The sequence below is a fragment of the Curtobacterium sp. MCBD17_035 genome (genome assembly GCF_003234815.2).
GTDB lineage: Bacteria > Actinomycetota > Actinomycetes > Actinomycetales > Microbacteriaceae > Curtobacterium.
Window position 1 is genome coordinate 113,802 of record NZ_CP126279.1, and the last position, 227,211, is coordinate 341,012.

218 protein-coding genes, 1 tRNA gene, 1 pseudogene and 1 other annotated feature (2 of these 221 running past the window's edge) are annotated in these 227,211 nt (G+C 71.2%); of the genes and pseudogenes, 147 read left to right on the plus strand and 73 right to left on the minus strand.

From position 1 onward, the window contains the following. From lysS to DEI93_RS00580, 4 genes are all read left to right on the plus strand, one after another. Positions 1-453: the end of a lysine--tRNA ligase gene (lysS, locus tag DEI93_RS00565; RefSeq protein ID WP_111119559.1), read on the plus strand. The gene continues 1,107 nt to the left of window position 1, outside the view; 453 of the gene's 1,560 nt are visible here — the last part of the coding sequence; the start codon falls outside the window, past its left edge; its stop codon occupies positions 451-453. A gap of 210 nt (positions 454-663) precedes the next feature. Next, the gene (locus tag DEI93_RS00570; RefSeq protein ID WP_146244060.1) at positions 664-930 is read left to right on the plus strand and encodes a hypothetical protein; all 267 of its coding nucleotides are present in this window, start codon (positions 664-666) and stop codon (positions 928-930) included. Between the two features lie 81 nt (positions 931-1,011). Then, positions 1,012-1,143 carry a hypothetical protein gene (locus DEI93_RS00575; protein ID WP_258368579.1) on the plus strand — a complete coding sequence of 44 codons (132 nt, stop codon included), beginning with the start codon at positions 1,012-1,014 and terminating at the stop codon, positions 1,141-1,143. 443 nt (positions 1,144-1,586) lie between these two features. Continuing rightward, complete coding sequence (locus DEI93_RS00580) at positions 1,587-2,633, plus strand: sigma-70 family RNA polymerase sigma factor (protein ID WP_111010310.1); 1,047 nt, start codon at positions 1,587-1,589, stop codon at positions 2,631-2,633. A gap of 195 nt (positions 2,634-2,828) precedes the next feature. On the opposite strand, the gene DEI93_RS00585 is transcribed toward DEI93_RS00580, so the two are convergent. Next, positions 2,829-3,776: an NAD(+)/NADH kinase gene (locus DEI93_RS00585; RefSeq protein WP_111010309.1), complete on the minus strand. Its 948-nt coding sequence runs from the start codon at positions 3,774-3,776 to the stop codon at positions 2,829-2,831. A 219-nt stretch (positions 3,777-3,995) separates the two neighbouring features. Between DEI93_RS00585 and DEI93_RS00590 the strand changes: the two genes are divergently transcribed. Next, the gene (locus tag DEI93_RS00590; RefSeq protein ID WP_111010393.1) at positions 3,996-6,494 is read left to right on the plus strand and encodes an ATP-dependent Clp protease ATP-binding subunit; all 2,499 of its coding nucleotides are present in this window, start codon (positions 3,996-3,998) and stop codon (positions 6,492-6,494) included. Positions 6,495-6,632: 138 nt separating this feature from the next. Here DEI93_RS00590 and DEI93_RS00595 read toward each other — a convergent pair whose 3' ends face one another. After that, the gene (locus DEI93_RS00595; protein WP_111119558.1) at positions 6,633-6,995 is read right to left on the minus strand and encodes a hypothetical protein; all 363 of its coding nucleotides are present in this window, start codon (positions 6,993-6,995) and stop codon (positions 6,633-6,635) included. 137 nt (positions 6,996-7,132) lie between these two features. On the opposite strand from DEI93_RS00595, the gene DEI93_RS00600 reads away from it, so the two are divergent. The 3 genes from DEI93_RS00600 to DEI93_RS00610 all read left to right on the plus strand — a co-directional run bounded on the left by DEI93_RS00600 (position 7,133) and on the right by DEI93_RS00610 (position 8,895). Continuing rightward, positions 7,133-7,672, plus strand: a complete 540-nt coding sequence (locus DEI93_RS00600; protein ID WP_111010307.1) for an amino-acid N-acetyltransferase — start codon at positions 7,133-7,135, stop codon at positions 7,670-7,672. A gap of 63 nt (positions 7,673-7,735) precedes the next feature. Continuing rightward, the gene (locus DEI93_RS00605; protein ID WP_146244379.1) at positions 7,736-8,515 is read left to right on the plus strand and encodes a hypothetical protein; all 780 of its coding nucleotides are present in this window, start codon (positions 7,736-7,738) and stop codon (positions 8,513-8,515) included. Next, on the plus strand, positions 8,515-8,895 hold the full coding sequence (locus DEI93_RS00610; RefSeq protein WP_111072003.1) for a dehydrogenase: 381 nt from the start codon (positions 8,515-8,517) through the stop codon (positions 8,893-8,895). Before DEI93_RS00605 ends, DEI93_RS00610 begins: the two co-directional genes overlap by 1 nt. A 26-nt stretch (positions 8,896-8,921) precedes the next feature. On the opposite strand, the gene radA is transcribed toward DEI93_RS00610, so the two are convergent. Both radA and DEI93_RS00620 read right to left on the minus strand, forming a co-directional pair. Further along, positions 8,922-10,283, minus strand: a complete 1,362-nt coding sequence (gene radA / locus DEI93_RS00615) for a DNA repair protein RadA (RefSeq protein WP_111119556.1) — start codon at positions 10,281-10,283, stop codon at positions 8,922-8,924. A gap of 9 nt (positions 10,284-10,292) precedes the next feature. Beyond that, positions 10,293-11,270, minus strand: a complete 978-nt coding sequence (locus DEI93_RS00620) for an SGNH/GDSL hydrolase family protein (RefSeq protein ID WP_111012003.1) — start codon at positions 11,268-11,270, stop codon at positions 10,293-10,295. 143 nt (positions 11,271-11,413) lie between these two features. Here DEI93_RS00620 and DEI93_RS00625 point away from each other — a divergent pair. Together DEI93_RS00625 and DEI93_RS00630 are read left to right on the plus strand one after the other, a co-directional pair. Continuing rightward, positions 11,414-11,503 (plus strand) — tRNA-Ser (locus DEI93_RS00625). Between the two features lie 351 nt (positions 11,504-11,854). Further along, positions 11,855-13,088 (plus strand): annotated as a pseudogene (locus tag DEI93_RS00630) (IS3 family transposase). Next, positions 12,133-12,246, plus strand: a sequence feature (AL1L pseudoknot). (Overlaps the previous pseudogene by 114 nt.) A 227-nt stretch (positions 13,089-13,315) precedes the next feature. On the opposite strand, the gene DEI93_RS00635 reads toward DEI93_RS00630, so the two are convergent. From DEI93_RS00635 to DEI93_RS00660, 6 genes are all read right to left on the minus strand, one after another. Beyond that, positions 13,316-13,903: a sce7725 family protein gene (locus tag DEI93_RS00635; RefSeq protein WP_181436017.1), complete on the minus strand. Its 588-nt coding sequence runs from the start codon at positions 13,901-13,903 to the stop codon at positions 13,316-13,318. A 401-nt stretch (positions 13,904-14,304) separates the two neighbouring features. Next, on the minus strand, positions 14,305-15,252 hold the full coding sequence (locus tag DEI93_RS00640) for a sce7726 family protein (RefSeq protein WP_146244377.1): 948 nt from the start codon (positions 15,250-15,252) through the stop codon (positions 14,305-14,307). Positions 15,253-15,443: 191 nt separating this feature from the next. Continuing rightward, on the minus strand, positions 15,444-15,842 hold the full coding sequence (locus tag DEI93_RS00645) for a ubiquitination-like system serine protease family protein (protein ID WP_181436016.1): 399 nt from the start codon (positions 15,840-15,842) through the stop codon (positions 15,444-15,446). Then, positions 15,839-17,011: a ThiF family adenylyltransferase gene (locus DEI93_RS00650; RefSeq protein ID WP_111119553.1), complete on the minus strand. Its 1,173-nt coding sequence runs from the start codon at positions 17,009-17,011 to the stop codon at positions 15,839-15,841. The genes DEI93_RS00645 and DEI93_RS00650 overlap by 4 nt, the downstream gene beginning before the upstream one ends. Next, positions 16,986-17,252 carry a multiubiquitin domain-containing protein gene (locus tag DEI93_RS00655; RefSeq protein WP_181436015.1) on the minus strand — a complete coding sequence of 89 codons (267 nt, stop codon included), beginning with the start codon at positions 17,250-17,252 and terminating at the stop codon, positions 16,986-16,988. The genes DEI93_RS00650 and DEI93_RS00655 overlap by 26 nt, the downstream gene beginning before the upstream one ends. Next, complete coding sequence (locus DEI93_RS00660) at positions 17,249-17,404, minus strand: hypothetical protein (RefSeq protein WP_181436014.1); 156 nt, start codon at positions 17,402-17,404, stop codon at positions 17,249-17,251. The genes DEI93_RS00655 and DEI93_RS00660 overlap by 4 nt, the downstream gene beginning before the upstream one ends. Before the next feature lie 117 nt (positions 17,405-17,521). Between DEI93_RS00660 and DEI93_RS00665 the strand changes: the two genes are divergently transcribed. From DEI93_RS00665 to DEI93_RS00675, 3 genes are all read left to right on the plus strand, one after another. Beyond that, positions 17,522-17,899, plus strand: a complete 378-nt coding sequence (locus tag DEI93_RS00665; RefSeq protein WP_111119551.1) for a helix-turn-helix domain-containing protein — start codon at positions 17,522-17,524, stop codon at positions 17,897-17,899. Positions 17,900-17,902: 3 nt separating this feature from the next. After that, the gene (locus DEI93_RS00670; RefSeq protein WP_220037865.1) at positions 17,903-18,469 is read left to right on the plus strand and encodes an ImmA/IrrE family metallo-endopeptidase; all 567 of its coding nucleotides are present in this window, start codon (positions 17,903-17,905) and stop codon (positions 18,467-18,469) included. 288 nt (positions 18,470-18,757) lie between these two features. Next, positions 18,758-19,111 carry a hypothetical protein gene (locus DEI93_RS00675; RefSeq protein WP_146244376.1) on the plus strand — a complete coding sequence of 118 codons (354 nt, stop codon included), beginning with the start codon at positions 18,758-18,760 and terminating at the stop codon, positions 19,109-19,111. A gap of 336 nt (positions 19,112-19,447) precedes the next feature. Here DEI93_RS00675 and DEI93_RS00680 read toward each other — a convergent pair whose 3' ends face one another. From DEI93_RS00680 to DEI93_RS00690, 3 genes are all read right to left on the minus strand, one after another. Next, positions 19,448-21,742, minus strand: a complete 2,295-nt coding sequence (locus DEI93_RS00680; protein WP_111119549.1) for an nSTAND3 domain-containing NTPase — start codon at positions 21,740-21,742, stop codon at positions 19,448-19,450. 424 nt (positions 21,743-22,166) lie between these two features. Beyond that, positions 22,167-22,760 (minus strand): hypothetical protein, encoded by a 594-nt coding sequence (locus tag DEI93_RS00685; RefSeq protein ID WP_220037864.1) that lies wholly within the window; start codon positions 22,758-22,760, stop codon positions 22,167-22,169. Next, the gene (locus tag DEI93_RS00690) at positions 22,718-23,083 is read right to left on the minus strand and encodes a hypothetical protein (RefSeq protein ID WP_220037863.1); all 366 of its coding nucleotides are present in this window, start codon (positions 23,081-23,083) and stop codon (positions 22,718-22,720) included. The genes DEI93_RS00685 and DEI93_RS00690 overlap by 43 nt, the downstream gene beginning before the upstream one ends. 419 nt (positions 23,084-23,502) lie before the next feature. Between DEI93_RS00690 and DEI93_RS00695 the strand changes: the two genes are divergently transcribed. The 7 genes from DEI93_RS00695 (at position 23,503) to DEI93_RS00725 (ending at position 29,809) form a co-directional block, all read left to right on the plus strand. Beyond that, positions 23,503-24,114, plus strand: coding sequence for a DUF3887 domain-containing protein (locus tag DEI93_RS00695; RefSeq protein ID WP_111010296.1), 612 nt, complete (start codon positions 23,503-23,505; stop codon positions 24,112-24,114). 29 nt (positions 24,115-24,143) lie between these two features. Further along, on the plus strand, positions 24,144-24,770 hold the full coding sequence (locus DEI93_RS00700) for an ABC transporter ATP-binding protein (RefSeq protein ID WP_111010295.1): 627 nt from the start codon (positions 24,144-24,146) through the stop codon (positions 24,768-24,770). Beyond that, positions 24,767-26,245 (plus strand): hypothetical protein, encoded by a 1,479-nt coding sequence (locus tag DEI93_RS00705; RefSeq protein ID WP_111119548.1) that lies wholly within the window; start codon positions 24,767-24,769, stop codon positions 26,243-26,245. The genes DEI93_RS00700 and DEI93_RS00705 overlap by 4 nt, the downstream gene beginning before the upstream one ends. Positions 26,246-26,662: 417 nt before the next feature. Then, positions 26,663-26,827 carry a cypemycin family RiPP gene (locus DEI93_RS00710; protein WP_146244375.1) on the plus strand — a complete coding sequence of 55 codons (165 nt, stop codon included), beginning with the start codon at positions 26,663-26,665 and terminating at the stop codon, positions 26,825-26,827. Between the two features lie 144 nt (positions 26,828-26,971). Next, positions 26,972-28,672 (plus strand): alpha/beta fold hydrolase, encoded by a 1,701-nt coding sequence (locus tag DEI93_RS00715; protein WP_220037862.1) that lies wholly within the window; start codon positions 26,972-26,974, stop codon positions 28,670-28,672. Then, positions 28,659-29,234, plus strand: a complete 576-nt coding sequence (locus DEI93_RS00720; RefSeq protein ID WP_111119547.1) for a DUF5819 family protein — start codon at positions 28,659-28,661, stop codon at positions 29,232-29,234. Before DEI93_RS00715 ends, DEI93_RS00720 begins: the two co-directional genes overlap by 14 nt. Next, the gene (locus DEI93_RS00725; RefSeq protein WP_111010292.1) at positions 29,231-29,809 is read left to right on the plus strand and encodes a CypD family RiPP peptide-cysteine decarboxylase; all 579 of its coding nucleotides are present in this window, start codon (positions 29,231-29,233) and stop codon (positions 29,807-29,809) included. The genes DEI93_RS00720 and DEI93_RS00725 overlap by 4 nt, the downstream gene beginning before the upstream one ends. Before the next feature lie 791 nt (positions 29,810-30,600). Here DEI93_RS00725 and DEI93_RS00730 read toward each other — a convergent pair. Beyond that, positions 30,601-31,014: a hypothetical protein gene (locus DEI93_RS00730; protein WP_111119544.1), complete on the minus strand. Its 414-nt coding sequence runs from the start codon at positions 31,012-31,014 to the stop codon at positions 30,601-30,603. Between the two features lie 264 nt (positions 31,015-31,278). Between DEI93_RS00730 and DEI93_RS00735 the strand changes: the two genes are divergently transcribed. Next, positions 31,279-31,932 carry a TetR/AcrR family transcriptional regulator C-terminal domain-containing protein gene (locus tag DEI93_RS00735; protein ID WP_258372214.1) on the plus strand — a complete coding sequence of 218 codons (654 nt, stop codon included), beginning with the start codon at positions 31,279-31,281 and terminating at the stop codon, positions 31,930-31,932. 183 nt (positions 31,933-32,115) lie between these two features. Here the strand turns inward: DEI93_RS00735 and DEI93_RS00740 are convergent, their stop codons facing one another. Further along, positions 32,116-33,189, minus strand: a complete 1,074-nt coding sequence (locus tag DEI93_RS00740; protein WP_111119543.1) for an MFS transporter — start codon at positions 33,187-33,189, stop codon at positions 32,116-32,118. Between the two features lie 91 nt (positions 33,190-33,280). On the opposite strand from DEI93_RS00740, the gene DEI93_RS00745 reads away from it, so the two are divergent. The 3 genes from DEI93_RS00745 to DEI93_RS00755 all read left to right on the plus strand — a co-directional run bounded on the left by DEI93_RS00745 (position 33,281) and on the right by DEI93_RS00755 (position 40,604). Then, positions 33,281-33,844, plus strand: coding sequence for a TetR/AcrR family transcriptional regulator (locus DEI93_RS00745; RefSeq protein ID WP_111119542.1), 564 nt, complete (start codon positions 33,281-33,283; stop codon positions 33,842-33,844). A 237-nt stretch (positions 33,845-34,081) separates the two neighbouring features. After that, complete coding sequence (locus DEI93_RS00750; RefSeq protein ID WP_111119541.1) at positions 34,082-39,781, plus strand: hypothetical protein; 5,700 nt, start codon at positions 34,082-34,084, stop codon at positions 39,779-39,781. Positions 39,782-40,412: 631 nt separating this feature from the next. Further along, the gene (locus DEI93_RS00755) at positions 40,413-40,604 is read left to right on the plus strand and encodes a hypothetical protein (protein WP_146244374.1); all 192 of its coding nucleotides are present in this window, start codon (positions 40,413-40,415) and stop codon (positions 40,602-40,604) included. On the opposite strand, the gene DEI93_RS00760 is transcribed toward DEI93_RS00755, so the two are convergent. The 7 genes from DEI93_RS00760 to DEI93_RS00790 all read right to left on the minus strand — a co-directional run bounded on the left by DEI93_RS00760 (position 40,574) and on the right by DEI93_RS00790 (position 47,019). Then, on the minus strand, positions 40,574-41,833 hold the full coding sequence (locus DEI93_RS00760) for an RNA polymerase sigma factor (RefSeq protein ID WP_111119539.1): 1,260 nt from the start codon (positions 41,831-41,833) through the stop codon (positions 40,574-40,576). The genes DEI93_RS00755 and DEI93_RS00760 overlap by 31 nt on opposite strands. Further along, a complete protein-coding gene (locus DEI93_RS00765) occupies positions 41,830-42,216 on the minus strand; it encodes a YciI family protein (protein WP_111050108.1) in 387 nt (128 codons plus the stop codon). Before DEI93_RS00765 ends, DEI93_RS00760 begins: the two co-directional genes overlap by 4 nt. A gap of 121 nt (positions 42,217-42,337) precedes the next feature. Continuing rightward, a complete protein-coding gene (locus DEI93_RS00770) occupies positions 42,338-43,528 on the minus strand; it encodes a Fic family protein (protein WP_111119538.1) in 1,191 nt (396 codons plus the stop codon). A 165-nt stretch (positions 43,529-43,693) separates the two neighbouring features. Next, positions 43,694-45,262 (minus strand): alpha/beta hydrolase, encoded by a 1,569-nt coding sequence (locus DEI93_RS00775; RefSeq protein ID WP_111119537.1) that lies wholly within the window; start codon positions 45,260-45,262, stop codon positions 43,694-43,696. 164 nt (positions 45,263-45,426) lie between these two features. After that, the gene (locus tag DEI93_RS00780) at positions 45,427-46,050 is read right to left on the minus strand and encodes a class I SAM-dependent methyltransferase (RefSeq protein ID WP_111119536.1); all 624 of its coding nucleotides are present in this window, start codon (positions 46,048-46,050) and stop codon (positions 45,427-45,429) included. A 115-nt stretch (positions 46,051-46,165) separates the two neighbouring features. Beyond that, positions 46,166-46,477, minus strand: coding sequence for a hypothetical protein (locus tag DEI93_RS00785; protein WP_111010280.1), 312 nt, complete (start codon positions 46,475-46,477; stop codon positions 46,166-46,168). Between the two features lie 137 nt (positions 46,478-46,614). Then, the gene (locus DEI93_RS00790) at positions 46,615-47,019 is read right to left on the minus strand and encodes an arsenate reductase ArsC (RefSeq protein ID WP_111119535.1); all 405 of its coding nucleotides are present in this window, start codon (positions 47,017-47,019) and stop codon (positions 46,615-46,617) included. Between the two features lie 149 nt (positions 47,020-47,168). Here DEI93_RS00790 and DEI93_RS00795 point away from each other — a divergent pair, with 149 nt between their 5' ends. Beyond that, entirely contained in the window at positions 47,169-47,780 is a 612-nt protein-coding gene (locus tag DEI93_RS00795; protein ID WP_258372213.1) for a TetR/AcrR family transcriptional regulator, read from the plus strand. 76 nt (positions 47,781-47,856) lie between these two features. On the opposite strand, the gene DEI93_RS00800 is transcribed toward DEI93_RS00795, so the two are convergent. Continuing rightward, the gene (locus tag DEI93_RS00800; protein ID WP_111119534.1) at positions 47,857-48,657 is read right to left on the minus strand and encodes a sugar phosphate isomerase/epimerase family protein; all 801 of its coding nucleotides are present in this window, start codon (positions 48,655-48,657) and stop codon (positions 47,857-47,859) included. A gap of 151 nt (positions 48,658-48,808) precedes the next feature. Here DEI93_RS00800 and DEI93_RS00805 point away from each other — a divergent pair, with 151 nt between their 5' ends. The 3 genes from DEI93_RS00805 to DEI93_RS00815 all read left to right on the plus strand — a co-directional run bounded on the left by DEI93_RS00805 (position 48,809) and on the right by DEI93_RS00815 (position 52,000). After that, positions 48,809-50,053, plus strand: coding sequence for an MFS transporter (locus DEI93_RS00805; RefSeq protein ID WP_146244373.1), 1,245 nt, complete (start codon positions 48,809-48,811; stop codon positions 50,051-50,053). Positions 50,054-50,292: 239 nt separating this feature from the next. Further along, positions 50,293-51,138 (plus strand): helix-turn-helix transcriptional regulator, encoded by an 846-nt coding sequence (locus DEI93_RS00810; protein ID WP_111119532.1) that lies wholly within the window; start codon positions 50,293-50,295, stop codon positions 51,136-51,138. Between the two features lie 181 nt (positions 51,139-51,319). Continuing rightward, positions 51,320-52,000 carry a phosphatase PAP2 family protein gene (locus tag DEI93_RS00815; protein ID WP_111119531.1) on the plus strand — a complete coding sequence of 227 codons (681 nt, stop codon included), beginning with the start codon at positions 51,320-51,322 and terminating at the stop codon, positions 51,998-52,000. 57 nt (positions 52,001-52,057) lie between these two features. Here DEI93_RS00815 and DEI93_RS00820 read toward each other — a convergent pair whose 3' ends face one another. Further along, positions 52,058-52,927, minus strand: a complete 870-nt coding sequence (locus tag DEI93_RS00820) for an ABC-2 transporter permease (RefSeq protein ID WP_111119530.1) — start codon at positions 52,925-52,927, stop codon at positions 52,058-52,060. Continuing rightward, positions 52,924-53,832, minus strand: a complete 909-nt coding sequence (locus tag DEI93_RS00825) for an ABC transporter ATP-binding protein (RefSeq protein WP_111010271.1) — start codon at positions 53,830-53,832, stop codon at positions 52,924-52,926. Before DEI93_RS00825 ends, DEI93_RS00820 begins: the two co-directional genes overlap by 4 nt. Positions 53,833-53,997: 165 nt before the next feature. On the opposite strand from DEI93_RS00825, the gene DEI93_RS00830 reads away from it, so the two are divergent. After that, positions 53,998-54,306 carry a hypothetical protein gene (locus DEI93_RS00830; protein WP_111010270.1) on the plus strand — a complete coding sequence of 103 codons (309 nt, stop codon included), beginning with the start codon at positions 53,998-54,000 and terminating at the stop codon, positions 54,304-54,306. A 12-nt stretch (positions 54,307-54,318) separates the two neighbouring features. Here DEI93_RS00830 and DEI93_RS00835 read toward each other — a convergent pair whose 3' ends face one another. From DEI93_RS00835 to DEI93_RS00855, 5 genes are all read right to left on the minus strand, one after another. Beyond that, positions 54,319-55,407: a fatty acid desaturase family protein gene (locus DEI93_RS00835; protein ID WP_111012065.1), complete on the minus strand. Its 1,089-nt coding sequence runs from the start codon at positions 55,405-55,407 to the stop codon at positions 54,319-54,321. Between the two features lie 229 nt (positions 55,408-55,636). After that, a complete protein-coding gene (locus DEI93_RS00840; RefSeq protein ID WP_111119529.1) occupies positions 55,637-56,812 on the minus strand; it encodes a pyridoxal phosphate-dependent aminotransferase in 1,176 nt (391 codons plus the stop codon). Between the two features lie 159 nt (positions 56,813-56,971). Then, positions 56,972-57,931 (minus strand): DMT family transporter, encoded by a 960-nt coding sequence (locus DEI93_RS00845; RefSeq protein ID WP_111120669.1) that lies wholly within the window; start codon positions 57,929-57,931, stop codon positions 56,972-56,974. A gap of 3 nt (positions 57,932-57,934) precedes the next feature. Then, positions 57,935-58,351, minus strand: coding sequence for a GNAT family acetyltransferase (locus DEI93_RS00850; protein ID WP_111050097.1), 417 nt, complete (start codon positions 58,349-58,351; stop codon positions 57,935-57,937). 75 nt (positions 58,352-58,426) lie between these two features. Continuing rightward, positions 58,427-61,924, minus strand: coding sequence for a bifunctional proline dehydrogenase/L-glutamate gamma-semialdehyde dehydrogenase (locus DEI93_RS00855; protein WP_111120668.1), 3,498 nt, complete (start codon positions 61,922-61,924; stop codon positions 58,427-58,429). A 168-nt stretch (positions 61,925-62,092) separates the two neighbouring features. On the opposite strand from DEI93_RS00855, the gene DEI93_RS00860 reads away from it, so the two are divergent. Continuing rightward, a complete protein-coding gene (locus DEI93_RS00860) occupies positions 62,093-62,995 on the plus strand; it encodes a LysR substrate-binding domain-containing protein (protein WP_111027333.1) in 903 nt (300 codons plus the stop codon). Between the two features lie 20 nt (positions 62,996-63,015). On the opposite strand, the gene DEI93_RS00865 is transcribed toward DEI93_RS00860, so the two are convergent. The 9 genes from DEI93_RS00865 to DEI93_RS00905 form a co-directional block, all read right to left on the minus strand. Next, entirely contained in the window at positions 63,016-63,576 is a 561-nt protein-coding gene (locus DEI93_RS00865; protein ID WP_111120667.1) for a hypothetical protein, read from the minus strand. Next, on the minus strand, positions 63,573-65,024 hold the full coding sequence (locus DEI93_RS00870; protein WP_111120666.1) for a DUF58 domain-containing protein: 1,452 nt from the start codon (positions 65,022-65,024) through the stop codon (positions 63,573-63,575). Before DEI93_RS00870 ends, DEI93_RS00865 begins: the two co-directional genes overlap by 4 nt. Beyond that, complete coding sequence (locus tag DEI93_RS00875; RefSeq protein ID WP_258372364.1) at positions 65,021-66,091, minus strand: AAA family ATPase; 1,071 nt, start codon at positions 66,089-66,091, stop codon at positions 65,021-65,023. The genes DEI93_RS00870 and DEI93_RS00875 overlap by 4 nt, the downstream gene beginning before the upstream one ends. Continuing rightward, a complete protein-coding gene (locus DEI93_RS00880) occupies positions 66,088-66,591 on the minus strand; it encodes a hypothetical protein (RefSeq protein WP_146244483.1) in 504 nt (167 codons plus the stop codon). Before DEI93_RS00880 ends, DEI93_RS00875 begins: the two co-directional genes overlap by 4 nt. Then, entirely contained in the window at positions 66,588-67,352 is a 765-nt protein-coding gene (locus DEI93_RS00885) for a DUF4129 domain-containing protein (RefSeq protein ID WP_146244482.1), read from the minus strand. The genes DEI93_RS00880 and DEI93_RS00885 overlap by 4 nt, the downstream gene beginning before the upstream one ends. A 106-nt stretch (positions 67,353-67,458) precedes the next feature. Then, complete coding sequence (locus DEI93_RS00890) at positions 67,459-69,078, minus strand: cell wall anchor protein (RefSeq protein ID WP_258372363.1); 1,620 nt, start codon at positions 69,076-69,078, stop codon at positions 67,459-67,461. An 83-nt stretch (positions 69,079-69,161) separates the two neighbouring features. Next, the gene (locus tag DEI93_RS00895) at positions 69,162-70,568 is read right to left on the minus strand and encodes a hypothetical protein (protein ID WP_111027337.1); all 1,407 of its coding nucleotides are present in this window, start codon (positions 70,566-70,568) and stop codon (positions 69,162-69,164) included. Between the two features lie 236 nt (positions 70,569-70,804). Then, positions 70,805-71,734: a helix-turn-helix transcriptional regulator gene (locus DEI93_RS00900; RefSeq protein WP_181436139.1), complete on the minus strand. Its 930-nt coding sequence runs from the start codon at positions 71,732-71,734 to the stop codon at positions 70,805-70,807. Between the two features lie 152 nt (positions 71,735-71,886). Next, positions 71,887-72,480, minus strand: coding sequence for a TetR/AcrR family transcriptional regulator (locus tag DEI93_RS00905; protein ID WP_181436138.1), 594 nt, complete (start codon positions 72,478-72,480; stop codon positions 71,887-71,889). A gap of 258 nt (positions 72,481-72,738) precedes the next feature. Between DEI93_RS00905 and DEI93_RS00910 the strand changes: the two genes are divergently transcribed. Further along, entirely contained in the window at positions 72,739-74,013 is a 1,275-nt protein-coding gene (locus DEI93_RS00910; RefSeq protein ID WP_111120664.1) for an FAD-binding protein, read from the plus strand. Between the two features lie 182 nt (positions 74,014-74,195). Here DEI93_RS00910 and DEI93_RS00915 read toward each other — a convergent pair whose 3' ends face one another. Next, a complete protein-coding gene (locus DEI93_RS00915; protein ID WP_111011212.1) occupies positions 74,196-75,224 on the minus strand; it encodes a LacI family DNA-binding transcriptional regulator in 1,029 nt (342 codons plus the stop codon). Between the two features lie 183 nt (positions 75,225-75,407). Here DEI93_RS00915 and DEI93_RS00920 point away from each other — a divergent pair, with 183 nt between their 5' ends. The 4 genes from DEI93_RS00920 (at position 75,408) to DEI93_RS00935 (ending at position 80,819) form a co-directional block, all read left to right on the plus strand. Continuing rightward, the gene (locus tag DEI93_RS00920; protein ID WP_111027341.1) at positions 75,408-76,355 is read left to right on the plus strand and encodes a carbohydrate ABC transporter permease; all 948 of its coding nucleotides are present in this window, start codon (positions 75,408-75,410) and stop codon (positions 76,353-76,355) included. Continuing rightward, positions 76,352-77,317 (plus strand): carbohydrate ABC transporter permease, encoded by a 966-nt coding sequence (locus DEI93_RS00925; RefSeq protein WP_111011214.1) that lies wholly within the window; start codon positions 76,352-76,354, stop codon positions 77,315-77,317. Before DEI93_RS00920 ends, DEI93_RS00925 begins: the two co-directional genes overlap by 4 nt. Before the next feature lie 86 nt (positions 77,318-77,403). Continuing rightward, positions 77,404-78,741 (plus strand): ABC transporter substrate-binding protein, encoded by a 1,338-nt coding sequence (locus DEI93_RS00930; RefSeq protein WP_111011215.1) that lies wholly within the window; start codon positions 77,404-77,406, stop codon positions 78,739-78,741. Between the two features lie 65 nt (positions 78,742-78,806). Next, a complete protein-coding gene (locus DEI93_RS00935) occupies positions 78,807-80,819 on the plus strand; it encodes a glycoside hydrolase family 35 protein (RefSeq protein ID WP_111120663.1) in 2,013 nt (670 codons plus the stop codon). Positions 80,820-81,004: 185 nt separating this feature from the next. Here the strand turns inward: DEI93_RS00935 and DEI93_RS00940 are convergent, their stop codons facing one another. From DEI93_RS00940 to DEI93_RS00950, 3 genes are all read right to left on the minus strand, one after another. Further along, positions 81,005-81,520: a hypothetical protein gene (locus tag DEI93_RS00940; protein WP_111027343.1), complete on the minus strand. Its 516-nt coding sequence runs from the start codon at positions 81,518-81,520 to the stop codon at positions 81,005-81,007. Positions 81,521-81,596: 76 nt separating this feature from the next. Then, positions 81,597-82,313, minus strand: coding sequence for an alpha/beta hydrolase (locus DEI93_RS00945; RefSeq protein ID WP_111120662.1), 717 nt, complete (start codon positions 82,311-82,313; stop codon positions 81,597-81,599). A gap of 266 nt (positions 82,314-82,579) precedes the next feature. Next, positions 82,580-84,169 carry a phospholipase D family protein gene (locus DEI93_RS00950; RefSeq protein ID WP_220037912.1) on the minus strand — a complete coding sequence of 530 codons (1,590 nt, stop codon included), beginning with the start codon at positions 84,167-84,169 and terminating at the stop codon, positions 82,580-82,582. A gap of 131 nt (positions 84,170-84,300) precedes the next feature. On the opposite strand from DEI93_RS00950, the gene DEI93_RS00955 reads away from it, so the two are divergent. The 19 genes from DEI93_RS00955 (at position 84,301) to DEI93_RS01045 (ending at position 104,976) form a co-directional block, all read left to right on the plus strand. Next, a complete protein-coding gene (locus tag DEI93_RS00955; protein WP_111120546.1) occupies positions 84,301-86,664 on the plus strand; it encodes an alpha-galactosidase in 2,364 nt (787 codons plus the stop codon). Between the two features lie 144 nt (positions 86,665-86,808). Beyond that, entirely contained in the window at positions 86,809-88,320 is a 1,512-nt protein-coding gene (gene arfA, locus DEI93_RS00960) for an arabinosylfuranosidase ArfA (protein ID WP_111027502.1), read from the plus strand. 79 nt (positions 88,321-88,399) lie between these two features. After that, positions 88,400-89,413, plus strand: coding sequence for a LacI family DNA-binding transcriptional regulator (locus DEI93_RS00965; RefSeq protein WP_258368731.1), 1,014 nt, complete (start codon positions 88,400-88,402; stop codon positions 89,411-89,413). A 106-nt stretch (positions 89,414-89,519) separates the two neighbouring features. Next, entirely contained in the window at positions 89,520-91,205 is a 1,686-nt protein-coding gene (locus DEI93_RS00970; protein ID WP_111120551.1) for a xylulokinase, read from the plus strand. Next, complete coding sequence (locus DEI93_RS00975; RefSeq protein WP_111011222.1) at positions 91,202-91,933, plus strand: L-ribulose-5-phosphate 4-epimerase; 732 nt, start codon at positions 91,202-91,204, stop codon at positions 91,931-91,933. The genes DEI93_RS00970 and DEI93_RS00975 overlap by 4 nt, the downstream gene beginning before the upstream one ends. Further along, positions 91,930-93,441: an L-arabinose isomerase gene (araA, locus tag DEI93_RS00980; protein WP_111011223.1), complete on the plus strand. Its 1,512-nt coding sequence runs from the start codon at positions 91,930-91,932 to the stop codon at positions 93,439-93,441. The genes DEI93_RS00975 and araA overlap by 4 nt, the downstream gene beginning before the upstream one ends. Positions 93,442-93,874: 433 nt before the next feature. Beyond that, positions 93,875-94,546, plus strand: a complete 672-nt coding sequence (locus DEI93_RS00985) for a LysM peptidoglycan-binding domain-containing protein (protein ID WP_111120550.1) — start codon at positions 93,875-93,877, stop codon at positions 94,544-94,546. A gap of 258 nt (positions 94,547-94,804) precedes the next feature. Further along, on the plus strand, positions 94,805-95,398 hold the full coding sequence (locus DEI93_RS00990; protein ID WP_111120545.1) for a molybdopterin-dependent oxidoreductase: 594 nt from the start codon (positions 94,805-94,807) through the stop codon (positions 95,396-95,398). Beyond that, positions 95,395-96,228, plus strand: coding sequence for an FAD-binding oxidoreductase (locus DEI93_RS00995; protein ID WP_349815070.1), 834 nt, complete (start codon positions 95,395-95,397; stop codon positions 96,226-96,228). The genes DEI93_RS00990 and DEI93_RS00995 overlap by 4 nt, the downstream gene beginning before the upstream one ends. After that, the gene (locus tag DEI93_RS01000) at positions 96,225-96,524 is read left to right on the plus strand and encodes a DUF6510 family protein (protein ID WP_111027504.1); all 300 of its coding nucleotides are present in this window, start codon (positions 96,225-96,227) and stop codon (positions 96,522-96,524) included. Before DEI93_RS00995 ends, DEI93_RS01000 begins: the two co-directional genes overlap by 4 nt. An 88-nt stretch (positions 96,525-96,612) precedes the next feature. After that, positions 96,613-97,407 carry an HAD family hydrolase gene (locus DEI93_RS01005; protein ID WP_111011226.1) on the plus strand — a complete coding sequence of 265 codons (795 nt, stop codon included), beginning with the start codon at positions 96,613-96,615 and terminating at the stop codon, positions 97,405-97,407. Then, positions 97,404-99,911, plus strand: a complete 2,508-nt coding sequence (locus tag DEI93_RS01010; RefSeq protein WP_111120544.1) for a glycoside hydrolase family 65 protein — start codon at positions 97,404-97,406, stop codon at positions 99,909-99,911. The genes DEI93_RS01005 and DEI93_RS01010 overlap by 4 nt, the downstream gene beginning before the upstream one ends. Continuing rightward, positions 99,908-100,492, plus strand: a complete 585-nt coding sequence (locus DEI93_RS01015) for a DUF1697 domain-containing protein (protein WP_111120543.1) — start codon at positions 99,908-99,910, stop codon at positions 100,490-100,492. Before DEI93_RS01010 ends, DEI93_RS01015 begins: the two co-directional genes overlap by 4 nt. Before the next feature lie 82 nt (positions 100,493-100,574). Beyond that, positions 100,575-101,042 (plus strand): PHP domain-containing protein, encoded by a 468-nt coding sequence (locus tag DEI93_RS01020; RefSeq protein WP_111011229.1) that lies wholly within the window; start codon positions 100,575-100,577, stop codon positions 101,040-101,042. Further along, positions 101,023-101,649: a GTP cyclohydrolase I gene (folE, locus tag DEI93_RS01025; RefSeq protein WP_111120542.1), complete on the plus strand. Its 627-nt coding sequence runs from the start codon at positions 101,023-101,025 to the stop codon at positions 101,647-101,649. The genes DEI93_RS01020 and folE overlap by 20 nt, the downstream gene beginning before the upstream one ends. Then, complete coding sequence (gene folP, locus DEI93_RS01030; protein ID WP_111120541.1) at positions 101,646-102,680, plus strand: dihydropteroate synthase; 1,035 nt, start codon at positions 101,646-101,648, stop codon at positions 102,678-102,680. Before folE ends, folP begins: the two co-directional genes overlap by 4 nt. Continuing rightward, the gene (locus tag DEI93_RS01035) at positions 102,677-103,564 is read left to right on the plus strand and encodes a pyrimidine reductase family protein (RefSeq protein ID WP_181436128.1); all 888 of its coding nucleotides are present in this window, start codon (positions 102,677-102,679) and stop codon (positions 103,562-103,564) included. The genes folP and DEI93_RS01035 overlap by 4 nt, the downstream gene beginning before the upstream one ends. Further along, entirely contained in the window at positions 103,564-104,226 is a 663-nt protein-coding gene (locus tag DEI93_RS01040) for an HAD-IA family hydrolase (RefSeq protein ID WP_258372342.1), read from the plus strand. Before DEI93_RS01035 ends, DEI93_RS01040 begins: the two co-directional genes overlap by 1 nt. 186 nt (positions 104,227-104,412) lie before the next feature. After that, positions 104,413-104,976: a type 1 glutamine amidotransferase domain-containing protein gene (locus tag DEI93_RS01045; RefSeq protein ID WP_111120540.1), complete on the plus strand. Its 564-nt coding sequence runs from the start codon at positions 104,413-104,415 to the stop codon at positions 104,974-104,976. Between the two features lie 92 nt (positions 104,977-105,068). On the opposite strand, the gene DEI93_RS01050 is transcribed toward DEI93_RS01045, so the two are convergent. Then, positions 105,069-105,692 (minus strand): MOSC domain-containing protein, encoded by a 624-nt coding sequence (locus tag DEI93_RS01050; RefSeq protein ID WP_258372341.1) that lies wholly within the window; start codon positions 105,690-105,692, stop codon positions 105,069-105,071. A 160-nt stretch (positions 105,693-105,852) separates the two neighbouring features. On the opposite strand from DEI93_RS01050, the gene DEI93_RS01055 reads away from it, so the two are divergent. Further along, positions 105,853-107,466 (plus strand): AlkA N-terminal domain-containing protein, encoded by a 1,614-nt coding sequence (locus DEI93_RS01055; protein WP_111120539.1) that lies wholly within the window; start codon positions 105,853-105,855, stop codon positions 107,464-107,466. Then, positions 107,463-108,098, plus strand: a complete 636-nt coding sequence (locus DEI93_RS01060; protein ID WP_111120538.1) for a methylated-DNA--[protein]-cysteine S-methyltransferase — start codon at positions 107,463-107,465, stop codon at positions 108,096-108,098. The genes DEI93_RS01055 and DEI93_RS01060 overlap by 4 nt, the downstream gene beginning before the upstream one ends. 121 nt (positions 108,099-108,219) lie before the next feature. Here the strand turns inward: DEI93_RS01060 and DEI93_RS01065 are convergent, their stop codons facing one another. Continuing rightward, entirely contained in the window at positions 108,220-109,446 is a 1,227-nt protein-coding gene (locus tag DEI93_RS01065) for a cobalamin-independent methionine synthase II family protein (RefSeq protein ID WP_111012097.1), read from the minus strand. Positions 109,447-109,971: 525 nt separating this feature from the next. Between DEI93_RS01065 and DEI93_RS01070 the strand changes: the two genes are divergently transcribed. Both DEI93_RS01070 and DEI93_RS01075 read left to right on the plus strand, forming a co-directional pair. Then, the gene (locus DEI93_RS01070) at positions 109,972-110,796 is read left to right on the plus strand and encodes an alpha/beta fold hydrolase (RefSeq protein ID WP_181436127.1); all 825 of its coding nucleotides are present in this window, start codon (positions 109,972-109,974) and stop codon (positions 110,794-110,796) included. 74 nt (positions 110,797-110,870) lie between these two features. Then, a complete protein-coding gene (locus tag DEI93_RS01075) occupies positions 110,871-111,746 on the plus strand; it encodes an HAD family hydrolase (RefSeq protein WP_111120536.1) in 876 nt (291 codons plus the stop codon). Positions 111,747-111,759: 13 nt separating this feature from the next. Here DEI93_RS01075 and DEI93_RS01080 read toward each other — a convergent pair whose 3' ends face one another. Next, entirely contained in the window at positions 111,760-112,569 is an 810-nt protein-coding gene (locus tag DEI93_RS01080) for a DUF4184 family protein (protein WP_111120535.1), read from the minus strand. Between the two features lie 156 nt (positions 112,570-112,725). Here DEI93_RS01080 and DEI93_RS01085 point away from each other — a divergent pair, with 156 nt between their 5' ends. Beyond that, complete coding sequence (locus DEI93_RS01085; protein WP_111011239.1) at positions 112,726-113,244, plus strand: hypothetical protein; 519 nt, start codon at positions 112,726-112,728, stop codon at positions 113,242-113,244. Between the two features lie 121 nt (positions 113,245-113,365). Here DEI93_RS01085 and DEI93_RS01090 read toward each other — a convergent pair whose 3' ends face one another. The 3 genes from DEI93_RS01090 to DEI93_RS01100 form a co-directional block, all read right to left on the minus strand. Next, positions 113,366-114,145: a DNA-formamidopyrimidine glycosylase family protein gene (locus DEI93_RS01090; RefSeq protein WP_111120534.1), complete on the minus strand. Its 780-nt coding sequence runs from the start codon at positions 114,143-114,145 to the stop codon at positions 113,366-113,368. Then, positions 114,138-118,823, minus strand: coding sequence for an ATP-dependent helicase (locus DEI93_RS01095; protein WP_111120533.1), 4,686 nt, complete (start codon positions 118,821-118,823; stop codon positions 114,138-114,140). The genes DEI93_RS01090 and DEI93_RS01095 overlap by 8 nt, the downstream gene beginning before the upstream one ends. Positions 118,824-119,103: 280 nt before the next feature. Then, positions 119,104-119,433 carry a DUF7882 family protein gene (locus tag DEI93_RS01100; protein ID WP_111027515.1) on the minus strand — a complete coding sequence of 110 codons (330 nt, stop codon included), beginning with the start codon at positions 119,431-119,433 and terminating at the stop codon, positions 119,104-119,106. Positions 119,434-119,609: 176 nt separating this feature from the next. On the opposite strand from DEI93_RS01100, the gene DEI93_RS01105 reads away from it, so the two are divergent. Together DEI93_RS01105 and DEI93_RS01110 are read left to right on the plus strand one after the other, a co-directional pair. Then, positions 119,610-120,266, plus strand: coding sequence for a PadR family transcriptional regulator (locus DEI93_RS01105; RefSeq protein WP_258372340.1), 657 nt, complete (start codon positions 119,610-119,612; stop codon positions 120,264-120,266). A gap of 122 nt (positions 120,267-120,388) precedes the next feature. Continuing rightward, complete coding sequence (locus DEI93_RS01110) at positions 120,389-120,931, plus strand: NUDIX hydrolase family protein (RefSeq protein ID WP_111011244.1); 543 nt, start codon at positions 120,389-120,391, stop codon at positions 120,929-120,931. Positions 120,932-121,075: 144 nt separating this feature from the next. Here the strand turns inward: DEI93_RS01110 and DEI93_RS01115 are convergent, their stop codons facing one another. The 6 genes from DEI93_RS01115 to DEI93_RS01140 form a co-directional block, all read right to left on the minus strand. After that, the gene (locus DEI93_RS01115; protein ID WP_111011245.1) at positions 121,076-121,273 is read right to left on the minus strand and encodes a CsbD family protein; all 198 of its coding nucleotides are present in this window, start codon (positions 121,271-121,273) and stop codon (positions 121,076-121,078) included. 106 nt (positions 121,274-121,379) lie between these two features. Then, entirely contained in the window at positions 121,380-122,966 is a 1,587-nt protein-coding gene (locus tag DEI93_RS01120; RefSeq protein ID WP_111027528.1) for a DEAD/DEAH box helicase, read from the minus strand. A gap of 375 nt (positions 122,967-123,341) precedes the next feature. Beyond that, on the minus strand, positions 123,342-123,710 hold the full coding sequence (locus tag DEI93_RS01125; protein ID WP_258368737.1) for a GntR family transcriptional regulator: 369 nt from the start codon (positions 123,708-123,710) through the stop codon (positions 123,342-123,344). Next, positions 123,707-124,366 carry a DUF1684 domain-containing protein gene (locus DEI93_RS01130; protein ID WP_258372339.1) on the minus strand — a complete coding sequence of 220 codons (660 nt, stop codon included), beginning with the start codon at positions 124,364-124,366 and terminating at the stop codon, positions 123,707-123,709. Before DEI93_RS01130 ends, DEI93_RS01125 begins: the two co-directional genes overlap by 4 nt. Positions 124,367-124,466: 100 nt before the next feature. Further along, on the minus strand, positions 124,467-124,958 hold the full coding sequence (locus DEI93_RS01135) for a hypothetical protein (protein ID WP_146244476.1): 492 nt from the start codon (positions 124,956-124,958) through the stop codon (positions 124,467-124,469). A 7-nt stretch (positions 124,959-124,965) separates the two neighbouring features. Next, a complete protein-coding gene (locus tag DEI93_RS01140) occupies positions 124,966-125,607 on the minus strand; it encodes a GNAT family N-acetyltransferase (protein ID WP_111027518.1) in 642 nt (213 codons plus the stop codon). 35 nt (positions 125,608-125,642) lie between these two features. Here DEI93_RS01140 and DEI93_RS01145 point away from each other — a divergent pair, with 35 nt between their 5' ends. Then, positions 125,643-126,272: a hypothetical protein gene (locus DEI93_RS01145; RefSeq protein WP_111011249.1), complete on the plus strand. Its 630-nt coding sequence runs from the start codon at positions 125,643-125,645 to the stop codon at positions 126,270-126,272. A 58-nt stretch (positions 126,273-126,330) separates the two neighbouring features. Beyond that, complete coding sequence (locus DEI93_RS01150) at positions 126,331-126,633, plus strand: DUF427 domain-containing protein (protein WP_111011250.1); 303 nt, start codon at positions 126,331-126,333, stop codon at positions 126,631-126,633. Positions 126,634-126,782: 149 nt separating this feature from the next. Here the strand turns inward: DEI93_RS01150 and DEI93_RS01155 are convergent, their stop codons facing one another. From DEI93_RS01155 to DEI93_RS01180, 6 genes are all read right to left on the minus strand, one after another. Beyond that, positions 126,783-128,012 (minus strand): Nramp family divalent metal transporter, encoded by a 1,230-nt coding sequence (locus DEI93_RS01155; protein ID WP_111012106.1) that lies wholly within the window; start codon positions 128,010-128,012, stop codon positions 126,783-126,785. Beyond that, entirely contained in the window at positions 128,009-128,698 is a 690-nt protein-coding gene (locus DEI93_RS01160; RefSeq protein WP_258368739.1) for a CGNR zinc finger domain-containing protein, read from the minus strand. The genes DEI93_RS01155 and DEI93_RS01160 overlap by 4 nt, the downstream gene beginning before the upstream one ends. Positions 128,699-128,737: 39 nt before the next feature. After that, complete coding sequence (locus tag DEI93_RS01165) at positions 128,738-129,205, minus strand: SprT-like domain-containing protein (RefSeq protein WP_111011252.1); 468 nt, start codon at positions 129,203-129,205, stop codon at positions 128,738-128,740. After that, positions 129,202-129,900, minus strand: coding sequence for a tetratricopeptide repeat protein (locus DEI93_RS01170; RefSeq protein ID WP_111011253.1), 699 nt, complete (start codon positions 129,898-129,900; stop codon positions 129,202-129,204). The genes DEI93_RS01165 and DEI93_RS01170 overlap by 4 nt, the downstream gene beginning before the upstream one ends. Positions 129,901-129,964: 64 nt before the next feature. Continuing rightward, on the minus strand, positions 129,965-130,732 hold the full coding sequence (locus tag DEI93_RS01175; protein ID WP_181436126.1) for a DUF4383 domain-containing protein: 768 nt from the start codon (positions 130,730-130,732) through the stop codon (positions 129,965-129,967). A 93-nt stretch (positions 130,733-130,825) separates the two neighbouring features. After that, a complete protein-coding gene (locus DEI93_RS01180) occupies positions 130,826-131,665 on the minus strand; it encodes a spermidine synthase (protein WP_111027519.1) in 840 nt (279 codons plus the stop codon). 153 nt (positions 131,666-131,818) lie between these two features. Between DEI93_RS01180 and DEI93_RS01185 the strand changes: the two genes are divergently transcribed. The 6 genes from DEI93_RS01185 to rpoC all read left to right on the plus strand — a co-directional run bounded on the left by DEI93_RS01185 (position 131,819) and on the right by rpoC (position 143,234). Continuing rightward, the gene (locus tag DEI93_RS01185; protein WP_111011256.1) at positions 131,819-132,319 is read left to right on the plus strand and encodes a hypothetical protein; all 501 of its coding nucleotides are present in this window, start codon (positions 131,819-131,821) and stop codon (positions 132,317-132,319) included. Between the two features lie 7 nt (positions 132,320-132,326). After that, positions 132,327-133,619, plus strand: a complete 1,293-nt coding sequence (locus DEI93_RS01190; protein ID WP_111027520.1) for a histidine kinase — start codon at positions 132,327-132,329, stop codon at positions 133,617-133,619. Next, a complete protein-coding gene (locus tag DEI93_RS01195; protein ID WP_111120531.1) occupies positions 133,616-134,365 on the plus strand; it encodes a response regulator transcription factor in 750 nt (249 codons plus the stop codon). The genes DEI93_RS01190 and DEI93_RS01195 overlap by 4 nt, the downstream gene beginning before the upstream one ends. A gap of 91 nt (positions 134,366-134,456) precedes the next feature. Then, positions 134,457-135,428, plus strand: coding sequence for an aldo/keto reductase (locus tag DEI93_RS01200; RefSeq protein WP_111027367.1), 972 nt, complete (start codon positions 134,457-134,459; stop codon positions 135,426-135,428). 391 nt (positions 135,429-135,819) lie between these two features. Next, on the plus strand, positions 135,820-139,311 hold the full coding sequence (rpoB, locus tag DEI93_RS01205; RefSeq protein WP_111009882.1) for a DNA-directed RNA polymerase subunit beta: 3,492 nt from the start codon (positions 135,820-135,822) through the stop codon (positions 139,309-139,311). Positions 139,312-139,352: 41 nt separating this feature from the next. Then, complete coding sequence (gene rpoC, locus DEI93_RS01210; protein ID WP_111009881.1) at positions 139,353-143,234, plus strand: DNA-directed RNA polymerase subunit beta'; 3,882 nt, start codon at positions 139,353-139,355, stop codon at positions 143,232-143,234. Positions 143,235-143,438: 204 nt separating this feature from the next. Here rpoC and DEI93_RS01215 read toward each other — a convergent pair whose 3' ends face one another. After that, positions 143,439-143,846, minus strand: coding sequence for a VOC family protein (locus DEI93_RS01215; protein WP_111009880.1), 408 nt, complete (start codon positions 143,844-143,846; stop codon positions 143,439-143,441). 79 nt (positions 143,847-143,925) lie between these two features. On the opposite strand from DEI93_RS01215, the gene DEI93_RS01220 reads away from it, so the two are divergent. The 42 genes from DEI93_RS01220 (at position 143,926) to map (ending at position 178,351) form a co-directional block, all read left to right on the plus strand. Further along, positions 143,926-144,954 carry a GNAT family N-acetyltransferase gene (locus DEI93_RS01220; RefSeq protein ID WP_111120070.1) on the plus strand — a complete coding sequence of 343 codons (1,029 nt, stop codon included), beginning with the start codon at positions 143,926-143,928 and terminating at the stop codon, positions 144,952-144,954. A gap of 189 nt (positions 144,955-145,143) precedes the next feature. Then, positions 145,144-146,814, plus strand: coding sequence for a GspE/PulE family protein (locus DEI93_RS01225; RefSeq protein WP_111009878.1), 1,671 nt, complete (start codon positions 145,144-145,146; stop codon positions 146,812-146,814). 28 nt (positions 146,815-146,842) lie between these two features. Beyond that, on the plus strand, positions 146,843-148,462 hold the full coding sequence (locus DEI93_RS01230) for a PilT/PilU family type 4a pilus ATPase (RefSeq protein WP_111120071.1): 1,620 nt from the start codon (positions 146,843-146,845) through the stop codon (positions 148,460-148,462). Continuing rightward, a complete protein-coding gene (locus DEI93_RS01235; RefSeq protein ID WP_111012118.1) occupies positions 148,462-149,685 on the plus strand; it encodes a type II secretion system F family protein in 1,224 nt (407 codons plus the stop codon). Before DEI93_RS01230 ends, DEI93_RS01235 begins: the two co-directional genes overlap by 1 nt. 192 nt (positions 149,686-149,877) lie before the next feature. Further along, a complete protein-coding gene (locus DEI93_RS01240) occupies positions 149,878-150,372 on the plus strand; it encodes a type II secretion system protein (protein ID WP_258372272.1) in 495 nt (164 codons plus the stop codon). An 89-nt stretch (positions 150,373-150,461) separates the two neighbouring features. Continuing rightward, positions 150,462-151,871, plus strand: a complete 1,410-nt coding sequence (locus DEI93_RS01245; protein WP_181436074.1) for a prepilin-type N-terminal cleavage/methylation domain-containing protein — start codon at positions 150,462-150,464, stop codon at positions 151,869-151,871. Then, positions 151,868-152,560 (plus strand): PilW family protein, encoded by a 693-nt coding sequence (locus DEI93_RS01250; protein ID WP_181436075.1) that lies wholly within the window; start codon positions 151,868-151,870, stop codon positions 152,558-152,560. The genes DEI93_RS01245 and DEI93_RS01250 overlap by 4 nt, the downstream gene beginning before the upstream one ends. Continuing rightward, positions 152,557-154,416 carry a hypothetical protein gene (locus DEI93_RS01255; RefSeq protein ID WP_111120073.1) on the plus strand — a complete coding sequence of 620 codons (1,860 nt, stop codon included), beginning with the start codon at positions 152,557-152,559 and terminating at the stop codon, positions 154,414-154,416. Before DEI93_RS01250 ends, DEI93_RS01255 begins: the two co-directional genes overlap by 4 nt. Beyond that, complete coding sequence (locus DEI93_RS01260) at positions 154,413-155,252, plus strand: prepilin peptidase (RefSeq protein WP_111120129.1); 840 nt, start codon at positions 154,413-154,415, stop codon at positions 155,250-155,252. Before DEI93_RS01255 ends, DEI93_RS01260 begins: the two co-directional genes overlap by 4 nt. A 27-nt stretch (positions 155,253-155,279) precedes the next feature. Then, positions 155,280-156,332 (plus strand): type IV pilus assembly protein PilM, encoded by a 1,053-nt coding sequence (gene pilM, locus DEI93_RS01265; protein ID WP_111009871.1) that lies wholly within the window; start codon positions 155,280-155,282, stop codon positions 156,330-156,332. Next, the gene (locus DEI93_RS01270; RefSeq protein ID WP_111120074.1) at positions 156,329-157,129 is read left to right on the plus strand and encodes a PilN family protein; all 801 of its coding nucleotides are present in this window, start codon (positions 156,329-156,331) and stop codon (positions 157,127-157,129) included. Before pilM ends, DEI93_RS01270 begins: the two co-directional genes overlap by 4 nt. Continuing rightward, positions 157,126-157,899, plus strand: a complete 774-nt coding sequence (locus DEI93_RS01275; RefSeq protein ID WP_111120075.1) for a hypothetical protein — start codon at positions 157,126-157,128, stop codon at positions 157,897-157,899. Before DEI93_RS01270 ends, DEI93_RS01275 begins: the two co-directional genes overlap by 4 nt. Before the next feature lie 49 nt (positions 157,900-157,948). After that, positions 157,949-158,404 (plus strand): DUF6121 family protein, encoded by a 456-nt coding sequence (locus DEI93_RS01280; RefSeq protein WP_111009866.1) that lies wholly within the window; start codon positions 157,949-157,951, stop codon positions 158,402-158,404. 531 nt (positions 158,405-158,935) lie between these two features. Next, the gene (gene rpsL, locus DEI93_RS01285; RefSeq protein ID WP_111009864.1) at positions 158,936-159,304 is read left to right on the plus strand and encodes a 30S ribosomal protein S12; all 369 of its coding nucleotides are present in this window, start codon (positions 158,936-158,938) and stop codon (positions 159,302-159,304) included. A gap of 5 nt (positions 159,305-159,309) precedes the next feature. Next, positions 159,310-159,780 (plus strand): 30S ribosomal protein S7, encoded by a 471-nt coding sequence (gene rpsG, locus DEI93_RS01290; RefSeq protein WP_111009862.1) that lies wholly within the window; start codon positions 159,310-159,312, stop codon positions 159,778-159,780. An 88-nt stretch (positions 159,781-159,868) separates the two neighbouring features. Then, positions 159,869-161,983 (plus strand): elongation factor G, encoded by a 2,115-nt coding sequence (gene fusA / locus DEI93_RS01295; protein WP_111009860.1) that lies wholly within the window; start codon positions 159,869-159,871, stop codon positions 161,981-161,983. 137 nt (positions 161,984-162,120) lie between these two features. Further along, positions 162,121-163,311: an elongation factor Tu gene (gene tuf / locus DEI93_RS01300; RefSeq protein ID WP_111009858.1), complete on the plus strand. Its 1,191-nt coding sequence runs from the start codon at positions 162,121-162,123 to the stop codon at positions 163,309-163,311. 233 nt (positions 163,312-163,544) lie between these two features. After that, positions 163,545-164,522 carry a DNA topoisomerase IB gene (locus tag DEI93_RS01305; protein WP_111009909.1) on the plus strand — a complete coding sequence of 326 codons (978 nt, stop codon included), beginning with the start codon at positions 163,545-163,547 and terminating at the stop codon, positions 164,520-164,522. Between the two features lie 57 nt (positions 164,523-164,579). Further along, positions 164,580-165,392, plus strand: coding sequence for a DarT ssDNA thymidine ADP-ribosyltransferase family protein (locus DEI93_RS01310; RefSeq protein WP_111009856.1), 813 nt, complete (start codon positions 164,580-164,582; stop codon positions 165,390-165,392). A 524-nt stretch (positions 165,393-165,916) separates the two neighbouring features. Then, complete coding sequence (gene rpsJ / locus DEI93_RS01315; protein WP_111009854.1) at positions 165,917-166,225, plus strand: 30S ribosomal protein S10; 309 nt, start codon at positions 165,917-165,919, stop codon at positions 166,223-166,225. A 13-nt stretch (positions 166,226-166,238) separates the two neighbouring features. Further along, positions 166,239-166,892, plus strand: coding sequence for a 50S ribosomal protein L3 (rplC, locus tag DEI93_RS01320; RefSeq protein WP_111009852.1), 654 nt, complete (start codon positions 166,239-166,241; stop codon positions 166,890-166,892). A 2-nt stretch (positions 166,893-166,894) separates the two neighbouring features. Beyond that, positions 166,895-167,554 carry a 50S ribosomal protein L4 gene (rplD, locus tag DEI93_RS01325; protein ID WP_111012127.1) on the plus strand — a complete coding sequence of 220 codons (660 nt, stop codon included), beginning with the start codon at positions 166,895-166,897 and terminating at the stop codon, positions 167,552-167,554. Beyond that, a complete protein-coding gene (rplW, locus tag DEI93_RS01330; protein ID WP_111009849.1) occupies positions 167,551-167,850 on the plus strand; it encodes a 50S ribosomal protein L23 in 300 nt (99 codons plus the stop codon). Before rplD ends, rplW begins: the two co-directional genes overlap by 4 nt. Before the next feature lie 19 nt (positions 167,851-167,869). After that, positions 167,870-168,709 (plus strand): 50S ribosomal protein L2, encoded by an 840-nt coding sequence (rplB, locus tag DEI93_RS01335; protein WP_111009847.1) that lies wholly within the window; start codon positions 167,870-167,872, stop codon positions 168,707-168,709. Positions 168,710-168,721: 12 nt separating this feature from the next. Continuing rightward, the gene (rpsS, locus tag DEI93_RS01340; RefSeq protein WP_111009845.1) at positions 168,722-169,003 is read left to right on the plus strand and encodes a 30S ribosomal protein S19; all 282 of its coding nucleotides are present in this window, start codon (positions 168,722-168,724) and stop codon (positions 169,001-169,003) included. A 26-nt stretch (positions 169,004-169,029) separates the two neighbouring features. Then, on the plus strand, positions 169,030-169,422 hold the full coding sequence (gene rplV, locus DEI93_RS01345) for a 50S ribosomal protein L22 (RefSeq protein WP_111120077.1): 393 nt from the start codon (positions 169,030-169,032) through the stop codon (positions 169,420-169,422). After that, positions 169,422-170,222, plus strand: a complete 801-nt coding sequence (gene rpsC, locus DEI93_RS01350; protein WP_111009841.1) for a 30S ribosomal protein S3 — start codon at positions 169,422-169,424, stop codon at positions 170,220-170,222. Before rplV ends, rpsC begins: the two co-directional genes overlap by 1 nt. 2 nt (positions 170,223-170,224) lie before the next feature. Further along, positions 170,225-170,644 (plus strand): 50S ribosomal protein L16, encoded by a 420-nt coding sequence (gene rplP / locus DEI93_RS01355; RefSeq protein WP_111009840.1) that lies wholly within the window; start codon positions 170,225-170,227, stop codon positions 170,642-170,644. Then, the gene (gene rpmC, locus DEI93_RS01360; RefSeq protein ID WP_111009839.1) at positions 170,644-170,982 is read left to right on the plus strand and encodes a 50S ribosomal protein L29; all 339 of its coding nucleotides are present in this window, start codon (positions 170,644-170,646) and stop codon (positions 170,980-170,982) included. Before rplP ends, rpmC begins: the two co-directional genes overlap by 1 nt. Beyond that, on the plus strand, positions 170,982-171,278 hold the full coding sequence (gene rpsQ / locus DEI93_RS01365; RefSeq protein ID WP_111012128.1) for a 30S ribosomal protein S17: 297 nt from the start codon (positions 170,982-170,984) through the stop codon (positions 171,276-171,278). The genes rpmC and rpsQ overlap by 1 nt, the downstream gene beginning before the upstream one ends. A gap of 34 nt (positions 171,279-171,312) precedes the next feature. Further along, the gene (rplN, locus tag DEI93_RS01370; protein WP_066517778.1) at positions 171,313-171,681 is read left to right on the plus strand and encodes a 50S ribosomal protein L14; all 369 of its coding nucleotides are present in this window, start codon (positions 171,313-171,315) and stop codon (positions 171,679-171,681) included. Positions 171,682-171,683: 2 nt separating this feature from the next. Further along, positions 171,684-172,043 carry a 50S ribosomal protein L24 gene (gene rplX / locus DEI93_RS01375; RefSeq protein WP_111120078.1) on the plus strand — a complete coding sequence of 120 codons (360 nt, stop codon included), beginning with the start codon at positions 171,684-171,686 and terminating at the stop codon, positions 172,041-172,043. Then, complete coding sequence (gene rplE / locus DEI93_RS01380) at positions 172,043-172,648, plus strand: 50S ribosomal protein L5 (protein WP_111009836.1); 606 nt, start codon at positions 172,043-172,045, stop codon at positions 172,646-172,648. Before rplX ends, rplE begins: the two co-directional genes overlap by 1 nt. A 152-nt stretch (positions 172,649-172,800) precedes the next feature. Continuing rightward, the gene (gene rpsH / locus DEI93_RS01385) at positions 172,801-173,199 is read left to right on the plus strand and encodes a 30S ribosomal protein S8 (protein ID WP_111009835.1); all 399 of its coding nucleotides are present in this window, start codon (positions 172,801-172,803) and stop codon (positions 173,197-173,199) included. A 6-nt stretch (positions 173,200-173,205) separates the two neighbouring features. Further along, entirely contained in the window at positions 173,206-173,742 is a 537-nt protein-coding gene (rplF, locus tag DEI93_RS01390) for a 50S ribosomal protein L6 (protein WP_111009834.1), read from the plus strand. A gap of 2 nt (positions 173,743-173,744) precedes the next feature. After that, positions 173,745-174,116 (plus strand): 50S ribosomal protein L18, encoded by a 372-nt coding sequence (rplR, locus tag DEI93_RS01395; protein ID WP_111009833.1) that lies wholly within the window; start codon positions 173,745-173,747, stop codon positions 174,114-174,116. Then, positions 174,113-174,826 (plus strand): 30S ribosomal protein S5, encoded by a 714-nt coding sequence (rpsE, locus tag DEI93_RS01400; RefSeq protein ID WP_111009832.1) that lies wholly within the window; start codon positions 174,113-174,115, stop codon positions 174,824-174,826. Before rplR ends, rpsE begins: the two co-directional genes overlap by 4 nt. Continuing rightward, positions 174,826-175,014, plus strand: a complete 189-nt coding sequence (gene rpmD, locus DEI93_RS01405) for a 50S ribosomal protein L30 (RefSeq protein ID WP_111009831.1) — start codon at positions 174,826-174,828, stop codon at positions 175,012-175,014. Before rpsE ends, rpmD begins: the two co-directional genes overlap by 1 nt. Continuing rightward, positions 175,011-175,502, plus strand: coding sequence for a 50S ribosomal protein L15 (gene rplO, locus DEI93_RS01410; RefSeq protein ID WP_111009830.1), 492 nt, complete (start codon positions 175,011-175,013; stop codon positions 175,500-175,502). Before rpmD ends, rplO begins: the two co-directional genes overlap by 4 nt. A 100-nt stretch (positions 175,503-175,602) precedes the next feature. Next, a complete protein-coding gene (gene secY, locus DEI93_RS01415) occupies positions 175,603-176,925 on the plus strand; it encodes a preprotein translocase subunit SecY (RefSeq protein WP_111009829.1) in 1,323 nt (440 codons plus the stop codon). Beyond that, complete coding sequence (locus tag DEI93_RS01420) at positions 176,922-177,515, plus strand: adenylate kinase (RefSeq protein ID WP_181435195.1); 594 nt, start codon at positions 176,922-176,924, stop codon at positions 177,513-177,515. The genes secY and DEI93_RS01420 overlap by 4 nt, the downstream gene beginning before the upstream one ends. A gap of 2 nt (positions 177,516-177,517) precedes the next feature. Then, on the plus strand, positions 177,518-178,351 hold the full coding sequence (gene map, locus DEI93_RS01425; RefSeq protein ID WP_111009828.1) for a type I methionyl aminopeptidase: 834 nt from the start codon (positions 177,518-177,520) through the stop codon (positions 178,349-178,351). Between the two features lie 325 nt (positions 178,352-178,676). On the opposite strand, the gene DEI93_RS01430 is transcribed toward map, so the two are convergent. Next, complete coding sequence (locus tag DEI93_RS01430) at positions 178,677-179,984, minus strand: LCP family protein (protein ID WP_258372273.1); 1,308 nt, start codon at positions 179,982-179,984, stop codon at positions 178,677-178,679. 398 nt (positions 179,985-180,382) lie between these two features. Here DEI93_RS01430 and infA point away from each other — a divergent pair, with 398 nt between their 5' ends. From infA to DEI93_RS01465, 7 genes are all read left to right on the plus strand, one after another. Beyond that, positions 180,383-180,604 (plus strand): translation initiation factor IF-1, encoded by a 222-nt coding sequence (gene infA / locus DEI93_RS01435; protein WP_017885509.1) that lies wholly within the window; start codon positions 180,383-180,385, stop codon positions 180,602-180,604. A 67-nt stretch (positions 180,605-180,671) separates the two neighbouring features. After that, the gene (rpmJ, locus tag DEI93_RS01440) at positions 180,672-180,788 is read left to right on the plus strand and encodes a 50S ribosomal protein L36 (protein ID WP_066517823.1); all 117 of its coding nucleotides are present in this window, start codon (positions 180,672-180,674) and stop codon (positions 180,786-180,788) included. A 203-nt stretch (positions 180,789-180,991) separates the two neighbouring features. Beyond that, positions 180,992-181,366, plus strand: coding sequence for a 30S ribosomal protein S13 (rpsM, locus tag DEI93_RS01445; protein ID WP_111009826.1), 375 nt, complete (start codon positions 180,992-180,994; stop codon positions 181,364-181,366). 9 nt (positions 181,367-181,375) lie between these two features. Continuing rightward, positions 181,376-181,774 carry a 30S ribosomal protein S11 gene (gene rpsK, locus DEI93_RS01450; protein WP_055950867.1) on the plus strand — a complete coding sequence of 133 codons (399 nt, stop codon included), beginning with the start codon at positions 181,376-181,378 and terminating at the stop codon, positions 181,772-181,774. A 187-nt stretch (positions 181,775-181,961) separates the two neighbouring features. After that, positions 181,962-182,954 carry a DNA-directed RNA polymerase subunit alpha gene (locus DEI93_RS01455; protein ID WP_111120080.1) on the plus strand — a complete coding sequence of 331 codons (993 nt, stop codon included), beginning with the start codon at positions 181,962-181,964 and terminating at the stop codon, positions 182,952-182,954. 59 nt (positions 182,955-183,013) lie between these two features. Beyond that, on the plus strand, positions 183,014-183,685 hold the full coding sequence (gene rplQ / locus DEI93_RS01460; protein WP_111009824.1) for a 50S ribosomal protein L17: 672 nt from the start codon (positions 183,014-183,016) through the stop codon (positions 183,683-183,685). Positions 183,686-183,778: 93 nt separating this feature from the next. Further along, positions 183,779-187,039, plus strand: a complete 3,261-nt coding sequence (locus DEI93_RS01465; RefSeq protein ID WP_111120081.1) for an AfsR/SARP family transcriptional regulator — start codon at positions 183,779-183,781, stop codon at positions 187,037-187,039. Here DEI93_RS01465 and DEI93_RS01470 read toward each other — a convergent pair. Both DEI93_RS01470 and DEI93_RS01475 read right to left on the minus strand, forming a co-directional pair. Beyond that, a complete protein-coding gene (locus DEI93_RS01470; RefSeq protein WP_111009822.1) occupies positions 187,021-187,842 on the minus strand; it encodes an ABC transporter permease in 822 nt (273 codons plus the stop codon). The two genes, DEI93_RS01465 and DEI93_RS01470, sit on opposite strands and share 19 nt — an antisense overlap. Then, positions 187,839-188,840 (minus strand): ATP-binding cassette domain-containing protein, encoded by a 1,002-nt coding sequence (locus DEI93_RS01475; RefSeq protein WP_111009821.1) that lies wholly within the window; start codon positions 188,838-188,840, stop codon positions 187,839-187,841. Before DEI93_RS01475 ends, DEI93_RS01470 begins: the two co-directional genes overlap by 4 nt. An 87-nt stretch (positions 188,841-188,927) precedes the next feature. Here DEI93_RS01475 and truA point away from each other — a divergent pair, with 87 nt between their 5' ends. From truA to glmM, 5 genes are all read left to right on the plus strand, one after another. Next, complete coding sequence (truA, locus tag DEI93_RS01480) at positions 188,928-189,923, plus strand: tRNA pseudouridine(38-40) synthase TruA (protein ID WP_258372274.1); 996 nt, start codon at positions 188,928-188,930, stop codon at positions 189,921-189,923. After that, complete coding sequence (locus DEI93_RS01485) at positions 189,920-190,666, plus strand: MBL fold metallo-hydrolase (RefSeq protein ID WP_111120082.1); 747 nt, start codon at positions 189,920-189,922, stop codon at positions 190,664-190,666. The genes truA and DEI93_RS01485 overlap by 4 nt, the downstream gene beginning before the upstream one ends. A 179-nt stretch (positions 190,667-190,845) precedes the next feature. Then, positions 190,846-191,292 (plus strand): 50S ribosomal protein L13, encoded by a 447-nt coding sequence (gene rplM / locus DEI93_RS01490; RefSeq protein ID WP_111009818.1) that lies wholly within the window; start codon positions 190,846-190,848, stop codon positions 191,290-191,292. A 38-nt stretch (positions 191,293-191,330) separates the two neighbouring features. Further along, the gene (rpsI, locus tag DEI93_RS01495; protein ID WP_111009817.1) at positions 191,331-191,816 is read left to right on the plus strand and encodes a 30S ribosomal protein S9; all 486 of its coding nucleotides are present in this window, start codon (positions 191,331-191,333) and stop codon (positions 191,814-191,816) included. Positions 191,817-191,838: 22 nt separating this feature from the next. After that, positions 191,839-193,212 carry a phosphoglucosamine mutase gene (glmM, locus tag DEI93_RS01500; protein ID WP_111120083.1) on the plus strand — a complete coding sequence of 458 codons (1,374 nt, stop codon included), beginning with the start codon at positions 191,839-191,841 and terminating at the stop codon, positions 193,210-193,212. A 111-nt stretch (positions 193,213-193,323) separates the two neighbouring features. Here the strand turns inward: glmM and coaA are convergent, their stop codons facing one another. After that, positions 193,324-194,271: a type I pantothenate kinase gene (gene coaA, locus DEI93_RS01505; RefSeq protein ID WP_111120084.1), complete on the minus strand. Its 948-nt coding sequence runs from the start codon at positions 194,269-194,271 to the stop codon at positions 193,324-193,326. A gap of 74 nt (positions 194,272-194,345) precedes the next feature. On the opposite strand from coaA, the gene DEI93_RS01510 reads away from it, so the two are divergent. Then, positions 194,346-194,723 (plus strand): DUF6338 family protein, encoded by a 378-nt coding sequence (locus DEI93_RS01510; protein ID WP_111120085.1) that lies wholly within the window; start codon positions 194,346-194,348, stop codon positions 194,721-194,723. A gap of 58 nt (positions 194,724-194,781) precedes the next feature. Continuing rightward, on the plus strand, positions 194,782-195,840 hold the full coding sequence (locus tag DEI93_RS01515; protein WP_111012142.1) for an aldo/keto reductase: 1,059 nt from the start codon (positions 194,782-194,784) through the stop codon (positions 195,838-195,840). Between the two features lie 58 nt (positions 195,841-195,898). On the opposite strand, the gene DEI93_RS01520 is transcribed toward DEI93_RS01515, so the two are convergent. Further along, positions 195,899-196,381 (minus strand): glutathione peroxidase, encoded by a 483-nt coding sequence (locus DEI93_RS01520; protein WP_111009812.1) that lies wholly within the window; start codon positions 196,379-196,381, stop codon positions 195,899-195,901. A 120-nt stretch (positions 196,382-196,501) separates the two neighbouring features. Between DEI93_RS01520 and glmS the strand changes: the two genes are divergently transcribed. The 10 genes from glmS to DEI93_RS01570 all read left to right on the plus strand — a co-directional run bounded on the left by glmS (position 196,502) and on the right by DEI93_RS01570 (position 205,501). Then, on the plus strand, positions 196,502-198,349 hold the full coding sequence (gene glmS / locus DEI93_RS01525) for a glutamine--fructose-6-phosphate transaminase (isomerizing) (RefSeq protein WP_111120086.1): 1,848 nt from the start codon (positions 196,502-196,504) through the stop codon (positions 198,347-198,349). Positions 198,350-198,353: 4 nt separating this feature from the next. Beyond that, the gene (locus tag DEI93_RS01530; RefSeq protein WP_111009810.1) at positions 198,354-198,722 is read left to right on the plus strand and encodes a holo-ACP synthase; all 369 of its coding nucleotides are present in this window, start codon (positions 198,354-198,356) and stop codon (positions 198,720-198,722) included. Between the two features lie 96 nt (positions 198,723-198,818). Beyond that, positions 198,819-199,904, plus strand: a complete 1,086-nt coding sequence (alr, locus tag DEI93_RS01535; protein ID WP_111120087.1) for an alanine racemase — start codon at positions 198,819-198,821, stop codon at positions 199,902-199,904. After that, positions 199,901-201,079, plus strand: coding sequence for an alanine racemase (gene alr, locus DEI93_RS01540; protein ID WP_258372275.1), 1,179 nt, complete (start codon positions 199,901-199,903; stop codon positions 201,077-201,079). The genes alr (DEI93_RS01535) and alr (DEI93_RS01540) overlap by 4 nt, the downstream gene beginning before the upstream one ends. A gap of 38 nt (positions 201,080-201,117) precedes the next feature. Continuing rightward, positions 201,118-201,594 carry a tRNA (adenosine(37)-N6)-threonylcarbamoyltransferase complex ATPase subunit type 1 TsaE gene (tsaE, locus tag DEI93_RS01545; protein ID WP_111120131.1) on the plus strand — a complete coding sequence of 159 codons (477 nt, stop codon included), beginning with the start codon at positions 201,118-201,120 and terminating at the stop codon, positions 201,592-201,594. 84 nt (positions 201,595-201,678) lie between these two features. Next, positions 201,679-202,365 (plus strand): SGNH/GDSL hydrolase family protein, encoded by a 687-nt coding sequence (locus tag DEI93_RS01550; protein WP_111120089.1) that lies wholly within the window; start codon positions 201,679-201,681, stop codon positions 202,363-202,365. Positions 202,366-202,513: 148 nt separating this feature from the next. After that, complete coding sequence (gene tsaB, locus DEI93_RS01555) at positions 202,514-203,179, plus strand: tRNA (adenosine(37)-N6)-threonylcarbamoyltransferase complex dimerization subunit type 1 TsaB (protein WP_111120090.1); 666 nt, start codon at positions 202,514-202,516, stop codon at positions 203,177-203,179. After that, the gene (gene rimI, locus DEI93_RS01560) at positions 203,176-203,667 is read left to right on the plus strand and encodes a ribosomal protein S18-alanine N-acetyltransferase (RefSeq protein WP_258372276.1); all 492 of its coding nucleotides are present in this window, start codon (positions 203,176-203,178) and stop codon (positions 203,665-203,667) included. Before tsaB ends, rimI begins: the two co-directional genes overlap by 4 nt. Then, complete coding sequence (tsaD, locus tag DEI93_RS01565) at positions 203,664-204,725, plus strand: tRNA (adenosine(37)-N6)-threonylcarbamoyltransferase complex transferase subunit TsaD (RefSeq protein WP_111036907.1); 1,062 nt, start codon at positions 203,664-203,666, stop codon at positions 204,723-204,725. The genes rimI and tsaD overlap by 4 nt, the downstream gene beginning before the upstream one ends. Before the next feature lie 224 nt (positions 204,726-204,949). Beyond that, complete coding sequence (locus tag DEI93_RS01570) at positions 204,950-205,501, plus strand: DUF4190 domain-containing protein (RefSeq protein WP_111120091.1); 552 nt, start codon at positions 204,950-204,952, stop codon at positions 205,499-205,501. A gap of 142 nt (positions 205,502-205,643) precedes the next feature. Here DEI93_RS01570 and DEI93_RS01575 read toward each other — a convergent pair whose 3' ends face one another. Beyond that, the gene (locus DEI93_RS01575) at positions 205,644-206,834 is read right to left on the minus strand and encodes a class I SAM-dependent methyltransferase (protein WP_111120092.1); all 1,191 of its coding nucleotides are present in this window, start codon (positions 206,832-206,834) and stop codon (positions 205,644-205,646) included. A 213-nt stretch (positions 206,835-207,047) separates the two neighbouring features. Between DEI93_RS01575 and DEI93_RS01580 the strand changes: the two genes are divergently transcribed. From DEI93_RS01580 to DEI93_RS01615, 8 genes are all read left to right on the plus strand, one after another. Next, positions 207,048-208,226, plus strand: a complete 1,179-nt coding sequence (locus tag DEI93_RS01580; protein WP_111120093.1) for an EfeM/EfeO family lipoprotein — start codon at positions 207,048-207,050, stop codon at positions 208,224-208,226. Further along, entirely contained in the window at positions 208,223-209,542 is a 1,320-nt protein-coding gene (gene efeB, locus DEI93_RS01585; protein WP_111120094.1) for an iron uptake transporter deferrochelatase/peroxidase subunit, read from the plus strand. Before DEI93_RS01580 ends, efeB begins: the two co-directional genes overlap by 4 nt. A gap of 36 nt (positions 209,543-209,578) precedes the next feature. Beyond that, positions 209,579-211,315, plus strand: coding sequence for a phospholipase C (locus DEI93_RS01590; RefSeq protein ID WP_284158518.1), 1,737 nt, complete (start codon positions 209,579-209,581; stop codon positions 211,313-211,315). Between the two features lie 139 nt (positions 211,316-211,454). Further along, positions 211,455-212,456 (plus strand): NAD-dependent epimerase/dehydratase family protein, encoded by a 1,002-nt coding sequence (locus DEI93_RS01595; RefSeq protein ID WP_111120133.1) that lies wholly within the window; start codon positions 211,455-211,457, stop codon positions 212,454-212,456. A 118-nt stretch (positions 212,457-212,574) separates the two neighbouring features. Then, on the plus strand, positions 212,575-212,871 hold the full coding sequence (gene groES / locus DEI93_RS01600) for a co-chaperone GroES (protein WP_111009800.1): 297 nt from the start codon (positions 212,575-212,577) through the stop codon (positions 212,869-212,871). A 209-nt stretch (positions 212,872-213,080) separates the two neighbouring features. Further along, the gene (rarD, locus tag DEI93_RS01605) at positions 213,081-214,043 is read left to right on the plus strand and encodes an EamA family transporter RarD (RefSeq protein ID WP_258372277.1); all 963 of its coding nucleotides are present in this window, start codon (positions 213,081-213,083) and stop codon (positions 214,041-214,043) included. A gap of 256 nt (positions 214,044-214,299) precedes the next feature. Beyond that, positions 214,300-215,640, plus strand: coding sequence for an ABC transporter substrate-binding protein (locus DEI93_RS01610; RefSeq protein WP_111120097.1), 1,341 nt, complete (start codon positions 214,300-214,302; stop codon positions 215,638-215,640). Positions 215,641-215,738: 98 nt separating this feature from the next. Beyond that, positions 215,739-216,539 carry an SDR family oxidoreductase gene (locus DEI93_RS01615; protein ID WP_111120098.1) on the plus strand — a complete coding sequence of 267 codons (801 nt, stop codon included), beginning with the start codon at positions 215,739-215,741 and terminating at the stop codon, positions 216,537-216,539. 369 nt (positions 216,540-216,908) lie between these two features. Here DEI93_RS01615 and DEI93_RS01620 read toward each other — a convergent pair whose 3' ends face one another. Both DEI93_RS01620 and DEI93_RS01625 read right to left on the minus strand, forming a co-directional pair. Then, a complete protein-coding gene (locus tag DEI93_RS01620) occupies positions 216,909-217,196 on the minus strand; it encodes a DUF3253 domain-containing protein (RefSeq protein ID WP_220037435.1) in 288 nt (95 codons plus the stop codon). An 11-nt stretch (positions 217,197-217,207) separates the two neighbouring features. Continuing rightward, positions 217,208-219,658 carry a phosphoketolase family protein gene (locus DEI93_RS01625; RefSeq protein WP_111120099.1) on the minus strand — a complete coding sequence of 817 codons (2,451 nt, stop codon included), beginning with the start codon at positions 219,656-219,658 and terminating at the stop codon, positions 217,208-217,210. Between the two features lie 163 nt (positions 219,659-219,821). On the opposite strand from DEI93_RS01625, the gene DEI93_RS01630 reads away from it, so the two are divergent. Then, entirely contained in the window at positions 219,822-220,832 is a 1,011-nt protein-coding gene (locus DEI93_RS01630; protein WP_111009796.1) for an aldo/keto reductase family protein, read from the plus strand. Between the two features lie 6 nt (positions 220,833-220,838). Here the strand turns inward: DEI93_RS01630 and DEI93_RS01635 are convergent, their stop codons facing one another. Then, complete coding sequence (locus DEI93_RS01635; RefSeq protein ID WP_111120100.1) at positions 220,839-221,477, minus strand: DnaJ family domain-containing protein; 639 nt, start codon at positions 221,475-221,477, stop codon at positions 220,839-220,841. Then, a complete protein-coding gene (locus DEI93_RS01640; protein WP_111120101.1) occupies positions 221,474-223,291 on the minus strand; it encodes a glycoside hydrolase family 15 protein in 1,818 nt (605 codons plus the stop codon). Before DEI93_RS01640 ends, DEI93_RS01635 begins: the two co-directional genes overlap by 4 nt. A gap of 447 nt (positions 223,292-223,738) precedes the next feature. Between DEI93_RS01640 and DEI93_RS01645 the strand changes: the two genes are divergently transcribed. Beyond that, entirely contained in the window at positions 223,739-224,905 is a 1,167-nt protein-coding gene (locus DEI93_RS01645; RefSeq protein WP_111009793.1) for an RtcB family protein, read from the plus strand. Between the two features lie 21 nt (positions 224,906-224,926). Here DEI93_RS01645 and DEI93_RS01650 read toward each other — a convergent pair whose 3' ends face one another. Next, a complete protein-coding gene (locus tag DEI93_RS01650) occupies positions 224,927-225,070 on the minus strand; it encodes a hypothetical protein (protein ID WP_181436079.1) in 144 nt (47 codons plus the stop codon). Positions 225,071-225,334: 264 nt separating this feature from the next. Here DEI93_RS01650 and DEI93_RS01655 point away from each other — a divergent pair, with 264 nt between their 5' ends. Continuing rightward, positions 225,335-226,204, plus strand: coding sequence for an SMP-30/gluconolactonase/LRE family protein (locus tag DEI93_RS01655; protein ID WP_111120102.1), 870 nt, complete (start codon positions 225,335-225,337; stop codon positions 226,202-226,204). 124 nt (positions 226,205-226,328) lie between these two features. After that, on the plus strand, positions 226,329-227,211 hold the 5' portion of the coding sequence (locus tag DEI93_RS01660) for an alpha/beta fold hydrolase (RefSeq protein ID WP_146244439.1). 209 nt of this gene lie beyond the right edge of the window; only the first 883 of its 1,092 coding nucleotides appear in the window; its start codon is at positions 226,329-226,331; its stop codon lies off the right edge, out of view.

The window sequence follows — 227,211 nt, forward strand, 5'->3', positions numbered from 1 at the left end:
GCCGAGGCCGAGGGCGTCGAGGTCGCGCACGCCACCCACGGCAAGTACGTCGAGGAGCTCTGGGAGCACTTCGTCATCGACTCGCTCGAGCGCCCGACGTTCGTCATGAACTTCCCGGTGGACACGTCCCCGCTGACGCGGGAGCACCGGTCGCGCCCGGGCGTCGTCGAGAAGTGGGACCTCTACGTCCGCGGGTTCGAGCTCGCCACGGCGTACTCCGAGCTCGTCGACCCGGTGGTGCAACGCGAGCGGTTCGTCGAGCAGGCGAAGCTCGCCGCGGGCGGCGACGTCGAGGCCATGCGCGTCGACGAGGAGTTCCTGCGCGCCCTCGAGCACGGCATGCCGCCGTCGGGCGGGATGGGGATGGGCATCGACCGCCTGCTCATGGCGATCACGGGCCTCGGGATCCGCGAGACGATCCTGTTCCCGCTCGTCAAGGGCGCTGGGACTTAGGGCAACGCGCCAGCGTTGCGCGACGCCAGCCCCGGGCGAGCCTGCGAGCACGGCAGTCGACGCACTCCTGCGCACACGGACGACAACGGGACGTGCGGGCGCATGCGCACTCGTCGTCGGCGTGCGCACACGGCGGACGGGCTCCGCTCGCTGGCCGTGCGCTCAGGTCCCCCGCACGGCACCCCGAGCACCGGGACGTACCATGGTCGCGTGCCTCATGGAGTCGTGACCGGGATCATCTTCTCGCTGACGCCGACCGTCGTCGTCGGCCTGGTGTTCTGGTTCGTCATGCGGGCGATCATCCGGGCCGACCGCACCGAGCGCGCGACCTACGCCAAGCTCGAACGGGAGGAACGCGCCCGTTTCACCGCGGAGCGTGCCGCCGGTGGACCCGGCGCGGGTACCGCGGGGCCGCGTGACGTGCAGGCGCCGAGCCGCCCCGCAGCCGTCCCCGCCTCGCCGCAGTCCGCGGAGTAGTCGCTCCCGGACGTCCGGCGGTCAGCGCCGCGACACGAGCCGTTCACCCCACCGTCGTCGGGGCTGGTCAGCATCGCCGGCATGACCGATCTGCTGCATGCCGTCGCCCGCTCGTTCGTCGGGGACATCGAGAGCGAGTACGACGAGTTCGACCTCGACGCCGAAGCGGAGGGGACCCAGCGACGCACGGACTGGCTCGAACCGAGCTGGTGACCGCCGATCGACCCCCGGGTGACGAGCGTGTTACGGGATCGTTGCCGAAAAGGGGTACGGACGTGCCGCGGGGGCCCCATCCGCACGCGTACCCCGGAACGTGTCGGCCGCCGGGTGACAGGGCGGGGTACAGTCCCGGAATCGGTTCGGACGCGGGCGAGGATCCGCGGATTTCCGGGCTCTTCCCCCAGCATCTTCGGGATCGGAGGGCCGGTCGGCGGAGTGGTCCCGTACCCCCACCCGGGGGTCCGCGATGACGAAGCACGGAGATCCCTGGGAAAAGCAGGAAACGATTTGTGGGGTACACCTCCGGCCCGCTTTACTCGTTGCACGCCCCGATGGAGGGGCAGCAGGACCAGCGCCGAACGACACCGTCCGACGTGATCCGGCCCGGCCCAGCCGGTTCGGCCCCCGTCAACCGTCACCGCGAAGGAGAGTCAGCCATGACCATCGCAACCGAAGCTCCGAGCACCACCCGGCGTTCCAAGACCACCACGAAGGTCGAGGCGGCACCGCGCGAGCTCGACAGCGTCGACACCGCGATCGAGGCCGACGAGCGTCTCGCCGGTGTCCGCGGCGCCTCGGTCGACCAGGTCGGCGACTACCTCCGCCACATCGGCCGCCTGCCGCTGCTCTCCGCCGAGGAGGAAGCGGACATCGCCCGCCGCATCGAGGTCGGCCTGTTCGCCGAGGAGAAGCTCGCGAACACGCCCGACGTGCCGAAGCAGCTGCAGCGCGAACTCCGCTGGCTCGTCCGCGACGGCCAGCGTGCCAAGGAGCGGATGATCACCTCGAACCTCCGCCTCGTCGTGAGCATCGCCAAGCGCTACTCGCAGCGCGGTCTGCCGTTCATGGACGTGATCCAGGAGGGCAACCTCGGCCTGGTCCGTGCTGTGGAGAAGTTCGACTTCACGCAGGGCTACAAGTTCTCGACCTACGCGACCTGGTGGATCCGCCAGGCGATCTCGCGCGGTCTCGCCGACAAGGCCCGCACCATCCGCATCCCGGTGCACACCGTGGAGCTCATCAACAAGATCTCGCGCACGGAGCGCGACCTCACCGTCGACCTCGGCCGGGCGCCGAGCCCCGAAGAGGTCGCCGAGGAGCTGAGCATGGACGTCGAGGAACTCCTCGACCTCAAGGGCCGCTCGCACGAGCCCGTGTCGATCCACACGGTGGTCGGCGACTCGGACGACTCCGAGCTCGGTGACTTCATCGAGGACGAGGACGCCGCGAGCCCGAACGAGATGACCGAGAGCACGCTGCTCCACCGGGACATCCGGTCGATCGTCGCCGAGCTGCCGACGGACGAGGCGCGCGTCATCCGCATGCGCTACGGCCTCGACGACGACCACCCGATGACCCTCGACGAGATCTCGAAGGTCGTCCACACCACGCGCCAGGCGGTCAGCCGCGTCGAGTCCCGCGCCAAGCTCCGCCTGTTCGCCAAGGCGGTCAGCCAGGACATGCAGCTCTACCTGACCGACTGAGGTCCAGGACCACGGCCGACCCGGACGGGGTCGGTGCGGGGAGTCGGGTCGTCCTGTGGGAAGGCGATCCGGCGGGGTGATGGGAACGGCCCGTCCGAGTCACACGACTCGGGCGGGCCGTCGTCGTCGGTCCCGACGGTCGCGTGGGCCGCTCCGGTGGTCCTGCACCGGGCCTCCCGTCCTGGAGGCGCGGCCTCAGCCCTCGTCGGGCTCCGGTCGGTCGTGCTGCCGCAGCCGCTGCCGCACCTCGGAGGGGATGAGCTCGATGAGCTGGTCCGGTCGCACCGGGAGATCGAGCAGGCTCAGCTTGACCCGGCCGGTCCGCCCGTGGCGCTCGGCGTCGAGGCGGATCACCGTGCCGGCGTTCTTGCGCAGCCGGACCTCGAGTTGCGCACCGGTGGCGACCTCGCCGACGACGAGCCCGTCGACCTCGAGCGCGGCGCTCCGCGTGCCCTCGGCGATGTCGAACCGGTAGCGCTCCTTCGCCGCGAGGACCACCGAGCGGTCGATCCCGGCCATCGGGGCGACGGGCGTCACGACCGAGCCGGACAGGGCGGGGGAGAGCACCGGGCCCCCGGCGGCGTAGTTGTAGGCGGTGGAGCCGGCAGGGGTCGAGGCGACGACGGCGTCGGCGCGGTAGTACCCGTACGTGAGGCCCCCGATCGTCAGGTCGGCCGAGACCTGCCCGGCGCCGGGGCGCCGGACGATCGTCAGGTCGTTGAACGCGAGGTAGTTCGTGCGGGCACCCGACCACGTCAGCACGGCCTCGAGCGCGTGGTGCGGCTCGAGCGAGTAGTCACCGGCGGACATCCGTTCGAGCGCCGCCGCGAGTTCGTCCGGCTCGATCTCGACGAGGAACCCGACGTTGCCGTAGTTCACCCCGAGGACCGGCACCGGACGGGCGGCCACGAGGCGCATCGACCCGAGCATCGTGCCGTCGCCACCGAGGGACACGACGAGGTCGACCCGCTCGCAGAACTCGACGTCGTCGAGCACCTCGATCCCCGGGCCGAGCCGCGCGGCGTCGATCCGGCGCGCGACGAGCTGACCCCGCCCCGACGCGTGCCAGCGCTGCAGGGTCTCGACCGACGCCCGGACGTCCTTCGAGGGGTGCATCACGATCCCGACGAGTGGTGCCTCCATGGTCCGGAGGGTAGCGGTGACCACCTGACCGCGGCCAGGGTCAGGCGAGGCGAGCACCGCCTCCCGGGCCGTCCGGACCGACTGCGCACGTGGGTCACGCCCACGGCGAACAGGGGCAGCCCCGTGGAGGCGCGCTGGTTAGTCTCGATGTACGTCGCCGGGCCCACCAGGGACCGGCACATCTGTCGGCTCCACCCCCTCGGAGCCAAGGGAGAGCACATGTTCGAGAGATTCACCGACCGAGCCCGTCGTGTTGTCGTCCTCGCCCAGGAAGAGGCGAAGATGCTCAACCACAACTACATCGGCACCGAGCACATCCTCCTCGGTCTCATCCACGAGGGTGAGGGCGTCGCCGCCAAGGCACTCGAGTCGCTCGGGATCTCCCTCGACGCGGTCCGCGAGCAGGTCCAGGACATCATCGGCCAGGGCCAGCAGCAGCCGACGGGGCACATCCCGTTCACCCCGCGCGCCAAGAAGGTGCTCGAGTTGTCCCTGCGCGAGGCGCTGCAGCTCGGCCACAACTACATCGGCACGGAGCACATCCTGCTCGGGCTCATCCGCGAGGGCGAGGGCGTCGCCGCCCAGGTCCTCGTGAAGCTCGGCGCCGACCTCAACCGGGTCCGCCAGCAGGTCATCCAGCTCCTGTCCGGGTACCAGGGCAAGGAGGCCGTCGCCGTGGGCGGCGAGAACCAGCAGGGTGCACAGCAGGGTTCGCAGGTGCTCGACCAGTTCGGTCGCAACCTCACCCAGGCCGCGCGTGACGCCAAGCTCGACCCGGTGATCGGGCGCGAGAAGGAGATGGAGCGGGTCATGCAGATCCTCTCCCGCCGTTCCAAGAACAACCCCGTCCTCATCGGCGAGCCGGGCGTCGGCAAGACCGCCGTCGTCGAGGGCCTCGCCCAGGCGATCGTCAAGGGCGAGGTACCCGAGACGCTCAAGGACAAGCAGCTCTACTCGCTCGACCTCGGGTCGCTCATCGCCGGGTCCCGCTACCGCGGTGACTTCGAGGAGCGCCTCAAGAAGGTCACGAAGGAGATCCGCACCCGCGGCGACATCATCGTCTTCATCGACGAGATCCACACGCTCGTCGGGGCCGGTGCGGCCGAGGGCGCGATCGACGCCGCGTCGATCCTCAAGCCACTCCTGGCCCGCGGTGAGCTCCAGACCATCGGTGCCACCACGCTCGACGAGTACCGCAAGCACTTCGAGAAGGACGCCGCGCTCGAGCGCCGGTTCCAGCCGGTCCAGGTGAACGAGCCGTCCCTCCCGCACGCGATCAACATCCTCAAGGGCCTCCGCGACAAGTACGAGGCGTTCCACAAGGTGTCGATCACCGACGGCGCGATCGTCGCCGCGGCGAACCTGGCCGACCGCTACGTGCAGGACCGGTTCCTGCCGGACAAGGCCATCGACCTGATCGACGAGGCCGGCGCACGCCTCCGCCTGTCGATCCTGTCGGCGCCGCCGGAGCTCCGCGACTTCGACGAGAAGATCTCGACGGTCCGCGGGCAGAAGGAAGCCGCCATCGAGGAGCAGGACTTCGAGAAGGCCGCATCGCTCCGCGACGAGGAGAAGAAGCTGCTCGGCGAGCGGCTCCGCCTCGAGAAGCAGTGGCGTGCGGGTGACGTCGCCGCGTCCGGCACCGTCGACGAGGGCATCATCGCCGAGGTCCTGGCGCAGGCCACGGGCATCCCGGTGTTCAAGCTCACGGAAGAGGAGACCTCGCGCCTCGTCTTCATGGAGAAGGCCCTGCACGAGCGCGTGATCGGGCAGGAGGAGGCGATCTCCGCCCTGTCGAAGACGATCCGCCGGACCCGCGCCGGCCTCAAGGACCCGAACCGGCCCTCCGGCTCGTTCATCTTCGCCGGCCCCACGGGCGTCGGGAAGACCGAGCTCGCCAAGGCGCTCGCCGAGTTCCTGTTCGACGACGAGGGCGCGCTGATCTCCCTCGACATGTCGGAGTTCGGTGAGAAGCACACGGTCTCGCGGCTGTTCGGTGCCCCTCCCGGGTTCGTCGGGTTCGAGGAGGGCGGCCAGCTCACCGAGAAGGTGCGCCGCAAGCCGTTCTCCGTGGTCCTGTTCGACGAGATCGAGAAGGCCCACCCGGACATCTTCAACTCGCTCCTGCAGGTGCTCGAGGAAGGCCGCCTGACCGATGGTCAGGGTCGCGTGGTCGACTTCAAGAACACCGTCATCATCATGACGACGAACCTCGGTTCGCAGGGCATCGCGGGTGGTCCCGTCGGGTTCCAGGTCGAGGGCAACTCCTCCGTCGGCTACGACCGGATGCGCGCCAAGGTGAACGAGGAGCTGAAGAAGCACTTCAAGCCCGAGTTCCTGAACCGCGTCGACGACACGATCGTGTTCCCGCAGCTGTCGCAGGACGAGCTGCTGCAGATCGTCGACCTGTTCGTCAAGCGCCTGTCCGACCGCCTGCTCGACCGCGACATGACCGTCGAGCTGTCGCTCGCCGCCAAGGAGCAGCTCATCAAGGTCGGGTTCGACCCCGCCCTCGGTGCCCGGCCCCTGCGTCGCGCGATGCAGCACGAGGTCGAGGACCAGCTGTCCGAGCACATCCTGCAGGGTGAGCTCACGGCGGGCGACCACGTCAAGGTCGACTTCGCCGACGGTGCCTTCCAGTTCGAGACCGGGCGTCAGCCGGGCCGCGAGGAAGTGCTCGCCGGGGCTGCCGAGCCGGCCGGGGAGCTCGAGGCGTAAGGGCCTCCTCCCCACACACGACGCGATCCCCTCCGCGCCACTGGAAACGGTGGTGGGGAGGGGATCGCGTCGTGCTGGGCGCGCGTCTCGCGCGAGGGGGCGGGCCGCCCCGGGTCGTCCGGCCCGGGGGCGTCGGCCCTAGGGGTGGGTGACCTCGCCGTCACGGGCGTCGCCGGCCGTGTAGCCGCCGCCGTCCGTCACGTTGCCGCCGCCCTCGGTGTCGTCGAACGTGAGGCGCCCGTCGCCGGTGCTGCTCTCGCTGCCCTGCAGGTCCTCGTTCTCCTCGCTGTCGCCCGAGAGGCCGTCCGCCAGGCCGTTCGTCTGGTCGAAGATGTGCCCCACCGAGTCGTCGCCCAGGGCACCGATGTTCGTGTGCCCGCCCGAGTCGTGCGTGTGGTCGTGGTCGAGTGCTGCGGCGTCGCCCGAGGGCTCCGCTGCGTGGCGCCCCTCGCTGCCGAGGGGGACCGCCGGGTGCTGTGCTGCGTCGTTGGAGTCAGTCATGGCGCGCACGCTACGCCGGGTGCCTGGTGCGCCGTCAGGTCGGATCCAGCTTCCGCCCACCGGCCGGGAGGGACGGGGCGGCCGGCCCCGCGCCTCCCGGCCGTCGTGTGCGCGGCACCCCGGCTAGGGTGGAGCGGATGGACGACCAGGAGCCGGCGGCACTCGCGCGCGACGAGCACGGGATCCTCGTCCGTCCGGCGCTCGCCTCGGACGTGCCACACATCCAGCGGCTCATCGAGCCCTACGTGGCGCGGCGGATCCTGCTCGGCAAGGACAACGTCACCCTGTACGGCTCGATCCAGCAGTTCCGGATCGCCGAGGGGCCCGACGGGGTGCCGATCGGCTGTGGCGCGCTCGCGGTGTTCTGGGACGACATCGCCGAGGTGCGCACGCTCGCGCTCGACCCCGCCTGGCTGCACAAGCGCGTCGGGCACCGGCTCCTCGACGGGCTCGAACACGACGCCCGCCAGCTCGGCATCGGCCGGATCTTCTGCCTGACGTTCGAGGTCGAGTTCTTCACGAAGCACGGCTACCTGGAGATCGGGGAGTCCGTCGTGTCGCCCGAGGTCTACGCGGAGCTCGTGCGGTCGTCGGACGAGGGCGTCGCGGAGTTCCTCGACCTCGCCCGGGTCAAGCCGAACACGCTCGGCAACACCCGGATGCTCAAGATCCTCTGAGCCGCTCGCGCCGGTCCGGCGTCGCTCCGCGGGAACCCCGCCGAGCGGACCTACCCTGTCCGCATGTCGTCGTTCCGCAACCCCGTCGGGTCTGAGACCCCGGCTGTGTACTGGCGGCGCCGCGCGCAGGTCGGCGGTGCGCTGCTCGTCGTCATACTGCTGATCGTGCTCGTCGTGGTGCTCATCGTCCACGGGCGTGGTAGCGGTGCGGAGGCCGCTCCCGCTCCCTCGGCCAGCGCCTCCCGGACCGCGTCCGCGCACCGGTCGTCGAGCGCGGCCGAGCGTGCCGCTGCGCGCGCTGCCGCTGCCGACGCCGCGGCGAACGCATCGGCACGAGCGAGCGCCGCAGCCACCGCGGCCGCGACCGCGATCGCCACCCCCGAGGCCGGGGCCACCGCCGGCGCGACGTCCGCACCCGCAGCCGGGTCGACGAAGAACGGCGCCACCTGCCGCAAGTCGCAGATCACGCTCAAGGCCCTGACCGACAAGACGCAGTACGGCCCCACGGAGGAACCGAAGATCTCGATGTCCATCACGAACACCGCGTCGACGAGCTGCCACATGGACCTCGGCTCGAGCCAGCAGGTCCTCACGATCACGAGCGGCACCGAGACGTACTGGTCGAGCAAGGACTGCCAGACCGGCGGCACCGACCAGGACATCACCATCAAGGGCGGCCAGACCCTGACGACGCCCGCGATCACGTGGGACCGAACCCGGTCCTCCACATCGACCTGCGACTCGAGCCGGCCGTCGGTGACCGCGGGTGGCGCGAGCTACCACCTCAGCGTCGCCGTGGGGAACATCACGAGCGCCACCTCGACCCAGTTCGTGCTCCAGTGATGGCCGAGCAACGATTCCGGAGCGAGCCGCTCGAGGCCGCGCTCGCCGCGCAGGACGTCGCCGCCGTCGCGTTCGCCCTGCGACACGACATCGTCATCGTGCCGAAGCTCGTCACCGGGCGGCCGAAGGACCAGCAGGTCCGGGTGTTCGGCCGCGAGGGCACCGACAAGCGCATCCTGCTGCTGTTCTCGTCCGTCGACGCCTACACCGCGATGGTGCCGAACGAGAAGGTCCGGCAGGTCATGGTGTACGACGCCGCCCGGCTCGAGGAGTTCATCGCCGCGCACCTGGACGTGCTCGAGCAGGTGTTCTTCGACATCGCGGGGCCGAACACCATGCAGGCCGAGCCCGCCGACCTGTTGGCGGCGCTGCGCGCGTAGGCCGGGAGGCGCGGCTCGCGTCCGCCTCAGAACGCCGCGTCGAGCTCGCGCTCGCGCACCGATTTGGTCATCGCGAAGGCGACGCGGAGTGCCTCGCGCAGGTGCTCGGAGTCGGCGCCGAGCACCGTCGTGAACCCGAGCCGCCGGGCCTCGGACACGCGTTGCTTCTCGCCGGTGGTCGGGCGAATCTCGCCCGCCAGGCTGATCTCGCCCGCGGCGGCGAGCGTGTGCGGGTACGGGCGGTCCCGAGCCGCGCTCGCCAGTGCCAGGGCGATCGCCAGGTCTGCGCCCGGTTCGGTCAGCCGCATGCCGCCGACGGTCGACACGTAGACGTCGCTGTCCGACAGCTTGATGCCGGCCCGGCGCTCGAGGACCGCCAGGAGCATCGCGACGCGTGAGGAGTCGACGCCGTTGACAACCCGCCGGGGCTGCGGCGCGGAACTCGGCACGACGAGCGCCTGGACCTCGACCGGAAGCGCCCGCCGGCCCTCCAGGGCGATCGTGATGCAGGTGCCGCTGACCGGGGCGCCGGCCCGGGACATGAACAGCCCGCTCGGGTCCGGGACCTCGTGGATGCCGTCGCCGGTCATGTCGAAGCAGCCGACCTCGTCCGTCGGGCCGAAGCGGTTCTTGAGCGCGCGGATGAAGCGGAGTGCGGTCTGGCGGTCGCCCTCAAAGTGGCAGACGACGTCGACCAGGTGCTCGAGCAGCCGGGGACCGGCGATCGTGCCGTCCTTGGTGACGTGTCCGACGATGAGGATGGGGAGCGCGCGGTCCTTCGCGACGCGGATGAGGGTCGACGCGACCTCGCGCACCTGTGACACTCCGCCCGCGATGCCGTCGACCGCACTCGACGAGATCGTCTGTACGGAGTCGGCGATCACCAGGTCGGGCTGCACCTGGTCGATCTGCCCCAGGATCACGGCGAGGTCGACCTCGCTCGCCAGGTAGAGCTCGTCGTGCATCGCCCCCGTGCGTTCGGCGCGCATCCGGACCTGGTCCACGGATTCCTCGGCCGAGACGTAGAGGACACGCTTGCCGGCCGCGGCCGCACGGAAGGCGACCTCGAGCAGGAGCGTCGACTTGCCGACCCCTGGCTCGCCGCTCAGCAGGATCGCGGCGCCGGGCACGATGCCGCCGCCGAGCACGCGGTCGAACTCGCCGATGCCCGTGCGCCAGTGGGTGACGCGCTCGCCCACGGCCTGGGTGATCGGCTTGGCGACTCGGCCCCCGGTGACCGCGATCGCCGCGGTGCCACGGGTGCTCGCCTGGACGGCGGTCGCGTCTTCGACCGTGCCCCACGACTGGCACTCACCGCAGCGGCCGACCCACTTGATGCTGGTCCACCCGCACTCGGTGCAGCGGTACGCGGTCTGGGCCCTGGCCATGCGTCGAGGCTAGGCGGCGCCGCTGACATCGCCGCGGTGGCTCGCGGCGTCGTGGCGCTCGGTCGGCGCGTCCGGGTTCCCCGCGACGTGGCTGCCGTGCGATCGGTGCTGCCGCAGGTGCTGGAGGTCCGGGCTGTGCTCGTCCGCGGTGTCGGCGTCCTGGTCCGCCCGCGCCGCCGCCACCGCCGCCGCGCGGGGACCGAGCTCCTCGACCTCGCGCGCGGAGAGGTAGCGGCGGATCGCCATGAGGGTGTCGACACGGGCGTCGACCGCCGGCTCGAGCGCGCTCGCCCAGATGCGGTAGCCGTTGTCGTTTGGATGGAAGAGGTCGCCGTACGTGTTGCGGAAGGTCCGGCGGAGGCCGACGCGCTTCGTGATCTCGTGCAGGGGAGCGACGGTGAGGCCGAACTCGGCGGCCACGCGGTGCACGATCTCGTTCGCGACCTGGACCTTGCGCTCGCGCTCGCGGAAGAACATGCACGGCAGGTCCGCGACGATCGCGTGCGAGGGCACCGCGGCGTAGATGCGGCGGAGGTTCCGCTCGAACTTGTCGGGATGGAAGTCCAGGATGTCATTCGCCCCGATGACGACCGTGCAGATGTCCGGCGTGTACGTGCCGAGGACCGGGAGCTGCTCGTGCCGGGCACCCCAGGTCGTGGCGCCGGAGACGCTGAGGTTGACGACGCGCAGGGTGGACCGCGACCGCCGCCGGACCCGCCGCGCGAGCAACCCCACGTAGCCCCGGCTCGGGACCGTCGCGCCGACGCCCTGGGCGGCGGAGTCGCCGATCGCCACGTAGGTGAGCTGCCCCTCGTGGTGAATGCGCTCCCGCCACCAGTCCGCGTGCACCGGCAGCATGTCGACCACCCGCTGTGCCGCGGCGCGCTGCCCCCGCACGCCCGCTCGGGCCCCGAGCGCTGCGGCCCCGGCGACCGCGAGGCCACCGCCGACGGAGGACACGAGTGCCACGAGAGAGCGCGTCTTCATACCCGGGACGATACGCAGTCGGCCTCAGCGCCAGGTCACCGCGTCCGGGGGCGGTGGAGAGCCGTGCATCGGGTGCCGCTGGGGACGGCGAGCCGACGGTCCTGCGTTCCTCGGGCCTCCCGGCATGCGGTAGGATCGCTGGCGGTACCGTGTCCGAGCGGCCTAAGGAGCATGTCTCGAAAACATGTGTGGGGGCAACTCCACCGTGGGTTCAAATCCCACCGGTACCGCCAGTGGGTCGATTGCAGGTCCTGCCCCTCGGGGTTTGCAGAACTACCCTCAAAGTGAAGAGCCCCCGGCTTCGGCCAGGGGCTCTTCACGTTTTGATGCTCGTGTGAGCGGGCAGATGTGACCGGATCGACGTGCGGGCGCTCGCTGCGGTGGCTACGACGCCGAACTCTCCCGTTTTCGGGCGCGCCGAAGCACCCCGTCCGCTTGGAGGCCCATTTCTTGGCGCGGCGGAGCGTCGGGGTGTGCGGGGTGCTTCGTCGGTTCTGCCGGCGGCGCCGGTGCGGCGCTACCGTTACGCCGGTGTTCCGCCCCGGGTCTGATGGAGGCTCTCAATCCACGGGAGGATGAGAGTCATGGGAGCACCGAGGAAGTACCCGGAGGAGCTTCGGGAGCGCGCGGTCCGGCTCGCGGTGGAAGCACGCCGCGACCCGAACACCAGGGCTGGCGCATTGCGTCGGATCGGTGAGCAGCTGGGTATCAACCCCGAGACGCTGCGGAACTGGGTGCAGCAGGCCGAGATCGATGCCGGCGACCGCCCCGGCGTCACCACCGACGACGCGGCCAGGATCGCGGAGTTGGAGCGTGAAGTCCGTGAGCTGCGACGCGCGAACCAGATCCTGAAGTCGGCGTCGGCTTTCTTCGCGGCGGAGCTCGACCGCCCGTCCAGCAGATGACGCAGTTCATCGAAGCCCACAAGCACGAGTTCGGGGTCGAGCCGATCTGCAATGTCCTGCAGGTCGCCCCGTCGAGCTACTACGCCGCCAAGTCGCGGCCACCGTCGGCGCGGTCGATCAGTGACGCCGCGCGCACGGTCGAAGTGGAGCGGGTGCATCGGAGCAATTACGGCGTCTACGGCGCCAGGAAAGTGCACGCGCAGCTGCGCCGTGAGGGCCACCAGATCGCCCGCTGCACGATCGAGCGCCTCATGCGATCCGCCGGCCTGCGCGGCGTGAGTAAGCGGAAAGGGCCGAAGACGACGGTTCCAGGTCCGGTCGGGGACCGGCCGGCGGACCTGGTGCAGCGGGCGTTCACCGCGACCGGCCGGACCAGCTCTGGGTCGCGGACATCACCCACATCCGCACGTTCTCCGGCTGGGTCTACGCCGCGTTCGTCACGGACGTGTTCTCCCGCCGCATCGTCGGCTGGCAGCTGTCGCGGAACATGCGCACCGACCTCGTCCTCGACGCCCTCGAGATGGGCATCTGGACCCGGCAACGCGAGGGCCGGGACCTGTCGCGGTTGGTCCATCACAGCGACCGCGGAGTTCAGTATCGAGCCATCCGCTACACGGACCGGCTCGCCCAAGCCGGCGCGGTCGCGTCCGTCGGGTTGAAAGGCGACAGCTACGACAACGCACTCGCGGAGGCGGTGAACTCGATCTTCAAAGCCGAACTCATCCGCAACAAAGGGCCCTGGCGCGGCGTCGAGGACCTCGAGATCGCGACGGTCGAGTACATCGACTGGTTCAACCACCGACGCCTGCACGGTGAACTCGGCATGGTTCCACCGATCGAGTTCGAGACAAACCACTACCGCCACAATCCCGCTCCGACTACCGTCGAAGCGGCACTACCGAGCCTCCACTAAACCCGGGGCGGAACAGCCCGCTCTTCAGGTCGACGTGCAGATGTGGAGCAGTGATGAGCTGCTGCCTTTGCGTACGCCATCGGTTCCAGCCATCAGGGGATGTGCGCCTTGTCCACGTACGATTTCGAGGAGGCGTGCCCGGTGCCGCGGAAATGTCGCGGGCGGGCGTGGCCTGGTGGCTTGGGCAGCGCCGGTGCGCCGTGCCGTCATTGAAGAGTGGTCCCGGTTCACAGGGCCGCGGCGACGGTACTGAGATGGTGGCTCAGCTGCGCGTGCTTCGATTTCGCCAAAGTTGTAGCGTGTTTGCGCTTTCGGTAGTCGTCGAGCATGAGGTATCCGGGTGTGGTGAGGAATCGTCCCGGCGTCGTCACGGTCTGCTGAATGTGCAGCTTTTCGAGAGCCTGCAGCAGCTTGATGCCGTCTTTCGGCGTGCGCACGGTGGTGTCGGTGGACAGGAAGTGCTGCACGATGAGTTCCTTCGTGCTCGGGTCCTGGTAGGTCATGTGGACCGCAACGGCTCCGGCGCCGCCGCCACCTTTCTGGGGTGTGCTCGGCTTGAGGATGGTGAAATCGCCGAATCCCTGCCTGCCGCCGACGAGGTAACCTTTCGGGTCGCTGGAGAACGTTGTCGCAGCGGGGTAGTCCTTGTTTGTCAGGACGGTGAAGCGTTGCGCGAGTTCGACGACTCGGCTGAGCCCGAATGCTGCGTCAAAGTCTGCGACTGGGAGCGTGGGCCCAACAAATACCGTCACGTGCGCTGGTCCGAGGGCGGCAGCGAGAGATGTTGGGGTTAGTGCGGTGTCCCAGACGACCACGGCGACAGGCCTGCCCGGATGTGCGGCAGCGAAGCCGGTGATGTCGGCGAGGGTCGTCGCGTGTCACTTTCCAGGTGGGGGTGATGAGCGCTGGCTGGGCGATACGTGGTGCCATCGCGTGCATCCAGGCGGTTTGGGCGGACGCCGTCCGAAGGTCCCCTCCTGCGGGGTTGGTGATGACATGAACCTGACGTTTCGCTGCAGCGAAGGCGTCGAGCAGGTCGGCCATGTCACTCGCCTGCGACCAGGGTTCGAGAATCGGATGCACCTTCTGCGTTGCACCAAGGTGCGGCGCAGCGTCGATGAGCGCGTCCCGTTCAGCTGGACGTGCGTAGAAGTACGGAAAGTACACAGTTCCCCCTTATGAGCACTGCTCACTCTGGAGGGGGTGCCTGCGGAGTTCAAGTACCCCGAAGAAGGGCCACCGGCATGCCGAGTCGGGTGAGGAGGCGCTGTTTCGCTGCGCCTGAGAGCGGTGCGGCGTATGCGAGCGCTCGCATAGAACGCGGCAGGCGTGCGTCGGTGACAAGGGTTGCGATTTTGCTCCCGCGTTGTTTGAACGCGTCGACTGCGCCGGCGTGCGCAGCGCTCACCGGAAGAGCGGCGAACGCGGTGCGAAGCTCCTCCCAACGCTGCAATGCGTTGGCATCATCGAGGACGACGCCGTTCGCTGCAACGATTCGTTCCGCTTCCGCCTGCCGAAGGGTGTCGAAGATGTGGTCGGAGCGCAGGCCTTCTCGGTTCGACTGCGCCTCGCGAAGCACCCGCAACGACCCGCGTCGGTTGAGTGTCATCAGCCCGACCCGGTCCGGTAGCTGCCGTTCTGCGGCGGCGGACCGTTTGTCGGACACGACGAGGTGCACGAACTCGACCCGCGTCTCGTAGTCAGCAACCTGCGAGCGGAGTCGTGCGAACGAGTCGAGATCCGTTTTCACCTCATAGACGGACGATGTGCCATTGAACGCGGCGACATCAGCGAACGAGCTGCCGAGCGGCAGTTCAAGGATTGCCGAGGCCGTCGTCGGACGGTGCCGGCCGAAGATGATCTTCGACACGATGGCGTTCTTGAAGACGTATTCGTTTCGGTAATCCCGAACCAGATGCGACAACGCCTGATCGAACATGTCCGCGAACGTGGCGTCCTCCGCCAGGTCAGCTGAGGCCATCAACTGCATCAGACGACTGATGGCGTCGGATGGTTCCCGGGAGGCGAGGTCTCGGTACGTGGCGGAGGAGAGTACCGCAGCGGCGTCGTTCCGATAGCGAGCCGCGTTCGAATCCAATCGCACGGCAGCAGCATACGCAGCGATCCGGGCGGCATCTTCGTGAGGTTGGGTGGTGGGGGACACGCCCGCTCTATGCCGGGCATGCCCGCCCGGGCGGTGACGGTGGGGCGGCGGCGCGCTGCGACGTGCTGCGCGGCCACCCGGTGGTCAGCGTGACGCTGCTCTCGTGGGCTGTTGACCGGTCACCTCTGAGGACGCCTCGCAGCGTGCTTGAGGCTCCCAAGCACTTTCGGCACGATGTTGGTGGTGCCCTGTCAACGTCTCCTGAACCACTTGCGCAGCGTTTGCGTCACGCGTGTGATGAGCGGCAGCTGCCGGTATTCAGCTTCGACGGCACGGCGGTCTGCCGCCGCTCCGCGACGGATCTGCTCGTCCGTCCAACGGGTGGACCAGCGCACCTGTCCATCTCGGATCCAGTAGTGCGACTTGCAGGGGAGTTGCCAGTTCCCCACCGATGGCGCCAGCGAGGGGCCGGCCTTTCCGTCGGTGATGGTCCACCGGGCTGGGCTGAGCGGGGTGACGACCTTCATGCCGCATCCGCAGGCGCAGTTATGGACCGCGGTTGCATGCGCTTCCGTGACGTAGAGAACGCCGTCGTCACGTCGGGTCGGGATGAACTCAACGTCTTCTCGACGGAACCGGTCGGTGTTCACGCTGTCGCCTCGTCGTTCGTGAGCAGGTTGCCGGACAGGGTGTACGTTGTGTGCATCTCGTGGTCGGGCCAGACGTAGTAGCCGCTGACTTTCTTCCACCAGATGACCGCGTGCGCGGCGTTGAGGGCGTTAAGTTCGGCGATCTGAATGTTGGAGCCGTACTCGTCCTCATCGGTGTCGGAGTACGTCACCCACTGTCGGACGTGTCGGCGTTCCCCTGGAACGCTCCCTGTCACGCGGACGATCCCGCCAAGGGCGTTGCCTTGGCGAGCGACGGCCATGCCGCAGTCGACAAACGGGACGCCCAGCTCTTCGAGCGCGTTGATGATGTCGCGTTTGGCGGGGCCGGCGTCCATGCTGATGAAGACGAACTGCATCGGGGCGAGGGCTGCCGAAGCGTTCGTGTGGTCGAGTCCCTCCGCGTGCGCGTGGATGCCGCGGCGCATCGCTGCGTAACGGTCGCGAAGGTAGTCGACCTTCGTTGGATGCGTGGCGAGGTCGTCGATGCTTGCGGCGCCGGGGGTTCGGAAGGCGTTGTGTGCGAGGAAGTCGTCGGCGTCGAAGAGGTGGATCTCCGCGACCGGCGTCTTCGCGACGAAGTCGAGGATGTAACTGCCGGTGCCACCGGTGCCGATGATCGCCACCGGTCCAAGAAGCCGGTCGTTCAAGTCTCCGGTGCCGGCACGGCTGGTCGCGGAGTCAAAGTAGGCGAAGACCCCATCCTCCGCGTCGCGTGCTAACGGTGCGAACGTGTTCGGTGTTGCGGCAGGGTCGATGTGCGTCGTCCACGGGCTGATCATACGGACGTAGGCGGTCACCTTCGCGTAGTAGTCGTCGTAGTACCCGACTTGCGGCTTGCTCGACAGGTAGGAGCGGGACCGCAGCGTGCCGTACAGCTGGTCTTCCTCGGTGTTGACAACCTTCGTGAGCTGGCGGCCGTCGTTGTCGTGCGGGACACCCGTGAAGTGCATCGTGTGGTCGGAGGGGCGCAGCGTCGCTGTGCCGTCGGTGGTGAGCTCGCTGATGAGCGCCCCGTACGCCACCGTCTTCTCGGCGGTGACGTACGGGACGTGATCGACGACGAGCATGCCGCCCTCGATGCGCACCTCAAAGCCTTCGCTGAGGAGCCGTTGCAGGTCGCGACTACGACCGACCAGTCGGGTAGACATCGAACGACGTTCCTTCCTTCCGTACCTCGATCGTCTGATGCTCGGCGAGGTTGCCGTTGTGCGGGTTGCTCTTCGCCTTCCGGAACACGACGGTGAACGTCGTCTCCGGCGATGGGGGCACCGGGAACGCGATCGCCACCGCTTCCTCGAACGACACCCGCTGGTTCGGCACAACCGCAAGCTCGCCGTTGATGACGATGGCGAACTCGGTCTCCTTGTGGACTTTCGCTGCCGTGCTCACTTCTCGTTCCTCACACCCTTGTGCTGGCGGGCTGAGCCGTCCATGATGCGGCCGGTGGCGGTGTCCCGCTTGAACCAGGTGCCCTTCGATTGGAACTCGCTGCGTCCCTTGACTTCGCCTCGTCGGAAGCCCTTGCCGGTGTTCTTGGCCACGATGGCCACCTCACATTCATCTCAGTTACGTGATGCAGCTGCTGCACACTGCTCGACATGTCGAGCAGGACTAGGATAGCACCATCGCTCGAAGTGTCGAGCACCCCGAGGAGTTCAATGACCGATTCGACACCAGAGGTCGACGTCAAGGCGTTGCACGCAGCCCTTGACGCCGCCCGATTGCAAGCGGGACTGTCCTGGCGGCAGCTCGCGAAGACCCTCAACGTCAGCGCCTCGACCATCTCGAGGATGGCGAACGGGTTGCGCCCGGATGTCACCGCGTTCGCCGCGATGACCACCTGGCTGCGTATGAGCGCGGAGGACTTCTACCGAACGCCCGGCATGACGGCCACGGACGCGGAGCCAGAGCTTGTCGCACAACTCGCTCCACTGCTTCGCGCCCGGAGTGACCTGCGCGATGATGACGTGCGGTACCTCGAGCAGCTGATCGGCAGCGCCGTCCAACGTTTCCGAAGCGAGCGAGGCGAAAGTTGAGCGGTGACCACGCAGGCTGAGATGCGGGAGATTGCCGCTGAAGAGCGCGCCGATCTCGGCATCGGGCCGCGCGACAGGTTGGATCCGTACGCACTGTGCAAGCTCCACGGAATCAACGTTTACCCGGTGTCATCCTTCGATGGCCGAGGGGACCTGGACGCGGTGGTTCACTTCACGTTGGGACGGGCGAGCGCCTGGTCCGCTGCACTCATCCCCATCGGAAGTGCGCGCATCATCCTCGAAAACGACAGTCACGCTCCGGTGCGGCGCCGCTCAAGCATCGCGCACGAACTCGGGCACTTCCTGCTCGAGCATCCGTTCGACGAGGTCCTTCTCGACGAGGATCACGAGCGGCAGTTCGACGCGAAGCAGGAGAAGGAGGCCAAGTACTTCTCCGGCGAGCTCCTCGTGCCGTTGAAGGCGGCTGAACAAGCCGCGTTCAACGGCTGGGACAACGCACGGGTGGCGCACGTGTACGGCGTGAGCGAGCAATTCGCGCAGATGCAGATGAAGGGTCAGCGGGTCCGCGCACAGCGCGCGGCACGCAACTTTCGGCGTTTCGCCGGCTGACACAACACGGGATCGGACACGTGGAAACGCTGGGCGCAAAGGCTCACGTTCTGAACAGCATGCCCATCGACGAGGAGCTCGATGCCTACGCTGCCATCGTTGCGCCGAGCTCCTCGTCGCCGCTGCGCCTACGACCAGGCGTCCCCCGCGGCGACGGCCGACTGGACGGGCTTCCAGCGGGAGTCGCAGCCACCTGGGAGTGGCACGACGGACAAGACGTCGGCGCCGATTTCGTTCCCTACGCGCGATTCCTCCCACTCGAGGACGCAGCTCGGGGACGGCACGGCCATGCTCCAATCCCGCCGCGTTATCCCCGAACACCCCGACCAGCGACCAGGAGCGTCCTGGCTCGCGTTCGTCAGTGACGGGAAACTTGCGCACATCATCGAACACGGGCCGACCCTTGCTACGCAGGTCATGGTCTTCGACCCGAGCGGATTCATCGACGACTACCCCATCGTGCCCGTGGCCGAACTTGTAGGAATTTGGCGTACCGCGTCTGCGAGCGGAGCCTGGAGCTACAACGGCGACACGTGGCGCATCGACCACCGCAAGTACCCGGACGAGCCGGCGCGGAGGCGGCTTCTCGTGTGCCGCGCGAGCCCTTCGATCGCAGCCGTCGACTCAATCCGCGGCGCGTGAAGTTGGGACGGACGCAGTGGTCTCTCGCCATCTGTCGCGCCGACGTCTCGTGCTTCGGGCTGACCGCGGTCACATCAATGACGGTGGACCTCATCCGGATACATCTCCACCGTGGCGCGCCTGCTTCCAGCAGGAGCTCATTCCCCTCGCCGTCAGGAGTCAACTCAACCTGCAGCAGTCCCGAATCTGGCGGCAGGAACGTCGACGCGCGCTCGACACACGGACCTCTGCTGCCCTCGGTGCGCACTGCGGGGTGACTCCACGCGGCAGCCGGTTTCGCGTCGACGCGCGTCGAGCCGCACGACGTTGGCAGTACCGCCATTACCGCTGCTGCGTTTAACCGTCGGCCCTTGGGTCGTCCAGACGGAGCATGTCGAACAGAGATGCGATGGCAGCGTTCGAATTGCCGCCGGCGTACGGATTCGGCAGGCGGCGTACATCACCGTCAGTGTCGCCATTTTCCGGCTCCGGCTCCGGCATCGTCTCGATACGTTCTCGTAGGGCGTCCGTGTGAATGTCGACGTCGAGGTCACTGGCGACGCTTTCAAGCTCTTCGAGCGCTTCCATCATGCTCGACGGCGACGCCCACGAGAGCGGGATGGAGTCCAGGTTGCTCTGCACTGCTTCGGAGACGGCGGAGGTGATGTGTATTGAGGCGATGCGTTGCCGAAGCTGGTAGTCGAGGTATGAGAGCTCGCGGAGGTCGTCTGTGCTCGAGACCGCCAACGCGCCGACCGTCGCGGCGTCCTCGGCCCGTTCCCGCGACCAGTCCTCGTCGATGCCGTCGAGCAGCGTGGCCAGTTCGAACGCAGTGGCGGACGTCGGCTCATGACCCCACTCGAACTCGTCGTCTAGGAATTTCAATGCCGCCTCGAAAGCGGCCGTCAACAGCGGCGCGGCTGACGGCGACAAGGAGCTCAGGATCCCTGCGACAACGACCAACGCTCCCATGCGTTCGTCGAAAGTTTCGCCGGCGATCCGAGACGCCGCCCTACTGCGCTCTGCCTGCTCCGCCGTCGTCAAAGCGTCACCAAGCAAGTCGACTGTCCGCTGTTCGACGGCTGCTACCTCGGTGTCAGCGAGCCCGTTCCCGTTGTCACGCGGCCGCTGCCGAAGCATGTACTCAACCTGGCGAGGCGACGACGCGTGTCGGAGCGCTGAAGCGAACAGGGTTGGCTCTTTGAGCCGATCGAGGAGGAAGTCGCGACGGCTCGCGTCGAATAGAGCGACATGGGTGTCCCGGCCGAGTTTCGCGATCCGGATCCACGTCCCCTCGAGCATGCGCAGGGCGCGGGTGTACTCGCGCGGATCGTCGTCGGTGGACACCAGTCGTGCGACGGCGGGTTCCGGAAGGGAGCGGTCCGGGTCGATGGCAAGGTGCAGCACGATTCGAAATGCCAGTTCCGTCAGCTGCGTGAAACTCCCCGACCAGATCGAGTCCGGATGATTCAGTGCATCGAAGAGCGTTGCATACAGGTCGTCGATCGTCGGGGGACGCTGCAGCAAGACTGACTCCAGCAGACGGGGGTTGAAGCCGGGATGGTCGACGACGTCGCGATAGCGGAGGTCGTCGGCGAAACCAGGGAGCACGTCGGAGCCTTCGTAGGCGAAGTAGAGATGGTTGACCAGCATCTGTGCACGTTGGCTGCGGGTGAGCTCCGACAGCTGCACACGCACCGGCGTCTGCGACGCGAGCGCGCGAGCGACGCGGTCATCGCCGCTGTGCAGTGCCGTGTTGAGCACCTGTTCTCGAGTGGTCATCACCAGCAAAGCGTTCCGCGTCCGAGAGCGCTGCAACGTCCGGATCAGCTGCCCGAGCTCGCTGCTTTCGTTCTTGCCAAGTTCGACAGTGGCGTTCTGGCCGAGGAAGTCGTCGTAGTAGAACACGACCTTCTCTTCCGGCTCGCGGAGGTGACGCCATGCTTGCGCGATGTCGGACGTGAGCTGTACGACCTTGTACCCGGCCTCCCAGTGAGTAATCAGCAGCATCTCCGCGAGGGTGCTCTTCCCGACGCCGGGCGGACCGGCGACGATGACGACGTGCTGCTCCCGCAAGGCGTCGTACGCCGACCCGTACGAGGGTGTGTGCACCCAGACGCGGACATGCTCTCGCACGCCCTGCATGAACGCTTCGTTGCGTTCCCACTCCCCGGAGCCGACGATGCGTTCGAATACTTCCGCACTGTTCAGCCACAGCTTGAAATGGCGGCGTTCGACGTCGTGAGCGGACGCCAACGCAGCGTTGATGCGTCCTCGCGTCCATACATAGCTGCTGTCCGACACAAGGTGTCCAAGTGCGCCGGCGATCTCGTCCACCCCGTCAGGAGTGAGGTCCGCGGAGGTGGCGAAGTAGTACCCCGACAGCGTCTGGCCTGCCTTCACAAACTCCGGATCAGTCGCCTTGACGAGTTCCTTCGTCGCGGCGGACGCCAGCGCCGTTCGGGAAGCGTCCGGGCGATGTTTGCACTGCGCGACGACGACGTCTGTTCCGGCGACACTGCGGCAGTCGATGCCGCCGTCACGGCCGACCGCGAACGTCGTGAACGCACGGCCGGTCTCCGCCTGCAGTAGATCGCGGATAAGGGCTTCGAAGTCGATCGGGGATAGCCCTCGGAAGTCGTAGTCCGCCACGGGGCAAATCTACGCGACCGCGTCGACCGGATGCACTTCGCTGTGACGGGGTTTGCACCGGTGCCGTCTACGAAGGCCACCGAGGTTGCGAACGACTTCGGATGCGCGAGTCCCACCGCAGTCTCCAGGCGCCTCGCGACGGTCCCAGCCGTGGCCGCAAGGTCATTCGGCATCTCGCCAGCACTCCGGCTGACCAGGCCTTACTCAGAGAAGGGGAAAAACGGAGCAGGTCCAGGGGAGACTCAGACCACGACACCAAGCGAAGAGCTCGGCATCCGCTCAACTGCGCGGACCGCCGAGACCTGCAAATGGCCCGCCAGTGGGGCTCCTAACGAAACTCCGTGAAACTGTTTACGAAACGTGTTAGGCCCTAGCAAGAAGGCCCCCGGATCCGTCCGGGGGCCTTCTTCGTGCTCGCGCGTGGCTACGCAGCCGATCTGGCGTCGTCCGCTTCGGCAGCCGCGTCGAGCGCTTCCTGCGGCAGGTACTCGCTGTACTTGTCGCGCATCGACACGAGGCCCTGGTCTCGGTTGGACTCGTACTTCAGCGACGCCTGAACGAACTTGAGTCGGTGCTCCGCATCGCCGATCACCTCCGCCCAGGTGCGGACGACGATGCGGTACTTCTTGCTGCTCTGCACCACGCCATGTGGGAGCGTCGTCTGTGTCCGCTGATCTTCGACCGAGCCGGTAACGTCATTGCCGATCAGCCAGAAGTCCCAGTGAGAGTTCGGCTGGTCGAAGCGTTCGTCGTTCGTGATCGCGCTCGCGTAGCTCCTGATCTGGCTGACGTCTTCATCTGTCAGCCTGTGGCTTGGACGCTTCAGTTCGATGACAAGGTGAGCGAACTCGTTCTCGCGCGTCTCAAGGCGTCGTCCGAGTACGAGGTCCGGGATTGCGTCCGAGCCGTCTTCTCGGAGTAGCGGTGAGCTGCCGGCGAGTTCGACATCGAGGCCGAGGAGCTTGAGGTGCTTCTTCAACACTTCGATGAGTCGCTCGTCGTCGCCGGTGATGCCCATTCCTCGCCGAAGAGCCATGTCTCGTGCGCGAGGATGCGATGCAGTTGTCGCCGCTCGAGCATCCGTTTCTTGATGGCACGCTCGAAGAGCACGGCGTTGAGTCCGGAGAGGAACTCGACCCTGTTTCCGACTTCGCGTCCAAGTGAGATCAGTTGCGACAGCGTCGTGTGTTCGAGGACCTCCTTCAGTTCATCGATTCTCGCTTGCGGGAGCTGCGAGAAGTTGCGAAGGATGGGAAGCAACGCTTCTGGGTCCGTTTCGAAGGTCTCGCGGAGGAGGCTCAACGCGAGCGCCTTCGACCTCGTGGCCTTGGCTTCGTCCACGGTTCGCGCGGCTGCCATGGCCCGGCTGGTCGGACCCGAGTCAGTGCGTTCTGCCGACAGGCCGGAACACCGCGACGACGGCCGATGTGGGCACACCATTGCGGCCGCCGAGCAGGACCGCCGTACGTGCGGCGTCGACGTAACCCGGAAGGCGCGCTGCCAGCCCGCACCGCGCCTCCCGTCTGCGACGCACGCGCTGGCTGGCTCGGCCAGGGTCTAACCGGCCGGCGCCGGGTCGACGTGCCGTCACTGACGACCCCGACCGAGGAGCACAAGTGACGAATGACTGGCCGCTGTCTTCGCAGAGCTTGAGGTCCGTCTCTGCTCGTGTCGAATCACTCACAATGACTGGCTGCGCTTCCGGGAAGCCTGTCCAGGCTCCTTGACGTACGGGCATTGTGTGAAGGTAAGCTTCACATGTGTCCGACGACCTGTACGAACTCGCCACCCAGCTGTACCGGGATGTCGGCGGCATCATCGCGTCTCCTGTGCTGCAGGAAGCCGATCAGCCGCTCGACCGGATCGCCGCGGTGCGGGCGCTCGGGGACCAGACCACGGCGATGCTGTCCGCCGCGGTCGTGGCCGCGCGGCGGTCCGGAGTCACCTGGCAGCAGGTCGGAGAGGTCCTGGGAGTCAGCCGACAGGCGGCGTTCCAACGGTTCGGCCGGCCCCAGCCGGTGTCGGGCCACGAAGCGGAGCCGCCGGTCGCTGCCGAAGAGGCTGTGGTCGAGCGTGCGACCACCGTCGTCGACGAACTGGCCCGCGGTTCCTGGCAGGCCGTTGTCGATCGGTTCGACGACGCGATGCGTGCCCGCCTCTCGGTGGACGGTTTGGCTGCGGCGTGGTCGCAGGTGGTGGACGCTATCGGTGCGTTCGACCATGGTGGTGAAACCCGGGTGTCACGCGCTTCCGGGTTTACGATCACGACCACGCCGCTCCGGTTCGAGCAGGACGAGTGCACCGCCCGGATCAGCTTCTGGGACGACGGTCGCATCTCCGGGCTGTTCATCCTGGCGGGATCGCCGTCGTGACCGATCTGCAGCGCACTCAGGGGAAGCCGATGGTCGACATCGACGGAGTCGTGGTCGTCGTGGACGACATGGTCCTGCTGCCGCCGACCAGTGCGTCCGTCCGCGCGGGGGAGGCGCTGGTGGTCCGAGGGCAAAACGGGGCGGGCAAGTCCACGCTGCTCAAGGTGCTCGCTGGAGTGCGCACGCCCACGGGAGGATCGGTGGCGATCGGCGGGGAACCGGTCGACCGCCGGGACCGAACACTCCGACGACGAGTCGCGTCACTCCTCGGGCTGCCACCGACCGCGCCGGACCTGACCGTCGAGGACCACGTGCGTCTCGTCGCGGCGACGTGGTTCCGCGAGCGGGACGTTGCTGAGGAGACTGCTCTCGGTGGGCTGGCGGAACTGGGGTTGAACGGACTCCTCCGTCGGTTCCCGCACGAGCTCTCGTCGGGACAGCAGCAGCTCTTCGCACTTGCGCTCGTGCTCGCGCGACCGTTCGACGTCCTCGTCCTCGACGAACCGGAGCAGCGGCTCGACGACGAGCGCGTCGGGGTGGTCGGCGACGTGCTCGCCCGCCGTCGGTCGGGTGGCGCGGCGATCGTCGTCGCGACGCACAGCTCGGCCCTGACGGAGCGCCTCGCCGACCGCGTGCTTGAGCTGGACCGATCGTGAATCCGCGTCTGCGAGCCGCGACGGCGATTTGGCGCGGGCGACAGCAACGAGCGGCCGGTGACCGTGCTTTCATCGCGTACTCGCTCGTCCTGTTCGCCCTCATCGTCGGCGCACCCGTGCTGCGAGCCGCCTGGTTGGCGGTCACCGAGCGGACCACCGCGGTCGCGATGACCGAACCGATCGCCGCGGTCACCGCAGCGGCAGTCGTGCTCGCGGTCTGGTCGACTGCACTGATGGTGGGCAGGAGTCGCGGCCCCGCGGTCGCAGCGCCGTTCCTCGCCCACGCGCTGACGTCAAGTGACCTCCCCGGCCGGACCGCGTTCGGTCGGCAGACCCTGGTCGGGGTCGCAGCTCTGGCGGCCGTGGGTGGCGGCGCAGCGACGTTCCTCGGGGCAGCCTTGGCATTCGTCGGACTGGTGTCCGAAGGGAGCGCGCTCGGCTTCGCGGTGCGTGGTTTGCTCATCGGCGTGCTGACCGGACTGTGCTGGCTCCTCGGACAGGCAGCCCCGCGTGCAGCAGCGGTCCTCGCCGCGGTCCTCGCGATCGGGGCCGCCGCGCTCGCATTCCTCGGCACAAACGCTGCACCGAGCGCCTGGGCATGGGCCACCCCGACGGTCGACGTCCCGGGGATCGTCGTCCTTGGAACGGTTGCGGTCGTTGGTGTCGTGGTGATGCCGTGGCTGCTCGACAGGATTCGCGGGGCAACCATCGCCGCACAGTCGGCCCAGTGGAACGTCGCGATCGCCCACGCGGTCAGCCTCGATTTCGCTGCCGCGTCCGAGTCATACCAAGCGCTCCCGACGGCAGGACGTCAGTTGCGCGCGGTACTCGACGGTGCGTCGCCCGTCGTGATGGTGTTGGTCCGTGACGCCGTCGGCGCGTTACGGACGCCGGCTCGACTCGTCGGCGGGGTGCTCACGATCGCTGCTGCCGGTCTGGCGCTCGTCCTCGCGGCGCAGAGTGTGACGGCAGCGCCCCTCCTCGGAGCGGTCGCCGCCGCCCTGGTGTACGTCGGGGCTGGCGCCTCGACCCGCGGCGTCCAGCATGTCGCACAGGTGTCGCGCGACCAGCCCCTGTACGGCTTCAGCGACGGATCGTTGCTCTTCCTGCACAGCATCTTCCCCGTAGCGTTCAGCGTCGTCATCACACTCGCGTCCACGGTCGGCGTCGGCACGTTCGTCGCTGCCAGTTCCCTCGCTGCGCCGATCTGGGGGGCAATCGCGCTCCCGACGGTCGTGGTCGCGGCGCGGGTCAGCAACGCCCTCCGGGGCCCCTCGCCGCTCTTCTTGATGACACCAGCACCGTCCGCGGTCGGCGATCCGATGCCGTTGCTTCGGATCCTCTGGGCTCTCGATGCCCCGCTCCTCGCGATCCTGGCGGGCTCATCGGCGGGGGCGGGATCCCTGCCGTCGGTCGTGGCGGTCGCCGTGGTCATCGCTCTCTTCCTGCTCGTCCGGTGGGCACGCCGAGGCTGACCGTTCTCCGTGGTGGACAGGTCGTTCTGCGTCTGTTAGCGTGCCAGCCATGGCACCCTTTCAAGGGGGAGTGGTGCCAAAGGCGCGAGGCTCGTGGACCACGGCGGTCCAGGGCCCGGCGTCTGAAAACATGTCGAGCGGGGGCTTCGAGTGATGTTCAGTACCGAGTGATCTCGACTGCAGCCGCGCTGATCGGACCCGCGCGTGCTCGTCATCTCGCACTCCGCCACGCCGAGCGTTGAGCCGCAACGCCTGACGTCCCGTCGCACCGCACGCTCCCCGTCGGTGCCTCCCGCGCGCCCGGATGCCGGTCGCGCACGCAGCGTGCTCCGACTGCGAGGCGCTGCCCCATTGCCACCTCCTCACGAGGTGCACCATGCCGGGACGACCGTTCCGGCACACGAGAAAGGGAATCCGATGAACAGTGAAGTCCTCGAAGTCCAGGCGTTCGCAAACACGGCGCTGTCGTCCGCAGAAGCAGGCGCACGCGCCGATGCCTCCATCCCGGCCATGACAACCCCGACGATCGTCGCCGCGGCCGAGTTCGTGGTCGCCGGCAGCACCATCTGCCTCATCTGCTAGGACTCGCGGCTCCCCGCTCGGCGACGAGCGGGGAGCTTCCCTCCTCGTCCGCACCCTCCGGAGGCCAACGTCTTGCTGCTGCACCGCATCCGTCCACCCCGCCGATCCGTCAACGACCCACGGCAACGTGCGATCAACGCCACCATGGCGCCGATCGCCGTCGGCCAGATCCTCAGCTCGGTCGAGGCGCTCACGATCGGACCCCTCTACCGGCGCGACGGGCTCCTCCGGGGCGTTTCCGCGCGCGGCACCGTCCCCGGGACGCTGCGGCACCGCCTGGCGTCCGCCCTCGACGCCCCTGCCACCCCGAAGGTGCTGGCCGCCGTCAACTTGGCGGCGTCCGTTGCGCTCCTGCTCGGCCGGAACCGTCGCCCCGTGCAGATCGCCGCTTCGGCGGTAATCGGTGCATGCAACCGCTTGAACGAGGTACGCACTCCGTACGGCCGGGACGGCGCTGACCAGATGACCGCCGTCATCACGCAGTACCGGGCTGTCTCCGCACTCATCCCGGGTGCCGAGCGCTCGGACGACCTGTTCCTCCGTGCCGTGAACCTGCAGGCCGGGCTGAGCTACTTCGTCTCCGGGTTCGCGAAGTTGTTTGGGTCGAGCTGGGTGCAGGGCGATGCGCTCGGCGAGGTCGTCCAGACCCAGGCGTACGGCAGCGGTCCCGCGGCGAAGTTCCTCAAGTCGCGACCGCGGCTGACCCGGGCGCTGACCTGGGCGACGCCGGTTTGGGAGATCGCGTTTCCGATCGTGTACGTCGTCCCCGAGCGGTGGGGCAACGTCCTGCTCGTCGGCGTCAAGGGCTTCCACGTCGCCGTCGCCGCGGTCATGGAGCTTCCGCGCTTCATCTGGGGCTTCACGGGTTCGCATGGCGCGGTCCAGTACGTGGTCGGTCGGCATGCGCTGCCCTCCGTCAGGCTCGAGCGTCTCGTCCTGACGGCGGCCGTCGCGATCACCGCGACGACTGCCACGTACGCGGCCGGACAACGGGCGATCGACGTCGAGCGGCGGCGCGGCTTGAAGGGGACGGCGCTGCTCCCGGTCGGTGACGGCGAGGTCGAATACCTGCACAGTCCGCCGACGGCGGCCGGCACCGACCCCGCGACGGCACCCGTGGTGATCCTCGAAGCCGGCCTTGGCAACCCGCTGGACGCCTGGGCTTGGGTGTCCGCGATGGCCCGCTCCGACTTTCACCTCGTCGCCTATCACCGTCGCGGGTACGGTCAGACGACCTCGTCGGCGGACCCGCACACCGCCGTCGACGCGCTCGTTCGGCAAACCGGGTCGTCCGGTCCGCTCGTCGTGGTGTCCCACTCGATTGGTGTGCTGGCGCTCGCCGGCTACGCCGACCGTGACGTGGCCGGCCGGAGGATCACATCAGCGGTCGTGGTCGACGGGACTGACCCCGACCTCCTCGCGACCGACCGACGAGACCGCAAGCGGGTCGGGTCGTTCCTGCAGTCGCAGCTGCGCAGCATGTTCGCCGCGCTCACCGGCATCTACAACTTCGCCCCGCACGCCGTGGACCGCCAGTCCCGGTACGAACCGGACCAACAGATGGGCACAGTGCAGTTCGTATTCAGTCCGCGCAACATCTACCGCGCGACCCGCGAGTACTTCGAGTTCGACACGGATCGGGCGCTCGAGGTCCTTCGGGGCATCCCGAATCGGTATCTCGTCGCCTCCCAGGAGAACGCCGCACAGCAGGCCGAACTCGCCCGGAAGCTCGGCGCGGCACACCGACTCGTCGCGGACGCATCGCACCGGTCCGTCATCGGGTTCCGTCAGAACGCCGCACAGGTGGCAAAGGTCGTCGAGGAGGCCGTTGATGCGGCTGCGTAGAGTTCGCCGAGCGATCGGTGCGGTGGCCGCCGGCGCGCTCACCGCGCACCTCATCGCGACGACTTTGTTCAACACTCCGGACTCGTTCAACCTCGACCTCCGGCGGTACGTCGGTGGATGGACGCTGCCCGGCTGGCGGTTCTTCGCACCGAACCCCGGCGTGCAGAACGTCCACCTCCTCGTCCGGACTGGCGACGGTGACACGACGGGGACACCTTCCCAGTGGCAGGACATCACGCCGACAATCGGTCACCACATCACGAACGTCGTCTTCCACCCGCGGAGCCGCGGGCCGAAGGCGCTCTTCGACGCCATGCAACAGCTGTCGGTGATGAAGGCCAACTACTCGCGGTTCGATTGGATCACGTCGAGCACGCCGTACGAGCTCGTCACCGATGCCGCGCGCGGTCTCCTCCCCTCACGCACGGACGAGCGCTTCCAGTTCCTGCTCGTCAATTTCTTCCCTTCCGCAGTCGACGACCAGCGGGTACAGCCGATCCTGGTCTCCGAGTGGGAACACATCAGGCCAGAGGGGCGCGTCACGACTGGGGAGCGCAATTGACCACGCAGTCGTCGCTAACGCCCTTCGCAGGCCACGAGCTGCACCTGCACGTGTCGGGCTCGATCTCAGCCTCGCTCGTGCCCTGGTGGGTCAACTGGCTGCGCTTCACCACCCCGGACGTCGTGGTGAACCTGTCGGTCTCGACCCGCGCGACGGCGTTCGTGTCGGTCAATGCGCTCCGAGCCCTCGCCAACGGCCAGGTCTGGCTCGACGACTGGGACGAGCCGTCCGTCCCGCACTCCTGGCGGGACGGACAGAGCGGTACCTCGGAGTGCTTCGTGGTGTTCCCCGCGACGCTCGACACCGTGATGCGCTTAGCTCAAGGACGCGCTGATTCGCCAGCCCACATGATGCTGCAGATTACTGATTTACCCATCATCTTCGCCGACGTCTTCCCCGCTGAGAACGAGGTCATCGAACACTGGCTTGAGGTCCTGCGCAAGCGTCCGAATGTGTCGTTCGCCCCGCGCATCGAGACTCCTCGAGTGACTGACCGGTCGACCACCTCGAGCGGTTTCAACCTCCCCGGTGCGCTGGCGCTCGCGAACCAAGCGATCGCAGATCGGCGAGGGTGACGGCGTCACACTCCTGAACACGACCACTGCGGACGGCAGGCGCGGTCTCGAAGCGCCTCGCGTCGATCCGGGCCGGCGCCGAGCAGCTGTTCGACGTCTAGTCCGAAGCCCCTCCTGATCAGGGTTTACCCGAAAAAGTGGGAAAATCGAAGCCGGCCCAGGGGAAACCCAGCCAGCGAGGCCGAGCCGGGGTGCCTGCATCCGCCCAACGCGCGGGTCCCCGAGACCGGCAAACGACCCGCCAGCGTGATCGATCTGCAGACCGGTCTCCAGAAGAGCGCTCGGCCTCGGACGAGGGCTCTCGTCTGTCAGGTGCCCACGGTCTCGATGATCCTCATCCTGCTGGCAAGGTTCGATCTCCTGGTTGCTCCTCATCGGACCGGCGCGTGGCTCCCACTGGTCGTGGTCATGCCCTGCATCCTTCGGCGTTCGCCATCGAGCGACCGGCGCGACCGGAAGGCGCGGACCTGAGTTCCGGTGTCCCAGTCGACGGTCCACCCCGGTTCGCGGCGACTCGGGTCCCCCACAGTCGCCGCCGCCTGCTGGTGTTCCCGTTGAGGTTGTCGTTCACCTGAAGAAGTCGGCGTACCTCGGCCCCGTGACACCGAAGGGCGGCACGTACTCGCCGCGGTCTTCGATCGCGTCTGCGGCTTGCGGACTGACGGTGATCGAGCTGTCCTCGCGGACGCGAGCTTCGATCATCGCCGCGAGCTCGCTCGGAGGCGTCAGCCCTCGGCGTCGCCACTCCCGCGGTGACCGCCGCAAGGCATCGAGTTCCGAGTTCCCCAACTTCATCTGACATTCCCTCTTTGCGTGTGGTGATCGCGCCAGACGGAGCGGCAGCACACGATGCGCATGGACCGCAGTGCCATGCCGAACAGCGTCCGTGTCTGGCCCCGGGGAGCTGCAGCCCGCGAGCGTTGCGGGCTCCGCGGAGCGTTGCCTCGCTCTGCCGTTGCGGTGCTCGGCGCGTCCTTCACAGACGGCTTCTCGTACCCCGCCCGGAGGACGCCGCCCTCGAAGTCCGCGTCGTCCAGGCGCGAGAAGGATTCGGAGGAGCCGAACGCGCCCGTGCGAGTGGTGACCATCGCGGCGCGCCGCGTCTCGTTGACGACGGAGACCTGGCCGACCGTTTCGAGGTTCACGTCATCGGCCCCGCGAACGCTGGCGCCGATGAGCTCGTCGATGCCGCTGTTGTCGATCACGTGCTTCTCCTTGTCAACGGCGCCGTCGTCCGAGCGCAGGTGCGGAGTCTCGAGGTGCGCACAACCTGGCGCGCTTGTCCGGCTTACGGCGTAAGTCACGTCGGAACTTACGCCGTAAGCGCGGGTACCGTCACCAGGACCGGTCGCTGCCTCCCGGTGACCGGGAGGCGCGGGATCGCGAACCAGCAGGGAGGCGTGTCCGTGGCGGAGCATCCGAGGACGAACCGGTCAGGATCGGGAGCGCTGAGGCTCAGTCGCGGCCTCGTGGTCGAGACCGCGCTCGGGCAGATCGACCGGTCGGGCACGCAGGGCCTGTCGATGCGATCCCTCGCGCAGGAACTCGGTGTCGAGGCGATGTCCCTCTACCGGTACGTCCACGGGAAAGAGGACCTCCTCGAGGGGGTCGTCGCGTCATTGATGGGCGAACTGACCTCGCAGCTCGAGGAAGCGCAGGGGGAGCACTGGCAGGTCTTCCTGCAGACGGTCGCGCACGAGGTGCGACGGATCGCCGACAGCCACCCGAAGGCGTTCCCGCTCGTGGCCACGCGCCACCCGGCAGCACCGTGGCTGCGTCCACCGCTTCGGAGCATCGAGGTCGTCAACACGTTCCTGACCGCGCTGACCAGGAACGGCTTCACCGATGCACAGGCCGTGAACGCCTACCGCGCCTTCAGCAGTTTCCTGCTCGGGCAGCTGCTGCTGCAGTCCGTCGTCCGCGGAGCCGAAGCAGGGCCCGCTGAGGAACCCCTCGACGAAGGAGGCGCCACGGTCCCTGAGGGAGATGGATCGATGTCGTTGGACGCCGCGCCGGAAGTCCGTCGACTCCGGGCGTTGCTCAGCGAGGACCGGAGCGACGAGGAGTTCGAGGTCTCCCTCGAAAGTCTCCTCGATCGTCTCGACCGCGAGCTGTCGCAATGAGCAAGTCCGGGTAGCGCATCGGTCGGCGCACGACACCCATCCCCGCCTGGCCTCCACAGGGAACGGGTAACCGGGCAGTAGGGCACGTCAGAGTCAACTGAACCTGCAGCAGTCCCTCATCACCGAGCCTGATGGCGTGTGCGGCACGGGCACGCAGGAGCCGGCCTCGGCGTTCGGCGCGGGTCAGCCGGTCGCCGCAGCCGTCCGCTTGCCGGCGCGGAGGTGCACGAGCGCAGCGACGACCACGAGCGCCACCACCAGCGCACCGTACGCGACGGCGGTCCGCTGCAGGCCCCAGACGCCAGCGGCGAGCCCAGCGCCGAGCGCCGGCATGCTGAACGCGGCGTAGCTGACGATGTACATCGTCGCGAAGACCTGACCGCGTTGGTGCCCCGGGGCCTCCCGACCGAGCACGGCGGCCCCCGCGACCGAGCGGAGCCGTTCGGGGACGGTCGAGGCGAGTGCGGTCCCCGCGGTCCCGGCCACGAAGAAGACGGCGAGGACGACCCCGACCACGAAGTGGTCCTGCACGCCGAGCACGCCGCCGATGACGGACGACCCGAGCGACAGGTACAGGCCCGCGAGAGCCCACGCGGCACAGATGAGCGGGAGCAGCGCGAGGAACGTGGGGCGGACCTCCCGGGGGAGGCCCGCGGTCGGCAGCAGCGACCGGAGGAGCGATTCGCGCGGTACCGGACGGTCCTCGCTTCGTTCGCCGACCCTCCAGACCAGCGCCGCGAGCGCGAGGTCGACCGCGGCGAGCACCCAGAACACGAGCTGGCGTGGCAGGGGCGCGTACTCGACCAGGCCGCCGGCGAGCACGGCGCCGACGGCGATGCCCAGCGAGGGCACCGCGCTGCTCACGATCGAGCCGGACCGGGAGGTCGGGGCTGCGTCCACGATCATGGCCGTCAGTGTGCCGGTGGCCGCGCCGACCGCGAGACCCTGGAGGACCCGGGCTGCGATGAGCGCAGCGGTCCCGTCGGCGCCGGCGAACACGAGCATCCCGACGGCGAGGACGAGCAGGGACGCCGAGGCCACCGGACGGCGGCCGACCCGGTCCGAGAGGGCGCCCACCGTGAGCAGGGCGACGAGCAGTGCCGCGACGTAGACCGCGAAGACGACCGTGAGGGTGAAGGTTGAGAAGTGCCACAACCGCTGGTACGTCGGGTACAGGGGTGCGGGGGCGGAGGCGGCGGTGAGGATCGCCGTGCCGGACGCAGCGGCGATGGCGAACGCGACGGGTCGGGACGGCATGCGGACGGACCTCCTTAACGCAGTGATCGTTGCGATAAGAACGGTAGGCCAGGGTCGACACAAAAGCAATGGACGTTGCGACAATGGAGGCATGCCCTCCTCGGAACCGGTCAGCCGTCCCGGCGGCCGGAGCGCGCGCGTCCTCGAGGCCGTCTACGCGGCCGTCGGCCAGCTGGTCGGCGAGGGCGCAGAGCGCATCAGCTTCCCGCTCGTCGCCGAGCGGGCCGGCGTGAACCCGACGACGCTGTACCGACGGTGGCCGGACGTCGGCGCACTCCTGCAGGACGCCACGGTGGCGGCACTCACGCGTGAGGGGGACCCGGTCCCCGACACCGGGTCGCTCGACGGCGACCTCATCGGCTGGGCCACCGCCGTGGTCCGGGACATCGGCCGGATCGAGCGCGCACGGTTCCTGCGCGCGATGGTGTCGGCGCGGACGGATCTCGTCGTGCACTGCGCCGTCACCGAGCGGCGGCGTGAGCAGGCCGCCGCCGTGATCGGCCGGGCCGCTGCCCGTGGCGAGGCGCCGCCGACCGTCGACCAGGTCCTCGACCACGTGATCGCACCGCTGTACTACCGGACGGTGTTCGCCCTGCCGGTGAGCGAGGAGGACGCGGTGCGGTTGGTGGGGGACGTGCTCGCGATGGCGCGGTGAGCCGGAGCGGGGCTCCGTGGGCCGCCATGACTTCGGCTGGATGAGGGTCCTGACAGTAACGGGTCCCTCGACCCCCGGAAACACGGCACACCCCTCGGACAGGGGTGCCCAGCGCCGTCACGCCGCTCGCTAGCATCGCGCCTGAGTGAGAGTCGCTCGTACTTCTCACCGATCGCACTCTGGGGGAAGCATGGCCGGCATCGTGGCGCGGGCGTATCGGCTATCGGCGTCAGCCGCATGAGCCACCGCGGACGTGGCCTGCGCCCGAGAGGGTTCCCGAGTCGGGCTGCCGTCGTCACGATCGGAGTCACGTCGGCCGTCGCCGCCGCGCTGACCGCGACACCGGCGACGGCCGCGTCGCTCAGCGCGGCCCCGGGGACGTCGGTCAGCGGCCACGTCGCGAGCTCGGCCCGCGTCGCCGCCGCGCCGGCATCCTCCAAGAGCGTCAGCACGCCCGCGGTCAGCCGGCCCTCCGGGACGTACACGGTGGCCCTGAATGCGACGCGCTGGACCGCGGTCGGCAAGACTGGCATCCAAGTCAAGTCGCAGGGCAGTTCGTCCAGTGCGGTCCGGAGCGTCTCGATCAGCGTCGTGAGCTCGACCACCGCCCAGACGCGACACCTCGACGGCCTGGCCCTCGACATCAAGCGGACCGATCGCACCACGAGGTCCGGGGCGGTCCAGCTCCAGGTGCCGAGGAGCCTGTTGACCAGCACCGACGGCGCTGACGTCGCGGACCGGACGACCTGGGTGACCCTGCCCGCCGGAGCGGCGCTCTCGGCGACGAACGCGACGGCGGTGACGACGACGGCGAGCTCGGGCTCCGTCGTGCTCACCCCGAAGATCACCACGACGGCGACCACGGTCGCGGCGACGAGCGGACCGGTGTCGGCGAGCGGCACGGGGTCGTTCGCCGCGGCCCCCACCGTGCCGTCCTCGGCCCCGACCGCTCCGTCCGTCGCGTCCTCCGCTGCGACCGTCCCGTCGTCCGCTGCGACCGTCCCGTCGTCCGCCGCGACCGTCCCGTCGTCCGCTCCGTCCGTCGCGTCCTCCGCCCCGGACGTCGCCGCGCAGACGGGGTCCCTCTCGTGGACCTACCCGATGACGGTCCCGCCTGCGCCCGCGGGCCCGACCCCGCACCTCGCGCTCGCCTACGACTCGCAGTCGGTCGACCGCGAGACGGGTTCCACGAACAACCAGCCCTCGGCGATCGGCGACGGATGGAGCCTCACCGGCGGCGGTTTCATCCAGCGACAGTACGTCTCGTGCTCGCGGGACGACAGCGCCGCCGTCGCGACCTCCGGCGACCTCTGCTGGAGGACCGACAACGCGACCCTCGAGCTCGACGGTCACAGCACACCCCTGGTCCGCGACAGCGCAACGGGTGCGTGGCACCTGCAGACGGACGACGGGTCACGCCTCGAGCACCTGGTCGGGACGGCGCACGGCTGCGCCGCGAACGGAACGTCCGACACCGACTGCTGGCGCCTCACGACCACCGACGGCACCCAGTACTGGTTCGGGCTGAACGAGCTGCCCGGCTGGGCCAAGGGCAAGGCCACCACGAACTCCGCCTGGACGGTCCCCGTGTTCGGGAACGGCGCCGGTGAGCCCTGCCACGCGTCGACCTTCGCGTCGTCCTCGTGCATGCAGGCGTGGCGGTGGAACCTCGACTACGTCGTCGACACGCACGGCAACGCCGAGGCGTACTACTACGACGCCGAGACGAACAGCTACGGCAAGGACGGCAGCAGCACCACCTCGTACACCCGCGGCGGACAGCTCGACCACGTCGACTACGGCCTGACCAGGAGCACGGTGTACTCGTCGAACGCGGCCACGGGCCGGGCCTCGTTTGGTTACGACGCCTACGGCCGGTGCAGCGACACCACGCACAAGACGTGCACCAAGGAGAGCCTCACCGCGGCGGCGACCAAGCCGGCCACCGCCTCCGCCTACCCCGATGTGCCCTGGGACCAGTCGTGCAGCGCCAGCTGCTCCGCGCACCGCGTTCCCACGTTCTGGACCGACGCGATGCTCGACACCGTCACCACGAGCGTCCGTTCGGGTTCGGGCTCCGCGACCGTCGACAAGTGGACCCTGTCGCACTCGTTCCCCTCGCCCGGCGACGGCACGAGCGCGGCCCTCTGGCTGACCCAGGTGCAACACACCGGGTACGCCGGGAGCACGAGCATCAGTGAGCCCGCGACCAGGTTCGCGGGTGTCCGGATGCAGAACCGGGTGTCCGCGACGGGCGGGCTGGCGCCGCTCGACAAGTGGCGGATCTCGTCGATCACCGCCGCGACGGGCGCGGTGATCTCGGTGAATTACTCCGCACAGCAGTGCACCGCAGCGCGGGCATCGGTGATCGAGGCGGCAGCGGCGAGCAACGACGAGCGGTGCTTCCCGCAGCCGTGGGCATCGTCCGTGGTGCCGGCGGCCGCAGCGCGCCAGGACCTGTTCCACGAGTACGTGGTCACGAGCGTCGTCCGCGACCCGAAGACCGGCGGCGGCGACGACCCCGCGCAGGAAACCGACTACGTGTACACCGGAACACCGGCCTGGAGGTACGACACGAGTCCGTCGACGCCGGCCGCGCAGCGCACGTGGTCGGTCCCGGCGGGCTTCGACCGGGTCGAGGTGCGCGAGGGCGCGCCCACGACACCGTCGGCGCAGAAGACCACGGACTACACGTTCTTCCGGGGCCTCGACGGCGATCGCGCTGCCGCCAGCGGTGGGACGAAGACCGTCGCCGTCACCGGGACGACGATCCCTGACACGCGGTGGTTCGCGGGCCGGGTGTACGAGGAGAAGGACCTCGACGGGGTCGGCGGCTCGCTGTTGTCCGACACCGTGCACACACCGCGGGCCGGGAGCGTCGAAGCGGACGACGGCCTCGACACGGCCCGGGTCGTCGCCGACGGGAACAGCACCACCACGGAGCCGATCGCGTCCGGTGGGAGCCGCACCACGCAGACCACGGCGACCTACGACGCCCACGGGGACCCGACGTCCGTGACCACCGCGACGTCGGACGCCGGCACCACGTGTGTCACGACGTCCTACGCGCCGGCGAACACCGACGCTTGGATCGTCGACCTGCCACAGGAGGTGACGGAGACGGGCGCTGCCTGCGGTGGCGACCCGGGCCTCCCGGCCGATGTGGTGTCGGACACCGAGACGAGCTATGACGGGCACGCGTTCGGCGCCGTGCCGACGGTCGGCGACGCGACGTCGACCCGCAGGGTCACGTCGTACAGCGGATCCACACCCGTGTGGACGACGACCGACACGAGCACGTACGACGCGCTCGGTCGGCGGACCAGCTCCCGGGACGCGCTCGGCCGGACGACCACGACCGCGTACACGCCGACGGTCGGCGGGCCTGCCACGCGCGTGACCACGACCAACCCGATGGGCTGGACGAGCACCACCGGGTACGACGGCACGCGCGGCGAGGTCCTCACGCAGACCGCGGCGGACGGCGGCCTCACCACGACCACGTACGACGCCCTCGGACGCCGTACGGACGTGTGGCTGCCCGGTCGGGCGCGCACGACGTACCCGACGTCGCCGTCCTCGGCCTACGCCTACACCGAGTCGCAGACCGCGCCGTTCGCGGTCGCCACCACGACCATGAACGCCACCACGAGCGTGACGACCGACACCCTGTTCGACGGCCTCGGGCAGCAGGTCCAGACGCAGGCGCCGTCGCCCTCCGGCGGCTCGATCGTCACCGACGACCAGTACGACGCCCAGGGGCGCGTGGTCGTCGTCGACCACGACTACTGGGCGAGTGCGGTGGCGCCGTCGGCCAAGCTGTTCGTGCCCGCGAACCAGCAGCAGATCCAGTCCTCGACCCAGACGCAGTACGACGCGGCCGGCCGCACGCTGGCGACGGCCACGCGGTCCTTCGGCAAGGAGCTGTACCGGACGACGGACACCTACCCGGGGAGCGACGAGGTCGTCACCACGCCGCCGAGCGGTGGGATCCCGACGGCGACCTCCACGGATTCCCTCGGGCGGTGGACGAAGCTGGTGCAGTACCTGGGCAGCACCCCGTCGAGCAGCACGGGGGCCGACACGACCACGTACGGGTACGACGCCGCCGGGCAGATGACGTCGATGACCGACCCGGCCGGCAACGAGTCGCGGTGGACCTACGACCTCCAGGGCGACCAGGTGTCCGCCGTCGACCCCGACTCCGGGATGACGACCGCCACCTACGACCTGGACGGCGAGCAGCTCATCCGGACGGACGCGCGGGGACGGACGGTGGCGTACACGTACGACGACGACGGCCGGAGGACCGCCGAGTACGACGGCAGCACCAGCGGCGCGCTGCTCGACTCGTGGACCTACGACAGCCGCAAGGTCGGTCAGCTGACGTCATCGTCGAGCTACACGGGCTCGGTGCCCGGTGTCCCCGGCGCCGCGTACACGACGTCTTACTCCGGGTACAACGCGTACGACGAGCCCACGGGCGAGACGATCTCGATCCCGTCGGCAGCACCCGCGTTCGGTGGCACGACCTACACCCTCGCCTACGGGTACGCGGTGGACGGTTCGCTCCTCGCGACCACCTACCGAGCGATGGGGGGTCTCGCGGCCGAGAAGGTCGTCACGAACTACAGCGCGCTGGGTGACCCGGTCGGGATCGGCGGCGCGGCTGATTACGGTGACGTCCTCGTGAACGCGCTCGGCCAGGTCGCGCAGATCGACCGTGGCGGGACCGTGGCGAACTCCTCCGCCTACTCGTACGACGAAGCGACCGGGGCGCTCACCGGCATCGAGGACATGACCGGCACCGGATCCGCCACCGTGGTCCAGGCGGACCGGACCTACCACCGGAACGACGCCGGCGTCATCACCTCGGCGGTCACGACCGGCGCGGCGGGGGCTGAGATGCAGTGCTTCGGCTACGACTCGCTCCAGGAGATCACCAACGCCTGGACCCCCGCCTCGGGTGCCTGCGCCAGCGCTCCCACGGCCGCAGGCCTCGGCGGCGCTGCGCCCTACTGGCACAGCTACGCCTATGACACCGCGACCGGGAACCGCCTGTCGGAGACGGACCACTCCGCAACCGGCGGTCCGGACACGACGAGCACGTACGCCTACCCGGCAGCGGGCTCGGACCAGCCCCACGCCGCACAGTCGGTGACCACGACCGACGGGACCACCACGACGACCGACCAGCTCGCCTACGACGCGGACGGTGACACCACGAGCCTCGACGGGCGCGCTGTGGCGTACGACGCTGACGGCAGGGTGCAGTCGATCACCGCGGCGGACGGTGGCCAGGTGCAGGGTGACGTCCATGACGCGAACGGCCACCTGCTGCTGCAGGACGACCGGGTCGACGGTGCTTCCCTCGTCATCGGCGACACCGAGCTCCACCAGGCGCCGGGGTCGACCACCGTGACTGCATCGCGCACGTACTCCGTCCGGGGCATCACCGTCGCCGAACGGGACACCGACGGCACCGGTGCCGCGACCGTCTGGTTGCTCGACGCCGACGTCGACGGGACCGTCGACCTCGAGAGCAACTCGAGGACCGGTGCGGTCGTGCGGCGGTGGTTCGACCCGTTCGGCGTCGCCGTCAGCAGCGATGCCGGCTGGAGCTCCGACCACGGCTTCCTGAACCAGCCGACCTCGAGCTCCACGGGGCTGACCGAGGTCGGACCGCGGGTCCTCGACTCCGCGCTCGGGCGGTACCTCGCACCCCGGACCGGAGCCGGAGCCGGACCCGGAGCCGACCCCGGACCGACGGGCGTGCAGCAGACGAGCCAGTACTCGTACGGCGCGAACGACCCGGTGACGCCGACTGGTCCGGGCGGCGCCTGGTCCTCCTCGGTCACGGGTCCGCAGCCGTCGGCTGGCCCGGTCGGCATGCCGGAGCCGCCCGCGGCCGACTCCGGAGCTCCGTGGTCCCGCTGAGGCGCCGCGGGCGGACCACGCACATCGTCCGTCCCGGCTGACGCCCGGACCGCGAGCGGGGGCGCTTCAGCATGGGTGCGTCGCTCTTGGTCGATCTGTGGTGATGCCGGCCGGGCGCCAGGTGTCGTCGCGCATCACCGCAGGCTCACCGACGGCATCGAGATCGAGGTCGAGATCGTGACCGATACCGTGCCGCGTTCCGGTCGAGGATGCTCGGTCAGCCTCACTTGAGTGCGCTACCACGACTGGGCGATACAGGTGAGAGCGCTGGACCATTGAGGACGGAGGGGACTGCATGGAATCCGGGCGGTTGCAGGAGGACGTACCGCATGCCGGAGCGCGAGAGCTGCTGCGGTGATCGACAGGGGACGGTGGTGGACATGGTGACGATGTACCGCTGTCCTGTGTGCAGATATCCCGGCTTGTACGAGCCGGCGCGTAATCGGTACGGTCTTCCCTCGTTCGATATCTGCCCCTGTTGCGGCTATCAGTTCGGCGTGACGGATGACGACAGGGGCATCGATTACGACCAATGGCGGCAGAACTGGCTTGATCTTGGTGCGCCTTGGTGGTCTCGCGAGGGTCCACCAGAAGGATGGGATCTCGAGCGGCAGCTCAGGGAGGTGTGAGCGTGAAGATCACGGATCTGGATCAGCCCGTCGCGTTCGGGACGCGCACGTTCCCCCTCTCGACCCTGATCGAGGATTGGGCGGCCAGGGTTCTGAAGTTCGCCGAAGATCCGACGACCGAGACTGAACGCCCGTGGACGTTCGACGACTACCTCGGCGCGCTTCACCTCCGCGACGTCTCGACCCCCGCGTAGACCGCCCGCCGCACGAGTAGGTGATCGCGCTCGGCCGCGTTCTCGACCAGGGCGAGTGCGCGATCGCACGCGACCACGGCCTCCTCGGGCCGCCCGCTGCGGTGGAGCAGCTCGGCGCGCGTCGCCGCGAGGTGGTGGTTTCGGGCGAGCCGGGCGTCGTCCCGCAACCGCTCGAGTTCGACGAGGGCGGCGACGGGGCCGTCGACCTCGGCGGTGGCGACCGCCCGGGCGAGCAGGACCATCGGCGACGGCCACGCGCGGGCGAGCGCGTCGTACAGTGCCCGGATCTGCCTCCAGTCCGTTGCCGCGGTGGACGGCGCCTCGGCGTGCAGGACGGCGATCGCGGCCTGCAGCGCGAAGCGTCCGGGCGGGGGCCGGAGCGCGCGGAGTGCGCGGTCACGGGCCTCCTCGATCATGGCGCGGTCCCACCGGCTCCGGTCCTGGTCGGCGAGGGGGACGAGCGCGCCGGCGGCGTCGACCCGCGTGCTGCGTCGGGCGTCGGTCGCGAGCATGAGCGCGAGCAGGCCCTGCACCTCGGGGTCGTCGGGCAGCACCGCCACGAGCATCCGGCCGAGTTCGACGGCCCGGTCCAGGAGGTCCTGCTGCAGCAGTCCCGCACCGGACGGAGCCGTGTGGCCGGCCGTGAACACGAGGTGCACGGTGGCGAGGACCATCGGCAGCCGGTGCGGGAGCTCGGCGGCCGGCGGGGTGCGGAACGGGATCCGCGCGTCGTGGACCTTCCGCTTCGCCCGGGTGAGCCGGGCTGCCATGGTCGCCTCCGGCACCAGGAGCAGCCGCGCGGCGTCGGCGGTGGGGATCCCGCACACCAGGCGGAGCGTCAGCGCGAGCTGGGACTCGGGGGCGAGCGCCGGGTGACAGCACAGGAACACCAGGTCGAGGCGGTGATCGGGGGTGTCCCGCGGCTCCGACGGGGACGGCGACGGATCCGGCTCGACGAGCAACGGGAGCTTCCGCCGCAGCGTCATCGCCCGGCGGACGGCGTCGAGTGCGCGACGACGGGACACCGTCGCGAGCCAGGCCACCGGGTCGTCGGGCACGCCGCCGGTCGACCAGGCCTCGATCGCCGTGGCCGATGCCTCCTGCACACACTCCTCGGCCAGGTCGAGATCGCGCGTCACCCGCGCCGTGGCGGTGAGGAGGCCCGCCCACCCGCGGCGGTGGGCCTCCTCGAGCGCCGCGCGCACGACCGCCGGGGTCGTGCCCGTCATGCCCCGTCGGCGGCGGGGACGCCAGGAGCCTGCCCGGAGGCCGCTCCCACGTCGCCGCGGACCCATCCGCCGACCACCGGCCGGACCTCCACCGCGCCGCCCTGCCACGTGGCCGGGTTGCGGGCGGCGATCGCGAGTGCAGCGTCGAGGTCGGGCGCCTCGATGATGCCGAGGCCGGCGATGACCTCCTTCGTCTCGGCGAACGGGCCGTCGCTGACCACGCCGTCCCGGACCGTGGTGGTCACCTCGGGCGGTGTCAGTGCGAAGGCCGCCACGAGCGCGCCCGACGCGATGAGGTCGGCCGCGTGCTGGTCGTGTTCGGCGAGGTCCTCGGCGGTGGCCGGACCTGCACCGGGGTAGATGAGGATCGCGTACTGGGTCATGTCGTCTCCCGTCGTCGTCGCCGGTGGTTCCACCGGTACTCCCTTGTCGAACGGGGTGTGCGGGAATCGACAGGCGGCGCGGACGACGTTTCCACAGGGGCAGGGTCGGGACGCGTTCCGACTACCCGCGGCGCTCTGCCGTGATGGCGTTCCGGATGCGCAGGTCGAGGTCGTCGAGTTCGTCGAGGACGTCGCGCGCCGCGAACACGCGGTCACGCTTCCGGTCCGTGACCTCGTGGATCACGCCCGAGTCCTCGAGTCGAGCGACAGCGCGGAACACCGTCTGCTCGTCGCGATGCGTCTCATGGGCCATCTGCTCGACGGTGAACACCGGGAGCGCGAGGAGATGGTCGATGACGTCCTCCGCGCCCGAACCCCGGCGTGGGCTGGCGGCGGCACGCCAATCGGAGGGCAGGGTGCGGAACAGCGCGGCCGTGTGCTCCGACTCACGGGCGGCGATCTGCGTGGAGAGCGCGATGTCCTCGACGATGCGGTCCGCGTCGCCATCCCGGTAGGCAGTGAGCGAGTCGAAGTAGTGCTCTGTGTCGGCCGAGAGCGCCGAGGCGACCGGCACGACCGTGCTCCGGGCGACGCCGCGACGGCGGAGCACGGCACCGAGGAGCGCTCGTCCGATGCGGCCGTTGCCATCGGTGAACGGGTGGATGGTCTCGAACTGCGCGTGCACGATCGCGGCCTGCGCCACGGGATGGACGTCGTCGGCGTTCGCGAACGTGATCAGGTCAGTCATGAGGTCGTCGACGGCCTCGGCCGGTGGCGGGACGTAGAGCGCGCCTCGCGGACTGTGGTCGCTGCCGCCGATCCAGTTCTGGACGTCACGGAGTCGCCCGGCGGAGATGCGCTCGGACGGATCTTCCGACATCAGGGCGTGGTGCGCGGCCAGGATCGCGTCGAGGGTGATCGCCGGGTGCGCCGTGTCGATCAACTTCGTCATGGCGCGACCGGCGGACACCATCGAGACGGCCGACGAGTTCGACCGGACCCCGCCCAACGCACGCGCGAAGTCCTCGACGGACGCCGTGACGTGCTCGATCTTCGACGAGGCGACGGACTCGGTCCTGACGAGGAACCCGGCGAGCGGTCGGAGGACGTCGGCGTAGGTCTCCTCGAGCGTCCGCACCTCGCGCATCGCGCGCTCGAGTTCTCGCGAGGTCACGGCCGTGAAGGGGAGCCCGGCGATGTGCGGTGGCACCGAGACGTCGACCTCGGTCAGGCGCCGATCGGCAGAGGACCCACGCCGTGAGGACGGAGTCCACGGAACGGTCCGGAACGTCCGCGCGGGCCAGGACACCACGTCTCCCTCCTGCACACAACTGACATCAGCGAGGGTTAAACTATCAGTTGTGGCCCGTAAGTGACAGTAACGGCGCCGCTATTTCCACTTACGAGCGACAAGTGACAGTAACGTGAGCGTTGCTGTCACTTCCGAGGCCAGCGGGCAGGCCCCCGGCTCAGCGTCTCAGCGGCACCGCGGATCGCGACTCGGCACGAGCCCCTGCACGAGGTACGCGTCCACCGTGTCGTCGACGCACTCGTCGCCGTAGTTGTACGCCAGGTGCCCCTCGCCGACGTGGGTGACGAGGTGCCCGGACGGGAACAGCGCGGCCAGGGTCTTCGCCTGGTGGTACGGGGTCGCGGGGTCGCCAGTCGAGCCGATGACGAGCACGGGGTCCTGCCCGCCGTGCGTCGGGGGCGGCGGGGACGCGACCATGCCGTCCGGCCACTCCCCGCAGGTGACGTCGCCGTACGCCTGGTAGGGACCGAGCGTCGGCGCCGCGTGCGAGAGCTGCTTCGCCTCGTGGCGCATGTCCGCGGTCACGTCGTCAGCGCCGCCGTCGAGGCAGCCGATCGCGGTGAACGCCTCGGTCGCGTTGTCCCAGTACTTCCCGTTCGAGCGCCGGCCGTTGTAGGCGTCGGCCGCGTGGAACGCCTTGGCCGGGTCGCCGGCCGCGACGCCGCGGAGCATGGTGGTCAGGGCGGGCCACTCCGTGGTGCTGTACAGGTCGTTGACGATCGCGGTCGAGAGCGTCGCCCCGTCGAGTCGCCGCCCGTCGCTCGCCATCAGGGGATGCGTGTCGGCCGCGTGCAGCAGGTGACGGATCCGGCTCATCGCGTGGTCGACGGTGCCCGTGAAGGGGCAGGTGGCGTCGCCGACGACGGCGCTCTCCGATCCGCGGACGCAGGCCCGGGCCCAGGCGCGGAGGTCGCCCTCGAAGCCCTTCGCCTGCGCCACGACGCCGTCGGTGGAGGTCGGGGTCCAGATGTCGACGGCGCCGTCGAGCACGAACCTGCCGACGTGGTGGGGGTAGAGGGACGCGTAGACGCTGCCGAGTTCGGTGCCGTACGAGTACCCGAGGTAGTCGAGGCGCCGCATGCCGAGATCGGCGCGGAGGAGCTCCATGTCGCGGGCGGCGCTCACCGTGTCGACGTGCCCGAGCAGCGCTCCGGTGTGCTCGGCGCAGTCGTGGGCGAACGTCCGGGCACGCTCGCGGTCCGCGGCGAGCCACGTGCTCGATCCCATGGTGCCGGGGAGGACGCTGTAGAGGTACCGGTCGAGCTCGGCGGCGCCACCGCAGTGCACCGCGCTGGAGTACCCGACGCCGCGGGGGTCGAACCCGACGACGTCGTAGTGCCGCGCGACCGTGGCCGTGACGGCGTTCCGCACGCTGCTCCCGACGAGGTCGACGCCGGACTCACCCGGCCCGCCGGGGTCGACGAGCAGCGTGCCGAGGCGCTTGCCGGTGGCGCGGTGCTCGATGAGCGCCAGGTGGATCGCGCGCGTGCCCGGGTCCTCCCAGTCGAGCGGGGCCTCCACGGCGGCGCAGCGGTCGTGACCGCACGCGGTCCAGTGGACGGCCTTCGTGAACTCGCCGAGGACCAACCGGTGCGCGATCACCGGCCCGGTCGTGAACGCGGCGATCGCCCCGCCGATCAGCCCGGCGAGCACCGCCACCACGATGAGCAGCAGGACACCCCCGGTGCGGCGTTCGGCGGTCCCCGGATGCTCCCCGGTCGTCCAGTAGGTCACGTGCTCCCCCTCGTCGGCCCGGGAACGCTACCAGTCGTGCCGTCCGCCGCGGTCCTCCCCAGAACGGGGATGTGGAGGGTCCCCGCAGCACACCCGGTGGGGAGGGCCGTCACGGCCTCACCCCGAGGGTCCCTCCGCGTGGACCCTCCGCGTGGGCCGTCTGGTCAGGGCAGGCGCGTGGCGCGCACCACGACGTCGTGGAGCACGACCGGGCCGCTGCGGCGCACGATCTCGCGCCGCGGCTCCTCCGCACGGTCGACGCGCCAGTCGGGTCCGTCGAACAGGGCGGCGACGTCGGCGGCACCGACCGTGGCCTCCTCGGGCGGTGCGGCGTCGTGCCGGTGGTGCGACCCGTGTCGGTGCCCGACGACGAGCAGCGTGCCACCGGGCGCGACCCACCCGCCGATCCGCTCGTAGAGCGCGAGCTGCGGGATCGTCGCGTGCGCGTAGGCGGTCGTCACCAGGTCGAAGCGGCGCTCGGGTTCCCAGGTGGTCAGGTCCGCGGCCACCCAGCTGACCGCGTCCGTGACCTCCGCCACGGCTGCGCGCCGTGCGGCGCGTTCGAGCGCGGTCGGCGCGATGTCGACGCCGGTCACGTGCCAGCCGTGCTGCGCGAGCCACACCGCGTCCGTCCCGGTGCCGCACCCCGCGTCGAGCGCGGAGCCGGGAGGCCCGGCCTCCGCCGCCTGCACCAGGTACGGGGTCGGAGTGGTCGGTCCCTCGGCTTCGTCGCCGTCGGCGTCGCGCCAGTGGGCGTCCCAGGAGTCGCGGTCGAAGCCGATGGTCATGACGGCATCATGCACCCCGGGCCGCGCCCGGGCGAGCCGTGCGTGGGCGACTCGTGCTCGGCCGACCTCGCGCGGGGGCCCGGGCGCGAGGGCCCGGGCGCGCAGGGCGGAGCCGTCAGGGACGCCCGGTCGCGTACTGGTTCGCCGTGATGAGCCGGTACGTCACGTCGGGGCCCGAGTCGGCGACCTTCACCCACACCCGCTCGCGGTCGCTGAACTTCATCGACACGCGGTCGTAGGCCTCGCCGCCGATGCGGTGCCCGGCGAAGTACGACGGCCGCCCCTCGGTGCTCGACAGCAGGACGCCGACGAACTCCGCGTCGGTCGGGGGTTCGCTCAGCAGCTCCGCCGGGTCGAGCTGCAGGATGATCACCTCACCGCGGACCACGTTGCCGGGGGTGCCGTCGGAAGCGTTGCGTTCGGTCATCGTCGACTCCTGCTCTCCGGGCGATCTGAGGACAGCGTAGGCGCGGGCCGATGGAAGCGGTAGGGCCGCGGGAGCGGTCGGGCTGCAGAAGCGACCGTGCCGCAGAAGCGACCGTGCCGTCGATCGCGCCGGACGGGTCAGGCGTCGAGCTCCGCGACGAGCGCCCTGACGCGCCGCCGGATCTCGTCACGGACGGGCCGCACCTGCTCCAGCGGCAAGCCCGCGGGATCGGTGAGCTCCCAGTCCTCGGAGCGCTTGCCGGGGAACACCGGGCACGCGTCGCCGCACCCCATGGTGATGACGACGTCGGACGCGCGGACGGTGTCCGTCTCGAGCACGGTCGGCCGACCGGCGGTGATGTCGATGCCGTCCTCGGCCATGGCCGCGACGGCGACGGGGTTGATGTGGTCCGCCGGTTCGCTGCCCGCCGACAGCACGGTCACGCGGTCGCCCGCGAGGTGCTGCAGGTAGCCCGCGGCCATCTGTGATCGCCCGGCGTTGTGGACACACACGAACAGGACGGTGGGGCGGTGGTCGGTCATCGTGCTCCGGGGCCTCGTGGGGCGGTGCGTGCCGCGGGACGTGTGGCACGGTGAGCAGGTTGCCCTCCCCGTCGCTCCGGTGCAACCCGACCGGCGGCCGATCTCGCGAACGTGCCCCCGGCCCTCCCGGCTGGCGCTACGTTGGGGGCGTGACCAGCGCTGGATCCGCCGAGGACGCCCCACGGCGCGGGTACCGCAAGGGGGCGGAGCGGCGCGCGCAGATCCTCGACGAGATGATCCGGATGGTCGCCGAGCAGGGGGTCGACGCGTCGTCGATCCGTTCTGTGGCGGACGCGCTCGGCATCTCGCACGCGGCGCTGCGGCACTACTTCTCGTCCCGGGACGAACTCCTCGTCGCCGTGTACCGGGAGCACGAGGTCCGCACCGTCTCGGCGGCCGAACCCCCGACCTCGGCGATCGGGGACATGCGCGAGAGCACCGACCGCAACCGGTCCGTGCCCGGGCTGGTGCAGCTCTACACGACGCTCGCGGCCGACGCGGTGCAGGAGGGCCACCCGGGGACGCGGGAGTTCATGCGCGAGCGTTTTCGATCGCTGCGCCACGACCTCGCCGAGCTCATCCGACGCGACCAGGAGGCCGGGCGGATCCGCGCGGACCTCGACGCGCAGGACCTCGCCTCGCTGAGCATCGCGGCGTCCGACGGGCTGCAGGTGCAGTGGCTGCTCGACCCCGAAGCCGTCGACGGCGCGCGGGTCCTCCGGCTCCTCGAGTCGATCGTGCCGCCGGGGCCGGCTGCCTGATCGGGACGGCGCTGCCGATGGGAACGGGGCGGGGCCGCGCCGGATCACCCGGTGCGGCCCCGCTGTCGAGCTCAGCTCAGTGGTCGTTCTCGCCCAGCCAGGCCAGGGACTCGGCGATGCCCTCGAACACGTCGCCCTTGTAGGCGTCGAACTCGACGACACGCAGGGCCTGCGGGGCCGCGGCGAGGATCGCGGCGACGTCGACGTCGCCCTGACCGGCGGGGGTCTGGTTCTCGAACGCCGCCTTGAGCGCGTCGGGCACGACGAGCGCGCTCTCGCTCGACGGGAGGGCCGTGGCGATGTCCCCGGTCACCTTGCCGTCCTTGACGTGGATCGCGACGACGCGGTCGCCGAGCCCGCGGAGCACGGCCGGTGCGTCGGCACCGCCGACGGTGGCCCAGAACGTGTCGACCTCGAGGACGACCTCGGGGGCGAGCTGCTCGACGAACAGCTCGTAGATCGGACGACCGTCGACCTTGTTCGTGAACTCCCACTGGTGGTTGTGGTACCCGAAGCGGAGGCCGGAGCCCGCCGCCTGCTCGGTGAGCGTGTTGACGCGCTCGGCGAGGCGCTTCGCGTCGTCGGCGGTCTGCCACCGGTCCGTCGGGATGAACGGGTCGATGACGGTCGTGATGCCGAGGCGCACGGCGGCCTCGAACACGGCCTCGGGGGCCTCCGAGTCGATCACGGCGGCGTGACCGGACGGCGCGGTGAGGCCGGTCGCGGCGAACACGCGCTCGTAGTCGTCGACGCGCTCCTGGAACGCGTACGGCTCGACGTGCTCGTAGCCGATCTCGCGGACCCGCGCGACGGCGGCGTCCAGGTCGGCCGCGACGGCGTCCCGCAGCGAGTACAGCTGCACGGAGGTGATGGGCATTCGGAACTCCTTCGGTCCTGGCAGGGGTGTCCACCCGTCGCGGCCGTGCGATGCTCCGGCGTCGTCGACAGGATCGGGACGACGCTACACGCAATACCTTCCGGTGTGTAGTTTCCCCGGCGCGTCCCGCGGCGCCGTTACGATCCGGAGCGTGACCGACTCCCGTTCCGGTGCCGACGCCGTCGTCGACCGCCGTGTCCTCGTCCGATGGCGGACCGCGATCATCGTCGCGTTCGGCATCGGTGGCATCACCCTCGCCGCGTGGGGACCGCGCCTGCCGGAGCTCCGCGCGGAGCTCCACGTGACGACCGGCACCATCGGCGTCGTGCTCGCCGCCGTCACCGTCGGGTCCGTCGCCGGGCTGCTGCTCGCCACCCCGCTGCTGCGGACGCTCGGGAGCCGACGTGCGATCGCGAGCACGATCCTCCTGGTCGCCGTCGCGCTCGCCGTCATCGGCCTCGCCGCCGCCCTCGGGTCCGTTCCCCTGGTCGCCGTCGCGTTCGTCGCGGCCGGGCTCGGGATCGGGTCCCTCGACGTCATGATCAATGTCGAGGGCACGGCTGTCGAGGCCGCGATGGGCCGCACCTTCCTGCCGCTCATGCACGCGGCATGGTCGGGAGGCGCGGCACTCGGGTCCGGGATCGGTGCGGCTTGCGCGGCGCTCGGCATCGCACCGTCGGTCCAGTTCGTCGGCGAGGCCGTCGCGATCGCCGTGGCGGGCCTCGTCCTGACCCGCTCGATCCCGGCCGGCGCCCGGACCGAGGAGCCGGGGGAGCCCCAGACCACCGGCCGCAAGGTGCTCGAGTGGCTGCGCGGATGGGCCGACTGGCGGCTCCTGCTCATCGGGGTCGTCATGCTCGGCGTCGAACTCGGCGAGGGGTCCGCGAACAACTGGCTCACCCTCGCCACCCGGGACGACCACGGCGAACCCGCAGCGGTCGCCGCGCTGTTCTTCACCGTGTTCGCGCTCACCGAGGCCGCCACCCGGGCACTCGGCGGCCCGTTCGTCGACCGGTTCGGCCGCGTGTGGACCGTCCGCGTGACGGCGGCGCTCGGGGTGCTCGGCGCGGTCGCGTTCATCCTCGGCGGGACCTGGTGGATCGCGCTCGTCGGGGTGCTGCTCTGGGCGGTCGGGGTGTCGATGGGGTTCCCGCTCGGCATGTCCGCCGCGGCCGAGTCCGGCCCGGACCCCGCCGCGCGGGTCAGCGTCGTCGCGTCGATCGGGTACTTCGCGAACTTCGCCGGTCCGCCGGCCATCGGGCTCCTCGCCGAGCGGTCGAGCGTCCTCACCGCGCTGTGGCTCGTGGCGGCAGCGTTCGTCGCCGCGTTCGTGGCCTCCGGGGCGCTGCGGCCGCGGACGGCCGGGCCGAGGGGAGCGGCGGCGGCCCGGGCCTGAGTGCGGTCGGACGGGGCTGCGTCGTCGGGCTGCGCGCGGGGACGGATGCTGCTGCGTCGTCGTGCTGCCCGCGGGCGGCTGCGTGGTCGTGCTGTGCGCGGTCGGCTGCGTGGTCGTGCTGTGCGCGGGCGGCTGCGTGGTCGTGCTGTGCGCGGGCGGCTGCGGCGCCGGCGCCGTCCGCGGCGTCCTGGGACCGGTGGACCCAGGACACCGCCGCGCCGGTCGCGGAGACTGGACGGGTGCAGACCTGGGAGTTCGGACGGACCGTGCGGCGCTGGCGAGACCGCGTCGCGCCCGAGACCGTCGGCGTGCCCGTGGGCGGCCGCCGACGTGCGGTGGGCCTCCGGCGCGAGGAACTCGCAGCGCTCGCCGGGATCTCCGCCGACTACCTGACCCGGCTCGAACAGGGGCGGGCGACCTCGCCCTCGGCGCAGGTCGTCGAGGCGATCGCCCGAGCCCTGCGGCTCTCCGACGCCGACCGCGACCTCCTGTACGACCTCGCGGGACACGCCGCACCCGGCCCCGACCTCGTGCCGTCCCGGATCTCGGCGAGCGTGCAGCGCCTCCTCGACCGGCTCGCGACCACCCCGGTCGCTGTGTACGACGCCACGTGGACGCTCATCGTCGCCAACGCGCCGTACGACGCGCTCATGGGACCCACCTCGACCTGGCGCGGGATCGAGCGCAATGCAGTCTGGCGCAACCTGATCGGCCCCGGCACCCGCGTGGTGCACAGTCCGGAGGAGCTCGCGGCGCTGCAGGCCGGACAGGTCGCCGAACTCCGTCGTACCGCGAGCCGCTACCCGGCCGACCGGTCCGTGCAGGCCCTCGTGTCCGAACTCGCCGCCGGGAGTGCCCGGTTCGTCGAGCTCTGGGAGGCGGAGACGGTCGCCGCGGACCGTGGCACCGTCAAGCGCAAGGTCGTGCAGCACCCGACCGTCGGGCCGATCGCGCTCGACTGCGACGTGCTGGTCGTGGCCACCGACGACGTCCGCATCATGCTCTACACGGCCGAGCCCGGCACCGAGGACGCCGAGCGGCTCGCCCTCGCGATCGTGCTCGGGACGCAGACGCTCGTCGACTGAGCCCACGTCGGACGGGAGGTCCGCTGCTGCGGTGGGCGCGCCTCCCGGATGGCTGGCGAGTCCGGTTGCCGCTCGAAGGTGGGTCGCGGGTTCCGGCTGCCGCCTCGGGTGGCTCGGGGCTCGTGGGGCTCGGGGAGGGGCTCCCGGGTGGCTCCCGGGCGCGCTCGGCCAGGATGAGCCGATGGACACGCGCCGCCGGAACGCCTCGAGCCGGGCACGCGTCGCCACCGCGGGTGCCGTGCTCGTCGCGCTCGTCCTCGTCGGCGTCGTCATCACGCACGACGCCGACTGGCACGCCGTCGAGCTCGCCGTGGACCAGGCCGCGATCGACGGCGCGCCGACGTGGGCGCACGCGATCGCGCTGGTGATCGGGAACACCCTCGCCCCGGGTGGGGCCACCGTCATCGTCCTCGTCATCGCGGCGATCACGTGGGCGGTCCAGCGCCGGTCGGAGGCGGTGCTGACCTCCCTGGCGCTCACCGTCGTGCCGTGGTGGGCGACCGAGGCGCTCAAGCTCATCGTCGAGCGGCCGCGTCCAGCCGTGCGGGGCGTCGCGGCGATCTCGACCCCGTCGACGTGGTCCTACCCCTCCGGTCATGCCGCCGTGGCGACCGCGCTCGTGATCGGCGTGCTGGTCCTGCTCGCGCCGACGCTCCGGGAGCGGCCCGTGGCGCGGCGGGTCGCCATCGGCCTGGGCGTCGTGGTGGTGGGGGTGGTCGCGGTGTCGCGTGTGGTCCTGGCGGTGCACTACCCGAGCGACGTCGTGGCGGGACCGCTCTGCGCGGCCGCGTTCGCCGTCATCGTGTGGGAGATCCGGCGGGCGATCATGCGGCGGAGCCGGCGCGCGTCATCGCGTCGATGACGAAGCGGGAGCGGAGGCCCGACCGGACGACCGGCTCGAACAGCCCGGCAGCTCCGGTCAGGCGTCTCGGCGCTCGGCGGCGAGCACGCCGAGACCGACGAACACCCCGGCCCAGAGCCCGAGTACGAGCGCGGCCTGCCAGGGGTCGAGCGACGACGTGAGGCCGTGCGGGTCGTACGACGACATCGTCGAGGCCGCCTGGCTCGGCAGGTAGGCGATCAGGTCGGTTACCCAATGCGCCTGGGTGACACCGCTGAGGATGCTCATGATGATCGGGAGCACGAACAGGATGCCGACCGAGAGCGTGATCGCGAAGGCCGAGTTCCGGACGAGCATCCCGATCCCGACGGCGAGCAGACCCACGAGTGCCAGCGCTCCCGCTCCGCCCAGCAACGCCCCCCACAGACCCGGCTCGCCGAGGTCCGGGTGGAGGCCCGCGCCGGTGACCACGGCGATCGCGATCCCGGTGCTGATCGCGACCGCGACGATCCCGACCCCGAACGCGACGAGGACGAACACGAGCGCCTTGGCACCGAGGGCGTCGAACCGGCGCGGCGCGGCGAGGAACGTCGTACGGATCATCCCGGTGCCGTACTCGCCGGTCACGATCAGGGCGCCGAGCACCGCGACCACGAGCTCCGCGATGCTGGTGCCACCCGTCGCTGCCTGCGCGAGCGCCGAGGTCGCTCCCGGGCGGCTGCCGGTGTCGCCGAGTCCGGTACTCGAGATCGCGACGGCGACGAGGAAACCGAACCCGACCGTCAGCGCGACCGCGATGAGGAAGCACCAGTACGTCGACCGGAGCGTCCAGAGCTTGATCCACTCGGCGTGGAGCAGACCACCGAAGGTCAACCGGGCGGCGACGCCGGAGCGGGGAGCGGTCGACGCTGCCCGGTCGGTGGACGTCCCGATCTCCACGCCGCTCATCGCGCGCCTCCTGACACGTACTCGGTCTGGTCTCGGGTCATCGCGAGGTAGGCCTCCTCGAGCGAGGCGGAGCGTGGCGTGAGTTCGTGCAGCACGAGTCGGTACTCGGCAGCGAACTCACCGATCCACGCCGCGTCCGGCCCGGTGATCTCGAAGCGGTCCGGGGCGACCTGCTGGACGCGTCCGCCGCCCCGCGCGACCGCCTCGGTGAGCGGATCGAGCGCCGGGCCGGCGACGACGACGGACGACCCGGACCGCGCGAGCAGGGCCGCCATGGGTTCGTCGACGAGGAGCCGACCCTTGCCGACGATGACGATGCGATCCGCCGTCTGCGCCATCTCGCTCATGAGGTGGGACGACAGGAACACGGTCCGGCCCTCGGACGCCAGGTGCTTGGCGAGGCCGCGGACCCAGAGCACGCCGTCGGGGTCCAGGCCGTTGACCGGCTCGTCCAGGATCACGACGGCCGGGTCACCGAGCAGCGCAGCCGCGATCCCGAGGCGCTGACCCATGCCGAGCGAGAACCCGCCGACGCGCTTGCCCGCCACGCTGTCGAGCCCGGTCAGGCCGATCACCGTGTCGACGCGCGCCTGCGAGATGCCGTGCGTCGCGGCGAGGGCTCGGAGGTGTGCTCGCGCGCTCCGCCCCGGGTGCACGGCCTTGGCGTCGAGCAGCGCGCCGACCTCGTGCAGGGGCGCGCGGTGGTCGGCGTAGCGACGGCCGTTGATGGTGGCGGAGCCCGCGGTGGGACGGTCGAGGCCGAGCATGAGCCGCATGGTCGTCGACTTGCCCGCGCCGTTCGGCCCGAGGAACCCGGTCACGAGCCCCGGTTGCACCGTGAACGTCAGGTCCTGCACGGCCGTCGTCGCGCCGAAGTGTTTCGTCAGTCCTGCAACGTCGATCACGTCGTCGCCCTCCCCCTGGCTCCCGCGCCTGTGCGGCGGTGGCACTCACCATAGGGGAGGAACGGGTCACTCCGGCAGGGTCAATCGGCGCGGATGTGGATCGACTCGGCACTCGACGCGCGTGTGGAGGACCTGGCACGCTGTGGCTGACGAGGGGAGCGACCGATGGCCGAGGACGAGCGAGATCGCGCACCCGCGCCCGAGGGGGTCGGACGCTTCGCGCATCTGCCGCCGGAGGTGGATCCCGCCGAGGTCGTCATCGAGATCCCGGCGTTCGAGGACGACCGCCTTGCTCCGCCGCCCGTTCCGCCCGCCGCGGCACCCGAGCTCGTCGCCGCGACCCAGGTCGCCGAGGCGTCCGGCGGTCGGAGGACGATCCACCGGACGCAGGTCCGCGCCGGACTGGTCATCGCGGGCGTGCCGATCGCGGGCGTCGTGGTGGTCGCCCTGCTGGAGATCCTGTTCGGGGAGTGAACCCGAGGGCGGTCAGCGCACCCGGAGTTCGGCCACGAGCGGGCAGGCGAACGGGTCGCGCGCGGCGAGGCCGACCTCGTTGAGGTACCGGACGACGATGCCGTAGGACCGCACGAGCGTGGTCTCGGTGTAGGGCACGTCGAGCGTCGCACAGTGGTCGCGGACCAGCAGGCGAGCCTGCTTGAGCGCCGGCCGCGGCATGCTCGGGAACAGGTGGTGCTCGACCTGGTAGTTGAGGCCGCCCATGAGGAACGACACCCACCAGCCGCCGCGGATGTTCCGGGAGGTCCGCACCTGTCGCGAGAAGAAGTCGACCTGGGCGTCGTGCGCCAGCACGGGCATGCCCTTGTGGTTCGGGGCGAACGAGGCGCCCATCATCACGCCGAACACCGCGAGCTGCACCCCGAGGAACGCGAACGCCATGCCGAGCGGCAGGAACCAGAACACCACGGTCAGGTAGATGCCGAAGCGGGCCGCCAGGAGGCCGCCCTCGATCCAGCGGTGTCGGGCGTCCGCCTTGGTCGCGGCGCCGGTCACGACCGAGCGGACCGCGAGCCAGTGGAGGTTGATGCCCTCGAGGGTGAGGAGCGGGAAGAACGCGTACCCCTGGACCCGCACGAGCAGGCGGAGCGGACCGCGCGCCGCGGCGGCGTCCTCCGGACGGAACCGGATGGTGTCCGGCGCGATGTCCGGGTCCTTGCCGACCGTGTTCGGGTTCCCGTGGTGCCGGGTGTGCTTGTTCATCCACCAGGAGTAGCTCAGCCCGACGAGGAAGGTCCCGAGCAACCGGCCCGCCTGGTCGTTCCACTTGTGCGATGCGAACACCTGCCGGTGCGCGGCTTCGTGCGACAGGAACGCGAACTGGGTGAACAGGACGCCGAGCGCGGCCGCGACGATGAGCTGGAACCAGGAGTGGCCGAGGAGCGCGAACGCGGCCCACACGACCCCGAGCGACCCGATGAGGGCGCCGAACAGCGCCCAGTAGAAACCGATGCGGCGGCCGAGGAGGCCTTGCTCCTTGACCTGGGCGAGGATCGAGGAGTACGTGGACGTGCCGCTCGTGGTGCCGGAGCGGGGACGCGTGCGGACGATGCGCGGCACGGTCGGATCGGTGGTCGTCAGGGCGACTGCTTCCGTGGGGGGAGCGGCCCTTCGGCCGGCTCCTGTCGGGTTCCCCCGCGGGTGCGAGGTTGGCGTCAACGTAGGGGGACGAGATGCGCGTTCGCTGTCCATGCGCCCTGAGTCGGCCTGGCTCGCCCGTACCCCGTTCGGTCCTCGCTGCCATCCCGGAAGCCCGGGTGCCCGCTGTGTCGCGGGCCGGTGCCGCCGATCAGCCCAAGGACGACACGAATCGGCCGAGGCGCGCCAGACCCTCGTGCAGTGCGTCCATCGACGCCGCGTACGACAACCGCACGTGCGACTCCGCCGTGTGGACTCCGAAGTCGCGGCCCGGCGTCAGGGCGACGTGCGCCTCGTGCAACGCCCGCTCGCAGAACTGCCACGAGCTGAGTCCGGTCCCGGTCACGTCGAAGTACACGTAGAACGCACCGTCCGGCGGGACCGGCACGGGGAGGCCGATCCGCGCGAGGCCGTCGAGCACGACCGCCCGCCGCTCGGCGAACTCCGCTCGCCGCGCCTCCGCCACGGCGAGCGATTCCGGGGTGAAGCACGCGAGTGCCGCCGCCTGCGCCGGCGCGGACGCGCACAGGAAGTAGTTCTGCGCCAGGCGTTCGGTCACGGGCACGAGTTCCTCGGGCACGACGCACCAACCCAGACGCCACCCCGTCATGCCGAAGTACTTCGAGAAGCTGTTGACGACGATGGCGTCGGGATCGATCGACAGCACACTGCGCGGACGCCGACCCTGCTCGTCCCGGTCGCTGAGGTCGAGGTAGATCTCGTCCACGATCCGCCACGCGCCGCGCTCCCGCGCCGTCGCACAGATCGCCGCGAGGTCCTCGGGACGGATCGAGGTGCCCGTCGGGTTCGAGGGCGTCGCGATCATCACGCCTGTGGTCCGCTCCGTCCAGTTCGCCCGGACGGCGTCGTCGTCGAGCTGGAACCGCGTCTCGGCGGTCGTCGGGACGAGGGTCACCCGTCCCCCGAACGTCTCGACCAGTTCGCGGTTGCAGGGGTACGACGGGTCCGCCATGAGCACCTCGTCACCGGCGTCGACGAGCGCGGCCGTCGCGAGGAGCAACGCCGCCGACGCGCCCGCCGTCACGACGATCCGCGCGGGGTCGATCTCGACATCGTGCTGCGTCCGGTAGAACGCGGCGATCGCCGCGCGCAGCGCCGGGAGGCCCAACGCGGCCGTGTAGGGGAGTGGCCGTCCGTCGGCCACCTGGCGCAGGGCCTCCAGGACGGCGGGTGGTGCGCCGGAGTCGGGCTCGCCGAGGCTGAGCTTGACGACGTCGTGGCCCTCGGCCTCGAGGGCTGCCGCCTGCTTGCCGAACTCCATCGCGTAGAAGGGTGCGACGGCGCGGGCGCGGTGCGAGAGCTGCATGGGGACCTCCGGATGCTGCGGGCACTCGATTCTCCCTCAGCCGCCCGGCAGGTTCCGCCCCCCCCCCGAGCCCTTCCGCCGCTCGCCGCCCGCCCGAGCCCGAGCCCTTCCGCCTGTTCTCGGCGACCGGCTCCGCGGAACCAGCGGTTCCTGGGGAGGTCAGCGCGGCGGGCGGACCAGCACCACCGCGACGAGGAGCAGCACGATGCCGACCACACCCGCGACCGTGAGCGGCTCGTGGAGCACCACGACCGACAGCACGGTCGCCACCAGCGGCTCCACGAGTGACAGCACCGCCGCGGTCGTCGCCGCGACCCCGCGCTGGAGTCCGCCGTAGAACGCCAGGTACCCGAGCACGGTCTGCACGAGCGCCAGGAACGCGACCCCGTCCCACGCCGAGGGCCCCGCGCTCGCGAGGTGGAACCCGGTGCACAGCGCGAACACGGCGGACAGCATCCCGGCGAGGGTGAACGACACGGCGATGAGCGTCGACGGCCCGAGACCCGGGATCACACGCCGGTTCACGATCGAGGTCCCCGCGAACGCCAGCCCGGCCACGAGCGCGAGCAGCACGCCGACCGTGTTCGAGGACCCGACGGCAACGCCGGCGCCGGAGACACTCGCGCTGCCGGCCCCGGGCTCGGAGCCCGAGACGTCGCTGACAAGCAGGAGCCCGACGACCGCGGTGGCGAGCGCGAGGACCACCGTGGCGCGGGGCGGCCGGCGCTCGTGCAGCGCCGTGGCGACCGCGACCGCCACGGGCGCGACCCCGAGGGAGATGACGGTCGACACCGCGACGCCGACGAGCGAGACCGACTCGAAGTACGCGGTGCCGTACACGCCGGTCAGGACGGCCGTCAGGAGGACGTGCCCCAGGGCCTCCCGACTGCGCGGGACGCGCCGGAGGCCGCCCATCGCCGCGGTGACCGCGAGCATGACGATTCCGCCGCCGAGCAGACGGAGCGCCGAGATCGCCGGCCAGGACATCGCGCTGTCCGCGGCCACGATCGTGCCCGCGACCCCACCGGTGCCCCAGAGTGCGGCGCCGAGTGCGACCAGGACGCTCCCGGACCGGGCCGAGTGGGGAACGGCTCGGCCGGTGTCGCGAGGATCGGGCACGACTCAGTCCTCGATCAGGCGCTTCCCCATGCTGACGGCCTCGTACGGGGCGTAGCCGAGGTGCTCGTAGAAGTCGACGACCCCGGTGTTGTCGGGCCGGACCTGGAGCTGCACCTTGGGGCACCCGAGCGCCAGGAGCGCCCCCTCCGCGCGTTCGACGAGCGCGCGACCGAGTCCCGTGCCGCGCTGGTCGTCTCCGACCGCCAGGTAGTTGATCCAGCCGCGGTGCCCGTCGTACCCCGCCATCACCGCGCCGACGATCCGCCCGGCGTCCTCGGCGACGAAGAACATCTCGGGCTGCACGGTCTGCTTGCGGCGGACGTCCTCGTGCGGGTCGTTCCACGGGCGGGTCAGCCCGGCCTCACGCCAGAGCGCCACCACGGCCTCGGTGTCGGTGTCCTCGAACGAACGGATCTCCATCGCACACACTCCTTCTGCGGCCATCCTCTCGTGCACGGCTTCTCCGCTCGGGCGCGGGGAGCCAGCGACGGGGTGTCAGATGAGCCCGTCCGACAGGTGGTTCGGTGTCCCGAAGCGGTGGGCCGTGATCGCGATGGACTGCTCTCGCAGGAACGGCAGCAGCTCGATGCGGCCCGCCTCGGTGACCGGTCCGGCGTACACGGCGAGGTCGGGCCTCCCGTTCGTCGCGACGGCGAGGGCACGCACGGCCTCGGCGTCCCCGTCGATGAGCCGGATCCGCCCGCCGCCGAGTCGGCCAGCACGGGCGTGGAACGCCTCGGCGGACTCGACGGCCACCGATCCCACGTGGGGCTCGGCGCGGAGTGCGGTCCGCACGGCCTCGGGGAGCGTGCACTCCGGGTCGACCGAGACCGCGACCGCCGCCCCCGCGGCAGCCGCCGCACCGACCACGCGGACGAGCGACGCGACGCTGCCACCCGCGACGAGCCGGACGAGCACGGGTTCCGGCCACGGCAGGTACCGGGCCACGTTCCGCTCGGCGCTGAGCCCGGAGACGTCCGCGGCGGTGCCGAACAGCGTCGACCACGCGTGCGCGTCGGACCGGAAAGCGCGCGCGAGCAGCGCACGGTCCGGCTCGGACAGCCCGGCACCGGCATCAGCCTGGAGGCGCGCCACGGCCGCGGACGTCACCGCATCACCGGCGCTCGCCGTGGTCGGCTCCCACGAACCGAGGCCGATGAGGTAGTTGACACCCCCGGCCTTGGTGCCGGGCCCGACGGCGGATCGCTTCCACCCGCCGAAGGGCTGCCGCCGGACGATCGCGCCCGTGATCCCCCGGTTGACGTAGAGGTTCCCGGCCTCGACCCGCGACAGCCATGCGCCGATCTCGGCGGGATCGAGCGCGTGCAGCCCCGAGGTCAGTCCGTAGTCGACCTCGTTCACGATGTCGATGGCCTCGTCGAGGGTGTCCGCGGTCATGACGCCGAGGATCGGCCCGAAGTACTCCGTGCGGTGGTAGTCCGATCCGCGCCGGACCCCACCGCGCACCCCGGGGCTCCAGAGCAGACCGCGATCGTCGAGCTGCTCGGGCCGGAGCTGCCACGTCTCGCCAGGGCCGAGCTCGGTCAGGCCCGTGAGCAACTTGCCGCTGGCTGGCTCGATGATCGGGCCCATCTGCGTCGTCGGGTCCCAGGGGTACCCGACGGTCAAGGACGACACCGCGTCGAGCAGCTGGTGCTTGAACCGCTTCGACCGGGCGACCGAGCCGACCAGTACGACGAGCGACGCTGCGGAGCACTTCTGCCCGGCGTGCCCGAAGGCGGACTGCACGACGTCCTTGACGGCGAGGTCGAGGTCCGCGGACGGCGTCACGATGATCGCGTTCTTGCCGCTCGTCTCGGCGAGGAGCGGCAGATCGGGCCGGAAGGACCGGAAGCGCTCCGCTGTCTCGTACGCGCCCGTGAGGATCACCCGATCGACGAGTGGGGAGGCGACGAGGTCTCGGCCGAGGTCCTCCTCCGACACCTGCACGAGCGCGAGCACGTCGGCGGGCGCGCCCGCGGCGGCCAGTGCATCGCCGATGACACCGGCCAGCACCGCGCCGCAGCGCTCGGCCGGACCGGCGGGCTTGAGCACGACTCCCGATCCGGCAGCCAGCGCCGCGAGCGTCGACCCGGCCGGGATCGCGACGGGGAAGTTCCACGGCGGCGTCACGAGCGTCAGGGCAGCGGGGACGAACCGGGCACCGTCGACCTCGTCGAGCGACCGCGCGAGTTCGGCGTACCAGTGGGCGAAGTCGACGGCCTCGGACACCTCGACGTCGGCCTGGTCGATCGTCTTGCCGGCTTCGGCCCCCATGACCTGGACCAGCTCGGTGCGGTGCGCCTCGAGCGCCGCACCGATGGCGTGCAGGACCCTCGCTCGGTCCTCGCCGGACCACGATCCCCACGTCGAGCCTGCCTCGCGCACGCGCTGCAGGGCGGCGGCGAGGGTGTCCGGCTCGGTGATCCGGGCCTCCTGCACGGCGTCGACGCCGAGCGTGCTCGTGGACATCCGCTCGATGACGCCGCGCGCCCACACGCGGTGCTCGGCGACCGACGGATCTGTGTCCGGCGTGTTCTCGAAGTGCCCGAGGGTCGGCCGCGGAACTGCCGCGAACCGGTCGGCGACCCGATGCGGAGCAGGAGCCTGAAGGCCGCCGGACTCGGCGAGCGGAGCGAGTGACGCGCGGAACCGGTCGGCCTCGCGCTCGAACAGCGCCTCGGACGTCGACAGCTCGAACACGGCGGACATGAAGTTGTCCGGCGAGGCGCCTTCTTCGAGGCGACGGATCAGGTACGCGATCGCGACGTCGAACTCGCTCGGGTGCACCACCGGCGTGTAGAGCAGGAGACCCCCGACGGTCCGCTTGACGGCCTCGGCCTGCCCCTGGGCCATGCCGAGGAGCATCTCGAACTCGATGCCGCTCTGCACCCCGCGCTCCCCGGCCAGGAGCCAGGCGTGCGCGATGTCGAACAGGTTGTGCCCGGCGACCCCGACCCTGACGTTGGCGATGCGCGACGGCGTGAGGGCCCAGTCGAGCACGCGCTTGTAGTTCGTGTCGGAGTCCTGCTTGGTGTGCCAGGTCGCCAGGGGCCAGCCGTGGATCGAGGCCTCGACCTGCTCCATGGGCAGGTTCGCGCCCTTGACGAGCCGGACCTTGATCCCGGCGCCGCCGCGGGCGCGGCGTGCCGCGGACCACTCCTGGAGCCGCTGCATGGCGCCGAGCGCGTCCGGCAGGTACGCCTGGAGCACGATCCCGGCCTCGAGGTCGAGGAACGCCGGATCGTCGAGCAGCGTCGTGAAGACCGCGATCGTCAGGTCGAGGTCCTTGTACTCCTCCATGTCGAGGTTGATGAACTTGTGAGGGGAGGCGGCGGACGCTCGGGCGAACAGGGGGCGGAGCTTGGCGACGACGTCGGCGACGGCTTCGTCGAAGGCCCAGGGCGAGTGCGGGTGCACGGTCGACGACACCTTGATCGACACGTAGTCGACGTCGTCGCGGGCGAGGAGCCGCTCGGTGCCTTCGAGTCGACGCGCGGCCTCGCGCTCGCCGAGGACCGCCTCGCCGAGCAGGTTCATGTTGAGGCGCACGCCCTCGCGCTTGACCCGTTGGATCGCCGGCCCGAGCGCGGAGTCGGACGCGTCGATGATCAGGTGCCCGACCATCCGCCGGAGCACGCGGCGCGCGATCGGCACGACGACGCCCGGCAGGACCGGGGCGAGCCCGCCACCGGCGCGCACGAGCGCACGCATGGCGGCCGGGAGGAACGTGGGGACGTCCGGCGCGATCCGATGGAGCGTCCGGGCGGCGACGGTCCGGTCCTCCGGCCTGACCACGCCGTCGACGAAGCCGACGGTGAACGCGAGGCCCTTGGGGTCGCGGAGCACGCCCGCGAGTTGAGCAGCCGAACCGTCGACGGGGTGGCCGTCGGCCTCGGCGAGCCACCGACGGACGAGCACGATCGTGGCGTCGACGAGGGGATCCGCGGCGGCGCCGTCGATGTCGTGCCGTGGGGTGGCGAGGTCGGTCATGCGCCCAGTATCGGGCTCCGGTTGCGGTAGCACCAGTGACGGTTGGTTCACGGTTATCGGTAGCGTTCCTACCGGGTTATCCACAGGCGTGACAGGTGGCCCCACGCACTGGTCGCGATCCAGCCACAGTGACATCCCACGGTCCACACACCCACACGAGGAGTCCGCATGCTCGACGTCCGGCGCATGGTGATCCTGCGCGAACTCGCCATCCGGGGCACGATCGCCGCCGTCGCCGAGGCGATGTCCTTCACGCCGTCGGCGGTGTCCCAGCAGCTGAACGCCCTCGAGCGCGAAACGGGCCTGGAGCTCCTCCGACCCGCCGGGCGGCGTCTGCAGCTCACCCCGCAGGCCGAGGTGCTCGTCGCCGCGGCGAGCGAGGTGCTCGACGTGCTCGAACGGGCCCAGGGTGCGCTCGACCAGTCACTTCCGAGCGTGCAGGGGCGGGTCCGCGTGGCGGTGTTCCAGTCCGCGGCGCTCGCCCTCATGCCGCCGGCCCTCCGCGCCATGGCCCGCACCCACCCCGACGTCCGCGTGGAGATGGTCCAGCACGAACCGGAGAGCGCCCTGCGCGCCACGTGGGTCCGGGACTTCGACCTCGTCATCGCCGAGCAGTACCCGGCGCATGCCGCCGCGTGGCACGCCGGGTTGGACCGCCAGGACCTGACCCGCGACGCCGTGCGCCTGGCGCTCCCGCCGGTCGACGCACTCGACCAGTCGGTGGACGACCTGCTCGGCGCAGCCGCCATGCCGTGGGTCATGGAGCCGCGCGGGGCCGCATCACGACACTTCGCGGAGCAGGTGTGCCGATCAGCGGGGTTCGAACCCGACGTGCGGTACGAGACGCCGGACCTGCAGACCCAGATCCGCCTCATCGAGTCCGGCAACGCGGTCGCGCTCATGCCGGACCTCGTGTGGACCGGCCGGAGCACCACCTGCCGCCTCGTGCCGCTCCCCGGGCGTCCGCAGCGGACCGTCTTCACGGCACAGCGGGAAGCCGGGGCCGGCTCCCCGGCGCTCCGAGCGCTGCGGCGGACCCTGGAGGCGGCGGCACGGCAGCTCCGGGCATGACCGGACGACGCGGGCGACCCTCAGCCGTCCGACGACCGACGACTCCCGCCGAGCGCCGGGACGAGCACCGCGACCGCGACCGCGACGATCGCCACCGCCGCGAGGACGGCGATCCACGTGATGCCGTCATCGGCGCCGCCACGGACCCCGACCATGCGCACCACGGCCGCCACGAGCTGCGTCCCCGCCTGCACCGCGACGAACCGGAGTGCCGACGGCCGCAGTGCCCGCAGTTGCACGAGGGCTCGCCGGGGTGCGACCGACGCCACCATGCCGACCGCGACGATCAGGTGCGTGCTGAGGAGCACGACTGCGAGCGGACCCCATCCAGCCCCGGCACCCCCGGCGACGGCGGCCACTGCGAGCTGCACGACCAGTCCGGCGGTGAACGGCCCACGCGGGAACACCGCCGACGCGGCGACGAGCGCCGCCGCGAGTGCGAACCACCACCCGCTCGGACCGACGGCCACCCACGCCCCACCGAGGCCCGCGACGACGCCGAGCGCGGTCAACACCCACGCCGGCAGGGCACGTCCGACATGGGGGAACGACCGGGAGGCCCGGCTCGCCTCCGCACTCATGGCCGCCGCCTCGCTCTGCTCAGCAGCCGCACGGCGACCGCGGGCGGCGTCCCGTCGGCGGTCCGCCAGGTGATCGGTTCCACCCCGGCCGCTCGCATCCGATCGAACCGGACCCGGCGTTCGAGCTCGACGAGCCGCGACGCGACGCGCTCCTGCCGGTCCGCGTCGGAGCGATCGAGCGGCGGGAGCACGTCGACGGCGACCACGCGGCGGCCGGTCGCCGCCCAGGTGATCGCCATCGCTGCGGGATGGTCGTCGAGGAAGGTCGAGAGCACCACGACGAGCGAGGCCGCGGGCACGGTCGGCGCGCGCACCGGCCCCGGGGTGTCGCTCGTCGGGACCGCTCGTGCCGTCGCAGAGCGGAGGCGGTCGAGCTGCCGCACCCCTCCGCGGGGTTCGATGCCCGTCACAGCACCGGCGAGGTCCCGGAAGCCCACTCGGTCGCCTGCGCCGATGTACGCCGAGGCCAGGGTGGTGGCGGCCTCGCGGGCGAGGTCGAGCGACGTCGCGCTCCGCCCGGGTCCCGCAGTACCGGACCAGCGGGTGACGTCCGGCCCGACGTCGTCACGGTCGTCGAGCACGATGACGACCACGGCGTCGGCGGTGGACGACGTACGCCGCACGTACAGCTCGCCGGGCTGCTGCGCTCGTCGTGCCGTTCGTCGCCAGTCGATCCGTCGGAGCCGGTCCCCGGGGGCGAAGAGCGCGAGGTCGCGGAACTCCCCGCCGTCGCCGCGGCTGCTCGACTCGTGGGTCCCCGTGGTGCCGACGAGCCGGTGCGGCATGGGCAGCTGTTCGATCCGCAGGCGCGGTGGCGGGACGACCGCGCGGAGCGTCGGTCCCTCCTCCGGCAGGGTGACCGCGGTGCCGCCCTGCGCGATGAGCGCGAGGTCGAGCCGGACCACGGCCTGCGGCCCGGAGTGGAGGACCGTGACCGGCCCGCGGAGTGCCGCCGCGGTGGACGGCGTGACCAGGACACGCCGGGTGGATCCGTCGGCGAGGGTCGCCACGACGGCGACCGCCTCGGCGACCTGGGGTGCCCGGAGTTCGACGTCGACCATGACGCCCCGCCCGTTGTCCTCGGGTCGCACCGCGGTTCGGGTCCGGATGACACCCGCGCGGCCGCGAGCGGGGTCATGCCCGAGCGCGGCGATCACGAGCAGCGGTGCGGCCACGAGGGCGAACTCGACGCGGGCCGTCACGAGCGCGAGCCCGGCGAGGAACACCGCGGCTGCGATCGCAGCGGTGATCGGCGGGTTCGGCACCCACCGCACGCGGTACGCCTGGTCCGTCGAGCGCACGCCGGGCGTGGCGTCCTCGGGCACGGCGGCGGACGAGGACCGGAGGGGCGCCCCTCCGGGCAGCAGCGCTCCGGACGGCGCCCCTCCGGACGGGACAGCTCCGGACGGGACCCCGACGGGCAGGTGCCATCCGTCGTCGTCGCTCACCGGGCCTCCCGACCGGCAGTGGCGTCCGTCGCCCGACCCGTGCCGATGCCGCCACCCGTGCCGGCGCCCCGACCCGAGGCCACCGCGGGCGGCCCCGCCACCTGCCCGGCCACCGTCCGGACGACGGTCGCCGGATCGACGCCGTTGGCCCAGGCCTGCGGGGTGAGCGAGAGTCGGTGGGCGAGCACCGGGACGGCGGCGGTCTTGACGTCCTCGGGGGTGACGAAGTCGCGGCCGGCCATCACCGCACGGGCGCGTCCGACGAGCAGGAGCGCCTGTGCACCGCGCGGCGAGGCACCGACCTGGACGTCGCGGTGCTCCCGTGTGCCGACGGCGAGGTCGACGCAGTACAACGCGATGTCCTCGTCGACGTGCACCTGCTCCACCGTCGCCTGCATGCGCAGGAGATCTGCCCCGCTGATCACCGCCGGCACCGTCGCGACCTCGCGCTGGCGTTCGACGCGGTTGAGGAGCACGCGCTGCTCCTCGGTCCTGCTCGGGTAGCCGGCGGCGAGACGCACCATGAAGCGGTCGAGCTGCGCCTCGGGCAGGGCGTAGGTGCCCTCGTACTCGATCGGGTTCGACGTCGCCACGACGTGGAACGGCCGCGGCAGCGGGAAGCGGTCACCCTCGACGGTGACCTGCCCCTCGGCCATCGCCTCGAGCAGTGCCGACTGGGTCTTCGGCGACGTCCGGTTGATCTCGTCGGCCAGGAACAGCCCCGTGAACACCGGGCCGGGCCGGAACACGAACTCCGCCGTGCTTGGGGCGTAGACGAACGAGCCGGTGATGTCCGCGGGCAACAGGTCCGGCGTGCACTGCAGGCGCCGGAAGTCGAGCCCGGACGCCTGCGCCAGGGACCGTGCCGCGAGGGTCTTGCCGAGCCCGGGCACGTCCTCGAACAGGACGTGCCCGCCCGCGAGGATGCTCGCGAACGCCAGCTCGAGGGGCTCCCGCATGCCCACCACGGCGGTCCCGACGGCGTCGAGGACGGCGGCGCTGAGCCGGGCGACCTCGGCCACGGACAGCGGGCTGGGGGTGGTGGTGTCGGCGGTCTGATCGGTCACGGGAGCCTTCCGGACGGTTCCCCGAGCGCCTCCACGGCGATCAGGAGGGACGAGAACGTGGCGAGGTCGAGTTCGGGGTGCCGCGGGCTCAGGAGCACGCGGACGACGTCGGGCGGGAGCAGGCGCTCGACCGCGGGTCGGGCCTCCGGGTCGTCGATGTCGACCCCGTGGTGCACGAGCAGCAGGTGGCCTGCGGCCGCGCGGAGGCGCACGACGGGTCGCTCGGGCACCCCGCCGCGTGAGCGCAGGGACCACGCCAGCGCCTGGACGTCGCGGCGCGCCCCGCGGACCACGTCGGTGGGTGGTGCCGGCCACGTGAGCCGTTCGTCGTCGCGCACCGCCGACCAGGTCAACCCGACCGCGGTGATCACGGCCGCGACGACGACGGCCTGGGGCACCGGGAGTCCGAAGAACCACCCTGCGGCACCGACGACGACCGCGACGACGACCACCTCGACGACTCGGCGCCGAGCGGGCAGTCCCACCGTCGGGCCGCTCACCGGCGCTGCTCCGAGGCCGCGGTGGGTGTCCCGCCCGGCCACCGCTCCTGCAGCGTCCGCAGCGCCACGCGGGCCGCCTGCACCTCGGTCGGCCCGGCCGGCGTGGTGCCGAACCGCACCATCACGTAGAGGTCCCGGAGCGTCCCGACGGCGTTCCGGTCCAGCTCGAGCCGGAGCAGCACCCGCGCCGTGAACTCGGTCGGGGTCTCCGCGACCTGCCGCCGGTAGCCGGCGTCCTCGGCGGCCTCCTGCAGGCCGAGCCACGCGGCGGTGATCGCGTCCGACGCCGGTCGGTCCTGGTCGATGACGTCGAGCGCGCGCGCGAGGCCGCGGTGCACCGTGCGCATCGCGGCCGCCGTGGTCGGGACGTCGACGTCCGACACGTCGTCCGTCAGCAGGCCGGTGGGGAGGCCCGGCTCGGCTCCGCCACGTCGCCGCCGTCCCAGCAGGCGGACCAGGAGCACCACGACGAGTGCGAGCACGACCAGGCCGGCGATCAGCAGTGGCCAGGTCAGGTCGACGTGGAGGGTCGAGCGGTGTCCGGCGGCGCCGGGCTGCGCCGTCGGGGTGGTCGCCGCGGTCGGTCCCGGTGCGGTCGTGGCGGTCGGCAGCGCGATCGTCGGGGACCATCGTGGTCCGCCGAACCGCAGCGGCCCGGCGAACGCCGCTGCCGCGACGACGAGCAACGCGGACACGATCGTGACCACCAGGACCGCGGGGGACCGCCGTCCGGATCCACTCGCGCCCGCGCTGGCCCTCATGGCAGCACGGTAGCCCATGGGTCTGAGCCGCGGATCGGACTCCGAACCGGGAAGTTCCCCGGCTCGGAGTCCGAATCGCGGCTCGACTCGAGCGGATCGCCGCGGCTCAGCCGCGGCTGCGGATCACCGACTCACGGTGCAGGAACAGCAGCGCGAGTCCCACGAGCAGGAGCAGCAGTCCGATCCCGCCGAAGACCGCGATGCCCGTCGAACCCGTGTACGCGAGCGCCGCCGTGGAGGCGGTGGTCGCCATCGCGGCGATCGTGCCGGTGGTGGAGGCGGTGCGGGTCATCGCCGCGGCCGGAGCCGTCGAGAGCACCGTGGCCGGGACGATGCCCGCGGCACGGCCGGTCACCGTGCCCTCGTCACCTGTCGTGGCGGTCGGGTCGTTCCCGGCAGGCGTGGTCGACACGGGGTCGGTGCCGTCAGCGGGGTCCGTGGTGCCCACCGGCGTGGTGGGCTCGGCCGGGCTGGTCGGGTCGGCCGGGCTGGTCGGATCGGCCGGGCTGGTCGGATCCGTGACGACCGGGTTCGTCGGCTCGGCAGGCGTGGTGGGGTCCGGCGTCGTGGTGCTGTTGCCGCCGACCGCCACGGTGGTACCGCCGATGGTGACCGGCAGGCTGATCACCGGGGCGATCTGGGTGCCGGACGCGGTGCCGTCCGAGCCGGAGGTGGTGGTGCCGCCGGTCGTGCCGGTGCCGGTGCTGGTGCCGGTGCCGGTCGTGCCGGAGGTGCCGCTGCCGGTGGTGCCGGTGGAGCTGGCGTCGCCGAGGAGCGCGATCCCGTTGCCGTCGATCGTGACGGGTGCGCTGACCACGGGTGCGACCTGCGTCCCCGAGGCCGTCCCGTCCGAGCCGGAGGTGGTGGTGCTGCTCCCGCCGGTCGACCCGGACCCTGTGGTGCTGCCGCTGGCACCGCTGGCACCGCTGCCACCGTTGCCGGTCGTGCCACTGCCCGAGGTGCCGGTGGAGCTGGCGTCGCCGAGGAGCGCGATCCCGTTGCCGCCGATCGTGACGGGTGCGCTGACCACGGGTGCGACCTGCGTCCCCGAGGCCGTCCCGTCCGAGCCCGAGGTGGCCGGACCCGACCCCGACGCCGGGGTGGACCCGGCGTTCGTGGCCGGTGCCGAGCCTCCCGAGCTGGTGCCGGTGGCGTCCCCGAGGACCGCGATGCTGTCCCCGGTGGCCGTGATCGGTGCGGCGACGTCGGGGGCGACCTGGGTGCCGCCAAGGACGCTGTCGGAACCGGAGGTGGTGGCGGCGGGAGCCGCCGGAGCCGACGCCGCCGACGCGGAGGCGGCCGCCGGAGCCGGGGCAGCGGCCGGAGCGGGCGCGCTGGTCGCGTCACCGCCGATCGCGACCGCCGTCGAGCCGAGGTCCACCGGAACGCTCACGGTCGGCACGACCTGCGTGCCGGACGCGATGCCACCGGAGCCCGAGGTGGACGCCGACGAGGACGTGGGCGCAGCCGATGCGGGCGCAGCCGGTGCGGGCGCAGCCGGTGCGGACGCCGCCGGCGCGGTGGAGGTGCTGGTCGCGTCCCCGAGGACGCTCACGGCGTCACCGGTGGCGGAGACGGGGAGGCCGAAGCTCCCGGCGACCTGCGTGCCGGAGGCGATGCCGTCGGTCCCCGTGGTCTCGGCGGCGTGGGCAGCGAGCCCACCCCCGAGCGAGAGGCCGCTGACGAAGAGGGTGAACCACAGCCCTCTCGAGACGTACTTGTTCATGGACGTGCTCCTGATGTGATCGAGACTGGTGCGCCGCGTGTGCGGCGATGACGCGTCCTGCCAGCGGGGCAGGTGCGTCGGGCTCAATCAGGAGCGACGTCGTGGTCGGCGACGACGGATGCGGGGAGCACGTCGTCACCGGTGGGGAGGATCGGGCCGGCCGCCAGGACGACGGACGCGGGAGTCGAGATGGTCGCCACCGGGGTGGTGGGCGCACCACCGGCGGCGGCGCTGCTGCCACCGGTGGTCCCGGTGGGGGCCGCGGGGGCGGTCGGTGCGGCCGGCGCTGCCGGGAGGACCGGGGTCGCGTCGCCGGGGCGGGTCCCGCCAGCGGTGGAGACGGTCGGGACGGAATCCGTCGTGCCGAGGCCCGATGCGCTGGAGGCCGAGGTTCCCGCGCCCGCACCCGAGCGGACGAGCGTGCTGTCGGCCACGGCGGAGTCGGTCGCGCTGTCGAGTGTCCCGGCGGGCTGACCCTGGGCGGGCTGGCCGTCACCGGGCTGACCCTGACCGGGTGCCACGGGGAGGACCGGACCCACGACCGGGGTCGTCGGGTCGAGGACGGTGGTCGCGGGCGGGAGGGTCGACGTCACGGGCGAGAGGATCGGGGCGATGCCGCCGAGCACGGGATCGACCACGGAGCCGACGCCCCCGAGGACGGGTGTGACGACGGGGGAGACCGCGCCGAGCACCGGGCCGACCACCGGGTCGAGGACCGGCGAGGTGACCGGGTCGACCGCACCGGGGAGTCCGCCGACGGCCGCGCCGGCGCCCCCGAGCGCGCCGTCGACGAGGCCCGTCACGGGAGCGGTCACGGACCCGAGGGCGCCGGCGCCGAGGACGGGTCCGACCACGGGCAGCGCACCGACCGGCCGCGACCCGAGGACACCCGCGACCGGCCGGAGGGCCCCGTCGAGGGTGCCGGCCGTCGCGCCGAGCGTGCCGCGCGTCCCACGGTCGGCCGTGGGCGTCGTGCTCGTACCGGTGCGCGTGCTCGCGCCGGCGGGTGCGGGCCGGTTGCTCGGGGTCGTCGCTGCGCCGGAAGTGGTCGACGGCGCGGTGCTGCCCGGAGCGGGCGTGCTGCCCGCGGACCTGCTCGGCGCGGAGCTGATCGGGACCGCCGTGCTCGGGGCCGGGGTGCTGGGGGCCGGGCTGTGCGCACTTGGGGCCGGAGCTGCCGGGCGGGGCGCAGGAGCTGCCGGGCGGGGCGCAGGAGCTGCGGGAGCGGGCGCCGCCGGGGCCGGAGCCGGTGCTGCGGGACGGGTCACGGGCTGGACCGCGGTGCCGACGCCGTCGACCACACCGCTGACGGTGTTCCCCACGGCGCCGAGCAGGGAGTGCGACGAGGTCGTGCCCGGGGTCGTCTCGGCCGCCGAGGCCGGCTTCGCCCCGAGGAGCAGTCCGAGCACGACCAATGCCGCTGCGACGACGGTGCCGAGCAGGGCGAGCCGGACGAGCGCGATCCTGGGTGCGCGCAACGGCTTGTCCATGCGCTCACCTCCTGATCTGGCTGCGCACGACTGAGTGGTTGTCAGGGAATGTACTCCGGCTCGTGAGCGGGTCGACGAATGCCAGGGATTTCTCAGGTTCTCCGAGCGGCGGGCGCGACGACGCCCGCCGCTCGCGGAGCGTGCCGCGGGGACGCAGGCGCGCGAGCGTGTGGACCCACGAGCGCGGGTGGCTCCCGGGCCGACGCCGGGCTCCCGCGGTGCCGGCAGCGGGCCGGTCAGTGCCGGAGGGTCTCCTTCGGGTACTCCCCGAACCGCGCCGCGTAGGCCGCCGAGAACCGGCCGAGGTGCAGGAAGCCCCAGCGGTTGGCGACCTCGGCGATCGTCGTCGTCGTGGCACTACGCTCACGGAGCTCCGCGTGCACCCGGTCGAGGCGGACCTCCCGGATGTACGTGTTCGGGGTGACGTCGAACTGGCGCTGGAACGCCTGCTGCAGCGCCCGGAGGCTCAGGTTGGCCTCCTGCGCCAGGTCGGTGCTCGTGATCGGCAGGTGCGCGTTCTCGTGTACGTACTCGACGGCGCGGCGGATGTGCGCGTTCCGGGGGAGCAGCAGATCGCGCGGCAGCCCGTCCGTCTGCTGCGGGAACAGCTCGAGGAACGAGACCGCTCCGAGCCGACCCATCTCGGCCTGGAGGAGCGGGCTGGCCTCGCGGTCCAGGACCGTCTTCGAGATGAGCGACACCGTGTCCCGCCAGAGCTGCATCGCCCCGTCGCTCGGCTCCGCCGTGTGGTCGAACCGGACCGTCGGCGCGTCGAGCCCGCGCTCGGCCGCGACCTCCTCGACGGTGGTTCGTTTGATCTGCACGAGCTTCTGGTCGTAGTCCTCGAAGGCGAACCGGAAGGGGCGGTCCGACGGCCAGATGCGGGGCCGGTTCGGCAGGAGGTCGACCTCGTCGCGCCCCAGGTCGAGCCTGCCCGTACCGGACGTGATCCACTGGACCACGTAGTCGTCCCCGCGCGGCATCTCGCCCTCGAGGCGGCCGTGGAAGCGGACGTTCCGCAACGTCAGGTGGTCGTCGCCGACGACGCTGTACCGGAAGTCGAAGTCGTCCACGGTGCGTTCAGCGCGCCACGATGCTCCGGCGTACTCCGCAGCGAGTACGTCGCGTGCCTCGTCGAGGTCGGCTCCTCGGAGGTCTTTGCGCACGCGGGATGCGCGGTCGTCAGTCATCATCCACCGCGCGCAGTGTCGCACATGCATGCAAACAATTCGTCGGCGCTGTCCGAAGAGCGCGGACGGGCCGCACAGCCGGCCATCGCCCCGGGAGGACGCACGGCCCTTCCGACGGGCCCAGCGCCTCAGTGACCCTCGACGGTGTACACGGCGATGAGCATCGCGGCCGCTGACCGAGCGGACGACGCGGGACGGACCGACCCGTGGATGGCCGCCTCGACCTGCGCGCCCTCGGCGAGCAGGGACACGGCGTGCGCGAGGTGACCCGGCAGCCCCGCCCGGTCGCAGAGCTCGGCCAGGTACCGCTCGAACCAGGTCAGGTGCTCGTCCGCCAGTTGCGCGACGTCCGCATTCCGCCGGCCGAGTTCCCCGTAGCCGTTGATGAAGGCGCAACCGCGGTAGGAGCGCTGCCGGAAGGTCGCCTCGAGGTACGAGAACACGGCGAGGATCTGGTCACGCGGGTCGGTGAACACGGACACCGCGGCGGTCAGGTCGGCGACCCAGGAACGGTGCCGGGCCTCCATGACGGCGACGACCAGCTGGTGCTTCGTCGGGAACTCGCGCCGCAGCGTCTCGAGCGGCAGGCCGGCGTCACGAGCGATCCGCCCCACCGACACCGGCCCGAACCCGCTCCGGTCGAACAGTCGGTCCGCGCTCGACAGGAGCCTCGAGCGGAGCTGCCGTTCGAGGATGGTGGTGTTCAGAGGAGGAGGCGTCATGGTGTGGGGTGTGCGGTGCGCCCCCGATGGTAGGGACGAGCGCTGAGCGCGTACCCCGCCTGTCCGTGATGAGCGGAGACCGGCGGCGATCATCCAGGAAACGCTGTTCCTGGCCTCCGACCGTCACCGCGACCGCGCCGGCCGCGACGTTCCTCCACGTGTGGCGGTCAGGGTGGCGAGCGTCGGAGCGGCTGCACTACCGTGTGCACCACCGCGGGTGAGCGCTCACCCGCGACGCCCGACCCGCGGAGGAGCGGCATGAGCACCATCGAGACCACCGGCGCGGACCTCCGCACGAACTGGGCCGGGAACGTCACCTACCGGGCTCGCGAGGTGGTCAGGCCGACCACCCTCGACGAGCTCCGCACCGCCGTCACGAGCAACCCCCGGGTGACGGCGCTCGGCTCGCGGCACTCCTTCAACCTCGTCGCCGACACCGACGGCGTGCAGATCGCCCTCGGCGCGATGCCCGAGGTCATCGAGATCGACAGCGAGCGGCGGGTCGCCCGTGTCGCCGCCGGACTGACCCACGCGCGGGCTGCCGCCGCCCTCGACGAGGCCGGGTTCGCCCTCGCCAACCTCGCATCGCTGCCACACATCTCCGTCGCGGGCGCCGTGGCGACCGGCACCCACGGATCCGGCGTCCGGAACGCGTCGCTCGCGTCGAGCGTCGTCGGTGTCGAGATCGTGCGTGCGTCCGGCGACGTCGAGGTGCTCGATGCCGACCACCCCGACCTCGACGCCCACCGGGTGGGCATCGGCGCACTCGGCGTCGTCACCGCCGTCCACCTGGCGATCGAGCCCCGGTTCGACGTGGCCCAGCGCATCCACACCGGCCTGCCGTGGGAGGTCGTCGACGCCCGCTTCGAGGACATCATGTCCGCCGGGTACAGCGTCAGCATGTTCACCGGGTACATCCACGACGGCATCCGGCAGGTGTGGACGAAGCGCCGTGTCGACCGCGACGACCCCGTCGTGGACCTCGAGGACCTCGGCGCCATGCCCTCGACCTCGCCGCTGCACCCCGTCCCCGGGTCCGACAACGCCGGCGTGACCGAGCAGGCCGGCGTGCCCGGCCCGTGGCACGAGCGGCTGCCGCACTTCCGATCCTCCTTCACCCCGAGTGCCGGTGCCGAGATCCAGTGCGAGTACCTGCTGCCCGCGTCGGACGCGGTCCCCGCGATCCAGGCCCTGCGCGGCATCGGCGAGGCCATGGCGCCCGTGCTCTACGTCTCCGAGATCCGTCGCGTCGCCGCCGACACCGCGTGGCTCGCCCCGAGCAGCGAGCGGGACTCGGTCGCGTTCCACTTCACGTTCCACCGCGACCCCGAGGGCGTCGCGGCCGTGTTGCCCCTGATCGACGCGGCGCTCGCCCCGTTCGACGCCCGGCCGCACTGGGGCAAGGTCACCGCGATGCCGGCCGACCAGCTCCACGCGGTCTACCCGCGCCTCGGGGAGTTCGCGGCGCTCGCCGACCGGGTCGACCCCGAGCGGCGGTTCCGGAACCCGTTCCTGACCGAGGTGCTCGGCTGAGCGAGGGCACCCGTCGTCCGGCTGCCCGGCTTCCGTGACATCCGACGGTGCCACTGTCGTACGACCGCGGGACCGTCGACGCATGCGTCGGATGCAGCCGCGTCAGGCGACTCGACCGATGTCGAACGACAGCGGGAGCGTCGGGAACAGGCGGCGTTCTCGAGAACCGGGACGCAGGGCGGCTAGCGGTTCGGCGGCGCTGCGCTCGCCCGCTCCACGAGTGACACGGGGACGAGCCCCCCGTGGTCGGGCGCCGACCGCCCCTCGATCTCGGCGATCAGGGTGGACACCGCGCGCCGCCCGACCTCGTCGAACGACTGGTGCACCGTCGTGAGGGGCGGCCAGAACGAGTCGGCCTCGGGCATGTCGTCGAACCCGACCACGCTCAGGGTCCCGGGAACGGCACGCCCGGCCTCGTGTGACGCGCGGAGGATGCCGAGCGCGGTCTGGTCGTTCGCGGCGAAGACGGCGGTGATCTCCGGCCGGGCGGCGATCCGCTGCCCGGCGGTGTAGCCGGCGTCGGTCGTCCAGTCGCCCCGGATGACGTCGGGTACGGGACGCCCGGCCCGTTCGAGGGTGGCGCGCCACGAGGCCTCCCGGCGCATGGCGGAGTACGACGCGCGGGGTCCGCTGACGTGCCAGACGGTGTCGTGGCCCAGGTCGAGCAGGTACTGCGTGGCGATCCGGGCGCCCTCGGCCTGGTCGGTGTCGATCGTGGGGTGCTCGGCGGTGGCGGAGGAGTCGACCACGACGACCGGCACGCCGTCGGGCAGCGCGACCTCGGCGGCGTCGAGCACGTGCGACTCGATGATGATCACGACACCGTCCACGGCCTGTTCGGACAGCCGGGTGAACGCGGACCGGACCCCTGCCTCGGTGCGCCGGGCCATCGGGAGCAGGGTGATCGTGAAGTCGGCTGCGCCCGCGGCCTCGGCGATGGCCTCGAGCGTCCGCATGTTGCCGAACGACGCCAGGGTGAACAGGATCACCCCGATGGTGCGGAACCGCCCCGAGCGGAGGGCCCGGGCGGCACGGTTCGGCCGGTACCCGAGCTCGGCCATCGCACGACGCACGCGCTCCCGGGTGTCGTCGCTGACGTTGTCGAACCCGCGGGCGACGCGGGACACGGTCTGCATCGAGACCCCGGCGGCCTGCGCGACCGCGGCCAGTGACGGGGCCTTGCGGATCTCGGACGGGGTCTCCGTGCTCATCGGGGTCCCCTCCTGGCCCGCCGCGATCGGCCGGGTCCACCTCGTTCGGCCGCATCATCGCACGAACCGGGCCTCTGGTCACGATTCTGCGTCGGCGCTTGCATGTTGACGTTGCCATGCTACGGTGAACCGCGCGATGTTGACGTCAACATACGCGGAGCACCGTCTGGACGAAGGAGTCGTATGACCGCGATCACCGCGCGCCGGGGAACGTCACCCGGCGGCCGGAACGGCACCCGTGGCGGCGCCCGGGGCAAGGGCCGAGCCCGCCAACGCTGGACCGGCTGGCTGTTCGTCGCGCCGTTCATGATCGTGCTCGTCGCGATGCTCATCGTGCCGATCGGCTACGCCCTCTGGCTCAGCCTGTTCCGCGACCAGCTCATCGGCGGCAACCAGTTCGTCTGGTTCGCCAACTACCTGCAGCTGTTCCAGGACGCCAAGTTCTGGGCCGGGTTCCTGCGCGTCGTCCTGTTCCTCGTGGTCCAGGTGCCGGTCATGCTCGTCCTCGCACTCGTCGCCGCACTCGCACTCGACAGCGGTCGCCTCTACGGCTCGGCGTTCTTCCGCATCGGGGTGTTCCTGCCCTACGCGGTGCCGGGTGTCGTCGCCGCGCTCATCTGGGGCTTCATCTACGGCAACCAGTTCGGCCTGACCGGCGCCGCGAACAAGGCCCTGGGCATCGACCTGTTCGAACCCTTCAGCCCGCACTGGGTCCTCGCATCCATCGGCAACGTCGTCACGTGGGAGTTCCTCGGCTACAACATGCTGATCTTCTACTCCGCGCTCCGGGTGGTGCCGACCGAGCTGTACGAGGCGGCCGAGATCGACGGCGCCGGGCCGCTCCGCACGATCATGTCGATCAAGATCCCGGCGCTGCGCGGCTCGATCGTCATCGCCACGATCTTCTCGATCATCGGCAGCTTCCAGCTCTTCAACGAGCCGAACCTGCTCAAGACGCTCGCCCCGAACGTCATCGGCAGCGCATTCACCCCGAACATGTACGCCTACTCGCTGTCCTTCAGCGGTCAGCAGTTCAACTACTCCGCCACCGTCGCGATCGTCATGGGTGTAATCACCGCCGTGATCGCCTACGTCGTCCAGGTGCGCGGCACGCGAGCGGAGAACCGATGAGCGCCGTCCAGACCCCACCGCCCGTCACCATCGCGACCGAGGGCACACGCGGCCGCGACCCGCGTGCCCGCGCTCCCCGGGCCTCCCGTCCGGGTCGCCGGATCGGCGCCGGCTCGCCCAGGCCGCGCCGGAGCGGGCTGCTCACCGCCGTCATGGTGGTGTTCACCGTCTACTCGTTCGCGCCGCTCGCCTACCTGGTGATCAACAGCACGAAGACGCAGTCGTCGCTCCTGTCGACGTTCGGCCTCTGGTTCGGCGGACACTTCAACCTGATCCAGAACCTGCACGACACGCTGACCTACAACGGCGGGATCTTCCTGCAGTGGTTCGGCAACACCCTGCTCTACGTCGTCGTCGGTGCCGGCGGGGCGACGCTCCTCGCCACGGTCGCGGGCTACGGCATGGCGAAGTACGCGTTCCCCGGCCGCCGGGCCGTGTTCGCCATCGTGCTCGGCGCGGTCGCGATCCCGGGCACGGCGCTGGCCGTCCCGACGTTCCTGCTGTTCTCGCAGGTCGGCCTGACGAACACGCCGTGGGCGATCATCCTGCCGTCGCTCATCAGTCCGTTCGGGCTCTACCTGATCTGGACGTACGCGATCGACGCCATCCCGATGGAGCTCATCGAAGCCGCCCGCATGGACGGTGCCGGCGAGTTCCGGATCTTCTTCACGATCGGGCTCCGACTGCTCATGCCCGGCGTCGTCACGGTGCTGCTGTTCGCGGTCGTGGCCACGTGGAACAACTACTTCCTCCCGCTGATCATGCTGAGCGACCCCCGCTGGTACCCGCTCACGGTCGGCCTGAACCAGTGGAACGCGCAGGCCACCGGCGCCGCCGCCCAGCCGATCTACAACCTCGTCGTCACGGGTTCGCTGCTCACGATCATCCCGATCGTCGCCGCGTTCCTCTTCCTCCAGCGCTTCTGGCAGTCCGGCCTCGCGGCCGGGTCCGTCAAGGCGTGACTCCCCGCCCCGTCGGCCGGGAGGCCCGGGGCAGCACCCAGCACCACCGCACCCCTGCGATCCACAACGAAGTGAAAGGCATCACCATGCACAAGCGTCTCCGGCGCGGCCTCGCCGCCGTCGCCATCGGCGTCTCCGCCGCGGTCGCCCTCGTCGGCTGCGCGAGCGGCAGCTCGTCGGCCTCGGGCGGCAGCGCGAGCGACGTCTCCGCCGCGCTGAAGAAGGGCGGCACGATCACGTACTGGTCGTGGACCCCGTCCGCCAAGGCCCAGGTCGCCGCGTTCGAGAAGGCGTACCCGAAGGTGCACGTCAAGCTCGTCAACGCCGGCACCGGCACCGACGAGTACACGAAGCTCCAGAACACGATCAAGGCCGGCTCGGGCGCGCCCGACGTCGCGCAGGTCGAGTACTTCGCCGTCCCGCAGTTCGCGCTGTCGAACTCCCTGGCCGACCTCACCTCGTACGGGTTCGGCTCGCTCAAGGGCAAGTACTCCGCGAGCACGTGGGACTCGGTCGCCATGAACGGCAAGATCTACGGTCTGCCGCAGGACTCCGGCCCGATGGCGCTGTTCTACAACAAGCGCATCTTCGACCAGTACGGCCTCGCCGTCCCGAAGACGTGGAGCGAGTACGTCGCCGACGCCAAGAAGCTGCACGCGGCGAACCCCAGCGAGTACATCACCGCGGACAACGGCGACCCCGGATTCGCGACCAGCATGATCTGGCAGGCCGGCGGCACCCCGTTCACGACGAACGGCACGAAGGTGTCGATCGACCTGCAGGACGCGGGGAGCAAGAAGTGGACGTCGACCTGGAACCCGCTCGTCCAGGGCAAGCTCCTCTCGACCACCCCGGCCTGGAGCGACGACTGGTTCAAGCAGCTCGGCAACGGCCAGATCGCCTCGCTCATCACCGGCGCCTGGATGCCCGGCAACCTCGAGGCGAGCGCCCCGGCCGGCAGCGGTGACTGGCGCGTCGCCCCGATGCCCACCTACGACGGCAGCAAGGCCGTCACCGCGAACAACGGGGGCAGCTCGCAGGTCGTCATGAAGCAGTCGAAGAACCCGGCGCTCGCGGCGGGCTTCCTCAAGTGGCTCAACTCGTCGAGCGCGAGCACGAAGATCTTCGCCAAGTCCGGCGGGTTCCCGTCGACCACCGCCGACCTCGAGTCGTCGTCGTTCCTCAACGACAACCCGTCGTACTTCGGTGGCCAGAAGATCAACGAGGTCCTCGTCGACGCGTCGAAGAACGTCAAGTCCGGCTTCACCTACCTGCCCTACGAGGTCTACGCGAACAGCGTCTTCGCGGACACGGTCGGCCAGTCCTACCAGAACAACACGTCGCTCGACAGCGGCCTGCAGTCCTGGCAGAGCCAGCTCGTCAAGTACGGCAAGCAGCAGGGCTTCACGGTCTCGTCCAAGTGACCGAACGGTGCCCGGGCGCGCGTCGCCCGGGCACCGTCCCCTCCCATCCGAAGAAAGGCACGCTCATGCGTTTCGCCATCGGCCCCGACGACTTCCTGCTCGACGGCGAACCCCACCGCGTGCTCTCCGGAGCGCTCCACTACTTCCGCGTCCACCCCGACCAGTGGGCGGACCGGATCCACAAGGCCCGGCTCATGGGCCTCAACACCATCGAGACGTACGTCGCCTGGAACGCCCACGCGCCGTCGCCCGACACCTTCGACCTGACCGGCGGGCTCGACCTCGGCCGGTTCCTCGACCTCGTCGCGGCCGAGGGCATGCACGCGATCGTCCGCCCCGGCCCGTACATCTGCGCCGAGTGGGCGAACGGCGGACTGCCGTCCTGGCTGTTCGCCGACGCGAACGTCGGCGTGCGCCGGAACGAGCCCCGGTTCCTCGCCGCCGTGCAGGCGTACCTCGAGCGCCTCGCCCCCGTGCTCGTGCCCCGGCAGATCGACGCCGGCGGCCCGATCGTGCTCGTGCAGGTCGAGAACGAGTACGGCGCCTACGGCTCGGACCCCGCCTACCTCCGTGCGCTGCTCGCCATGCACCGCGACATCGGGCTCACCGTTCCGTTCACGAGCGTCGACCAGCCGATGGGCACGATGCTCGAGGACGGCACGATCCCGGGTCTCCACGCCACCGGCTCGTTCGGGTCCCGCGCGTCCGAACGACTCGCGGCCCTCCGAGGTGTGCAGCCGACCGGCCCGCTCATGTGCTCGGAGTTCTGGGACGGCTGGTTCGACAGCTGGGGCGAACACCACCACACGACCTCGGCGACCGACTCCGCCCGGGAACTCGACGCACTCCTCGCCGCCGGGGCGTCCGTCAACGTCTACATGTTCCACGGCGGCACGAACTACGGCTTGACGAACGGTGCGAACGACAAGGGCGTCTACCGACCGATCGCGACGAGCTACGACTACGACGCACCGCTCGACGAGGCCGGGCTGCCCACCCCGAAGTTCCACGCGTTCCGATCGGTCATCGAGCGGTACGCGCCCGTGCCGGACCTGCCGCCGGAGTTCGCTCCGGACGCACCCGCCCCGGCCCCGGTGCCCGACGTCGCACTCCGGTTCGACCGTGCCCTGTCGCTCTGGAGCACCGTCGACGACATCGCCACGTGGACGCACCACGACGACGTCCCGACCGTCGACGCACTCGGGAGCGGCGCCGGCTTCGTGCTCTACCGCACCGAGGTCGACCTGCCCGCGGGCGGCGTCCTCACCGTCGAGGAGGTCCGCGACCGTGCCCAGGTGTTCCTCGACGGGCGACCGGTGGGCGTCCTCGAGCGCGAGCACCACGACCACGCGCTCGTCCTGCCGCCGGTGGGCCGCGCCGTGCTCGACGTCCTGGTCGAGGACCAGGGACGCGTCGACTACGGCGTCCGCATCGGGGAGCCCAAGGGCCTGGTCGGCCCGGTCACCGTCGACGGCGTCCCGCTGGCCCGGTGGTCCGTCACGCCGCTCGACCTGGTCGCGGCCGTCGCCGGTTCCGCGGACGGCCGGGAGGCCCGGCACGCGTCCGTCCCGCAGCCCGCGTCCGCCGTCCCCGCCGCCGTCGCATCGCTCGGCCAGCACCCGTCGGACGGCGCCGCGAAGCCTGCCGCCGTGTCCCCGGCTGCGGAGCCCGCCGCCGCGGTGTCCCCTGCCGCGGACGGCCCGCTCGGCGAGCACCTGACGGAAGGGGCCGTGCTGACGGCGCCGGCCCCGGCCCTCCCGGTCGTCGCCGCGCTCCGCGACATCCGGCCCGACCCGGCCCCGACGCTCGCGGGGCCGACGTTCGCGCTCGCGACCGTCGAGCTCGACGCCGTGCGGGACCTGCACCTGGCGCTCGACGGGTTCGGCAAGGGCGTCGCCTGGGTGAACGGGTTCTGCCTCGGGCGGTACTGGTCGCGTGGCCCCCAGCGGACGCTGTACGTGCCGGCGCCCGTCGTCCGCGCGGGCCGCAACGAGGTCGTCGTGTTCGAGCTCGGTGCCGCCGCCCGCCGCGATGCGGTGTTCCGGGGCTCCGCGGACCTCGGGCACACGGAGGCCTGATCCCCGAACCGGCTGGTCTACTCCGTCACGGATGACCACATCGTCGTGTTGCAGGCGCGCGACCACTCCTGAGGTGACCGAGCCGGAGCGGTCGGTGTCGTGCTGATGGCACACGGCGTCCGGATCGCCGAGGCGCGACCGCTCCCATGACGCCTGTGAGGGCAGGGTCGCTGCCACCGCACGAGTCACACTCCGATCATCTGGGGCCGACGCCGGGCTCCGACGATGCGGCCCCGCACGAAGAGCACGACCGTCCGCCCGAGCACCTCACCGACGGCCATCAGCAGGAGCGCGTCCACCCACGCCGATTCCTCGATCCGGTGCTCGACGCTGAAGGTGGTGAGGTGCATCTGCCCGGCAGCCGAGTTCGCCCAGAGTTGGAACGCCAGGCGGAACCCCATGCCGAGCACCCACAGGGCGGCTGCCGCCGGTGTGGCCCGGGCGAACGGGTGACCGTCCTTCCGCCAGACGCGCGTCAGAGCCGCGGCGCCGATCCCGAGCGTCACACCCACCGCCGGTCCGAGGAGGACGAGGAGGACCCCGTTCGCGGTCGTCGGGAGTGCGTGCCCGTAGTGGAGCACGGCCACGGCGACGAGTGCGATCGGCAGGAGGAGCTGCACGATGCCGAGCCGTCGTCCGCGGAGTTGCAGCACCACGAGTCCGAGCAGGGTGCCGTCGATGAGCCAGTCAGTGATCGTCATGCGGCAAGCCTCGCGATCCCCGCGCGGCTGGGGCACCACCCCGGGGTGGTGCCGGGGGTGGTGATGCGGCACGCGATCAGGCGGGCCCGAACACCTCGGGTAGTGCCCCGACGAACCCGTCGAAGTGGCTGTACCACAGCGCGTGCGCTGCTCCCGGGACGCCGCGGACGGCGACACCGCTGGCGGTGAGCAGCTCCACGAGCTCGTCGTCGACGACGTCGCTCGGCTCCGCCCGCACGACGATCGACCCGCGCTCGGGCATCAAGGTGCCGCCGGCCGCAGCCGCGACGGATGCCGCCGTTGCCGGGTCGAACCGTTCCGCAGCGCGCGCCTCGACGACGCAGTCCTCGTCGCCGTAGTACGACCGGGAGGCGCGGAGCCCCTGGACGGTCCGCTCACGTCGGTCACGTTCGTACTCCAGCTCGACCGTGGCGCGGTCCCAGCCGCCGCGACTGCTGAACGGGGCCTCCACGTACACGGTCCGGTCGGGGCGGAGCTCCTGCGCAGCGGCAGCCAGGACCAGACCGCCGAAGGAGTGGCCGATCGCGAGCGCCGGAGGACGCTGCGAGGTCGCGCGAACGGCGTGCACGACGGCCGCTGCGGCACGCTCGACGGTCAGGTGCGGGTCCCGCTCCGACAGCCCGTGGCCCGGCAGATCGATCGCGAGCACGCGGTACCCCCGATCGGTGAGCAACGGCACGACACGCCACCAGCTCTCAGAGGAGCCCATCATCCCGTGCAGCAACACGGCGGTGTCCGGTCCGCTGCCGCGCTCGTCGACGTGGAGGCGCATCCGGTCATACAACCACGGCCACGGGACGGACCGGCTCGTCCGTGGCTCCCGCCTCCTTCCGACTGCACGTGCGTTGTTCGACAGCGGGGGAGTCGTCGCCTGCTCGGACACCCGACGCGCGGCGCGAGAAGCGTCATCGCCGGTGTCGTTCGACAGCGGTGCCGTCGGAAGCAGGCGGAGGGGGCCGAGGGGGAGGGGGACGAAGAGGCGGTGGCAGGCGGAGGGGGCGGTGGCCGGCGGCGGGGACGGGGCGGGAGCCGGACCGGTCAGAACCGCGTGGTGCCCCGCAGCCGCCGCGGCCGCCCGTCCGGGTCCACCGCCAGCCGCGCGACCGCTCCGGCCCAGAGCCGCTGGACCGCCGAGATCGACTCGGGCGTGTGCTGCCGGACGTGCCCGACCGGCCGCGGTCCGGGCTCGCCGTCCTCGTGCCAGTGGTCGAGGGCACGAGCGGCGGCGGTCCACAGCGCGAGTCCGCCGGTCAGGTCCTGGAGCCGGGGGTCGTCGGGCGTCGTCCCGAGGTGCTCCGCCCACAGCTGGAGGCGCAGGTCACGCGGCAAGGAGGAGTCCGGGCCGTCGTCTGGCCGCGCCGCTCCGTCGACCACGGCGCAGGTGAGCTCGCTGTCACTGGTCCAGGATCGGCGGTTGAAGTTGTCCGACCCGCACGTCATCCAGGTGTCGTCGACGATGCAGATCTTGGCGTGGATGTAGATCGGCGTGCCCGCGGTGTTCTCGAGGTCGAACACCCCCACCCGGTCCGGGGCGGTGCGCTGCAGGGCCCGCACAGCTCGGAGCTGCCCGATGCGGCTCGGTGGTCCGGCGAGGGGACCGTCGGAGTCGGGGTAGCGCGGCACGACGACGATGACGTGCAGGTCCGGGTTCCGCTCGAGCGCGTCCGCGATGCCGGTGGCGACCTCGGTGGACCACAGGTACTGGTCCTCGATGTAGATGAGTCGCCGCGCCCGCTCGAACGCCTTCGTGTACGCCCGGGCGACGCTCCGCTCGCCGGCGGGGGCGAACGGGAACGCCGGGCGCTTCACTCCGTAGGTGCGGAGGAGCTGGACCGCGTGCGTGCCGGCGGGCGGCGGCGGGGGTGCGGTCTCCGGCAGCGGCTCGGGGTGCCGCGGCATCCGTGCGAGGCGCTGCAGGAGCATCCGGTAGGGGTCCCGGTGGTCGAGCGGGTGCGGATCGTCCCACCGCTCGGCGAACACGGCGAGGACGTCGGCCACGACCGGTCCGTGGAGTTCGAGGGCGGCGTCGTGCCACGGCGGTCGGTCGCCGTAGCGGGGGTCCATCGAGAGCGCCTGCGGGTCACCGGCGTGGTCGGCGTCGTCCCGCCGGCTGTGGCAGAGGTCGATCCCGCCGACGAACGCGACGTCGCGGGCCGGGTCGTCGCGGTGCCGGATGACGAAGAACTTCTGGTGGTGCGAGCCGAACACCCGCACGCGCTGGTCGAGGAGCACCTCGCCGCCGGCGTCGTTGACCTCGCGCCCCAGCAGCTCGTTCGACCTGCCGCTGATCGGCGAGGAGATCCGTTCGCCGTGCGATCGCCAGACCAGGCCGCGGACCTCGACACCGCCTCGGGCCAGGTCCGCGAGGAGTTCCCCGATCGTCGGCCCGTCGGGGAGCAGGCGCTCGTCCGCGTCGCCGCGCCAGTCCGTGAACCAGACCCGGTCGCCGGGCTCCAGCGCGGTGAGTTCCTCGTGCAGCCGGGCGAAGTACGGCGCGCCGTGCACGATCGGCACGACGAGGTTGCCCTCCGACCACGCCGGTTCGCCGTCGCGGTCGGCATGCACCGCGGTGGCCGTGTTGCCCCGCTCGCCGGCGCGCAGGAACCAGTGGCGGGCGTCCTCGTACACGGTGGGAACACTACGGGAGGCGCTCCCGGGCGTCCCGTGCGTGCGGGGCGCGAGGGCGTACCGCCGCGGGTCGTGTTGTGTGCGCACGGCCGGAGCCGGGATGCTGGCAGGGCGACGAGTCAGGAGTCCCGATGACGCACCTCCCGGTCCCCGATCAGGCCACCGCATCCTCCGTGCCGGACGCGGTGGTCCACCTGAGCAGCGGCGGGGTGAGCCTCGTGCTCGACGCGTCGTCCGGCCTCCTGCCCGCGGTCGTCCACTGGGGAGCCGCGCTCGGGTCGCTGACCGCGGACGACGTCGCGGCGCTGTCCGAGGCGGACGTCCCGCCGGTCGGCGGGAACGCCGTCGACGAGCCGGTGCGCGTCGCCGTGCTGCCCGAGGGGTGGACGGGATGGACCGGGAGACCCGGGATCAGCGGCCATCGGAGCGGCCGGGACTGGTCGCCGCGGTTCCGCACGACGGCGGTCCGCCTGGAGGCCCGGGGGCACGAGGGCGCGCTGGCCGACTTCCGGGAGGTCGGGGCCGGCACCGTCACCGTGACCGCGGCGGACGAGGTGGCCGGGCTCGGGCTCGTGGTCGTCGTCGAACTGCTCGAGAGCGGCCTCGTGCGGCTGCGAGCCGAGGTCGAGAACACGGGTGCGGAGGAGTACGCACTCGACGACGTCACGCTCGCGCTGCCCGTGCCGTCGCGAGCGCGCGAGGTCCTCGACTTCGGCGGACGGTGGGGCGCGGAGCGGACACCGCAGCGGACCGAACTCGTGACGGGCATCCACGAGCGGCAGGGCCGCAAGGGCCGAACCGCTGCCGACGCGGCGACGGTGTTGAGCGTCGGGACGCCCGGGTTCGGGTTCGCCGGCGGTGAGGTCTGGGGCGTGCACACCGCGTGGAGCGGGAACCACCGGCACGCGGCGGAGCGCGTGTTCAGCGGCGAGCAGGTGCTCGGCGGTGGGGAGCTCCTGCTGCCGGGCGAGGTCCGGCTCGGCCCCGGCGCGTCCTACCGCACGCCGTGGGTGTTCGGCGCCTACGGGGTCGGTCTCGACGACCAGGCGCGGCGGTTCCACCGGTTCCTGCGCTCGCGCCCCCGACACCCGCGGCGGGACCGCCCGGTGACGATCAACGTGTGGGAGGCCGTGTACTTCGACCACGACCTGGGACGGCTGACGGACCTGGCGGAGCGTGCTGCCGGGCTCGGGGTGGAGCGGTACGTGCTCGACGACGGGTGGTTCCGGGGCCGCCGGGACGACACCCGCGGTCTGGGCGACTGGGTGGTCGACGAGGACGTCTGGCCGGACGGGCTGCACCCGCTCGTGGACCGCGTGCGGGAGCTCGGCATGGAGTTCGGCCTGTGGTTCGAGCCCGAGATGGTGAACGAGGACAGCGACGTGGCCCGCGCGCATCCGGAGTGGCTCATGCAGACGGGGGCGCGCCTCCCGGTCCGGTCACGGAACCAGCAGGTGCTCGACCTGGCGATCCCGGAGGCGTACGAGCACGTGCTGGGGCAGATGACGGCCGTGCTCGAGGAGTACGCGATCGCGTACGTCAAGTGGGACCACAACCGGGACCTCGTCGACGGGGGGCGGTGGCCGGGCGGTGAACCGGCGGTGCACGAGCAGACCCGGGCGGCGTACCGGCTCATGGCCACGCTGAAGGAGCGGTTCCCGGGACTCGAGATCGAGTCGTGCTCGTCCGGGGGCGGGCGGGTCGACCTCGGCGTCATCGAACACACGGACCGGGTCTGGGTCTCCGACTGCATCGACCCGCTCGAGCGCCAGCGGATGAACCGGTGGACGATGCAGCTCCTGCCGCCGGAACTGCTCGGGTCGCACGTGGCCTCGGGCGTGAACCACACGACGGGGCGGTGGCACGAGCTGTCGTTCCGTGCCGGGACCGCCCTGTTCGGCCACTTCGGGATCGAGTGGGACCTGGCGCGGGCGACGGAGCTCGAGCTCCGGGACCTCGGCGCGTGGATCGACCTGTACAAGCGGTACCGGGACCTCATGCACCGTGGGGAGCTCGTGCGGGTCGACCAGGTGGACCCGACGCTCAACGTGTACGGCGTGGTGGACCCCGCGCGGCGGGAGGCCCTGTTCTTCCTCGCCACGATCGGGCGGTCGGACGTCTCACCGCGGGGTCGCCTGACGTTGCCCGGCCTCGACCCGGCGACGCGCTACCGGGTCACTCCCGTGCTCGTCGGCGACCCCGAGGCGGGGGTGCAGCCCGCATCGTGGTGGGGGCCGGTCGTCACTGCTGCCGTTCCCGCCACGGCATCCGCATCGAACCGCGTCCTTCCTGACGAACCCCGCGATGACGCGTTTCGAACGGACGGAGGCGGTGCAACGCCCACGGGTGCCACGGGGACCAGCGTCGGCGACGGGACGGTCCGTCGGTTCCGCGGGACGGTCCTCCCGGGCAGCGCGCTCGCGTCGGCGGGGCTGCAAGCGCCCCTGATGTACCCGGAGCGCGTGGTGCTGCTGCACGTGACGGCCGAGGACTGACCGCCCCGGGTCACCGGACGCGGCGCTGCCCAGCGGACGCGACGGCATCCCGCGGCACGGCGGGGATCGCGTTGTGTCCCTCGGGCTTCCGCCGTACACTCGGAGCCACTACAACGTTGTAACCGCGAACGAAGGAACACCGCAATGCCGCGCGTCCACCTCTCCCTCGACCCTGCGTTCACCATCGGCCCGGTCCGGCGCCGTCTGTTCGGCGGGTTCGTCGAGCACCTCGGCCGCCACGTCTACGACGGCATCCACGAGCCGAACCACCCCACCGCCGACGAGCAGGGCTTCCGGCAGGACGTCATCGAGCTCGTCAAGGAGCTCGGGGTCACGACGATCCGGTACCCCGGCGGCAACTTCGTGTCGGGCTACAACTGGGAGGACGGTGTCGGGCCGGTCGACCAGCGTCCCCGCCGCCTCGACCTCGCGTGGCACGCCACCGAGACGAACCAGGTCGGGCTGCACGAGTTCTCGCACTGGCTCGACCAGGTCGGCAGCGACCTCATGCTCGCGGTGAACCTCGGCACGCGCGGCACGAAGGAGGCCATCGAGCTCCTCGAGTACACGAACGTCCCCGGTGGCACCACGCGCTCCGAGGAGCGCAAGGCGAACGGGCGGGAACGGCCCTTCGACGTCCGCATGTGGTGCCTCGGCAACGAGATGGACGGCCCGTGGCAGCTCGGCCACCGCAACGCCGTCGACTACGGCAAGCTCGCTTCGCGCACCGCCAAGGCGATGCGCCAGATCGACCCCGACATCGACCTCGTCGCGTGCGGGTCCTCGGGCCGTGGCATGCCCACGTTCGGCGCCTGGGAGCGCGAGGTCCTCGAGCAGACGTACGACGACGTCGACTACATCTCCTGCCACGCCTACTACGAGGAGAAGGACGGCGACCTCGTCAGCTTCCTCTCGTCCGGTATCGACATGGACCAGTTCATCCGCTCGGTCGTCGAGACCGCGGACCACGTCAAGGCCGCCCGGAAGTCGGACAAGACGATCGAGATCTCGTTCGACGAGTGGAACGTCTGGTACATCACCGACTGGGAGGCGCAGCAGAAGACGTACACGATCGACGAGTGGCCGATCGCCCCGCGGCAGCTCGAGGACATCTACTCGGTCGCCGACGCGGTCGCCTTCGGCGGGCTCATGATCACGCTGCTCAACCACGCCGACCGGGTCGCCTCGGCCAGCCTCGCGCAGCTCGTCAACGTCATCGCCCCGATCATGACCGAGCCGAACGGCCCGGCCTGGCGGCAGACGACGTTCTTCCCGTTCTCGCTCACGTCGCAGCTCGCCCAGGGCCAGGCGCTCAAGGTCGCGATCGACGGCGACACGATCGACACCCCGGTCTACGGTGCCGTCCCCGTGGTGGACGCCGCTGCGACGACCGACGGTGAGCGCACGTCGGTGTTCCTCATCAACCGGAGCACCGACGCGGCGACGACCGTCACGCTCGACCTCGGCCGGCTCGGCACGAGTGCGACCGGCTCGGTCAGCGCCCAGGGCATCTGGGACGACGACGTCTACGCCAAGAACACGCTCGAGGACACCGAGCGCGTCGGCCTCCGGACGAACGACACCGCGACGTTCGAGGACGGCACGCTCACGATCGAGCTGCCGGCGACGTCGTGGACGGCGGTGACCATCGGCTGAGCCGAGCTGGCGGGGTGCGGGTCCGTCCCGCACCCGGCCAGGGGCTCGGTCGCCGATGCCGGAACGGTACGGTGCAGACGTGACAGCAACCCCGGAGCGGAGCGTGACGCGCTCGCCGACGATCTTCGACGTCGCCGAGCGCGCCGGGGTCTCCCACCAGACGGTGTCCCGCGTCATCAACGGCGACGCGACGGTGCGGGCGCCGTTGCGCGAGCGCGTGACCGCGGCGATCGCCGAGCTCGGGTACCGACCCCGTGCCGCCGCCCGGGCCCTCGCGAGCCGGACGAGCCGCGCCCTCGGTGTCGTGTCCACGGGCGGGGCCCTGCACGGTCCCACGAGCACCGCGCTCGCGTTCAACCAGGCGGCCCGTCGTGCCGGGTACCACGTGCTCACCGCGACGCTCGACCGGGCGGAACCGGAGTCGATGCGCGACGCCGTCGAGACCCTCCTGGCGCAGGACGTCGCCGCGATCGTCCTCGTCGCCGCGGACTCCACCGCGACCGACGCCCTCGCCGCGCTCCCGGTGGCTCCGCCGGTCCCCGTCGTCATCGCGAACGGTCGCGCCGGCCAGGTCGCGGGGTGGACCGCGGTCGCGATCGACCAGGCTGCCGGCGCGGAACTCGCCGTGCGGCACCTGCTCGACCGGGGGCGGCGCCGGATCGCGCACCTCACCGGCCCGGAGGTCTCGCAGGAGGCCGTGGTCCGCCGCGACACGTACGAGCGACTCGTCCGCGAGGCCGGGTTCGAACCGCTCGTGCTGGCGGGTGACTGGACGCCCGAGAGCGGGTACGACGCCGGGCTCGCGCTCGACCGGGACACGGTCGACGCCGTGTTCTGCGGGAACGACCAGATGGCGCTCGGCGTGCTCCACGCGTTCGCCGACCGGGGTGTCCGCGTGCCCGAGGACGTCGCCCTCGTCGGCTTCGACGACATCCCCGAGGCGGCGCACTTCACCCCGCCGCTCACCACCGTGCGGCAGGACTTCGCATCGCTCGGCGAACGCGTGCTCGAGGCCGTCCTCGTCGTGCTCACCGGTGGTGCCGTGACCGACCGGACGGTCGAGCCGGAGCTCGTCGTGCGCACGTCGACGTAGCCCGCACCCCCGGTCCTGACCGGCCCACCCACCCGATCCGTGCCTCCCGGCCTTGCCGAAGTGAGCGCTCACATGGCACGATCACACCATGACGAAGGAGTCGCCCATGCCCGATGACGACCAGGCGCGCCAGCGCCACGCCGACGAGGTCAGCGAGGGTCGCGCGACCCTCGGGATCGAGCTCGGCTCCACCCGCATCAAGGCGACCCTCGTCGGCGCCGACCTGCTGCCGATCGCATCGGGCAGCCACGAGTGGGAGAACGAGTTCGTCGACGGCCGGTGGACGTACCCGCTCGACGCCGTCTGGTCGGGCCTCCAGGCCTGCTACGCGGACCTCGTGTCCGACGTCCAGGACCGGTTCGGGGTGCGCCCCACGCGCTTCCGGGCCATCGGCGTGTCCGCGATGATGCACGGCTACCTGGCGTTCGACGCGGACGGCGAACTGCTCGTCCCGTTCCGGACCTGGCGCAACACCTCGACCGGCGCGGCGTCCGCCGAGCTGACCGAGGCGCTCCAGTTCAACATCCCGCTCCGTTGGTCCGTCGCGCACCTGTACCAGGCGGTCCTCGACGACGAACCGCACGTCGCCGACATCGCGTCGCTGACGACGCTCGCCGGGTACGTGCACTGGAAGCTCACGGGGCGTCGGGTGCTCGGCGTGGGGGACGCGTCGGGCGTGTTCCCGATCGACCCCGCCACCGGCACCTACGACGCCGGCATGCTCGCCACGGTCCAGGAGCGCGTCGGACAGCGGGCCGCGCACCTCGACCTCGCGGCCGTGCTCCCCGAGGTGCTCCCCGCCGGACGGGAGGCGGGGCACCTGACCGCGCACGGCGCACGACTGCTGGACCCGACCGGCTCGCTGCAGGACGGCATCCCGCTCTGCCCGCCCGAGGGGGACGCGGGTACCGGCATGGTGGCCACGAACGCGGTCGCGCCGCGCACCGGGAACGTGAGCGTCGGCACGAGCATCTTCGCCATGGTCGTGCTCGAGGAACCCCTCACCGCCGCGCACCACGAGCTCGACGTCGTGACGACGCCGTCCGGTGACGCCGTCGCGATGGTGCACTGCAACAACGGCGCGAGCGAGCTCGCCGCCTGGGCGCGGGTGTTCGGCCGCTTCGCCGAGGTCACCGGGTCGCCGGTCGAGCCGGACCGGGTGTACGCGGCGCTGCTCGCGGAGGCCCTGGACGCGGACCCCGACGCCGGTGGCCTGCTGTCCTCGAACTACCTGTCCGGCGAGCCGGTGACGGGCGTCGAGGAGGGGCGACCGCTCCTCGTCCGCAGTCCCGCGGGTCGGTTCACGCTCGGCAACCTCATCCGGGCCGAGGTGGACGCGGCGTTCGCGACCCTCCGCATCGGCATGGACGTCCTGGCGGGCGAGGGAGTCGCGGTCGACCAGCTGCTCGCCCACGGTGGCCTGTTCCGGACGCGCGGGCCGGCCCAGCAGTTGCTGGCCGCCGCGTTGCGGGTGCCGATCGCCGTCGGGGTGACCGCGGGTGAGGGCGGCCCGTGGGGCATGGCGGTCCTCGCCGCGTACCTCGAGGCCGCCGACGAGCGGTCCCTGGCCGAGTACCTGGCCACCGAGGTCTTCGATGGCGACACGGTCGACGTCGTGCAGCCGGCGGCCGAGGACGTCGCGGGCTTCGCCACGTTCCTCGAGCGGTACCGGGCCGGCCTGGCCCTGCAGCCGGTCGCGGTCGCGGCCACACCGGCCGGCACGAGTGACGGCGACGCCGCCGGCGACGCCGTCACGATCGGCGACACCCCGAACGAAGGAGCAACCCCATGACCGAGGACACCCCCGTGTCCGGCGACGCCGTGTCCGACGACGTCCGTGCCGCCGTGCAGGCGACCCGCGAGAAGGTCGCCGCCCTGCACAGCGAGCTGACCCGGAACGGACTCGTCGTCTGGACGGGCGGCAACGTGTCGGAGCGCGTGCCCGGCGCCGACCTGTTCGTCATCAAGCCGTCCGGCCTGACGTACGACGAGCTCCGTCCCGAGAACCAGATCGTCTGCACCCTCGACGGCGTGCCCGCCGACGGTTGGGCCAACGAGCACGGTCCGTCGAGCGACACCGCCGCGCACGCCTACGTGTACCGCCAGATGCCGAGCGTCGGCGGCGTCGTGCACACCCACTCGACCTACGCCACCGCGTGGGCCGCGCGGGGCGAGGAGATCCCGTGCGTCATCACCGCGATGGCGGACGAGTTCGGCGGGCCCATCCCGATCGGTCCCTTCGCGATCATCGGTGACGACTCGATCGGCCGCGGCATCGTCGCGACGCTCGAGGGGCACCGCTCGCGCGCCGTGCTCATGCAGAACCACGGGGTGTTCACCATCGGCAAGGACGGCCGCGACGCGGTCAAGGCGGCCGTGATGGCCGAGGACGTCGCCCGCACCGTGCACATCAGCCGGCAGCTCGGCGAGCCGCTGCCGATCGACCCCGCCGACATCGACCGGTTGTTCGACCGGTACCAGAACGTCTACGGACAGGAACCCAAGGGAGCGATGCAATGACGCAGATCGACAGCGGACTCGACGGATACGAGATCTGGTTCCTGACGGGGAGCCAGGGGCTCTACGGCGAGGAGACCCTCCGCCAGGTCGCGGAGCAGTCGCAGGCGGTGCACGCGCAGCTCGCGGCGCAGGTGCCCGTCGAGCTCGTGTGGAAGCCGGTGCTCACCGACCCGGACTCGATCCGCCGCGCCCTCATCGAGGCGAGCGCGGACGACCGCGTCATCGGGGTCACGACGTGGATGCACACGTTCAGCCCGGCGAAGATGTGGATCGGCGGCCTCGGTGCGCTCACGAAGCCGTTGCTGCACCTGCACACACAGGCGAACGTCGAGCTGCCCTGGGGCGAGATCGACTTCGACTTCATGAACCTCAACCAGGCCGCGCACGGCGACCGCGAGTTCGGCTACGCGCTGGCCCGCATGGGGGTCGCGCACGCCACGACGATCGGCCACGTGTCGGATCCGCGTGTCGTGGCCGAGGTCTCGGCGTGGGCCCGTGCGGCCGCTGCCTGGGCCGCCGTCCGGTCGCTCAAGCTCGCGCGCTTCGGTGACAACATGCGGTACGTCGCCGTCACCGAGGGTGACAAGACCGAGGCCGAGATCGCGCTCGGCGTCCAGGTGAACACCTGGGCCGTCAACGAGCTCGCCGACGCGGTCGCCGACGTCGACGACACCGACGTCGACACCCTCGTGGCCTCGTACGAGGAGGAGTACGACGTCGTCGCCGAGCTCCGTCGCGGTGGCGAGCGCCACCAGTCCCTCCGTGACGGGGCCGCGATCGAGCTCGGGCTCCGCTCGTTCCTCGAGGCCGGCGGGTTCGGTGCGTTCACGACGAACTTCGAGGACCTCGGCGCGCTCAAGCAGCTGCCGGGCCTCGCGGTGCAGCGGCTCATGGCCGACGGCTACGGGTTCGGTGCCGAGGGCGACTGGAAGACCGCCGTGCTCGTCCGCGCGATGAACGTCGCCGGGGCCGGGCTCCCCGGCGGCGCCTCGCTCATGGAGGACTACACGTACGAGCTCACGCCGGGTCGCGAGAAGATCCTCGGCGCGCACATGCTCGAGGTCTCGCCGACGTTGACGGCCGCACGCCCGACGCTCGAGATCCACCCGCTCGGCATCGGCGGCAAGGACGACCCCGTGCGCCTCGTGTTCACGGCCGACCCGGGTGAGGCCGTCGTCGTCGCGATGTCCGACGTCCGCGACGGCTTCCGCCTGACGGCCAACGTCGTCGACGTCGTCGAGCCCGACGCGCCGCTGCCGCACCTGCCCGTCGGCCGCGCCGTCTGGGAGCCCCGGCCGTCGTTCCCCGTCGCCGCCGAGGCCTGGCTCGCCGCGGGTGCCGCCCACCACACCGTCATGACGAACGCGGTCGGGCTCGACGTCGTGGAGCGCTTCGCGACGATGGCCGGGACCGAGTTCGTGGTGATCGACGAGCACACCACGATCCGCGAGTTCCGGCAGGAGCTCAAGGTGCAGCAGGTGTGGCACCGCCTCGACCGGGGGTTCTGAGCCTCCCGCTCAGAACGCACGACACGCCGTGTGCACCCGAGTGCACACGGCGTGTCGTGCACTCTGGGCAGGGTCAGCGTGACCCCCGGATGCGGGGTTCCCAGGTGATTCGGATGGTCGCGGCGCCCAATGCCGCCGATCCGCGCGGTCATGGCGATCCCGGGGTGTCGTTCCGCTCAGGCTGCGCGCCCGACCGAGGGGTGGACCGATCGTTCCCGGTTGAGTCCGCGTCGAGCGGTACCTATCGTGGCCGAGGTCGTCCCGGGGGTGGGGAACGACGGTGGCCGCCCCAGGCGGTTGCACCAACGAGGCCGGACGCGCGCGAACAGCTGCCCCGCGACGGAACCCTCGACCTGACCGCAGATCGGCCGGGGTGGGCAGCGGTCGTCCGACGATCGTCGGCGTGCGCGGCCCCGTGAGGAAGCACCACACCATGAAGAAGTCCATCCGTACCCGCGCGCTCGTCAGCGGGCTCGCGTTCGCCGGCATCGCCGTCACGGGCGTCGCACTGGCGGCACCCGCCAACGCGGCCTCCGAGTCGACCTGGGACCAGATCGCCCAGTGTGAGAGCAGTGGCAACTGGGCCACCAACACCGGCAACGGCTACTCCGGCGGCCTCCAGTTCTCCCAGAGCACCTGGGCCGCCAACGGCGGGACCGGGACCCCGGCGTCCGCCAGCAAGTCGGAACAGATCGCGGTCGCGAACCGCGTGCTCGCATCGCAGGGCTGGGGCGCCTGGCCGGCGTGCTCGTCGCGGCTCGGTCTGAGCGGCACCGAGGGCGCGTCCGCCCCCGCGGCGACCACCTCGACCGCTCCCTCGTCGACCACCTCCACCGCGCCGTCGGCCGCCTCGTCCACCGCGACGTCGAGCGCGGCGACCTCGAGCGCGCCCGTCGCGGCACCGTCCGCACCCGCGGCGCCGTCGATCCCGTCCGTGGCGACGAGCGGCAAGACGTACACGGTGCTCTCGGGCGACACGCTCAACACGATCGCCACGAAGCTCGGCGTGAGCGGCGGGTGGACGCGCCTCGCTGGTGCGAACACGCGCACCGTGACCGACGTCGACCTGATCTACCCGGGGCAGGTCCTGCAGCTCCCGGCCTGATCGCGGGCGCCGCTCGGTCCGCACCACGCGCGGACCGAGCGGGACACGACGGACGGGACCCGGGCGACCGGGTCCCGTCCGTCGTTCCGTTCGGCGTGGACACCGCCGTGTCGACGCCCTGTCCGGCTCGTCCTCCACATCGGCCGGTGCATGAACGCTGTCCACCATCTCGGCTCGGCACCTTGTCGGCGGGCGTGCTTCCCGGCCATCATCGGAGCACGCGCCGCGGGGTGCGCAGGAGCACGAGGAGGACGGGACATGGCGACCTTCACCAGGGGGTTCGGCGGGCGGCGGCGTGACGTGGACCCGCGGCTGCCACCGGGGCAGACCACCGTGGCCGACTGGCCGGTGCTCTCGGCGAGCGGCACACCGATCATCGAGCCCGAGGAGTGGCAGTTCTCCGTCCGTACCGAGACCGGCGCAGTGCACGAGTGGTCGTGGGACGAGGTCCGGGCGCTCGGGATCGAGGACATCCGGACCGACATCCACTGCGTGACCCACTGGTCCAAGCTCGACATGGGGTGGCGGGGCGTCCCGCTCGACGCCGTCTTCGCCGACGTCGAGACCTCGTTCGACCACCTCATGGTCCACAGTTACGGCGGCTACACGACGAACCTGCCCCTGGCCGAGGTCCTCGACGGCAAGGCGTGGATCGCGTTCGAGGCCGAGGGCGAGCCCCTGTCGCCCGAACACGGCGGCCCGGCGCGGTTGCTCGTGCCGCATCTCTACTTCTGGAAGAGCGCCAAGTGGGTCCGCGGGATCACGATGCAGGCGAACGACGAGCCGGGCTTCTGGGAGAACGCGGGCTACCACCTGCACGGGGACCCGTGGAAGGAAGAGCGCTACTGGTGAGCGTCGACGTCGGAGCGACCGCATCGGCGCAGACGGTGTCGGCCACGACGGGTGCGCCTGCGGACCCGGCCTCCCGTCCCGCGTCCGCACTCCCGCGCCCGGGGTGGCACGTGGCGCGCGTCGTCGCGGCCGCGTCCGAGACCCCGACGGCGCGGCGCATCGTGCTCGACGTCGCGGGCTGGCCCGGGAACGAGGCCGGCCAGCACCTCGACCTGCGCCTCACTGCCGAGGACGGCTACCAGGCGACGCGGTCCTACTCGATCGCCTCGCACGGGGCGAGCAGCCGGGTCGAGCTCGCGGTCGACCGGGTCGACGACGGCGAGGTCTCGCCCTTCCTGGTCGACGACGTCATGGTGGGCGACGAACTCGAGGTGCACGGACCGCTCGGCGGCTGGTTCGTCTGGCGGCCACCGACGGAACCGGAACCGCGCCCGGTCCAGCTCATCGCGGGCGGATCCGGCGTCGTCCCGCTCGTCGCGATGGTCCGTGCGCACGCGGAGGCCGGGGACCCCACGCCCTTCCGGTTGCTGTACGCGGTCCGCACGCCGGAGGACGTCTTCTTCCGTCCCGAACTGCGGGCGGCGCTCGACGCGGACGCTCCCTTCGCGCTGACGACGGTGTACTCGCGACGGACGCCCCCGGGCGACGACACCGCACCCGGCCGCCTGACGCGGGACCGCCTCGGTGCCGCGATCGTGTCGGCGGCGGCCCACCCGCGCATCTACGTCTGCGGCTCGACGCCGTTCGTCGAACAGGTCATCACGTGGCTCGGCGAGCTCGGGTACGACACCCGGGGCGTGCGAGCCGAGCGGTTCGGAGGCAGCGCATGACGACCCGACTCGACGGCAACGCGGCGGCCGGGGTCCTGGCCGACGTCTTCGGCACGGACACCACCACCGCACGGGTCCGATGCTCCGGCTGCGGGGCGGTCGGTGTCGTCGCCACGGTGGTCGTCCTGGCCGATGCGGCGGGCACGGTCCTCCGCTGCCCCGAGTGCGACGACGTCCTCGCCACGGTGGTCGACGACGGCACCACGGCCTGGCTGTCCATGCCCGGGGTGAGCGCGATCGGCATCCCACGACCGGTGCCCCTGGGCAGCCGCGCACGGGCCCGGCCCGGAGGCTGAGCGGACACGCCCTGGTCGGACTCCTACACTGGCCAGTCGCAGGAACCCCACCCCACCCCGCCACACCCCTCGGAAGGTCGATCGCCCGATGACCACCCCGTCCACACGCGTGCCCGGCAGCCTCGCCGAGCAGCGTGCGCTCCTCTTCGACCTCGACGGCGTCCTGACGCCCACCGCGGACGTCCACATGCGCGCATGGTCACGGCTGTTCACCCCGTACCTCGAGCAGCACGGGGTCGCCCCGTACACCGAGCAGGACTACTACGCGTACATCGACGGCAAGCCGCGCTACGACGGCGTCCGGTCCCTGCTCGTCGCGCGGGGGATCCAGGTCCCCGAGGGCGACCCGTCCGACGGCCCGGACGCCGACACGGTCTGCGGTCTCGGCAACCGGAAGAACGCCGCGTTCAACGCCGAGCTCGAGGAGAACGGCGTCCTGCCGTACCCCGGCTCCGCGCGGTTCCTCGACGCCGCCATCGCTGCCGGGTACCTCGTCGCGGTCGTCTCGAGTTCCGCGAACGCCCGGTCGGTCCTGCGCACCGCGGGGATCCTCGACCGCTTCCCCGTCGTGGTGGACGGCACCGTCGCGATCGCCGACCACCTGGCCGGCAAGCCGGCTCCCGACACCTTCGTCGACGCGGCACACCGCCTCGGACTGACGCCGGCGTCGTGCGTCGTGTTCGAGGACGCCCTCGCCGGGGTCCAGGCCGGCCACGCCGGGGCCTTCGGACTCGTCGTGGGCGTCGATCGCGGTGCGGGCGCGGACGCCCTCCGCGCGCACGGCGCGGACGTCGTCGTGCCCGACCTCGCCGACCTCGTCGACGACCTGCCGGCTCCGGGCACCGTCACCCACCCCACGGACGCTCCCGGGAAGGACGCATGAACCCGATCACCGCGGATCCCCTCGACCGCACCCGCTACCCGATCGACGAGTGGGCGCTGGAAGAGGCCGAGTACGCCCCCGACGAGCAGGGCGTCGCCGAGACGCTGTTCGCGGTCGGCAACGGGTACCTCGGCCTCCGGGGGAACTTCGACGAGGGCCGGGGCGGGTACTCGTACGGCACCTACGTGAACGGGTTCCACGAGATCTGGCCGATCCGCCACGCGGAAGAGGCCTTCGGGTTCGCGAAGGTGGGGCAGACCATCGTCAACGCACCGGACGCCAAGGTGATCCGTCTCTACGTCGACGACGAACCCCTGGTCCTCGCCGAGGCCGACATCCTCCGGTACACGCGACGGCTCGAGTTCCGTGACGGCTACCTGCTCCGTGAGACCGAGTGGAGCACGCCCTCGGGCAAGCGCGTGCTCATCCGCTCGCGCCGACTCGTGTCGTTCGCCGACCGGCACCTCGCGGTCGTCGACTACGAGGTCACGATGCTCGACCACGATGCCTCCGTGTTGCTGTCGAGCCAGATCCTCAACCGCCAGGACGTGCCCGACGAGTACCACGCGATGATGCAGACCGCGGCGCCGATGTTCGACCCGCGCAAGGCGGAGCAGTTCACGAACCGGGTCCTGCAACCGCGCTTCCGGCGGAACACGGGCGAGCGGTCGCTGCTCGGTTACCAGACGTCGAGCTCGGGCATGACCATCTGCGTGGGGGCAGAGCACCGGCTCGAGACCGACAACACCTGGGACCACACCGCGCAGATCGACGACGACCTCGCCAAGCACGTGTACCGGATCACGGCCAAGGCCGGACAGCCGATCCGCCTCGTCAAGACCATCACGTACCACACGTCGCGCGGGGTCCCCGCCCGGGAGCTCGCCGATCGCTGCGACCGGACGCTCGACCGTGCGGCCGAGACCTCCGTGGACGACATGTTCGCGCACCAGCGGGCGTGGATGGACGACTTCTGGGCCCGGAGCGACGTCGAGATCCCGCACGAGCCCGGCTTGCAGCAGGCGGTCCGGTGGAACCTGTTCCAGCTCGCGCAGGCCACCGCCCGCACCGATGGCCACGGCATCGCGGCGAAGGGCGTGAGCGGCTCCGGGTACGGCGGCCACTACTTCTGGGACACCGAGGTCTACGTGCTGCCGTTCCTCAGCTACACGGCACCGATCGTCGCCCGGAACGCCATGCGGTTCCGCTACAACATGCTCGACGCCGCCCGTGACCGCGCTCGCGAGCTGAACCAGCGCGGCGCCCTGTTCCCGTGGCGGACGATCAACGGTCAGGAGTCGAGCGCGTACTACGCGGCCGGCACGGCGCAGTACCACATCGACGCCGACATCGCCCACGCGCTCATGCAGTACGTGCGGGCGAGCGGTGACCGCGAGTTCCTCAAGCGTGGGGCGATCGACATCCTCGTCGAGACCGCGCGCTTGTGGGAGGACCTCGGCTTCTGGCGGCGGAACGGCGACCGGAAGTTCCACATCGACGGCGTGACGGGCCCGGACGAGTACACCACCGTCGTCGACGACAACATGTACACGAACGTCATGGCCCGCGCGAACCTGTGGTTCGCCGTGAACGCGTGCCGTGAACTCCGTGCCGACGACCCGGTCGAGTTCTCGCGCATGGTCCGTCGTACGGGTCTGGACGAGTCGGAGATCGCGGGCTGGGCCGCGGCGGCCGAGGCCATGGAGATCCCGTTCGACCCGCACCGGGGCATCCACCCGCAGGACGCCCAGTTCCTCGACAAGGAGCTCTGGGACCTCGAGAAGACGCCGGAGTCGAAGCGCCCGCTCCTGCTCCACTACCACCCGCTCGTGATCTACCGGTTCCAGGTGCTCAAGCAGGCGGACGTCGTGCTCGCGCTGTTCCTGCAGGGCCACGAGTTCACGCCCGCCGAGAAGCGCCGCGACTTCGAGTACTACGACGCACTGACCACGGGCGACTCGACGCTGTCGGCGGTCGTCCAGTCGATCATCGCGGCCGAGGTCGGGTACCACGAGCTCGCGGAGCAGTACTTCCTCACCTCGCTGTTCGTCGACCTCGCCGACCTGCACGGCAACACGTCCGACGGCGTCCACGTCGCCTCGACGGGCGGCGTCTGGGGCGCCCTCGTCAACGGCTTCGGCGGCATGCGCGACCACGGCGGCCGACTGACGTTCAACCCGCGGCTGCCGAAGACATGGCCCGGCCTGACCTTCCGGCTCACCGTGCAGGGGAACCGGATGCGCGTCGAGCTCGAATCGGATCGCATGACCTTCACGATCGAGCACGGCACCGAGGTCACGGTGTGGGTGCACAACGAGGAGTTCCTCGTCTCGGCGGACCACCCGCTCGTCGTCGAGCTCGGGCACCAGGGGCCGCGGCTCGAGGCGCACGCGCCGACGACGAGCGACATCCAGGGCACGCTCCGTGCCGACGGATCGGTGATCACCGCGTCCATCCCGACGATCTCGCTCGAGCGCGACGAGGTGGAGGCGCAGCCGTCGTGAGTGCACGCCGGGTCGCCGCCGACGCGGACGTCGGCACCCGCTGGGTGGCCCTGCTCCGCGGCGTGAACGTGGGCGGGGTCACCGTCCGGAACCCCGAACTCACCGCGGTCGTCGAGGGGATCGGCGGCACCGACGTCCGACCGGTGCTCGCGAGCGGCAACGTGGTGTTCACGGCCCCGGCGCCTGACGCCGGACCGGAGCACGCGGTCGCGCAGGACGCTGCGGAGGCGACCCTCCAGGACCGGCTCGAGCGGGGCCTCCAGGACCGGTTCGGCCGCCCGGTGCCCGTGGTGCTCCTGCGACAGGACCGACTGGCGGCGCTCGTCGACGCGTTCCCGTTCCCGGTCGACGCGGCGACGCACGCGTACGTCGTGTTCTCGTCGGACCGGGACGCCCTCGAGGCCCTCGTCGCCGACCCGGTGCAGCCGCCGGACCGGGTGGCCGTCGGCGACGGCGTCGTCTACTGGGCGTGCCCGAAGGGGTCGAGCACCGACACCCCGTTCGCCAAGCGTGCGGCCACGTCGCGGTTCCGCGCGACGACGACGACGCGGAACGTGAACACGCTCCGTCGCATGGCGTGACCGCGGCACCATGCGCCAGGGAAACGCGCCGGGGGACACCGCCCCGGGGGTGACCGGCAGCCGCCCGAGTACAACGATCACCATGACGAACGAACGCCCCGACACCGACGGGCCCGACGCAGCCCATCGGATCCCGGAGGGGGTCGACGACGCCACGGTGGACGCCCTCGGCAAGCTGTCCGAGGGGCTCGAGGCGCTCGAGCACGCTCGCGGCCTGCTGTACGGCTTCCACCGCCTCACGGGTACGGCGGACCTCGCGATCGGTGAAGCCGTGGACCTGTTCCGCCAGGCCGGACACGACGACGTCGCCGACCGCATCGAGCGTGACGTCGTCGGCCGCAACGTCATCGCCGGCCGATGGACGTTCCAGATCGTCGAGGACTACGACGACGGCTACTGGTCGGTCGTGCGCGACGCCGAACGGGAGGCCCGCGAGCAGCTGGCCGGCGGCCGTCGCCACCTCTTCGAGGCCCGCATGAAGGAGCAGCGCCGCACCCACGGGGCGCCCCACCACGAGGCCCTGCCCGCCGATGTCGGCGAGCAGGTGTGATGATGGGGCGGTGAACGGACGCCAGGACCGGGCTCGCGTCGAGGCGGCCGTGCGCGAGCTCCTGGCCGGTGTCGGCGAGGACCCGATGCGTCCGGGCCTCCAGGCGACGCCCGCGCGGGTGGCGGACGCGTTCGCCGAGTTCTTCAGCGGCCTCGGGGTCGACGCGACCGACATCGTGCGACGCGGGGCGGTGCCGGCCGAGCCGGACGAGCTCGGTGAGGTCGTGATCGTGCGCGACGTCCGGTTCCGCTCGGTGTGTGAGCACCACCTGCTGCCGTTCCTCGGGGTCGCCCACCTGGCGTACGTGCCCGGCGAGCGGATCATCGGGCTCGGCACGCTCTCGCGGGTGGTCGACGCGATCGCCTCGCGGCCCCAGCTGCAGGAGCGGCTCGGGTCCGAGGTCGTGTCGGCCATCGCCGAGGGGCTCGACGCCCCGGGGGTGCTCGTCGTGCTCGACGCCGTGCACGCCTGCGTGACGACCCGTGGTGAGCGGCAGACGGCCAGTTCGACGGTGACCGTGGCGAGCAGCGGAGTCCTCGCGGACCCGGTCCGTCGGGCCGAGGTCATCGCGCTCATCGGCGCGGCCGGCAGCGGAGCGGTGGCATGACGGCGGACGCGGCCCTGGGCCTCCCGACCGGCGCCGTGCTCGTGACCGGTCCCGAGCGCACGGCCGGCCCCGAGCGCACGACCGGCCCTGAGCGCACGGCCGCCCCCGTGCTCGCGACCGGTGCCGTGCTCCCGCCGCTCCGCCACCCCGTCCGCAGGATCGGCCGCCGGACGTTCGACTTCGACCGGCGGATCGCCGTCATGGCGATCGTCAACCGCACCCCCGACTCGTTCCACGACCGAGGCGCCACGTTCGCGCTCGATCGAGCGGTCGCCGCAGCGGTGGCGGCGGCGGACGAGGGCGCGGACTGGGTTGACGTCGGCGGCGTCAAGTTCGCCCCCGGCCCCGAGGTGCCCGCGGACGAGGAGGCCGACCGCGTCGTGCCCGTGGTGCGCGCGCTCGTCCAGGCCTCGGACGTGGTCGTGTCCGTGGACACGTTCCGGCCCGAGGTCGCGGCGGCGGCGATCGCCGCGGGCGCCTCGGTCGTCAACGACACGACGGGGTTGTCGGATCCGCGGATGGCCGACGTCGTGGCCGACAGCGACGCGACGGTCGTCATCACCCACAGCCTGGCTGCCCCGCGGCAGGAGCACCCGACGCCGCGGTACGACGACGTCGTCGGCGACGTGGTCGCGTTCCTCCGGCGGCGGGTCGACCTCGCGCTCGAGCGTGGTGTGCCGGAGTCGCGGATCATCGTCGACCCCGGACACGACCTCAACAAGACGACGGTGCACTCGCTCGAGTTGACCCGACGACTGGCCGAGGTCGCGGCGCTCGGGTTCCCGACCCTCGCGGCGGTGTCGAACAAGGACTTCGTCGGGGAGTCCCTGGGGCGGCCCCGGGGTGAACGGCTGGCGGGGTCGCTCGCGGCCGCGACCATGAGCGCGATGCTCGGCGCCCGGATCCTCCGCATGCACGACGTCCGTCCCGCGGTCGACGCGGCCCGCATGGTCGAGGCCGTGCTCGGCTGGCGCGCCCCCGTCGACCCGGTCCACAACCTGTTGCCCGAGGGCAACCGCCCGGTTGCATGAGCCCGGACCAGCACGCCACCGACGAGCCCGCAGCCGCAGCCGCCGCCGGGGCGACGGACGCCGCCGCAGCCGCCGCCGGAGCGACGAACCCCGCCGCCGCCGCCGGGGCGACGGACGCCGCCGCCATCGAGCAGCTGTTCCCCGCCGCCGGCCCGGGACCGCTCGACGACGACGCGCTCCTCGCCCTGTACGGCCGGGAGGCCCGACACCCCTCCCCGACGACGGCCGACGGCTGGGTGCGGGTCAACTTCGTGAGCAGTCTCGACGGCTCCGCCACCGCCGAGGGCGTCTCCGGTGGCCTCGGCGGCCCGGCCGACCTCCGCGTGTTCGACCTCCTGCGCCGCCTCGCGGACGTCGTCCTCGTCGCAGCCGGGACCGTCCGGAACGAGGGGTACGGGCCGATGCGCCTGCACGACGCGGACGTGGCGTGGCGGCGTGCGCGGGACCTCCCGGACCACCCCGCGTTCGCGATCGTCAGCGGGTCCCTGGCGCTCGACGCGGCCTCGCGGGTCTTCACGGAGGCACCGGTGCGACCGGTCGTCCTGACGCATGCGGAGGCACCCGCGGACCGGCGCGCGGCGCTCGCCGCGGTCGCGGACGTCGTCGACTGCGGGGCGGACGCCGTGGACGTCGCGGTCGTCCGGCGGGCGCTGGTGGAGCGCGGCCTCGCCCAGATCCACTGCGAGGGCGGGCCCGGCCTCCTCGGGGCGCTCGTGGCGGCCGATGCGGTGGACGAGCTGTGCCTCACCGTCAGCCCGGTCCTCGAGGGCGGTGACGGCCCCCGGATCGCGCGGGGCGGTGCCGGACAGGGCCTCCGCTCGATGCGGCTCGCCCACGTCCTCCGCGCCGGCGACATGCTCCTGACGCGGTACCGTCGACCGTGATGCCGCATCACCTCGACCACGTCACCGCCGGGTTCCTGTTCGACATGGACGGCACCCTCGTCGACTCCACCGCGATCGTCGAGGCCGCCTGGGGGCGCTTCGGGGCGGAGCACGGCATCGACCCGCGCGAGATCCTCGCGTTCTCGCACGGTCGCCAGACCATCGACACCGTGACCCGGTTCCTGCCCGACCGGTCGCACGACGAACGGGTCGCCCTGTCGGCGGCGCTCGTCGCCGACGAGGTCCGTCGCACCGACGGCATCACCGAGGTCCCCGGCGCCGGCGCGCTCATGCGGACCCTCCTCGACCTCGGAGCGCCCGTCGCCCTCGTGACGAGCGCGCCGCGCGACCTCGCACTGAACCGGATGGTGGCGGCCGGCGTCCCCGTGCCCGAGGTGGTCGTCACCGCCGAGGACGTGCCGAACGGCAAGCCCGCTCCCGACTGCTACCGGCTCGGGGCCGAGATGCTCGGTCTCCCGCCCGGGGACTGCACGGCCTTCGAGGACGCTGAAGCGGGCCTCGTGTCCGCCGTGGCGTCGGGGGCCCACGTCGTCGTGGTCGGCGCGCACACCTCCCCGACGACGCGGGGTCTCGACCGCGTGACGGACCACACGGGCGTCACGGTGTCACGCGCGGGCGCGGGCTTCCGCATCCGGGGCTGAGCGCCCGCCGGGCCGGGAGCAGGTGCCGGGCCGAGCCGGTGTGCACCCGGGGGACGGGGCGCCTCCACGTCGGCTGCGACCTGCGGACGCTGGCGGGTGATCACGCCGACACTCGATGGAGCCGCCGGACACGACCCGACGGCGGCGCGGAGCCGATCCGGACCGCGCACCGACGGAAGGAGCACCATGGCCGACGAACTGAACGGCACGAAGATCCTCGTGATCGCCACGAACTACGGGGTCGAGCAGGACGAGATCGTCGTCCCGGTCGAGCAGCTCCGCGAGAAGGGCGTCGTGGTCACGATCGCCGCCAAGGAGCAGTCGCCCATCCAGACGCTCGTGGGCGACAAGGACCCGGGCCAGCAGGTGGACGTCGACCTCGCGCTCGACGAGGCCGACGAGAGCGACTACGACGCGATCCTCATCCCCGGCGGCACCATCAACGCCGACACACTGCGCCGCGAGCCGGGAGCGATCGCCCTCGTCACGGCGTTCGCCGACGCGGGCAAGCCCATCGCCGCGATCTGCCACGGCCCCTGGCTCCTGGTCGAGGCGGGCATCCTCCCCGGACGCACGATCACCTCGTTCCACACGCTGCAGACCGACATCCGCAACGCCGGCGCCGAGTGGGTGGACCGCGAGGTCGAGGTCGACGTCTCGGGGGGCTACACGCTCATCACCTCCCGCAACCCCGGCGACCTGCAGGCGTTCGTCCCCGCGATCGAAGGGGCGGTCGTCCCCGTCGGCTGACCCCGGCACGTCGAACACCCTGGTGCCCGTCGAACCGCGTGATCCCGCGGTTCCACGGGCACCACGCGGTTCGACGGCCACCCGAACCGTGCTCAGCCCAGCGCCACCGCCGCCCGGAGCGTCCCCGGGCCGAGCGTCAGCACGCCGTCGGTCAGCGGCTCGCAGCGGATCCCGCCCCGACCCCGCATCCCGCGGAACACGCCCGGCCCGATCGCCACGTCCATCCACGCGCAGGGGTTCGCCGCACGGTGTCCCTGCAGCATGACCGGCCCCGACCCGGTGTCGATCGAGAACAGGACGCCGCGGAGGGCCTCGACGTCGACGCCGCGGAGCACCACGTTCCGTCGGGTGAGCGCCGGGTCCAGCGGGATGCCGAGTTCCGCCGCGAGCGCCTCGAGCGGCTCGGCCCCGATCACCGTGACGGACGCCTGCCGGTGCGCGGGGTGGCCGTGGAACCGGTCGCCGACGATCCCGAGCCCGGCCCGGACCGTGATCCGCTCGTGGAGCTCCGGTCCGTCCGCCGGGGCGGGACCGTCGGCGGGCCGGCCCTCGTAGCGGTGCCGCGGTGCGGCGAGCAACAGCTCGACGGTCACCGGGTACGCGGTCGTCAGCAGTCCGGCCGGGAGGCCCGCAACCCCGTCCGCCCCGTCGCGCGCGTCCGCCCCGTCGCGCGCGGTCGTCCCGTCGCAGGCGGGGTGCTCACCGCTCGCGTCCATGACACCCGACCGTACCTGTCGGCGTCCGCCGCGCCTCCCGGTCGAGGTGCGGAGGCAGACCGAGCGCGCCACTGCGCGCCCGCCGGGCCGATCCCGTCGACCCTGCCGCCGTGTCCGATTCCCGCTGGTCCGGGTCGGTGGCGCGTGTCAGGCTGGGAGCATGGACACGGGCGGGGGGACGGGCGCGACCTCCGACCCGCTCCACGCCGAGCGCTACCGCATCGCCGCGTCGCGCGACGCCCGCTTCGACGGCCAGTTCGTCACCGCCGTCCACTCGACGCGCATCTACTGCCGACCGAGCTGTCCCGCTCGCACACCGCGGAGCTCGGGCGTCACGTTCTACCCCACGAGTGCGGCCGCGCACCTCGCCGGGTACCGCGCGTGCAAGCGGTGCCTGCCCGAGGCGAGCCCCGGCAGCCCCGCGTGGAACGTGCGCGAGGACGTCGCCGCGCGCGCCATGCGCCTCGTGACGGACGGCGTGGTCGAGCGCGACGGAGTGCCGGCGCTCGCCGCACGCCTCGGGTACTCCCCGCGACACCTCACGCGGATCCTCGTGCAGGAGCTCGGCGCCGGGCCGAAGGCGCTGAGCCGCGCGCAGCGCGCCCAGCACGCCCGGACGCTGCTCACGACGTCGTCGCTGCCGGTCGCGGACGTCGCGTTCGCCGCCGGGTTCGGCAGCGTGCGGCAGTTCAACGACACCGTGCGCGAGGTCTTCGGGCTCACCCCGACCGCGCTGCGGGCGCGGAGTGGACGCGCGGCGCCGACGCCGGACGGGGCGCTCCGCGTCCACCTGCCCGCGCGACCGCCGTTCGACGCCCACGGCCTCTTCGCCTGGTTCGCCGCCCGCGCGCTGCCCGGCGTCGAGGTCGCGGCCACCGCCGCGGATCCCGGCGGCACCCGCTACGAGCGGGTCGTGCGACTGCCGGGAGGCCCGGCCTGGTTCGCCGCGACCCCCGCCGACCCGGGACCCTCCGGCCGCGGCACCGGCATCGACCTCGAGGTCCGGATGACGACGCTGTCCGACCTCCCGACCCTCGTCGCGCGCGTCCGGTCCCTGTTCGACCTGGACGCGGACCCGGTCGCGGTGGACGCCCTGCTCGGAGTGGTCCCGGAGCTGGCGTCGTCGGTGGCCGCCGTGCCGGGCATCCGGGTGCCGGGGGCGCTCGACGCCGACGAGCTCGTCGTCCGGGCGGTCCTCGGGCAGCAGGTGCGCGTCGCCGCGGCGCGGACGGCGCTCGGTCGTGTGGTGGACGCCCTCGGAGAGCCGGTGCCCGACACCGTCGCGCCCGGGATGCGGATGTTCCCGACGGCCGCCGTGCTCGCCGATGCCGTGGGGCGACAGCTCGTCGCCGATGCGGGAGCGGGGTCGGCGCCGCCGGGCGACGCGGAACGGGTCATCCGCGGTCCCCGAGCCCGTGTCGCGACGCTGCACCGGGTCGCGGCGGGGCTCGCCGACGGATCGCTCGTCGTGGACCGGGCCGCGACGCTGGACGACCTCCGCGCGCGACTGCTCGCCGTGCCCGGGGTCGGGCCCTGGACCGCCGCGTACGTCGCGCTCCGGGTCCGGCACCACCCCGATCTCCTCCTCCCCAAGGACGTCGCCGTGCGGAACGGTGCACAGGCCCTCGGGATCCCCGACGACCCGCGCGGACTCTCCGTATGGTCGTCGGCACTCGCTCCCTGGCGGAGCTACCTGACCATGCACCTCTGGCGCGCTGCCGCACGCACCCCGCCGCACCAGGGGCATCGACCGAACGGAAGGCACATCCCATGAGCACCATCGACCGACGGCCCGAACCGGCCGCGTCGGAGTCGGCGTCCGTCGTACCGGACGCGGCGCCCCCGCTCCGGTCGTCCGACGCCGTCGTGGTCCCGCCCGAGCCTCGCGCGGCGACGACGGTCGCGCGCGTCGCCACCCTCGCGACGCCCGACGGTCCGTTCACCGTGCTCGAGGACGGCGACGGCACGGTCCTCGCGTCCGGGTGGACGGCGGAGGCCACCGAGGTCCTCGCCCGGCTGGCGGAGCGCCAGCGCCCGGTGGTCGTCGTGCCGGGTGCGGTGGCGTCGGCCACGGCGGTCCAGGCCTACTACGACGGCGACGTCGAACCGGCCATGCAGGTGCGCGTCCGGCAGTTCGGCACGGAACTGTTCACCGAGGGCTGGCGGCAGCTCCGGCTCGTGCCGGCGGGCACCGTGCTCACGTACACGCAGCTCGCCGCGGCCATGGGTCGTCCGGAGGCCGTGCGCGCCGCGGCGAGCGTCTGCGCCCGGAACGCACCAGCACTGTTCGTGCCCTGCCATCGGGTGCTCCGGAGCAACGGCGGCCTCGGGGGCTTCGCCTGGGGCGAGCACGTCAAACGGTCCCTGCTCGAGCGCGAGGCCGACCTCGCCGCGCGGACGGTCTGACGACCGAGCTCGGATCGCGGCGGCCGAGAGGACGGACGGCCCGACCCCAGGGGGGCCGGGACGACGGACGGCCCGACCCCAAGAGGGGTCGGGCCGTCCGGTCAGCGCGATGCGTGACGGCTCAGAACAGCTTCGCCGAGGCCCGTCGGGCGCCCTCGCCGAGCGACTCGAGCTTGGCGGCGGCGATCGAAGGGTGGACGCGGCCGCCCAGACCACAGTCGGTCCCGGCGATGACCCGCTCGCGGCCGACGAACTCGGCGAACCGCTCGATCCGCTGCGCGACCAGGTCCGGGTGCTCGACGACGTTCGTGGCGTGGCCGACCACACCCGGGATGATCACCTTGCCGTCCGGCAGCTCGGTGTCCTCCCAGACGGTCCACTCGTGCTCGTGGCGGGCGTTCGCGGCCTCGAACGAGTAGGCGCTCGCGTCGATGTCGAGCATGAGGTCCACGATGTGACGTAGTTCGATGTCCGTCGTGTGGGGTCCGTGCCACGAGCCCCAGCACAGGTGGAACCGCACGCGCGAGGTGTCCAGGCCGCGGAGTGCGTGGTTGAGGGCCTCGACCCGGATCCGGGTGAACGCGCGGTAGTCCTCGACGCTCGGCTCGGGGTTGATCTGGTCCCAGTTCTCGGCGATCGAGGGGTCGTCGATCTGCAGCGAGAGCCCCGCGTCGAGGATGATCCGGTACTCCTCACGGAGAGCGTCGGCCCAGGCCCAGATGTGCTCTTCCTCGGTCGCGTAGTACTCGTTCGCGACGCGGGCACCGGAACCGGGCGAGAGCGCGGTGATGAACCCGTTGTCGACGCCGTTCGCCTCGAGCGCGTGCTTGAGGTTCGCGGCGTCGGTGCGGGCGGCCTCGTGGCCCGTGTAGACGATCGGCCCGGTCGTCGTGGGGAACGCGGTCGCGTTCTTGCCGACCCCGATCCCGCTCTCCGGGTCCTGGTAGGCGTCCCGGAAGGCGATCCAGTCCCGTCGGTCGGGGAACGAGGTCAGGCGGACGTGCCCCGGCTCCGAGCGGACGGGCTCCTGCGTGAAGATGTTCTCCTCGGTCAGGGACAGGCCGCTGACGCGCTGGAACGAGTAGCCCCACCACGCGCCGTAGTCGACCGAACTCGACATCGCCTTGCCGTACTCGCCGTCGCCGGGCTGGGTGATCCCGAGCCGGACCTGCCGGGCGACCACGTCGTCGACGGCGGCACTCGTCAGGGCGCGGACCTCGTCGGTGGTCTGCAGGGTGAACCCGTCCTCGGCGAGCGGTCGCGCGGCGTTCGCGGCGATGAGCTCGGGGGTACGGGGAAGGGAACCGGCCGTGGTGGCCTGGATGTGTGTGGTGTTCTCGAATGACATGCGTGCGCTCCTCGGGGACGGAGTCGTCGTGCGACTCCCTCGGGCAGTGGGACGTCGCAGGCGTGCGCGGCGGCCGTCCACGACGGGAGCGGTCGACGCCGCGCGCGAGGCTTCGCGTGGTGCGCTGCGTGGAGGCAAGCGTGCCACGGGTCCGGCCCCGCATGGCATCTGTTACGCCACGCGACGGACGCGATCGCCGACGCCACCCGAACTGGGGTCAAGCGCGATCCCATCGGTCCGCGGACCCGCATCGAAGGCATGGCGAGAAGCGCCCGGCGCTCGGCGTCGGGGAGCCCCCAGGGCCGAGGGCGCACCCGTTCGGGTCGGGTCGCCGTCGCCTCGGGGCCGGTCCGTTCGGGTGACCGGCCCCGGGGGCTTCGTCCGGACGACGGCTCCGCTCCGTGCCGGAGGCGTGACGACCACCCCTGGTTGCGGGTGATGACGCGTCGGGAGCGCGCTGACAGAATCGGGAGTGCCTTCCCCGGAAGCGCCCCAACCACGCGCCATCCCGTCCAGAGGACCTCCATGCACGTCGAACCCGCTGAGCGCACCGTCGTCTCCGCGGACGGCACCGCGATCGCGACGTCCACCACGGGCAGCGGGCCGGCGCTCGTGCTCGTCGCCGGGCCGTTCGACCACCGCGCCTTCGGGGCCCTCACCGAGACCGCCACGGCCCTCGCCGAGCACTTCACCGTCACCTGGTACGACCGCCGTGGCAGGGGTGAGAGCGGTGGCGGGCTGGCCGAGGCGCAGCGCGAGGTCGAGGACCTCGAGGCCGTCATCGCCGCTGCGGGCGGGCGACCGTCCGTCGTGGGCCTCTGTGCCGGGGCCGGGTTGGTCCTCCTGGCCGCCGCGGGCGGAGCGCCGATCGAGCGAGCGGTCGCCTGGGAGCCGCCGTACCGCGCGTCGGTCGATCCGCGGTTCCCGGACCCCGAGCGCATCACGGCCCTCGTCCGTGGCGGTCGTGCCGCGGCAGCGGTGCGGTTCTTCCTGCGTCGGGTGCTCGGCACGCCCTGGCTCGCGCCCGTCGTCCTGCGGATGCAGCGCCCGGCGTGGGCCGGTCTGCTCACCGGTGCCGCGACCCTCCCGAACGACGTCCACGTCATGACCGGGTTCGCCCTGCCGACCGAGGTCCTCGCCCGCATCACGACGCCCGTGCTCGTCATGACCGGCGGATCGAGCCCCGACTGGCTCAAGCTCGCGGCCCACGCGGCGGTCGAGGCCGTGCCGGGGTCGGAGCACACCGTGCTGCAGGACCAGGCGCACGTCGTCAACGGTGCCGCGCTGGCCGAGGGCGTCGTCCCGTTCCTCCTGCGGGAGCGGGTGGAGGAGCCCGACCCGCTCGGCTGACCTCGGTCGGCGCGTCACCACGGAGCGCGTCGGTCCGCGTCCGTCCCTCGGCGTTCGCCTGGGAGGATGGACGGATGACGACCCCTCCGCGCCTCGGTCTGCTCCTCGACGTCGACGGTCCGATCGCCAGTCCGGTGTCGCGGACGATCGCCATCCCGTCCATCGTCGAGGACCTCGTGGCACTGGCGGCCCAGGGGATCCCGGTCGTGTTCAACACCGGGCGCAGCGACGCGTTCATCCGCGAGCAGGTCGTCGGGCCGTTGCTCGCCGGTGGTCTCGCGTCCGGTGGTCGGGTGCACGCCGTGTGCGAGAAGGGCGCGGTCTGGTGCTCGATCGACCCGCGGTTCGACGGCGGGATGAGCGCGATCGAGGTCGCCGAGGACCTCGCGCTCCCGGTGGACTTCGCCGACGAGATGCGCGCCCTCGTCGCCGACACCTTCGCCGACGTCGTGTTCTACGACGAGACGAAGCGGGCGATGGTCTCGATCGAGCAGCGGGTCGACGTCCCGAGTGCGACGTTCCTGGCCCGGCAGCCCGACCTCGACGCCCGCGCGATGGACGCCCTCGTCCGCCGCGGGTACGGGGTGCGGCGCCTCGACGACGTCCGCGCGGCCGACGACGGCAGCGTCACCTGGCGCATCGACCCGACGATCATCTCCACCGACATCGAGTCCGCCCGCACCGGCAAGGACATGGGAGCGGAGCGTGCGCTCGAGCTCCTGGCCGACGACGGCGCCCTGCCCGCGACCTGGCGCACGGTCGGTGACTCCCGGAGCGACTACGCCATGGCGGACTGGCTACACGAGCACGGGTACGACGTCGCGCACGTGGACGTCCGCCCGGCTGACGGTGTGCCCGAGACCCCGTACCCGGTCCTCACCGCGCCCGACGGTGTCATCCACGACGCGGCGGGAGCCCGGTTCCTGCGCACCTGGGTCACGGCCCCCTGACGAGTCCGCCCGGTCACCGGCCGCGGGGCACGACCCGATCCGGCGCCCGTCCCACGCGCACCAGCGTGAGGCCGACGGCCGTCAGGACGAGCAGCACCGCGCACACCCGCACGGCCAGGATCGCCGCCCAGCCGAGCACGCCCTCCGCGCTCGATCCGACCAGGAGGAGCGGGGCAGCTCCGACGATCGTCACCAGCCCCGCGACCGCCAGCAGTGCGACGCGCAGGCCGCGCGCGACCCCCGCGGGCAGGCGCCGGGGACGCGGCACCGTGGGCGTCCGGCGCAACCAGAGCACGAACGCGACGGCGAGCACGAGCATCCCGCCCACCGAACACGCGTTCTGCACCAGGTCGTACACGGCATGGCCGTGGATCGACGCACGGAGGACCGCGATCCGCGCGACCGACCACCCGTGCCGGTGCGTGAACGAGTCCCACGCGACGTGGCTGTAGACGCCGGCGATCACGGTGGCGAGCACCAGCGCCAGCCGACCCACCCGCGCGGCGGGCGTCCGGGACCGGAAGGCGGACCACGCACTCGTCGGGTCGTCCCAGGACGCGGGCAGTCGGTCGTGCACCGACCGGGGTTGGATCGCGGTGAACGCCCACCGGAGCCCGAAGGTCCACGCGGCCAGGGCGATGAGTGCGACCGGCGTGGACACCGTCAGCGCGCCGAGTGCCGAGTGCGTCACCCCGTACGCGGGCAGCTCCGGGACGAAGAGCACCGCGTCCGGTGCCATGGCACCGACGGCGAGGGCTGCTGCGGGAACCCGGGTCCCGCGGAACGGCAGCGCCACGATCGTGTGGCTGACGGTGAACGGCATGCGCGGATGATGGCACACCGGCACCAGGAGGAACCGGGCCGAGGTTGCGCGACACCCGTGGATCAGCCGCGGCGTCGATCCGTCGGGGGACAGACACGCTGAGCGGACTCCCGGAAATGGGAGCCCGGGCAGGAGCGCGCGGGTACGGTCCGGGCCATGAGGACCACGAAGATCACGAGCGCGGCCATCGTGGCCGTCGCGTCTGCACTCCTGCTCACCGGCTGTCACACCGCGGGCACCGGGGGCGCGCAGAACCAGGATCCCGTCGGCAAGGTCCCCGGCTCCCAGCAGCAGCAGACGAACCCCGCGCAGCGCAACGGGTCGAAGTGCCCCGTCGCGAACGTCGATGTCGTCGAGCAGATCAACCACGCGCTCGGCACCCACGACGACATCGACTTCGCCGACACGTGGAAGACCACGGGGGGCTGGTACATCGGTGCCTCGGTGGCACCGACGAACGGCCAGGACGACCCGAACGAGGACGAGGTCGCCGTCTGGGTGACGACGAAGAACCCGACCATGGCGAAGGGGCAGACGTTCGACGGCACGATCTACGCCGTGAACGCCGCGGCGCGCAACGGCTCGTCGTCGCCGAACGCACCCGCGGGCTTCACCGCGTCGTCGTCCGACGCGAAGACCGTGATCAGCTGCATCGTCGAGGACATCGACCACTGATCCACGCGGGTCCGCCCGCGCATCGACTCTGAGCGCCGCGGCCGGCCACGAGCCCCGCGGCGCTCAGTGCTGTCCGCGGCGCTCGGTGCTGTCTGCGGCGCTCGCCATTGTCCGGGGGGCTTCAGTGCTGACACCGCGGACACCAGTAGGTGTCCCGCAGCGACAGCGCGTCCTCCCCGAGCGTGCCGTACCGGATCCGCGTGCCGCAGCGGAGGCACGGCTTGCCGTCGCGCCCGTAGACCCAGAATCGCTGCCCCGGCCGGGTGTTCCCCGTCGTGACGCGGTTGGAGCGGTCGCGGTTCGCCACGATGAGCCGTTCCGCGAGCGCGACCATGCGCGTCGGGTCACGCACCTCGCCGACGGGCCGCGTCGGCAGCACCCCGCGGAGGAAGCACAACTCGTTCCGGTAGACGTTGCCGAGCCCGGCCATGACCCGCTGGTCGAGCAGCGCGAGGCCGATCGGGCGGGCGGGGTCCGCGACGAGGTTCGCCTCGGCGCGCGCCGGGTCCCAGTCCGGCCCGAGCAGGTCCGGGCCGAGGTGCCCGACGACCGTGTCCTCGTGCTCGCGGGGGACGATCTCGAGCACGCCGAGGGTGAACCCCACGGTGGAGACGCCCTCGGCGTCGAGGACGGCACGTGCCTGATGTGCAGGGCGCCGCCAACGGTCACCCGGCGCGTAGACGTCCCACCGGCCCTCCATCTTGAGGTGCGAGTGGACGGTGACGTCGCCGATGCGGTGCAGGATGTGCTTGCCGCGCGGGACGACCTCGTCGACCACGCGCCCGGTCAGGTCGACGGTCGCGAACGCCGGTACCCGGAAGTCGGTGCGCGTCAGGACCTTGCCGGCCAGGGCCGCGTGCAGCTTGTGGGCCGCGCGGTAGACGGTGTCGCCCTCAGGCACGGAGTCGCAGTCCCTGTGGCGTGGCGGTGAACCCGGCGTCGCGCAGCAGGTCTCCGAGCGGCGTCTCGAGCACGAAGGTCCCGTCGACGCGCTCGACGGCGAGGCGCCCGAGCCCACTGCGCACCGTCGCGGCGATGGACTGCGCGGCGGCGGCGAGCACGGGTTCGTCCGGGGTGAACGTCAGCACGCTCTTGCCGCCCCGCTCGACGTACACGGCGAGGCGGCCGTCGACGATCGTGACGAGTGCACCGGCCTTGCGTCCCGGCCGGTGTCCGCGCGAGCCGTCCTCGTCCGTGTCGCCCGCCGGCCAGGGCAGCGCCGCCCCGAACGGGTTGGCGGGATCGGTCGCGGCGAGGGTCATCGCCACGCGGCGGCGCTCCGGGTCGGCCTCGGCGGCGTCGATGTCCTGGCTGTACGTGCGGAGTCGGTCGACGGTGGGCCCGGTCGCGAACTGCGCCGCGCCGAGGCCCTCGACGAAGTAGCCGCGACGCGCACGCCCGGTCTCCTCGAACCGGGCGAGCACGCGGTACACGCCGGCGAACCCGCCTCGGACGCCCTCGACCTGCACGGCACCGCGGGTGACGACGCCGTGCCGCTCGAGCAGCTGTTCGGCGAGTGCGGCCGCGCGGACGGTCTGGTCGGGCTCGGCGAGGGGGAGGAGCGACCACCGGCCGCCGACGGTCGGCGGCCCGGACTGTGCGGGCAGGGTCGGTCGTCGTCGGCCACGGTAGGCGCGCGTGCGGGGCGCGGCGGCCCGGGTGCGACCGCCGATCACGGACCGGAGCGGCGCGAAGGTGTCGTTCGTGATCTGCCCGGCCCACACGAGGTCCCACAGCGCCGTCGCGAGGGCCTGGTCGTCCGTGCTGCCGACGGACTGTGCCAGCTGCCGGAAGAAGTACGCGCCGCCACCCGCGAGCGCCCCGAGCACGTCGCGCTGCAGCTCGGTGGTGTCCGCGCCGGACGGTTCGGCGAGCGTCGTCGAGGCCGTGTCCGCCAGGTGCAGCCGCACCCAGCCGTCGTTCCCCGGCAGCGACCCGCCGCCGGACCAGAGGACCTCCCCGGTCGCGGTCAGCTCGTCGAGCATCGCCGGTGCGTAGTCGACCACGCGGCTCGGCAGCACCAGGGACTCCCACGCGGACGCCGGGACCGCGACGCCGGACAGCTGGTCGACGACCTGCAGCACGCCGTCGACGCCGCGGAGGCCACCACGGGTCTCGGGTGTGTGCACGTGCTGCCACGCGGGCAGGAACCGAGCGAGCGCGTCGGCGGACACCGGTTCGACCTCGTGCCGGAGCGCGGCGAGCGACCGGGTCCGGATGCGCCGGAGGACCTCGGCGTCGCACCACTCGGCACCCTGACGGTCCGGGCGGAACTCGCCCTCGACGACGCGCCGGTCCGCGACGAGGCGCCGCAGGACGTCCGTGACCACCGCGACCCCGAGGCCGAGGTGGGTGGCGGCCTCGCCAGCCGCGAACGGCCCGTGGCTCCGTGCGTACCGGCCGACGAGGTCGCCGAGGGGGTCGGCGACCGGCTCGACGAACGCCGTCGGTACGCCGATCGGCAGGGCCACCCCGAGGGCATCGCGGAGGCGCGAGGCGTCCTCGATCACGGACCACCGCTGCTCGCCCCGGAACGTGAAGCCGAGGAGTCGGCGGTCCCGCTCCAGGTCCGTGAGGGTCGTGGTCATCGTCGCCCGGGCGTCCGCGGCGGCGGACTCGGACGTGGCGGCGGCGTCGGCGAGCCAGCTCCGGGCCACGCACTCGTCGAGGTCGAGCGGTCCCACGAGGCGGAGCACGTCGACGAGCCCCTCGGCGTCGCGCGCGCGGCGGTCGGGTGACAGCCGCTGCAGGTCCGCCTCGACGCTCGCGAGCACGCCCGGGTCGAGGAGCTCCCGCAGCTCTGCGCGACCCAGCAGTTCGCCGAGCAGGGTGGCGTCGAGCGACAGCGCCGCCGCCCGGCGCTCGGCGAGGGGCGAGTCGCCCTCGTACATGAACGCCGCGACGTACCCGAACAGCAGGGAGCGTGCGAACGGCGACGGCTGCTCGGTCTGGGTCTCGACGATGCGGATGGACCGACGCGCGATGTCGTCGGCGATGCCGAGGAGGGCCGGCACGTCGTAGACGTCTTGCAGGACCTCGCGCACGGTCTCGAGGATGATCGGGAACGTCGGGAACTTGCGCGCGACGTCGAGTAGTTGCGACGCCCGCTGGCGCTGCTGCCAGAGCGGCGACCGCCGGCCCGGGTCACGGCGCGGCAACAGGAGCGCGCGAGCGGCGCACTCGCGGAACCGCGCGGCGAACAGTGCGGAGCCCCCGACCTCGTCCGTCACCAGCGCGTCGAGGTCGTCGCGCTCGAACACGAACAGCTCGGAGCCGGGAGGCTCGGCGTCGGTCTCCGGGATCCGCACGACCACGCCGTCGTCGCTGGCCATCGCGCCGCCGTCGATCCCGTACCGCTCGCGCAGGCGCGCCCCGACCGCGAGTGCCCACGGTGCGTGGACCTGCATGCCGAACGGCGAGTGCAGGATCATCCGCCAGTCGCCGAGTTCGTCCCGGAAGCGCTCGACCACGAGCGTCGTGTCGGTCGGCACGTGCCCGGTCGCCTCGCGCTGCTCCCGGATGAACGTCAGGAGGTTCGTCACGGCGCGGTCGTCCAGCCCGCTGCCCGACACCCGGGCCCGGGCGTCGTCCGGCGCGGCCGTGTCGAGCTCGCGCACGTACGCGCCCATCGCCCGGCCGAGCTCGGCGGGGCGGCCGATGCCGTCGCCCTTCCAGAACGGGACGCGTCCGGGCTGGCCGAACGCGGGACTGACGAGCACGCGGTCGTGCGTGATGTCCTCGATCCGCCAGCTCGTCGCACCGAGGGCGAAGACGTCCCCGACGCGGGACTCGTAGACCATCTCCTCGTCGAGCTCGCCGACGCGCGATGCCTTCTCGCCGACCATGAACACGCCGAACAGGCCGCGGTCCGGGATCGTGCCACCGCTCGTCACGGCGAGGCGTTGGGCACCCGGACGCCCGGTCATCGTGCCGTGCACGCGGTCCCAGACGAGCCGGGGGCGCAGCTCGGCGAACTCGTCGCTCGGATAGCGCCCGCTCACGAGGTCGAGGGTCGCCTCGAACGCGGAGCGCGGCAGACCGCTGAACGGAGCACTCCGCCGGACGAGCTCGAACCAGTGCTCGACGTCGACCTCGTCGAGCGCGACGGCGGCCACGGTCTGTTGGGCGAGGACGTCGAGCGGGTTCGCCGGTACCGCGATGGACTCGATGGCGCCCTCGACCATGCGCTCGACGGTGACCGCACTGTGCACGAGGTCGGCGCGGTGCTTCGGGAACAGGACGCCCCGCGAGACCTCGCCGACCTGGTGTCCCGCCCGGCCGACGCGCTGCAGGCCGCTCGCGACCGAGGGCGGTGCCTCGACCTGGACGACGAGGTCGACCTCGCCCATGTCGATCCCGAGCTCGAGGGAACTCGTCGCCACGACGCACCGCAGGCGCCCCGACTTCAGGTCGTCCTCGATGATCGCGCGCTGGTCCTTCGACACGGAGCCGTGGTGGGCGCGGGCCAGGACGGGGACGGCGTCGTCCGTCGTCGCGCCACCGCCGCCGGCCGTCTGCCCGGAGCCGCCGATGAGCTGTGCGGGCGGTCGTCGCGGTGTCGCGCGTCCGTCGTCGGAGCTCGGTCCGTGCTCGGCGGCCTCCCCGGCGTCCGCGGCGACGGCGACCAGGGCCTCCTCGGGGGCGCCGACCAGCCCGAGCCGCTCCTCGTGGATCTCGTTGAGCCGTGCCGTGAGCCGCTCCGCCAGGCGCCGCGAGTTCGCGAACACGATGGTCGACCGATGGGCCTCGACGAGGTCGACCACGGCCTCCTCGACGTGGGGCCAGATCGAGCCGTTCGTCGGCGTCGCCGCCGGGTCGTCACCCGCGGCTGGCTGCCCGAGTTCGGCCATGTCCTCGACCGGGACGACCACGCGCAGGTCGAACGTCTTCTGGGCGGGCGGCGCGATGATCTCGACGGGAGCCCGACCGCCGAGGAACCGCGCGACCTCTTCTGCTGGGCGGACCGTGGCCGACAGGCCGATCCGCTGCACCGGACGCTCGAGCAGGTCGTCGAGGCGCTCGAGGCTCAGGGCGAGGTGCGCGCCCCGCTTCGACGCCGCGACGGCGTGGACCTCGTCGATGATGACGGTGTCCACGTTCCGCAGGGTGTCCCGGGCCGAGGACGTGAGCATGAGGTAGAGCGACTCGGGCGTCGTGATGAGGACGTCGGGCGGTGTCCGCTGCAGCAGGCGACGGTCGGCCGTCGGGGTGTCCCCGCTCCGCACGCCGACGGTGACGTCCGGAGGCTCGAGGCCCAGTCGCTTCGCCGTCTGGGTGATCCCGACGAGCGGGCTGCGGAGGTTGCGCTCGACATCGACGCCGAGCGCCTTGAGCGGCGACACGTACAGCACGCGGGTCCGTGCCCGTGGATCGGGCTGCTCGGGTGCCGTGATGAGCCGGTCGATCGACCACAGGAACGCCGCGAGGGTCTTGCCGGACCCGGTCGGCGCGACGACGAGGGCGTGCCGGCCGGTCGAGACGGCGTCCCACGCACCGGTCTGCGCGGCGGTGGGCGCGGTGAACGCTCCGCGGAACCATGCGGCGGTGGGCGGCGAGAAGCGGTCGAGCACGTCGGTCATGTGCGCCCCATCATGCCCGCGACGCCCGACATCCGGCCGGGAGGCCCGAGCACGGCCGGGAGGTCCGAGCACGGCCGGGCCCGGCACGGAGCACCCCTGAACCTGGCTCCCCGTGCCGGCACCCCCAACCGGCTCCTCGTCGGCCATCAGCGCGGCGACGGCGGCGCTGCATGAGACCTCGTCAGCACCGTGCACGTTACGGCAAGGGCATCCGGGCCCGCGTCCCCTTGACCGGTCGTCGCCCCGTCGCTACACCGGCTGGCTCAGCGTGCCGCAGCCCTCACCCCTCGTCGCCGCCGGCCCCGTCCCCGTCGTTGGGCTCGGGCACGAGGTGCAACCCCTGGGCCGAGTTCGCGGTGGCCGTGAGCGCCGCGACCCACGCCCGGTTCAACGAGGGAGGTCGCGACCCGAAGTACTTGAAGTAGAGCGGGATGGACGGGTCGATCCACACGCTGCTCCGGCCGTCCCCGACCGAGGAGTCGTCGCGCCACGAGAACAGGAAGCTCTCGCGTCGCCGCAGCTTGGCGATGATCACGACGCTGAGGTGCGCGAGCGTGCGGTCGTCGAACCCGATCTCGACCACGTTCACGCCGTACACGAGCTTGCCCATGGCGTCTCCCTCCGGTGACCGACCGTCGGGATCGGTGGCGGTCCTGTTCCGCTCAGGATGCTCGCTCGGCCGGAACTCCGCCCCAGGGTTGACGGCCCGCCCGTGAACGACATATCGTTGACGCATCGCGATACGGCGATGAAGGCGACATGAACAGGAGGTCGACCATGCGATCCATGCATGACGACGAACACGGCCACGACGGCCACCAGGGCCACAGAGGCCCCTGGGCCGCACGCTTCGGCGGCGCCCGGGAACACCACCAGCACGGCGGCGGCCGAGGCGGCGCGGGAGCGCCGTTCGGACCCGGCGGCTTCGGACCCGGCGGCTTCGGTCCCGGCTTCGCGCCCGGCTTCGGCTTCGGGCGAGAGGGCCGGCGCGCACGCCGTGGCGACGTCCGCCTGGCCGTCCTCGGACTGCTCGCGGACGGCGCCGAGAACGGCGAGCCGTACAACGGCTACGGCCTGATCCGCGCGATCGCCGAGCGGACGGGAGGGAACTGGCGTCCGAGCCCGGGGTCGGTCTACCCGACCCTCCAACAGCTCGTCGACGAGGGTCTGGTGCGCGCCGTGGGCACCGACGGGCGGAGCACCTACGAGCTGACCGACGCCGGCCGCGCCGAGGTCGAGGCGCGCTCCGCCGACATCGCTCGCGCCTGGGAGACGAGCCCGAGCGGTGTCTCGGACACCCAGCGCGCGTTCGCCGAGGGGCTGCAGAAGCTCTTCGGGGTCGTGCACCTCTACCGCTCCGGAGCGTCGGAGGCGCAGCTGGCCGCGGCGCGGGACAAGATCGACCAGCTCCGCCGCGAGCTGCTCCAGATCCTCGCGGAGTGAGCCGGCGCCACGGGTCCGATCGACGGACCCGACCCGGACCGGCGGCGGTGACCGACCGCGTGCACACCGTGCCACGCGTGCCGGTCGCCGCCGTCGCTCGTCCTGCCTGGTAAGAACGGACCATGGCCTCGTTGCGCACTCCCGACCCCGACTCCGGCTGGCTGTCCGACGAGGAGCTCGCGTCGATCCGGCGCCGACTCCCCATCTGCTACGTCGAGGCGCTGCCCGTCCGCACCGACGGACTCGGTGTCGTGACGGAGGTCGGCGTCCTCCTCCGGGTCAGCCCGAGCGGATCGATCGCGCGCACGCTCGTGTCGGGCCGCGTGATGTACGGGGAGTCGCTGCGGAGCGCGCTGTTCCGTCACCTCGAGAAGGACCTCGGTGCCATGGCGTTCCCGCAGCTGCCGGCGAGCCCGACGCCGTTCACGGTCGCCGAGTACTTCCCGCTGCCCGGCGCGTCGGTGTACACGGACGACCGGCAGCACGCGATCTCGCTCGCCTACGTGGTGCCCGTGACCGGCACGTGCGAACCCCGCCAGGACGCCCTCGAGCTCACGTGGATGACCCCGATCGAGGCGGCGAGTGACGCGGTGGCGGCCGAGATGGAGGGTGGCCGCGGCTCCCTGCTCCGCGCCGGGCTGGCGTCGGTCGGCGCCCTCATGTGACCAGGGGTCAGCACCCCCACACCACCGACACCCGCGACCGCTGCCGGCGCCCCAGCTCGGGGACGACGAACGGCTCGGGAACGACGGACGGCCCCGACGATCATCGATCGTCGGGGCCGTCCGCAGCCGTTCTCCGGCTTGGTCCTACTTGTCCTTGAAGCTGTCCGCGACACCGTGCGCGGCGTCCTTGACGTCCGTCACACCCTGCTTCGCAGAGCCCTTGGCCTGGTCGGTCTGGCCCTCGGTCTTCAACCGGTCGTCGCCGGTCGCGTCGCCGAACGCCTCCTTGGCCTTGCCGAGGAGCTTCTCGCCGTTGTTCTTCATGTCTTCCGTGCCTGCCATGGGCTCTCCTTCCGTCGGGGACGGTTGCCGTCCGGGCCACGTCGTGACCAGGACGCCGCTCACCGTACGCGGATGGGAGGACGTGCTCCCAGCGGGTTGCCAGCGATCAGTCGCGCGCGGATCCGGCCGGACGGGAGGCCCGGCGCGAGCCCGTCCGGCGGGCCGGCTTCTCGTCGTGCCACGGCTGGGCGGGCCGCCCCGTCTCGGACGAGTACACCGCGGCCGAGCCGCCACGCGTCACGGAGGACTGTGCGCGGCGACCGCCGCCGGACGTGTGGCCGGTCGACCGCGAGCCGGCCTGGCCGCCACGCCGGGGCTCGCCGCGACGCGCGTCCGAACGATGCCCGGCCTCGTCACCGGAACGGGTCCCGGCGGACCGCTGCGGACCTCCCGATCGACCCTGCGTCGGTTCGCCGGTGGCGGTGCCCTGCCCGGTCCCGCGACCGCCGCGGCGACGGCGACGCCCGGCGCCCTCGGTGGCCGAGGCGGCCACCGCGTCGCCGACGGAGCGCGTGGCGCGCTGCGGCTGGCGCTGCGTGGGCGCGGCCTCCGCGACGTGGCGGATCGGTGCGACGTCCCCGACGAGCTCGGTGACCGCGGCGGACCGTGCGGTCACCTGCTGCGGGCGCGCGCCGATCGACGCCTTCTTGAGCATCTGCGCGACGTCGCGGCGCTGCTCGGGGAGCACGACCGTCACGACGTCACCGGCGGACCCGGCACGGGCGGTGCGGCCCGAGCGGTGCAGGTACGCCTTGTGCTCGGTCGGCGGGTCGACGTGCACGACGAGCTCGACACCGTCGACGTGGACACCGCGTGCGGCGACGTCGGTGGCGACGAGGACGAGCGCGTCACCCGATGCGAAGCGCGCGAGGTTGCGGTCCCGCTGCGGCTGCGACAGGTTGCCCTGCAGGTCGACGGCGGGGATCCCGGCCGCGGTCAGCGACTTCGCGAGGCGCTTGGCGTGGTGCTTCGTGCGCATGAACATGATGCGACGGCCCGAGCCCGAGGCGAGCACCTGGACGAGGTCCTTCTTGTCGTCGGCCCCGGACACCTCGAAGATGTGGTGCGTCATCTGGTCGACGTGCGACGAGGCGTCGTCGACCGAGTGCATGACGGGGGAGTGCAGGAACTGCTTGACGAGCTTGTCCACACCGTTGTCGAGCGTGGCGCTGAAGAGCAGTCGCTGACCATCGGCCGGGGTGGCCTTCATGATCCGCGTGACGACGGGCAGGAACCCGAGGTCGGCCATGTGGTCGGCCTCGTCGAGGACGGTCGCCTCGATGCCGTCGAGCTTGACGTGCCCCTGCTTCATGAGGTCGTCGAGTCGGCCCGGGCAGGCCACGACGATGTCGACCCCACGCGAGACGGCATCGACCTGACGGCCCTGGGAGACACCGCCGAAGATCACGGTGGTGTTGAGGCCCATCGCCTGGGCGAGCGGGGCGAGCACGGCGTCGATCTGGGTCGCGAGCTCTCGGGTCGGCGCGAGGACGAGCGCGCGGGGGTGGCCGCTCCGGCGACGGCGCTGGTCGCCTGCGAGCCGGGCCACGAGCGGGATCGAGAACGCGAGGGTCTTGCCGGAGCCCGTGCGGCCGCGGCCGAGGACGTCCTTGCCGGCGAGGGTGTCGGGCAGCGTGTCGACCTGGATCGGGAACGCGCCGGTCTTGCCCTGCGCGGTCAGGACGTCGACCATGGCGGTCGGGACGCCGAGTTCGGCGAACGAGGTGGTGGGGGCGTCCGTGTCGGTGGACGCGGGAACGGTGGAGTCGGAGGTCACGAGGGCCTTTCGGATGCGCACGGCCGACGGCCGTGCGGAGCGGGACGCCGGCGCGGACGCGCGGGCGGGTTCGCCGCAGTGAGCCAGGCACGGCCCTCCGTTCTGGAGGCCCGGTGCACGATACGCATCGGTCCGGCCGACCATGTGGCCGGGGACCGGGAGAGTCTCGGGGGCGTCGTACGACGCACGAGGCAGTGGAACGCCTCGAGTGCCCCCATCATATCGCCGTCGGCACCGGAGGGCCAGGGCGACGGGTGTCGGACCGCGTCGGACGGGTGCGCGCTCGGCGCGTCAGTCCTGCCAGCGGTCCCGCAGCGCCGCCACCGTCTGGTCGAACGACAGGCCGTCGTGGCGGGCCTGCTCGGCGAGGACCCGAGCGGCGGCGTCGACCGCCTCGGGCACGGCGGCAGGCCGGACCACGCGGGTCCCACCGCCGCGCGCCGTCGTGACGAGACCGGCCTCCTCGAGCAGCCCGTAGGCCTTGGCGACGGTGCCGGGCGCGAGCCGGAGTTCGCCGGCCAGGCCGCGCACGCTCGGCAGGCGCTCGCCGTCGACCAGGTAGCCCGCGGCGATCTGCGCGGCGATCTGCGAGCGGACCTGCTCGTACGGCGGGACCCGTCCGCCGGCGTCGATCGCGACGAGGTGCCCGGTGCCGCTCACCGCACGTCCTCCGCCGCCACCACGCCGGAGCGCTCGCCCACGGGGATCGGGACGGGGACGGTGTTGCCGGGCGGCGCGAGGGGGCACGCCCATGCCGGGTCGTAGGCGCACGACGGGTTGTACGCGAAGTTGAGGTCGACCACGAGGGAGTCAGGGGTGCCACCGAGGTCCGCGCCCTTGATCGTGTCGAGCAGGTAGCGACCGCCGCCGTACGTGCCCCCGGGGCGTCCCGCGTCGGCGTCCTTGACGGGCACGAACAGCCCACCGCCGTACCCGGCGTGCGCCCAGACGTCGAGCGGTCCGACGTCGGGCACCCGCACCAGGCCGACGCGATCGAAGGCGACGATCCCGTCGGTGCCGGTCGGGACGTCGAGGTGCGCGGGCTCGGTCGGCTCGACGGCGAGCTCGAACCGCCAGTCGGGGTCGTACGCCGCCACGGGCAGCCCGGTGAACCCCACAGTGTCCTCGGGGAGGAGCGGGCTGGCGGGGTGCTCCGCGAACATCGCGTCGCGTCCGGCCCGCCACAGCGCGTGCGCCTCGGCCGGGTCCCCGACCGCACGGACCCTGCGGTACAGGTCGAAGGTGCTGCGCCGCCAGTCGATCGTGGCGAAGGTGGCGGCGGTCGTCTCGTCCACGGCGGTGCTCGCGTCGGTCACGGGGGCGAGGGTACGCCCGACGGCGATCCGGTGCCCTCCGCCGTCCACAGGGCGCGCCAGCCGCGCCCGGCTCTGGTCGGCGTCTCCGGAGGACGGAGCATCAGACGGGGGATCGGCCGCGCGCCGCCCAGGTCGGCGCGAGCATCCGCATGCGCAGGCCGCGCCACTGCCACACCACCCACATGCCCGGCCACAGCGCGACGCCGAGCCCCCACGGCCGCGTGCGGTACACGAGCCGGTCGTGCAGCAGGGTCCGTCCGTGCGCGGTCGCCGTGGCCGCCATCCGGTGCCGGATCGTCATCCGCGCGAACAGGCCGGAGATCCCCCCGCCGACGTCGCGCTGCACGGGCACGCCGTCGACCTCGTACCGCTCGAGGTGCACGTGGGTCGCACCGCTCGGCAGCACGCCGAACGCGTCCGCCCGGACCCGGTGGGGCTCGTCGGGGGTCCACCGCTCCGGGAACCCGCCCGGTTCGAGCGACCGGTACACCAGCAGGGGGCGGGTCACGGCGACCATCACGGCGGGGTCGAGCAGGGCCTCCCGGACCGTGGCGACCGGGGCGTCCAGCACCACGCGGAGTCCGACGTGCACGGTTGCCTCAGGCGTGCCGGCCGGCGTGCCGACCCTCGTGGCGGCTGCCCGCGCGGCGGTCGTGGGCGGCGAGCCGCTCACGCAGACCGAGCCGGACCGTGGGCCACTCGCCGTCGGTGATCGAGTAGACGACGGTGTCGCGTCGACTGCCGTCCGGCCCGAGCCGGTGGTTGCGGAGGACGCCGTCGAGCTTCGCGCCGAGCCCCTCGATCGCGGCACGCGACTGCCGGTTGTGCCAGTGCGTGCGGAACTCGACCGCGATGCACTCCCAGACGTCGAACGCGTGGGACAGCATGAGCAGCTTCGCCTCGGGGTTGACGCCCGTGCGCTGCGCCGAGCGCGCCAGGAACGTCGCGCCGATCTCCACGTGCCGGTTCAGCTCGTCGACGTCGAGGAACGTGGTCGCCCCGACGACCCGACCCGTCGGACGGTCACGGATGGCGAACGGGACCATCGTGCCCGCCGCGTGCTCGGCCAGCCGACGGTCGATCTCGCCCTCGACCTCGGCCGGGCGGGGCACGGACGTGTACCAGGTGCGCCAGAGGTCCCCGTCCGCCACCACGGCCCGCAGGTCGTCGGCGTGCTCGTGTCCGAGCGGCTCGAGCGTGACGCGGTCGCCGATGAGGGTCGGGATCGGGTCGATGTCCATGCGGCGATGCTAGTCGTCGCGGCTACAGTGACGGGGTGCACGAGCGTGGACAGACGAAGTACCAGGTCCGGTTCGGGTGGGGCGCCGCGGGCGCGGGTCGCATCGCCGCCGACGCCCACGTGCTCGTGTGGGTCGACGTCCTCCCGACATCGGAGGTCCGGGCCGTCCTGCCGCTCCTCCCCGCGGGCCCCGAGGTCGTGCACGCGGGACTCGCGGACGCGGACCTCGTGGCGGAGCGGGTGCTGGGCCTCCAGGCCGCACTCGGTGACCGGTGCGTCGTCGCCGTGGTCGGCGCCGGTGTCGACGACGACGCGACGGCCGGCGGTGCGGCGCCGTCGCTCGAGGACGCCGGGGAGGCCGTGGCCGATCCCGCCGGCGCACCCGAGCCCGCCGTCGAGGACCTCCTCGCCGCCGGCGCGGTGGTCGACGCGCTCGCCGCTCGGGGCATCGACCACACGTCGCCCGAGGCCGCCGCGGCCTGCGCCGCGTACACGGGCCTGCGGCGTGCCGTCCGGCACCTCCTGACGGCGTCGGTGAGCGCGACGATGCTCGACGCGGTCGGCCGTCACGACCTGGTGGAGGCGGCGCTCGCCGCCCCCGCGACGCTGCGGACCCTGCGCGCCGGGGGCGCCGGCGGCGGACGGGAACACGGTCGCCGCGGGTAGCGTTCCACCACGGGAACGCGGTCGCCCGGGCCGCGGACCGATCGACCCAGGAGGAACCATGAAGGCCGTCGCCAACGGCACCGTGATCGCCGAGGCCCCGCAGGAGGACCTCATCCAGATCGAGGGGAACTGGTACTTCCCGCCGGCGAGCGTGCGGACCGACCTGCTCGAGGAGTCGGACACGCCGTACCACTGCCCGTGGAAGGGCGACACCCAGTACTTCACGGTCCACGCCGGCGACCAGGTCCTGCCCGACCGCGCGTGGTCGTACCCGGACCCGATCCCGTCGTCGTTCGACCGCGTCGGCAAGGACTACAGCGGCTACGTCGCGTTCTGGAAGGAAGTCCAGGTCACCGACTGACCTGACGCGTGCCCCGCGGCCGGATCCGGACGTCCCGGGTCCGGCCGCGCTGCGTGCGGGGACGGGGGCCGGAGGCCTGCCTGCGGGCCACTCGGACGGCAGGCAGGGGCGTGCGGGCCACCTCGGACGGCAGGCAGGGGCGTGCGGGCTCAGCCGTGCAGCGTCAGCCAGATGAGCGCGACGTTGAGCGCGACGATGACGACCGCGATCACCGACGCGAGCACCCGCGTCCCGATCGCGTTGACGTCCGGCCCCATGAGGCTCCGGCGGGACGTGTACGCGACGAGCGGCACGACGGCGAACGCGATGCCGAAGCTGAGGACCACCTGGCTCACCACGAGCAGGACGGTCGGGTCGACCGCGACCGCGAGGAGCACCAGGGCGGGTACGAGCGTCAGGAGGCGCCGGAGCAGCAGCGGGATCCGGACGTGCAGCAGGCCCCGCATGATCTCCGCCCCGGCCATGCAGCCCACCGAGGTCGACGCCAACCCCGACGCGAGGAGCCCGACCGCGAACAGCACGCCCACGACCGGACCCAGGTGTGCCGTGATCGCACGCTGGGCACCGGCGATCGTGTCGGTGCCCCCGACCCCCTGCAGCGTCGCGGCCGCCAGGACGAGCATCGCGACGTTGACCCCGCCCGCGACGACGAGCGCGAGCCCGACGTCCCAGCGGGTGGCGCGGAGCACCCGTCGGCGCTCGGTGCCCGGCGCGGCCGCCGCGTGCCGGTCCCGGCTCAGCGCGGAGTGCAGGTAGACGGCGTGCGGCATGACCGTCGCGCCGAGCATCGACGCCGCGAGCACGACCGACCCCGAGCCCTCGAACCGCGGCACGAGTCCTGCGAGCATCGCCGACGGTGACGGATCGGTGAACACGAGGCCGGCGCAGAACCCCACGGTGAGCACGGCGAGCATGCCCGAGACGACGACCTCGAACGTCCGGGCGCCCCGGCGGGACTGCACGGCGAGCACGACGACCGACACGATCCCCGTGACGACCCCGCCGACGAACAGCGGGAGCCCGAACAGCAGGTGGAGCGCCAGTGCGCCGCCGATCACCTCGGCGACGTCGGTGGCCGCCGCGACGACCTCGGCCTGGGCCCAGAACAGCAGTCGCGCGGGGCGGCGCATGTGCGCGCCGAGCACCTCGGGCAGTGAGCGACCCGTCACGATGCCGAGCTTCGCCGACAGGTACTGCACGACCACCGCGCTCGCGTTCGCCGCGACGAGCACCCAGAGCAGCAGGTACCCGTAGCGCGCGCCGGCGGTGAGGTTCGCGGCGACGTTCCCCGGATCGACGTACGCGATCGCCGCGACGAACGCGGGCCCGAGGAGTGCGAGACCGCCCGCCCGCCGACGCTCCGGCCGCGGGTCGGTCACCGTGCTGCGACGCGCGCGCGGTGCGCGCGGACCTTCTCGCGGTTGCCGCACCGTTGCATCGAGCACCACCGCCGGGTGCCACCGCGCGACCCGTCGTGGAACACGAGTCCGCAGTCGGCGGCCGCGCAGCGGCTCAGCCGACCGGCGTGGTCTCCCTCGACGCCGTCGAACCCGACCTCGGTGAACAGCGCGACCGCGTCACGCGCGATGCTCGACAGGGCCTGCGCGAGTCGGACGCGGTTCGCACCGGCGCGACGACGCCCTCCGGCGAGGGTCGGCGGGACGTCGGGCAGGGCGGCGAACAGGTTGACGGTGTCGATGTCGTCCGGGCGCGGTCTGACCGGGCCGGCGGGTGCGCGGAGGCCCGCGGCCACGACGCTGCCGCCGGCCGTGACGACGGGCGGTGGTGCCGCGGCGACCGCGAGGCGGGCGATCGCGCCCCGGAGCTCGCGCGCGTCGTGCAGTTCACGCTCGCCGGCGCCGACGTCCACCGGTTCGGTGTGCTCGGACAACCACTGGTCGAGGTCGGCGGGCGTCGCGAGCAGTTCGCCGAGGTGCGCCCGCGGCCGGAGTCCGTCCGGGTCGTCGGCGAAGCCGCCCGTGTGGGCGAAGTCGAGCGCGATCCGGCCCGCGTCGAAGAACCACGTCCCGCCGGACTCGGTCCTGATCTGCTGCCCGGTGTGCACGGACACCACGCTAGTCGGTTACGTCGCAGCCGGTTCAGATCAGGCTGCGCGCTCGGGTGTGCGGCGCTGCCAGGTGATCCCGTGCCGGGGGTCGTATCGCCGCGAGCACCGCGCGCACGCCATCGGGCGGTTCGGGGTGCGGTACCGGAAGTGCTCGTGGCCGGCCGGGCACGTCCCGACCCACGGCGCGAGTTCGCTCGCGATGGGCCCGTCGTGCAAGCGCGAGCCGACGTACCCGATGGCCCCCGCTGCCCGTCGCCATGCCGGACCGTGGCCGGCGCGGGCACCCGCGAGCGCGTGGGCGACCTCGTGCAGGAGCACCTGCCGGACCTCGTCGTCGGTCGAGCGCAGGGCGATGTACCGGCTGACGGTGATGCGGCGGCGGCCGAAGTCGCACTGCCCGGCGCGGGTCTTCGCGTTGTCGAGGTCGAACGACCAGCTCCCGGGTTCCAGGTGGGCGTCCATGACCGCGGCGGCGATCTGCCGGACGCGGTCCAGGTCGCTCACCGGGGCAGGTCCCTCCTCGCCGCGGCGGCACGCACGGCGTCGGCTGGATCCGAGCGTCGCGAGGACGAGGGGTTCTGCAGGTGGGCACGCATCGCTTCCTCCACCGCGGCCTTGAGCGCGCTCGTCCGCTCCGGTGATGCCCCCGCGGCACGGAAGGCGTCGTGGGCGCGGTTGAGTGCGGCGCGGGCCTCCTCGTAGCGGTTCAGTTCGTACAGCGACCAGCCCTCGAGCTCGGCGGCGGCACCCTCGAGCTCGTACCACTCCTCGATCGCGGCGGTGCCCCGGGCGGTCGAGGCCTCGGTCACCGCGCGCTCGAACCGGCCGAGGTCGTGCAGCACGTGCGCGCGTCGGATGCGGGCGGACACTCCGTCGGCGCGGTCACCCGTGAAGAGAGCGAGGCGGAACCCCTCCTCGGCCACGGTGAGGGCCTCGTCGAGCCGACCGAGCAGCCGGAGCAGTTCGGCCCGCTCGGCGAGCGCTGCCGTGCTGCGGTTCTGGCCGAGGCGCTGCAGTCGCTCCTGCACGAGGGCGACGTCCACGGCGGGACGGAGGCTGATGGGCGCGAACGTGCTCCCGGGGCTGACTCCGGCGGTCCGCGGCCGCAGGTCCACCGGGTCGGTGTCCCGGGGGCGTCGGTCCGCGCGCGGGTCCCGGGGGCCGGTCGGGCCGGTCGGGTCGGTCGGGAGGGGGCACATCAGGAACGAGGGTAGCCCCGTCGACCTGCGTGCGGGGTGCACTGCGCCCGCTCGGCGGCGACCGTCAGCGGGTCGCTGCGGCGACGACGGCCGTGTAGACCGCGCCGAAGGCGATCGGCCCGAGCACGGCGACGACCACCGCGATGATCCCGAACACGCGGCCGCGGTCCTTGGCGATCGCGATGATGCCCTGCACGAGGGCCCAGATCCCGAAGGCCGTGCCCACGAGGGCGAGGAGACCGCCGGTCGCGATCCCCGCGAGCACGGACGGGTCCTGGCGGATCTTCGCCTGGAGCTCCGACTGGTCGACCACGCCGCCACCGCTGCGGATCTGGTCGGCGAGGCCGGGGATGTGCACCAGGCCCTGGCCGAAGACGATCCCGCCGACGATCCCGAGCGCGAGCGCCACGATGCCGGCGATGAGCGCGATCACGCCGAGTCGACGGGACGGTCGCGCGCCGCCGGCGCTCGCCCACGCCGCGCTGCCGCCGGACGGCTGCCCGTAGGGGTGCTGCGCGTACGGCTGCCACTGCGGAGCGCCGTGCTGGGTGTCGCCCTGGTGCGGCTGGCCGTACTGGGGCTGGCCGTACTGGGGCTGGCCGTACTGCTGGCCGTCGGGCTGTTGGCCGTACTGCTGCCCGTCGTGCTGCTGGCCGTACCGGGGCTGGCCGTCCTGCGGTGCCGGGTCCTGCCGCTCGCCGTACCGGGGCTGCCCGTCCGGCTGCTCGCCGTACCGCGGCTGCCCGTCCCGCGGGGCCTCACCGTGTCGGTCGGCGTCGGGCTGCGGCAGGCGCTCCCCCCACCGGGGTGCGTCGCGGTCGTCGTTGCTCATGGCGGTTCCCCACTCGTCCGGGTCGGTGCGACGCCGGGGTCCCGGCGGCACTGCGCTCATCCTGGCAGGACCGGCGGCCCAGCGGCAGGGGACTCAGCGCCCGCTCGTGAACACGGACCGGTTCGGCTCCGGGGACCCGGTCGCGGTGTCGTCCGACACGACGGCCGCACCGGCGATGAGCGCGGTGAGTTCGGCGCCGTGCACGACCTTGCTCGGGAGCGGGTCGGACGCGAACCGTCGGGGCATGTCGGCGAACGGCAGTTCGGTCGGCGAGGCGAGGAGCACCACGTTCCCGAACCGCCGCCCCTTGAGCATCCCCGTGTCCGCCACGGCCGCCACGGAGGGCAGCACGGCCTGCAGCGTCGCGAGCTGCCCGCGCACGAACGCCAGGCCGGCACCGTCCGCCGCGTTCACCGCGATGATCCCGGTGGGCGACAGGAGCGCGGCGAGCTCCCGGTGGAACTCGATGCTCGTCACGTGGGCCGGCGTCGTCGAGCCGCTGAAGACGTCGACCACGGCGAGGTCGACCGTCCCGGCGAGACCCGCGGGCAGCCGTTCGAGCACGGCGCGGGCGTCGCCGTACCGGACCCGGATGGACGCGTCGCGAGGCAGGGGCAGCTCCTTGCGCACCAGGTCGACGAGGTCCCGCTCGAGTTCGATCACCTGCTGGCGGGACCCCGGGCGGGTGGCCGCGACGTACCGTGGCAGCGTCAGCGCCCCGGCGCCGAGGTGCAGCGCGGTGATCGGCCCCGACGGCAGCAGGTCGATCGCGTGGCCGATCCGCCGCACGTACTCGAAGGCCAGGTGGGTGGGGTCCTCGAGGTCGACGTGCGACTGCGGGGTGCCGTCGACGATGAGCGTGTACGACCCCGGGCGGTGCCGGTCTGGCTCGATCACGGCGATGCCGGCACCGATGCGGATTGCGTCCTCCATGCCCCCATCCTCCGCCTTGCCCCGACGAGCACGATCACCACCCGCCTGCACCCCGGTCCCCACCCGGGGGTGGTGGGGCGTCCGCGACCCGATGACGAGGCTGGATCCCGGTGGTCACGGGAGCGTCCCGACCACCGGGAGGAGACCGTCGTCATGACGCTGCAGGCCATCGGGAACATCGCGCTCGGACTCGCGCTCGTCGCGTTCCTCATGTACCGCCAGACCACCTGGCGCCGCGTCGACCCGACCCGGGTCTGGCGGATGCCGGTCGTCCTGGCCGGCGTCGGCGTGCTCTCGCTCACGCACAGCGGCGTGACCCGCGTCGGCACGGTGGACGTCGCGCTCCTCGTGGTCGAGCTCGTGCTGTCGGCCGCCGTCGGTGCGGTGATGGGCACGATGACGCGGTTCCGGACCGTGGACGCAGGTGGCCCCGGGCGGCCGTCGTCCCTGGAGGCGCGGAGCGGCTGGACCGGCGCGGCGCTCTGGCTCGTCCTCGTCCTGGTCCGCGTCGGGATCGACGTCCTCGGGTCGCAGCTCGGCGCCGTCCTGCTCACCTCGACCGGGGTGGTCCTGCTCGGCATCGCGGCGAACCGGGCCGCCCGCGCGTTCGTCATCGACCGCCGGATCCCGCGCGGACCCCTCGTCCGGGCATGATGGAGCGGTGAACAGCGTGGGCCGCCCCGGCACCGGTTCGACCGACGCCCTGCTGACGGACCGCAACGGAGTCGGCTCCGCACTCAACCTCGTCGGCGTGGTCGTCGTCGCGTGGTCGACGGCCCGGTCCTTCGCCGGCGCGGACGTGCCCGTGCTCGTCGTGGTCGCCACCGGGGTCGCCCTGCTCGCGTGGGCCGTTCGGCTGTTCCTGCCCGGACGTGCCGGCCCGGCCGTCGCCGCGGTCGTGATGGTCCTCCTCGCCGCACCGGGCGTCATGGCGTCCTCGGCCGCCCTCGTCGCACCGATCATGGTCGCGCTCGTCGTCCTCGGAGCGGACCTCGCGCTGCCGGTGTGGCTCGGACCGTCGCTCGCCGCGGTCGCGGCCGTCATCGTCGCGGTCGTGGCGGCCGTCGAGGGCGTCCCGGCACTGGTCCTGCTCGGCGTGCTCGCGGGCCTCGCGGTGGCGGTCCTCATCGGGGTCAGCCGGCGGCAGGCCCGGCTCGCCAGGCGCCGGGAGGAAGCGCTCGCACACCGCGTCGCCGAGGCCGAGGCCGAGCAGCAGCGGTCCGCGTTGCTCGCCGACCGGGCTCGGGTCGCCCGCGACGTCCACGACGTCCTCGCGCACGGACTCGGCGGACTCGTCCTCCAGCTCGACGCGGTCGAGGCCCTCCTCGAGGCCGGGCGGACGGCCGAGGGCACCGCCAAGGCCGCCGATGCCCGCCGTCTCGCCGCGGACAGCCTGGTGGAGGCCCGGCGTGCGGTCGCGGCGCTCCACGATCCGGAGGGGAGGGACGGAGCCGCACCGTCCCTCCCCGCCGCGTCCGGCGCCGTCGCGACCCGCACCGCCATGTCCGGCAGCGACGTGTCCGGCGCCGCCACGTCCGGCCCTGTCGACGCCGGTGCCGCCGTGCCCGACCCTGGCGCATCGGGCGGCGGGCTCGTGCCCCTCGTGGCCGCGCACCGCTCGTTCGGCGGCGCCGTGCTCACCGAGGGCGACCTCTCGCTGCGGGACCTCGACGACGCGCACCGCGCGGTCGTCGTCGCCGCGGCCCGGGAGGCCCTGAGCAACGCCCGCAGGCATGCGCCGGGAGCCACCGTGGAGCTCTCCGTCGTCCACGGTTCCGATGCCGTCGACGTGGTCGTCACGAACCCGCTCGCCAGCGGCGGCCACGGCCTGGTCGGCATGCGGGAGCGGTTCGCGGAGCTCGGCGACGGCTCGGTCGTCCGCGCCGATCGCACGGCGGGGGAGTTCGTCGTGTCGATGCACGTGCCCCACGTGGACGGCGGCCCGCGCTCGTGACCCCGATCCGCGTCCTCGTCGCCGACGACCAGGCGATCGTCCGCGACGGGCTCGTGACGGTCCTGTCGCTCCTGCCCGACGTCGAGGTCGTCGGCGAGGCCGCCGACGGCGCCGCGGCACTCGCGCTCGTGGCGACGGAACGCCCCGACGTCGTCCTCATGGACCTCCGGATGCCCGGGGTGGACGGCGCGACGGCGACCGCTGCGATTCAGCGCGAGCACCCCGGGGTCCGCGTCCTCGTGCTCACGACCTTCGCGGACGACGCCTCGATCGTCACCGCGCTCCGTGCCGGGGCCCGCGGGTACCTGACGAAGGACGCGGGTCGGGCCGAACTCGCGGCGGCGGTCCGAGCCGTGGCGAGTGGGCAGACGACCCTGGACGCGTCGGTGGCGGCGCTCCTCGTGGCGAACCTGCCGGACGCGACCGAGCCGACGACGGGCCTCCCGGCACCGGCGGCGCAGCCGGTGACCGGCGCCGCGGATCCGGGCACGCACCCCCTGGCAGCGCCCTCGCGAGCGGCGGACCCGGCGACACCCGGGGCGCTCCGCACCCGCTGGCCGACGCTCACCCCGCGCGAGGCGGACGTGCTCGCGGCGATCGCGGCGGGTCGCACGAACCCGGAGATCGCCAGCGCGCTGTTCCTGACGGTCCCGACCGTGAAGTCGTACGTGAACCAGGTGTTCGCCAAGCTCGGCGTCCGCACCCGGGCCGAGGCGGTCGCGGTCGTCCTGTCCCCGCGCTCCTGACACCCCTCCGGCCCCTCCCACCCGAGCCGCCCCCCGGTGCGGAGCGTAGCCTCCGCTCGTCCCCCCACCCCGACCCGACAGGAGCACCCGCATGCGTCACGTCACCCTCGGAATCCTCGACGTCGGCCGACTCGGTCTCGGCTGCATGGGCATGAGCGCCTTCTACTCCGGTGCCGCCGCCGACGACGCCGCGTCGACCGCCACGATCCACCGCGCCGTCGAACTCGGCGTCACGTTCTTCGACACCGCCGAGATCTACGGCCCCTACACGAACGAGGAACTCGTCGGCGCGGCCCTCCGCGAGCACCGCGACGAGGTCGTCATCGCCACGAAGGGCGGCAACATCCGGCACCGCGGCGACGGCCAGCGCGGCACGGACGGCAGCCCCGAGAACATCCGCATCGCCGTCGAGGGCTCGCTGCAGCGCCTCGGCACGGACCACATCGACCTCTACTACCAGCACCGCATGGACCCGGACACCCCGATCGAGGACACGGTCGGCGCGTTCGCGGAGCTCATCGAGCAGGGCAAGATCCTGCACTACGGCCTGTCCGAGGCGGCGCCCGAGCGGATCCGAGCCGCGCACGTCGTGCACCCGGTCACCGCCGTGCAGTCGGAGTACTCGCTGTGGACGCGGGACCCGGAGGAGGCCGTCATCCCCGTCCTCCGCGAACTCGGCATCGGCTTCGTGCCGTACTCGCCGCTCGGCCGCGGGTTCCTCACCGGCGCGCTCCGTGACCCCTCGAAGCTCGACGCCGACGACTTCCGTCGGAACAACCCGCGGTTCCAGGGCGAGGCGCTCCAGCAGAACCTGGCGATCGTCGACGAGGTCGAGCGCATCGCCCGCGAGGTCGACGCGACCCCGGCGCAGATCGCGCTCGCGTGGGTGCTCGCCAAGGGCGACGACATGGCGCCCATCCCCGGGACGAAGCGCATCGAGCGGCTCGAGGAGAACCTCGCGGCCGACGACCTCGTGCTGACGCCCGAGCAGATGGCCGCGCTCGACCGGCTCGAGCCGGCCGCGGGCGACCGCTACCCGGACATGTCGGGCCTCAACATCTGAGGACGCGCGCCCCGACGGACGGACGCGGGCAGCGCCTCCTGGCAGTGGGAATGCCGGGAGGCGCTGCCCGCTTATACACTCCGGTGCGGATTCCGGTCAACTACGGACTGGACAGCACCGAAACCGGCGACCTATGATAGAGGTTCGCGCTCCCTGGCATCGGTGTCGTCATATTGCGGTCGACCAAGGCCCCTGGTGCAGCGCTCCGGCTCTACTCCGTATATGGCGGCGGGGGTGACGGAGCAGCTCGCCTGATCATCCCACACCGACTCATCGGACCCAGGTCCGACACGGTGCGGGGTGCCCACCCGGGGTCGCCGAGCGATCAGTCCATCCACCTACATACTGCCCGTCAGTATCGGCCCGACGGGGCCATCCGGAGGTTACCCCCTTGGCTGCTGCGCCCAACGCATCCACCAACTCACCCAAGAACGGCCGCGCTCACCAGCGGCTCTCGTTCGCCAAGATCAAGGACACGCTCACCGTCCCCGATCTCCTCGCCCTCCAGACCGAGAGCTTCGACTGGCTCGTCGGCAACGACACCTGGAAGGCCCGCCTCGCCGAGGGGCAGGAGCAGGGTCGCACGGACCTCGCGCTCCACTCCGGGCTCGAGGAGATCTTCGAGGAGATCTCCCCGATCGAGGACCTGGGCGAGACCATGCAGCTCTCGTTCACGGCCCCCGAGCTCGAGGACCCCAAGTACTCGATCGACGAGTGCAAGGAGCGCGGCAAGACCTACGCCGCGCCGCTGTACGTCAACGCCGAGTTCATGAACCACATGACCGGTGAGATCAAGACGCAGACCGTGTTCATGGGCGACTTCCCGCTCATGACCGAGCGCGGCACGTTCATCATCAACGGCACCGAGCGCGTCGTCGTCTCGCAGCTCGTCCGTTCGCCCGGTGTGTACTTCGAGCGCGCCCAGGAGAAGACGTCCGACAAGGACATCTACTCCGCTCGCGTCATCCCGTCGCGCGGTGCCTGGCTCGAGTTCGAGATCGACAAGCGCGACCAGGTCGGTGTCCGCATCGACCGCAAGCGCAAGCAGTCCGTCACGGTCTTCCTCAAGGCGCTCGGCCTGACGAGCGAGGAGATCCTCGACGAGTTCAAGGGCTTCGCGTCGATCGAGGCCACCCTCGAGAAGGACGCCATCCTCACCAAGGAGGAGGCGCTCAAGGACATCTACCGCAAGCTCCGTCCGGGCGAGCAGGTCGCTGCCGAGGCCGCGCGTGCGCTCCTCGACAACTTCTACTTCAACCCGAAGCGCTACGACCTCGCCAAGGTGGGTCGCTACAAGATCAACCGCAAGCTCGGCATCGACGCGCCGCTGTCCGACTCGGTCCTGACCGTCGCCGACATCGTCGCGACCATCAAGTACCTCGTCGCGCTCCACGCCGAGCAGAAGACGCTGAACGGCGTCCGCGACGGCGAGCCGGTCCAGCTCCGCCTCGACGTCGACGACATCGACCACTTCGGCAACCGTCGCATCCGCGCCGTCGGCGAGCTCATCCAGAACCAGGTCCGCACCGGTCTGTCCCGCATGGAGCGCGTCGTCCGCGAGCGCATGACCACGCAGGACATCGAGGCGATCACGCCGCAGACCCTGATCAACGTCCGCCCCGTCGTGGCCGCGATCAAGGAGTTCTTCGGGACCAGCCAGCTGTCGCAGTTCATGGACCAGAACAACCCGCTCGCGGGCCTGACGCACAAGCGTCGTCTGTCGGCCCTCGGTCCGGGTGGTCTGTCGCGTGAGCGTGCCGGCGTCGAGGTCCGTGACGTCCACCCGTCGCACTACGGCCGCATGTGCCCGATCGAGACCCCGGAAGGCCCGAACATCGGCCTCATCGGTTCGCTCGCCTCGTTCGCCCGGATCAACTCCTTCGGGTTCATCGAGACGCCGTACCGCCGAGTGGTCAACGGTCAGGTCACGACGAACATCGACTACCTCACCGCCTCGGAAGAGGACGACTACGTCGTCGCCCAGGCGAACGCCCCGCTGACGAGCGACTTCAACTTCGTCGACGACAAGGTGCTCGTCCGCAAGAAGGGCGGCGAGGTCGAGCTCGTCGACAAGGCCGAGGTCGACTACATGGACGTCTCGCCGCGCCAGATGGTGTCGGTCGCGACCTCGCTCATCCCGTTCCTCGAGCACGACGACGCGAACCGCGCCCTCATGGGTGCGAACATGCAGCGCCAGGCCGTGCCGCTCCTCCGCTCCGAGTCGCCGCTCGTCGGCACCGGCATGGAGGGCTACACCGCGATCGACGCCGGTGACGTCGTCACCGCCGACGCCGCTGGTGTCGTGTCCGAGGTCTCGGCCGACGCGGTCACCGTCCAGCTCGACGAGGGCGGGACGCAGACCTACTACCTGCGCAAGTTCGACCGCTCGAACCAGGGCACGAGCTACAACCACCGCGTGATCGTCAACGCCGGTGAGCGCATCGAGGCCGGCGAGGTCATCGCCGACGGCCCCGCGACGGAGAACGGCGAGCTCGCGCTCGGCAAGAACCTCCTCGTCGCGTTCATGCCGTGGGAGGGCTACAACTACGAGGACGCGATGATCCTGTCGCAGAACCTCGTCAAGGACGACGTCCTCTCCTCGATCCACATCGAGGAGTACGAGGTCGACGCCCGCGACACCAAGCTGGGCAAGGAGGAGATCACCCGCGACCTGCCGAACGTCAGCCCGGACCTCCTGGCCGACCTCGACGAGCGCGGCATCATCCGCATCGGTGCCGAGGTCCGCCCCGGCGACATCCTGGTCGGCAAGGTCACGCCGAAGGGCGAGACCGAGCTCAGCGCCGAGGAGCGCCTGCTCCGCGCGATCTTCAACGAGAAGTCGCGCGAGGTCCGTGACACCTCGCTCAAGGTGCCGCACGGTGAAGAGGGCACGATCATCGGCGTCAAGGTATTCGACGCGCAGGACGGCGACGACGAGCTCGGCTCGGGCGTCAACCAGCGCGTGGTCGTCTACATCGCCCAGAAGCGCAAGATCACCGCGGGTGACAAGCTCGCCGGCCGCCACGGGAACAAGGGCGTCATCTCGACGATCCTCCCGGTCGAGGACATGCCGTTCCTCGCCGACGGCACGCCGGTCGACATCGTCCTCAACCCGCTCGGTGTCCCCGGCCGCATGAACTTCGGCCAGGTCCTCGAGATCCACCTCGGGTGGCTCGCCAAGCAGGGCTGGAACGTCGAGGGCATCCAGGAGTGGGCCGAGAACCTGCCGGAGGCCGCGCGCACCGCGGCTCCGGGCACGAAGGTCGCGACCCCGGTGTTCGACGGCGCGGCGGAGCGCGAGATCGAGGGACTCCTCGACTCGACCCTCCCGAACCGCGACGGCGAGCGGCTGATCGGCTCCTCGGGCAAGGCGCAGCTCTTCGACGGTCGCTCCGGCGAGCCGTTCCCGGAGCCCGTCTCGGTCGGCTACATGTACATCCTGAAGCTGCACCACCTGGTGGACGACAAGATCCACGCCCGCTCGACCGGTCCGTACTCGATGATCACGCAGCAGCCGCTGGGTGGGAAGGCGCAGTTCGGTGGTCAGCGCTTCGGCGAGATGGAGGTCTGGGCCCTCGAGGCCTACGGCGCCGCGTACGCCCTCCAGGAGCTCCTCACGATCAAGTCCGACGACATCCTCGGCCGCGTCAAGGTGTACGAGGCGATCGTCAAGGGCGAGAACATCCAGGAGCCCGGCATCCCGGAGAGCTTCAAGGTCCTCATGAAGGAGATGCAGTCGCTCTGCCTGAACGTCGAGGTCCTCTCGGCCGACGGCACCGCGGTCAGCCTCCGCGACACGGACGACGAGGTCTTCCGCGCCGCTGAAGAGCTCGGCATCAACATCTCCTCGCGGTTCGAGTCGTCCACGATCGACGACATCTGATCCCGCCCGACACACGTCAGATCCAGCAAGAGAGAAGAACATTGCTCGAAGCAACTTCCTTTGACGCACTGCGGATCGGCCTCGCCACGGCCGACGACATCCGTCAGTGGTCGTACGGCGAGGTCAAGAAGCCGGAGACCATCAACTACCGCACCCTCAAGCCCGAGAAGGACGGTCTGTTCGGCGAGCAGATCTTCGGTCCCTCCCGCGACTGGGAGTGCGCCTGCGGCAAGTACAAGCGCGTCCGGTTCAAGGGCATCGTCTGCGAGCGCTGCGGTGTCGAGGTCACCAAGTCCTCGGTCCGCCGTGACCGCATGGGCCACATCGAGCTCGCCGCGCCCGTCACGCACATCTGGTACTTCAAGGGCGTCCCGTCGCGCCTCGGGTACCTGCTCGACATGGCGCCGAAGGACCTCGAGAAGGTCATCTACTTCGCGGCGTACATGATCATCGACATCGACGAGGAGGGCCGTCACGCCGACATGCCCGGCCTCGAGAACGAGATGCGCCTCGAGATCAAGAACCTCGAGAACCAGCGCGACTCGATCATCGCCGACCGCCTCAAGAAGCTCGAGGACGACCTCGCGGCGCTCGAGGAAGAGGGCGCCAAGAGCGACCAGAAGCGTCGCACCAAGGACGGCGCCGAGAAGGAGATGTCGCAGGTCCGCAAGTCCTTCGACGAGGACATCACGCGCCTCGAGCGGGTGTGGGAGGACTTCCGCAACCTCAAGGTCGGCGACCTCAAGCCCGAGGACGCCGTGTTCCACGAGCTCCAGGACCGGTACGGGATCTACTTCGACGCCTACATGGGCGCCGAGGCGATCAAGCTCCGGCTCGAGGGCTTCGACCTGAACGCCGAGGCCGAGGCGCTGCACCTGCAGATCGCCGAGGGCAAGGGCCAGAAGAAGATCCGCGCGATCAAGCGTCTCCGCGTCGTGAACTCCTTCCTCATCACCGGCAACTCGCCGGCGGCGATGGTCCTCGACGTCGTGCCGGTGATCCCGCCGGAGCTGCGCCCGATGGTGCAGCTCGACGGTGGCCGCTTCGCCACGAGTGACCTCAACGACCTCTACCGTCGTGTGATCAACCGCAACAACCGTCTCCGCCGCCTGCTCGACCTCGGTGCCCCCGAGATCATCGTGAACAACGAGAAGCGCATGCTGCAGGAGGCCGTGGACGCGCTGTTCGACAACGGTCGCCGTGGTCGTCCGGTCACGGGTACCGGCAACCGCGCACTCAAGTCCCTGAGCGACATGCTCAAGGGCAAGCAGGGTCGCTTCCGCCAGAACCTGCTCGGCAAGCGCGTCGACTACTCCGGTCGTTCGGTCATCATCGTGGGCCCGCAGCTCAAGCTCCACCAGTGCGGTCTCCCGAAGCAGATGGCGCTCGAGCTGTTCAAGCCGTTCGTCATCAAGCGCCTGATCGACCTGTCGCACGCACAGAACATCAAGGCCGCCAAGCGCATGGTGGAGCGGTCGCGCGCGCAGGTGTGGGACGTCCTCGAGGAGATCATCCGCGAGCGCCCCGTGCTGCTCAACCGCGCGCCCACGCTGCACCGCCTCGGCATCCAGGCCTTCGAGCCGCAGCTCGTCGAGGGCAAGGCGATCCAGCTCCACCCGCTCGTGTGTGCCGCGTTCAACGCGGACTTCGACGGTGACCAGATGGCCGTGCACCTGCCGCTGTCGGTCGAGGCCCAGGCCGAGGCCCGCATCCTGATGCTCGCCTCGAACAACATCCTCAAGCCGTCGGACGGCCGCCCGGTGACCCTGCCCGCGCAGGACATGATCATCGGTCTGCACCACCTGACGACCGTTACCGAGGGTGCCGTCGGCGAGGGCCGTGCGTTCTCGTCCGTCGCCGAGGCGATCCTCGCGAAGGACCAGGGCTCGCTGCACCTCAACGCGCTCGTGAAGATCCGCATGTCGGACCTCCACTTCGCCGAGGGCGAGGCCCCCGAGGGCTTCGAGGCCGGTCAGCCGTTCATCCTCGAGACGACGCTCGGTCGCGCGCTCTTCAACGAGACCCTCCCGGCGGACTACCCGTTCGTCCAGAAGGTCGCGGACAAGGGCACCCTGTCGTCGATCGTGAACGACCTCGCGGAGCGGTACCCCAAGGTCGAGGTCGCTGCGGCGCTCGACCGGATCAAGGACGCCGGCTTCTACTGGGGCACCCGCTCGGGCGTCACGGTGGCGCTGTCGGACGTCGTGACCCCGCCCCGCAAGAAGGAGATCATCGCCGGCTACGAGACGCAGGCGGCGAAGGTCCAGGGCGAGTTCGACAAGGGTCTGATCACCGACGCCGAGCGTCGCGCGGACCTGATCAAGATCTGGACCGAAGCCACGAACGAGATCGCGCAGGAGATGCGCGACAACTTCCCGAAGGACAACACCATCAACCGCATGGTGTCCTCGGGTGCTCGTGGTAACTGGCTCCAGGTCCGGAACATCGCCGGTATGCGTGGTCTGGTGAACAACCCGAAGGGCGAGATCATCGCCCGCCCGATCATCAACTCCTACCGGGAGGGCCTGACCGTGGCGGAGTACTTCATCGCCACGCACGGTGCCCGCAAGGGCCTCGCCGACACCGCGCTCCGCACGGCGGACTCCGGGTACCTCACCCGTCGTCTCGTCGACGTGTCGCAGGACGTCATCATCCGTGAGGACGACTGCGGGACGACGCGTGGACTCGAGCTGCCGATCGCGACCAAGGACGCGGACGGCACGATGCACCGCGACGCCACGGTCGAGAACACCGTGTACTCCCGCACGCTCGCGACCGCGGTCACGGACGAGCAGGGCACGGTCCTCGCCGAGGCCGGTGAGGACGTCGGTGACGTCCTCATCGACAAGCTCGTCGCGGCGGGTGTCGAGAGCATCAAGGTGCGCTCGGTCCTGACGTGCGAGTCGGCGGTCGGCGTCTGCGCGAAGTGCTACGGCCGCTCGCTCGCCACGGGCAACCTGGTGGACATCGGCGAGGCCGTCGGCATCATCGCGGCCCAGTCGATCGGCGAGCCCGGCACGCAGCTCACGATGCGCACGTTCCACACGGGTGGTTCGGCGTCGGCGGACGACATCACGCAGGGTCTGCCCCGCGTGACGGAGCTCTTCGAGGCCCGCACCCCGAAGGGTGCGTCGCCCATCGCGGAGGCCGCCGGTCGCGTGACGATCGAGGACACGGACAAGCAGCGTCGGGTCATCCTGACGCCGGACAACGGTGACGAGCCGTTCGTCTACCCGGTGCTCAAGCGTGCGACCCTCCTCGTCGAGGACGGCCAGCACGTCGAGCTCGGCGAGCAGTTCATCGCCGGCACGGTCGACCCGAAGGAGGTCCTCCGGGTCAAGGGTGTCCGCGAGGTGCAGAAGCACCTGGTGGGTGGCGTGCAGGACGTCTACCGCTCGCAGGGTGTGCCGATCCACGACAAGCACATCGAGGTCATCGTCCGCCAGATGCTCCGCAAGGTGACGGTCGTCGACCACGCCGACACCGAGCTGCTCCCGGGTGAGCTCGTCGACCGTTCGCGGTACAACGAGATCAACCGCGCGGCGCTCCAGGAGGGCAAGAAGACCGCTTCGGCCCGCCAGGAGGTCATGGGCATCACCAAGGCGTCCCTCGCGACCGAGTCGTGGCTGTCCGCCGCGTCCTTCCAGGAGACCACCCGCGTCCTGACGCAGGCGGCCATGGAGGGCAAGCAGGACCAGCTCGTCGGCCTCAAGGAGAACGTCATCATCGGCAAGCTCATCCCCGCGGGGACGGGCCTCAGCCGGTACCGGAACGTGGACGTCCAGGCCACCGAGGAAGCCAAGGCGGAGCGGTACCCCAACCGCATCTTCGCCGACGACTCCTCGTTCTCGGACGCCGACCTGAGCTTCGTCGACTTCGACAGCTTCTCGTCGGACGACTTCACGCCGGGTACCTACAACTGAGTCAGGTGACCACGAAGGGCCCCGCACCGATCATCGGTGCGGGGCCCTTCCGCGTTCCCCGGTCCTCCGGTCCCTTCGGGAGATCGCAGTCGTCGCCGTTCCGACCGGATTCGGAGCGACAACCACTGCGATCTCGCCGGTGCTCTGTGGCCGGCCGCGGTCGGGAGGCGCGGTGCGGGGCCGCCCCGTTCCTCCCGCCCGGCGTCAGCCCTTGCCGGGCGCGCGACCGGCGTCGCTGTCGCGCCCGGACTCGTCACGACCCGTCTCGTCGATGAGCGAGTAGAGGCTCAACACGTTGCCGTCGGGATCGCGGAAGTCGAAGTACTCGACGGCGCCGGGGACCCGGGCGATCGGGCCGACGTCGATGCCGAGGGCGCCGATCCGCGCGTGCTGGGCGGCGACGTCATCGACGCCGAACCGGACGGCCACGCACTGCTCCTCGGCGTGCTCGTCCTCGTACAGCTGGATCCAGATGCCGCTGACCTCGTACTCGGCGACGCCGTCGGCGGGCTCGAGGTCGGGCTCGGCGCGCTCGAACACCGCGCCGTACCAGAGGCACGACGCCTCGATGTCGGTGACGGGGAGCCCGACGGTCACGCTCGTGATGTCCATGGTCCATCTTGCGACACCGGCGCTGTGCCCGTCGAGATCCCGGCCGCGCCGGACGGACGGTTCCTGGGAGACTGGCGGCATGAGCACGAGCACCACGTCCCTCGCCGAGCGGGTGACCGCTCCGGCGGCCCTGTCACTGCCCACGTCGATCGCCGGGCTGTCGTTCCGGCCGCTCGAGCAGCGTGACCTCGAGGCCGTGCACCAGCTCATCGTCGCCGCTGCCGCGGTCGACGCCCCGACGTGGCGGCCCTCCCGAGGCGAGATCGCCCACTGGTTCTCCACAAGTGGCGTCGATCCGCAGCGGGACGGCCTCGTCGGCGTCGATGCTGGTGGGCATGTCATGGCTGCAGCGCTCGACCTCGCGGTCCCCGGACGCGAGACCATGCTCCGCGTCCTGCTCCTCGGCGCCGTGCACCCCGACGTCCGCGGGCAGGGGATCGGCCGGCGCGTCCTCGCCTGGCAACTCGGTCGCGGTCGGCAGCTCCTCGCGGCCTCGGAGCTCACGGTGCCGGGCATGCTCGAACTCGCCGCGGCCGAGGGCTCGGGACCGCTGCGCCTCGCCGCACGCGCCGGTCTCGTGCCGCTCCGATACTGGCTCGAGCTCGAACGTGACCTCGCCGATCCGATCCCCGAGCGCGCCGTCCCGGACGGGTTCGTGCTCCGGCCGTCCGTCGAGTCCGACGTCGAGGCGATCCGCATCGCCCGGAACGACGCCTTCCGCGACCACTGGGGATCGCAGTCGACCCCGGCCGAGGACTGGGCGCGCCGGTTCCACGAGGACACCTTCCGCTTCGACCTCTCGTACGTCGTCGTCGACGGGTCGGGAGTCGTGGTCGCGTTCTCGGTCACCGAGGTCGATCCCGACGCCTTCGCGGCCCGGGGTGGATCGCACGCCTACGTCGACTACGTGGGGGTCGTGCGCGACCACCGAGGGCGGGGACTCGCCCCGCTCGTGCTCGGCGCGACCATGCGGGCAGCCCAGCGGGCCGGCCTCGACCACGTCGTGCTCGACGTCGACGCGGAGAACCCCTCCGGGGCGCTCGGCCTCTACGAGCGGATGGGGTTCGTACGGGCGCGCACGACCGTCAGCCACGCAGCGCTGTTCTGATCCAGCGCGGTCCCCCCTCTTTCTGGGACTGCGCCCGGATCATGCGCACGAATTAGCGTGGGTCAACGTCCGAGAACGCGGCGTCCCGGGTCCGATCCGCATCGCGTTCCGGCCGCATCGACGAGGTCTCGGTCATCCCTGCCGTGCCGCGTCCCCTGATCGTGCGAGAACAAGGAGGTGAGGAGCGCCATGGCGACCCTCTCGGAGATCCTCATCCTCAACGGCGCGCTGCCGATCGAGCACCTCGACACCCTCACCGGCGACGAGCAGGTGGACGAGCGGGCGATCCGGTCCCTCGTCGACCAGGGCGTCGTGAGCGAGGCCCAGTTCGTCACGGCTCGTGCGGCGTCGAACAACTCGAAGTCTGTGCCGCTCACCGACTACCCCGTCGACGGCACCGCGGTGTCCATGCTCCCGGCCGCCCTGTGTCGTCGGCACGGGATCCTCGGCGTCGGGTTCGAGGGCGAGGCCCTCGTCCTCGCGATGGTGAACCCGGCGAACGTGCTCGCCCTCGACGACGCCCGTGCCGCGTCCGGTCGGGTCATCAAGCCGCTGCAGGTGGACGAGCGCGACATGGTCGCCGCACTCGACCGGTACCTCCGTGCGGACGACGAACTCAACGACCTGACCTCCTCGCTCGAGGAGGAAGCTGGTGTGCACCACGACGAGCAGGTCGACATCGGCGACGGCGGCCTCGACGACGTCCCGATCGTCCGGTTCGTGAACCTGCTCGTGTCGCAGGCGATCCAGGACCACGCGTCCGACATCCACATCGAGCCCGGCGAGCACGACGTCCGGGTCCGCTACCGCATCGACGGCGTGCTGCACGAGATGACGCCGGCGCCGAAGAACATCCAGAACGGTGTCATCAGCCGGCTCAAGATCATGAGCGACATCGACATCGCCGAGCGACGGAAGCCGCAGGACGGCCGCATGTCCGTGCGGCACGGCGGCCGGCAGATCGACCTCCGCGTCGCGACGCTCCCCACCGTGTGGGGCGAGAAGGTCGTCATGCGGATCCTCGACAACTCGAACACGTCGATGTCCCTGCGCGACCTCAACCTGCTCGAGCGCAACGCCGAGGCGTACAAGCGCTCCTACTCCAAGCCGTACGGCATGATCCTCGTCACGGGCCCGACGGGTTCCGGCAAGTCGACCACGCTGTACACGACGTTGAACGCCGTCGCGAAGCCCGAGATCAACGTCATCACCGTCGAGGACCCGGTGGAGTACCGGATGCCGGGCGTCAACCAGGTGCAGGTCAACCCGAAGGCGGGCCTGACCTTCGCCTCGGCGCTGCGGAGCATCCTCCGGTCCGACCCCGACGTGGTCCTGCTCGGTGAGATCCGCGACCACGAGACGGCCCAGATCGCCATCGAGGCGTCGCTCACCGGTCACCTCGTGCTCTCGACCCTCCACACGAACGACGCCCCGAGCGCGGTCACCCGCCTCACCGAGATGGGCATCGAGCCGTTCCTCGTCGGCTCTGCCCTCGACTGCGTCGTCGCGCAGCGCCTCGCCCGCAAGCTCTGCGACCGCTGCAAGGCACCGGCGAACCACACCATGGAGCGACTCCAGGACCTCCGCTTCATCGACGACGTGGCGCAGCCCCTGCCGACCGTGTACGCACCGGTCGGCTGCGCCGTGTGCTCGAACACCGGGTACCGCGGCCGCATCGCCCTGCACGAGGTCATGACCGTCTCCGAGGAGATCGAGCGCCTCGCCGTCTCCCGCAGCTCGAGCGTCGAGATCAGCCGGGTCGCCCAGGCCCAGGGCATGCTCACGCTCCGCCAGGACGGCTGGGAGAAGGTCAAGCTCGGCCTCACCAGCGTCGAGGAGATCCTGCGCGTCGTCGCGTAGCCCAGAGAACGAACGAACAGGTCATCGCATGAGTGATTCGGTCTACGACCTCGGTGCCGGCTCTGACGAGCCCGTCGCCGGATGGCACCCCGGCTCCGCGGGCAACGTCGTCGGTGGACGGCGCGCGGCGCGGCTCGCGGAGACCGGCCAGCAGCCGGTCGTCGCGGGCACCGGGCGTGTGTTCGACCTGTCGGACGATGCTGCGTGGGCCGCGGCGAACACGGCGTCGGTGTCGTCCCCGTACTCGGAGCCGGTGTACGCCTCGCCCGACGGCAGCGTCCCGGCGACACCGCCGGCACCGCAGTACCCCGTCGCCTCCTCCGTCGCGTACGCCGCTCCGTCCGAGGTCGCGACCGCCCAGGTGCCGGTACAACCCGCCCCGCCGACCACGGTCCTCCCGACCCCTGCGTTCGTGCCGGCGCCCGCCGCGCACGTCGCCGCGGCGGTCCCCACCGACGACGACGCGGTCGTCATCGAGTACACGCGACACGCGCGTGAGGTCGCCGACCCGGACCTCGTCGTCGCCCTGTCGCAGGTCGTGTACCAGGGCGCGTCGGACCTCCACGTCACCGCGGACGCGGCACCGACCGTGCGCGTCGACGGTTCGCTCCGTCCCGCCGTGCCGGGAGGCCCGTGGTCGCGCGACAAGGTCATCAACGCGCTCACGACACTGCTCAGCCCGGAGCAGCTGCGGCAGTTCGAGTCGGAGCAGGAACTCGACTTCGCGTACTCGCTGTCGACCGAGTCGCGGTTCCGCGTGAACTTCTACCAGCAGCGCGGGAACTGGGGCGCGGCCTTCCGCATCATCCCCACCAGGATCAAGAGCCTCAAGCAGCTGGGCATCCCGGAGCACATCGGCGAGTTCGCCAAGTTGCCCCGTGGGCTCGTTCTCGTCACCGGCCCGACGGGGTCCGGCAAGTCGACGACTCTCGCCGCGCTCATCGACCTCGTCAACGAGACTCGCGCCGACCACATCGTGACGGTCGAGGACCCGATCGAGTTCATGCACGAGCACAAGAAGGCGATCATCAACCAGCGCGAGGTCGGGGCCGACACCCACTCGTTCGCGCAGGCGCTCAAGCACGTGCTCCGCCAGGACCCGGACGTCATCCTCATCGGCGAGCTCCGCGACCTCGAGACCATCTCGGTCGCGCTCACCGCGGCCGAGACCGGCCACCTGGTGTTCGCGACCCTGCACACGCAGAGTGCGCCCGGCACCATCGACCGTGTCATCGACGTCTTCCCGCCGCACCAGCAGGGGCAGATCCGGACCCAGCTCGCCGCGACCCTGCAGGGTGTCGTCTGCCAGACCCTCGTGCCCAAGGCGAACGGCTCGGGCCGCGTCGTGGCGACCGAGGTCATGGTGACCACGCCCGCCATCGCGAACCTCGTGCGTGAGGGCAAGACGTACCAGATCGTCTCGGCCATGCAGGCCGGCGGTGACGCCGGCATGCACACGATGGACCAGGACCTCGCCGAACTCGTCAACGTGGGCACCATCACGCGCCGGGCCGCGCTCGAGAAGGTGCACGACGAAGAGGGCTTCGGTCGCCTCGTCCAGCGCGTCGAGTCGCCGTCCGACTCGTCCGCCGCCGCCATCGCCGCGAGCGAGATCGACTTCGGCGACAAGTACTCGGGAGGCTACTGATGACCCTGGCGTTCGACTACCGCGGGCGTGACACCGCAGGCAAGCTCGTCAAGGGCAAGCTCGACGCCGCGAGTGAGGGTGCCGCCGTCGCGAGGCTCCGCACCATGGGCATCTCGCCGATCGCGCTCGACGAGGCCAAGCCGGGCACGGGCCTCCAGGCCGAGATCAAGATCCCGGGGTTCCAGAAAGGCGTCGGGCTCAAGGACCTCGCCATCATGGCGCGTCAGGCGTCCACCATGCTCTCGTCCGGCCTGTCGCTGCTCCGCGCACTGACGATCCTGGCCGACCAGACCGAGTCGAAGAAGCTCAAGGAGATCCTCGGCAAGGTCCGCGATGAGGTCGAGCAGGGCGTCTCGTTCTCGGACGCCGTGTCGAAGTACCCCGTCGAGTTCCCGCCGATCATGATCAACATGATCCGCGCGGGTGAGACCGGCGGGTTCCTCGACCAGGCGATGGACTCGATCGCGATGAACTTCGAGAAGGAGCACAAGCTCCGCTCGACGATCAAGTCCGCGATGACCTACCCGACCGTCGTGCTGATCATGTCGCTGGCCAGCGTCGTGATCATGCTCATCTTCATCGTGCCGATCTTCCAGAACATGTTCGCGAGTCTCGGCGGCAAGCTCCCGTTGCCGACGATGATGCTCGTGTACGCATCGCATGCCATGGTCTGGCTCGGTCCGGTCCTGGCGGTGCTGATCATCGTCGGATGGCTCTGGTACCGCGCCAACAAGAACACCGACCGGGTGCGTGGGTTCCTCGACCCGATCCGGCTCAAGTTGCCGGTGTTCGGGCAATTGAGCACCAAGATCGTGATCGCCCGGTTCGCCCGCAATTTCGCGAACATGATCGGCGCCGGCGTGCCCATCCTGCAAGCGTTGAAGATCGTCGGCGAGGTGTCGAACAACTTCGTGGTGGAAAAGGCCCTGGACCGCGTCGCCGAATCCGTTCGGAAAGGTGAATCGATCGCCGCTCCACTGGCGCGGGAGAGTGTCTTTCCGCAAATGGTGAGTCAAATGGTCGCGGTCGGCGAGGACGCCGGTTCCATGGAGGTCATGCTCGAGAAGATCGCGGTGTTCTACGACGCCGAGGTCGAGTCGACCACCGAAGCCCTGACCTCCTTGATCGAGCCGCTGCTCATCGCGTTCCTCGGCGTCGTGGTCGGCGGGATGATCGTCGCGCTGTACCTGCCGATCTTCCAGATCACCACGCTCATCCACTGAATCTGACCGGAATGCCCCCGTGCGGGGGTGGTTCGCCCGCGAACTGCCCCCGTTTCTGGGGGCATTTCGCTTGCCCGATCACCCCCGTTCTCGGGATTCTCCCGAGCGAGTGCCCTGAATACGCTGGTCTCCGGCGGCGAGCACACGCCGGATCCAATTCTCCCCTCACATTCCCGAAAGAATGGAAATCTCATGTACTTCCGCCTCATGGGCAAGCTCAACGCTCGCCGGCAGAACCTGCTCGAGGAGAACGAGAAGGGCTTCACCCTGATCGAGCTCCTCGTCGTCGTGATCATCATCGGCATCCTCGCCGCGATCGCGATCCCGGTGTACCTCGGCGTGCAGAAGAACGCGCAGGACAGTGCCACGCAGTCCGACGTGTCGAACGCGAAGACGGCGGTCGTGAGCATTCAGACCGACCTCGGAAAGACGCCTGATTCCACTGCCCTGATCTCAGCGACGGGCACCGTGGCGACGACCACACCCGCTGCTGGCGGCACCGCCGCCTCGCAGAGCTGGTCCAACGCGGGTGTGACCGCTTCTTCCAACACGAAGGTCCTGAACCTGGTCACGGGCAGCAACGGTGCGTTCTGCATCCTCGGTCAGAGCACGAACAACACGTACTTCTACGCCACGGACCAGAAGGGCGTAACCAAGACGGCCAGCATCCCGAGCGGCTGCTCCTGATCCATGAGCGCAAGCCCCCATCGCCGAAATCGGTGATGGGGGCTTGCGCTTCCTTGAGACTCTCCCAGCCGATAGCGGAAGGACCTGAGATGCTTGCTCTCCGCAAGTACCTCGACCGCGCCCTGACCGGCCGCGAGGAGGGCTTCACGGTCATCGAGGTCATGGTCGCGATGATGGTCTTCGCGATCATCAGCGTGGGCCTCGCCTACGGCATCACGAACTCCCTGCAGACCACGCAAGCGAGCCGCGGCCGGGACATGGCCGTGTCGCTCGCGTCGCAGGACATCGACACGATGCGACAGACCGCCGCGGCGACGACGAACGGCATCTTCAGCGTCCTGAGCGCCTCCACCACCAAGAGCATCGGCGGTGTCACGTACACGGTCACGCGCACCGCCAACTGGGTCCAGAGTGACGGTGCCACCGGAGCCTGCGGATCGAGCAACGGCACGTTGGCGTACAAGAGCGTCGCCGAGACGGTCAGCTGGAACAACCCGCATGGCCCCGGCAAGCTGTCGACGACCGTGACCTCGGCCATCGCGCCGTCCGACGCTGTCACCGATCCCGGTGATGGAACGATCATCGTCTCCGTCAGGGACGCTGCTGGCGCGGCGAACGCGGGCGTCAGCGTGTCGGCGGCGCCCGTGAGCGGGGGAACCGGCGCGGCGATCACCACCGCCCCCACCACGACCGACGCGGCGGGCTGCTGGTACGCAACGGACGTGCAGCCGGGCACGTACACGCTGACCGCGAGCACGACCGGGGGGATCGATTCCAACCAGGCTGCGACGTCCACCTGGACCATCCCCGTCATCGCAGGCGCGAGTGCGTATCAACCGATCTCGTACGACCAAGCCGCGACGATCCCCGTCAACTACGCGCAGACCTACAGCGCGACCATGGCGACGAACATGACGACGACCCTGTCGAGCAACTCCGGCGGCCTCGACACGATGACCCCGTGGTCGACCAGCGCGACCGTGACGTCCTCGACGAAGGTGTCGATGAACGTCTTCCCGTTCTCCGACGGCTACCAGATGTACGGGGGGACGTTCAACAGCAGCTCGGGTGCGAGCAGCTGCATCGACACCAACCCGACGAAGTGGACGACCCCGACCTCGGCAGGCGCCGTCGGGACCAGTGTGCCGGTGCCGGTCGTCAGCGTCAGCCCAGGGCAGACCGTGTCGCCTCCGCAGAACGTGGCACTCGGCGTCATCCAGGTGTCGGTCGCGAGCGGCTCGTACCTCAGGGCGACGACGGCGTCGAGAACCACCGCCGACGATCCCGGGTGCTCGGCCGGCATGACGCTGAACTTCCCGAAGACCACGAGTTCGACCGCAACGCTCGCGTTGCCCTTCGGGACCTGGTCGATCTCCACGACATCGGGAGCGTCCGGTGCTGTGACCGGCACCGTCGCTGGCGCGAACATCAAGAACGTCACGCCCGGTTCGGTCACCGGCAACACCGTGCTCGTCGACCCGCGAGGACAGACGAAGTGATCGGCGACATCCGGCAGTTCCACCGCGGTCAGCGCGGCATCACCCTGATCGAGCTCATCGTCGCCATGTCCGTCTCGATGATCGTCCTCACCGCGGTCGGCGGCTTCTTCGCCGCATCGCTGCACGCGAGCAAGACGGGCAGCGCGGCCGAGACGAACACGCGGCAGGCGTCCAACGTCATGAACGCGCTGACCCAGTACATCCACGCCGCGACGGTCCTGCCGAAGCCGGACGGCACGTACGCGAACGCGATCACCACCGCAACGGCAACAGACCTCGCCTTCTACTCGTACGTCAACCTGACGAACGGCACGGTGGACCAGCCGGAGTACGTCGAGTTCAAGATCGACACCGCGACGGGCAACCTGGTCGAGAAGCAGTGGGACGGCTCGGCCGATACCAAGGGCTACTACAGCTTCACGACCACCGGCGCGGCCGCACGGACGGTGACGCTGGGGGGTCCCGTCGCGTCGCCGACGAGCGACGGCACGGACCTCTTCACGTACCTCGACGCGAGCGGTGCGAAGATCGCGAGTCCGATGGCGAACCCCAGCGCGGTCCGTGCGATCCAGGTGAACCTCGAGCTCGGCTCCACCAAGGCCGGCACCGCCTCGAACACCCACATCCAGAACACCCTGTACCTGTTCAACGTCGGGTACAGCACGAGCACTGCGAGTCCGGCGCCATGATGAACCGCATCGTCCGCGTGATGCGGAGCGTCGACCGCGGTGACGAGCAGGGGTTCGTCCTCGCCAACGTCATCATCTTCGGCATGATCGTCACGATGATCGTCGCCGCGATGGTCGCGCTCTCGACGGCCGGGTCGCTCAAGTCCGGGAACGACCGCAACTACCAGAACGCGGCGGCGGCAGCGTACGCGGGGCTCGCCGACTACCAGGCGAAGATCTCGAACGACAACGGCTACGCGACGTACGGCAACAAGGACGCGCAGTTCAGCAAGGACAGCGGCTCGGTGTTCCAGGGCGACAACGGCAACGTCGCGTTCACGAGCAGCGGTTCGACGTGGGCTCCGGTGGTCGGAACGACCGACGAGTTCTTCCGCTACGAGGTCGACAACTCGAAGTACGCGTCACAGGGCTTCCTCCGCGTTCGGGTGACGGGCAAGAGCGGGACGAAGACCCGGTCGCTCGTGGCCGACCTCCGCGGCGACGGCTTCATCAACTACCTGTACTTCACCCAGTACGAGTCGGCGGACAACGACATCACGGGCGACAACTGCACGAACGACTACCAGTGGCAGGCGAGGAGCAGGACCTGCGACCCCGTGCAGTTCGCCAGTGGCGACGTGCTCAACGGTGCCATCCGCTCCGACGACGACTTCACCGCCTGCGGGTCGACGTTCAACTCCTCCGTCGAGGACCACAGCGGCAAGGTCCTCGCGCCGAGCGGTTGCACGACGACGCCCAAGTACAACGGCGGCCAGCCGAGCGCCGCCGCCTACCTCGGCCTGCCGTCGCTCAACACGAACATGGCCCAGGAGGCCCGCACGGACCTGCCGACGACCGTCCCGCGCCCCGGGTGCCTGTACACCGGACCGACGAAGGTGCAGTTCAACAGCGGCGGCACCATGACGATCTGGTCCCCGTGGACGCGGTTCACGCAGGTGACCGCGACGAGCCACTCCTCGGACGCGGCAGCAGCGGATGCACTGTGTGGCAGCAGCGCCGCGCTCCAGAGCGCGAGCGGTGCGACGATCCCGACGCTCCCGACGAACCTCATGTACGTGCAGGGCGTGCCCACCACGAAGTCCGACCCGAACTACTGGGGCTCGTCGTACCCGCAGCGCTACACCAACACGTACTGCACGACCAAGGTGACCGTCAGTGGCAACTCGGTCAGCTACAGCGACAACCAGACGTTCAGCAACGGGGTCGGCTACCCGACGTCGAACGAGTGGATCGGCACCGACTCGACACCCGGCACGGCGTCCTCCGTCTACAGCTGCACCGCCGGCGACGTCTTCGTCAGCGGCAGGTTCTCGGGGCACATGACGATCGCATCGGCGGGCACGGTCTGGGTGACCGGTGACATCACCTACACCGACCCGAACGACGACATCCTCGGCCTGGTCGGGCAGAACGCGGTCGAGGTCTACAACCCGATGACGTGCTGGAACTACCAGTCGGTCTACTACCAGGGCTACGGCAACTACGTCACGTGCCGCAACGTCCAGCTCGTCCGATCCGCTGGCACCAACCTGACGATCGACGCGGCCATCGCCAGCAACAACGGAACGTTCTACGTGCAGAACTACGACCAGGGGAGCGCGCTCGGCACCCTGACGGTGAAGGGCTCGATCGCCCAGAAGTACCGCGGCACGGTCGCGACCTCGAACAGCGGCAACGGCAAGGTGAGCACCGGCTTCACGAAGAACTACATCTACGACAACCGGCTGCTCACGACCGCACCGCCGAAGTTCCTGCAGCCCGTGTCGACGTCCTACGGCGTCACGACGCAGGTCGAGGTCCAGCCGGCCTACAACCCGGACGGCTCGTGCGCGACGACCGGGGGGAAGTGCCGATGACGACCGCGCTCGACCTCGGCCCGCTCGTCGCGACCCTCGGCGGGGTGTTCGGGCTGCTCATCGGCTCGTTCCTCAACGTCGTCGTGTACCGGGTGCCGGCGCACGTGTCGATCGTGTCGCCGCCGAGCGCGTGCCCGCGGTGCGACCATGCGATCCGCGGGTACGACAACGTCCCGGTGCTCTCGTGGCTCGTGTTGCGCGGCAGGTGTCGCGACTGCGGCGCGCCCATCTCGTCGCGGTACCCACTCGTCGAGCTCGCCACGGGCCTCCTGTTCGTCGTGGTGGCGCTCCGGTTCTGGCCGGCGACCACCGCGGGGGACCGGGTGCTCGCCGCGCACGTCGTCCTGCTGCTGGCGTTCCTCTACCTCATGGCGATCAGCGTGGCCCTGGCTCTGATCGACGTCGACACGCACACGTTGCCGAACGCCATCACCTACCCGTCGTCCGTCGTGCTCGCGGTGCTCCTGGCCGGTGCATCGGCACTGTCGGGCGACTGGGCAGCGTTCGTGCGGGGCGTCATCGGTGCCGCTGCGCTCGGGGTCCTGTACCTCGTGCTCGCCATCGCGGTGCCCGGCGGCATGGGGCTCGGCGACGTCAAACTCGCCGGGATCCTGGGCCTCGCGCTCGCGTACCTCGGATGGGGACCCCTCGCAGTGGGTGCTTTCGGCGCCTTCCTCGTCGGGGGTATCTTCGCGCTCGTCCTCGTCGCCGCGCGCCGAGCGAAGTGGCGCGGAGGGATCCCCTTCGGCCCGTCCATGCTCACCGGAGCCTGGGTCGGCGTCCTCGTCGGCGCGCCCGCGTCGCACGCCTACCTGCACCTCATCGGTCTGGCCTGAGCGCCGCCCCCTACGGAGAACACACCCATGGCGAAGAGCATCGTCGGCCTGGACATCGCGGCCGCCTCGATCCGCGCGGTCGAGGTCGCCTCGGCCGACCGCGGCCGTCCGACCGTCGTCCGGTTCGCCGAGGTCCCCACGCCGGAAGGATCGGTGAGCCGGGGTGAGGTCCTCGAGGCGAACACGGTGGCCGGCGCGTTGAAGCAGTTGTGGTCCCTCGGCAAGTTCCGCTCCCGGGACGTCGTGCTCGGCATGGGGAACCAGCGTGTGCTGTCGCGTGACCTGACCGTGCCGCTCGCGCCCATCGAGCAGATCCGCGAGTCGTTGCCGTTCCAGGTCCAGGACATGCTTCCCGTGCCGGTCATCGACGCGATCCTCGACTTCTACCCGACGTCCGAGGGGATGGGGGAGAACGGACCGGTCGTCCGGGGTCTGCTCATCGCCGCGATCAAGGACGCCGTGCTGGCGAACGTCAAAGCGGTGCAACTCGCGGGCCTGAACCCGGCGGGCGTCGACCTGATCCCGTTCGCCTTGACCCGCGCACTCGTCTCACGACCGGGTCTGGTCGGGACGGTGGCGCTCATCGAGATCGGGGCCGACACGACGAGCGTCGTCATCGCGACGGACGGCGTGCCGCAGTTCGTGCGCATCATCCCAGCGGGCGGTGCCGACGTCACACGCGCCCTCAGCGGACAGCTCGACATCGCGGCGGACGACGCCGAGGCGGTCAAGCGCCACCTCGGGATCGCGGCCGTCGCCCAGACCGCGGACGACCGTCGCGCGATCGCGGTCACGCACGAGACGATCACCGAGGTCCTCGCGAGCCTCCGCAACACGATCAACTACTTCGTCAACACCCACCCGGACCAACCCGTCGGCCACATCCTCATCGCAGGCGGAGGCGCCCGGATGCGCGGCTTCCGGGAGGCACTCGCCGACTACACCCGGATCCCCGTGTCGTACGGGCAGGCGTTCGGCGGAGTGGCGCTCGCCGGATCGATCTCGGAGCAGGACGTCGCAGAGCGCGGCGACGCGATCACGGTGGCCTTCGGGCTCGCCGTCGGAAGCAGGGCAGCATGAGCAAGGTCGAGGCGGACATCCGCAAGGAGCAGAAGCAGCGCACCTCGGTGATCGGCGGCGCCAAGGCGCCGCGCACCGGCAAGCAGTCCCGGGTCACGGGCGGTACCGCGACGACGGGAGGCTCGGCGGCGCCGGCGACGCGGGCGGCGGTCGCGTCCTCCCTCGTCGGCCGTGAGCCCCGTGTCGACCTCCTGCCCACCGAGGTGCACCTCGACCGACGCGAGCGCGCGGTCGCGCGACGCGCGTGGCTCGGTGTCGTCGTGCTCGCCGTCGTGGTGCTGCTCGTCGCGGGCGGAGCGACGGTCGATGCCATCCGGTCGCGAACCGATCTCGCGACCGCTCAGAACGAGACGACCTCACTCCTCCTCGAGCAGCAGAAGTACGCCGAGGTCCGCACGCTCGAGGGGCAGATCGCACTGCTCGAAGCGGGTCAGACCGTCGGTGGATCGACCGAGATCGACTGGTCCTCGATGCTCGGGGACCTCGCGTCGTACCTCCCGAGCGGCGTCACGATCACGAGCATGACGATCACGTCGGCGAACGCGACGGCGCCGTTCGCGCAGAGCACCTCGCCGCTCGACGGGTCGCGGGTCGCGGCCATCCAGGTCTCGGTGTCGAGCACCTCCGTCCCGTCGGTCCCGGACTGGACCGACCGGCTCTCGAAGCTCAAGGGCTACGTCGACTCCTCGATCGGGTCGATCGACCACGCGACCGACGGCGACGCGTACACGGCGTCCATCTCGGTCGACCTGGACGAGAAGGCCTACGACGGCAAGTACACGGGGAGCGACCGATGAACAAGCACAAGCTCTCACTCGTCCTCGCGGGCGTCGCCGCGCTCGTGATCATCGCCGGTGGCTGGTTCCTCGGGGTGCAGCCGCAGCTCGCGACCGCGTCCGCGAACGACCTCCAGCGCGAGAGCATCGACGAGACGAACGCCTCGAACCGTGCGGAGCTGACGCGCCTCGAGGAGCAGTACCAGAAGCTCGGCACGATGAAGACGACGTTCGCCGACCTCCAGGAATCGGTCCCTGCGAAGGCCGACACCACGGGCTTCACGCGTGAGATCAACACCGCCGCGACCACGAGCGGCGTCGGGATCTCCTCGGTGCAGTTCGACACCCCCGTCGCGTACGCGCCGCCGGCCGCCGCCGCCGGGGCCGGTGCCACCACGACGGGCACGAGCACCGGTTCGCCGACGGCCAGCGCGTCGGCCACCCCGTCACCGAGCGTGACGGCGACGGCGGCCCCCGCGGCCGCACCAGCGGCGACGCCCGCCCCTGGCGGCCCCACGACCGACTCGTCGATCACGAGTGCGGACTTCACGGTCGTCCCCGTGACGGTCGCGGTGACGGGTTCGTACCAGCAGGCGCTCGCCTTCACCAAGGCCCTGCAGAACGGGTCCCGGCTGTTCCTCGTCGACACCGTCTCACAGTCCCTCTCGGACACCTCGAGCGGCGGGTCCGGCGGGCAGAACTGGTCGCTCGGTGGCGAGATCTACGTCCTCAAGGCGTCGTCCGCGTCCTCGTCGTCGACCGATGCCACCTCGACACAGGCGGCTGGGTGAACCGAGCGGCGGCCTGACCTCCCCTCGCCCCCGGCACTACGCTCGTCCCATGTCCCGGTGGCTCCTCGCGACGATGACGACGGTGCTGTTCTTCGCGCTCGTCATCGCGGTCACGGGGTTCGAGAGCCTGTTCTCCGGCCTCGAGGTCATCCGCCAACCCGACGCCACCCCGTACCTCGGCCCGGCGATGGTGACGGGCGTCGCGATCGTGGTGTTCGCAGGCACGGCGGTGGGCGCGCGGAGCGGCAGTCCGGCGATGTCCGGGCTGGTGTGTGCGGCCACGGCGTACCTCGTCATGCTCGGCGTCGGGTCGGTCGGCTACGCGTTGGTCCACGGTGACGCCGCGCAGCTCGTGGTGTTCCCCGCCGGCTACGCGCTCGGCCCCTTCGTCGTTGGCACGGTCGTCATCGCGCTCGTGGTCGTGATCGCGGCGGTGCTCCTGGCCCGCCACGAGGACCGCCGCCGCCAGGAGGGCGGGCCCGGCTTCGGTACCGGGCGGTCGTGACGACCGAGGAGGCCGACGCCGCCGCCCACACCGTCCCGGTCCCCGGTGCCATGACGGCCGCTCCGGTCGGCCTCGCCCGGGAGCGCGTCGTTCTCGGCGACGTTCTCGAGTCCGGCCGGAGCGGGCATCGCGAGTGCGGGTCCGGTCGCGTTCCCCGCGGACGGTGTCGTCACGGGCATCACGGACGCGGGAGCGGTGTGCCGACCGACGGTGACGAACGGCACCAACGCGGGCACGGCCTCCTGAGCGGGATTGACCGCCTCTGTCACGCCGAGTAATCTTGTTCCGGTGTGCGCCGACAGCGGCGTGCCCGGAAGTCCGAACGCTCACGGAGCGGTACAGGACATGTCCGTCCCAGGCGGTACCGCGAGAGCGGTCGCCCGCCGTGGTCCGACGTTGGAATCGTCGGCCCGGTGTCGGGGTTGTACGGGAAGCGACACGGATCACCATGTCGGGCGCCGTCCGGCCGCGGGACGAGGAAGCCGACGGATCACGTCGGCCAGGGAATCGAGCAGGAACCAGGAGCAGCAGTTGCCTACGATTCAGCAGCTGGTTCGCAAGGGCCGCGCGCCGAAGGTCGTCAAGACCAAGGCGCCCGCCCTCAAGGCGAACCCCCAGCAGCGTGGTGTGTGCACCCGCGTCTACACCACCACCCCGAAGAAGCCGAACTCGGCACTGCGCAAGGTCGCTCGTGTCAAGCTCTCGAACGGCACCGAGGTCACCGCGTACATCCCCGGTGAGGGCCACAACCTCCAGGAGCACTCGATGGTGCTCGTCCGTGGTGGTCGTGTGAAGGACCTCCCCGGCGTCCGCTACAAGATCGTCCGTGGTGCGCTCGACACCCAGGCCGTCAAGAACCGTAAGCAGGCCCGCAGCCGCTACGGCGCGAAGAAGGGTTGAGATAGATGCCTCGTAAGGGACCCGCCCCCAAGCGCCCCGTCGTCGCCGATCCGGTCTACGGCGCTCCGGTCGTCAGCCAGCTCGTCAACAAGATCCTGCTCGACGGCAAGAAGGGCCTCGCCGAGCGCATCGTCTACGGTGCACTCGAAGGCGTCGCCGCCAAGAACCAGCAGGACGCCGTCGCGACGCTCAAGAAGGCCCTCGACAACGTCCGCCCGACCCTCGAGGTCCGCAGCCGCCGCGTCGGTGGTTCGACCTACCAGGTGCCGGTCGAGGTCAAGCCGCACCGTGCGAACACGCTCGCGCTCCGCTGGCTCACCTCGTACGCCAAGGCCCGTCGCGAGAAGACGATGACCGAGCGTCTCATGAACGAGATCCTCGACGCGTCGAACGGTCTGGGTGCCGCGGTCAAGCGCCGCGAGGACACCCACAAGATGGCCGAGTCGAACAAGGCCTTCGCGCACTACCGCTGGTAACACTCCCGGCCCCATCGGGGGTGCCGGCGACATGATCCCGGCGCCCCCATGGGCGCTGTCGACTCCCACAACTACTCGGAGGAACCCTGTGGCACAGGACGTGCTCACCGACCTGAACAAGGTCCGCAACATCGGCATCATGGCGCACATCGATGCCGGCAAGACCACCACCACCGAGCGCATCCTGTTCTACACGGGCATCACCCACAAGATCGGGGAGGTCCACGACGGGGCCGCCACGATGGACTGGATGGCGCAGGAGCAGGAGCGCGGCATCACGATCACGTCGGCCGCGACGACGTGCTTCTGGAACAAGAACCAGATCAACATCATCGACACGCCTGGTCACGTCGACTTCACCGTCGAGGTGGAGCGTTCGCTCCGCGTCCTCGACGGCGCCGTCGCCGTGTTCGACGGCAAGGAGGGCGTCGAGCCCCAGTCGGAGACCGTCTGGCGTCAGGCCGACAAGTACGACGTGCCCCGCATCTGCTTCGTCAACAAGATGGACAAGCTCGGCGCGGACTTCTACTTCACGGTGGACACGATCATCAACCGCCTCGGCGCGGAGCCGCTCGTGATCCAGCTCCCGATCGGTGCCGAGAGCACGTTCGAGGGTGTCGTGGACCTCGTCGAGATGCGGGCGCTCACCTGGCGCGGTGACGCCAAGGGTGACGTCCAGATGGGCGCGCACTACGAGATCGAGGAGATCCCGGCCGACCTCAAGGACAAGGCCGACGAGTACCGCGCGAAGCTGATCGAGCGCGTCGCCGAGACCGACGACGCCCTGCTCGAGAAGTACTTCGGTGGCGAGGACCTCTCCGTCGACGAGATCAAGGGCGCCATCCGCAAGCTCACGGTCAACAGCGAGGTCTACCCGGTCCTCTGTGGTTCGGCGTTCAAGAACCGCGGTGTGCAGCCGATGCTCGACGCGGTCATCGACTACCTGCCGAGCCCGCTCGACGTCCCGGCGGTCGAGGGCCACGACGTGAAGAACGAGGAGACCATCCTCACCCGTCACGCCGACTCGACCGAGCCCTTCTCCGCCCTCGCGTTCAAGGTCGCGGTGCACCCGTTCTTCGGTCGCCTCACCTACGTCCGCGTGTACTCGGGCTCCATCGAGTCCGGGTCGCAGGTCATCAACTCGACCAAGGGCAAGAAGGAGCGCATCGGCAAGATCTTCCAGATGCACTCCAACAAGGAGAACCCGGTCGACAGCGTGACCGCGGGCCACATCTACGCGGTGATCGGCCTCAAGGACACGACGACCGGTGACACCCTGTGCGACCCGGACAACCAGATCGTCCTCGAGTCGATGACGTTCCCGGAGCCGGTCATCGAGGTCGCGATCGAGCCGAAGACCAAGCAGGACCAGGAGAAGCTCTCCACCGCCATCCAGAAGCTGGCGGAGGAGGACCCGACGTTCCGGGTCGAGCTCAACGCGGAGACCGGTCAGACGGTCATCAAGGGCATGGGCGAGCTCCACCTCGACATCCTCGTCGACCGCATGAAGCGCGAGTTCAAGGTCGAGGCGAACGTCGGCAAGCCGCAGGTCGCGTACCGCGAGACCCTGCGCAAGCCGGTCGAGCGGTACGACTACACCCACAAGAAGCAGACCGGTGGTTCCGGCCAGTTCGCGAAGGTGCAGATCGCGCTCGAGCCGATGGAGGTCACGGCCGAGAAGGTCTACGAGTTCGAGAACAAGGTCACGGGTGGCCGCGTTCCGCGCGAGTACATCCCCTCGGTCGACGCCGGCATCCAGGACGCCATGCAGGTCGGCATCCTCGCGGGCTTCCCGACGGTCGGCGTCAAGGCGACCCTCCTCGACGGTGCGGCGCACGACGTCGACTCGTCCGAGATGGCGTTCAAGATCGCCGGTTCGATGGCCTACAAGGAGGCTGCGCGCAAGGCGAACCCCGTCCTGCTCGAGCCGCTCATGGCCGTCGAGGTCCGCACCCCCGAGGAGTACATGGGCGACGTCATCGGCGACCTGAACTCCCGTCGTGGGCAGATCTCGTCGATGGAGGACGCCTCGGGCGTCAAGGTGGTCCGCGCGAGCGTGCCGCTGTCCGAGATGTTCGGCTACGTCGGCGACCTCCGGTCGAAGACGTCGGGCCGCGCCGTCTACTCGATGGTGTTCGACTCCTACGCCGAGGTCCCCCGGGCCGTGGCGGACGAGATCGTGCAGAAGAGCAAGGGGGAGTGACGCCCTCGGCGTGACTCCCCAGGCGAGGGGGTCGGCAGCGGCCCCCTCGCCACCAAGTACAGTAGTTCCACACCAACACGCAGCGCCGCCGGACGTGAACCGGGGGTCCTGCATCCGAGTCCTGAGGAGGACCCACAGTGGCTAAGGCCAAGTTCGAGCGGACCAAGCCGCACGTCAACATCGGAACCATCGGGCACGTCGACCACGGCAAGACGACGCTCACCGCGGCGATCACCAAGGTCCTGCACGACAAGTACCCGGAGCTGAACACGGCCTCGGCGTTCGACCAGATCGACAACGCGCCTGAGGAGAAGCAGCGCGGTATCACGATCAACATCTCGCACGTCGAGTACCAGACCGAGAAGCGCCACTACGCGCACGTCGACGCCCCGGGCCACGCGGACTACGTGAAGAACATGATCACGGGTGCGGCGCAGATGGACGGCGCGATCCTCGTGGTCGCCGCCACCGACGGCCCGATGCCGCAGACGCGTGAGCACGTGCTGCTCGCCCGTCAGGTCGGTGTCCCCTACATCGTCGTGGCCCTCAACAAGGCCGACATGGTGGACGACGAGGAGATCCTGGAGCTCGTCGAGCTCGAGGTCCGCGAGCTCCTCTCGAGCCAGGAGTTCGACGGCGACAACGCCCCGATCGTCCGCGTCTCGGCGCTCCAGGCGCTCGAGGGTGACGAGAAGTGGGCCGCGACGGTCGCCGACCTCATGGACGCCGTCGACGAGAACGTGCCGGACCCAGTGCGCGCCACCGACCAGCCGTTCCTGATGCCGATCGAGGACGTCTTCACGATCACCGGTCGTGGCACCGTCGTCACCGGTCGTGTCGAGCGTGGCACGCTCAAGGTGAACGAGGAGGTCGAGATCGTCGGCATCCGCGCGACGCAGAAGACCACCGTCACGGGCATCGAGATGTTCCGCAAGCTGCTCGACTCCGCCGAGGCCGGTGACAACACGGGTCTGCTCCTCCGCGGCACCAAGCGCGAGGACGTCGAACGCGGCCAGGTCGTCGTGAAGCCGGGTTCGGTCACGCCGCACACCGAGTTCTCCGCGAACGTCTACATCCTGTCGAAGGACGAGGGTGGTCGTCACAACCCGTTCTACGGGAACTACCGCCCGCAGTTCTACTTCCGCACCACGGACGTCACCGGCGTCATCACGCTGCCCGAGGGCACCGAGATGGTCATGCCCGGCGACACCACCTCCATCACGGTCGAGCTGATCCAGCCGATCGCCATGGAGGAGGGCCTCCGCTTCGCCATCCGTGAGGGTGGTCGTACGGTCGGCGCCGGTACGGTCGAGAAGATCATCAAGTAACTCCGGTTGCTGCGACAAGGGGTCGGACCTTCGGGTCCGGCCCCTTTCGTCGTTCCCGGACGGGACGTGGTGTCCCCGGGCGGGACGTGGTGTCCCCGGGCGGGACGTGGCCGTCCCTGGGCATGACGGGGCGGGAGGAGGCAGGGCGCGACGTGCGCGAGCCCACCGCGAGCCGGGAGGACCGTGGGCACCTCGGTGGGTCATCGGCGGGGATGCCGGTGTTGACTGGTCGCATGACACGTCTGCGCCGTTCGAGGACGACGGGACGCGGATTCCACCGGGTCCGATCCGGCAAGGGGTTCTCCTACCGCGATCCGGACGGCGGTACCGTCCACGACGCCGACCTCCGCCACCGGTTCGACGAGCTGGTGATCCCGCCCGCGTGGAACGACGTGTGGATCTCGCCGTACGAGAACGGACACATCCTCGCGACGGGCATCGACGGCGCCGGTCGGCGCCAGTACATGTACCACCCGGGTTGGCGCGAGCGGATGGACAAGATCAAGTACGACCGGGCGCTCGCCCTCGCCGAGTCGCTCCCGTCCGCTCGACGGATGGTGACCATGGACCTCCGCCGACCGGACCCGGACCTCCGACGTGCGCAGGCCGCGGCCTTCCGGATGCTCGACCAGGGGTCGCTCCGGGTCGGCTCGGAGCGGTACGCGCTCGAGCACGGGAGCCACGGCCTGTCGACGCTGCTGTGTTCCCACGCGCACATCTCGGGCGACGACATCGAGCTCGGGTTCCCGGGCAAGAGCGGGCAGGAGTGGTCTTCCACCATCCACGACCACGACCTCGCGCGGGTGCTCGTCGGCATGAAGCGTCGGGGCGGGAACGCGCGACTGCTCTCGTTCCGCGACGAGCCCGGTGCCGAGTGGCGTCCGCTGTCGGCCGAGCTCATCAACGAGTACGTCAAGGAGCGCGCCGGCGACGACTTCACGGCGAAGGACTTCCGGACGCTGCACGGTACGGTCGCCGCGGCCGTGGACCTGGCGAAGACGGGGCCCCAGTCGTCCGACGCCAAGCGCAAGAAGGCGATATCGCATGCGGTGAAGGCCGCGTCCGACGTGCTCGGCAACACCCCGACCGTGGCGCGGCAAAGCTACATCGACCCGCGCGTGATCGACGCGTACAACCACGGCGAGACGATCGATCCCGCCCGGTTGGCCTCTGCGGAGTCCGAGGTCCGCGCGCTGCTCTACCGCGACTGAATGACGTACCGTTGATGCACGTGCCGACCGTTCGGGCGTCGGCACGGAGAGGCCAGCGTGACCGACGAGTGCATCCACGGTTTCCCCGTCGAGCTCTGTGACATCTGCACCCCACGGCAGCGGGCGGAACCGGTCGTCGCACCGACCCGCGCCCCGCGGCGTGCCCGTCCGGTCTCGCTCCGGTCGGACGGTCCGTCGGACGCGCCCCGGGCCTCCCGGAGTGCGACCCGGACCGCGGCCCCGGTGGCGGCGGAGCCCCAGGTCCGCCCGTTCGCGTCGATGCGCGCGCACCACTGGACCCATCGCGACAACCTCGCGGCCATCGTCGCCGAGGGTGCGCTGCTGGCCGCGTCGTCGGTGGTCCCCGAGTTCGACGTCAGCGCGGCGGAGGTCCGCGCGGCCCGAGCGGCCGCGGCCACCCCGGACGGCGGGTCCGTCGCGGACCACGTCCCCTTCGTGCTCACCCCGGAGGCCCTGACCTGGCAGTCGCTGCGCACCGGCGCCGAGGACGACCGGTGGTCCGACGCGGCACGTCGCAGTCGTCCGGTCGACTACGTCATGCTGGTCGTGCCGACCGTCGCGTTCGGGGCGTCGGTCATCGTGACGGATCTCGACGCGGAGGACCCCGCGGCGCGCTCGGCCGTCGGCCCGGAGGCCGCGGGCACCCTGCTCCGACGCGCTTCGCTCCAGGACCCCGAGTTGCAGCGCGTCGAGCTGCTGGCGGGTCCGCGTGTGCCGTTCTCGGCCGTCGCGGTCGTCGGCGTGCCGAACGACCGCGTCCGCGACGACGTCCGCTCGGTCCTGGCGGAGGCCGGCGGCCACGCCCCGCGCGTCGCGGTGTTCCCGCCCTGGTTCCGTCCGACCGTCTGACGTCCGGCGGGCGGTCGCCGGACTCCCGACGGGAGGCCCGTCACCAGGTCGCCCCGGACCGCCCGTCCGCCGCTCCTCGAGCCCCCCGACGGCGTGGATCGCACGCGACACGCCCGGGTTGCACGAGTGCGGAGGACATGCGAGACTTGTCCGGTTCCAAATTCCGCGGACACACGTGTCCGCCGGGTCACTGCCCAGGCAGTGCACAGGCCCCGCCCTCCGGGTGGCTGCGCCTGGGCCGCAGGCAGCAAGAACACCACATCGACTCCACACCTGGAACGCACGGGACACCCGTGTGCTCCGCGGAGGCGATACGGGTCCGACCGGAACGGTCGAAATCCCCCTCCTGCGGAGTGGGTTCTCGACCGGCCCGGGAGGGCAGTTGACAGGAGAACAGCGGTCATGGCCGGCGGGAGTGATCCCGACGGTGACGTGCCGGTGATCTAGGCAAACAGCCTGCCCGACGAGGCAGGCGGCGTCAGGCGGCCCACGCGGTGCGCGGCGCAGAGAGGAACGAGAGAGACATGGCGGGACAGAAGATCCGCATCCGGCTCAAGTCGTACGACCACGAGGTCATCGACACGTCGGCCCGGAAGATCGTCGACACGGTGACCCGTGCCGGTGCGACCGTGGTCGGCCCGGTGCCGCTCCCCACCGAGAAGAACGTGGTCGTCGTGATCCGTTCTCCCCACAAGTACAAGGACTCGCGCGAGCACTTCGAGAAGCGCACGCACAAGCGGGTCATCGACATCATCGACCCGACGCCGAAGGCCGTCGACTCGCTCATGCGTCTCGACCTGCCCGCAGACGTCAACATCGAGATCAAGCTGTAAGGGGGCGACAACGATGGCCATCGCAACCAAGACCGTCAAGGGCCTGCTCGGCAAGAAGCTCGGCATGACCCAGGTGTGGGACGAGAACAACAAGCTCATCCCCGTCACCGTCGTCGAGATCACCCCGAACGTCGTGACCCAGATCCGCACCGCCGAGAAGGACGGCTACCAGGCCGTCCAGATCGCCGCTGGCGCGATCGACCCCCGCAAGGTCAACAAGCCCTCCGCCGGGCACTTCGAGGCCGCCGGTGTCACGCCGCGCCGCCACCTCACCGAGATCCGCACCGCTGACGCCGGCGAGTACGCGCTCGGCCAGGAGCTCGCCGTCGACATGTTCGAGGCCGGCCAGAAGGTCGACGTCGTCGGCACCAGCAAGGGCAAGGGCTTCGCCGGTGTCATGAAGCGCCACAACTTCAAGGGTGTCTCCGCCTCGCACGGTGCGCACCGCAACCACCGCAAGCCCGGTTCGATCGGTGCTTCGTCGACCCCGTCGCGCGTCTTCAAGGGCATGCGCATGGCCGGTCGCATGGGTGGGGAGCGCGTCACCGTCCTCAACCTCACGGTGCACGCCGTGGACGCCGAGAAGAACCTGCTGCTCGTCAAGGGCGCGGTCCCCGGTGCTCGCGGTCGCATCGTCTTCGTCCGCACCGCCGTGAAGGGTAAGTGAGCATGGCCACCACGACTGCAACCACGATCGACGTGCTCGACGCGTCGGGCGCCCAGGCCGGCACGGTCGAGCTCCCCGCCGAGATCTTCGACGTCGAGACCAACGTCCCGCTGATCCACCAGGTCGTCGTCGCGCAGCTCGCCGCCGCGCGTCAGGGCACCCACAAGACCAAGCGCCGCGGCGAGGTCTCCGGTGCCGGCCGCAAGCCCTTCAAGCAGAAGGGCACCGGCCGCGCGCGTCAGGGCTCGATCCGCGCCCCGCAGATGACCGGCGGTGGCATCGTCCACGGACCCGTGCCGCGCGACTACGCGCAGCGCACCCCCAAGAAGATGATCGCCAAGGCGCTGCTCGGTTCGCTCTCGGACCGCGCTCGCGGTGGGCGGATCCACGCGGTCGAGGCCTTCCTCGACGCCGAGGTCCCCTCGACCAAGAGCGTCCGCACGCTCCTCGAGAAGATCGCCCCGTCGAAGCACGTCCTCGTCGTGCTCGAGTCGACGGACGAGGTCGCGCTCAAGAGCGTCCGGAACCTGCCCAACGTCCACGCGCTCACGTACGGCCAGCTGAACGCCTACGACGTCCTCGTGAGCGACGACGTGGTCTTCAGCAAGAGCGCCCTCGACGCCTTCGTCGCGTCGAAGACCGCGAAGGAGAACAACGCATGAGCGGCTTCAACAAGGACCCGCGCGACATCATCATCGCGCCGGTCGTGTCGGAGAAGAGCTACGGCCTCATCGACCAGGGCAAGTACACGTTCCTCGTGGACCCGCGCGCGAACAAGACCGAGATCAAGCTCGCCATCGAGAAGATCTTCGACGTCAAGGTCGCGGGCATCAACACCCTGAACCGTCCGGGCAAGACCCGTCGTACGCGGTTCGGCATCGGCAAGCGCAAGGACACCAAGCGCGCCATCGTCACGCTCAAGTCCGGTTCGATCGACATCTTCACGGCTGTCGGCTGAGGACCGGAAGGGATACATCATGGCTATTCGTAACTACAAGCCCACGACCCCGGGTCGTCGCGGCTCCTCCGTCGCCGACTTCGCCGAGATCACGCGTTCGACCCCGGAGAAGTCGCTCCTGCGTCCGCTCCCGAAGACCGGTGGCCGCAACAGCTCCGGCCGGATCACGACGCGTCACATCGGTGGTGGCCACAAGCGCCAGTACCGGGTCATCGACTTCCGTCGGAACGACAAGGACGGCGTCGACGCCAAGGTCGCGCACATCGAGTACGACCCGAACCGCACCGCGCGCATCGCGCTGCTGCACTTCGTGGACGGCACCAAGCGCTACATCCTCGCGCCGAACCGCCTGAAGCAGGGCGACGTCGTCGAGTCGGGTGCCGGCGCCGACATCAAGCCGGGCAACAACCTGCCGCTCCGCAACATCCCCGTCGGTACGGTCGTGCACGCGATCGAGCTCCGTCCGGGTGGTGGCGCCAAGCTCGCCCGTTCCGCGGGTGCCTCGGTGCGCCTCGTGGCGAAGGACGGCCCCTACGCGCAGCTCCGCCTGCCGTCGGGCGAGGTCCGCAACGTCGACGCGCGCTGCCGCGCGACGATCGGCGAGGTCGGCAACGCCGAGCAGTCGAACATCAACTGGGGCAAGGCCGGCCGCATGCGCTGGAAGGGCGTCCGCCCGACCGTGCGTGGTGTCGCGATGAACCCGATCGACCACCCGCACGGTGGTGGTGAGGGCAAGACCTCCGGTGGTCGCCACCCGGTCAGCCCGTGGGGCCAGCCGGAGGGCCGGACGCGCAAGCCGAACAAGCCGAGCGACCAGCTCATCGTCCGTCGCCGCACCGCCGGTAAGAAGCGCAAGTAGGAGTTGTAGAAGATGCCACGCAGTCTGAAGAAGGGCCCCTTCGTCGACGAGCACCTGCTTCGCAAGGTGGTCGTCCAGAACGAGGCCAACACGAAGAACGTGATCCGCACGTGGTCGCGTCGCTCGATGATCGTTCCGAACATGCTCGGGCACACGATCGCCGTGCACGACGGCCGCAAGCACATCCCGGTGTTCGTCACCGAGTCGATGGTCGGTCACAAGCTCGGCGAGTTCGCGCCGACCCGCACCTTCCGTGGTCACGTGAAGGACGACAAGAAGGGCCGTCGCCGCTAACGCGGGGACGCTGAAGGAGGAACGAAATGGTGGAGTCGATCGCACGCGTGCGACACATCCGCGTCACGCCTCAGAAGGCCCGTCGCGTCATCGAGCTGATCCGCGGCAAGCAGGCCCACGAGGCCCTCGCCATCCTGAAGTTCGCCCCGCAGGGCGCTTCCGAGCCGGTCTACAAGCTGGTCGCCTCGGCGATCGCGAACGCCCGGGTCAAGGCGGACCAGACGAACAGCTTCCTCGACGAGCGCGACCTCTACGTGAGCCGCGTCTTCGTCGACGAGGGCACGACCTTGAAGCGGTTCCAGCCGCGTGCCCAGGGGCGAGCCTTCCGCATCAACAAGCGCACCAGCCACATCACGGTCGTCCTCGCGACGCCGGACGAGGTCGGGGCGGCCGCTACCAGCAAGAAGGCGAGCAAGTAATGGGCCAGAAGGTCAACCCGTACGGCTTCCGTCTCGGGATCACGACGGACCACGTGTCGCACTGGTTCTCGGACAGCACCAAGAAGGGCCAGCGGTACAGCGACTACGTCGCCGAGGACGTCCGCATCCGTCAGATGCTGACCAAGTCCCTCGACCGCGCCGGCGTCGCCCGCATCGAGCTCGAGCGCACCCGTGACCGCGTCCGCGTGGACATCCACACGGCCCGTCCTGGCATCGTCATCGGCCGCCGTGGCGCCGAGGCCGAGCGCATCCGCGGCGACCTCGAGAAGCTCACGGGCAAGCAGATCCAGCTGAACATCCTCGAGGTCAAGAACCCCGAGACCGAGGCGCAGCTCGTCGCCCAGGGCATCGCGGAGCAGCTCAGCGCTCGTGTTGCGTTCCGTCGCGCCATGCGCAAGGGCCTCCAGGGCGCCCAGCGCGCTGGCGCCAAGGGCGTCCGGATCCAGGTGTCGGGTCGTCTCGGCGGCGCCGAGATGAGCCGTTCGGAGTTCTACCGCGAGGGCCGCGTGCCCCTGCACACGCTCCGCGCCAACATCGACTACGGCTTCTACGAGGCCCGCACGACCTTCGGTCGGATCGGTGTGAAGGTCTGGATCTACAAGGGCGACATCACCAACAAGGAGCTCGCTCGCGAGCAGGCGAACCAGCGTTCGTCGCGCCCCGAGCGTCGTGACGGCGGCCGTGGCGGTCGTGGCGGCCGTGACGGCGCCCCCCGCGGCGACCGTCGCGAGCAGCAGGCTCCGCAGGAGGCGCCGGCCGGCGCAGGAGTTGAGGCGTAACCATGCTTATCCCCCGTCGAGTCAAGCACCGCAAGCAGCACCACCCCACGCGTCGCGGCCAGGCGACCGGCGGCACCAAGGTGTCGTTCGGTGACTTCGGTATCCAGGCCCTGACCCCCGCCTACGTGACGAACCGCCAGATCGAGTCCGCTCGTATCGCCATGACGCGTCACATCAAGCGTGGCGGCAAGGTGTGGATCAACATCTACCCGGACCGTCCGCTCACGAAGAAGCCCGCCGAGACCCGCATGGGTTCCGGTAAGGGTTCGCCCGAGTGGTGGGTCGCGAACGTCAAGCCGGGACGCGTGCTCTTCGAGCTCTCCGGCGTGAGCGAGGACATCGCCCGCGAGGCGATGACCCGTGCAATCCACAAGCTGCCCCTCAAGGCACGCATCATCAAGCGCGAGGAGGGCGACGCATAATGGCGATCGGTTCCAAGGAGCTCCGTCCGTCGGAGCTCGACACCTTCGAGGACGAGCGTCTCGCTGACGAGCTGAAGAAGGCCAAGGAAGAGCTGTTCAACCTGCGCTTCCAGTCGGCCACCGGCCAGCTCGAGAGCCACGGCCGCCTCCGTGCCGTCAAGCGCGACATCGCCCGCATCTACACGGTGCTGCGCGAGCGCGAGCTCGGCATCCGTGCCACCCCGACCCCGGTCGAGGCGAGCACCACCACGACCAAGAAGTCGTCCCGCAAGAAGGCCGACGCGGCCGAGGCCACGACGACCGACACCGCTGCATCGACCAGCACCGAGGAGAAGTGATGGCCACCGAGAAGCAGGCCACCGAGGTCGACGCCGCGACCACCGCGCGCGGCTACCGCAAGACGCGTCGTGGCTACGTCACGAGCGACAAGATGGACAAGACGATCGTCGTCGAGGTCGAGGACCGCGTGAAGCACCCCCTCTACGGCAAGGTCATCCGTCGCACCTCCAAGGTGAAGGCCCACGACGAGCAGGGCACCGCCGGCATCGGCGACCTGGTCCTCATCAGCGAGACCCGTCCCCTCAGCGCCACCAAGCGCTGGCGCCTGGTCGAGATCCTCGAGAAGGCCAAGTAAGCCCCCGGGCCTACTTGCGGAATAGGAGACAGCAGTGATTCAGCAGGAATCCCGCCTGAAGGTCGCCGACAACACCGGAGCCAAGGAGATCCTGGCCATCCGCGTGCTCGGTGGCTCGGGTCGTCGCTATGCCGGCCTCGGTGACGTGATCGTCGCGACCGTGAAGGACGCGATCCCGGGCGGCAACGTCAAGAAGGGTGACGTCGTCAAGGCCGTCATCGTTCGCACCAAGAAGGAGACCCGTCGTCAGGACGGCTCCTACATCAAGTTCGACGAGAACGCCGCGGTGATCCTCAAGGCGGACGGCGACCCCCGGGGCACCCGCATCTTCGGGCCGGTCGGTCGCGAGCTCCGCGACAAGAAGTTCATGAAGATCATCTCGCTGGCACCGGAGGTCATCTAGTCATGGCGAACATCAAGAAGGGCGACCTGGTCCAGGTGATCTCGGGCCCGTCGCAGGCGCGCGGCGGCGACCGCGGCAAGCAGGGCAAGGTCATCGAGGTGCTCCCCGACGAGCAGCGTGTCGTCGTCGAGGGCGTGAACTTCGTCAAGAAGCACGTCCGCGTCGGTCAGACCCAGCGCGGCTCGAAGACCGGTGGCATCGAGACCCACGAGGCCCCGATCCACGTGTCCAACGTGGCCGTGGTCGACCCGAAGACCAAGAAGCCGACCCGTGTCGGTCACCGCACCGAGACGGTCGAGAAGGACGGCGTCAGCAAGACCGTCCGCGTCCGTTACGCCAAGAAGTCGGGGGAGGACCTCTGATGAGCGACACCACTACGGCGCCGGCTGAGGCCGCGTCTAGCGAGAAGGTCCAGCCGCGGCTGAAGCAGAAGTACAAGAACGAGATCGCCGCGGCGCTCACCGAGCAGTTCGGCTACACGAACGTCCACCAGGTCCCCGGCCTGGTCAAGGTCGTCGTGAACACCGGTGTCGGCGAGGCCGCTCGTGACTCGAAGGTCATCGACGGTGCGGTGCGCGACCTCACGGCCATCACCGGCCAGAAGCCGCAGGTCACGAAGGCCCGCAAGTCCATCGCGCAGTTCAAGCTGCGCGAGGGCCAGCCCATCGGCGCGCACGTCACCCTCCGCGGTGACCGCGCGTGGGAGTTCCTCGACCGCCTGCTGTCGCTGGCACTGCCCCGCATCCGCGACTTCCGCGGTCTGAGCGACCGCCAGTTCGACGGCAACGGCAACTACACCTTCGGTCTCACGGAGCAGAGCGTGTTCCACGAGATCGACCAGGACCGCATCGACCGCGTCCGTGGCTTCGACATCACCGTCGTCACCACGGCCAAGACGGACGACGAAGGCCGCGCGCTGCTCCGCCAGCTCGGCTTCCCGTTCCGTTCCACCGAGCAGACGGTCTAAGATCGTTCGGACGGCCGGGCCGGAGGGGCGCCCCCTCCGGCCCGCCGCACGAGCACCGAGACGTCGGGGAATCGCCCTGACGTCGCCCGATCACACAGGTCGGCATCCGTGGAACGGGTGTCGAAACCGGGTGAGAACAGGATGAACCAACCATGACGATGACCGATCCGGTCGCAGACATGCTGACGAGATTGCGCAACGCGAACTCGGCGCACCACGACGCCGTCTCGCTGCCCAGCTCGAAGCTGAAGACCCACATCGCCGAGATCCTCAAGCGCGAGGGCTACATCAGCGAGTGGCGTGTGGAGGATGCCCGCGTGGGGCAGACCCTCACCATCGACCTCAAGTACGGCCCCGAGCGCGAGCGCTCCATCGCCGGCATCAAGCGCGTCTCCAAGCCCGGTCTCCGGGTCTACGCCAAGTCGACGGAGATCCCCCAGGTCCTCGGTGGCCTCGGCGTGGCGATCCTGTCGACCTCCTCCGGTCTCCTCACGGACCGCGAGGCCGAGCAGAAGGGCGTGGGTGGGGAAGTCCTCGCCTACGTGTGGTGATCGACCATGTCTCGTATCGGACGTCTTCCCATCGACATCCCCGCCGGCGTCACCGTGACGGTCGACGGCGCGAACGTCGCCGTCAAAGGGCCGAAGGGTGAGCTCGCGCTCACCGTCGCCAGCCCCATCGCGGTCGCGATCGAGGACAACCAGATCCTCGTCACCCGCCCGGACGACGAGCGCACCTCGCGTTCGCTGCACGGCCTGACCCGGACGCTGATCGCCAACCAGATCACCGGCGTGACCCAGGGCTACTCCAAGGGCCTCGAGGTCGTCGGGACCGGCTACCGCGTCCAGGCACGCGGCACGAGCGTCGAGTTCGCACTCGGCTACTCGCACCCCATCACGGTCGAGCCGCCCGCGGGCATCAGCTTCACCGTCGAGGGCAACAACCGACTCACCGTGAACGGCATCGACAAGCAGGCCGTCGGTGAGGTCGCCGCAAACATCCGCAAGCTTCGCAAGCCCGAGCCGTACAAGGGCAAGGGCGTTCGCTACGCCGGCGAGGTCGTCCGCCGCAAGGCCGGAAAGTCAGGTAAGTGATCATGGCTCTCGGAACTCGAGGAGCGAGCAAGTCGGCCGCCAAGGCGCGCCGTCACAGCCGCCTCCGCAAGAAGATCACCGGCACCGAGACGCGTCCGCGTCTGGTCGTCACCCGCTCGTCGCGTCACGTGTTCGTGCAGGTCATCGACGACACCAAGGGCCACACCGTCGCCAGCGCGTCGACCATGGAGGCGGACCTCCGCAGCCTGGACGGCGACAAGACCGCGAAGTCGCGTCGCGTCGGCGAGCTCGTCGCCGAGCGCGCGAAGGCCGCGGGTGTCGAGGCGGTCGTGTTCGACCGCGGTGGCAGCAAGTACGCCGGTCGCGTCGCCGCGATCGCCGAAGGCGCCCGTGAAGGAGGGCTGAACCTGTGAGCGACACCGCGAGCAGCACCAATCAGGAAGCACCGGTCGAGAAGCCGGTCGAGACCGCAGCCGGCTCCGCGTCGGCGAACCGCGAGAACACGGGCCCCGAGCGCGGACGCCGTGGTGGGGGTCGTGACCGCCAGCAGGGTGGTCGCGGCGACCGCAACAACCGCGCCGCCGAGAGCCAGTTCCTCGAGCGCGTCGTGACGATCAACCGTGTGTCGAAGGTCGTCAAGGGTGGTCGTCGCTTCAGCTTCACCGCGCTCGTCGTGGTGGGTGACGGCAACGGACTCGTCGGCGTCGGCTACGGCAAGGCCCGCGAGGTCCCGACCGCGATCTCCAAGGGCGTCGAGGAGGCGAAGAAGAACTTCTTCCGCGTCCCGCGCGTCGGCAACACGATCCCGCACCCCGTGCAGGGTGAGGCCGCCGCTGGCGTCGTGCTCCTCCGCCCGGCCGCTGCCGGTACCGGCGTCATCGCCGGTGGTCCGGTGCGCGCCGTCCTGGAGTGCGCCGGCATCCACGACGTCCTGAGCAAGTCGCTCGGGTCGTCCAACACCATCAACATCGTGCACGCGACCGTCACGGCGCTGCAGCAGCTCGAGGAGCCCCGTGCGGTCGCCAGCCGCCGTGGCCTCGACGTCGACCGGGTCGTCCCGGGTCGTCTGCTGCGTGCCGAGGCCGCGGCCCGCACGGCTGCGACCGAGAAGGCAGGTGCCTGATGGCCGGCAAGATCAAGGTCACCCAGATCAAGTCCGTTATCAGCGAGAAGCAGTACCAGCGCGAGACCCTGCGCAGCCTGGGCCTCAAGCGCATCGGCCAGTCGGTCGAGCGTGAGGACAACGCCCAGAACCGCGGGTACGTCGCGACGGTCGCGCACCTCGTGAAGGTCGAGGAGATCAACGCATGAGCGACGAAACCCCCAAGGCCGGACAGGCCGGCAACACCGAGGGCCGCGTGCAGGTCCTCAAGGTCCACCACCTCCGTCCCGCTGCTGGCTCGAAGAAGGACCGGACCCGCGTCGGACGCGGTGAGGGCTCGAAGGGCAAGACGGCCGGACGTGGCACCAAGGGCACGAAGGCCCGCTACTCGGTCAAGGCCGGGTTCGAGGGTGGGCAGATGCCGCTGCACATGCGCACCCCGAAGCTCCGCGGGTTCAAGAACCCGTTCCGCGTGGAGTACCAGGTCGTGAACCTCGACAAGCTCGGCGAGCTCTACCCGCAGGGCGGTGACGTCACCGTGAGTGACCTCGTCGCCAAGGGTGCGGTCCGCAAGAACGAGAAGGTCAAGGTCCTCGGCCAGGGCGACATCAGCGTGGCGCTCAACATCACGGTCGACAAGGTCTCCGGCTCCGCCGAGGAGAAGATCGTGGCGGCGGGCGGCACCGTCTCCAAGTAGTACCTGACCGGCGGTCCGAGCACAGCTCGGGCCGCCGGTTCGGCATCGCTTGACGCGATCCGAGATGCTCGGGTCGCACTGAACGAAGTACGGAGAACTCGTGTTCAGAGCGGTCGCGCGGATCTTGCGCACCCCCGACCTTCGCAAGAAGATCGGCTTCACCCTCGCGATCATCGCGCTGTTCCGCCTGGGGTCCTACATCCCCGCGCCGTTCGTCGACTACGCCAGCGTGCAGTCGTGCCTCGCGAGCGCTTCATCCCAGGGGAGCCTGTACGGGCTCGTGAACCTGTTCTCCGGCGGCGCGCTGCTGAAGCTCTCGGTCTTCGCGCTCGGCATCATGCCGTACATCACGTCGTCGATCATCGTGCAGCTGCTGCGCGTCGTGATCCCGCACTTCGACGCCCTCTACAAGGAGGGCCAGGCGGGTCAGGCCAAGCTGACGCAGTACACGCGGTACCTCACGATCGCGCTCGGCGTCTTGCAGTCGACGACGCTCATCACGGTCGCGCGTTCGGGTGCCCTCTTCGGCAGCTCGGCGTCGACCTCCTGCACGTCGATCATCTCGAACGACAGCTGGTACGCGATCCTCCTCATGGTGGTCACGCTGACGGCTGGCACCGGACTCATCATGTGGATGGGCGAGCTCGTCACCGAGCGCGGCGTCGGCAACGGCATGTCGCTCCTCATCTTCACGTCCATCGCGGCCCAGTTCCCGACCGCGCTCTGGGCGATCGAGCAGTCGCAGTCCTTCGAGCTCTTCCTCTTCGTGATCCTCGTCGGACTCGTGATCATGATGGCGGTCGTGTTCGTCGAGCAGTCGCAGCGCCGGATCCCGGTGCAGTACGCCAAGCGCATGGTCGGGCGTCGCACCTACGGCGGCAACAACACGTACATCCCGATCAAGGTGAACATGGCCGGTGTCGTGCCCGTCATCTTCGCGTCGTCGCTGCTCTACCTGCCGGCGCTCGTCGCACAGTTCAACCAGAAGTCCGACGGGACCGAGCCCGCGGCATGGGTCACCTGGATCCAGAACAACCTGACCTCGGGCGACAACGCCTTCTACATGGTCCTCTACTTCCTCCTCATCGTCGGGTTCACGTACTTCTACGTCGCGATCACGTTCAACCCGGAAGAGGTCGCCGACAACATGAAGAAGTACGGCGGGTTCATCCCGGGCATCCGTGCCGGACGTCCGACGGCGGAGTACCTCGACTACGTGCTCACACGGGTCACGCTCCCCGGCGCTCTCTACCTCGGCATCATCGCGCTCATCCCGCTCGCCGCACTCGCCTGGTTCGGCGCCAACCAGAACTTCCCGTTCGGTGGTGCCAGCCTGCTGATCATCGTCGGTGTGGGCCTCGAGACCGTGAAGCAGATCGACTCGCAGCTGCAGCAGCGCCACTACGAGGGACTCCTCCGATGAGCGCGCGGCTGATCATCGTGGGCCCGCCTGGTGCGGGCAAGGGCACCCAGGCAGGGCGGATCGCCGAGGCCTTCGGGATCCCGGCGATCTCGACGGGCGACATCTTCCGGCAGAACGTCCGTGACGAGACGCCGCTGGGCATCAGGGTCAAGGCGATCCTGGACGCCGGCGACTACGTGCCCGACAGCCTCACGAACGAGCTCATCGCCGATCGGCTCCGTCAGCCGGACGCCGAGCCGGGGTTCCTGCTCGATGGTTATCCCCGGACGACGGCGCAGGTGGAGTTCCTCGACGGGTTCCTCGCCGAGCAGGGGCAGGCCCTGGACGCGGTGGTGCAGCTCGTCGCCGACCGGGACGCCTTGGTCGACCGGCTCCGCAGGCGTGCGCTCGAGCAGGGTCGCAGCGACGACACCGAGGACGCCATCCGGCACCGGCAGGACGTCTACCTCGAGCAGACGGAGCCCATCGTGGCCGTGTACGCACAGCGGGGGCTCGTCATCGACGTCGACGGTCTCGGCGGTGTCGACGAGGTCGGTGACCGCATCGCCGACGCGCTCGCGACCCGCGGCCTCGGCCGCGCCGTCGCCTGACCGTGGCGCGGTTCCGCCGCCCGTCGCTCTACAAGTCGTCGGAGGAACTCCGGGCGATGGTCCGGCCGGGGCTCCTGACCGCCCAGGCACTGGACGCCGTCCGGTCGGCGCTGCGCGTCGGCATCACCACCGGTGAGCTCGACGCGATCGCGGAGCGTGTCATCCTCGAGGGCGGTGGCGTCCCGAACTTCCAGCTGGTCCCCGGTTACCAGCACACCCTGTGCGTCTCCGTCAATGACGAGATCGTGCACGGCATCCCCGGCGAACGGGTGATCGAAGCCGGCGACATCGTGTCCATCGACGCGGGCGCCGAGGTTGACGGCTGGAACGGCGACAGCGCCGTGACGGTCGTCGTGCCCGGGGGAGACCCGGAGCGGGCCGCGGCACGGACGATGCTCGCGGACGTCACCGAGCGGTCGATGTGGCGGGGGATCGCGGCTCTCGCGACGGCACGGAACCTCAACGAGATCGGCGCGAGCATCGAGGACGCGATCGACGAGACCGGCGCCTGGGGCATCGTGGAGGACTTCACGGGTCACGGCATCGGTCGTTCGATGCACGAGGATCCGCCGGTGTTCAACTACCGGGTGCGGGGCGGGGGTCCCGCGGTCCGTCCGGGGCTCGCGGTGGCCATCGAGCCGATGGTGACCGCCGGCACGATCGACAGCAGCACCGATGCGGACGGTTGGACCGTCCGCACGCTCGACGGCTCGGACGCCGCGCACTGGGAGCACAGCGTGGCGGTGCACGAAAACGGCATCTGGGTGCTCACCGCAGCGGACGGCGGCGCCGCCGCCCTGGCACCGCTCGGGGTGCAGCCGCAGCCCATCGCGTGATCCAGCGCAGCGCGTGAACCAGCGGAGCGCGTGAACCAGCCGCAGTGCGGGAACCAGCGGCGCGGGTGAACCAGCCGCAGTGCGGGAACCAGCGGCGCGGGTGAACCAGCCGCAGTGCGGGAACCAGCGGCGCGGGTGAACCAGCCGCAGTGCGGGAACCAGTGGGCGACGCGACGTCACAGGCCACTCGACGCCCCGGTTCGTCTCATCCGAGGCGGGAGCACATCACGCCTCCCGAGCCGGGCGGGCGGGCTGCGCCGCGCCTCCCGATCGTTCGCAAGTCAGCGGCGGACCGGCGGGCCGCCCGCCCGGCCTGCGACCGCTGTCAGTTGCCGACCGAGCAGGTCTGCTCGGCGGCCGACTGTCCGGTGATCGTCGAGGGCAGCGGCGTCGCAGTCGCGCTCGGCGTGCTCGATGCCGAACTGCCCGCCGAGGACCCGGAGGAGGGTGCACTCGACGTCCCGCTGCTCGACGTCCCGCTGCTCGACGACCCGGAGCTGCCGGTGCCGGAGGAAGACGCGCTGCCGGTCCCGCCCTCGGCCTCGGAGGCACGGCCGGTGCTCGAGTCGGTGAGGCTCGTCTTCGTGTCGTTCTGCAGCGCGACGTTGAGCGTGTGTGCGTCGCTCTGGGAGACGATCACGCGGTTCGCGTCGTAGGGATCGTCGGTCACCGGGTACTGGACGAACAGCATGTCCGCCGTGCTCATGCTCTTGAGGGTCGTGGCGAGTGACACGAGCGTCTGGGCCGAGGCGAGACCATCGGACAACGTCATGTTCGAGATCGCGGCGCGCGCGAGCTTGTACAGGGTCAGGGGGTTCGACAGCGTGCCGTTCGAGGTCACCTTGCGGAGCAGGGCGGACAGGAACACCTGCTGGGAGCTGATGCGCGCGAGGTCGCTGCCGTCGCCGACGCCGTGGCGAGTCCGGAGGAACTGGAGGGCCTGTGTGCCCTGGAGCGTGTGCGTCCCGGCCGACAGATGGAGGCCCGTGTAGCCGTCGTTGATCGAGTTCGCGACGCAGACCGAGACACCGCCGACCGCGTTCGACATCTCGATGACGCCGTCGAAGGTGATGAGACCGGCGTACGGGATGGAGACGCCGGTCAGGTTCTCGACGGTGTCCACGACGCACGAGACACCGCCGTTGCCGAGCGCCGTGTTGATCTGCGCGGCGGAGGACGCGGGGTAGGACGTCCCCGTGTCCGGGTTCGTGCAGGCGGGGAGGGGCACGACGAGATCGCGGGGGAAGCTCACGGCGGTGAGCTGCGTGTGGTCGGCGGAGATGTGGATGAGGATCGTGACGTCGTTCCGCGCACCCTCGGTGTCGAGCGACTCCGCCTTCTGACCCACGCGGGTGTCGCTGCCGATGAGCAGGATGTTCGCCCCGCCCTTCATCGCCGTGATGGAGGTCTTGTTGGCACTCGCCTGGTCGTCGTCGCTGAGCTTGACCGTCGAGACGGATCCCGTGAGCGTCACCGCGGCGAAGGCCGTGACGGCGACGCTGCTGACGAGGGCGACGCTGAGCACGGACGCGATGACGGTGAGCAGCGTCCGCCAGGAGTTCGGACGACGGAGCCGTCCGTGCCGGGCGATGCCGGGGCGACCGCGACGGCGGCGCAGCGGGGCGTCGGACACGAGGTGGACTCCGTTCGGTGGGCGCATCAGCGCGGGGCATGGGCGGCATCGCGGGTGGCGGAGCATCGCCGGGCGGAGGTGCGCGGCGGCACTCCCGTGGAGAACCGTACGATGGTGCTCCTGTCGCACTCCTGGAAATCGCCGGAGAACCCCTGAAGAGGGGTCGCTGACGGCGCGATCGCGGGTCGCGAACAGGACGCGCCGAGACCGGGCCGGACTTGGCAATCGTCCCGCTACCACATAAGATCGATCTTTGGTGTGTCATGCCGTTCGGCGTGGCGCAGGTGACTGCTCCGGCGGTCACCGGTCCGGTCCGCACATCCTGCCAGACCGGACGCCGAACCCGCAGACCGGTTCGGATCACTCCCAGCGACAGCAACCCAAGCGACAGTGAGGCTATGGCCAAGAAAGACGGCGTCATCGAGATCGAGGGCTCGGTGCTCGAGGCTCTGCCCAACGCGATGTTCCGCGTTGAGCTGACCAACGGACACAAGGTCCTCGCGCACATCTCGGGGAAGATGCGTCAGCACTACATCCGCATCCTCCCGGAGGACCGCGTGATCGTGGAGCTCAGCCCGTACGACCTCACTCGCGGCCGGATCGTCTACCGCTACAAGTGATCCTCGCCGGAAAGGAACGGCCCGACGGCCCCGTCGGGTACGAAGCCAGCGAGATCGAGGAATCGACATGAAGGTCAACCCCAGCGTCAAGCCCATCTGTGAGCACTGCAAGGTGATCCGCCGGAAGGGCCGCGTCATGGTGATCTGCAAGAGCAACCCGCGCCACAAGCAGCGCCAGGGCTAGTCCCTCCGCCGCGGCCGGGTGCCGTGCGGGGTCGCCAGGCCCCGCACCGGCTCGACAGCGAACAGCTGAGCAGCACGCACAACTGAACATCGACAACGCAGTGCCAGAACCGATCGGCGACGAACCGACCGGGGACACCTCGGGGCGGAGGCCCGAGCACCGGTACTGCGCCACACCTCCACCGAAAACAGGAGCAGCCAGACATGGCACGTCTAGCAGGCGTCGACATCCCGCGCGAGAAGCGTGTGGAGATCGCACTCACGTACATCTACGGCGTCGGCCGTACCCGTTCCCTCCAGGCGCTCGCCGAGACCGGTATCTCGGGCGACATCCGCGTCAAGGACCTCACCGACGACCAGCTCGTCGCCCTCCGCGACTTCATCGAGGGCAACTTCAAGGTCGAGGGTGACCTCCGCCGTGAGGTGGCCGCCGACATCCGCCGCAAGGTCGAGATCGGCAGCTACGAGGGCCTCCGCCACCGTCGTGGTCTCCCGGTGCGTGGACAGCGCACCAAGACCAACGCGCGGACCCGCAAGGGCCCGAAGCGCACCGTGGCAGGCAAGAAGAAGGCCCGATAGGAGATCACCATGGCTACCCCCAAGACTGCTGCCCGCAAGCCGCGGCGCAAGGAGAAGAAGAACATCGCCGTGGGCCAGGCCCACATCAAGTCGACGTTCAACAACACGATCGTCAGCATCACCGACCCGTCGGGCGCCGTCCTGAGCTGGGCCTCGTCCGGTGCTGTCGGCTTCAAGGGCTCGCGCAAGTCCACGCCGTTCGCGGCGCAGCTCGCCGCCGAGTCGGCCGCCCGGCAGGCGCAGGAGCACGGCGTCAAGAAGGTCGACGTCTTCGTCAAGGGTCCGGGCTCGGGCCGCGAGACCGCGATCCGCTCGCTCCAAGCCGCCGGCCTCGAGGTGGGCTCGATCAACGACGTCACCCCGCAGGCGCACAACGGATGCCGCCCGCCGAAGCGTCGTCGCGTCTGAGCTAGGAGCTCTCGGCCGCGACCGGACGCCCGCTCATCGAGCGGGGTCGACCGGTCGCGGCCATTCCTGGTCGTTCGATCGCGCACGTCGGTGCGCGTGATCACAACTCAACAGACCCGGCGAGGCCTCGGGCCCCGTCGTACCGCCAAGTGTCATATAGCGGACACTTCGCCGAAAGGAATCCACAGTGCTCATTGCACAGCGCCCCACCCTGACCGAGGAGCCGATCTCCGAGTTCCGCTCGCGGTTCATCATCGAGCCGCTCGAGCCGGGCTTCGGCTACACCCTCGGCAACTCGCTGCGCCGCACGCTCCTGTCCTCGATCCCCGGTGCCGCCGTCACCAGCATCCGCATCGACGGTGTGCTGCACGAGTTCAGCACCGTGCCGGGTGTCAAGGAGGACGTCACCGAGATCATCCTCAACATCAAGAACCTGGTCGTCTCGAGCGAGCACGACGAGCCCATCACGGCGTACCTCCGCAGGCAGGGCGCGGGCCAGGTCACGGCGGCGGACATCTCGGCTCCGGCCGGTGTCGAGATCCACAACTCGGACCTCGTCATCGCCACGCTGAACGACACCGCCCGGTTCGAGCTGGAGCTCACGATCGAGCGCGGTCGTGGGTACGTCTCGGCGACCCAGAACCGCTCCGAGTTCAGCGAGGCCGGTCAGATCCCGATCGACTCGATCTACTCGCCGGTCCTCAAGGTCACCTACCGGGTCGAGGCGACCCGTGCCGGTGAGCGCACGGACTTCGACCGTCTGGTCGTCGACGTCGAGTCGAAGCCGGCGATCACGCCTCGCGACGCCATCGCCTCCGCCGGCCGCACGCTGGTCGAGCTGTTCGGGCTCGCCCGCGAGCTCAACACGGCGGCCGAGGGCATCGAGATCGGCCCCGCGCCGGTCGACGCGGTGCTCTCGAACGAGCTGCAGACCCCGATCGAGGACCTCGACCTGTCGGTCCGCAGCTACAACTGCCTCAAGCGCGAGGGCATCAACACGGTCAGCGAGCTCGTCGCCCTCTCGGAGACGCAGCTCATGAACATCCGCAACTTCGGTCAGAAGTCGGTGGACGAGGTCAAGGACAAGCTCACCGAGCTCGGCCTGTCCCTCAAGGACACCGTTCCCGGATTCGACGGCGCCCACTTCTACAGCGGGTACGACGAGGACGAGTCCAACTGATCCCGTGCCGCTCCTGACGGAGCGCAGCACACCCACCTTCCCACCACTGGAGAACTGACATGCCCAAGCCCACCAAGGGCCCCCGCCTCGGAGGCGGTCCCGCGCACGAGCGCCTGCTCCTGAGCAACCTCGCGAACGCGCTGTTCACGCACGGCCGCATCACCACGACTGAGACGAAGGCCAAGCGCCTCCGTCCCGTCGCGGAGCGTCTCGTGACGTTCGCGAAGCGTGGCGACCTGCACGCCCGCCGCAAGGTGATCAGCATCATCCGGGACAAGTCCGTCGTGCACACGCTCTTCACGGAGATCGCGCCGCAGATGGCCGACCGCCAGGGCGGTTACACCCGGATCACCAAGCTCGGCTTCCGCAAGGGCGACAACGCGCCCCTCGCGTCGATCGAGCTCGTGCTCGAGCCCGTCTCGGGCACGCCCGCTCCGGTGAACCGTCGCTCGAACCGTGCGTCCGGTTCGGCCGCAGCTGGGGCCGTGTCGACGACCGCCGCCGAGGAGGCCGCCACCGAGGAGACCACCGACGACGCCGCCGTCGCCGCGGAGACGACCGAGGCGACCGCGACCGAGGCGACCGCGACCGACGTGACCGCGACCGACGCTGCTGAGGCCGAGAGCACGGACGCCGTCGCGGAGTCCGAGCCCGTCGCCGCCGAGGAGACGACCGACGCGGCCGCCGAGGTCGAGGCGGACGCCGCCAGCAAGGCCGACGAGACCGAGTAGGTCCTCGCCAGCACACCACACGGAGGGCCTCCGCAGCGATCGCTGCGGAGGCCCTCCGTCGTCGGTGGGGCCCCCGGTCCCTAGACTCGACGCGTGACCGGTCAGCCACGCGTCGCCGTCCTCGGCCCGGTGCTCGTCGAGTCCCCGGCAGGGGACCTCGATCCGCTGCCCGGCGCGCTCGCCCGGACGTTCATCGCGGTCCTCGTGCTCGCCCGGGGCAACACCGCCACGACCGAGACGCTCATCGACGAGCTCTGGGGCGACACCCCGCCGAAGGGGGCGCGTGCCGCGCTGCAGACCCTGGTGTCGCGGGTACGGCGGTCGACCGTCGAGGGCGTCGTCGCGTCGACGGGCACCGGCTACCGGTTGGCCCTGGACCCGTCGGCGCTCGACCTGGGACGGGCCGAGCAGGTCGCCGAGCGGATCTCCGACGAACTCCGGACCGATCCAGCCGGCGCGGCCCGCCGGGCATCGGCCGTGCTGGCCACGTGGCGCGGTGAGCCGGGTGCGGACCTCGAGGGACCGGTCGCCGAGGAGCTCGCGGACCGGGCGGCGACCGTGCAGCGGACCCTGCGGCGCGCCCTGGCCCAGGCGCTCTCGGCGTGCGACGACCCCGACGGCGCGGCGCGGCTGTGGGAGCAGGAGGTCGTGGCCCACCCGTTCGACGAGGCTGCGGTCGCGGGGCACATGCGGGCACTCGTCGCGGCCGGACGGGGCGCCGAGGCCCTCACGGTGTTCGCAGGACACCGCGATCGCCTGGCCGAGGAGCTCGGCGCGGACCCGTCGGCGGACCTGGTGCGGCTCAACATCGAGATCCTCCGAGCGACGTCGACGTCGGCCCGCACGGTGCGGCGCCTCGGTCTGCGCCGATCCCCGACCACGCTCATCGGCCGGGACGCCGAGGTGGAGGCCGTCGAGCGGCTCGTCGAGGAGGAGCGGTTGGTCACGGTCCTCGGTGCCGGAGGCCTCGGCAAGACCCGGCTCGCGCAGGAGGTCGCGGGGCGCACCGCGCCCGACGTCGCCGTCGTCGTCCTCGAGCTCGCCTCGCTCACGGACGGCGCGGACATCGTCCCCGCGCTCGGCGCGGTGCTCGGGATCGCGGAACTCCGCGCCGGACGGTCGCTCCGGGACGTCGTGCTCGCGGACCTCCGGTCACGGGTCCTCCGGGCTCTCGGGGAAGCGCCGACCTTGCTCGTGCTCGACAACTGCGAACACGTCGTCGGGGAGGTCGCCGCACTCGTCGTCGACCTGCTCGGCGAGGTCCCGAGCCTCCGCGTGCTCACGACGTCACGTGCCCCGCTCGCGGTCCCGGGCGAGGTGGTCGCACCACTCCCGCCCCTGCCGGTCGAGGCCGACGGCGCCGCCGTCCGGCTGTTCACCGAGCGTGCCCGGGCCGCCCGGCCCGGCGCCGTGTTGCCGGTCGATGCGGTCCGTCGGATCTGCGCCCGGCTCGACGGCTCGCCGCTCGCGATCGAGCTGGCGGCGGCACGCGTCCGCGGCATGAGTGTCGACGAGATCGAGCGACGGCTCGACGACCGATTCGCCCTGCTCCGCGGAGGCGATCGGACCGCGCCCGAACGGCATCGGACGCTGCTCGCCGTGATCGAGTGGAGCTGGCGGCTCCTCGACGACGGCGCCCAGGACCTGTTGACCCGCTTGGCGCTGTTCCCGGACGGCGTCGCGGTGGAGGCGGTCGAGGCCGTCGTGCGCCCGGACCGGGTCGACACGGCGCTCGACGACCTCGCGGAGCTCGTCGAGCAGTCGCTCGTCCAGTTGACGGAGCGCGAGGGCGAGCCCGCACGCTACCGGTTGCTCGAGACGGTCCGGGAGTTCGGTGCCGCGCGGCTCACCGAGCGGGGTACGACCGAGGACGTGCGCACGGTGATGATCCGGTGGGGCGCGGCCCACGCCCTCGATCGGAACGTGCTCCTCGCCGGTCCCGGGCAGCGTCGCGTGTTCCGCGAGGTCGAACGCGAGGTCGACAACCTCGTCGCGCTCCTGCGGTGGTCGCTCGGCCGGGGTGACCGCAGGGCGATCGCGCCCATCGCCGCAGCGCTCGGGACGTACTGGTCACTCCGGGGCGTGCACGGGGAGGTCGTGGCGATCGCGCCCGACGTCGTCGCGGCGCTGGCGGGCGGCGCGCCCGACCCCGACCTGCTCCTGCCCACCGTCGTGGCCCTCACCGTCATGGGGGCGTCGTCGGCGTTCACCGACCTCCGGACGGCCGCCGTCGCCGTGTCCGCCTTGCGCCGACTGCGTCGGCAGCACGGTCCGACCGGAGTCCGCCTGGCGGATGCGCAGGCGGAGCTCTTCACCGCGATCGGACGCACCGACCTCGCGATGGCGACCCTCGCCCGCCTCCGCGACGACGACGACCCCGAGGTCGCGTGCTTCGCCCTGACGATCAGTGCGCCCCTGGCCGAGAACGCGGGCGACGTGGCGGACGCGCTCCGCTACGCCCGCCGGGCGGAGGCGCTCGCGAGCGCCCACGGCGACCTCTGGACGGCGGGAACGGCCGACGTGTCCCGCGTGCAGCTCCTCACTCAGACCGGGCACCCCGAGGAGGCACTGGTCGCCGCGGATCGCGCACGGGAGCGACTGCAGTGGTTCGGCGCGGATGACGACCTCGCCGAGATCAGCTGGTCGATGGGCCTGGCTGCCGCCGCTGCCGGTCAGCCGGACCGGGCGCGCGCCGTCGCGGTCGACCTCGACCTGCCCCGACCGGGCGCCCGACTCGACGACGACGGACTCCAGTTCCGGACGCTCGCGTTCGCCGTCCGGGCGGAGGCCGCCCGCGCCGAGGGCGACGTGCAGACCGCGCTGGAGGAGTACGACCGCGGCTTCGCGTACGTCCGTGACCACATGAAGCAGGCACCGCAGTGGACGCTCATGGTCGCCGCGGCGCGCATCGCTATCGATCTGGAGGCCCGCGAGCGGGACGGGGGTGCACCGCGCCTCCCGGACGACGGCAGGGCGACGGAGGCGGCCCGGGTGGCCAAGGTCGGCGCGCTCGTCGCGATCCGCATCGGCGCGTGGTGGCTCGACCTGCCGGTGATCGGCGACGCGCTCATCGCGGTTGCCCTGTGGGGGGCCACCACGCAGCGCGTCGAACCGGGTCTCGTCGCGGCGATCTGGGGGACCGCCGTGCGCGTGGGAGCGCGGCAGGACCTCGCCGTGCTCCGGTACGAGCGCGTCCGGGGCGTGCTCGCGCGGTGGACGGGACGGGCCGCCCTCGCGGACGCCGAGACGGCCTCGGCCGGTCTGGACCGGGCCGAGGCCGTCGCGCGGGCCCGAGCGCTGCTCGAGCAGGTCCGCGTCCCGCGGCGGGCGGAGGCTCAGGCCTTCCGCATGTAGGCGCGGACGGTCAAGGGGGCGAAGACCGCGACGACGACGGCGGCACCGACGAGCGAGAGCACGAGGTCGCTGCCCACCTGCCCGTGGTTGACGAGGTCGCGCACGGCGGTGATGAGGTGCGAGATCGGGTTCACCTCGCTGAACCACCGGAGCCAGGACGGCAGCGTGTCGGCGGGGACGAACGCGTTGGACAGGAACGTCAGCGGGAACAGGACCATGTTCGAGATGCCCGAGACGCTCGACGCGGTGCGCGCGACGACGCCGAAGAACGCGAACACCCAGCTGATCGCCCAGGCGACCACGACGACGAGGAGTCCCGCGGCGACGACCGACCCCAAACCGCCCTCGGGGCGCAGGCCCATGCAGAACCCGACGACGAACGTGATGGTCGTCGCGATCGCGTAGCGGACCGTGTCGGCGAGCAGCGCTCCGGCGAGCGGGGCGATGCGGGCGATGGGCAGCGACTTGAACCGGTCGAACACGCCCTTGTCCATGTCCTCGCGGAGCTGGACGCCCGTGACGATCGACGAGGTGATGTTCGTCTGGACGAGGATGCCCGGGATGATGATCGGGAGGTAGGCCGTCACGCCGCCGGCGATGGCCCCGCCGAAGATGTACGTGAACATCACGGTGAAGATGATCGGCATGAGCGTGACGTCGAAGAGCTGCTCCGGCGTCCGACGCACCTTGATGAGCCCGCGGTACGCCATGGTGAGCGACTGTCGGACCGTGGCCCCGAGTCCGGAACCGCCGACGCCGGGGCGCGGGGTGACGGTGCGGCGTGTGCTGGTGATGGCGGTCATGCGAGGGTCCCTTCGAGGACGCGGTCGGTGTCGTCGGTCGGGTCGTCCTGCGCGACGCTCCGCCCGGTGATGGTGAGGAAGACCTCGTCGAGCGTCGGCTTCTGCACGCTCATCTCGGCGAGGGAGACGCCCGAGTCGCGGAGCGCGACGAGCAGGTCCGCGACGCGGTCCGGGTCGGCCATCGGTGCGGTGATGCGGGCGCCCTCGGGTGAGACGGCGGCGCCGGCCCCGAGGATCCGCTCGACGATCGCCTGCGCCGCACCGAGCCGGGCGGCGTCCGCGAGCCGGAGCTGCAGGGAGGCGGTGCCCACCGATGCCTTGAGGTCGTCCGCCGTGCCCTCGGCGACGACGCGTCCACGGTCGATGACGGCGATGCGGTCGGCGAGCTGGTCGGCCTCGTCGAGGTACTGCGTGGTGAGGAGCACGGTCGATCCGGTCGCGACGAGCTCGCGGATCGTGTCCCACATCTGCGCACGCGTCCGGGGGTCCAGCCCGGTGGTCGGCTCGTCGAGGAAGATGAGTGGCGGTTGCGCGATGAGGCTCGCGGCGAGGTCGAGCCGCCGTCGCATCCCACCGGAGAACGCCTTGAGCGGGCGCTTCGCGGCCTCGGTCAGTCCGAAGCGCTCGAGGAGGTCCGAGGCCTTCGCCCGCGACTCGGCCCGACCGAGGCCGAGCAGTCGGGAGAAGATGACGAGGTTCTCGGTCGCGCTGAGCGTCTCGTCGACGGACGCGTACTGCCCGGTCACGCCGATGAGCCGTCGGACCGCCTGGGCCTCGTGCCGCACGTCGTGTCCGAAGATGCGTGCCTCGCCCGCGTCGGGCTTGAGCAGCGTGGCGAGCATGCTGATGGTGGTGGTCTTGCCCGCGCCGTTCGGCCCGAGCACGCCGTACACGGTGCCCGCCTCGACCCGCAGGTCGACGCCATCCACCGCACGGTTCTGCCCGAACGTCTTGACGAGGCCGGTCGCCTCGACGGCGAGCGTCGCCTGGTCGTTCATGGGGTGTCCTTTCGTTCGACGGTGCCCATGCTCCGGGCGGGCGCTGACGTGGCACTGACGTGGTGCTGACGCCGGTACCCTCGTTCCGTGACAGACGAGGCCGGCACCGTGCGTCTCCGGCTCGACATCGCCTACGACGGCAGCGGTTTCGCCGGATGGGCTCGGCAGCCGACCCTCCGGACGGTGCAGGGCGAACTCGAGTCCGCGCTCGAGACCGTGTTCCGGCGCTCCGGTCCGGCGCCCCGCCTCACGGTGGCGGGCCGGACGGACGCGGGCGTGCACGCGACGGGGCAGGTCGCCCACTGTGACCTCACCCCCGAACAGTGGGAGAGCCTCGCTCGACCGCACCGCGGTGCGGCCGGCCGACCCCAGCGGCTGCCGACGGACGCCCTCCTGCACCGCCTGAACGGCATCGCGGGGCTCGACAGTGACGTCGTGGTGACGGCCGTCGCGGTCGCGCCGCCGGGGTTCGACGCCCGGTTCTCCCCGGTCTGGCGACGGTACGCGTACCGCGTCGCGGACCTCGGGGCACCGCGGGACCCGCTCCGCCGCGGCCACACGCTGTGGTACCCCACGCGCCTCGACGAGGGCGCGATGGAGACGGGCGCCCTGACGCTGCTGGGCCTGCACGACTTCGCCACGTTCTGCAAGCCGCGGGAAGGCGCCACCACCATCCGAACGCTCCAGGAGTTCCGATGGCACCGTGAGCCGGACGGCGTGCTCGTGGCGTCCCTCCAGGCCGACGCGTTCTGCCACAGCATGGTGCGGGCGATGGTGGGTGCGTCGCTCGCGGTCGGCGAGGGGCGGCTCGCGCCGCACCGGCTGGCGGAGCTGCGCGAGGAGGCGGTGCGCACGAGCGCGTTCACGGTCGCCCCGGCGAAGGGGCTCGTCCTCACCGAGGTCGGCTACCCGCCCGACGACGAGCTCGCGGCCCGCGCGGAGCAGACCCGGGCCCGCCGCGACCAGGACGGGCACCGGTCGGAGGCCGACCAGGCTCGACAGGTGGGCATCAGCACCGCCGCGCCCACCGCCGCCCCGGAAGGCCCCGCAGGGTCGGGTGCGGTCGCGGAGCGACGCGCGTGAGCCGGCGCAGGCCCCGGGCCGTCGTCGCGGTCGCACCGGGCGTGGTGTTCGTCGAGGGACCCGTGTCGAACTGGGTCGTGCTCGCCGAGGAGGACGGGGTCGCCCTCGTCGACGCCGGGTACCCCGCCGACGCCGGACTCGTGCTCGACACCATCCGGTACGCGGGACACGACCCGGCCGACCTGCGCCGGGTGTACGTCACGCACGGGCACGTCGACCACATCGGTGGCCTCCCCGCGATCCTGGAGGCCCACCCCGGCGTGACCGTGCTGGCCCACGCCGACGAGGTCGCGGCCGTGCGCGGGCCCGAGCGAGACCAGGCGACGCTCGGCGACATCGGTGGCCGGATCGCGGCGCCGCGGGTGCTCGGCTGGGCCGCCCGTGCCGTCCGCTCGGGCGGCCTCGACCCCGTGGCCGTGCCCCCGGTCCGCGCGTTCACGCCTCGCGACTTCGACGAGCGGGCCATCGCACCCCTGCCGGCCCCCGGGCACACGCTCGGGTCGACGGCGTACCTGTTGCCCGCCGCGGACGCGCTCGTCACCGGCGACGCGGTCGTCACGCACCATGACGTGCAGCCCCGGTCGTGGTCGCCGCGGCCGCGGATGATCCCGGCCCTGTTCACCGCCGACACGGCCACCGCTGTGGAGTCGGCCGCGGCGCTGCCCCTGCCGGGGATCGTGCTGCCGGGCCACGGGCCCGCCGTGCACCGGGTCGGTGACCGCTGGGTCCCGATCGGGCACTGAGTCCGTCGAGGTTTGACGGTACCGCGACGCTCCGGTAGTGTCGTCGATTGGTCTGCGCCTCGTGCGTCGGACCCGAAGTTGAGCCCTCCACCGGAGCGTTCGCCGGGCGTCGCCCCGCGGAACACCCCACCGGAGTGGGATTCACGGACACCTCACCTCGACACGAAAGCAGCACACCTGTGACTCGCACGTTCTCACCGAAGCCCGCGGACGTCCAGCCGAAGTGGCTCGTCATCGACGCCACCGACGTCGTCCTCGGTCGTCTCGCCTCGCACGCCGCGGCGCTCCTGCGCGGCAAGCACAAGGCCACCTTCGCTCCGCACATGGACATGGGTGACTTCGTCATCATCGTCAACGCCGAGAAGGTCGCCCTGACCGGCTCGAAGCTGGCGCAGAAGACGTACTACCGGCACTCCGGCTACCCGGGCGGCATCACCGCCACGACCTACCCGGAGATGCTCGAGAAGCACCCGACCCGCGCCGTCGAGAAGGCGATCCGCGGCATGCTCCCGAAGAACAGCCTCGGCCGCGCCCAGCTCAAGAAGCTCAAGGTCTACGCCGGTCCCGAGCACCCGCACGTCGCCCAGCAGCCGACGCCGTACACCCTCGACCAGGTCGCGCAGTAACGACGGCCACGCAGCAGAAGACACAGGACTCCACACTCATGGCTCAGATCGCAGACTCCATCGACCAGACCCCGTCGAGCTTCAGCACCGAGAGCGCCCCGGCGACCTCGGAGGCGGCTCCTCGTCAGATCCTCAACGTCTCGGGCGCGGCCGTCGGTCGCCGCAAGGAGGCCATCGCCCGCGTGCGCCTCGTCCCCGGCGCCGGCACGTTCTCGGTGAACGGCCGCTCGCTCGAGGACTACTTCCCGAACAAGCTCCACCAGCAGCTCATCAACGACCCGTTCAAGGTCCTCGAGCTCATCGGTTCGTACGACGTCACCGCCCGCATCACCGGTGGAGGCCCCTCGGGCCAGGCCGGCGCGCTGCGTCTGGCGATCGCCCGGGCGCTCAACGAGATCGACCGCGAGAACAACCGCGCCACGCTCAAGAAGGCGGGCTTCCTCACCCGTGACGCCCGCGTCATCGAGCGCAAGAAGGCCGGTCTCAAGAAGGCCCGTAAGGCGTCGCAGTTCTCGAAGCGCTGATCGCGCTTCGGACGGCATCACCGTGCCACGTCTGTTCGGAACGGACGGTGTTCGTGGTCTCGCCAACGGCGAGCTGACGGCCGCGCTCGCACTGGGCCTCGCCCAGGCGAGCGCGGCCGTGCTCACGCACGGACACCACGCGGACGCACGTCGTGCGTCCGGTCGGCCGCGTCCCATCGCGGTCCTGGCGCGCGATCCGCGCGTCTCCGGGGAGTTCCTGGGCGCGGCCGTCGCGGCCGGCCTGGCGAGCGCCGGCGTCGACGTCCTCGACGCCGGGGTCATCCCCACCCCCGCGGCGGCGTTCCTCGTCGCCGACACCGACGCGGACTTCGGCGTGATGGTCTCCGCGTCCCACAACCCGGCGCCCGACAACGGGATCAAGTTCTTCGCCGCCGGCGGCCGGAAGCTCCCCGACGAGGTCGAGGACCGCATCGAGGCAGCGATCGGGAGCGCCGAGGTCCCGGTGCCCACGGGCGCCGACGTCGGGCGGATCACCCGCTTCGCCGACGCCGAGGACCGCTACGTCGTCCACCTGCTGAGCACCCTGCCCGCGCGGCTCGACGGCATCCACGTCGTCCTCGACTGCGCGAACGGGGCGGCGGCTGGTGTGTCGCCCGAGGTGTTCGTCAACGCCGGCGCGCAAATCACCCTCATCGGTGCCGACCCGGACGGCGTCAACATCAACGACGGCGTCGGGTCGACCCACATCGACAACCTCGCCCGCGCCGTGCTCGAGGTCGGCGCCGACGTCGGGATCGCCCACGACGGCGACGCCGACCGGTGTCTGGCGGTCGACGCCGAGGGCAACGCGATCGACGGCGACCAGATCATGGCGATCCTCGCGCTGTCCCTCAAGGAGCGCGGCCGGTTGCAGGACGACACGCTCGTGGCCACGGTCATGAGCAACCTCGGTCTCCGCCGGGCGATGGCCGAGAACGACATCGCGGTGCTCGAGACCGCCGTGGGCGACCGGTACGTGCTCGAGAAGATGGTCGAGGGCGGGTACTCGCTCGGCGGCGAGCAGTCGGGCCACATCATCTTCAACGAGTTCGCCACGACCGGCGACGGCATCCTGACCGGGCTCCACCTGGTCGCCGAGATGGCCCGCACGGGCAAGACCCTGGCCGAACTGGCCGCCTGCATGACCGTGTTCCCGCAGGTGCTCGTCAACGTGCGGGGTGTCGACCGGCACGGCCTCGACGACGCCGGTGTCCAGCGCGCCATCGCGGGCGCGGAGGCAGCGCTCGGTGACACCGGGCGGGTCCTGCTCCGGCCGTCGGGCACCGAACCCGTGGTCCGGGTGATGGTCGAGGCGGCGGACCAGGCGACCGCCGAGCGCGTCGCCAATGAACTCGCCGCGGTCGTGCACGACCGGCTCGGACTCGACGCGGCCTGATCAGGGCCGGGAGGCGCGGTGCGGATCGGACCCGCACCGCGCCTCCCGGTCGTGTCCGGGTGGTGCGGATCGGACCCGCACCGCGCCTCCCGGTCGTGTCCGGGTGGTGCGTCAGATCTTGCGGAGCAGCACGCTCGAGACGGAGTGGTCCGCGCCCTTCTTGAGCACGAGCGTCGCCCGGGATCGCGTCGGCAGGACGTTCTCGAGGAGGTTCGGCTCGTTGATGCTCCGCCAGACGTCCGTCGCGGTGCGGACGGCGTCCTCGTGGGAGAGCGTCGCGAAGCGGTGGAAGAACGAGTTCGGGTCCGCGAAGGCCGCCTGCTGCAGGGCGAGGAAGCGGTCGACGTACCAGGACTCGATGTCGCGGGTCTTCGCGTCGACGTAGATCGTGAAGTCGAAGAGGTCCGACAGCGCCAAGCCGCCGTTGACGGGTGGTGCGAGCACCGTGAGCCCCTCGACGATGAGCACGTCGGGCTGGCGGACGACGATCTCGGCGTCGGGCACGACGTCGTACTGCAGATGTGAGTAGAACGGGGCGCGGACCTCGGCCGCACCGCTCTTGACCTGGCTGACGAAGCGCAGCAGGGCGCGGCGGTCGTAGGACTCGGGGAACCCCTTGCGGTCCATGATCCCGCGGCGCTCGAGCTCCGCGTTCGGGTAGAGGAAGCCGTCCGTCGTCACGAGTTCGACCCGCGGGGTGTCCTCCCACCGCTTCGTCAGCTCGCGGAGCAGCCGCGCGACGGTGGACTTGCCCACCGCGACGGACCCCGCGACGCCGATCACGAAGGGCGTGCGTGACGCTCGCTCGCCGAGGAACCCGCTCGTGGCCGCGTGGAGGCTCCGGGCGCCCGCCGCGTAGAGGTTGAGCAGCCGGGACAGCGGGAGGTAGACCTGTTGCACCTCGTCCATGTCGAGCCGGTCGCCGAGCCCCCGGAGCTGGACGATCTCGGTCTCGGTGAGCGCGAGGTGCTGGGAGGGTGCGAGGGCGGACCACTCGGGGCGGTCGATCTCGACGAAGGGCGTCGGGTGGGCGACGGTCTCCGCGTGGGCGTTGGCCATGAGGACGAGGGTAGACGAGAGGATGGTGCAGTCTCCGAGCCGACGCGGTGTGGACGACGTGCTGTCCACAGCGGGTGGACCGGATCACAGCGCCGCGGGAGACCCTGAGCGCACAGCCGGCGCTCGCCGGCGTCGCGATCCTCGTGATGGCGGTCGTCATCCCCACCGCACTGGCCCTGGGCCTCCACGCGGAACTCCGTCTCGAGGCGCCAACCGTGCAGTGGTGGCCGAGCTGGCTCAAGCTGCCGCGGCGGCAGACCGCCTACGAGAGCACGCCCACTGCCTGGGACAAGGCCGCCCCGCGACAGGGCGACAAGTGGATCCGCATATCGCTCCCCAACGGACAGCGCGTCGGCGGCTGGATGAGCGGGGCCAGCCTCGTGTCCACCTATCCGCAGCCGCGAGACGTCTTCATACAGGAGCAGTTCCCGCCCCAGGCCTCGTCGAAGTGACCGAGCGCGTCGCTCATCTGGGCGTACTGCTGTCTGTTGTCTGAGTAGGGTCGGCCGCATGGAATACCGTCATCTGGGCAACACGGGACTGCAGGTCTCCACGATCAGCCTCGGCACGATGGGGTTCGCCGGCACCGGGTGGGCGAGTCCGGTCGGCCACATCGACGTCGATGGGGCACGCCGGCAGATCGACATCGCGCGCGACGCGGGCGTCAACCTCATCGACACGGCCGACGTCTACTCCGACGGCGCGTCCGAGGAGATCCTCGGCCAGGCGCTGGGCAGCGCGCGTGAGGACGTGCTCATCGCCACGAAGGTCCGCGGGGGCATGGGGCCCGGACCGAACGACGGCGGACTGTCCCGCCACCACATCGTCAAGGCCGCCGAGGACAGCCTCCGTCGGCTCGGCACCGATCACATCGACCTCTACCAGCTGCATGGCTGGGACGGATCGACGCCCCTCGAGGAGACGCTCGGCGCGCTGGACGACCTCGTTCGGTCGGGCAAGGTGCGCTACATCGGTGCGTCGAACTTCTCCGGATGGCACCTCATGAAGGCGATGTGGGCCTCCGACAAGCACCACCTGGAGCACTTCGCGAGCCAGCAGATCTACTACTCGCTGCAGTCCCGTGACGCCGAGAACGAGCTCGTGCCGATCACGCTCGACCAGGGCATCGGCATCCTCGTCTGGAGTCCGCTCGCTGGTGGTCTGCTCACCGGCAAGTACCGTCGCGGTCAGGACGTGCCGGAGGGTTCGCGGCGCTTCGAGGGCTGGACCGAGCCGCCCATCGACGACGAGGACCGCCTGTACGACACGATCGAGGTGCTCGTCGACATCGCCGAGCAGCGGGGCGTCACCGCGACGCAGGTCGGCCTGGCCTGGACGCTCGCGAAGCCGGGCGTCACGTCGGCGATCGTCGGCGCGCGGACCGAGGAGCAGCTCACCGACAGCCTCGGAGCGGCGGACGTCCAGCTCTCCGCGGACGAGATCGCCCGCCTCGACGACGCGAGCGCGACGCCGTTGCAGTACCCGTACTGGCACCAGGCGAACACCGCGGACGGTCGGTCGAGTGCGGCCGACCTCAGCCTCATCGGGCGCCACCTGCAGCAGGACTGACCGCCGATCGGTCCGAGGCCCCGCACGCCACCGAGCGTGCGGGGCCTCGCCCGCAGACTCAGGCGGGGAGCGCGGCCTCGATCACGGCGACGATCGCCGGGTCGTCCGGCACAGTCGTGGGCCGGAACCGGTGGACGGCGCCGTCCGGCGTCACGACGAACTTCTCGAAGTTCCACGTGACGCGTCCGGCCTTGCCGTTCGCGTCCGGGGTCTGCTTGAGCTCCTGGTACAGCGGATGGGCGCCGCGGCCGTTCACCTTGACCTTCTCGGACATCGGGAACGTGACGCCCCAGGTGGTGCTGCAGTACTCCTCGATGGCCTCGGACGACCCGAGCTCCTGCAGGAACTGGTTGCTCGGGAACCCGAGGACGGTGAACCCACGGTCGCCGTACCGGCGCTGGAGTTCCTCGAGCTGCTCGTACTGCGGCGCGAGGCCGCATCGGGAGGCCACGTTCACCACGAGGACGACCTTGTCGGTGAACGCGCCGAAGGTGGTCTGCTCGCCCTGGAGCGTGGTGATCGGGATGTCGGTGAGGGTCACGGGCCGAAGCTAGACCCGGCAGCTGGGCGCCGTGCGTGTCCCCGGACCGGCGACCGGCAGGGCGATCGCGCGACGCCCGTGCGGCGGGCTCCCGGCCGCGCACCCCATAGGATCGAGCGCATGTGTGGCATCGTCGGGTACGTCGGCAACGGCAGCAGTCTGGGGGTCCTCCTCGGCGGACTGGGTCGGCTCGAGTACCGGGGGTACGACTCCGCGGGCGTCGCCGTGATCGACGCCGCGGGCGACCTCGAGTCGCGCAAGCGGGCCGGCAAGCTGCAGGTCCTCAAGGACGACCTGCAGGCCGACCCCATGACGGACGGCCGCACGGGCATCGGCCACACGCGATGGGCGACGCACGGCGGCCCGACCGATGGCAACGCACACCCGCACCTGGCCGACGGTGGCAAGTTGGCGCTCATCCACAACGGCATCATCGAGAACTTCGCCCTGCTCAAGGACGAGCTCCTGGCCGAGGGTGTGACGTTCCACAGCGAGACGGACAGCGAGGTCGCGGCGCACCTGGTCGCGCGGGAGTTCCGTGCCGGCCACGACCTGACCGAGGCGATGCGGCGGACGGTCGCCCGGCTCGACGGCGCCTTCACGCTGCTCGTCGTGCACGCGGACGAGCCGGACGTCGTGGTCGGCGCCCGCCGCAACTCGCCCCTGGTGGTCGGCCTGGGCGACGGTGAGAACTTCCTCGGCTCGGACGTCGCGGCCTTCGTGTCGCACACCAAGCGCGCGCTGGCGATCGGGCAGGACGAGATCGTCACGATCCGCCCCGATGCCGTCACGGTGATCGGGTTCGACGGCACGCCCGCGACCGCGAGCGAGTTCGAGGTGTCGTGGGACGCGTCCGCAGCCGAGAAGGGCGGCTGGTCGAGCTTCATGGCGAAGGAGATCAGCGAGGAGCCCGAGGCGGTCGCGAACACGCTGCTCGGCCGCGTGCACGACGGCGCCGTGACCCTGACGGACCTCGAGCCGATCGCGGACCGCCTCGCCCAGGTCGACCGCGTCATCGTGATCGCCTGTGGCACCGCGGCGTACGCCGGGATCCTCGGCAAGTACGCGATCGAGCAGTGGGCGCGGGTCCCGGTCGAGGTCGAGCTCGCGCACGAGTTCCGGTACCGCGACCCGGTGCTCGACGAGCGGACCCTCGTCGTGTCGATCAGCCAGTCCGGCGAGACGATGGACACCCTGATGGCGGTCAAGTACGCCCGTGAGCAGGGTGCCCGCACGCTGTCCATCTGCAACACCCAGGGCGCGACGATCCCGCGCGAGTCCGACGCCGTGCTGTACACGCACGCGGGCCCCGAGGTCGCCGTGGCCTCGACGAAGGCGTTCCTGGCGCAGGGCGTCGCGCTGTACCTGCTCGGCCTGCACCTCGCGACGCTCCGGGGCACGCTCACGCCGGAGCAGGTCGCGGCGCAGGTCGCGGAGCTCGACGCGCTCCCGGCGAAGCTGCAGCAGACGATCGAGGACGCCGCCTCGGTGACCGAGCTCGCGCGCTGGATGGCGGACACCCGGAGCGTGTTGTTCCTCGGGCGCCACGTCGGCTACCCCATCGCCCTCGAGGGGGCGCTCAAGCTCAAGGAACTCGCGTACATCCACGCCGAGGGCTTCGCCGCGGGCGAGCTCAAGCACGGCCCGATCGCGCTCATCGAACCGGGGCAGATCGTGTTCGTCATCGTGCCGAGCCCCCGCGACGAGCGGTCGCTCCACCCGAAGGTCGTCTCGAACATCCAGGAGATCCGGGCCCGTGGGGCGCGGGTCATCGCGATCGCGGAAGAGGGCGACGCGGCCGTCCTGCCCTACGCCGACGAGGTCCTGCGCATCCCGCTGGCGACGCCGCTGTTCGAGCCGCTCCTGGCGGTCGCGCCGCTGCACATGTTCGGGATGGAACTGGCGGCGGCCAAGGGGCTCGACGTGGACCAGCCCCGCAACCTCGCCAAGTCGGTGACCGTCGAGTAGTCCCGTGATCATCGGCATCGGTGTCGACGTCGTGGACCTCGGTCGGTTCGCCGGGGTCCTCGAGCGCACGCCCGCGCTCCGACGTCGCCTGTTCACGCCGGCGGAGCTGCTGCGGGACGGCGAGCCCCGCCCCACCGCCTCGCTCGCCGCCCGCTTCGCGGCCAAGGAGGCCCTGATCAAGGCGTTCGGCACGAGTGCGGGACTGAGCTGGCAGGAACTCGAGGTCGTCGCGGACGACCAGCGTGCACCGTCGCTGACCCTGCACGCGGGGGCCCAGGCGGTGGCCGACGCGCGTGGCGTGACGGCCGTCCATCTGTCACTGTCGCACGATGGACCGATCGCGACGGCGTTCGTCGTCATCGAAGGGAACTGAGGAGTTGACCGACCATACGTGGAGGCCGCGCGGGAGCGCGCGGCCGACCCAGCACGCCGGGGCCGAACCGAGCCTCCCGTCCGTGGTGGTGACCCGGTGAGCGCGTTCACCGGCGTCACCGTCGACCGGGAGGCCCTGATCGCCAACTACGCGACGCTGGCCGAGCGGGTGGCACCGGCGGGTGTGATCGCGGTCGTCAAGGCCGACGGGTACGGGCACGGCGCCGTCGAGGCGGCACGCGCCTTCGTCGACGCGGGCGCGGAGTGGCTCGGCGTCGCGGACGTCGACGAGGCCCTCGCGCTCCGGCGCGCGGGCATCGACGTGCGGATCCTCGCGTGGCTGCACGCCCCGGACGAGGACTTCGTGCGCGCCGCGTCCGAGGGCATCACGCCAGCCGTCTCGTCGGTCGAGCAGCTCGCCGCGGCAGCCGGCGCGGAGGTGCCCGCGGTCCACCTCGTCCTCGACACCGGCCTGAGCCGCAACGGCGCGGTCGAGTCCGAGTGGCCCGAGCTCTTCGCCGCTGCCGCGGCGCTGCCGCGGACACGGGTGGAGGGCGTCATGTCGCACCTGGCCAACGCGTCCCGCGAGGACGACCTCGCCCAGGACGCCGCCCTCGACCGGGCGCTCTCGGCGCTCGCCGCTCACGGGATCGTGCCCGAGGTCGTCCACCTCGCGGCGAGCGCGGCGTCGATCGCGGTGCCCGAGACGCGACGCGACCTGGCCCGGATCGGCCTGTCCCTGTACGGCCTGAGCCCGTTCGCGGACCGGACGTCCGCCGAGCTCGGACTCCGCCCGGCGATGACGGTCACGGCGTCGGTCCTCCGGACGATCCGGGTGCCGGCGGGGCACGGTGTCTCGTACGGCTACACCCACCGCACCGAGCGCGAGACGACGCTCGCGATCATCGGACTCGGCTACGCGGACGGCTTCGACCGTGGCTTCGGCAACCGGGTGTCGGTGTCGATCGGCGGCCGACGCTTCCCGGTGGTCGGCCGCGTGGCGATGAACGCGATGCACATCGACGTCGGCGACGCGGAGGTCGCGGCGGGCGACGAGGTCGTCCTCTGGGGCGACCCGGCCACCGGGGTGCCGTCCGTCGAGGAATGGGCGGCCGCCATCGGCACGATCAACTACGAGGTGGTCGCACGACTCGGCCCCCTCCTGGCGAGGAGGACGACGTGAGCGCGCCGCTCCGCGAGGCCGTCGTCGACCTCGATGCGTACCGGGCCAACATCGACCTCCTGCGGTCGTGGATGGACCCGGTCGAGGTCATGGTGGTCCTCAAGGCCGACGGGTACGGACACGGCATGGTGCCCCTCGCGCTCACCGCGGTCGACGCGGGCGTCCGCTGGCTCGGGGTGCTCACGGTCGAGGCAGCCCTGCGGCTGCGCTCGGTCGGTGTCGGCGAGGACGTCCGGTTGTTCGCGTGGCAGCACGACCCGGACCTCGACCCCCGGGACGCCGTGGACTCCGGTGTCGACCTCGGGGTGTCGAACGTGGCCGAGCTCGACCGGATCGTCGCGGCCGTGACCCAGCGGCCGGCGCGCGTGCACCTCGGGGTCGACACGGGCCTCCACCGCGACGGCGCGACGCCGGACCGGTGGCCTGCGCTCGTCGAACGTGCCCGCGACGCCCAGCGCGCCGGTGCGATCGAGGTCGTCGCCGCGTACACGCACCTCGCGGAGGCGTCCGACGACGACGACGCCGCGGCGGTCGCCGTGTTCACCGAGGCGGTCGACGCCGCCGCGGGACTCGGGCTCGAGCTGCCGATCCGGCACGTCGCCGCCAGCCTCGCCGGCCTCGAGCGGCCCGAGTTCCGGCACGACATGGTCCGCATGGGGGCGAACACGTACGGCATCCCCGGCGCGGACGGCGTCACCGCGGCGGACCTCGGGCTCACCCCCGTGATGACGCTCACGGCGTCGGTCGCGAAGGTCAAGCGGGTCCCCGTCGGCACGGGTGTCTCGTACGACTACACGTACCGGACCGCCGCCGAGACCACGCTCGCCCTCGTGCCGGTCGGCTACGCGGACGGCGTGCCCCGGCGCGCCCAGGGACGGGTCGAGGTCACGATCGGCGGCGTCCGCTACCCGATCGCGGGGCGGGTGGCGATGGACCAGTTCCTCGTCGACGTCGGGGACGACGACGTCCGTGTGGGCGACACGGTCGTGTTGTTCGGCCCGGGCGAGCGCGGCGAGTCGACGATCCTCGAGTGGGCCGCGGGGCTCGACACGATCGGCGAGGAGCTCGCCTGCCGGATCGGCGGACGCGTGCCACGGCGCTACTGCGGGCGGCACGCCGAGGAGTTCAGCCAGCGCGCCGCCGTCCTGAACCGCAGTGCGGGTGGCCGACCGTGACCGTGCTGCTCGACGTCGTGGTCGACGGCACCGGGGCCATGGAGGCGCTCGGAGCCCGGCTCGCAGCGGTGCTCCGTGCGGGGGACCTCGTCGTGCTGACGGGGCCCCTGGGCGCGGGCAAGACGACCCTGACCCGCGGCCTCGGCGCTGCCATGGGCGCACGGGGTCAGGTGTCGAGCCCGACCTTCGTGCTCGCCCGGACACACCCGACGGCCCGGGGCGTCGACCTCGTGCACGTCGACGCGTACCGGCTGTCCGACCCGGTCGAACTCGACGACCTCGACCTCGACTGGGACGGCTCGGTCGTCGTCGTCGAGTGGGGGCGGGGCATGGTGGACGGCATCAGCGCGGACGTGCTCGAGGTCGAGATCGAGCGGGCGAGCGGTGCTGCGCTGCCCGGCGACGGTGCGGGCGTGATCGACGCGGACGACGTCGACCCGGACGACGTCCCGGACGAACCGCGCCACGTGGTGGTCCGCGCCGTGGGCCCGCGCTGGGACGGCGTCACCGTCTGACGCTGTACGCCCCGGGTCGGCTGCGCACCATCCGTCCCCCGGGCGCACAGGTCACGATCCGGTCACACCGCTACCGTCGCCGCCATGAAGATGCTCCCGAAAGCAATCCTCGTGTCCATCCTCGGTGTGGCCGCGTCATCCGGCCTCGTCGGGCAGACCGCGTTCGCGGAAGCGGCCGACTCGACGGCGCCGTCCGCGGCGAACGCGACGCGACCGCACGTCGTGATGATCGGCGACTCGATCATGGCCGGCTACGGCCTCGCCAGCCCGGACCAGGCGTGGCCCGCCCTGGAGGCGGCGGACGAGCACGTCGACGTGACGAACCTCGCGTGCAGCGGTGCCGGGTTCGTCCGGGTCGGCGACTGTGGGACGGACTTCAACGGGCTCGTCGGGCAGGCCGTCGCGGCGCACCCCGACCTCGTCGTCATCCAGGCGTCCGACAACGACCAGGGCCAGAGCGCCGCTGCGATCGCCAGGGGAGCCTGGAGGACCGTGGCGCGCATCCACGGAGCACTGCCGGATGCCCGGATCGTCGGGCTGAGCACCCTCTGGAACCAGCCCGGGCCCGCGGACCCGGTGGTCGCGGAGAGCTCGGACGCCCTGCAGGCCGCGGTGACCGCCGCCGGCGGGACGTTCATCGACGTCGGGCAGCCGCTCGCCGGACAGCCGCAGCTCCTCCAGGGGGACAGCGAGCACCCGACCGTGGAGGGCCAGCGGGTCCTCGGGGACGCGATCGCGAACGAGCTCGCTCGGGCCGGCATCAGCAACTGAGCAACCCGCCGGCCGGTGCCGTGCACCGGCCGGCGACGGTGCGCCCGCGGTCGTCCAGCTCGTCCGACAGCTCGACCCCGTCCCCGCGTGCGCGGGGGAGGCGCGGGTGGGCCACCCCGCGTCCCCGCCACGACCGTACGATGGTCCGGTGCTCCTGACCATCGACACGTCCGCCGGCACGGCCGTCGCCCTCGTCGACCCGGCCGCCCGGACCGTGCTCGCCGAGCGGAGCACCGAGGACACCCGGCGGCACGCCGAGGTCGTCGGGCCCTTCCTGGCCGACGTCCTGTCGATCGCCGGCGTCACCCCTGCGGAGGTCACGGGCGTGGTCGCGGGCATGGGTCCCGGGCCGTTCACGGGCCTCCGGGTCGGGATCGCCGCGGCGCGGACGTTCGCCGTCGCGCGATCGGTGCCGTTCCTCCCGGTCGTGAGCCACGACGCCGTCGCCGCGGCCGAGGCCGACGGCGGCCCGCTCGTCGTCCTGACCGACGCGCGCCGACGCGAGGTCTACTGGAGCGTCTACGCGGGCGGCAGCGAGGCGGCGACCGACCGGTCGGACCGGCACGGTGCCTCCCGACCGCTCCCGGTGCGGACCGCCGGGCCCGGGCTCGCGCGCCCGGACGACCTCGACGCCGTGCTCGGTGACGCCGCCGACCTGCGCCGCGTCGCCTCGGTGACGATCCCGGCCGGGCGCCTCGGACTGCTCGCCGCCGAACGCCTGGCGGTCGGCACACCGTTCGCCGACGACGAGCCGCTGTACCTCCGGGACCCGGACGTGACCATGCCGGGTGCGCCGAAGCGGGTGCGCTCGTGAGCTGGCGGATCCGGCCCGCCCGGCCCGACGACCTCGACGCGGTCATGCGGCTCGAGCGGACCTCCTTCCCGACCGACGCGTGGTCGACCGCGCAGATGAGGGAGGAGTTCCGCTCGCCCTACGGCCACTACGTCGTGGCCGAGACGACCGACGAGGCACCGGAGCCGGTCCTGGTCGGGTACGCCGCGTTCTCGTCGTTGCCCGGAGGACACGACGGTGACGTCCAGACGATCGCCGTGGCCGCCGACCACCGCGGGCAGGGCCTCGGGCGAGCGCTGTTCCGCGAGCTGCTCGACGAGGCCGCCCGCCGCGACGTGCGCGAGGTGTTCCTCGAGGTCCGTGCTGACAATCCCGTCGCGCAGGCCATGTACCGCTCGTTCGGCTTCGAGGCCATCGGCACGCGGCCGCGGTACTACCAACCCGACGACGTCGACGCGCTGGTGATGCGGGGCTCGGTCCGGGACCGAACGACGGGAGGCACGGCATGAGCACGACGACGGACGGCCCGCTGGTCCTCGGGATCGAGACGAGCTGCGACGAGACCGGCGTCGGCATCGTGCGGGGCCGCACCCTGCTCGCGAACGTCATCGCGTCGAGCATGGAGGAACACGCCCGCTACGGCGGGGTCGTGCCCGAGGTCGCGGCGCGCGCCCACCTCGAGGCCATGACCCCGACGCTCGAGCAGGCACTCGACACCGCGGGCGTGCGGCTCGACGAGCTCGACGCCGTCGCCGTGACCGCGGGACCCGGGTTGGCCGGTGCCCTCATGGTGGGGGTCGGCGCGGCGAAGGCGCTCGCGGTCGCGACCGGCAAGCCGCTCTACGGCGTGAACCACCTGGTCGGCCACGTCGGGGCGGACGTCCTGCGTGCCGACGGCACCGAGATCGAACTGCCGACCGTCGCACTGCTGGTGTCCGGCGGCCACACGTCGCTCCTGCTCGTGCGGGACCTCGTCGACGACGTCGAGCTCCTCGGCGAGACGATCGACGACGCTGCCGGTGAGGCGTTCGACAAGGTCGCACGGCTGCTCGGGCTGCCGTACCCGGGCGGGCCCGAGATCGACCGAGCCGCCGCCGATGGCGACCCCTCCGCGATCCGGTTCCCCCGCGGCCTCACCCTGCCGAAGGACATGGCGGCCCACCGGTACGACTTCTCGTTCTCCGGCCTCAAGACCGCGGTCGCCCGCTGGGTCGAGCGCTGCCGCGACGACGGGCGCGACGTCCCCGTCGCCGACGTCGCCGCGAGCTTCCGCGAGGCCGTCGTCGACGTGCTCCTGACGAAGGCGCTCGCCGCGTGCCGGGACACCGGCGTCGACCGGCTCCTGCTCGGCGGGGGTGTCGTCGCGAACCGGCGGCTCCGGGCCGTGGCCGAGGAACGGTGCGCGGCCGCCGGCGTCACGCTCCGGATCCCGCCGCTCGACCTCTGCACCGACAACGGCGCGATGATCGCCGCGATCGGGGCGCAGCTCGTGGCGTCCGGGCACGCCCCGAGCGACCTGGGGATCGCGGCGGACTCGACGTTGCCCGTGACGACCGTGCAGGTCTGATGACGGTGCAGGTTCGACGAGGGTGCAGGTCCTGACGACGGTGCAGGGCTGACGAGGGTGCAGGTCCGACGACGGTGCGGGCCTGACGACCGCGGCGGCGCGGCACCGCGCGTCCGCTGGCCGTGCCTCCCCCGCTCCGGGGGTGCTGGCGGCCGGTCGTGCGCAGGCCCCCTGTGGGAGGATCGGCGGGACGCCCGCACCGTGGGCGACGAGGAGGTGAACACGTGTCCGACCAGAACGACCAGCCGCAGTACGGACAGACGCCGTCCGGCCAGGCGCCGTCCGGACAGACACCGTCCGGACAGACACCGTCCGGACACCACGGGTACGGCCAGCCGCAGTTCGGACAGCCGCAGCACGGGCAGCAGTCGCCGTACGGACAGCAGGGTCAGCACGGGCAGCAGCCGTACGGCCAGCCGCAGTACGGCCAGCAGCCCTACGGACAGCAGCCGTACGGCCAGCCGCAGTACGGCCAGCCCAATCCCTACGGGCAGCCCGGGTCGGGGTACCCGCAGGCGTCGTCGAGCTGGAACCTGTTCTCGATCCTCGCCATCGTGTTCGGCTTCGTGGTGGCGCCCCTCGGGGTGGTGTTCGGGCACATCAGCCTGCACCAGATCAAGCGCACGGGGGAGCAGGGGCGCCCGCTCGCGCTCACGGGGCTCATCGCGGGCTACGTGATCACGGCGCTGTGGGTCGCCTACATCGTGTTCATCGTCATCTTCTTCGCGTTCGTCGCGTCGCACAACGGCGACTACTCGAACTACCCGAACACCTGATCCCGGGCCGCCCGGGCCGCCCCGCCCCGCACCGCCCGCCCGCCGACGGCGGTCCTCACCGAGATCGCACAACACGCCGCTCACCTTCGAAGTGAGCGGCGTGTTGTGCGATCTCGACGGATGGGGCCGGGCAGGACCGGCGTCAGGGGCGATCGCACAGGACGGCCGCGTGCCGTCCCTTCAGGCGGGTGAGGACGAGCGTCGCCTGCCCGGACCCGCCCTGGAGGCGCAACCGCCGACGGAACTGCGCGGGGTCCACGTCGACACCGCGCTTCTTGATCTCCACCCGGCCGACGCCGTCCGCGGCGAGCCGAGCCCCGATCCGCTTCGGGTCGAGGGGCAGGACGTCGCGGACGCGGAACACCTGCGCGAACGGGGTGTCGACGGGGGCGTCCGTGCTCAGGTAGGCGATGCCCGACGAGAGCATCCGGCCGCCGAGTCGCCGCCCGAGATCTCCGATGAGCCGAGCTCGGATGACCGCGCCGTCCGGCTCGACGAGGTACTCGCCCAGCGGGCCGACCTCGACGTCCTCGGCGTCGGCCGGTCCCGTGAGCTCGGCGACACCGTGCACCCCGATGACGGTCGCGGCCCGCTGGACGTTCGGCCGTGCGAGGGGACCGAACCACAGCGCGAGTTCGACGACCTCGCGGTCGACGCTCGTCCACTGTGCCTCGGCCGTGTCGGGGACGAGGTCGCGGTCGACGCCCGGCCCGAGCTTGACCCCGGTGGGCAGCTGCGTCGCCGCGGCGAACACCGTGTCGAGCGACGGGGACCAGTCGTCCGGGTCCTCCAGCCGTCGTGTGTCGCTGTGTCCCGCGGTGCGCCGTGCCGGATCGAGCCACACGCCGTCGACCCGGCCGACGTCGAAGCGGGCCGCGTCCCCGAGCTCGACCCGGGCCGCGGGCCACGGTGCCAGGTTGTGCGTGGCGATCGCGGCGGTGACCTCGTCGCGGTCGACGGCGACGACCTCCAGGTCGAGCGCCGCGAGCGCGAGCGCGTCCCCGCCGATGCCGCACCCGAGGTCGGCGACGCGTGTGATCCCGGCGGCGGCGAACCGGCCGGCGTGCTGTGCCGCGACGCGGAGGCGCGTCGCCTGCTCGAGACCGGCCTCGGTGAACAGCATCCGGCCCGCGAAGTCGCCGAACTTCGAGCGGGCCCGCTGACGGAGTCGCGCCTGCGTCAGGACCGTCGCGACGAGCCGGGGATCGTGGCCCTCGGCGCGGAGGCGCGACACGGCACGGACGACGTCGTCGCCCTCCGCGAGACCTGGGACGCGATCGAGGAGCGCCATGCCCTCGGGTGTGAGCAGCTGTGCGAGGTCCGCGGCGTCCATGCCCCGATCCTCCCAGTTCCCGCACGACGGTTCGGCAAGCCCCCACTTCCGTGACCGTCGGCGGACGGGCGTCTGAACAGTCGGTGACGACGGTGAACGCAGGGGAAACCCGGCCTCGGAGCGGGCTTACCGTGTTCCGCGGATCCCCCCGGACGGGGGTCCGATCAGGGCGTCCCGTGCTGCTCCACGGGGCCGGGAGCGGAAGGGGCTCGGGTGTCGAATCGGTTCGCGTACGGGGTCGTCGGGCTCGTCGTCGCACTCGTCGTGACGGCCGGCATCGTCGTGCCGCACCTCCTGCCGACGCGCGCCGTCCCCGGGCACTACGACGTCGCCGCGGGCACCGACGTCTGCGGGACGGGGTGGACCGACCCCGCGGGCGGCACGCAGACCCTCCGCATCACGAACACCTCGGTCGCGGGCGTCGAGGTGCAGCTCGAGGACCCCCGGTCCGGGGCCGTGTACCTCGACGCCGAGGGGCTCGGTGCCGGCGCGTCCCAGACCTACCGCGTGCGCCTCGGCTCGGGCGCCTACCGGTTCCGCTGCCTGCCGGCCGACGCCGACGCGGTGGTGGGTCCCGTCGTCCACCTCCACGGTGCGGCGCACGTGACCGGCGCGACGCCCGGGGTCGTGCCCGTCACCCGGAACGACCTCATCCCGGCCGCCAAGGCGTACGGCGACTGGATCGAGGGTCGACTGCCCGTGCTCGAGGCCGACGTCCGGCGGGTCGCCGCCGACGTGCACGCCGGCGACCGCGCGGCCGCCGAGCGGGACTGGCTGACCGGGCACACGGAGTACGAGCAGCTCGGCGCCGCCTACGGGGCGTTCGGCGACGCCGACACGGCCATCGACGGCACTCCCGCGTCGGGGCGGACCGCGCTCGACGACCCGGACCTCACCGGGTTCCACCGCCTGGAGGCCCTGCTCTGGTCCGGCGCACCGGTGTCCGCGAGCGCTCCGGTCGCCGATGCGCTCGTCGCGGCCGTCCGGCACCTCGAGGCCACGTTCCCGACCGCCCGCATCGACCCGCTCGACATCGGGCTCCGCGCACACGAGATCCTCGAGAACGCGCTGCAGTTCGAGGCCACGGGCACGACCGACGCCGGCAGCCACACGAACCTGGCCACCATCGCCGCGAACGTCGTCGGCACGGAGCGGGCCCTCGACCCGATCCGGGGGATCCTCCGCACCCGGTACCCACACCTCGCCGCGACCGATGCGGCACTCGCCGCGCTCACGGCGCGCGTCGACGAGGGCCGCCACGCCGACGGCACGTGGACGCCGCTCACCGACCTCACGACCACGCAGCGGGAGGACCTCGACGCGTCCATCGACCGCGCACTCGAACTGCTCGCGCCCGTCGCGGCGATCTGCGACATCCGGAGGACCTCGTGACCGACCAGCCCCAGTGCCCGCACGCCGCGGCACGCCGTCCCTCCCGCCGTGGGTTCCTGGCGGGAGCGGCCGGAGCCGGCGCGGGGGCGGCGGCGACCATGACCGCGGCGCTGGCACCGGGCCTCCCGGCCGTGGCCGACACGACCGCGGCGAGCGCCGGGAACCCGGCGAGCGACACCGCGACCGACGGTGGTGCCGCCGCGTCGTACGCGTTCCACGGGGCGCACCAGGCGGGCATCACCACACCGGCCCAGCGGTCGGCGGCCTTCGTGGCGCTCGACGTGACCGCGGTCTCCCGGTCCGAGCTGCGCGACCTGCTGCGCACGATCACGGAGCGCTCGCGGTTCCTCACCCGCGGCGGACAGCCGACGGACGTCGGGATCACGGCGCCGCCGTCGGACTCGGGCGTGCTCGGACCGGACGTGCCCGCCGACGGTCTGACGATCACCACGAGTGTCGGGGCGTCGCTGTTCGACGACCGGTACGGCATCGCGGACCGGAAGCCCGCGCGCCTGCGGACCATGGAGGACTTCCCGAACGACGCGCTCGACCGGGCGATCTGCGACGGCGATCTGCTCCTGCAGATGTGCGCGAACAACACCGACACGGTCGTGCACGCGCTCCGGGACGTCACGCGGGCGACGCGCGGTGCGATGCAGGTGCGGTGGCGACAGGACGGCTTCGTGTCCCCGCCGCGGCCGAGTGGCACGCCGCGGAACCTGCTGGGGTTCAAGGACGGCACCGCCAACCCGTCGACGAGCGACCGGACGGCCATGGACGACCTCGTGTGGACCCGGGCGGGCCGGATCGAGGACGGCGTCGTCGAGCCGGACTGGGTGACCGGCGGCAGCTACCACGTCGTGCGGACGATCCGGATGCTCGTCGAGTTCTGGGACCGCGTGTCCCTGCACGAGCAGGAGACGATGATCGGCCGCCACCGCGACTCCGGCGCCCCGCTCACCCGAACGCACGAGTTCGACGACCCGGACTACGCGGACGACCCGACGGGCGACGTCATCCAGCTCGACGCGCACATCCGGCTGGCGAACCCCCGCACGGCCGCGGCGAAGCGTCAGCAGATGCTCCGTCGCCCCTACAACTACGACGCCGGCACCGACGCGAACGGGAACCTCGACATGGGGCTGCTGTTCACGTGCTTCCAGGCGGACCTCGAACGGCAGTTCGTCACGGTCCAGAAGCGCCTCGCCGACGAACCGCTCGTCGACTACATCTCGCCCGTCGGCGGCGGCTACTTCTTCGCCCTCCCGGGAGTCCGCCACGCGGACGACTGGCTGGGACGACCACTGCTCAGTTGACGCACTGTTCCACACACCATCAGACAGGGGACACCAGTGATCCGACCATCCGCGCTCATGCGGTCGACGAAGGGGCGACTCGTACTCGCCGCCGGAGCGACCGCCGTGGCCGCCGTGACCGTGGGGGCCATCGCCATCGCGCCGCTCACGGCATCGGCCACGAACCAACCGGCCTCGTCGTCGCGGACGAGCACGCCCATCAAGCACCTCGTCGTGTTGTTCGACGAGAACGTCTCGTTCGACCACTACTTCGGGACCTACCCGAACGCGACGAACACCGACGGCACGACCTTCGCCGCCGCCAAGGGCACGCCGAGGGTGAACGACCTCGTCACCTCGGGCACGCTGACGGGGAACCCGAACCTCTACGCGCCGAGCCGGCTCACCCCGTCCCAGGCGCTCACCTGCGACCAGAACCACGGGTACGCCGCCGAGCAGAAGGCCGAGGACGGCGGGAAGATGGACGCCTTCGTCCAGAACACCTCGACCGACACCTGCACGGGCGAGTACGGCAGCCCGGGCCTGGCCATGGACTACTACGACGGCAACACCGTCACGGGCCTGTGGAACTACGCGCAGCACTACGCGATGAGCGACAACGCCTGGGACACGACCTTCGGGCCGTCCACCCCCGGTGCGCTCAACCTCGTGAGCGGCCAGACGCACGGCGGCGTGGCGGTGGACTCCGTGACCGGCGCCGTGGTCAAGGGCTCCACCGCGGTCGCCTCGGCGAACGCGGACGGTGTGGGCACCGTGATCGGTGACCCCGACCCCGCCTACGACGACTGCTCCGACAGCGACCACACGTCGACGTCGAACCTCGTCGCGATGCAGGGCAAGAACATCGGTGACCTGCTCAACGCCAAGGGCGTCACGTGGGGCTGGTTCCAGGGCGGTTTCACGCCGACCACGAAGTACGCGGGCTCCGGCACGTACGCCAAGTGCGACGCCACCACCGCGAACGTCGGTGGGACCGCGGCGAAGGACTACTCACCGCACCACAACCCGTTCGCGTACTACAAGTCGACGTCGAACCCGCACCACCTGCCGCCGACGAGCGACGCGATGATCGGGCACAGCGATCAGGCGAACCACGAGTACGACCTGTCGGCGTTCACCACCGCGCTCGCGCAGGACAACGTCCCCGCCGTGTCGTTCCTCAAGGCCCCCGAGGCGCAGGACGGCCACCCGGGCTACTCGGACCCGATCGACGAGCAGCAGTTCCTGACGCGCGAGATCAACGCCATCGAGCAGTCGAAGGCATGGTCCTCGACCGCGATCGTCATCAACTACGACGACTCGGACGGCTGGTACGACCACCAGGCCCCGACGATCCTCAACGGGTCGAAGGACACGGCGACCGACAGCACGATCTGCACGAACGCCCGTGCTGCGGTCGCCGGCGGGTACCAGGACCGTTGCGGCCCCTCGCAGCGCCTGCCGTACCTCGTCATCTCGCCCTTCGCCAAGCAGAACGCGGTCGACCACACCCGGATCGAGCAGACGTCCACCACGGCGTTCATCGAGGACAACTGGGGCCTCGGCCACATCGGGGACGCCTCGTTCGACCGTCGCGGTGGATCGCTCGCCGGCATGTTCGACTTCGCGCACCCGCAGCAGCGCGAGGTCCTGCTGGACACCACCACCGGCGCCGTCGCGAAGGTCGTGTCGACCGTCCCGACGCACAAGCCGGCCCCGCCGCACGGGCCCGGGAAGCCGGGGAAGCCGGGCAAGCCGGGCTGGGGCGGTGGGCACCACCACCACCACCACTGACGCCGCCGCGCGTCGGCGGGGGAACGTGACCGCCTGACGGCCGGGAGGCACGGTGCGCACCTGCACCGTGCCTCCCGTTCGTCGTCGGTCCGGGGCCGCGGCCGCTCGCGGTCCCGCGCGGAGGAGCACGATGGAGGACATGAGCAACGTCGCCGTCATCGGAGCCACCGGTCACATCGGGAGCTTCCTCGTGCCCCGCCTCGTCCGGAGCGGACACCACGTGGTCGCCATCAGCCGCGGGCAGCGCGCCCCCTACGTGGCGGACGACGCGTGGGACGACGTGGAGCGGGTCGCGCTCGACCGCGAGGGCGACCCCGAGGGGTTCCCACGCGCCGTGGCCGACCTGGGGCCCGACGTCGTCGTCGACCTGACGAGCTTCACCGAGGACGACGCGCGGGGCCTCGTCGAGGCGCTCCGTGGTCGGACCGGGCACCTCGTGCACTGCGGCACCATCTGGGTGCACGGTCCGTCGCTCGTCGTCCCCACCTCGGAGGACGACCCGCGGGGGCCGATCGGCGAGTACGGCACGCGGAAGGCGGCGATCGAGGACCTGCTGCTCGCCGAGTCCGCCCGCGCCGACGGGCTCCCCGCCACCGTGCTCCGCGCCGGGCACATCACCGGCCCCGGGTGGCCCGTCATCACGCCGCTCGGGAACCTCGACGCGACCGTCTGGGAACGCCTCGCCGCGGGGGAGCCGCTCACCGTGCCGGACCTCGGGCTCGAGACGCTGCACCACGTGCACGCCGACGACGTCGCCCAGGCGTTCGCGCTCGCCATCGAGCGGCCGGACGTGGCCGCCGGCCGTGTCTACAACGTCGTGTCGCCGCGGGCGATGAGCGTCCGGGGGCTCGCCGAGGGCGTCGCGAGCTGGTTCGGGCGCACCGCGGAACTCCGTCCGGCCTCGTGGGAGGCGTTCCGCGCATCCACCACGCCGGAGCACGCCGACACGACGTTCGAGCACGTGCGCCGAAGCCACGCGATGAGCATCGACCGGGCCGCGACGGAGCTCGGGTACGCGCCGGGCTGGACCTCCCTGGAGGCCCTCGCCGACGCCCTCGTGTGGCTCGCGGACCACGGCCAGGTCGACCTCGGCGGCTCCGTGCCCGAGGTTGTCCGGACGCTCGCCGCCGGCCGGCGATAGGCTCTTGGCACTCGGATTGACCGAGTGCCAGACCACCCCCTACAGTTGGGGTTGGCACTGCCCCTGGGGGAGTGCCAGCCCCAGTTTTTCTTCAGTACCGAGAAAGAAGAGGTCAGCCGTGGCTGTCAGCATCAAGCCGCTCGAAGATCGCATCGTCATCCGTCAGGTCGAGGCGGAGCAGACCACTGCGTCCGGTCTCGTCATCCCGGACACGGCGAAGGAGAAGCCCCAGGAGGGCGAGGTCGTGGCCGTCGGCCCGGGTCGCATCGACGACAACGGCAACCGCGTGCCGCTCGACGTCGCGGTCGGCGACAAGGTCATCTACTCGAAGTACGGCGGAACCGAGGTCAAGTACTCGGGCGAGGACCTCCTGGTCCTGTCCGCGCGCGACGTGCTCGCCGTCGTCGTCCGCTAGGACAGCACCAGCAGCAGGACCAGCTCCAGCAGGCCCCGTCGGTTCCGACCGGCGGGGCCTGCTGCTGTCCCGGCCCGGCCCGGCCCGGCCCGGGCACCCGGCGTGCGCACGTCAGCCCGGCGCGCGGGCCGTCGGAGGACGGCGGTTCCGTCGCCCGAGAACGCGCCAGCCGGGCGACCACCGTGTCGTCGGTGCCTAGGATCGGACGCGTGCCAGCACGACCCGCGTCCGCCGAACCCCGATCGGAAGCGGCCGTCGGCGTCGTCCAGGCCCTGGCCGCGTACGGACTCTGGGGCCTCATGCCGCTGCTGTTCGTGGCCATGGCACCGGCGGGAGCCACCGAGATCGTCGCGTGGCGGATCCTCTTCGCACTGGTGTTCTGCGCCGTCCTGACGGCGGTGCTCCGCGCGTGGGGTCGCCTGGTCGCGCTGCTCCGACAACCGCGGGTCATGGGCGTGATGGCGCTCGCCGCGTTCCTCATCGTCGTCAACTGGACCGTGTACGTCGTCGCCACGACCACCGGTCACACCGTCGAGGCGGCACTGGGGTACTTCATCAACCCGCTCGTGACGATCTTCCTCGGCGTCGTGCTGCTGGGGGAACGCCTCCGCGCCGCACAGTGGGCGGCGGTCGGCATCAGCGTCGTGGCGGTGGTGATCGTGGCCGTCGGGTACGGCCGGATGCCGTGGATCTCGCTCGCCCTCGCGTTCTCGTTCGGGCTCTACGGGCTCGTCAAGAAGCGCGTGAGCGGCGTCGTCGACGCGGTCAGTGGCCTCACCATCGAGACCATGTGGCTGACCCCCGTCGCGGTGATCGGCCTCGTCGTCGTCGCCACCCTGTCCCGTGGCGGGATCACCCTCACGGCGAACGGCTGGGTGCACGCGCTCATCACCATCGCGGCTGGGCCGGCGACCGCGGTGCCGCTGCTGCTGTTCGCGTCGTCCGCACGCCGGCTCAGTCTGTCGACGCTCGGCCTGACGCAGTACCTGACCCCGGTCCTCCAGCTCGTGGTCGGCGTCTGGCTGCAGCACGAGCCGATGTCGCCGGAGCGGTGGGTCGGGTTCGCGCTGGTCTGGGTGGCGCTCGTCGTCCTGTCGACCGACGGTCTGCTCGCCGGGCGCCGAGCCCGGCGCTCGGTCGGCGACCCTGTCCGCGTCGACCCCGTGATCTGAGCGCGCCGACAGGCTGACGCTCCGACGGGCCTCCGAGCCGAGCGCGAGCAGCGCCGGCACTGTGCACCCGCTGGGTCTGCATCGCCGTTCCCGTTCGTTCCCACAGGTTCGGTCACGGTTCAGCAACGAAACACCACCCTGACGAGACCGCCACACGGCCGAAACAATCGAACCCTACGTTTGCTCGCATCCCAGCGGACGCACAGCTGCTCGACGATCGAAGCGGTCGCGGCCGCTCAGAGAAAGGGCATCACGGATGATCAGAACCAGCAGCGCCGCCAAGGCGTTCGCGATCGCGGGAGCAGCCGCCATCCTGCTCGCCGCGTGTTCGACGGAGAGCGCCGGCAGTGGTGGCGCATCCGGTGCGGCGTCGGCGTCGTCGTCGTCGGGCAAGGACCCGGCGGCCAGCTGCAAGGCGCCGTCGAAGCCCAGCCAGGACGCGTTGGAGTACGGCACGCTGCTGCCCCTGACCGGCAGCCTCGCCTACCTCGGGCCGCCCGCCATCGCCGGTGCAGGACTCGCGATCGATGACATCAACGCCGCTGGCGGTGTCATCGGCAAGGACGTGAAGATCTCGACCGCCACCGACTCGGGTGACAGCACCGACATGACGGTGTCGTCGTCCGCGGCCCAGAAGCTCATCGCGGCCAAGGTCCCCGTGGTCCTCGGCGCCGAGTCGTCATCCGTGACCCTGAACGTGGTCGACCAGATCACGAGCAACTGCACGATCGAGATCTCGCCGGCGAACACGGCGACCGACCTGTCCGGCTACTCGTCGTACTACTACCGGACCGCGCCGCCGGACACGGTGCAGGGCTCCGCGCTCGGACAGCTCGTCGTCGGCGACGGCAACGCCAAGATCGCGTTCCTCGTCTTCAACGACGCCTACGGCACCGGCTTGCGGAACACCGTGCAGAAGGCCGTCGAGGCCGCGGGCGGCAGCGTGGTCTACGGCGGGAAGGGCAAGGGGCAGGAGTTCCCGCCCGGACAGACGACGTTCTCGTCCGAGGTGACCGCCGCGCTGGCCGCCAAGCCGGACGCGATCGTCATCCTCTCGTTCGACGAGACGAAGTCGATCGTGCCCGAGCTCGTCTCGCAGGGCTGGGACATGTCGAAGACCTACATGTCCGACGGCAACACCGCGGACTACTCGAAGGACTTCGACCCGAAGACGCTCCTCAACGGTCAGGGCACGATCCCCGGGTCGGACCCGAAGGCCGCGTTCAAGACGAAGTTGACGACGTGGTACAAGACGAACGAGGGCAATGACCTCCACGACTTCGCCTACGCCGCCGAGTCGTACGACGCCATGGTGCTCACCGCGCTCGCGGCAGAGGAGGGCAAGGGCACAGACGCCGGTACGATCCAGGCGCACATGGCCTCGGTCTCCGGTGCCAAGGGCGGGACGAAGTGCTCGACCTTCGCCGACTGCAAGAAGCTCGTCGACGCCGGCACGAAGATCCAGTACACCGGACCGTCCGGCGTCGGGCCGTTCAACACCGACAACGACCCATCGAGCGCCTACATCGGCATCTACAAGTACGACCAGGACAACAAGCCGGTCTACCAGAGCGCCATCCAGGGCTCGACCAAGTAGGTCACGTCCGTCTGATCGCAGGGCGGTCCCGGGGCACCGGGGCCGCCCTGCGTCGTCGCTGGATGCACCGTCCGGCGGCTGGGGGTACCGTCCGCGGCATGAGTGACTTCCAGCCCACCACCGCCATCGTCACCGGAGCCGAGTCGGGGATCGGGAGGGCCACCGCGGTGGCGCTCGCCGAGGCCGGGATGGACGTCGGCATCACGTACCTCGAGGACATCCGCGGCGCGGAGGACACCGCCGCCGAGGTCCGCACCCACGGACGCCGCGCGGTCGTCATGCAGATCGACGTGACGGACCTGCAGCGCTGCGGGCAGGTCATCGACCGACTCGCGGAGGAACTCGGCGGCGTGGACGTGTTCGTCAACGATGCCGGCACCGGCGACAACGCACCGTTCCTCGAGATGACCCTCGACCAGTGGCGGCACACCGTCGCGACGGACCTCGACGGCGCCTTCGTGTGCATCCAGCACGCGGCCCGACGCATGGTCGAGGCCGGTCGTGGCGGTCGCATCATCGGCATCACGAGCGTGCACGAGCACCAGCCGCGCGTCGGGTCCGCCGCGTACGACGCCGCGAAGCACGGCCTCGGAGGCCTGCTCAAGACGGTGGCGCTCGAGCTCGGGCGCCACGGGATCACCGTGAACGCCGTGGCGCCCGGCGAGATCGCGACGCAGATGACGGGCAACGAGGACACCGACCCGCACCCCATCGACCGGCCGGGGGTCCCGCTCGGACGCCCTGGAGATGCGCGCGAGATCGCCGCGGTCGTCGCGTTCCTGGCGTCGCCGCTCGCGTCGTACGTGACCGGTGCCTCGTACGCGGTGGACGGGGGCATGCTCCAGATGGGGCCGCAGGCCGGGTCGCACCTGCAGTCGGACGACTGGCGTCAGGCCTGAGTCGCCTCCGCACTGGGCGGCGGAGCCGGCCTGCTGTCGGCGCGCGCCGCCCGTGCGGCCTCACGCTGCGGACGTCGACGGGGTCGATCACGGCGGTTCCTCCGACTCCTCGGCGACAGGTCCCTGGCCGATCACGACCGCCGTCCGAGGGTCGTCCGCCGTCGACCACGGCAACGTCACCAACAGGTTCAAGACGACCATCGCCGCTCGTTGATCGTCTGGGTGCGATGAGAACGCGTGTTCCACGATCCACGCCCACCGCGTCCACCACTGGTCGCGGTGGGCCAGGTCAGCCGCCCGCTGGCGAGCCGCTCGGCGCTCGAACGCCGCGGATCGATCGCCGAAGGAGGGCGATGGGGAGGAACGGCGTCAGCGCGGCCGGCGGATCCGGATCGGACCGTGGATGTGGTCGGGATCGATCACGGACCCGCGCTGGGTGATCTCGACCTCCCCGCGCGCGACCATGCGGCGCGCGGCCTGCCGCGTCGGCTCCATCAGGCTGCGCCAGTCATCGCCGCCGAGTGCCCGTGCCGCCTCCGACGGGCAGGTGCTCGACGTGGCGGCGCGCGTGTCGAGCAGATGGGCGATCGTCGCCTCGAGGGCGTGATCGGTGTCGGTCAGGACGCCGTCCCCGGCGGTCCGCTGGTCGTCACCCACGACTGCACGCCTCAGTGGTTGTCGTCCGACGAGTCCGCACCCTGTTGCACCCCGCCGGCGACGCCCTGATGGTCTCCCTCGGGGTCGTCCTGCGGCCAGCCGTTGAACTGCCAGCCGGCGACCGCCGGGTGGTCCTCACCGCGCTCGTAGGCGAACCGACGTGCCGCGTCCCGGGCCTCCTGGCAGGCCTGCATGAGACCGGCGTACCGGTCGGCGTCCACGTGGGACAGGGCGTCCGCGGCGAGCGCGAAGCGGTCCATGTCGTTGAGCATGACCATGTCGAACGGCGAGGTCGTGGTGCCGCGCTCCATGTAGCCGTGCACGTGCATGTCGTCGTGGCCGTGCCGGTTGTACGTCATCTGGTGGACGAGTGCGGGGTAGCCGTGGAACGCGAAGACCACGGGCGTGCCGGGCAGGAACAGGGCGTCGTAGTCGTCGTCGCTGATCGGGTGCTCGTGGTTCCGCGGGTCCCCGAGCGCGAGGAGGTCCACGACGTTCACCATGCGGATCGCCACCTCCGGCGCGTTCGCTCGGATGAGGTCGATCGCGGCGATGGTCTCCAGTGTCGGGACGTCACCGGCGGAGGCCATGACGAGGTTCGGCGTGGCGCCCTCGGCGACGGAGCCGGCCCAGTGCCAGACCCCGACGCCCGCGGCGACGTGCGCGACGGCCTCGTCGATCGGGAGCCAGTCGGGCTCGAGGTTCTTGCCCGCGACGATCACCTCGACGCGCTCGGTGGTCTCGAACGCGTGTCGGGCGACGGCCAGCAGCGAGTTCGCGTCCGGCGGGAACTTGATGCGGACGAGGTCCTGCTGCTTCGAGGCGACGACGTCGAGGAACCCCGGGTCCTGGTGCGAGAACCCGTTGTGGTCCTGTCGCCACACGTGCGAGGACAGCAGGATCGTCAGGTTCGAGACCGGCACGCGCCAGTCGATGTCCGCGGACGACTCGAGCCACTTGAGGTGCTGCCCGACCATCGAGTCGATGATGTGCGCGAACGCCTCGTACGTGTTGATCATGCCGTGGCGGCCGCTGAGCACGTAGCCCTCGAGCAGCCCCTCGAGCGTGTGCTCGGACAGGACCTCGGTCACCCGGCCCTCGAGGGCGAGGTGTGCGTCGTCCGGTTCGAGCTCCGCGCGCCAGACGCGGTCCGTCGTCTCGAACACGGCGTCGAGCTTGTTCGAGATCGTCTCGTCCGGTCCGAACAGCCGGAAGTTCGACGGGTTGCGGCGGATGAGGTCCCGGAGCCACGGACCGAGCGTGCCGGTGGCGGACGTGTTCGTCGTGCGGTCGTCGGGGACGTCCACGGCGTACGACTCGAGGTCGGGCAGGTCGAGCGCCACCCGGAGCCGGCCGCCGTTCGCATGCGGGGTCGCGCTCATGCGCTTGTCGCCCTCGGGGCGGATCGTGGCGAGGATCCCGATCGGCTGGCCCTGCTCGTCGAACAGTTCCTCGGGGCGGTAGGAGCGCATCCACTCCTCGAGCTGCCGGCGGTGGTCGTCGGACTCGCGGACACCCGGCAGCGGGACCTGGTGCGCGCGGAAGGTGCCCTCGACCCGCTGGCCGTCGACCTCCTTCGGTCCGGTCCAGCCCTTCGGCGTCCGGAGGACGATGAGCGGCCACCGCGGGCGCTCGGCGCCCGAGCCACCGCGTGCGGCGGCCTGGAGGTCCTCGATCTGCCCGAAGGCACGTCGCAGTGCGGCGTCGAACAGGGCGTGCACGGCGAACGGGTCGTCGTCGACCCGTGCCGAGTCGACGATGATCGGCGCGTACCCGAGCCCGCGGAAGAAGGCGACGAGGTCCTCGTCCGGGATCCGAGCGAGCACGGTCGGGTTGGCGATCTTGTAGCCGTTGAGGTTGAGGATCGGCAGGACCGCGCCGTCCTTGACCGGGTCGAGGAAGGTGTGTGCCTGCCAGGACGCCGCGAGCGGACCCGTCTCGGCCTCACCGTCGCCGATGACGCAGGCGACCACGAGGTCGGGGTTGTCCAGGGCCGCGCCGTAGGCGTGCGACAGCGAGTACCCGAGCTCCCCACCCTCGTTGATCGAGCCGGGCGTCTCCGGGGCCGCGTGGGACGGGATGCCGCCCGGGAACGAGAACTGCTTGAAGAACTGCCGGAGACCGTCGACGTCCGGTGTGATGCCGGGGTAGAGCTCGCTCCACGTGCCGTCGAGCCACGCGTTCGCGTCCATCGCCGGACCGCCGTGCCCGGGCCCGCACACGTACAGCACGTCGTGTCCGCGCTCGCTGATGAGCGCGTTGAGGTGTGCGTACACGAGGCTCAGCGCGGGCGAGGTGCCCCAGTGTCCGAGCAGCCGGGGCTTGATGTCCTCGCGGCGGAGCGGGCGGGTGAGCAGCGGGTCGTCGAGCAGGTAGATCTGCCCGACGGTGAGGTAGTTCGCGGCGCGCCACCACGCGTCGATCGCGAGGAGCCGGTCAGAGGTCGAGGCGCTGTGCGACATGGCCCCCACCGTAGGCGCGCTCGAGCGTCACCGTCCACAGGACCGGACGCACGTGCACAGGTCGCCCCCGTCCACAGGACCGGAGACGCCGGTGCGCTCGGTCCCGGGTCGGGACTACCGTCGACCCCGGCGCCGCACCGACGCGGCCCGGGAGGAACGACACATGGAACACCGCTACCTCGGCGACTCGGGACTCAAGGTCTCGGAGATCACCTACGGCAACTGGCTCACCCACGCATCGCAGGTCGAGAACGACGCGGCCATCGCCTGCGTGCGGGCGGCGCTCGACGTGGGCATCTCGACCTTCGACACCGCGGACGTGTACGCGAACACGGGCGCCGAGACCGTCCTCGGCGAGGCCCTGAAGGGCGAGCGGCGGCAGTCCCTCGAGATCGCCACGAAGGTCTTCGGGCCGACCGGGCCCAAGGGGCACAACGACACCGGTCTGTCGCGCAAGCACATCCTCGAGTCGATCGACGGTTCGCTGCAGCGGCTCCAGACCGACTACGTCGACCTGTACCAGGCGCACCGCTTCGACCACGAGACCCCGCTCGAGGAGACCATGCAGGCCTTCGCGGACATCGTCCGGCAGGGCAAGGTCCTGTACATCGGCGTCTCCGAGTGGACCTCCGAGCAGATCGAGAAGGGCCACGCGCTCGCGAAGCAGCTCGGGGTCCAGCTCATCTCGAACCAGCCGCAGTACTCGATGCTCTGGCGCGTGATCGAGGGCGAGGTCGTCCCCACGTCGGAGCAGCTCGGCATCTCGCAGATCGTCTGGTCGCCCATCGCCCAGGGTGTCCTGACGGGCAAGTACCAACCGGGCCAGCCGCTCCCCGAGGGATCGCGGGCGACGGACGAGAAGGGCGGCGCGCAGATGATCTCGCGCTGGATGCGCGACGACGTGCTCGAGCGGGTACAGCAGTTGCAGCCGATCGCGCAGGAGCTGAGCCTGTCCATGGCGCAGCTCGCCGTGGCGTGGACCCTGCAGAACGACAACGTCGCGTCCGCCATCATCGGGGCGTCCCGTCCGGAGCAGGTGCACGACAACGCCGGCGCGGCCGGTGTCCGGATCCCGGCAGAAGCCCTCGCCCGCATCGACGAGGTCCTCGGCGACGTCGTCGAGCGCGACCCGGCGAAGACGAACGACAGCTCGCCGAAGACGCGCGAGGCCTAGGAGCGGTCAGCGGCGGCGCCACCACCGACGCCGCCGCTGCCGTTCCTCCGCATCGGCGGCGGCCTGCTCGGCCGCTGCGGCGCGCTCGACCGCGTGTCGGGCCTCCCGGCGGTCGCGCCACCGCTCGATCTCGACGTCGACGTCCCGGACCCGCGTGACGACCGGCGGGCCGCCCATGAGCTGCCGCCGTGCCTCGACGACCCGCGCGTCGAAGTCCTCGACGATCTCGCGGACGCGTCGCTCGCTCGACTCCTCGTCGAGCCGGGCGTCGAGTTCCGCGTCCTCCTTCCGGAGGGCGAGCGCCGGCGGTCCGAGGCCGGTCAGCTCCTCGCGTTCGACGTAGCGCCGGATCCACCAGTCGGGGTCGTGCCGGCCGTCGTTGTCCGGCAGGGGCTTGCCGCGCAGCGGGTTGTGCTCGAACACCCCACGTTCGTCACCCTCCTCGATGAGCGCGTTGGCGTGCGCGACCATGTCCCGGGCACCCCGGAGCCGTCGCTCGGCACGGACCTCGTCGGGGTCGAGCGATCGCGATGCGGGCGTGCCCGATGCCTCCGTCTCGCGCGCCTGCTCCTCGGCGTACTGCGCGAACCGGTACCGGGCCGCTTTCCGCAGCCGGTCCATCCGGGCGTCGGGGTCGTTCGTCATCCTTCGCGGGCCATCTCCTCGATCGTGATCGCCGCGTTGATGAGCGCGAGGTGGGACAGGCCCTGCGGCAGGTTCCCCATGAACTCCCCCGTGTCGGCGCTGATCATCTCGGCGAACAGCCCGACGTCGTTCCCCTGCGCGACCATGTCGTCCATGAGCGCCCTGGCTTCGCCGTCACGTCCCACGCAGGCCAACGCCGACGCGAGCCAGAACGAGCAGGCCACGAACGGCGACTCCTCGTCCTCGAGCCCGGAGTAGCGGTAGACGAGCGGTCCGACCGACAGCTGCTCCCGGATCGCGTCGATCGTCGCGGACATCCGCGGTCCCCGGTCGAACGACGACGAGGCGTGCAGCAGGATCGACGCGTCGAGGGCATCGGTGTCGGGGTGCATGACGTAGTGGCCGAGTTCCTCGTTCCAGCCGTGCTCAGCCACCCACTGCTCGATGAGCTCGCGGTTCTCCACCCACTTGTCGCGCGGGCCGCCGATCTGCCCCTTGTCGTGCAGTTCGATCGCCGCGTCGAGTGCCTGCCAGCAGCCGATCTTGCTCGTCGTGTAGTGGTGGGCCTCCTGGAGCTCCCACATCCCGGAGTCCTCCTCGACCCACTTGTGGCAGGCCTCGTCCGCGAGCCGTTCGAGCACGTGCGCCGTCTGCCGGTCGAGGACGTTCCCCTGCGCGACGTACTGCCGCATGATGTCGAACACGTCGCCCCAGACGCCGAGCTGGAGCTGGTCCGCTGCACGGTTGCCCTCGGTCACCGGACCGATGCCGCGCCAGCCGGGCACGTCACGTTCCACGACGCCGTCCGACCGCGCGCCGGAGAGCCGGTAGAAGATCGGCATGCCGTCGCCGTTGTCCGCGATGGTCCGCATGAGCCACGAGACGGCGGCGTGCGTCTCCTCGCGGAGCCCGAACCGCGTCAGCGCGCGGACCGAGTAGGCGAGGTCGCGCACCCAGGCGAACCGGTAGTCCCAGTTCTTGTCGCCGCGGTCGTCCTCGGGCAGCGACGTGGTGGCCGCGGCTGCGATCGACCCCGTCGGCGCGAAGATGAGCAGCTTGAGCGCGAGGGCACTGCGGTGCACGGCGTCCGCCCAGGGGCCGTCGTACGCGAACTCCTTCGACCAGGTCTCCCAGTTGTGGATGGTGCGGTCGACACCGCGCATCGTCTCGTGCGGGTCCGGGATGAACAGCGGCTCGTCGAGCGTCCCGATGACCGACAGGATCGACTTCGAGCCCTCGGACGTCCGGAACCGTCCGGAGAACCGCGGGCCGTCCTCGTGCACGGGCTCGAACCCGAGCTCGACGATGGCGATGCTCACGCCGTCCACCGCCACGATCGAGCCGTTCACCGTGTCGAGTCGTTCCGGTCGGGCCTGCCCGAGGAGCGTGCCCGGCTGGACCGCCCACTCGAACTCGACCGCCCCGCGGACGCCCTGCACGCAGCGCCCGAGTTGGGCCCAGGGCAGTCGTCCGGCCACGCCGGTGGCCATGGCATCCGTGACCGTGGCCTCGCCGTCGGCGGTGGTCCACGTCGTGCAGAGCACGTTCGTGCCGGGCAGATAGCGGCGCTCCATGTGCGCCGGGCCGGTCGGCTTCAACGCGATGTGCCCGCCGTGCTCGGCATCGAGGATGCTCGCGAAGGGAGCGGGGGAGTCCATGGACGGCACCGGCAACCAGTCGATCCGGCCGTCGCGGCCGACGAGCGCCACGGTGCGGCCGTCGCCGATGGCCGCGTAGGAGCGGAGGGGGGCGTAGCCGTCGGTGCGTTCGGCGTTGTCGGAGGAGTCCGGGGTGTCCGGGGTGCGCTCGGGCATCCTCCTACTCTGCTCCCCTCGACTGCGAGCAGTCCGGCTGCCGTTCCCACCTCAGGTCCCCGGGCGCACACCGACCTGTGCGACCCGCGCCGGGCCTCCCGGGCGTGTCGCGGTTGTGCAGCTCGGGCGTGTCGCACTATGGTCGGTGCTCCGTGCCCGCCCTGGGCGCCCGACTGGAGGACCGCCGTGCGCGTCGAACAGCAGCCCCGGAAGCGGAACGAGCAGCAGCTCGTGCCGCTCATGTGGCGTGCGCTCGAGCAGCGGCCCACCAGCAGCTATCCCGTGTAGGCACGGTCGTCCTCCGACGCCCGTGCCCACCCGGCCCAGGGCGTCTTGCGCACCCGTCTCCCGTCGACCAGATCGGTCACCGACCACCGTGTCGGTCGGGAGGGACGGTGCCGGTCCGCCCCGGACCGTCACCATCCCGATCCGACGGAAGGCGGAACGATGCAGAAGATCAACGACCGATTGCTCTCGTGGGCGAGTCTCCTCGAGGAGACGACCGAGCAGCAGGCACGGACCACGGCCGCGATGCCCTTCGTGTTCCCGCACGTGGCGCTCATGCCCGACGCGCACCTGGGGCTCGGCGCGACCGTGGGCTCCGTCATCCCGACGCTCCGCGCGGTCATGCCCGCCGCCGTCGGCGTGGACATCGGCTGCGGCATGATCGCCGTCCGGACCCAGTTCGACCGCGCCGACCTGCCGACCGACCTGCGCCCGCTCCGCGAGCAGATCGAGCGGGCGGTCCCGCTGTCGGCCGGGGCCGCGAACCGGAAGGTCGTCGCGACGGCCGCGCCCCGCATCGCGGAGCTCGAGGCGCTCGCCGACGCCGCGGGGTTCGACCCCGCGCGAGCGCTCGGGGGATGGCGCGAGCAGCTCGGCACGCTCGGGAGCGGCAACCACTTCATCGAGGTGAGCGTCGACGAGACCGACCGCGTCTGGCTGTTCCTGCACTCGGGCAGCCGTGGTGTCGGCAACAAGATCGCCCAGCGGCACATCGCGGTCGCGAAGCGGCTCATGGAGCGCTGGTGGATCCAGCTGCCCGATGCCGACCTCGCGTACCTGGTCGAGGGGACGCCGGAGTTCGACCGGTACATCGCCGAGCTCCGGTGGGCGCAGCACTACGCCCTGCTCAACCGCGAGGAGATGATGGACCGCGTCGTCCGCCAGCTCAGCGAGGTCATGGGGGTGGTGGTGGACGAGCAGGAGCGCATCAACTGCCACCACAACTTCACGCAGCAGGAGCGGCACTGGGGCAAGGACGTGTGGGTGTCGCGGAAGGGTGCGATCTCGGCGCGCGAGGGGCAGCTCGGACTCGTGCCGGGGTCCATGGGCACGGCCTCGTACGTGGTCGAGGGGCGCGGCAACGCGCAGTCGCTCGCGTCGTCACCGCACGGAGCCGGGAGGTCCTACTCGCGGTCCGCGGCTCGGCGCACCTTCACACACGAGCAGCTCCGCGCGGCGATGGCGGGGATCGAGTTCCGGGACACGGATGCGTTCCTCGACGAGATCCCGGCGGCCTACAAGCCGATCGACCAGGTGATGGCGGACGCCGCCGACCTCGTGACGATCCGTCACACGCTGCGGCAGCTCGTCAACGTCAAGGGCGACTGACGCCCCGAGCGCCGCGCCGGGTCACCCCGGCGTGGCGCTCGTCCAGCGTCGGCGGAGCACCCGCTCGACCGGCCCGGAAGCGAACAGCAGCAGGAGCGCGAAGAAGTTGACGGCGGGCACGAGGCTCCCCACCACGGCGGCCAGGAGCAACAGGCCGGCGCTCACGGCCGAGCCGAGGAGCTGCTGGCGGGCGGCGGTGCGCTCGCGGTCGGTCAGGTAGCGCGCCGACGTCGCCGTCCCGGTGCGCGGCCTCGGGCACGATGTCGACGAGCGGCAGCACGAGCAGCGTGATCGCGATCGCCGCGACCGCGTCGGTGAACACCACGAGTCGCTCGGTCTCCGACTCGCGCTGCGCATCCACGGGATGAGTATGGAGCACGCGTCACGTCCGGGGTGCGTCCTCAGCGCGGCCCGGGTAGACCGGGGTGCATGTCCACCGCCACGACCGGTCCCGTCCGCGCGTTCACCGATGCGAAGGCAGCGCTCGTCGAGAGCATCGTCTGGGACCCGGACGGCCAGCGCCTGCACTGGACCGACATCCCGCTCGGCACCCTGCACACCGCGACCGCGGACGGCGTCGTGGTGTCCTCGGTCCCGCTGCCGCCGCCGCTCGCGTCGTTCCAGCCCCGTGCCTCCGGAGGGTTCGTCGCGGCGCTCGGGGACCGCGTGGTCCTGACCAACGGCGACGGTGCCATCGACCGTGAGCTCGCGACCGTCGAGCACGCCAAACCGGACATGCGGTTCAACGAGGGCAAATGCGATCCCTTCGGCCGGTTCCTCGTGGGGAGCATGGACCTCCAGGGCGACGGCGACGCGGCCCTCTACGCGATCGACCCGGACGGCACCGTACGCGTGCTCCGAGGCGGGTTCGGCACGACGAACGGGATGGAGTGGTCGGCCGACGGCAGCGTCATGTACGTCACGGACACCGCGGTCTCCACGATCTTCCGCGGCTCCTACGGCCCGGACGGCGAACTCGGCGACCTGGAGCCCTTCGTCGGTGGTGCCGCGCACGACGGCCTGGTGCGCGACGACGAGGGCTGCTTCTGGGGCGCGATCTACGGCGAGGGGCGCGTGGAGCGCTACTCGCCCGACGGCGAACGCCTGGAGGTCGTCGACCTGCCCGCCCCGAACGTCACCTCGGTCGCGTTCGGGGGCGTGGACATGAGCACGCTGTTCATCGGCACCGCTCGCGAGAACCTCACGGAGGAGCAGCTCGAGCAGGCGCCGCTCTCCGGCGCCGTCCTCGCGGTGCCGACGCGGGTGCACGGGATCCCGGCCCACCGCTTCGCGGGCTGACCGCGCGGGGTGACGGGAGGGACGGGACGGCCGCATCCCGCGCCTCCCGGCCCGTCGCGCCACCCGTTCGGGGGTGCGGCCGTTATCGTCGGTCATCCGCCCGAGCGAGCACCCGGAGGTCCACGTGTCCGACGCCCTGCCGAACGCCACCGCCACCGTCAGTCGCGTCCCGGTCGACGGCACCACCGTCCGCGTGAGCACGATCGGCGCCCCCGGGGACCGTGCGTTCGTGCTCGTCGCGGGCCTCGGCGTCGCGGCGACCCACCGCGAGCGGCTCGCCTCGAACCTCAACGCGTTCGGCCCGGTGCACGCCCTCGACCTGCCCGGGTTCGCCGGGGTCCGACGGTTCCGCGGGACCGTCTCGATCGAGCGGTACGCCGACGCGGTCGAGGCCGTCATCGACGCGCTCGGGCTCGTCGACCCGGTCCTCGTCGGGCATTCGATGGGGGCGCAGGTCGTCACGGAGGTGGCGGCCCGCCGGCCCGACCTCGGCGACGTCGTCCTGATCAGCCCGGTGGTCGACAGCGCTGCGCGCACGGTGAGCGAGTCGATGGTGCGGTTCGCCCGCTCGGTCGTCCACGAGCCGGCCGCGATCCGCTGGCACGCCCTCACCGCGTACGCGTTGTGCGGCTGGCACTGGTTCCGAGCGGTCCTGCCCAGCATGCTCGCGTACCCGATCGAGCGTCGGGCGGACGCCGTGCAGGCCCGGGTGCTCGTCGTCCGCGGTGAGCACGACGCCCTCGTCCCGCGCGACTGGGTGCGGCGGCTCGGGCGCGTGTTCCCGTACGCGGTCCTCCGTGAGGTCACGGGCGGCGGCCACTCTGTCGTGCACGCGCAGGCGGACGTCGTCGCGGCGCTCGCCGTGGCGCACGTGCGCGGGGACCTGCCGGACCGCGGCGTGGCGTCGCTCACCGCAGTGGCGGACACGACGACGTCGGACCTCGACCGACTGCGCCCTGCGGAGGCGTGGCACGTCCTCGTCGCGCGCCTCCGTGAACTCGTCGGCA

Excerpts from the sequence above, each read along its gene's own strand:
- DEI93_RS01575 (WP_111120092.1), bottom strand. The coding sequence starts at position 206,834 with ATGGACGCCGCGGACCTCGCACAGCTGCTCACACCCGAGGGCATGGCG.
- DEI93_RS01550 (WP_111120089.1), top strand. The coding sequence starts at position 201,679 with ATGAAGATGCTCCCGAAAGCAATCCTCGTGTCCATCCTCGGTGTGGCC.
- rplQ (WP_111009824.1), top strand. The coding sequence starts at position 183,014 with ATGCCCAAGCCCACCAAGGGCCCCCGCCTCGGAGGCGGTCCCGCGCAC.
- rplF (WP_111009834.1), top strand. The coding sequence starts at position 173,206 with ATGTCTCGTATCGGACGTCTTCCCATCGACATCCCCGCCGGCGTCACC.
- DEI93_RS00820 (WP_111119530.1), bottom strand. The coding sequence starts at position 52,927 with ATGAGCGGCGTGGAGATCGGGACGTCCACCGACCGGGCAGCGTCGACC.
- DEI93_RS01105 (WP_258372340.1), top strand. The coding sequence starts at position 119,610 with ATGCATGACGACGAACACGGCCACGACGGCCACCAGGGCCACAGAGGC.
- DEI93_RS01170 (WP_111011253.1), bottom strand. The coding sequence starts at position 129,900 with ATGTGCCCCCTCCCGACCGACCCGACCGGCCCGACCGGCCCCCGGGAC.
- DEI93_RS00830 (WP_111010270.1), top strand. The coding sequence starts at position 53,998 with ATGGCCGAGGACGAGCGAGATCGCGCACCCGCGCCCGAGGGGGTCGGA.
- DEI93_RS01065 (WP_111012097.1), bottom strand. The coding sequence starts at position 109,446 with ATGTCATTCGAGAACACCACACACATCCAGGCCACCACGGCCGGTTCC.
- DEI93_RS01060 (WP_111120538.1), top strand. The coding sequence starts at position 107,463 with ATGAGCACCATCGACCGACGGCCCGAACCGGCCGCGTCGGAGTCGGCG.
- DEI93_RS01515 (WP_111012142.1), top strand. The coding sequence starts at position 194,782 with ATGGAATACCGTCATCTGGGCAACACGGGACTGCAGGTCTCCACGATC.
- DEI93_RS00575 (WP_258368579.1), top strand. The coding sequence starts at position 1,012 with ATGACCGATCTGCTGCATGCCGTCGCCCGCTCGTTCGTCGGGGACATC.
- infA (WP_017885509.1), top strand. The coding sequence starts at position 180,383 with ATGGCCAAGAAAGACGGCGTCATCGAGATCGAGGGCTCGGTGCTCGAG.
- DEI93_RS00905 (WP_181436138.1), bottom strand. The coding sequence starts at position 72,480 with ATGACGCCTCCTCCTCTGAACACCACCATCCTCGAACGGCAGCTCCGC.
- DEI93_RS01275 (WP_111120075.1), top strand. The coding sequence starts at position 157,126 with ATGAACAAGCACAAGCTCTCACTCGTCCTCGCGGGCGTCGCCGCGCTC.
- DEI93_RS00955 (WP_111120546.1), top strand. The coding sequence starts at position 84,301 with ATGACGCACCTCCCGGTCCCCGATCAGGCCACCGCATCCTCCGTGCCG.
- DEI93_RS01100 (WP_111027515.1), bottom strand. The coding sequence starts at position 119,433 with ATGGGCAAGCTCGTGTACGGCGTGAACGTGGTCGAGATCGGGTTCGAC.
- DEI93_RS01095 (WP_111120533.1), bottom strand. The coding sequence starts at position 118,823 with ATGACCGACGTGCTCGACCGCTTCTCGCCGCCCACCGCCGCATGGTTC.
- rpsI (WP_111009817.1), top strand. The coding sequence starts at position 191,331 with ATGGCTCAGATCGCAGACTCCATCGACCAGACCCCGTCGAGCTTCAGC.
- arfA (WP_111027502.1), top strand. The coding sequence starts at position 86,809 with ATGCCGCGCGTCCACCTCTCCCTCGACCCTGCGTTCACCATCGGCCCG.
- rplX (WP_111120078.1), top strand. The coding sequence starts at position 171,684 with ATGGCGAACATCAAGAAGGGCGACCTGGTCCAGGTGATCTCGGGCCCG.
- rplP (WP_111009840.1), top strand. The coding sequence starts at position 170,225 with ATGCTTATCCCCCGTCGAGTCAAGCACCGCAAGCAGCACCACCCCACG.
- DEI93_RS00990 (WP_111120545.1), top strand. The coding sequence starts at position 94,805 with ATGGCGACCTTCACCAGGGGGTTCGGCGGGCGGCGGCGTGACGTGGAC.
- DEI93_RS00850 (WP_111050097.1), bottom strand. The coding sequence starts at position 58,351 with ATGGAGATCCGTTCGTTCGAGGACACCGACACCGAGGCCGTGGTGGCG.
- DEI93_RS00580 (WP_111010310.1), top strand. The coding sequence starts at position 1,587 with ATGACCATCGCAACCGAAGCTCCGAGCACCACCCGGCGTTCCAAGACC.
- DEI93_RS01215 (WP_111009880.1), bottom strand. The coding sequence starts at position 143,846 with ATGGACATCACGAGCGTGACCGTCGGGCTCCCCGTCACCGACATCGAG.
- DEI93_RS01055 (WP_111120539.1), top strand. The coding sequence starts at position 105,853 with ATGGACACGGGCGGGGGGACGGGCGCGACCTCCGACCCGCTCCACGCC.
- DEI93_RS01175 (WP_181436126.1), bottom strand. The coding sequence starts at position 130,732 with ATGAGCAACGACGACCGCGACGCACCCCGGTGGGGGGAGCGCCTGCCG.
- DEI93_RS01045 (WP_111120540.1), top strand. The coding sequence starts at position 104,413 with ATGGCCGACGAACTGAACGGCACGAAGATCCTCGTGATCGCCACGAAC.
- DEI93_RS01245 (WP_181436074.1), top strand. The coding sequence starts at position 150,462 with ATGCTTGCTCTCCGCAAGTACCTCGACCGCGCCCTGACCGGCCGCGAG.
- DEI93_RS00895 (WP_111027337.1), bottom strand. The coding sequence starts at position 70,568 with ATGGACAAGCCGTTGCGCGCACCCAGGATCGCGCTCGTCCGGCTCGCC.
- DEI93_RS00750 (WP_111119541.1), top strand. The coding sequence starts at position 34,082 with ATGAGCCACCGCGGACGTGGCCTGCGCCCGAGAGGGTTCCCGAGTCGG.
- DEI93_RS00890 (WP_258372363.1), bottom strand. The coding sequence starts at position 69,078 with ATGAACAAGTACGTCTCGAGAGGGCTGTGGTTCACCCTCTTCGTCAGC.
- DEI93_RS00685 (WP_220037864.1), bottom strand. The coding sequence starts at position 22,760 with ATGGGCATCACCGGCGACGACGAGCGACTCATCGAAGTGTTGAAGAAG.
- DEI93_RS00925 (WP_111011214.1), top strand. The coding sequence starts at position 76,352 with ATGAGCGCCGTCCAGACCCCACCGCCCGTCACCATCGCGACCGAGGGC.
- DEI93_RS01230 (WP_111120071.1), top strand. The coding sequence starts at position 146,843 with ATGAGTGATTCGGTCTACGACCTCGGTGCCGGCTCTGACGAGCCCGTC.
- DEI93_RS00785 (WP_111010280.1), bottom strand. The coding sequence starts at position 46,477 with ATGACCGAACGCAACGCTTCCGACGGCACCCCCGGCAACGTGGTCCGC.
- DEI93_RS00860 (WP_111027333.1), top strand. The coding sequence starts at position 62,093 with ATGCTCGACGTCCGGCGCATGGTGATCCTGCGCGAACTCGCCATCCGG.
- DEI93_RS01610 (WP_111120097.1), top strand. The coding sequence starts at position 214,300 with ATGATCAGAACCAGCAGCGCCGCCAAGGCGTTCGCGATCGCGGGAGCA.
- folP (WP_111120541.1), top strand. The coding sequence starts at position 101,646 with ATGACGGCGGACGCGGCCCTGGGCCTCCCGACCGGCGCCGTGCTCGTG.
- DEI93_RS01005 (WP_111011226.1), top strand. The coding sequence starts at position 96,613 with ATGACCACCCCGTCCACACGCGTGCCCGGCAGCCTCGCCGAGCAGCGT.
- DEI93_RS00985 (WP_111120550.1), top strand. The coding sequence starts at position 93,875 with ATGAAGAAGTCCATCCGTACCCGCGCGCTCGTCAGCGGGCTCGCGTTC.
- DEI93_RS00700 (WP_111010295.1), top strand. The coding sequence starts at position 24,144 with ATGGTCGACATCGACGGAGTCGTGGTCGTCGTGGACGACATGGTCCTG.
- tsaE (WP_111120131.1), top strand. The coding sequence starts at position 201,118 with ATGGAGGCGCTCGGAGCCCGGCTCGCAGCGGTGCTCCGTGCGGGGGAC.
- DEI93_RS01475 (WP_111009821.1), bottom strand. The coding sequence starts at position 188,840 with ATGAACGACCAGGCGACGCTCGCCGTCGAGGCGACCGGCCTCGTCAAG.
- DEI93_RS01070 (WP_181436127.1), top strand. The coding sequence starts at position 109,972 with ATGCACGTCGAACCCGCTGAGCGCACCGTCGTCTCCGCGGACGGCACC.
- DEI93_RS01255 (WP_111120073.1), top strand. The coding sequence starts at position 152,557 with ATGATGAACCGCATCGTCCGCGTGATGCGGAGCGTCGACCGCGGTGAC.
- DEI93_RS00940 (WP_111027343.1), bottom strand. The coding sequence starts at position 81,520 with ATGACGATCACTGACTGGCTCATCGACGGCACCCTGCTCGGACTCGTG.
- DEI93_RS00650 (WP_111119553.1), bottom strand. The coding sequence starts at position 17,011 with ATGTCTACCCGACTGGTCGGTCGTAGTCGCGACCTGCAACGGCTCCTC.
- DEI93_RS01625 (WP_111120099.1), bottom strand. The coding sequence starts at position 219,658 with ATGTCGCACAGCGCCTCGACCTCTGACCGGCTCCTCGCGATCGACGCG.
- DEI93_RS00780 (WP_111119536.1), bottom strand. The coding sequence starts at position 46,050 with ATGACCATCGGCTTCGACCGCGACTCCTGGGACGCCCACTGGCGCGAC.
- rplE (WP_111009836.1), top strand. The coding sequence starts at position 172,043 with ATGAGCGACACCACTACGGCGCCGGCTGAGGCCGCGTCTAGCGAGAAG.
- DEI93_RS01110 (WP_111011244.1), top strand. The coding sequence starts at position 120,389 with ATGGCCTCGTTGCGCACTCCCGACCCCGACTCCGGCTGGCTGTCCGAC.
- DEI93_RS00585 (WP_111010309.1), bottom strand. The coding sequence starts at position 3,776 with ATGGAGGCACCACTCGTCGGGATCGTGATGCACCCCTCGAAGGACGTC.
- DEI93_RS00745 (WP_111119542.1), top strand. The coding sequence starts at position 33,281 with ATGCCCTCCTCGGAACCGGTCAGCCGTCCCGGCGGCCGGAGCGCGCGC.
- DEI93_RS00600 (WP_111010307.1), top strand. The coding sequence starts at position 7,133 with ATGGACGACCAGGAGCCGGCGGCACTCGCGCGCGACGAGCACGGGATC.
- rplW (WP_111009849.1), top strand. The coding sequence starts at position 167,551 with ATGAGCGGCTTCAACAAGGACCCGCGCGACATCATCATCGCGCCGGTC.
- DEI93_RS00605 (WP_146244379.1), top strand. The coding sequence starts at position 7,736 with ATGTCGTCGTTCCGCAACCCCGTCGGGTCTGAGACCCCGGCTGTGTAC.
- DEI93_RS00740 (WP_111119543.1), bottom strand. The coding sequence starts at position 33,189 with ATGCCGTCCCGACCCGTCGCGTTCGCCATCGCCGCTGCGTCCGGCACG.
- DEI93_RS01140 (WP_111027518.1), bottom strand. The coding sequence starts at position 125,607 with ATGGACATCGACCCGATCCCGACCCTCATCGGCGACCGCGTCACGCTC.
- DEI93_RS00665 (WP_111119551.1), top strand. The coding sequence starts at position 17,522 with ATGACCGATTCGACACCAGAGGTCGACGTCAAGGCGTTGCACGCAGCC.
- DEI93_RS00595 (WP_111119558.1), bottom strand. The coding sequence starts at position 6,995 with ATGACTGACTCCAACGACGCAGCACAGCACCCGGCGGTCCCCCTCGGC.
- DEI93_RS01420 (WP_181435195.1), top strand. The coding sequence starts at position 176,922 with ATGAGCGCGCGGCTGATCATCGTGGGCCCGCCTGGTGCGGGCAAGGGC.
- DEI93_RS01180 (WP_111027519.1), bottom strand. The coding sequence starts at position 131,665 with ATGGAGGACGCAATCCGCATCGGTGCCGGCATCGCCGTGATCGAGCCA.
- araA (WP_111011223.1), top strand. The coding sequence starts at position 91,930 with ATGACGCAGATCGACAGCGGACTCGACGGATACGAGATCTGGTTCCTG.
- DEI93_RS00710 (WP_146244375.1), top strand. The coding sequence starts at position 26,663 with ATGAACAGTGAAGTCCTCGAAGTCCAGGCGTTCGCAAACACGGCGCTG.
- DEI93_RS01305 (WP_111009909.1), top strand. The coding sequence starts at position 163,545 with ATGACACGTCTGCGCCGTTCGAGGACGACGGGACGCGGATTCCACCGG.
- DEI93_RS01115 (WP_111011245.1), bottom strand. The coding sequence starts at position 121,273 with ATGGCAGGCACGGAAGACATGAAGAACAACGGCGAGAAGCTCCTCGGC.
- DEI93_RS00930 (WP_111011215.1), top strand. The coding sequence starts at position 77,404 with ATGCACAAGCGTCTCCGGCGCGGCCTCGCCGCCGTCGCCATCGGCGTC.
- DEI93_RS01270 (WP_111120074.1), top strand. The coding sequence starts at position 156,329 with ATGAGCAAGGTCGAGGCGGACATCCGCAAGGAGCAGAAGCAGCGCACC.
- rpsH (WP_111009835.1), top strand. The coding sequence starts at position 172,801 with ATGACGATGACCGATCCGGTCGCAGACATGCTGACGAGATTGCGCAAC.
- DEI93_RS01150 (WP_111011250.1), top strand. The coding sequence starts at position 126,331 with ATGAAGGCCGTCGCCAACGGCACCGTGATCGCCGAGGCCCCGCAGGAG.
- radA (WP_111119556.1), bottom strand. The coding sequence starts at position 10,283 with ATGGCCAGGGCCCAGACCGCGTACCGCTGCACCGAGTGCGGGTGGACC.
- rplO (WP_111009830.1), top strand. The coding sequence starts at position 175,011 with ATGAGCGACGAAACCCCCAAGGCCGGACAGGCCGGCAACACCGAGGGC.
- DEI93_RS00915 (WP_111011212.1), bottom strand. The coding sequence starts at position 75,224 with ATGAGCACGGAGACCCCGTCCGAGATCCGCAAGGCCCCGTCACTGGCC.
- DEI93_RS00590 (WP_111010393.1), top strand. The coding sequence starts at position 3,996 with ATGTTCGAGAGATTCACCGACCGAGCCCGTCGTGTTGTCGTCCTCGCC.
- DEI93_RS01120 (WP_111027528.1), bottom strand. The coding sequence starts at position 122,966 with ATGGTCGACGTCCTGACCGCGCAGGGCAAGACCGGCGCGTTCCCGATC.
- DEI93_RS01185 (WP_111011256.1), top strand. The coding sequence starts at position 131,819 with ATGACGCTGCAGGCCATCGGGAACATCGCGCTCGGACTCGCGCTCGTC.
- DEI93_RS00920 (WP_111027341.1), top strand. The coding sequence starts at position 75,408 with ATGACCGCGATCACCGCGCGCCGGGGAACGTCACCCGGCGGCCGGAAC.
- DEI93_RS01000 (WP_111027504.1), top strand. The coding sequence starts at position 96,225 with ATGACGACCCGACTCGACGGCAACGCGGCGGCCGGGGTCCTGGCCGAC.
- DEI93_RS01630 (WP_111009796.1), top strand. The coding sequence starts at position 219,822 with ATGGAACACCGCTACCTCGGCGACTCGGGACTCAAGGTCTCGGAGATC.
- DEI93_RS00840 (WP_111119529.1), bottom strand. The coding sequence starts at position 56,812 with ATGCAGCTCTCGCACCGCGCCCGCGCCGTCGCACCCTTCTACGCGATG.
- DEI93_RS01635 (WP_111120100.1), bottom strand. The coding sequence starts at position 221,477 with ATGACGAACGACCCCGACGCCCGGATGGACCGGCTGCGGAAAGCGGCC.
- DEI93_RS01035 (WP_181436128.1), top strand. The coding sequence starts at position 102,677 with ATGAGCCCGGACCAGCACGCCACCGACGAGCCCGCAGCCGCAGCCGCC.
- rpsM (WP_111009826.1), top strand. The coding sequence starts at position 180,992 with ATGGCACGTCTAGCAGGCGTCGACATCCCGCGCGAGAAGCGTGTGGAG.
- rplV (WP_111120077.1), top strand. The coding sequence starts at position 169,030 with ATGGTGGAGTCGATCGCACGCGTGCGACACATCCGCGTCACGCCTCAG.
- DEI93_RS01240 (WP_258372272.1), top strand. The coding sequence starts at position 149,878 with ATGTACTTCCGCCTCATGGGCAAGCTCAACGCTCGCCGGCAGAACCTG.
- DEI93_RS01220 (WP_111120070.1), top strand. The coding sequence starts at position 143,926 with ATGAGCACGAGCACCACGTCCCTCGCCGAGCGGGTGACCGCTCCGGCG.
- DEI93_RS00720 (WP_111119547.1), top strand. The coding sequence starts at position 28,659 with ATGCGGCTGCGTAGAGTTCGCCGAGCGATCGGTGCGGTGGCCGCCGGC.
- DEI93_RS00760 (WP_111119539.1), bottom strand. The coding sequence starts at position 41,833 with ATGACGGGCACGACCCCGGCGGTCGTGCGCGCGGCGCTCGAGGAGGCC.
- DEI93_RS00970 (WP_111120551.1), top strand. The coding sequence starts at position 89,520 with ATGCCCGATGACGACCAGGCGCGCCAGCGCCACGCCGACGAGGTCAGC.
- DEI93_RS01075 (WP_111120536.1), top strand. The coding sequence starts at position 110,871 with ATGACGACCCCTCCGCGCCTCGGTCTGCTCCTCGACGTCGACGGTCCG.
- DEI93_RS00865 (WP_111120667.1), bottom strand. The coding sequence starts at position 63,576 with ATGAGTGCGGAGGCGAGCCGGGCCTCCCGGTCGTTCCCCCATGTCGGA.
- rpsS (WP_111009845.1), top strand. The coding sequence starts at position 168,722 with ATGCCACGCAGTCTGAAGAAGGGCCCCTTCGTCGACGAGCACCTGCTT.
- rpmD (WP_111009831.1), top strand. The coding sequence starts at position 174,826 with ATGGCCGGCAAGATCAAGGTCACCCAGATCAAGTCCGTTATCAGCGAG.
- rplB (WP_111009847.1), top strand. The coding sequence starts at position 167,870 with ATGGCTATTCGTAACTACAAGCCCACGACCCCGGGTCGTCGCGGCTCC.
- DEI93_RS00610 (WP_111072003.1), top strand. The coding sequence starts at position 8,515 with ATGGCCGAGCAACGATTCCGGAGCGAGCCGCTCGAGGCCGCGCTCGCC.
- DEI93_RS00675 (WP_146244376.1), top strand. The coding sequence starts at position 18,758 with ATGCTCCAATCCCGCCGCGTTATCCCCGAACACCCCGACCAGCGACCA.
- DEI93_RS01080 (WP_111120535.1), bottom strand. The coding sequence starts at position 112,569 with ATGCCGTTCACCGTCAGCCACACGATCGTGGCGCTGCCGTTCCGCGGG.
- DEI93_RS00620 (WP_111012003.1), bottom strand. The coding sequence starts at position 11,270 with ATGAAGACGCGCTCTCTCGTGGCACTCGTGTCCTCCGTCGGCGGTGGC.
- rpsG (WP_111009862.1), top strand. The coding sequence starts at position 159,310 with ATGCCTCGTAAGGGACCCGCCCCCAAGCGCCCCGTCGTCGCCGATCCG.
- pilM (WP_111009871.1), top strand. The coding sequence starts at position 155,280 with ATGGCGAAGAGCATCGTCGGCCTGGACATCGCGGCCGCCTCGATCCGC.
- rpsC (WP_111009841.1), top strand. The coding sequence starts at position 169,422 with ATGGGCCAGAAGGTCAACCCGTACGGCTTCCGTCTCGGGATCACGACG.
- rpmC (WP_111009839.1), top strand. The coding sequence starts at position 170,644 with ATGGCGATCGGTTCCAAGGAGCTCCGTCCGTCGGAGCTCGACACCTTC.
- DEI93_RS01225 (WP_111009878.1), top strand. The coding sequence starts at position 145,144 with ATGGCGACCCTCTCGGAGATCCTCATCCTCAACGGCGCGCTGCCGATC.
- DEI93_RS01050 (WP_258372341.1), bottom strand. The coding sequence starts at position 105,692 with ATGGACGCGAGCGGTGAGCACCCCGCCTGCGACGGGACGACCGCGCGC.
- DEI93_RS01200 (WP_111027367.1), top strand. The coding sequence starts at position 134,457 with ATGCGTCACGTCACCCTCGGAATCCTCGACGTCGGCCGACTCGGTCTC.
- DEI93_RS01235 (WP_111012118.1), top strand. The coding sequence starts at position 148,462 with ATGACCCTGGCGTTCGACTACCGCGGGCGTGACACCGCAGGCAAGCTC.
- rplR (WP_111009833.1), top strand. The coding sequence starts at position 173,745 with ATGGCTCTCGGAACTCGAGGAGCGAGCAAGTCGGCCGCCAAGGCGCGC.
- DEI93_RS01260 (WP_111120129.1), top strand. The coding sequence starts at position 154,413 with ATGACGACCGCGCTCGACCTCGGCCCGCTCGTCGCGACCCTCGGCGGG.
- DEI93_RS00815 (WP_111119531.1), top strand. The coding sequence starts at position 51,320 with ATGGACACGCGCCGCCGGAACGCCTCGAGCCGGGCACGCGTCGCCACC.
- DEI93_RS00935 (WP_111120663.1), top strand. The coding sequence starts at position 78,807 with ATGCGTTTCGCCATCGGCCCCGACGACTTCCTGCTCGACGGCGAACCC.
- DEI93_RS00715 (WP_220037862.1), top strand. The coding sequence starts at position 26,972 with ATGGCGCCGATCGCCGTCGGCCAGATCCTCAGCTCGGTCGAGGCGCTC.
- DEI93_RS01040 (WP_258372342.1), top strand. The coding sequence starts at position 103,564 with ATGCCGCATCACCTCGACCACGTCACCGCCGGGTTCCTGTTCGACATG.
- DEI93_RS00975 (WP_111011222.1), top strand. The coding sequence starts at position 91,202 with ATGACCGAGGACACCCCCGTGTCCGGCGACGCCGTGTCCGACGACGTC.
- DEI93_RS01020 (WP_111011229.1), top strand. The coding sequence starts at position 100,575 with ATGACGAACGAACGCCCCGACACCGACGGGCCCGACGCAGCCCATCGG.
- folE (WP_111120542.1), top strand. The coding sequence starts at position 101,023 with ATGTCGGCGAGCAGGTGTGATGATGGGGCGGTGAACGGACGCCAGGAC.
- rplC (WP_111009852.1), top strand. The coding sequence starts at position 166,239 with ATGGCCATCGCAACCAAGACCGTCAAGGGCCTGCTCGGCAAGAAGCTC.
- DEI93_RS01595 (WP_111120133.1), top strand. The coding sequence starts at position 211,455 with ATGAGCAACGTCGCCGTCATCGGAGCCACCGGTCACATCGGGAGCTTC.
- rpsJ (WP_111009854.1), top strand. The coding sequence starts at position 165,917 with ATGGCGGGACAGAAGATCCGCATCCGGCTCAAGTCGTACGACCACGAG.
- DEI93_RS01470 (WP_111009822.1), bottom strand. The coding sequence starts at position 187,842 with ATGACCGCCATCACCAGCACACGCCGCACCGTCACCCCGCGCCCCGGC.
- DEI93_RS00790 (WP_111119535.1), bottom strand. The coding sequence starts at position 47,019 with ATGACCGACCACCGCCCCACCGTCCTGTTCGTGTGTGTCCACAACGCC.
- DEI93_RS00800 (WP_111119534.1), bottom strand. The coding sequence starts at position 48,657 with ATGCCCATCACCTCCGTGCAGCTGTACTCGCTGCGGGACGCCGTCGCG.
- DEI93_RS00910 (WP_111120664.1), top strand. The coding sequence starts at position 72,739 with ATGAGCACCATCGAGACCACCGGCGCGGACCTCCGCACGAACTGGGCC.
- rpsQ (WP_111012128.1), top strand. The coding sequence starts at position 170,982 with ATGGCCACCGAGAAGCAGGCCACCGAGGTCGACGCCGCGACCACCGCG.
- DEI93_RS00945 (WP_111120662.1), bottom strand. The coding sequence starts at position 82,313 with ATGCGCCTCCACGTCGACGAGCGCGGCAGCGGACCGGACACCGCCGTG.
- DEI93_RS01085 (WP_111011239.1), top strand. The coding sequence starts at position 112,726 with ATGAGGACCACGAAGATCACGAGCGCGGCCATCGTGGCCGTCGCGTCT.
- DEI93_RS01655 (WP_111120102.1), top strand. The coding sequence starts at position 225,335 with ATGTCCACCGCCACGACCGGTCCCGTCCGCGCGTTCACCGATGCGAAG.
- glmS (WP_111120086.1), top strand. The coding sequence starts at position 196,502 with ATGTGTGGCATCGTCGGGTACGTCGGCAACGGCAGCAGTCTGGGGGTC.
- DEI93_RS01280 (WP_111009866.1), top strand. The coding sequence starts at position 157,949 with ATGTCCCGGTGGCTCCTCGCGACGATGACGACGGTGCTGTTCTTCGCG.
- DEI93_RS01615 (WP_111120098.1), top strand. The coding sequence starts at position 215,739 with ATGAGTGACTTCCAGCCCACCACCGCCATCGTCACCGGAGCCGAGTCG.
- rplD (WP_111012127.1), top strand. The coding sequence starts at position 166,895 with ATGGCCACCACGACTGCAACCACGATCGACGTGCTCGACGCGTCGGGC.
- tsaD (WP_111036907.1), top strand. The coding sequence starts at position 203,664 with ATGAGCACGACGACGGACGGCCCGCTGGTCCTCGGGATCGAGACGAGC.
- DEI93_RS01640 (WP_111120101.1), bottom strand. The coding sequence starts at position 223,291 with ATGCCCGAGCGCACCCCGGACACCCCGGACTCCTCCGACAACGCCGAA.
- rpsK (WP_055950867.1), top strand. The coding sequence starts at position 181,376 with ATGGCTACCCCCAAGACTGCTGCCCGCAAGCCGCGGCGCAAGGAGAAG.
- DEI93_RS01645 (WP_111009793.1), top strand. The coding sequence starts at position 223,739 with ATGCAGAAGATCAACGACCGATTGCTCTCGTGGGCGAGTCTCCTCGAG.
- coaA (WP_111120084.1), bottom strand. The coding sequence starts at position 194,271 with ATGGCCAACGCCCACGCGGAGACCGTCGCCCACCCGACGCCCTTCGTC.
- rpmJ (WP_066517823.1), top strand. The coding sequence starts at position 180,672 with ATGAAGGTCAACCCCAGCGTCAAGCCCATCTGTGAGCACTGCAAGGTG.
- DEI93_RS00885 (WP_146244482.1), bottom strand. The coding sequence starts at position 67,352 with ATGAGGGCCAGCGCGGGCGCGAGTGGATCCGGACGGCGGTCCCCCGCG.
- DEI93_RS00765 (WP_111050108.1), bottom strand. The coding sequence starts at position 42,216 with ATGACCCAGTACGCGATCCTCATCTACCCCGGTGCAGGTCCGGCCACC.
- DEI93_RS01010 (WP_111120544.1), top strand. The coding sequence starts at position 97,404 with ATGAACCCGATCACCGCGGATCCCCTCGACCGCACCCGCTACCCGATC.
- DEI93_RS00855 (WP_111120668.1), bottom strand. The coding sequence starts at position 61,924 with ATGACCGACCTCGCCACCCCACGGCACGACATCGACGGCGCCGCCGCG.